The organism is Enterococcus sp. DIV0187 (assembly GCF_051713785.1).
Lineage (GTDB): Bacteria > Bacillota > Bacilli > Lactobacillales > Enterococcaceae > Enterococcus_A > Enterococcus_A avium.
Genome location: NZ_JBIOQO010000001.1, coordinates 3,297,501 through 3,528,186 on the forward strand (window position 1 = coordinate 3,297,501; position 230,686 = coordinate 3,528,186).

Annotated in this window: 208 protein-coding genes, 23 tRNA genes, 1 other RNA gene, 10 pseudogenes, 1 riboswitch and 1 other annotated feature (2 of these 244 only partly in view); of the genes and pseudogenes, 184 read left to right on the top strand and 58 right to left on the bottom strand. The window is 37.9% G+C overall.

Annotated elements, in window-relative coordinates:
* The 26 genes from IGI52_RS16095 to IGI52_RS16220 form a co-directional block, all read left to right on the top strand.
* Positions 1–16 (top strand) — tRNA-Leu (locus IGI52_RS16095) (it extends 66 nt beyond the left edge of the window).
* A gap of 18 nt (positions 17–34) precedes the next feature.
* A tRNA-Thr gene (locus tag IGI52_RS16100) sits at positions 35–107 on the top strand.
* Between the two features lie 4 nt (positions 108–111).
* A tRNA-Gly gene (locus tag IGI52_RS16105) sits at positions 112–183 on the top strand.
* Positions 184–205: 22 nt separating this feature from the next.
* A tRNA-Leu gene (locus IGI52_RS16110) sits at positions 206–291 on the top strand.
* A 13-nt stretch (positions 292–304) separates the two neighbouring features.
* Positions 305–378, top strand: a tRNA-Arg gene (locus IGI52_RS16115).
* A 3-nt stretch (positions 379–381) separates the two neighbouring features.
* Positions 382–455, top strand: a tRNA-Pro gene (locus IGI52_RS16120).
* A gap of 15 nt (positions 456–470) precedes the next feature.
* Positions 471–543 (top strand) — tRNA-Ala (locus IGI52_RS16125).
* 14 nt (positions 544–557) lie between these two features.
* Positions 558–631: transfer RNA gene (locus IGI52_RS16130), tRNA-Met, on the top strand.
* A 14-nt stretch (positions 632–645) separates the two neighbouring features.
* Positions 646–719: transfer RNA gene (locus tag IGI52_RS16135), tRNA-Ile, on the top strand.
* Positions 720–734: 15 nt separating this feature from the next.
* A tRNA-Ser gene (locus tag IGI52_RS16140) sits at positions 735–824 on the top strand.
* 14 nt (positions 825–838) lie between these two features.
* A tRNA-Met gene (locus tag IGI52_RS16145) sits at positions 839–912 on the top strand.
* Between the two features lie 18 nt (positions 913–930).
* Positions 931–1,006 (top strand) — tRNA-Asp (locus IGI52_RS16150).
* A 1-nt stretch (position 1,007) separates the two neighbouring features.
* Positions 1,008–1,078 (top strand) — tRNA-Gly (locus IGI52_RS16155).
* Between the two features lie 14 nt (positions 1,079–1,092).
* Positions 1,093–1,166 (top strand) — tRNA-Ile (locus IGI52_RS16160).
* 11 nt (positions 1,167–1,177) lie between these two features.
* A tRNA-Glu gene (locus tag IGI52_RS16165) sits at positions 1,178–1,249 on the top strand.
* A gap of 12 nt (positions 1,250–1,261) precedes the next feature.
* A tRNA-Ser gene (locus IGI52_RS16170) sits at positions 1,262–1,351 on the top strand.
* A 14-nt stretch (positions 1,352–1,365) separates the two neighbouring features.
* Positions 1,366–1,439: transfer RNA gene (locus IGI52_RS16175), tRNA-Met, on the top strand.
* A gap of 19 nt (positions 1,440–1,458) precedes the next feature.
* Positions 1,459–1,531, top strand: a tRNA-Asp gene (locus tag IGI52_RS16180).
* Positions 1,532–1,536: 5 nt separating this feature from the next.
* A tRNA-Phe gene (locus IGI52_RS16185) sits at positions 1,537–1,609 on the top strand.
* Positions 1,610–1,617: 8 nt separating this feature from the next.
* A tRNA-Gly gene (locus IGI52_RS16190) sits at positions 1,618–1,688 on the top strand.
* Between the two features lie 14 nt (positions 1,689–1,702).
* Positions 1,703–1,776, top strand: a tRNA-Ile gene (locus IGI52_RS16195).
* Between the two features lie 21 nt (positions 1,777–1,797).
* Positions 1,798–1,885, top strand: a tRNA-Ser gene (locus IGI52_RS16200).
* 13 nt (positions 1,886–1,898) lie between these two features.
* A tRNA-Glu gene (locus IGI52_RS16205) sits at positions 1,899–1,970 on the top strand.
* Between the two features lie 365 nt (positions 1,971–2,335).
* Positions 2,336–2,418, top strand: a riboswitch (SMK box riboswitch).
* Positions 2,416–3,606: a methionine adenosyltransferase gene (gene metK, locus IGI52_RS16210; protein WP_049219081.1), complete on the top strand. Its 1,191-nt coding sequence runs from the start codon at positions 2,416–2,418 to the stop codon at positions 3,604–3,606. It overlaps the preceding riboswitch by 3 nt.
* Positions 3,607–3,772: 166 nt before the next feature.
* Positions 3,773–5,251, top strand: coding sequence for an MDR family MFS transporter (locus IGI52_RS16215; RefSeq protein WP_049219079.1), 1,479 nt, complete (start codon positions 3,773–3,775; stop codon positions 5,249–5,251).
* A gap of 21 nt (positions 5,252–5,272) precedes the next feature.
* Positions 5,273–6,061 carry an alpha/beta hydrolase gene (locus IGI52_RS16220; RefSeq protein WP_049219077.1) on the top strand — a complete coding sequence of 263 codons (789 nt, stop codon included), beginning with the start codon at positions 5,273–5,275 and terminating at the stop codon, positions 6,059–6,061.
* 55 nt (positions 6,062–6,116) lie between these two features.
* Here IGI52_RS16220 and IGI52_RS16225 read toward each other — a convergent pair whose 3' ends face one another.
* From IGI52_RS16225 to IGI52_RS16235, 3 genes are read right to left on the bottom strand one after another with little or no spacing between them, the layout of a single operon-like run.
* On the bottom strand, positions 6,117–6,680 hold the full coding sequence (locus IGI52_RS16225; protein WP_049219076.1) for a tRNA (mnm(5)s(2)U34)-methyltransferase: 564 nt from the start codon (positions 6,678–6,680) through the stop codon (positions 6,117–6,119).
* The gene (locus tag IGI52_RS16230; RefSeq protein WP_049219074.1) at positions 6,655–7,635 is read right to left on the bottom strand and encodes a TIGR01212 family radical SAM protein; all 981 of its coding nucleotides are present in this window, start codon (positions 7,633–7,635) and stop codon (positions 6,655–6,657) included. The genes IGI52_RS16225 and IGI52_RS16230 overlap by 26 nt, the downstream gene beginning before the upstream one ends.
* Positions 7,636–8,292, bottom strand: a complete 657-nt coding sequence (locus IGI52_RS16235; protein WP_049219071.1) for a phosphatase PAP2 family protein — start codon at positions 8,290–8,292, stop codon at positions 7,636–7,638.
* A 137-nt stretch (positions 8,293–8,429) separates the two neighbouring features.
* Positions 8,430–8,621: a binding site (T-box leader), on the top strand.
* A 68-nt stretch (positions 8,622–8,689) separates the two neighbouring features.
* Here IGI52_RS16235 and leuS point away from each other — a divergent pair.
* Positions 8,690–11,203, top strand: coding sequence for a leucine--tRNA ligase (gene leuS, locus IGI52_RS16240; protein WP_049219069.1), 2,514 nt, complete (start codon positions 8,690–8,692; stop codon positions 11,201–11,203).
* A 106-nt stretch (positions 11,204–11,309) separates the two neighbouring features.
* Positions 11,310–12,212, top strand: a complete 903-nt coding sequence (locus IGI52_RS16245; protein ID WP_049219068.1) for an NAD(P)H-dependent flavin oxidoreductase — start codon at positions 11,310–11,312, stop codon at positions 12,210–12,212.
* 12 nt (positions 12,213–12,224) lie between these two features.
* Here the strand turns inward: IGI52_RS16245 and IGI52_RS16250 are convergent, their stop codons facing one another.
* A complete protein-coding gene (locus tag IGI52_RS16250) occupies positions 12,225–13,721 on the bottom strand; it encodes a UDP-N-acetylmuramoyl-L-alanyl-D-glutamate--L-lysine ligase (protein WP_049219066.1) in 1,497 nt (498 codons plus the stop codon).
* A gap of 127 nt (positions 13,722–13,848) precedes the next feature.
* Here IGI52_RS16250 and IGI52_RS16255 point away from each other — a divergent pair, with 127 nt between their 5' ends.
* Both IGI52_RS16255 and IGI52_RS16260 read left to right on the top strand, forming a co-directional pair.
* Positions 13,849–15,486 (top strand): putative polysaccharide biosynthesis protein, encoded by a 1,638-nt coding sequence (locus IGI52_RS16255; protein ID WP_049219064.1) that lies wholly within the window; start codon positions 13,849–13,851, stop codon positions 15,484–15,486.
* A gap of 409 nt (positions 15,487–15,895) precedes the next feature.
* Positions 15,896–16,519 carry a LysM peptidoglycan-binding domain-containing protein gene (locus IGI52_RS16260; protein WP_016181171.1) on the top strand — a complete coding sequence of 208 codons (624 nt, stop codon included), beginning with the start codon at positions 15,896–15,898 and terminating at the stop codon, positions 16,517–16,519.
* Between the two features lie 123 nt (positions 16,520–16,642).
* Here the strand turns inward: IGI52_RS16260 and IGI52_RS16265 are convergent, their stop codons facing one another.
* Positions 16,643–17,497 (bottom strand): RluA family pseudouridine synthase, encoded by an 855-nt coding sequence (locus IGI52_RS16265; protein WP_049219062.1) that lies wholly within the window; start codon positions 17,495–17,497, stop codon positions 16,643–16,645.
* Positions 17,498–17,774: 277 nt separating this feature from the next.
* Here IGI52_RS16265 and IGI52_RS16270 point away from each other — a divergent pair, with 277 nt between their 5' ends.
* On the top strand, positions 17,775–19,976 hold the full coding sequence (locus IGI52_RS16270) for a PBP1A family penicillin-binding protein (RefSeq protein WP_049219061.1): 2,202 nt from the start codon (positions 17,775–17,777) through the stop codon (positions 19,974–19,976).
* A gap of 67 nt (positions 19,977–20,043) precedes the next feature.
* The gene (locus tag IGI52_RS16275; RefSeq protein WP_016181168.1) at positions 20,044–20,385 is read left to right on the top strand and encodes a YlbF family regulator; all 342 of its coding nucleotides are present in this window, start codon (positions 20,044–20,046) and stop codon (positions 20,383–20,385) included.
* Between the two features lie 47 nt (positions 20,386–20,432).
* Here IGI52_RS16275 and IGI52_RS16280 read toward each other — a convergent pair whose 3' ends face one another.
* Positions 20,433–20,615, bottom strand: a complete 183-nt coding sequence (locus IGI52_RS16280; RefSeq protein ID WP_016181167.1) for a hypothetical protein — start codon at positions 20,613–20,615, stop codon at positions 20,433–20,435.
* Between the two features lie 342 nt (positions 20,616–20,957).
* On the opposite strand from IGI52_RS16280, the gene IGI52_RS16285 reads away from it, so the two are divergent.
* The 10 genes from IGI52_RS16285 to IGI52_RS16330 all read left to right on the top strand — a co-directional run bounded on the left by IGI52_RS16285 (position 20,958) and on the right by IGI52_RS16330 (position 33,847).
* On the top strand, positions 20,958–22,139 hold the full coding sequence (locus IGI52_RS16285) for a metallophosphoesterase family protein (RefSeq protein ID WP_048718645.1): 1,182 nt from the start codon (positions 20,958–20,960) through the stop codon (positions 22,137–22,139).
* Positions 22,129–24,759 (top strand): ATP-binding protein, encoded by a 2,631-nt coding sequence (locus IGI52_RS16290; protein WP_102866112.1) that lies wholly within the window; start codon positions 22,129–22,131, stop codon positions 24,757–24,759. The genes IGI52_RS16285 and IGI52_RS16290 overlap by 11 nt, the downstream gene beginning before the upstream one ends.
* Positions 24,756–25,700, top strand: coding sequence for a 3'-5' exoribonuclease YhaM family protein (locus IGI52_RS16295; RefSeq protein WP_016181164.1), 945 nt, complete (start codon positions 24,756–24,758; stop codon positions 25,698–25,700). The genes IGI52_RS16290 and IGI52_RS16295 overlap by 4 nt, the downstream gene beginning before the upstream one ends.
* Positions 25,701–25,831: 131 nt before the next feature.
* Positions 25,832–26,341 (top strand): GNAT family N-acetyltransferase, encoded by a 510-nt coding sequence (locus tag IGI52_RS16300; RefSeq protein ID WP_049220934.1) that lies wholly within the window; start codon positions 25,832–25,834, stop codon positions 26,339–26,341.
* A gap of 165 nt (positions 26,342–26,506) precedes the next feature.
* A complete protein-coding gene (locus IGI52_RS16305) occupies positions 26,507–28,927 on the top strand; it encodes an HAD-IC family P-type ATPase (protein WP_049220937.1) in 2,421 nt (806 codons plus the stop codon).
* A 235-nt stretch (positions 28,928–29,162) separates the two neighbouring features.
* On the top strand, positions 29,163–30,656 hold the full coding sequence (locus IGI52_RS16310; RefSeq protein ID WP_049220939.1) for a phosphoglucomutase: 1,494 nt from the start codon (positions 29,163–29,165) through the stop codon (positions 30,654–30,656).
* 92 nt (positions 30,657–30,748) lie between these two features.
* Positions 30,749–31,102, top strand: a complete 354-nt coding sequence (locus IGI52_RS16315) for an iron-sulfur cluster biosynthesis family protein (protein ID WP_048721746.1) — start codon at positions 30,749–30,751, stop codon at positions 31,100–31,102.
* Positions 31,103–31,199: 97 nt separating this feature from the next.
* A complete protein-coding gene (sapR, locus tag IGI52_RS16320) occupies positions 31,200–31,871 on the top strand; it encodes a two-component system response regulator SapR (RefSeq protein ID WP_049220941.1) in 672 nt (223 codons plus the stop codon).
* 13 nt (positions 31,872–31,884) lie between these two features.
* Positions 31,885–32,907 carry a two-component system sensor histidine kinase SapS gene (gene sapS / locus IGI52_RS16325; protein WP_049220943.1) on the top strand — a complete coding sequence of 341 codons (1,023 nt, stop codon included), beginning with the start codon at positions 31,885–31,887 and terminating at the stop codon, positions 32,905–32,907.
* 76 nt (positions 32,908–32,983) lie between these two features.
* Positions 32,984–33,847, top strand: a complete 864-nt coding sequence (locus IGI52_RS16330; protein WP_049220946.1) for a GRP family sugar transporter — start codon at positions 32,984–32,986, stop codon at positions 33,845–33,847.
* Positions 33,848–33,949: 102 nt separating this feature from the next.
* Here the strand turns inward: IGI52_RS16330 and IGI52_RS16335 are convergent, their stop codons facing one another.
* Positions 33,950–35,140 carry a toxic anion resistance protein gene (locus tag IGI52_RS16335; RefSeq protein WP_016181156.1) on the bottom strand — a complete coding sequence of 397 codons (1,191 nt, stop codon included), beginning with the start codon at positions 35,138–35,140 and terminating at the stop codon, positions 33,950–33,952.
* Positions 35,141–35,255: 115 nt separating this feature from the next.
* On the bottom strand, positions 35,256–35,927 hold the full coding sequence (locus IGI52_RS16340) for a 5-bromo-4-chloroindolyl phosphate hydrolysis family protein (protein ID WP_016181155.1): 672 nt from the start codon (positions 35,925–35,927) through the stop codon (positions 35,256–35,258).
* A gap of 206 nt (positions 35,928–36,133) precedes the next feature.
* Between IGI52_RS16340 and IGI52_RS16345 the strand changes: the two genes are divergently transcribed.
* From IGI52_RS16345 to IGI52_RS16360, 4 genes are all read left to right on the top strand, one after another.
* A complete protein-coding gene (locus IGI52_RS16345; protein ID WP_016181154.1) occupies positions 36,134–36,709 on the top strand; it encodes an NUDIX hydrolase in 576 nt (191 codons plus the stop codon).
* Complete coding sequence (macP, locus tag IGI52_RS16350) at positions 36,706–36,990, top strand: cell wall synthase accessory phosphoprotein MacP (RefSeq protein WP_049220948.1); 285 nt, start codon at positions 36,706–36,708, stop codon at positions 36,988–36,990. The genes IGI52_RS16345 and macP overlap by 4 nt, the downstream gene beginning before the upstream one ends.
* Positions 36,991–37,031: 41 nt before the next feature.
* The gene (locus IGI52_RS16355; protein WP_049220967.1) at positions 37,032–37,724 is read left to right on the top strand and encodes a 5'-methylthioadenosine/adenosylhomocysteine nucleosidase; all 693 of its coding nucleotides are present in this window, start codon (positions 37,032–37,034) and stop codon (positions 37,722–37,724) included.
* 63 nt (positions 37,725–37,787) lie between these two features.
* Complete coding sequence (locus IGI52_RS16360; protein WP_102866113.1) at positions 37,788–38,333, top strand: cysteine hydrolase family protein; 546 nt, start codon at positions 37,788–37,790, stop codon at positions 38,331–38,333.
* A gap of 65 nt (positions 38,334–38,398) precedes the next feature.
* Here the strand turns inward: IGI52_RS16360 and IGI52_RS16365 are convergent, their stop codons facing one another.
* Positions 38,399–39,073, bottom strand: coding sequence for an HAD family hydrolase (locus tag IGI52_RS16365; RefSeq protein ID WP_049220971.1), 675 nt, complete (start codon positions 39,071–39,073; stop codon positions 38,399–38,401).
* 130 nt (positions 39,074–39,203) lie between these two features.
* Here IGI52_RS16365 and crcB point away from each other — a divergent pair, with 130 nt between their 5' ends.
* From crcB to fucO, 10 genes are all read left to right on the top strand, one after another.
* Positions 39,204–39,581, top strand: a complete 378-nt coding sequence (gene crcB, locus IGI52_RS16370) for a fluoride efflux transporter CrcB (RefSeq protein WP_016181149.1) — start codon at positions 39,204–39,206, stop codon at positions 39,579–39,581.
* Positions 39,581–39,934, top strand: a complete 354-nt coding sequence (locus IGI52_RS16375; RefSeq protein WP_016181148.1) for a fluoride efflux transporter FluC — start codon at positions 39,581–39,583, stop codon at positions 39,932–39,934. The genes crcB and IGI52_RS16375 overlap by 1 nt, the downstream gene beginning before the upstream one ends.
* A gap of 201 nt (positions 39,935–40,135) precedes the next feature.
* Positions 40,136–40,618 carry a PTS sugar transporter subunit IIA gene (locus IGI52_RS16380; RefSeq protein WP_144325528.1) on the top strand — a complete coding sequence of 161 codons (483 nt, stop codon included), beginning with the start codon at positions 40,136–40,138 and terminating at the stop codon, positions 40,616–40,618.
* Between the two features lie 3 nt (positions 40,619–40,621).
* Positions 40,622–41,458, top strand: coding sequence for a rhamnulose-1-phosphate aldolase (rhaD, locus tag IGI52_RS16385; protein ID WP_049220978.1), 837 nt, complete (start codon positions 40,622–40,624; stop codon positions 41,456–41,458).
* A gap of 21 nt (positions 41,459–41,479) precedes the next feature.
* On the top strand, positions 41,480–41,782 hold the full coding sequence (locus IGI52_RS16390; RefSeq protein WP_016181145.1) for a PTS sugar transporter subunit IIB: 303 nt from the start codon (positions 41,480–41,482) through the stop codon (positions 41,780–41,782).
* 16 nt (positions 41,783–41,798) lie between these two features.
* Positions 41,799–43,226 (top strand): PTS galactitol transporter subunit IIC, encoded by a 1,428-nt coding sequence (locus tag IGI52_RS16395; RefSeq protein ID WP_070503506.1) that lies wholly within the window; start codon positions 41,799–41,801, stop codon positions 43,224–43,226.
* Positions 43,227–44,273, top strand: coding sequence for an NAD(P)-dependent oxidoreductase (locus tag IGI52_RS16400; RefSeq protein WP_161169230.1), 1,047 nt, complete (start codon positions 43,227–43,229; stop codon positions 44,271–44,273).
* A gap of 29 nt (positions 44,274–44,302) precedes the next feature.
* Complete coding sequence (locus tag IGI52_RS16405) at positions 44,303–46,366, top strand: BglG family transcription antiterminator (RefSeq protein WP_102872222.1); 2,064 nt, start codon at positions 44,303–44,305, stop codon at positions 46,364–46,366.
* A gap of 13 nt (positions 46,367–46,379) precedes the next feature.
* A complete protein-coding gene (locus IGI52_RS16410; protein WP_102872223.1) occupies positions 46,380–46,955 on the top strand; it encodes a hypothetical protein in 576 nt (191 codons plus the stop codon).
* A 107-nt stretch (positions 46,956–47,062) separates the two neighbouring features.
* Positions 47,063–48,220, top strand: a complete 1,158-nt coding sequence (fucO, locus tag IGI52_RS16415) for a lactaldehyde reductase (protein ID WP_311872070.1) — start codon at positions 47,063–47,065, stop codon at positions 48,218–48,220.
* A 67-nt stretch (positions 48,221–48,287) separates the two neighbouring features.
* Here fucO and IGI52_RS16420 read toward each other — a convergent pair whose 3' ends face one another.
* The 4 genes from IGI52_RS16420 to IGI52_RS16435 form a co-directional block, all read right to left on the bottom strand.
* Positions 48,288–48,758: a universal stress protein gene (locus IGI52_RS16420; protein ID WP_048720611.1), complete on the bottom strand. Its 471-nt coding sequence runs from the start codon at positions 48,756–48,758 to the stop codon at positions 48,288–48,290.
* A gap of 127 nt (positions 48,759–48,885) precedes the next feature.
* Complete coding sequence (locus IGI52_RS16425; protein WP_016181138.1) at positions 48,886–49,170, bottom strand: hypothetical protein; 285 nt, start codon at positions 49,168–49,170, stop codon at positions 48,886–48,888.
* A gap of 65 nt (positions 49,171–49,235) precedes the next feature.
* Positions 49,236–49,429: non-coding RNA, 6S RNA (gene ssrS, locus IGI52_RS16430), on the bottom strand.
* 227 nt (positions 49,430–49,656) lie between these two features.
* Positions 49,657–50,934, bottom strand: a complete 1,278-nt coding sequence (locus tag IGI52_RS16435; RefSeq protein ID WP_326932214.1) for a replication-associated recombination protein A — start codon at positions 50,932–50,934, stop codon at positions 49,657–49,659.
* A gap of 258 nt (positions 50,935–51,192) precedes the next feature.
* Between IGI52_RS16435 and IGI52_RS16440 the strand changes: the two genes are divergently transcribed.
* The 12 genes from IGI52_RS16440 (at position 51,193) to metG (ending at position 63,151) form a co-directional block, all read left to right on the top strand.
* Complete coding sequence (locus tag IGI52_RS16440; protein WP_016181136.1) at positions 51,193–51,819, top strand: DNA-3-methyladenine glycosylase; 627 nt, start codon at positions 51,193–51,195, stop codon at positions 51,817–51,819.
* Positions 51,820–51,821: 2 nt separating this feature from the next.
* Complete coding sequence (locus IGI52_RS16445) at positions 51,822–52,298, top strand: DUF3013 family protein (RefSeq protein ID WP_016181135.1); 477 nt, start codon at positions 51,822–51,824, stop codon at positions 52,296–52,298.
* A gap of 102 nt (positions 52,299–52,400) precedes the next feature.
* Positions 52,401–53,348 carry a 50S ribosomal protein L11 methyltransferase gene (prmA, locus tag IGI52_RS16450; RefSeq protein WP_016181134.1) on the top strand — a complete coding sequence of 316 codons (948 nt, stop codon included), beginning with the start codon at positions 52,401–52,403 and terminating at the stop codon, positions 53,346–53,348.
* A gap of 1 nt (position 53,349) precedes the next feature.
* A complete protein-coding gene (locus IGI52_RS16455) occupies positions 53,350–54,093 on the top strand; it encodes a 16S rRNA (uracil(1498)-N(3))-methyltransferase (protein WP_438781737.1) in 744 nt (247 codons plus the stop codon).
* Between the two features lie 72 nt (positions 54,094–54,165).
* Positions 54,166–56,373 (top strand): RelA/SpoT family protein, encoded by a 2,208-nt coding sequence (locus IGI52_RS16460; protein ID WP_016181132.1) that lies wholly within the window; start codon positions 54,166–54,168, stop codon positions 56,371–56,373.
* A gap of 10 nt (positions 56,374–56,383) precedes the next feature.
* The gene (gene dtd / locus IGI52_RS16465; protein ID WP_016181131.1) at positions 56,384–56,830 is read left to right on the top strand and encodes a D-aminoacyl-tRNA deacylase; all 447 of its coding nucleotides are present in this window, start codon (positions 56,384–56,386) and stop codon (positions 56,828–56,830) included.
* A 131-nt stretch (positions 56,831–56,961) separates the two neighbouring features.
* On the top strand, positions 56,962–58,344 hold the full coding sequence (fumC, locus tag IGI52_RS16470; protein ID WP_438781740.1) for a class II fumarate hydratase: 1,383 nt from the start codon (positions 56,962–56,964) through the stop codon (positions 58,342–58,344).
* Positions 58,331–59,500, top strand: a complete 1,170-nt coding sequence (locus IGI52_RS16475; protein WP_438781741.1) for an NAD(P)-dependent malic enzyme — start codon at positions 58,331–58,333, stop codon at positions 59,498–59,500. The genes fumC and IGI52_RS16475 overlap by 14 nt, the downstream gene beginning before the upstream one ends.
* Positions 59,501–59,593: 93 nt before the next feature.
* The gene (locus tag IGI52_RS16480; RefSeq protein ID WP_438781742.1) at positions 59,594–60,109 is read left to right on the top strand and encodes a helix-turn-helix domain-containing protein; all 516 of its coding nucleotides are present in this window, start codon (positions 59,594–59,596) and stop codon (positions 60,107–60,109) included.
* A 15-nt stretch (positions 60,110–60,124) separates the two neighbouring features.
* Positions 60,125–60,469: a DUF2200 domain-containing protein gene (locus IGI52_RS16485; protein ID WP_438781743.1), complete on the top strand. Its 345-nt coding sequence runs from the start codon at positions 60,125–60,127 to the stop codon at positions 60,467–60,469.
* A 104-nt stretch (positions 60,470–60,573) separates the two neighbouring features.
* The gene (locus tag IGI52_RS16490) at positions 60,574–60,981 is read left to right on the top strand and encodes a hypothetical protein (RefSeq protein ID WP_438781744.1); all 408 of its coding nucleotides are present in this window, start codon (positions 60,574–60,576) and stop codon (positions 60,979–60,981) included.
* Positions 60,982–61,141: 160 nt separating this feature from the next.
* Positions 61,142–63,151: a methionine--tRNA ligase gene (gene metG / locus IGI52_RS16495; RefSeq protein ID WP_311872083.1), complete on the top strand. Its 2,010-nt coding sequence runs from the start codon at positions 61,142–61,144 to the stop codon at positions 63,149–63,151.
* Positions 63,152–63,426: 275 nt separating this feature from the next.
* Here the strand turns inward: metG and tnpB (IGI52_RS16500) are convergent, their stop codons facing one another.
* The 3 genes from tnpB (IGI52_RS16500) to IGI52_RS16510 all read right to left on the bottom strand — a co-directional run bounded on the left by tnpB (IGI52_RS16500) (position 63,427) and on the right by IGI52_RS16510 (position 65,367).
* Positions 63,427–64,569 carry an IS200/IS605 family element RNA-guided endonuclease TnpB gene (gene tnpB / locus IGI52_RS16500; RefSeq protein WP_311872085.1) on the bottom strand — a complete coding sequence of 381 codons (1,143 nt, stop codon included), beginning with the start codon at positions 64,567–64,569 and terminating at the stop codon, positions 63,427–63,429.
* A gap of 16 nt (positions 64,570–64,585) precedes the next feature.
* Positions 64,586–64,990, bottom strand: a complete 405-nt coding sequence (gene tnpA, locus IGI52_RS16505) for an IS200/IS605 family transposase (RefSeq protein WP_216411134.1) — start codon at positions 64,988–64,990, stop codon at positions 64,586–64,588.
* Between the two features lie 218 nt (positions 64,991–65,208).
* Positions 65,209–65,367 (bottom strand): hypothetical protein, encoded by a 159-nt coding sequence (locus tag IGI52_RS16510; RefSeq protein WP_353802284.1) that lies wholly within the window; start codon positions 65,365–65,367, stop codon positions 65,209–65,211.
* A 633-nt stretch (positions 65,368–66,000) separates the two neighbouring features.
* Between IGI52_RS16510 and IGI52_RS16515 the strand changes: the two genes are divergently transcribed.
* From IGI52_RS16515 to IGI52_RS16525, 3 genes are read left to right on the top strand one after another with little or no spacing between them, the layout of a single operon-like run.
* Positions 66,001–69,834, top strand: a complete 3,834-nt coding sequence (locus IGI52_RS16515; protein ID WP_438781745.1) for a SpaA isopeptide-forming pilin-related protein — start codon at positions 66,001–66,003, stop codon at positions 69,832–69,834.
* Between the two features lie 2 nt (positions 69,835–69,836).
* Positions 69,837–70,559: a pilin N-terminal domain-containing protein gene (locus tag IGI52_RS16520; protein ID WP_311872091.1), complete on the top strand. Its 723-nt coding sequence runs from the start codon at positions 69,837–69,839 to the stop codon at positions 70,557–70,559.
* Positions 70,549–72,186 carry a SpaH/EbpB family LPXTG-anchored major pilin gene (locus IGI52_RS16525; RefSeq protein ID WP_216409775.1) on the top strand — a complete coding sequence of 546 codons (1,638 nt, stop codon included), beginning with the start codon at positions 70,549–70,551 and terminating at the stop codon, positions 72,184–72,186. Before IGI52_RS16520 ends, IGI52_RS16525 begins: the two co-directional genes overlap by 11 nt.
* Positions 72,187–72,229: 43 nt before the next feature.
* Here the strand turns inward: IGI52_RS16525 and IGI52_RS16530 are convergent, their stop codons facing one another.
* The gene (locus IGI52_RS16530; RefSeq protein WP_438781747.1) at positions 72,230–73,753 is read right to left on the bottom strand and encodes a helix-turn-helix domain-containing protein; all 1,524 of its coding nucleotides are present in this window, start codon (positions 73,751–73,753) and stop codon (positions 72,230–72,232) included.
* Between the two features lie 354 nt (positions 73,754–74,107).
* On the opposite strand from IGI52_RS16530, the gene IGI52_RS16535 reads away from it, so the two are divergent.
* Positions 74,108–74,809: a helix-turn-helix domain-containing protein gene (locus IGI52_RS16535; protein ID WP_311872096.1), complete on the top strand. Its 702-nt coding sequence runs from the start codon at positions 74,108–74,110 to the stop codon at positions 74,807–74,809.
* Positions 74,810–74,986: 177 nt separating this feature from the next.
* Positions 74,987–75,136 (top strand): hypothetical protein, encoded by a 150-nt coding sequence (locus tag IGI52_RS16540; protein WP_438781748.1) that lies wholly within the window; start codon positions 74,987–74,989, stop codon positions 75,134–75,136.
* A gap of 656 nt (positions 75,137–75,792) precedes the next feature.
* On the opposite strand, the gene IGI52_RS16545 is transcribed toward IGI52_RS16540, so the two are convergent.
* A complete protein-coding gene (locus tag IGI52_RS16545) occupies positions 75,793–76,305 on the bottom strand; it encodes a type 1 glutamine amidotransferase domain-containing protein (RefSeq protein ID WP_438781750.1) in 513 nt (170 codons plus the stop codon).
* A gap of 168 nt (positions 76,306–76,473) precedes the next feature.
* Between IGI52_RS16545 and IGI52_RS16550 the strand changes: the two genes are divergently transcribed.
* The 3 genes from IGI52_RS16550 to IGI52_RS16560 all read left to right on the top strand — a co-directional run bounded on the left by IGI52_RS16550 (position 76,474) and on the right by IGI52_RS16560 (position 79,920).
* Positions 76,474–76,671, top strand: a complete 198-nt coding sequence (locus IGI52_RS16550) for a hypothetical protein (protein WP_311872098.1) — start codon at positions 76,474–76,476, stop codon at positions 76,669–76,671.
* Between the two features lie 427 nt (positions 76,672–77,098).
* Positions 77,099–77,941, top strand: coding sequence for a BglG family transcription antiterminator LicT (licT, locus tag IGI52_RS16555; protein WP_172702638.1), 843 nt, complete (start codon positions 77,099–77,101; stop codon positions 77,939–77,941).
* A gap of 80 nt (positions 77,942–78,021) precedes the next feature.
* Positions 78,022–79,920 (top strand): beta-glucoside-specific PTS transporter subunit IIABC, encoded by a 1,899-nt coding sequence (locus IGI52_RS16560; protein ID WP_176675611.1) that lies wholly within the window; start codon positions 78,022–78,024, stop codon positions 79,918–79,920.
* Positions 79,921–79,962: 42 nt separating this feature from the next.
* On the opposite strand, the gene IGI52_RS16565 is transcribed toward IGI52_RS16560, so the two are convergent.
* Complete coding sequence (locus IGI52_RS16565; RefSeq protein ID WP_227150381.1) at positions 79,963–80,880, bottom strand: MurR/RpiR family transcriptional regulator; 918 nt, start codon at positions 80,878–80,880, stop codon at positions 79,963–79,965.
* Between the two features lie 217 nt (positions 80,881–81,097).
* Between IGI52_RS16565 and IGI52_RS16570 the strand changes: the two genes are divergently transcribed.
* The 7 genes from IGI52_RS16570 to IGI52_RS16600 all read left to right on the top strand — a co-directional run bounded on the left by IGI52_RS16570 (position 81,098) and on the right by IGI52_RS16600 (position 94,733).
* A complete protein-coding gene (locus IGI52_RS16570) occupies positions 81,098–82,489 on the top strand; it encodes a 6-phospho-beta-glucosidase (RefSeq protein WP_311872101.1) in 1,392 nt (463 codons plus the stop codon).
* Between the two features lie 17 nt (positions 82,490–82,506).
* Positions 82,507–83,937 (top strand): 6-phospho-beta-glucosidase, encoded by a 1,431-nt coding sequence (locus tag IGI52_RS16575; RefSeq protein WP_311872103.1) that lies wholly within the window; start codon positions 82,507–82,509, stop codon positions 83,935–83,937.
* Between the two features lie 1,441 nt (positions 83,938–85,378).
* On the top strand, positions 85,379–86,872 hold the full coding sequence (locus IGI52_RS16580; protein ID WP_311872105.1) for a helix-turn-helix domain-containing protein: 1,494 nt from the start codon (positions 85,379–85,381) through the stop codon (positions 86,870–86,872).
* 636 nt (positions 86,873–87,508) lie between these two features.
* Positions 87,509–87,976 (top strand): IS200/IS605 family transposase, encoded by a 468-nt coding sequence (tnpA, locus tag IGI52_RS16585; protein ID WP_028020983.1) that lies wholly within the window; start codon positions 87,509–87,511, stop codon positions 87,974–87,976.
* Positions 87,977–88,517: 541 nt separating this feature from the next.
* Positions 88,518–92,378 (top strand): SpaA isopeptide-forming pilin-related protein, encoded by a 3,861-nt coding sequence (locus IGI52_RS16590; RefSeq protein WP_438781752.1) that lies wholly within the window; start codon positions 88,518–88,520, stop codon positions 92,376–92,378.
* Positions 92,378–93,154: a pilin N-terminal domain-containing protein gene (locus tag IGI52_RS16595; protein WP_311872411.1), complete on the top strand. Its 777-nt coding sequence runs from the start codon at positions 92,378–92,380 to the stop codon at positions 93,152–93,154. Before IGI52_RS16590 ends, IGI52_RS16595 begins: the two co-directional genes overlap by 1 nt.
* Complete coding sequence (locus IGI52_RS16600; RefSeq protein WP_438781753.1) at positions 93,144–94,733, top strand: SpaH/EbpB family LPXTG-anchored major pilin; 1,590 nt, start codon at positions 93,144–93,146, stop codon at positions 94,731–94,733. The genes IGI52_RS16595 and IGI52_RS16600 overlap by 11 nt, the downstream gene beginning before the upstream one ends.
* A 165-nt stretch (positions 94,734–94,898) precedes the next feature.
* Here IGI52_RS16600 and IGI52_RS16605 read toward each other — a convergent pair whose 3' ends face one another.
* From IGI52_RS16605 to IGI52_RS16645, 9 genes are all read right to left on the bottom strand, one after another.
* On the bottom strand, positions 94,899–95,069 hold the full coding sequence (locus IGI52_RS16605) for a hypothetical protein (RefSeq protein ID WP_438781754.1): 171 nt from the start codon (positions 95,067–95,069) through the stop codon (positions 94,899–94,901).
* A gap of 1,267 nt (positions 95,070–96,336) precedes the next feature.
* Positions 96,337–96,486 carry a hypothetical protein gene (locus IGI52_RS16610; protein ID WP_016181098.1) on the bottom strand — a complete coding sequence of 50 codons (150 nt, stop codon included), beginning with the start codon at positions 96,484–96,486 and terminating at the stop codon, positions 96,337–96,339.
* 511 nt (positions 96,487–96,997) lie between these two features.
* The gene (locus IGI52_RS16615) at positions 96,998–97,480 is read right to left on the bottom strand and encodes a hypothetical protein (RefSeq protein WP_438781755.1); all 483 of its coding nucleotides are present in this window, start codon (positions 97,478–97,480) and stop codon (positions 96,998–97,000) included.
* A gap of 203 nt (positions 97,481–97,683) precedes the next feature.
* Positions 97,684–97,995 (bottom strand): hypothetical protein, encoded by a 312-nt coding sequence (locus IGI52_RS16620; RefSeq protein ID WP_438782255.1) that lies wholly within the window; start codon positions 97,993–97,995, stop codon positions 97,684–97,686.
* Positions 97,996–98,139: 144 nt separating this feature from the next.
* On the bottom strand, positions 98,140–98,562 hold the full coding sequence (locus IGI52_RS16625) for a VOC family protein (protein ID WP_049218118.1): 423 nt from the start codon (positions 98,560–98,562) through the stop codon (positions 98,140–98,142).
* Between the two features lie 66 nt (positions 98,563–98,628).
* On the bottom strand, positions 98,629–98,838 hold the full coding sequence (locus IGI52_RS16630) for a hypothetical protein (RefSeq protein WP_049218119.1): 210 nt from the start codon (positions 98,836–98,838) through the stop codon (positions 98,629–98,631).
* Between the two features lie 119 nt (positions 98,839–98,957).
* Positions 98,958–99,302 (bottom strand): hypothetical protein, encoded by a 345-nt coding sequence (locus tag IGI52_RS16635; RefSeq protein WP_438781756.1) that lies wholly within the window; start codon positions 99,300–99,302, stop codon positions 98,958–98,960.
* Between the two features lie 40 nt (positions 99,303–99,342).
* Entirely contained in the window at positions 99,343–99,921 is a 579-nt protein-coding gene (locus IGI52_RS16640) for a hypothetical protein (RefSeq protein ID WP_311894140.1), read from the bottom strand.
* 108 nt (positions 99,922–100,029) lie between these two features.
* Positions 100,030–100,590, bottom strand: coding sequence for a hypothetical protein (locus tag IGI52_RS16645; protein WP_438781757.1), 561 nt, complete (start codon positions 100,588–100,590; stop codon positions 100,030–100,032).
* A gap of 625 nt (positions 100,591–101,215) precedes the next feature.
* Here IGI52_RS16645 and IGI52_RS16650 point away from each other — a divergent pair.
* Together IGI52_RS16650 and IGI52_RS16655 are read left to right on the top strand one after the other, a co-directional pair.
* Entirely contained in the window at positions 101,216–102,676 is a 1,461-nt protein-coding gene (locus tag IGI52_RS16650; protein ID WP_438781758.1) for an NAD-dependent succinate-semialdehyde dehydrogenase, read from the top strand.
* Between the two features lie 578 nt (positions 102,677–103,254).
* A complete protein-coding gene (locus IGI52_RS16655) occupies positions 103,255–104,748 on the top strand; it encodes a helix-turn-helix domain-containing protein (RefSeq protein ID WP_438781760.1) in 1,494 nt (497 codons plus the stop codon).
* A 237-nt stretch (positions 104,749–104,985) separates the two neighbouring features.
* On the opposite strand, the gene IGI52_RS16660 is transcribed toward IGI52_RS16655, so the two are convergent.
* A complete protein-coding gene (locus tag IGI52_RS16660) occupies positions 104,986–105,192 on the bottom strand; it encodes a hypothetical protein (protein WP_225844237.1) in 207 nt (68 codons plus the stop codon).
* Positions 105,193–105,306: 114 nt separating this feature from the next.
* The gene (locus IGI52_RS16665) at positions 105,307–105,918 is read right to left on the bottom strand and encodes a hypothetical protein (RefSeq protein WP_438781761.1); all 612 of its coding nucleotides are present in this window, start codon (positions 105,916–105,918) and stop codon (positions 105,307–105,309) included.
* Between the two features lie 195 nt (positions 105,919–106,113).
* Here IGI52_RS16665 and IGI52_RS16670 point away from each other — a divergent pair, with 195 nt between their 5' ends.
* The 6 genes from IGI52_RS16670 (at position 106,114) to IGI52_RS16695 (ending at position 110,992) form a co-directional block, all read left to right on the top strand.
* Positions 106,114–106,920, top strand: a complete 807-nt coding sequence (locus IGI52_RS16670; protein ID WP_438781762.1) for a Cof-type HAD-IIB family hydrolase — start codon at positions 106,114–106,116, stop codon at positions 106,918–106,920.
* 144 nt (positions 106,921–107,064) lie between these two features.
* The gene (locus IGI52_RS16675; RefSeq protein WP_216453003.1) at positions 107,065–107,841 is read left to right on the top strand and encodes a TatD family hydrolase; all 777 of its coding nucleotides are present in this window, start codon (positions 107,065–107,067) and stop codon (positions 107,839–107,841) included.
* The gene (gene rnmV / locus IGI52_RS16680) at positions 107,834–108,406 is read left to right on the top strand and encodes a ribonuclease M5 (protein ID WP_016181086.1); all 573 of its coding nucleotides are present in this window, start codon (positions 107,834–107,836) and stop codon (positions 108,404–108,406) included. Before IGI52_RS16675 ends, rnmV begins: the two co-directional genes overlap by 8 nt.
* Complete coding sequence (gene rsmA / locus IGI52_RS16685) at positions 108,403–109,287, top strand: 16S rRNA (adenine(1518)-N(6)/adenine(1519)-N(6))-dimethyltransferase RsmA (RefSeq protein ID WP_127978428.1); 885 nt, start codon at positions 108,403–108,405, stop codon at positions 109,285–109,287. Before rnmV ends, rsmA begins: the two co-directional genes overlap by 4 nt.
* 267 nt (positions 109,288–109,554) lie before the next feature.
* Positions 109,555–110,685, top strand: a complete 1,131-nt coding sequence (locus IGI52_RS16690) for a DUF3089 domain-containing protein (RefSeq protein WP_438781763.1) — start codon at positions 109,555–109,557, stop codon at positions 110,683–110,685.
* 148 nt (positions 110,686–110,833) lie between these two features.
* Entirely contained in the window at positions 110,834–110,992 is a 159-nt protein-coding gene (locus tag IGI52_RS16695) for a hypothetical protein (RefSeq protein WP_438781764.1), read from the top strand.
* A gap of 231 nt (positions 110,993–111,223) precedes the next feature.
* On the opposite strand, the gene IGI52_RS16700 is transcribed toward IGI52_RS16695, so the two are convergent.
* Complete coding sequence (locus IGI52_RS16700; RefSeq protein ID WP_438781765.1) at positions 111,224–112,042, bottom strand: MurR/RpiR family transcriptional regulator; 819 nt, start codon at positions 112,040–112,042, stop codon at positions 111,224–111,226.
* Positions 112,043–112,189: 147 nt separating this feature from the next.
* On the opposite strand from IGI52_RS16700, the gene IGI52_RS16705 reads away from it, so the two are divergent.
* From IGI52_RS16705 to IGI52_RS16715, 3 genes are read left to right on the top strand one after another with little or no spacing between them, the layout of a single operon-like run.
* The gene (locus IGI52_RS16705; RefSeq protein ID WP_438781766.1) at positions 112,190–112,879 is read left to right on the top strand and encodes an N-acetylmannosamine-6-phosphate 2-epimerase; all 690 of its coding nucleotides are present in this window, start codon (positions 112,190–112,192) and stop codon (positions 112,877–112,879) included.
* 12 nt (positions 112,880–112,891) lie between these two features.
* The gene (locus IGI52_RS16710) at positions 112,892–114,394 is read left to right on the top strand and encodes a PTS transporter subunit EIIC (RefSeq protein WP_438781767.1); all 1,503 of its coding nucleotides are present in this window, start codon (positions 112,892–112,894) and stop codon (positions 114,392–114,394) included.
* Positions 114,395–114,417: 23 nt separating this feature from the next.
* The gene (locus IGI52_RS16715; RefSeq protein WP_016181079.1) at positions 114,418–114,882 is read left to right on the top strand and encodes a PTS sugar transporter subunit IIA; all 465 of its coding nucleotides are present in this window, start codon (positions 114,418–114,420) and stop codon (positions 114,880–114,882) included.
* A gap of 48 nt (positions 114,883–114,930) precedes the next feature.
* On the opposite strand, the gene IGI52_RS16720 is transcribed toward IGI52_RS16715, so the two are convergent.
* The 6 genes from IGI52_RS16720 to IGI52_RS16745 form a co-directional block, all read right to left on the bottom strand.
* Positions 114,931–115,551 carry a hypothetical protein gene (locus tag IGI52_RS16720; protein ID WP_438781768.1) on the bottom strand — a complete coding sequence of 207 codons (621 nt, stop codon included), beginning with the start codon at positions 115,549–115,551 and terminating at the stop codon, positions 114,931–114,933.
* A complete protein-coding gene (locus IGI52_RS16725) occupies positions 115,535–116,740 on the bottom strand; it encodes an ABC transporter permease (protein WP_438781769.1) in 1,206 nt (401 codons plus the stop codon). Before IGI52_RS16725 ends, IGI52_RS16720 begins: the two co-directional genes overlap by 17 nt.
* Before the next feature lies 1 nt (position 116,741).
* On the bottom strand, positions 116,742–117,623 hold the full coding sequence (locus IGI52_RS16730; RefSeq protein ID WP_438781770.1) for an ATP-binding cassette domain-containing protein: 882 nt from the start codon (positions 117,621–117,623) through the stop codon (positions 116,742–116,744).
* 87 nt (positions 117,624–117,710) lie between these two features.
* Positions 117,711–118,856, bottom strand: coding sequence for a HAMP domain-containing sensor histidine kinase (locus IGI52_RS16735; RefSeq protein ID WP_311935665.1), 1,146 nt, complete (start codon positions 118,854–118,856; stop codon positions 117,711–117,713).
* Positions 118,844–119,515 carry a response regulator transcription factor gene (locus IGI52_RS16740; RefSeq protein ID WP_438781771.1) on the bottom strand — a complete coding sequence of 224 codons (672 nt, stop codon included), beginning with the start codon at positions 119,513–119,515 and terminating at the stop codon, positions 118,844–118,846. The genes IGI52_RS16735 and IGI52_RS16740 overlap by 13 nt, the downstream gene beginning before the upstream one ends.
* A gap of 238 nt (positions 119,516–119,753) precedes the next feature.
* Positions 119,754–120,089 carry a hypothetical protein gene (locus IGI52_RS16745; RefSeq protein ID WP_227150682.1) on the bottom strand — a complete coding sequence of 112 codons (336 nt, stop codon included), beginning with the start codon at positions 120,087–120,089 and terminating at the stop codon, positions 119,754–119,756.
* A gap of 882 nt (positions 120,090–120,971) precedes the next feature.
* Here IGI52_RS16745 and IGI52_RS16750 point away from each other — a divergent pair.
* The 3 genes from IGI52_RS16750 (at position 120,972) to aspT (ending at position 125,593) form a co-directional block, all read left to right on the top strand.
* Entirely contained in the window at positions 120,972–122,072 is a 1,101-nt protein-coding gene (locus tag IGI52_RS16750; RefSeq protein WP_438781772.1) for a hypothetical protein, read from the top strand.
* A gap of 254 nt (positions 122,073–122,326) precedes the next feature.
* Complete coding sequence (locus IGI52_RS16755; RefSeq protein WP_438781773.1) at positions 122,327–123,913, top strand: bifunctional aspartate transaminase/aspartate 4-decarboxylase; 1,587 nt, start codon at positions 122,327–122,329, stop codon at positions 123,911–123,913.
* Between the two features lie 12 nt (positions 123,914–123,925).
* Positions 123,926–125,593, top strand: coding sequence for an aspartate-alanine antiporter (aspT, locus tag IGI52_RS16760; protein WP_438781774.1), 1,668 nt, complete (start codon positions 123,926–123,928; stop codon positions 125,591–125,593).
* A gap of 240 nt (positions 125,594–125,833) precedes the next feature.
* Here aspT and IGI52_RS16765 read toward each other — a convergent pair whose 3' ends face one another.
* From IGI52_RS16765 to amaP, 3 genes are read right to left on the bottom strand one after another with little or no spacing between them, the layout of a single operon-like run.
* Complete coding sequence (locus tag IGI52_RS16765; protein WP_270785974.1) at positions 125,834–126,382, bottom strand: Asp23/Gls24 family envelope stress response protein; 549 nt, start codon at positions 126,380–126,382, stop codon at positions 125,834–125,836.
* 12 nt (positions 126,383–126,394) lie between these two features.
* The gene (locus tag IGI52_RS16770) at positions 126,395–126,583 is read right to left on the bottom strand and encodes a DUF2273 domain-containing protein (protein WP_034876598.1); all 189 of its coding nucleotides are present in this window, start codon (positions 126,581–126,583) and stop codon (positions 126,395–126,397) included.
* Between the two features lie 11 nt (positions 126,584–126,594).
* A complete protein-coding gene (gene amaP, locus IGI52_RS16775) occupies positions 126,595–127,164 on the bottom strand; it encodes an alkaline shock response membrane anchor protein AmaP (RefSeq protein WP_016181067.1) in 570 nt (189 codons plus the stop codon).
* 620 nt (positions 127,165–127,784) lie between these two features.
* Here amaP and IGI52_RS16780 point away from each other — a divergent pair.
* The 34 genes and pseudogenes from IGI52_RS16780 to IGI52_RS16945 all read left to right on the top strand — a co-directional run bounded on the left by IGI52_RS16780 (position 127,785) and on the right by IGI52_RS16945 (position 164,122).
* Positions 127,785–128,657 carry a glycosyltransferase family 8 protein gene (locus tag IGI52_RS16780; protein WP_438781776.1) on the top strand — a complete coding sequence of 291 codons (873 nt, stop codon included), beginning with the start codon at positions 127,785–127,787 and terminating at the stop codon, positions 128,655–128,657.
* Complete coding sequence (locus IGI52_RS16785) at positions 128,650–129,501, top strand: glycosyltransferase family 8 protein (protein WP_102872273.1); 852 nt, start codon at positions 128,650–128,652, stop codon at positions 129,499–129,501. The genes IGI52_RS16780 and IGI52_RS16785 overlap by 8 nt, the downstream gene beginning before the upstream one ends.
* Before the next feature lie 23 nt (positions 129,502–129,524).
* Positions 129,525–129,875, top strand: coding sequence for an iron-sulfur cluster biosynthesis family protein (locus IGI52_RS16790; protein ID WP_227150675.1), 351 nt, complete (start codon positions 129,525–129,527; stop codon positions 129,873–129,875).
* A gap of 192 nt (positions 129,876–130,067) precedes the next feature.
* Positions 130,068–130,313: a GlsB/YeaQ/YmgE family stress response membrane protein gene (locus IGI52_RS16795; protein WP_016181062.1), complete on the top strand. Its 246-nt coding sequence runs from the start codon at positions 130,068–130,070 to the stop codon at positions 130,311–130,313.
* 292 nt (positions 130,314–130,605) lie between these two features.
* Positions 130,606–131,208 (top strand): TetR/AcrR family transcriptional regulator, encoded by a 603-nt coding sequence (locus tag IGI52_RS16800; protein WP_270785975.1) that lies wholly within the window; start codon positions 130,606–130,608, stop codon positions 131,206–131,208.
* Between the two features lie 76 nt (positions 131,209–131,284).
* Positions 131,285–131,536: a hypothetical protein gene (locus IGI52_RS16805; protein ID WP_016181060.1), complete on the top strand. Its 252-nt coding sequence runs from the start codon at positions 131,285–131,287 to the stop codon at positions 131,534–131,536.
* Positions 131,537–131,830: 294 nt separating this feature from the next.
* Positions 131,831–132,772, top strand: a complete 942-nt coding sequence (trhO, locus tag IGI52_RS16810; protein ID WP_438781777.1) for an oxygen-dependent tRNA uridine(34) hydroxylase TrhO — start codon at positions 131,831–131,833, stop codon at positions 132,770–132,772.
* 103 nt (positions 132,773–132,875) lie between these two features.
* Complete coding sequence (locus IGI52_RS16815) at positions 132,876–133,487, top strand: hypothetical protein (protein ID WP_049221156.1); 612 nt, start codon at positions 132,876–132,878, stop codon at positions 133,485–133,487.
* 167 nt (positions 133,488–133,654) lie between these two features.
* A complete protein-coding gene (locus IGI52_RS16820; RefSeq protein ID WP_016181057.1) occupies positions 133,655–134,362 on the top strand; it encodes a winged helix-turn-helix domain-containing protein in 708 nt (235 codons plus the stop codon).
* A 264-nt stretch (positions 134,363–134,626) separates the two neighbouring features.
* Positions 134,627–135,799 (top strand): glycoside hydrolase family 3 N-terminal domain-containing protein, encoded by a 1,173-nt coding sequence (locus IGI52_RS16825; protein ID WP_438781779.1) that lies wholly within the window; start codon positions 134,627–134,629, stop codon positions 135,797–135,799.
* A 116-nt stretch (positions 135,800–135,915) separates the two neighbouring features.
* Positions 135,916–137,130: an MFS transporter gene (locus tag IGI52_RS16830; RefSeq protein ID WP_438781780.1), complete on the top strand. Its 1,215-nt coding sequence runs from the start codon at positions 135,916–135,918 to the stop codon at positions 137,128–137,130.
* 623 nt (positions 137,131–137,753) lie between these two features.
* Positions 137,754–138,290, top strand: coding sequence for a signal peptidase I (lepB, locus tag IGI52_RS16835; protein ID WP_438781781.1), 537 nt, complete (start codon positions 137,754–137,756; stop codon positions 138,288–138,290).
* Between the two features lie 51 nt (positions 138,291–138,341).
* Complete coding sequence (locus IGI52_RS16840; RefSeq protein WP_438781783.1) at positions 138,342–139,520, top strand: DUF7601 domain-containing protein; 1,179 nt, start codon at positions 138,342–138,344, stop codon at positions 139,518–139,520.
* Position 139,521: 1 nt separating this feature from the next.
* Positions 139,522–140,478, top strand: coding sequence for a class B sortase (gene srtB / locus IGI52_RS16845; protein WP_438781785.1), 957 nt, complete (start codon positions 139,522–139,524; stop codon positions 140,476–140,478).
* Positions 140,468–141,124 (top strand): Spy0128 family protein, encoded by a 657-nt coding sequence (locus tag IGI52_RS16850; RefSeq protein WP_438781787.1) that lies wholly within the window; start codon positions 140,468–140,470, stop codon positions 141,122–141,124. The genes srtB and IGI52_RS16850 overlap by 11 nt, the downstream gene beginning before the upstream one ends.
* A gap of 134 nt (positions 141,125–141,258) precedes the next feature.
* Positions 141,259–145,647, top strand: coding sequence for an SdrD B-like domain-containing protein (locus tag IGI52_RS16855; protein WP_438781789.1), 4,389 nt, complete (start codon positions 141,259–141,261; stop codon positions 145,645–145,647).
* Positions 145,648–145,902: 255 nt separating this feature from the next.
* The gene (locus IGI52_RS16860) at positions 145,903–146,130 is read left to right on the top strand and encodes a hypothetical protein (RefSeq protein ID WP_438781791.1); all 228 of its coding nucleotides are present in this window, start codon (positions 145,903–145,905) and stop codon (positions 146,128–146,130) included.
* A gap of 3 nt (positions 146,131–146,133) precedes the next feature.
* Complete coding sequence (locus tag IGI52_RS16865) at positions 146,134–146,400, top strand: hypothetical protein (RefSeq protein ID WP_438781793.1); 267 nt, start codon at positions 146,134–146,136, stop codon at positions 146,398–146,400.
* Positions 146,401–146,606: 206 nt separating this feature from the next.
* Positions 146,607–147,854 (top strand): annotated as a pseudogene (locus IGI52_RS16870) (IS256 family transposase).
* Positions 147,855–148,037: 183 nt separating this feature from the next.
* Positions 148,038–148,526, top strand: coding sequence for a hypothetical protein (locus IGI52_RS16875; RefSeq protein WP_438781795.1), 489 nt, complete (start codon positions 148,038–148,040; stop codon positions 148,524–148,526).
* A gap of 478 nt (positions 148,527–149,004) precedes the next feature.
* Positions 149,005–149,367, top strand: a complete 363-nt coding sequence (locus IGI52_RS16880; protein ID WP_438781797.1) for a DUF2620 domain-containing protein — start codon at positions 149,005–149,007, stop codon at positions 149,365–149,367.
* Between the two features lie 21 nt (positions 149,368–149,388).
* Positions 149,389–150,705 (top strand): YhfT family protein, encoded by a 1,317-nt coding sequence (locus IGI52_RS16885; RefSeq protein ID WP_438781799.1) that lies wholly within the window; start codon positions 149,389–149,391, stop codon positions 150,703–150,705.
* 15 nt (positions 150,706–150,720) lie between these two features.
* Entirely contained in the window at positions 150,721–151,593 is an 873-nt protein-coding gene (locus tag IGI52_RS16890; RefSeq protein WP_438781801.1) for a phosphotriesterase family protein, read from the top strand.
* Positions 151,594–151,608: 15 nt separating this feature from the next.
* Positions 151,609–152,700 (top strand): aminotransferase class V-fold PLP-dependent enzyme, encoded by a 1,092-nt coding sequence (locus IGI52_RS16895; RefSeq protein WP_438781802.1) that lies wholly within the window; start codon positions 151,609–151,611, stop codon positions 152,698–152,700.
* A 16-nt stretch (positions 152,701–152,716) separates the two neighbouring features.
* The gene (gene yhfZ / locus IGI52_RS16900) at positions 152,717–153,640 is read left to right on the top strand and encodes a GntR family transcriptional regulator YhfZ (RefSeq protein ID WP_438781804.1); all 924 of its coding nucleotides are present in this window, start codon (positions 152,717–152,719) and stop codon (positions 153,638–153,640) included.
* Positions 153,641–153,742: 102 nt separating this feature from the next.
* Positions 153,743–154,096, top strand: a complete 354-nt coding sequence (locus tag IGI52_RS16905; RefSeq protein ID WP_438781806.1) for a hypothetical protein — start codon at positions 153,743–153,745, stop codon at positions 154,094–154,096.
* A 1-nt stretch (position 154,097) separates the two neighbouring features.
* Positions 154,098–155,252, top strand: a complete 1,155-nt coding sequence (locus IGI52_RS16910) for a YhfX family PLP-dependent enzyme (RefSeq protein WP_438781808.1) — start codon at positions 154,098–154,100, stop codon at positions 155,250–155,252.
* 4 nt (positions 155,253–155,256) lie between these two features.
* The gene (locus IGI52_RS16915) at positions 155,257–156,471 is read left to right on the top strand and encodes a phosphopentomutase (RefSeq protein ID WP_438781810.1); all 1,215 of its coding nucleotides are present in this window, start codon (positions 155,257–155,259) and stop codon (positions 156,469–156,471) included.
* Positions 156,472–156,533: 62 nt separating this feature from the next.
* Positions 156,534–157,574 (top strand): amidase family protein, encoded by a 1,041-nt coding sequence (locus IGI52_RS16920; RefSeq protein ID WP_438781812.1) that lies wholly within the window; start codon positions 156,534–156,536, stop codon positions 157,572–157,574.
* A gap of 358 nt (positions 157,575–157,932) precedes the next feature.
* Positions 157,933–158,164, top strand: a pseudogene (locus IGI52_RS16925) (IS3 family transposase); the annotation flags it as partial.
* Positions 158,165–158,984: 820 nt separating this feature from the next.
* Positions 158,985–160,298: an immunoglobulin-like domain-containing protein gene (locus tag IGI52_RS16930; RefSeq protein WP_438781813.1), complete on the top strand. Its 1,314-nt coding sequence runs from the start codon at positions 158,985–158,987 to the stop codon at positions 160,296–160,298.
* Positions 160,299–160,577: 279 nt separating this feature from the next.
* Positions 160,578–161,318 (top strand): winged helix-turn-helix domain-containing protein, encoded by a 741-nt coding sequence (locus IGI52_RS16935; protein ID WP_438781815.1) that lies wholly within the window; start codon positions 160,578–160,580, stop codon positions 161,316–161,318.
* Positions 161,319–161,706: 388 nt separating this feature from the next.
* Positions 161,707–163,185, top strand: a complete 1,479-nt coding sequence (locus IGI52_RS16940) for a helix-turn-helix domain-containing protein (protein WP_438781817.1) — start codon at positions 161,707–161,709, stop codon at positions 163,183–163,185.
* 220 nt (positions 163,186–163,405) lie between these two features.
* Positions 163,406–164,122, top strand: coding sequence for a DUF975 family protein (locus IGI52_RS16945; RefSeq protein ID WP_438781819.1), 717 nt, complete (start codon positions 163,406–163,408; stop codon positions 164,120–164,122).
* Between the two features lie 1,015 nt (positions 164,123–165,137).
* Here IGI52_RS16945 and tnpC (IGI52_RS16950) read toward each other — a convergent pair.
* The 3 genes and pseudogenes from tnpC (IGI52_RS16950) to IGI52_RS16960 form a co-directional block, all read right to left on the bottom strand.
* Positions 165,138–166,214: pseudogene (tnpC, locus tag IGI52_RS16950) on the bottom strand (IS66 family transposase); the annotation flags it as partial.
* Between the two features lie 4 nt (positions 166,215–166,218).
* Positions 166,219–166,908, bottom strand: a pseudogene (locus IGI52_RS16955) (IS30 family transposase); the annotation flags it as partial.
* Complete coding sequence (locus tag IGI52_RS16960) at positions 166,817–167,353, bottom strand: IS66 family transposase zinc-finger binding domain-containing protein (RefSeq protein WP_438782256.1); 537 nt, start codon at positions 167,351–167,353, stop codon at positions 166,817–166,819. The gene IGI52_RS16960 and the pseudogene IGI52_RS16955, both read right to left, overlap by 92 nt.
* Positions 167,354–167,797: 444 nt before the next feature.
* Between IGI52_RS16960 and IGI52_RS16965 the strand changes: the two are divergent.
* Positions 167,798–168,382, top strand: a pseudogene (locus tag IGI52_RS16965) (IS30 family transposase); the annotation flags it as partial.
* A 761-nt stretch (positions 168,383–169,143) separates the two neighbouring features.
* On the top strand, positions 169,144–169,407 hold the full coding sequence (locus tag IGI52_RS16970) for a hypothetical protein (RefSeq protein ID WP_438781821.1): 264 nt from the start codon (positions 169,144–169,146) through the stop codon (positions 169,405–169,407).
* A 564-nt stretch (positions 169,408–169,971) separates the two neighbouring features.
* Here the strand turns inward: IGI52_RS16970 and tnpC (IGI52_RS16975) are convergent.
* The 3 genes from tnpC (IGI52_RS16975) to IGI52_RS16985 all read right to left on the bottom strand — a co-directional run bounded on the left by tnpC (IGI52_RS16975) (position 169,972) and on the right by IGI52_RS16985 (position 172,223).
* Positions 169,972–171,534, bottom strand: coding sequence for an IS66 family transposase (gene tnpC / locus IGI52_RS16975; protein ID WP_438782257.1), 1,563 nt, complete (start codon positions 171,532–171,534; stop codon positions 169,972–169,974).
* A 148-nt stretch (positions 171,535–171,682) separates the two neighbouring features.
* On the bottom strand, positions 171,683–172,036 hold the full coding sequence (gene tnpB / locus IGI52_RS16980) for an IS66 family insertion sequence element accessory protein TnpB (RefSeq protein WP_438781823.1): 354 nt from the start codon (positions 172,034–172,036) through the stop codon (positions 171,683–171,685).
* A 1-nt stretch (position 172,037) separates the two neighbouring features.
* Positions 172,038–172,223: a hypothetical protein gene (locus IGI52_RS16985; RefSeq protein ID WP_438781825.1), complete on the bottom strand. Its 186-nt coding sequence runs from the start codon at positions 172,221–172,223 to the stop codon at positions 172,038–172,040.
* A 144-nt stretch (positions 172,224–172,367) separates the two neighbouring features.
* Here IGI52_RS16985 and IGI52_RS16990 point away from each other — a divergent pair, with 144 nt between their 5' ends.
* The 7 genes from IGI52_RS16990 to IGI52_RS17020 all read left to right on the top strand — a co-directional run bounded on the left by IGI52_RS16990 (position 172,368) and on the right by IGI52_RS17020 (position 182,289).
* Positions 172,368–173,108 (top strand): hypothetical protein, encoded by a 741-nt coding sequence (locus IGI52_RS16990; protein WP_438781827.1) that lies wholly within the window; start codon positions 172,368–172,370, stop codon positions 173,106–173,108.
* Between the two features lie 19 nt (positions 173,109–173,127).
* Positions 173,128–173,415 (top strand): hypothetical protein, encoded by a 288-nt coding sequence (locus tag IGI52_RS16995; protein WP_438781828.1) that lies wholly within the window; start codon positions 173,128–173,130, stop codon positions 173,413–173,415.
* Between the two features lie 1,242 nt (positions 173,416–174,657).
* Positions 174,658–175,464: a lipopolysaccharide biosynthesis protein gene (locus IGI52_RS17000; RefSeq protein WP_438781829.1), complete on the top strand. Its 807-nt coding sequence runs from the start codon at positions 174,658–174,660 to the stop codon at positions 175,462–175,464.
* Positions 175,465–175,553: 89 nt separating this feature from the next.
* The gene (locus tag IGI52_RS17005; protein ID WP_438781831.1) at positions 175,554–176,168 is read left to right on the top strand and encodes a hypothetical protein; all 615 of its coding nucleotides are present in this window, start codon (positions 175,554–175,556) and stop codon (positions 176,166–176,168) included.
* Complete coding sequence (gene wecB / locus IGI52_RS17010; protein WP_438781832.1) at positions 176,165–177,277, top strand: non-hydrolyzing UDP-N-acetylglucosamine 2-epimerase; 1,113 nt, start codon at positions 176,165–176,167, stop codon at positions 177,275–177,277. Before IGI52_RS17005 ends, wecB begins: the two co-directional genes overlap by 4 nt.
* A gap of 141 nt (positions 177,278–177,418) precedes the next feature.
* Positions 177,419–177,898, top strand: coding sequence for a DUF4352 domain-containing protein (locus IGI52_RS17015; RefSeq protein WP_438781834.1), 480 nt, complete (start codon positions 177,419–177,421; stop codon positions 177,896–177,898).
* A 98-nt stretch (positions 177,899–177,996) separates the two neighbouring features.
* Entirely contained in the window at positions 177,997–182,289 is a 4,293-nt protein-coding gene (locus IGI52_RS17020) for a BspA family leucine-rich repeat surface protein (protein ID WP_438781835.1), read from the top strand.
* Between the two features lie 385 nt (positions 182,290–182,674).
* On the opposite strand, the gene tnpC (IGI52_RS17025) is transcribed toward IGI52_RS17020, so the two are convergent.
* From tnpC (IGI52_RS17025) to IGI52_RS17045, 5 genes are all read right to left on the bottom strand, one after another.
* Positions 182,675–184,237, bottom strand: coding sequence for an IS66 family transposase (tnpC, locus tag IGI52_RS17025; RefSeq protein WP_438782258.1), 1,563 nt, complete (start codon positions 184,235–184,237; stop codon positions 182,675–182,677).
* Positions 184,238–184,385: 148 nt separating this feature from the next.
* A complete protein-coding gene (gene tnpB, locus IGI52_RS17030) occupies positions 184,386–184,739 on the bottom strand; it encodes an IS66 family insertion sequence element accessory protein TnpB (protein ID WP_438781823.1) in 354 nt (117 codons plus the stop codon).
* Position 184,740: 1 nt separating this feature from the next.
* A complete protein-coding gene (locus IGI52_RS17035) occupies positions 184,741–184,926 on the bottom strand; it encodes a hypothetical protein (protein WP_438781825.1) in 186 nt (61 codons plus the stop codon).
* A gap of 54 nt (positions 184,927–184,980) precedes the next feature.
* A complete protein-coding gene (gene tnpB / locus IGI52_RS17040; RefSeq protein ID WP_438781836.1) occupies positions 184,981–185,469 on the bottom strand; it encodes an IS66 family insertion sequence element accessory protein TnpB in 489 nt (162 codons plus the stop codon).
* 257 nt (positions 185,470–185,726) lie between these two features.
* Entirely contained in the window at positions 185,727–185,900 is a 174-nt protein-coding gene (locus IGI52_RS17045; protein ID WP_438782275.1) for a hypothetical protein, read from the bottom strand.
* Between the two features lie 497 nt (positions 185,901–186,397).
* Between IGI52_RS17045 and IGI52_RS17050 the strand changes: the two genes are divergently transcribed.
* The 15 genes and pseudogenes from IGI52_RS17050 to IGI52_RS17120 all read left to right on the top strand — a co-directional run bounded on the left by IGI52_RS17050 (position 186,398) and on the right by IGI52_RS17120 (position 199,111).
* Positions 186,398–187,030 (top strand): sugar transferase, encoded by a 633-nt coding sequence (locus tag IGI52_RS17050; RefSeq protein ID WP_438781838.1) that lies wholly within the window; start codon positions 186,398–186,400, stop codon positions 187,028–187,030.
* Positions 187,031–187,035: 5 nt separating this feature from the next.
* Positions 187,036–187,806 (top strand): WecB/TagA/CpsF family glycosyltransferase, encoded by a 771-nt coding sequence (locus tag IGI52_RS17055; protein WP_438782259.1) that lies wholly within the window; start codon positions 187,036–187,038, stop codon positions 187,804–187,806.
* The gene (locus tag IGI52_RS17060) at positions 187,787–188,323 is read left to right on the top strand and encodes a hypothetical protein (protein WP_438781839.1); all 537 of its coding nucleotides are present in this window, start codon (positions 187,787–187,789) and stop codon (positions 188,321–188,323) included. Before IGI52_RS17055 ends, IGI52_RS17060 begins: the two co-directional genes overlap by 20 nt.
* Entirely contained in the window at positions 188,323–188,979 is a 657-nt protein-coding gene (locus IGI52_RS17065) for a hypothetical protein (protein WP_438781840.1), read from the top strand. The genes IGI52_RS17060 and IGI52_RS17065 overlap by 1 nt, the downstream gene beginning before the upstream one ends.
* Positions 188,980–188,997: 18 nt before the next feature.
* Positions 188,998–190,287, top strand: a complete 1,290-nt coding sequence (locus IGI52_RS17070) for a hypothetical protein (protein WP_438781842.1) — start codon at positions 188,998–189,000, stop codon at positions 190,285–190,287.
* Positions 190,284–191,357: a glycosyltransferase family 4 protein gene (locus IGI52_RS17075; protein ID WP_438781843.1), complete on the top strand. Its 1,074-nt coding sequence runs from the start codon at positions 190,284–190,286 to the stop codon at positions 191,355–191,357. Before IGI52_RS17070 ends, IGI52_RS17075 begins: the two co-directional genes overlap by 4 nt.
* Complete coding sequence (locus IGI52_RS17080) at positions 191,354–191,875, top strand: acyltransferase (RefSeq protein WP_438781845.1); 522 nt, start codon at positions 191,354–191,356, stop codon at positions 191,873–191,875. Before IGI52_RS17075 ends, IGI52_RS17080 begins: the two co-directional genes overlap by 4 nt.
* Before the next feature lie 120 nt (positions 191,876–191,995).
* Positions 191,996–192,235, top strand: coding sequence for a hypothetical protein (locus IGI52_RS17085; RefSeq protein WP_438781847.1), 240 nt, complete (start codon positions 191,996–191,998; stop codon positions 192,233–192,235).
* A gap of 225 nt (positions 192,236–192,460) precedes the next feature.
* On the top strand, positions 192,461–193,444 hold the full coding sequence (locus tag IGI52_RS17090; protein WP_438781848.1) for an acyltransferase: 984 nt from the start codon (positions 192,461–192,463) through the stop codon (positions 193,442–193,444).
* 757 nt (positions 193,445–194,201) lie between these two features.
* Positions 194,202–194,387 (top strand): hypothetical protein, encoded by a 186-nt coding sequence (locus tag IGI52_RS17095; protein WP_438782276.1) that lies wholly within the window; start codon positions 194,202–194,204, stop codon positions 194,385–194,387.
* Between the two features lie 37 nt (positions 194,388–194,424).
* Positions 194,425–195,312, top strand: coding sequence for an LCP family protein (locus IGI52_RS17100; protein ID WP_438781849.1), 888 nt, complete (start codon positions 194,425–194,427; stop codon positions 195,310–195,312).
* Between the two features lie 268 nt (positions 195,313–195,580).
* Positions 195,581–196,177, top strand: a pseudogene (locus IGI52_RS17105) (IS30 family transposase); the annotation flags it as partial.
* 93 nt (positions 196,178–196,270) lie between these two features.
* The gene (locus IGI52_RS17110; RefSeq protein WP_438781851.1) at positions 196,271–197,122 is read left to right on the top strand and encodes a hypothetical protein; all 852 of its coding nucleotides are present in this window, start codon (positions 196,271–196,273) and stop codon (positions 197,120–197,122) included.
* Between the two features lie 508 nt (positions 197,123–197,630).
* Complete coding sequence (locus IGI52_RS17115) at positions 197,631–198,797, top strand: glycosyltransferase (protein WP_438782260.1); 1,167 nt, start codon at positions 197,631–197,633, stop codon at positions 198,795–198,797.
* A gap of 77 nt (positions 198,798–198,874) precedes the next feature.
* Complete coding sequence (locus tag IGI52_RS17120; protein WP_438782277.1) at positions 198,875–199,111, top strand: hypothetical protein; 237 nt, start codon at positions 198,875–198,877, stop codon at positions 199,109–199,111.
* A 109-nt stretch (positions 199,112–199,220) separates the two neighbouring features.
* Here IGI52_RS17120 and IGI52_RS17125 read toward each other — a convergent pair.
* Positions 199,221–199,933: pseudogene (locus IGI52_RS17125) on the bottom strand (IS3 family transposase); the annotation flags it as partial.
* Between the two features lie 429 nt (positions 199,934–200,362).
* A pseudogene (locus IGI52_RS17130) lies at positions 200,363–201,536 on the bottom strand (IS3 family transposase).
* A gap of 220 nt (positions 201,537–201,756) precedes the next feature.
* Between IGI52_RS17130 and IGI52_RS17135 the strand changes: the two are divergent.
* The 7 genes from IGI52_RS17135 (at position 201,757) to IGI52_RS17165 (ending at position 205,788) form a co-directional block, all read left to right on the top strand.
* Complete coding sequence (locus IGI52_RS17135; protein WP_438781853.1) at positions 201,757–201,852, top strand: type I toxin-antitoxin system Fst family toxin; 96 nt, start codon at positions 201,757–201,759, stop codon at positions 201,850–201,852.
* A 299-nt stretch (positions 201,853–202,151) separates the two neighbouring features.
* On the top strand, positions 202,152–202,358 hold the full coding sequence (locus IGI52_RS17140; RefSeq protein ID WP_270791438.1) for a hypothetical protein: 207 nt from the start codon (positions 202,152–202,154) through the stop codon (positions 202,356–202,358).
* A complete protein-coding gene (gene tnpB / locus IGI52_RS17145; RefSeq protein ID WP_270791437.1) occupies positions 202,330–202,686 on the top strand; it encodes an IS66 family insertion sequence element accessory protein TnpB in 357 nt (118 codons plus the stop codon). The genes IGI52_RS17140 and tnpB (IGI52_RS17145) overlap by 29 nt, the downstream gene beginning before the upstream one ends.
* 102 nt (positions 202,687–202,788) lie before the next feature.
* The gene (locus IGI52_RS17150; RefSeq protein WP_438781854.1) at positions 202,789–203,478 is read left to right on the top strand and encodes an IS66 family transposase zinc-finger binding domain-containing protein; all 690 of its coding nucleotides are present in this window, start codon (positions 202,789–202,791) and stop codon (positions 203,476–203,478) included.
* The gene (tnpC, locus tag IGI52_RS17155) at positions 203,421–204,347 is read left to right on the top strand and encodes an IS66 family transposase (RefSeq protein ID WP_438781856.1); all 927 of its coding nucleotides are present in this window, start codon (positions 203,421–203,423) and stop codon (positions 204,345–204,347) included. The genes IGI52_RS17150 and tnpC (IGI52_RS17155) overlap by 58 nt, the downstream gene beginning before the upstream one ends.
* Before the next feature lie 411 nt (positions 204,348–204,758).
* Positions 204,759–205,112: an IS66 family insertion sequence element accessory protein TnpB gene (tnpB, locus tag IGI52_RS17160; RefSeq protein WP_438781858.1), complete on the top strand. Its 354-nt coding sequence runs from the start codon at positions 204,759–204,761 to the stop codon at positions 205,110–205,112.
* 109 nt (positions 205,113–205,221) lie between these two features.
* Entirely contained in the window at positions 205,222–205,788 is a 567-nt protein-coding gene (locus tag IGI52_RS17165; RefSeq protein ID WP_438781859.1) for a hypothetical protein, read from the top strand.
* A 4-nt stretch (positions 205,789–205,792) separates the two neighbouring features.
* Here the strand turns inward: IGI52_RS17165 and IGI52_RS17170 are convergent, their stop codons facing one another.
* The 3 genes from IGI52_RS17170 to IGI52_RS17180 all read right to left on the bottom strand — a co-directional run bounded on the left by IGI52_RS17170 (position 205,793) and on the right by IGI52_RS17180 (position 208,497).
* Entirely contained in the window at positions 205,793–206,788 is a 996-nt protein-coding gene (locus tag IGI52_RS17170; RefSeq protein ID WP_438781861.1) for an IS30 family transposase, read from the bottom strand.
* Positions 206,789–206,869: 81 nt separating this feature from the next.
* Complete coding sequence (locus IGI52_RS17175; RefSeq protein WP_438781863.1) at positions 206,870–207,382, bottom strand: hypothetical protein; 513 nt, start codon at positions 207,380–207,382, stop codon at positions 206,870–206,872.
* 908 nt (positions 207,383–208,290) lie between these two features.
* Positions 208,291–208,497: a hypothetical protein gene (locus IGI52_RS17180; RefSeq protein ID WP_438781864.1), complete on the bottom strand. Its 207-nt coding sequence runs from the start codon at positions 208,495–208,497 to the stop codon at positions 208,291–208,293.
* 287 nt (positions 208,498–208,784) lie between these two features.
* On the opposite strand from IGI52_RS17180, the gene IGI52_RS17185 reads away from it, so the two are divergent.
* From IGI52_RS17185 to IGI52_RS17200, 4 genes are all read left to right on the top strand, one after another.
* Positions 208,785–209,099, top strand: coding sequence for a hypothetical protein (locus IGI52_RS17185; protein WP_438781866.1), 315 nt, complete (start codon positions 208,785–208,787; stop codon positions 209,097–209,099).
* Between the two features lie 234 nt (positions 209,100–209,333).
* On the top strand, positions 209,334–209,819 hold the full coding sequence (locus IGI52_RS17190; RefSeq protein ID WP_438781867.1) for a hypothetical protein: 486 nt from the start codon (positions 209,334–209,336) through the stop codon (positions 209,817–209,819).
* Positions 209,820–210,805: 986 nt separating this feature from the next.
* Entirely contained in the window at positions 210,806–213,001 is a 2,196-nt protein-coding gene (locus IGI52_RS17195; RefSeq protein ID WP_438781868.1) for a hypothetical protein, read from the top strand.
* 407 nt (positions 213,002–213,408) lie between these two features.
* Entirely contained in the window at positions 213,409–213,723 is a 315-nt protein-coding gene (locus IGI52_RS17200) for an IS66 family transposase (protein WP_438782261.1), read from the top strand.
* Positions 213,724–214,099: 376 nt separating this feature from the next.
* On the opposite strand, the gene IGI52_RS17205 is transcribed toward IGI52_RS17200, so the two are convergent.
* Entirely contained in the window at positions 214,100–214,462 is a 363-nt protein-coding gene (locus tag IGI52_RS17205; protein WP_438781870.1) for a helix-turn-helix domain-containing protein, read from the bottom strand.
* A gap of 308 nt (positions 214,463–214,770) precedes the next feature.
* Between IGI52_RS17205 and IGI52_RS17210 the strand changes: the two genes are divergently transcribed.
* From IGI52_RS17210 to IGI52_RS17260, 11 genes are all read left to right on the top strand, one after another.
* Positions 214,771–214,977, top strand: a complete 207-nt coding sequence (locus IGI52_RS17210) for an XRE family transcriptional regulator (RefSeq protein ID WP_216410589.1) — start codon at positions 214,771–214,773, stop codon at positions 214,975–214,977.
* Positions 214,977–215,537 carry a hypothetical protein gene (locus IGI52_RS17215; RefSeq protein ID WP_438781872.1) on the top strand — a complete coding sequence of 187 codons (561 nt, stop codon included), beginning with the start codon at positions 214,977–214,979 and terminating at the stop codon, positions 215,535–215,537. The genes IGI52_RS17210 and IGI52_RS17215 overlap by 1 nt, the downstream gene beginning before the upstream one ends.
* Before the next feature lie 28 nt (positions 215,538–215,565).
* Positions 215,566–216,405 (top strand): LysM peptidoglycan-binding domain-containing protein, encoded by an 840-nt coding sequence (locus IGI52_RS17220; protein ID WP_438781874.1) that lies wholly within the window; start codon positions 215,566–215,568, stop codon positions 216,403–216,405.
* A 153-nt stretch (positions 216,406–216,558) separates the two neighbouring features.
* Positions 216,559–217,476, top strand: coding sequence for a hypothetical protein (locus IGI52_RS17225; RefSeq protein WP_438781875.1), 918 nt, complete (start codon positions 216,559–216,561; stop codon positions 217,474–217,476).
* 223 nt (positions 217,477–217,699) lie between these two features.
* Positions 217,700–218,299, top strand: coding sequence for a GTP pyrophosphokinase (locus tag IGI52_RS17230; RefSeq protein WP_438781876.1), 600 nt, complete (start codon positions 217,700–217,702; stop codon positions 218,297–218,299).
* A 67-nt stretch (positions 218,300–218,366) separates the two neighbouring features.
* Positions 218,367–219,041 (top strand): hypothetical protein, encoded by a 675-nt coding sequence (locus IGI52_RS17235; protein ID WP_438781878.1) that lies wholly within the window; start codon positions 218,367–218,369, stop codon positions 219,039–219,041.
* A complete protein-coding gene (locus IGI52_RS17240) occupies positions 219,038–219,256 on the top strand; it encodes a hypothetical protein (RefSeq protein ID WP_438781880.1) in 219 nt (72 codons plus the stop codon). The genes IGI52_RS17235 and IGI52_RS17240 overlap by 4 nt, the downstream gene beginning before the upstream one ends.
* 365 nt (positions 219,257–219,621) lie before the next feature.
* Positions 219,622–220,455: a PRD domain-containing protein gene (locus IGI52_RS17245; protein ID WP_438781882.1), complete on the top strand. Its 834-nt coding sequence runs from the start codon at positions 219,622–219,624 to the stop codon at positions 220,453–220,455.
* A gap of 50 nt (positions 220,456–220,505) precedes the next feature.
* On the top strand, positions 220,506–221,906 hold the full coding sequence (lacG, locus tag IGI52_RS17250) for a 6-phospho-beta-galactosidase (protein ID WP_438782262.1): 1,401 nt from the start codon (positions 220,506–220,508) through the stop codon (positions 221,904–221,906).
* An 18-nt stretch (positions 221,907–221,924) separates the two neighbouring features.
* Complete coding sequence (locus tag IGI52_RS17255) at positions 221,925–222,242, top strand: PTS lactose/cellobiose transporter subunit IIA (protein WP_438781883.1); 318 nt, start codon at positions 221,925–221,927, stop codon at positions 222,240–222,242.
* A 24-nt stretch (positions 222,243–222,266) separates the two neighbouring features.
* Complete coding sequence (locus tag IGI52_RS17260) at positions 222,267–223,976, top strand: PTS lactose transporter subunit IIBC (RefSeq protein WP_438781885.1); 1,710 nt, start codon at positions 222,267–222,269, stop codon at positions 223,974–223,976.
* Positions 223,977–224,323: 347 nt separating this feature from the next.
* Here the strand turns inward: IGI52_RS17260 and IGI52_RS17265 are convergent.
* Positions 224,324–224,788, bottom strand: a pseudogene (locus tag IGI52_RS17265) (ATP-binding cassette domain-containing protein); the annotation flags it as partial.
* 217 nt (positions 224,789–225,005) lie between these two features.
* On the opposite strand from IGI52_RS17265, the gene IGI52_RS17270 reads away from it, so the two are divergent.
* From IGI52_RS17270 to add, 7 genes and pseudogenes are all read left to right on the top strand, one after another.
* Positions 225,006–225,788: a DeoR/GlpR family DNA-binding transcription regulator gene (locus IGI52_RS17270; protein WP_438781886.1), complete on the top strand. Its 783-nt coding sequence runs from the start codon at positions 225,006–225,008 to the stop codon at positions 225,786–225,788.
* Between the two features lie 158 nt (positions 225,789–225,946).
* A complete protein-coding gene (locus tag IGI52_RS17275) occupies positions 225,947–226,876 on the top strand; it encodes a nucleoside hydrolase (RefSeq protein WP_216410579.1) in 930 nt (309 codons plus the stop codon).
* An 18-nt stretch (positions 226,877–226,894) separates the two neighbouring features.
* Complete coding sequence (locus IGI52_RS17280) at positions 226,895–228,313, top strand: PTS transporter subunit EIIC (RefSeq protein ID WP_438781887.1); 1,419 nt, start codon at positions 226,895–226,897, stop codon at positions 228,311–228,313.
* Between the two features lie 73 nt (positions 228,314–228,386).
* On the top strand, positions 228,387–228,854 hold the full coding sequence (locus tag IGI52_RS17285) for a PTS sugar transporter subunit IIA (RefSeq protein ID WP_438781889.1): 468 nt from the start codon (positions 228,387–228,389) through the stop codon (positions 228,852–228,854).
* Positions 228,851–229,450: a YczE/YyaS/YitT family protein gene (locus IGI52_RS17290; protein WP_438781890.1), complete on the top strand. Its 600-nt coding sequence runs from the start codon at positions 228,851–228,853 to the stop codon at positions 229,448–229,450. Before IGI52_RS17285 ends, IGI52_RS17290 begins: the two co-directional genes overlap by 4 nt.
* Before the next feature lie 33 nt (positions 229,451–229,483).
* Positions 229,484–230,290: pseudogene (locus tag IGI52_RS17295) on the top strand (purine-nucleoside phosphorylase).
* A gap of 17 nt (positions 230,291–230,307) precedes the next feature.
* Positions 230,308–230,686 carry the 5' end (the start) of an adenosine deaminase gene (add, locus tag IGI52_RS17300; RefSeq protein WP_438781891.1) on the top strand. Its footprint extends 662 nt past the window's final position, so 379 of the gene's 1,041 nt are visible here — the first part of the coding sequence; the start codon lies at positions 230,308–230,310; its stop codon lies off the right edge, out of view.

Genomic DNA, 230,686 nt, shown 5'->3' on the forward strand with positions numbered 1-230,686 from the left:
AGTCCCTTCACCCGCATTTTATTTTTTTGTAGTTGCCGGCTTAGCTCAGTTGGTAGAGCATCTGATTTGTAATCAGAGGGTCGAGGGTTCAAGTCCTTTAGCCGGCATCACGCGGAAATAGCTCAGTGGTAGAGCACCACCTTGCCAAGGTGGGGGTCGCGGGTTCGAACCCCGTTTTCCGCTTTCCTGAAGACCAGGGAAGAACGCCGGGGTGGCGGAACTGGCAGACGCACAGGACTTAAAATCCTGCGGTGAGTGATCACCGTACCGGTTCGATTCCGGTCCTCGGCATTAACTAAATAACGCACCCGTAGCTCAATTGGATAGAGTACTTGACTACGAATCAAGGGGTTAGAGGTTCGAGTCCTCTCGGGTGCATTTCGGGAAGTAGCTCAGCTTGGTAGAGCACTTGGTTTGGGACCAAGGGGTCGCAGGTTCGAATCCTGTCTTCCCGATAGAAATAAAATTTTGGGGCCTTAGCTCAGCTGGGAGAGCGCCTGCTTTGCACGCAGGAGGTCAGCGGTTCGATCCCGCTAGGCTCCATTTTTTATTAATAACGCGGTGTAGCTCAGCTGGCTAGAGCGTCCGGTTCATACCCGGGAGGTCGGGGGTTCGATCCCCTCCGCCGCGATTTTATTCGAGCCAGGACCTTTAGCTCAGTTGGTTAGAGCAGACGGCTCATAACCGTCCGGTCGTAGGTTCGAGTCCTACAAGGTCCATAGTGACTCTTTTATGGAGGATTACCCAAGTCCGGCTGAAGGGAACGGTCTTGAAAACCGTCAGGCGGGTAAAACCGTGCAAGGGTTCGAATCCCTTATCCTCCTTTTAATACTATTATCGCGGGATGGAGCAGTCTGGTAGCTCGTCGGGCTCATAACCCGAAGGTCGTAGGTTCAAATCCTGCTCCCGCAATTAAAAACTAAAAATTACGGTTCCGTGGTGTAGGGGTTAACATGCCTGCCTGTCACGCAGGAGATCGCGGGTTCAAATCCCGTCGGGACCGCCATGCGGGTGTAGTTTAGTGGTAAAACCACAGCCTTCCAAGCTGTTGTCGCGAGTTCGATTCTCGTCACCCGCTTTAGTTTTTAAGAAGGGCCTATAGCTCAGCTGGTTAGAGCGCACGCCTGATAAGCGTGAGGTCGATGGTTCGAGTCCATTTAGGCCCATTAAAATTTATGGCCCGTTGGTCAAGCGGTTAAGACACCGCCCTTTCACGGCGGTAACACGGGTTCGAGTCCCGTACGGGTCATTATTTTTATTTGGAGGATTACCCAAGTCCGGCTGAAGGGAACGGTCTTGAAAACCGTCAGGCGGGTAAAACCGTGCAAGGGTTCGAATCCCTTATCCTCCTTTTAATACTATTATCGCGGGATGGAGCAGTCTGGTAGCTCGTCGGGCTCATAACCCGAAGGTCGTAGGTTCAAATCCTGCTCCCGCAATTAAAAACTAAAAAAATACGGTTCCGTGGTGTAGGGGTTAACATGCCTGCCTGTCACGCAGGAGATCGCGGGTTCAAATCCCGTCGGGACCGCTTCTGGCTCGGTAGCTCAGTTGGTAGAGCAATGGATTGAAGCTCCATGTGTCGGCAGTTCGATTCTGTCCCGCGCCATCAGAATTGCGGGTGTAGTTTAGTGGTAAAACCACAGCCTTCCAAGCTGTTGTCGCGAGTTCGATTCTCGTCACCCGCTTTAGTTTTTAAGAAGGGCCTATAGCTCAGCTGGTTAGAGCGCACGCCTGATAAGCGTGAGGTCGATGGTTCGAGTCCATTTAGGCCCATTAAAAATCTTTTTGGTTTTTGGGGAAGTACTCAAGTGGCTGAAGAGGCGCCCCTGCTAAGGGTGTAGGTCGGGAAACCGGCGCGAGGGTTCAAATCCCTCCTTCTCCGTTTTTTGATATATGGCCCGTTGGTCAAGCGGTTAAGACACCGCCCTTTCACGGCGGTAACACGGGTTCGAGTCCCGTACGGGTCATTTTGAGACGTTTTAAACGTCTCTTTTTTTTGTGGCTCTTCGTCAAATCGTGTTGGTGGAGACAAATTTGAATAAAACTTAGTCCGAAAAAAATAAATGTTTATCTGTTAATTCGAGTAATTTTCTAGTATGATTATCCATTGAGAGACTCCTTTGGTAGGGTGATGTTTTGGTCGACTAAATTTTACCAAAAGTGAGTCTCTTTTTGAGTTGAAACGAAGAAAAAGTGTTGGTAGAAAATCGAAGTCGATTTTTCACCAACACAAAATATTATAGAACCTTTTTTGTTTGAAAACGAATTTCCATAAATTTTCAGGTTTAATGCCGGTTTATTAGTGACAGATGCTATTTTTCTGTTATAATCGAGACGTTGCAAGTTCCCGATAGGCTCTGAAGTATTCAGAGATTCCTTGTAACCGAATAAAAATTAGGGGGAATATTTATAATGGAAGAACGTCGTTTATTTACATCTGAATCAGTTTCAGAAGGACATCCGGATAAGGTTGCTGATCAAATCAGTGATGCTATTTTGGATGCAATTTTAGAAAAGGATCCAAAAGCCAGAGTTGCATGTGAAACGTCTGTAACGACTGGGCTTGTTTTAGTTTTTGGAGAAATCTCTACTTCGGCGTATGTAGATATCCAAAAAGTGGTGCGCGAAACGATTAAACGCATTGGTTATACAGAGTCAAGATTTGGGTTTGATGGTGATAATGTTGCTGTTTTAGTGGCAATCGATGAACAATCACCGGATATTGCACAAGGTGTTGATGATGCTTTAGAAACTCGTGGTAAAGAAGAACTATTGGATGATATCGGTGCTGGAGATCAGGGACTAATGTTTGGTTTTGCGGTGAATGAGACGCCTGAACTAATGCCACTGCCTATTTCATTGAGTCATCATTTAGTGAAACGTTTAGCTGATTTGCGCAAATCTGGCGAGGTAGCTTATTTTGGTCCAGATGCAAAGTCTCAAGTGACTGTTGAATATGATGAAAACGGGAAACCATTGCGTGTTGATACAGTTGTTATCAGTACTCAACACAATGATGCTGTTGATAACGAGACGATTCAAAAAGATGTCATGGAAAAAGTAATCAAACATGAAATTTCTGCTGAATTATTGGATGATAAAACGAAATATTTTATTAATCCCACAGGTCGTTTTGTGATTGGCGGGCCTCAAGGGGATGCGGGATTGACTGGACGTAAAATAATCGTTGATACTTATGGTGGTTATTCACGTCACGGAGGCGGTGCTTTTTCTGGGAAAGATGCAACTAAAGTAGACCGTTCTGCATCTTATGCGGCTCGTTATATTGCGAAAAATATTGTGGCTGCTGGTTTAGCAGAAAAAGTAGAGGTGCAGCTTGCTTATGCGATTGGCGTGGCACAGCCTGTTTCTATTTCAGTCAATACCTTCGGAACAGCAAAGGTTACTGAAGAAGCATTGATTGGTGCTATTCGTGAAAACTTCGATTTGCGTCCGGCAGGAATTATCGAAATGCTTGATTTGTTACGTCCAATCTATAGCGACACAGCCGCTTATGGACATTTTGGTCGAACAGATGTGGATCTTCCTTGGGAGCATATTGATAAAGTCGATGCGTTGAAGAAAAGCTTGAATCTAGAATAAATCGTACAGACATAAAATGTTTATGGAGTTCACGAGGCGGTTTCTATTGATCATTGATTGATAGGACTGTCTCTTTTTTTAGGCATTTTTGTTCTGCCTTATGAGAAATAAGTTATACTTCTATGTTAAAGTAACTAGAGATTGAAAAATAGATTTGGAGGAAAAAATGAATAGAAAAACAAATGTGAAGGTTGTGACTGCTGGAATATTTATCGCGACATTTATGTCTGCAATTGAAGGTACAATCGTGACGACGGCCATGCCGACGATCGTGGGTAGTTTACATGGAATTGAAATTATGAACTGGGTATTTTCCATCTATTTATTAACAAATGCAATGATTACACCGATCTATGGAAAATTGGCAGATAAGATTGGTAGAAAACCAATTTTTATTGTTGGTATTTTATTATTTGTTTTAGGCTCGGCATTATGCGGGATGTCTAATGAAATGTTGACGTTGATTATTGCTCGTGGGATTCAAGGAATCGGTGCTGGAGCGATTATGCCCGTGTCTTTGACAATTATTGCCGATCTCTATGATATTGAAAAACGGGCCAAGGTTTTGGGGCTGACGAGTGCGGCTTGGGGCGTTGCTAGTGTTTTTGGTCCTTTAGCTGGTGGCTTGATCGTAGATACGATTGGGTGGCATTGGATTTTCTTTATTAACGTACCAATTGGATTGGCTTTGATCGGTTTGCTGCAATATTTCTTTATTGAAGAGAAAAAAGAGCATCAAGCAAAAAAGATGGATATGTTCGGAAGCTTGTTCTTGATGCTGACACTTTTAAGCTTATTATTAGGTTTTCAACTGCTAGGTGATGAAGGTCTTTCGTTATCAGTTATTGCTTTATTTGCAGTGAGTATTTTCTCATTGATACTCTTTATTCGAACAGAAAAACGAGCAGAAGATCCTGTAATAAATTTGAAGCTGTTCAATAACAAGACATTTGCTAGTGTGAATGTTGTCGCGGCTCTAATTAGCGGATTTTTAATGGGATTGGATGTGTATATTCCTATGTGGATGCAGGGAGTCTTAGGAAAGCCAGCCGGAATTGGTGGTTTGGTCTTAGCGCCGATGTCGATTGTATGGATGTACGGGTCCTTTTTATCAGGTCAATTATTACGTAAGTATTCAGCAAAATGGATTATCGTTAGCGGATTGATTATTATCTTGATCGGTGGAGGAACATTAGTGGTATTGCCGCAACAAAGTCCTTTTTGGCTATTTTTCATCATTATGGGTGTCTTAGGTGTTGGTTACGGATTATCCGTTACAACGACAACGGTGGAAGCGCAGGCCAGTGTACCGAAGGAAGAAATCGGGGTGGCAACCTCTTTCAATACGCTTTCTCGTACAATCGGTCAAACAGTCATGGTTTCACTTTTTGGAATTATTTTGAACGTTGCGAACGTGCAGCAGCTAACAAAAGCTGGGATCACGGATCTGGATATCATGAATCGTTTGATTAATCCTCATACGGCTTTACAGATTGAGTCGAACTTGCGAATGGAACTACGTAATATTCTTTTTACCAGCCTTCATTGGATATATTTTGTTGGGTTATTGCTGATTATTTTTGCATTGATTTTTAGCTTTATGGTTGGCAAACAAACGAGAAGTGTTAAACTGAATGAAGAATAAAGAACTGGGGGATCTAGCTGAATGGCTTTTTTACAGGTGAATGTCTACTCGAATGTTTTACAAATGGAAGTAGCAATGAACGTGATTTTGCCACAAACGACGCATAAGAAGATTGGAACGGAAACTATTGGTGTAAATGAAGATGTTCCGGTCTTATATTTATTACACGGTATGGGCGGCAATCATAGTGTCTGGGAACGCCGGACTTCGATCGAGCGATATGTGGCTGAATATCAGATGGCAGTGGTGATGCCTTCGACGGATCTTGGGTTTTATACTGATACAACGTATGATATGAACTATTGGACGTTTGTTTCGGAGGAATTGCCAACGATTGTCCATGAGCTCTTTCCACAATTGACTCATAAACGAGAAAAAACTTTTGCAGCTGGGTTATCCATGGGTGGCTATGGTGCATTGAAACTAGGCTTGGCAAAACCAGAGAATTTTGCCGCGGTGGCTTCTTTATCGGGGGCAGTGGTTTTATCCGATGTAGAAAGTTTATTGCTGGTACGAAATGAAGCTTATTGGAAAGGAATCTTCGGGCCCTTGGATCAAATCAAAGGTTCAAAAAATGATCCTTTGCGATTATTGGATGAACTGGTTGATAGCGGAAAGACAGCACCACGCTTTTTCTTGGCCTGTGGAACAGAAGATGATTTGTACCCGGCTAGTCAATACATGGCTCATAAAATGAAACAAAAGAACCTCAATGTAACCTTTGAAGAAGGAACTGGGAAACATGATTGGGTATTTTGGGATACTTGGATCAAGCGTGTTCTAGAATGGTTGAATGAAAAGAGTGACTGATCGTTTTTGATCAGTCACTCTTTTTAGGTATATATGTTGTAGCAGATGATAGTGTTCAATATGAAATAGCTTCTACGCACAATAAAATCGGTGGATTATTCTTTTGATTGATAAATTGATAATTTAATACGCTGAATTTTTCCTGCGGTAATGCTCGGCAATAATGCAGGACTTCGTTTTTTTCAGCTTCTCCACCTTCGTGTCCATAATAAATGACGATGATCATGCGACCACCAATGGTTAACCGTTTTAGAATGGCTGACATGGCTTGTTTGGTCGTTTCGGGCAAGGTGACGATCTGTTTATCGCTTTTTGGTAGGTAGCCGAGGTTAAAAATTGCGGCTTTAATTGGTTGGTCAGCTGAGATTTTTTCTTCAATCGTTTCATGTCCAGCAAGATATAGCGTTGTGCGCTCGCTATAGTCAGAAATTTTGTCACGAGTATTTTGTAACGCTTGCTCTTGGATATCGAAGGCGTAAACTTGACCGGTTGTACCGACGAGTTCTGCTAGAAATAACGTGTCATTGCCATTGCCCATCGTAGCGTCAATGACGTGATCACCTTCGTTTACTATTTCCTTCAGCAATTGATGACTATACCGCAGAGCTGTTAGCAGCATGAGTAAACGCCCCTCTCAAAGCAAATTTTCCTTGATAGGAATCACGACGAATCAATTCTTGATCGATCGCGTTTAAGACTTCCCATTTTTTTAAACTCCACATGGGACCAATTAATGAATCCCACGGAGCATCACCGGTCAAACGATGAATAATAATTTCTTGAGGAATCAGCTCTAATTGATCGCAAATGACAGAAACATAATCGTCTTTGCTCATCAGTTGTAAATGACCTTCTGCGTAATCCCGCAGCATTTTGGTATTACGCATCAAATGCAGAAGATGTAGTTTGATTCCTTGAATATCGGAATCTAAAATCGTTCGGCGAACATTTTCCCGCATCATCTCTAATGACTCATCGGGCAGACCATTGATTAAGTGAGTGCAAACATTGATATTATGTTTACGTAGACGCGCGACTGCATCCACATAAGTTGGATAGTCGTGAGCCCGATTAATCTTATCACTAGTACTTTCATAGGTTGTTTGCAGGCCCAATTCAACCCAAAGATATAAACGTTGATTCAATTCAGCTAAATAGTCCACCACGTCTGGCGGCAAACAGTCGGGACGAGTACCAACAGATAACCCAACGACACCAGGAAGATTGACAACCTGCTCAAAGCGTTCGCGGATTACTTCTACAGGGGCGTGGGTATTTGTAAAATTTTGAAAGTAAACGATGTATTGATCGACATGGGGCCATTTTTGATGCATCATGTCGATTTCTTTATAAAACTGTTGAGGCAGCGGATCGCTTGGTGCAACAATCATATCACCAGAACCAGAAACGCTGCAAAATGTACAGCCGCCATGTGCAACCGTACCATCACGGTTGGGACAATCAAAACCGCCATCAACGGGGACTTTAAAGATTTTTCCGCCAAATTGCTGGCGTAAGGCGTAATTCCAAGAATGGTAACGTTTGGTTGGATCGTCAGTATATTGAAAAGTCATTTAATTTCTCCTAATCGTTTTTAGATCATAGATTAATTTTTTCTGTTTGTAATAAGGATACGTGAATAGTAGCCAACTGCTACCAAAAAGCATTCCAGCGAGGACGTCGCTTGGATAATGAACACCAAGATAGATACGGCTGATTATAATACTTAGAATCAATAAACCAACGACGATCTGAGCAGTCAAACGTGGTGTTTTTTCTTTGAAGAATAGAGCCATAACAAAAATCAATGTACCATATAATAAGGTACTAGCTGTTGCGTGACCACTAGGAAAACTAAAGCTGTGCTCTGTCACCATGTGGGGCAAGATCGTTGGGCGCGCTCGATGAAAGAAAAGTTTCAGCAGATGATTGCCGATACCACTAATCAATGCCATAGTAATGGCTAACCAAAGGGCCGTAATCTTTTGTTTATTGAAATAGAATAAACCAACAAATACCAATGTTAAGATGACAACGGTAATTGGATTAGCAAATTTTGTCACCCATAAAAAATAGCCGTTCATCTGCGGATACAGCTGATGGACCGCATGGATGATACTCCGATCAAAACCATTTAATGTTTCTGGATAAAAACGGACGATGTAACACAGTGCCGCAAAAAACAGCAGGGTAAAACTGCCGATTAATTGATAGATTGATTTATTTTTCATTGTTTTCTCTGATTCATCCTTTCTAAACAGAAGTATTATATCATGTTTTGACTAAGGGACAATTTATTCAACGATTTCTTAAAGGGAATTCAATTGAATATTGTTTTGGAATCTGCTAAGATGAAACTACTTTGAATATTGTTGCTTGGAAGAGGAGTAGTAGAAACGAACGCATTTCAGAGAGCGCACGGTGCTGAGAGTGTGTATGCGAGACATTCGAACTTACCTTGGAGCATGATCGAATGATCCGGTTAAAGACCGTTATTTCTTTTGAGGTCTGTCGTTTGACAGATAAAAATAGGTGGTACCACGTTGATAACGTCCTATGAGAGTTTTGAGAACTTTCATGGGATTTTTTTGTAGTTAAAAATGATGAAATCAATTTAGGAGGAACAACATGAGTTACGATCACAAAGCGATTGAAAAAAAATGGCAAAAATATTGGGCAAAGCATAATGTCTTTAATACCACAGATGATCCTGAAAAACCAAAATTTTACGCGTTGGATATGTTTCCTTACCCATCTGGACAAGGACTACATGTAGGACACCCAGAGGGCTATACAGCGACGGATGTCATTTCACGGATGAAACGGGCGCAAGGTTATAATGTACTGCATCCGATGGGCTGGGATGCCTTTGGTCTGCCGGCTGAACAATACGCGTTAGATACTGGTAATGATCCTGCGGAATTTACCAAGAAAAATATTGAAACCTTTAAACGTCAAATCAATGCATTGGGGTTCAGTTATGACTGGAATCGAGAATTAAATACTACAGATCCTGATTACTATAAATGGACACAATGGATTTTTGAACAGATGTATGAAAAAGGTTTGGCTTATGAAGCGGAAGTTCCTGTCAACTGGGTACCTGAACTAGGTACAGTTATTTCCAATGAAGAAGTTATTGATGGGAAAAGTGAACGTGGCGGCTATGATGTCATCCGTAAACCAATGCGTCAATGGATGCTGAAAATCACCGCCTATGCGGATCGCTTGCTGGATGATTTGGAAGATCTTGATTGGCCAGAAAGTATCAAAGAGATGCAGCGTAACTGGATCGGTCGTTCAATTGGTGCAAATGTACGTTTTAAAATTGAAAATAGTGAGGAAACATTTACCGTCTTTACTACACGCCCTGACACGTTATTCGGAGCAACCTATGCAGTGTTGGCACCAGAATTAGAATTGGTTCAAAAAATTACGACATCTGAACAAAAAACAGCAGTGGATGCTTATATTGAAGAAGCTTCCAAAAAGTCAGATCTAAAACGAACAGACTTAGCAAAAGAAAAAACGGGCGTCTTCACTGGTGCCTACGCTATTAATCCAGTAAACGGTGAAAAAATGCCAATCTGGATTGGGGATTATGTATTAGCTTCTTACGGAACGGGTGCGATTATGGCAGTTCCGGCTCATGACGAACGAGATTATGAATTTGCGAAAACATTTGGTTTGCCGATCATTCCTGTACTTGAAGGCGGAGATGTAGATAAAGAAGCCTTCACTGGAGATGGTCCGCATATCAATTCAGAATTCTTGGATGGACTAAATAAACAAGACGCCATCGATAAAATGCTAGCTTGGCTTGAAGAACATGAATGCGGGAAAAAAGAAATTAGCTACCGCTTGCGTGACTGGTTGTTCTCACGTCAACGCTATTGGGGTGAACCTATTCCTGTTATCCATTGGGAAGACGGTACAACTGGTTTAGTTCCTGATTACGAATTGCCGTTGGAATTGCCGAAAACAACAGATATCAAACCAAGTGGAACAGGCGAATCACCGCTAGCAAATATTGAAGAGTGGGTCAATGTCGTTGATCCCATCACTGGTAAAAAAGGCCGTCGTGAAACCAATACGATGCCACAGTGGGCAGGAAGCTCTTGGTATTACTTGCGCTTTATTGATCCGCATAATAAAGAAGCTTTGGCAGACTATGACAAACTAAAACGTTGGATGCCTGTCGATCTTTATATTGGTGGCGCTGAGCATGCCGTATTGCATTTGTTGTATGTTCGTTTTTGGCATAAATTCTTATACGATATCGGCGTTGTGCCAACGAATGAACCATTCCAAAAATTATACAATCAAGGCATGATCTTAGGTCAAAGCTTCCGTGACAGCCGCGGTGCTCTAGTACCAACGAACATGGTTGAAAAACGTGATGGAAAATGGTTCAGTATTGAAACAGGCGAAGAATTAGAAGAAGCCCCTGCGAAAATGAGTAAATCATTGAAAAATGTTGTCAATCCAGATGATGTCGTAGATAAATATGGTGCTGATACATTACGTATGTATGAAATGTTCATGGGACCATTGGATGCTCAGATTCCTTGGAGTGAAAACGGTCTTGAAGGTTCACGTAAATTCTTGGATCGCGTGTGGCGTTTGATTGTGGATGAAGAAGGCAAGATGCGTGATCATATCACCACCTTCAACGATGGCTCATTGACAAAGGTTTACAATCAAACTGTTAAAAAAGTGACAGAAGACATGGAGAACTTGCATTTAAACACCGCAATTTCTCAATTGATGGTCTTCGTAAATGATGCCTATAAAGCAAAAGCATTAACATATGAATATGTCGAAGGCTTTGTACAATTACTAGCTCCGATTGCACCGCATATTGCTGAAGAGCTGTGGGCGATCTTAGGACATGAAGGCGGTATTTCTCACGTAGCTTGGCCAACCTATGATGAAGAAGCCTTGGTTGAAAATGAGATCGAAGTCATTCTACAGGTTAACGGCAAGGTTCGTTCTAAAGTAATGGTAGCTGTTGATATGGCTAAAGATGAATTAGAAAAAATGGCGATGGAAGATGAACATATCCAACGCAATATCGAAGGAAAAACGGTTCGTAAAGTGATTGTCGTACCGAACAAATTAGTCAATATTGTAGCAAATTAATTTTGATGCTCCGCATGTTAATGCGGAGCATTTTTAGGTGCGGACAAAATAACGAGCGAATACTTGAAGTATGCTAGGATAAGAAAAAAAGGAATGAGGTGCATTTATGAACTCAATCGCTAAACTATTAGATATTCAGTATCCGATTTTTCAGGGAGCAATGGCCCATATTGCTCGCTACCCATTAGCTAGTGCGGTCTCAGAAGCTGGAGGACTTGGGATTATCGCTGCTGGCGGGTTAAGCAGCGAAGAATTGCGAGAACAAATTCGTAGGACCCAAGAACGAACAAAGAAACCGTTCGCCGTAAATTTGATGTTGCAGATGAACAATATTCCAGAGCAAGTTGAGGTGTTGATTGAAGAAGGGGTTAAGATCGTGACCACTGGAGCAGGAACACCTAAGCATTATATGGAGCGTTTGAAGCAGGCCGATATCAAAGTGTTTCCTGTGATACCCTCAGTGAAACTGGCACAAAAAATGGAGCAGCTGGGTGTAGACGGTATCATCGCAGAAGGGATGGAGGCAGGCGGACATATTGGTGAAACGACTTCCATGGCATTGATTCCACAAGTCGTTCAAGCGGTAGCTATCCCTGTGATTGCCGCTGGCGGGATCGGAGATGGTCGTGGAATGGCAGCCGCCTTTGCATTAGGAGCACAGGGTGTCCAAATGGGGACGGCCTTTTTGACAGTTGCGGAGTGTCCAGTTCATGAAAATTATCAGCAAGCGATTCTACAAGCAGATGATACGGCAACCGTAGTGCTTCATGAAACCAAGGGTGGAGCGATCCGTGGGTTAAAAAATAATTTGACTGATAAGGAAAAACCAAATGAAGCTTTTTCTCTAGAAGTATTGAAACGCGCCACAGACATCGGCGATACAGAAAACGGCGCTGTGATGGCTGGACAAATTGCGGGGCTGTTTTCAGAAGTGAAGCCAGCTAAAGCTTTGATTGAAGAGGTATATGCGGAGGCAACAGCGATCTGTCAGAACATAAAAATAGACTAACGGGCAATGCCGTTAGTCCTTAATAAATTCCTCTGCTAAATGATAATCACCTTCATAGGGCAGGTCTTCGCCGTTAACCGTCATATATTTGTCGGTCCCTTTTCCTGCTAAAATGATGGCGTCCTTTGGCCCAGCCTGCTGAATCGCCTCTTTGATGGCTTTTTTACGATCACTTTCAAATTGTACGCGTACATGATCATTTTTAATGCTTTGTTTGATTTCGTCTGCAATCTTTTTAGGATCTTCAAAGTTGGGATCGTCACTGGTCAAAATCGCCACATCGGCATATTCACCAATTGCTTGGCCCAAGCCTTCGCGGCGCGATTCTGCTTTGTTTCCAGTTGAACCGGTAATGACAAGGAGTTCACCATCTGGATGCTGTTCTTTAGCAAAAGCGAGCAATGATTTCATACTTAAATAATTATGAGCGTAGTCCACATAAATGTGAGCACCGTTTGGTTTTATTAAAAGATTCATGCGGCCTGGAACCAGTGCTTCAGCCAATCCTTGATGTCCCGCAGCTTGATCTGCACCGACGAGAGCACTGGCTAATAGAGCTGCAGCAGCATTTTCCTTATTAAAATCGCCTGCTAACAAAATAGAGTAGTTACCATTTAATCCAAAGGTGTCCTCCCGCCCTGTTAATTCAAAGGACAGCGGATGTTCGGATGGTTGTACGTGATAATCTGCTTGCTTATTCCCGTATGTTATGACGGAAATATTTTGTTTTTCAGCCAATTCCAATAAAAGATCAAAGTGATCAATTTCATGCTGCAAGATGACTTGACGAGAGTTGGCAACTAATTGCCGCTTACAATAGAAGTAATCTTCAAATGTCGGATGCTCGATCGGACCAATATGATCGGGAGAAATATTTAGAAAAATCCCGACATCAAAGGTTAAACCATAAACACGTGCTACTTTATACGCTTGGGAAGATACCTCCATGACAAGATGCGTCATACCATTGGCCACAGCTTCAGCCATCATCCGATATAAATCTAACGATTCAGGTGTTGTAAGTTTTGATTTGAAAAAGGTTACACCATCTAGTGTAGTATTTAAAGTAGATAGAAGAGCAGTCTTTTTATTCGTCGTAATGTCTAGGATTTTTTTTGTGAAGTAGGCAACGGTTGTTTTACCCTTTGTTCCGGTGATTCCTACCAGATGTAATTTTTCTTGCGGGTAATCATAGAAGGCCATACTCAAAACGGCCAATGCTTTACGAATATCGGTTACAATGATTGCCAGCTCTGCGGAAACTTCATAGGGCTGCTCGGCGATGTAGCAAGTTAGACCATCTGCTAGAGCTTGTTCTAAAAAGTGTTGTTGGAAATTGTTCCCTTTACAGAAAAAAAGGGTTTCTGCATCGACATCACGTGAATCATATGAAATTTTTTTAAAGCTTTTGTCAAAAGGAGCAGTCAGCGTCCAACGTGTGGGCGTAATGAACTCTCTTAAAAGATTTTCTTGTTCAAGTATTTGTTGAATTTGGGTAAGTGTCAGCATGTTGAGACCTCCAATATATAGTCTAGGCTATTATAGCATAGCTTAGTAAGAGAAAAAGTAAAGAGTGATTGTCAGGAGCGCGATTTAGCTTTACTATAAGGGTAGCGATTTTTTGAAGGAGGAGACCATGAAAGAGACACGACCGAGTGATCTGACTTATCAGGAAAAAATGATCCAAGGATCAGCTTGGCTATCTGTGGGAAATATTTTTTCACGGCTGTTAGGAGCGATCTACATTATTCCATGGTATGCCTGGATGGGTGAAAATGCCCGTGCGGCCAATGGATTATTTAATATGGGTTATACGTTTTATGCATTGTTCATGATGATCTCTACAGCCGGATTGCCAGGCGCGATAGCCAAGCAGATTGCTCGGTACAATTCGATGGGAGAGTATCGAACGAGTCGGCGTTTATTTATCAAGGCCTTGCAGGCTACGGCAATTTTAGGAATTTTCTTTGGTGGCTTGATGTTTTTCACAGCACCATTGCTGGCTGGTTTGTCCGGTGGGGGTCGTGCTTTGATTCCAGTAATACAAGCATTGAGCATCGCTGTTATTGCCTTTCCCTGTATGAGTGTCTTACGGGGCTATTTTCAAGGTCAACAGGATATGCGTCCTTCTGCCGTCTCACAATTGGTTGAACAGGCGCTGCGTGTTTTGTATATGCTCTTGAGTGTCTTTATTATTATGAAGGTCAGGAAAGGGGATTATTTAAATGCGGTGATCCAATCGACCTTCGCTGCATCTGTCGGAATGATCGGCTCTTATGGCGTCTTGCTTTTTTATTGGTTTAAGGATCGAAAAAAGAGTGATTTGCAGCTAGGACGCAGTCTAGACAAAGTAACGATTGATACGAAAAAATTATTGTTTGAAACGGTTAGACAGGCGATTCCATTTATTTTACTTGGTGGCGGAATCACCTTTTATAAATTGATTGACCAGGTGACCTTCATTCACACGATGAATGCTAATACGAATTACAGTCATGATCAGTTGGTGGATCTATACGCTTTATTTAGTGCCAATCCAGATAAGTTGACGATGGTCGTCGTTGCTTTAGGAACATCGCTTGCATTAACTAGTCTGCCAATGCTGACAGAACTTTTTACTCAAAGACGCCGACCTGAACTGGCTAAATTAGTAAATACGAATATCCAGCTGTTTGCTTTCATCATGTTGCCAGCTGTTTTTGGAATGATTTTACTGGCTTATCCTTTGAATACGATCTTTTATTCGGCCGATGTTTTAGGTAGCCGTGTGCTTGTTGCCGCCTGTTGGGCGGGGCTAGTCTCAGCATTGTTTATGATGCTGTCGACGACGTTGCAAGGAATTTCCCATAGCCGAGTCGCGGTGAAATATTGGCTGGCAGGCTTATTACTTAAAGCGATTATTCAAGTACCGCTGATTGAACTATTAGAGGTTTATGGACCTCTCGCTGCTACGTTTATCGGTTTAAGCCTAACCTGTGGCTTATGTCTCTGGAAACTACGCAGAGTTGTCCATGCGAACTATCAGCTGGCCTTTCGTCGTTGTGTTCTGATTTTGATTTTAACGTTAGTGATGCTGATAGTCGCTGTTATTGTGCGGCAGATGAGTTATCTCGTGTTTGATCCAGCGTCACGATTATCTGCTTTAGCCATCTGTTTGCTAACAGCTGGAGTGGGTGGATTGGTTTATTTCTATCTTAGTTTGAAAATTCGCTTAGTCGATAAACTGGTGGGATCCCAAGCAAGAAAATGGCGTAGACGATTGAGAATCAAATGAAAAATACTTCTGTACTTGAAAAGTACAGAAGTATTTTTTTGTTATAAATTAAATTTTAAATTCAAAATCTGTAAAAAATATTTGCAAAATAATTCAAAAAGAATAGAATTTTTCCTTCCGATTACTTTACAAAAAGATGTCAATGTTTCTAAAGATAATTTTTGTAATACAAGAATAAAACAGTTACATTTCGCGAAACAGCCTTGTATCACGGGTTTTTACTCATAATAATAAAAGTGATATATTTCAAAATGACACACTGACAGTCGTTTTGTTACATAGTTTTATGTTATTGTAATGAACTGTTACATTAATATTACCCATGAAACACAAAAGGATGGTAAAGTATCTCTCGTAGTCAAGAAGACAGAAGAAAAAAGACATAAGAAAAATCGGAGGAAGTTACAGAATGAAATTAGGGAAAACGTTTCTTTTTAGTACAGTATTAGCAGCAGGTGCAGGTTTAGCGATGGGAGCTACAGATGCGCACGCTTCAGAAACCTATACTGTAGAATCAGGAGATACTTTATCAAAAATTTCTCACAAGTTTGCTGGTAACGATAGTTTAGTGGATTCAATTGCAAAAGCGAACAAAATTTCTAACGTAAACATGATTTTTGCAGGTCAAAAATTAACAATTGATGGCGAAGCAAAAGCTGAAAAAGCACAAGAAACAGCTCCAGTTCAAGCTGAAGCTTCAGCTCAACAAACACAAGCAGCTCCAGTACAACAAACACAGGCAGCACCTGTACAAGAAGCGGCTCCAGTTCAACAACAAGCAGCACCTGTACAAGAAACAGCTCCTGCAGCAACAACTTCTTCAGCGAAAGAATGGATAGCCCAACGTGAATCAGGCGGTTCATATTCAGCTACAAACGGTCAATATATCGGACGTTACCAATTATCAGCTTCATATTTAAACGGTGACTATTCTGCAGAAAATCAAGAACGTGTTGCGGATCAATATGTGACTTCTCGTTATGGTTCATGGGAAGGCGCACAATCATTCTGGCAAGCCAACGGCTGGTACTAAAAACTAAAGATAGTAACCGAGAGGATCGAAACAATGGTCCTCTCTTTTTTATGGAAATAATTTTCAAAGCTTAAAAGAAAACCAGTCAAAACAGTCTATATTCTGTCTTGGCTGGTTTCATTTTTACTCCCATAATCCAGGCAATGCCTGAACAGCTATTTCTTGATTGGTAAAGGGGTGCAGCAAATGAAGTTCATAAGCATGCAGCATCAAACGGCCACTAGAATGTTTACTATACAAAGGATCACCCACCAGCGGATGACCAATGCTGGCTAAGTGGACACGAATTTGATGTGTTCTACCTGTATCTAATTGACAAAAAACAGCTGTCTGATTCTTATGTTGCTTTGCGACGGTCACATGAGTTACTGCAGATTTTCCGCCTTTAGAATCAATTCGTCGTTTGCGACGATCGTGTCGATCACGCCCAATTTTTTGATTGATTGTCAGATCCTTTTTTATCGTTCCATGGACGATTGCTTGATATCGGCGATAGATTTTCTTCTGTTCTAATAAACGACCTAAAATTGGCAAAACGAAGGGGTTCTTTGCAAACAAAATCGCGCCGCTGGTTTCTTTGTCTAAGCGATGCACGACATGAGGCTGATAATTAGGCGCCAAGTAGGCAGCTAAATGATTCAGCAAAGTATCCTGTTCCTCTGGTTGATTCGGATGAGTCTTCATGCCATGAGGTTTATTTACAATGATCAAATGCTCATCTTCGAAAAGAACCGAAATTCTTTTAGGGTCACCAAGTAGAATCGTTCGTTCAGGATAATCGCTTGCTTCGATTGTAAGTGTAATAACATCTCCAGGCTGGACCATCGATTGAAAATGGCAGGGTTCACCATTGATCAAGAGTCCCTTTCGTGTTCGAATAAAATGGCGGACCTTTCGTGGTACCAGCCACTCCTGTTCCAATAAATCTTTGACCGTCATTACAGATGTTTGATCGGGCAAGGTCATAGTGAAAATCATTTTACTGCTCCTTTTATTTCAATGTATTTAATTTCAAGCGTTCAGTGAATAAAGCGCAAAATACAGAATCGAGCACTTTTTTGCGATATGTTAGCTTTAGAAAGGGATTATCCGCTTAATTGTATCACTTTTAACGGATATTTAAGAAAAAAATCAGCTTTTCCTTGAGATCCCATGCTAGAATACTCCCAAGTGTGTATCCGTCTAAAGACCCAAGCATTAGATAGGAGATTTGTGATACACTGTGTCTGAATTTGTATAGAATGGAGATCAAAAAATGGATTTTCAGGAAATTTGGCGCAAATTTAAAAGTGGTACAAAAGTTTTTTGGCAAAAGTTTCGTAGCGGTACAAAAACCTTTTGGCAATGGATCAAACCCTATTTGATTCGTTTTCACCACTGGCGCAAACGTATTTGGAAAAAATATCATATCAATAAAATTTTGCTCTTACTAACACTTGTAGGTGTTTTAGTAATGAGCGTCTATCTATTTTTCTTGGCAAAATCGGTCAATGTGGAGACGCTGCAATCCAGTTTGAAGCAGTCGACAGTGATTTATGACGAGAAAAATGAACAAGCAGGGTCCCTCTATGGACAAAAAGGGACTTATGTAGAAAGCGATCAAATTTCGCCTTACTTAAAAGATGCGGTCGTTTCAACGGAGGATCGTAATTTTTACAAACACCACGGCTTCGATATCAAAGGGATTGCCCGGGCGGTTGTGGGCCGAATAACTGCTGGCCACATTACTGGTGGAGGTAGTACCTTAACACAACAGTTAGCCAAAAATGCATATTTAACTCTCGATCAGACGCTAGAGCGAAAAGCCAAAGAAATCTTTATGGCCATCGAGATCGAAAAGAAATATGATAAAGATCAGATTTTGACGATGTACTTGAATAATGCTTACTTTGGTAATGGTGTATGGGGCGTACAAGATGCGGCGAGAAAATATTTTGGTGTGGATGCTAATCAAGTAACAATCGGTGAAGCAGCAACGATCGTCGGAATGCTGAAGGGACCAAGCATTTACAATCCGATCGATAACTTAGAAAATGCCGTAAATCGTCGAGACACCGTCCTTTCTGTGATGGTAGAAAACGGCAAATTATCTAAAGAACAAGAAGCTCAGGAAAAAGCTACTGATTTAGGCTCTCAGTTGAATGATACGTATTCTTCGGCAGATGCAGGTTATCGTTATCCTTCTTACTTTGATGCGGTAATCGATGAAGCAGTTGAACGTTATGGCATGTCTGAAAAAGATTTACTAAATAAAGGCTACAAAATCTACACCTCCTTGGATCAGGATTATCAAAAACAAATGGAAGCTGTCTATGAAAACAACGCGAACTTTCCAGCAAATGCTGCCGATGGGGCAATGCCTCAGTCAGCGTCTGTTGCGCTAGATCCAAAAACTGGCGGGGTTCAAGCGTTAGTAGGAAGACGGGGGGAACACATTTTCCGGAGCTACAATTTCGCGACACAAATGCAGCGTTCTCCAGGTTCAACGATGAAACCACTAAGTGTCTACTCATCAGCATTAGAATCTGGCTATAAACCAGACAGTATTTTAAAGGATGAACCACAATCTTATTACAAAGCGAAAAACTATGATGGCACTTACCAAGGTGACGTACCGATGTATCAAGCTGTGGCTCAGAGCTTAAATCTGCCGGCGGTTTGGTTATTGCATGAGATGGGATTAAGTAAAGGCTATAATAAAGCCGAAGAATTCGGGATTCCATTGAGCAAGTCGGATAAATATTATGGTTTGGCTTTAGGCGGTCTGGAAAAAGGCACCTCACCACTGAAGATGGCCGCAGCTTATGGCGCGTTTGCAAATGAAGGGAAAGTTTATGAGCCTCATTTGATTACAAAAATCATCGACTCCACAGGTGCTGTGATCGAGGATAACAGCTCACCGAAGTATGAACAAGTCATCTCAAAAGAAGTTGCTAATGAAATGACTAGTATGTTACTAGGAACATTTTCTAACGGAACAGCGGCTCAAGCAGCTCCAGCAGGCTTCACTGTTGCTGGGAAAACTGGAACGACTGAAACGAACTTTGACGCAAATAAAGTCAATGATCAATGGATCGTAGGTTATACACCGAATGTCGTGATTTCTACTTGGCTAGGTTTTGAAAAAGTCAGCGAGACACATTATCTAAGTGGAACAAGCGGCTCAGAGGTGGGACAAGTCTTCAAGGCGGAAGCCGAATCAATTTTGCCTTATGCTGGACAGTATTCCTTTGAAGTTGCCGATGCATATGCGACGGGCGGACAAGTCGTTGCGGCTGATCAAGTTAATCAAGGCGAAACAAATGGCGATACGAGTAAATGGCGGGAAGAGTTAAAAGATATTGGCGGAAAAGCCAGTGAAGGAGCAGCTAACTTCTTTGAAAAAGCCAAAGAAGGTGCCAATAAATTGAAGGATAAGGCCCAAGAATTGTGGCAGCAGTATCAACCGGGAAATTAGGGTGTGAACCCGTTTCCATTCATGTTACAATAGAAAAGTAACTTTTATAGAAAATGAGGGAATACGAATGGCAAATATTTATGATTCAGCAAACGAACTAGAACGCGAAATTCGCGAACTACCAGAATTTAAATCTTTAGAAGCAGCTTTTGCAGAATTGAAGAAAAACGAAACCGCATATGCAGCATTTAAGGATTTCCAAGCATTCCAACAAAGCTTGCAGGAAAAACAAATGCGCGGTGAAGACTTCAGCGATGAAGATGCATCACAAGCACAAGCATTAGCTGAGAAGGTTCAACAAGAAGAATTGATCAACGAATTAATGGTGAAAGAACAAGCTTTCAGCGTAATTATCAATGATTTGAACCGCATCATCATGACACCAATTCGTGAATTATACGAAGGTTAATCAGAAATAGAAAGCTGCGACGTAAATTTACGTCGCAGCTTTTTTTGTTAAAAGAATTTTTTGAAGCGATCTATTAAACCATCGATTTTTTCAGATTTCAATAAAACCTTGGCTTTGTCATAGTAATCGCCCAGTTCAACTTTGTGCTCTTCGATAAATACTTTCGCCTTTTCGATATTTCCTTCATTTAAAAGCTCTTTCGCTTTTTTTATTAGCTCATCCTTATTCATTTGTATGTAGCCTCCTTTTTACAGCTATAGTGTAAACGATTGAAGCTGTTTTGACGAGAAAAGCTACTTGAAGGAGAGGAACGCTCAAAGCTCCAAATTATCCAATGTGCTATGAATGATTTCAGTTAAGTAATTCTTAATCCTTATTTTAAAGTCCGGCATAGCGATATAGTTCTTTTTTGCGTATGTTGAGTAGCTTTAACGAAATGCGAACAAGTTTTCGTTTTTTTATGGTAAAATAAACAAGATTAAAAGTCAGTATTGTCTTCTTTAATTCAGTTTTTTTAGAAGGCAGGATTTGACTGGAAATTATTTCTAAGAGACTGACTAGGAGGAGAGTAAATGAAATTTTTGCATGCTGCCGATCTACATCTGGATCGTTCTTTTGAGGGCTTAACAAGTGTGCCAGAGCATTTCCAAGAGCGATTAATAACAGCAAATCAAAAAATGCTGAAAAATATCGTGGATACAGCGATCACACAAGCGGTAGATTTTGTTTTACTCGTTGGTGATACCTTCCACCAAAATCGTCCAACATTAAAAACTCAGCGTTACTTCTTCCAGGAGATGGATCGTTTAGCTGAGGCAGCCATTCCCGTTTTTATGAATTTTGGTAATCACGATTTTTATCAAGCCGACCGTTATTGGTTTGCTTTTCCAGAGAATATTCAGTTATTTGACGAAGAACGAGTTGAGACAAAAAAATTAGTGACAAATAGCGGTGAGAAGATTGCCATTACGAGTTTTAGTTATCTGCATCCTACAATTGAAGCATTAATGATTGAACAATTTCCACGTAAAGAAGATGTCGATTTTCATATAGGAATGTATCATGGCGGTCAAATGCCTTACGCGCCATTTCAATTATCTGAGCTAGTAGCAAAAGGATATGATTATTGGGCTTTAGGGCATATTCATGTGCCGCAAATTTTATCTGAGAAGCCTTATGTGATTTATCCAGGAACACCGCAGGGACACACTCAAAAGGAAATGAATCTAACAGGTGTGACCTTAGTAGAAAGCCAAGGAAATCAATTAATTCCAACGACTGTTTCTGTTGAAGCTGTTCGCTGGAGAAGACAGACACTTTCTTTAGCAAATGTAAGACAGCCGAAAGAACTATTTCCGCTGGTTCGGAAACTCACTGTAACAGCACCAACTTTGCTGCATTTAGAATTTAGTGAGACTGAAAAATTAGGGGAGGAACTGGCGTATCAAGTTGCTTCTGGGGAATTGCTAGAGGCTTTACAGTCAGAGGTGTCTCAGGATATCTGTCTGTGGCAATTGACTATAGCTGATTCACCAATAGAGCGACCGTATCTTGCGGTTGATGAAAAACTGGTTGATCAGCTAATCATGACCTATCAAACACCGGAAATCTATACAGAATTGTTAAGCGAGCTGGAGCAAAATCCTCAACTCCACACTTTGATGAATCAAGAGTTCAGGATGGATACGATCGCCAGATTAAAAGAGAAAATGATGGAGAACTATCGTTTTAGGGGGAACGCTGATGTGGATTAAAAAAGCAGAGATCACCAGCTTCGGCAAATGGCGTCAGCAAACATTTTTATTTGAAGCGAAAAATCAACTAGTTTATGGCTTGAATGAAGCCGGAAAATCAACCTTGTATCAGTTTATTCAGGCGGTTTTATTTGGTTTTCCAACAAAACGAAAAAAAGGACAGGACTATACACCCAATGACGGCAGCGGATTTGGCGGACGTTTGTTGATTATTCATCCAACTTATGGAGCAGTGACAATTGAGCGCTATAAGGCAAAGAATAAAGGGAAGGCGAACGTTTTATTAGAGGACGGACAGCAAGGGGGAGAAGAATTATTGGAAAAGCTTCTTTATCCCTTGAATCAACAATTATTTCGTCAGGTTTTTACTTTTCAGCAGGAACAGCTGCAGCAGTTGGATGCACTAAGCGAAGAAAACTTGCATGAGGCATTGATTTCTTTAGGTTTGTCCGGTAGCAATGAATTATTTGATCAGAGAATCCAGTTGAAAAATCATTACGAAGGTATTTATCGACCACGTGGGCGTAAGCAACCCTTGAATCAAGCGCTAGTAGCGTATCAAAAGCTGCAGCAAAAGATCAAAGAAAAAGAAGCTCAGGAATCGGGTTTTCAGCAACTTGTAAGGCAAGCCGATGATGAGAAGCGACACGTCACCCAACAGGCAGCGAAGAATCGTAAATTACAGGAGCAGCAGTTAATTTTAGAACAACAGCGCCTGAACTGGTCAGGCTATGCGGAGTTTTTAGAATTGCAAAAGCTAGATTTGCGTTCAGCAGCAACTGACATAGAACAAACAGAGTTGCAGAACTTTTACCAAGAGTATCAGCAATTAATAAAGGAACAGGAAAAACTGCATGCGGCTTTGCAGCAGCATAGTGGCAATCAAGAATCGGCTCGCTACTACTTCTATTTAGAAAATGAGGCACGCATTCAACAGCTACTAGACGAAAAAGTGACAATTACTCGAATGTTGGATGAAGAACAGCGGATTGCCGTCAAATTAGCGCAAGCAACTGTGATTCCAACAAATTGGCGAGAGCATCCGCCACGACCGTTCGCAAATGAAGCAGCAATTCAACAACTGTTTGTTCCTTTGCAAAACCAACAGAAAGAGTTGGAAGAGCAAAAAATTCGGTTAGGTTTAGTTAAAGAACAACGGAATCAAGCAGAGGCTAGTTTAAATGATTATGAACAAAAGCATCCAGAACTGTTTAATAAGAAGAAAAATCCACCGTGGCTGTTTATTGCTGCAGGCGTGAGTTTTATTTTGGCCTTTTTCTTACCGATACCGTTACGCTATATTTTGATAGCAGCGGCAATTATTTGTGGTGTAGGCGGTACATTGAAGCAAAATAAACCAGTAAATAAAGATACCTGGCAGGAAAAATTAGGCCAATTAGATGTCTATGAAGGTCAAGTTGTCGAGATGACTGAAAAAGTTACAAGGAGTCAGCAAAAAGTGCAACACTTATCTGATCAGATTCAGACGGAATTGCGTCATAGAAATATGTCTAATGCTGAAAATGAGTTTGCAGTCGTGCAGGAAAATCAACGAGCGCAAAACTACCTGGCACAGCTTCAAACAAGTAAAGAACTACAGCAACGTCAATCAAGCCTACGACAAAATTTGATGCAACAGGAACAGCGTTTTGAATTTTTAGCTGAATGGCTGCCGTTAAATCAAAAGAATTTGTCGGAAAAGCTTTTAGTGCTGGAGCAATTTGCGAAGGAAATGGAGCAGATTCGTTTTGCTCAAACCTATCAAGAAAATACTCTCTTACAGCAGCGCATTCACGAAACTCAAAAGCAGCAGCAACAGCTTTTAACGCAAGAGCAGCCAGTGTTGGATAAGTTTCATTTGACGTATCCTTCTGAGATTCCAGCGTTTTTACAACGTGAGACAGAATTGCGTCACAAACAAACGCGTTTAAAAGAATTAACAGAAAGTGTCTTGCCATTATTTGAACAGGAAACGACACTTGCAGAAATTAACGAATCTTTGCGTACCTTACAACAAGAGATTCAAATCGGGGAACAGCAGCTCCATCAATTGCAGGAGCAAGAGCAGCGATCACGACTGCAGATTCAACAGATGCAAGCTGATGGCACATTGGATAGTCTTTATCAGCAAGCGAGCCAGCAACGAGCGGTAATAGAAAAGTTAACGGCTGATTATGCAGTAGCGAAATTAGAAAATCAATTATTACAGGATATTGCGACAGAATTATCGGAGCAGCAATTACCTGAGCTATTAAAGCAAGCAACCAGTTATTTTCAAGAGCTGACAAACAATGCCCATAGTCGTTTGGATTTTTCGGAGGGATTAGTAACCGTCGATCAATTGAGCCTATACAATCTATCGACTGGAACCAAAGATCAGGTCATGATGGCCTTTCGTTTTGCGTATCTAACCTTGCAGCAAAAGCATCCGCTGTGTCCAGTAATCATTGATGACGGCTGGTTGCATTATGATCATCGACGAAAATATCAATTTGCCAAGTTATTACGACATTTTAGTGAAAAATATCAAGTCATTTGTTTGTCATCTGACCAAGAAATGGTAAGCTATTACCAAGAGCTTCACCAGCCAGTCTGGGAATTGAAGGGAGTCCAACGATGAAAAAAATCAAAGAATTAACGGTCGATGAGCAGTTTGAGATGTATGTATTGATCAAAAATGCGGATGTTCGTTTAGCGAAAAACGGGAAAAAATTTATCGCTTTTACTTTCCAAGATACTTCTGGGACAGTTGATGGTAAATTTTGGGATGCATCTGAAGAAGAGATTAAACGTTATAGAGCTGGCCAAGTTGTTTTTCTAAACGGTAAGCGAGAAATGTATCAAGGCAATCCGCAGGTCAAAATCATGCACCTGCGCACAACAAAACCGGAAGAGCCTAATGATCCTGCGTTATATATGGAGCGTGCGCCAATCAAGCGTGAAGAAATGGAAGAAGAGATCAATAAAACGTTGTTCGAGATCACAAACGCTCATTGGAATCGAATCGTTCGCTTTTTACTAAATAAATATCAGAAGGAATTTTTTGAGTTTCCAGCAGCCAAACGAAATCATCATGCTTTTGCTGGTGGGTTGGCTTTTCATACGTTGACGATGCTGCGTCTCGGCAAGGCGATCGTTAAAGAATATCCGCAATTAAATGCTTCTTTGCTTTATGCGGGAATCATTATTCATGATCTAGGAAAGGTGATCGAGCTGACGGGACCTTCGTCAACTGAATATACAGTAGTAGGTAATTTAGTAGGACATTTGGTTCTAGTAGATGAAGAAATCACCAAAGCCTGCACGGAATTGAAAATTAATGATGCAGATGAGGACATCGTTGTTTTACGTCATATGGTGTTGTCTCATCATGGTTTGTTGGAGTACGGTTCACCAGTCCGTCCAAGAATCATGGAAGCTGAAATTTTGCATCAAATCGATAATATCGATGCATCGATGCAGATGATGTCCAGCGCTGTGAAAAATGCTGAGCCAGGAACATATACGGAACGGCTTTTCGGAATGGATAATCGCAGCTTTTATGTACCGAAAGATATTTAGAGAAAAGCCGCGGCAGTTCGCGGCTTTTTATAGTCTTTCTAGGTGAATTAAGTTTAAAATGGATTGCATAGGTTTAGTCTGATGAACTACGTAAAAAACTGCAAATTAAATGAGCTGTGAGGTGAGCAAAGGTGATTATTGAAACCGAAAGATTGTATTTGCGTGAGTTAGAGCAAACAGATATTGAGTCGTTAAGTAAAATCTTACAAGATGAACAAACAATGTATGCGTACGAAGGGGCCTTCGATGACATTGAGGTACAAAACTGGCTAACAAAGCAGATGAAAAATTATAAACGTGACGGTTTTGGATTGTGGGCAGTCATTTTAAAACAAAGGAATGAAATGATTGGACAATGCGGATTGACGTGGCAAGATTTTTCTGACCAAACAGTGTTAGAGATTGGGTATTTATTTCAACGAGAATTCTGGCACAATGGTTTTGCCACTGAAGCGGCAAAAGCTTGCAAGCAATACGCCTTTGAACAGCTAAACGCACAAGAAGTTTACTCTATCATTCGCGATACAAATGCAGCTTCACAAAAAGTTGCTGAACGAAACGGGATGGTTCGTTGTGGAGAATTTATCAAGCATTATCGCGGAGTCGACATGCCACATTATTTGTATAGAGTCAGAAAGTAAGTCGCAGATTATTGCGGCTTTTTATTTGTTTAACGATAATTTATGACTTACTTAAGTGCAATGCTCAATCCCGAATTAAAATGAAAGTAGTGGTAAGATAAATATAGAGAAATAATTATTGTGACTAAAGACTGCGTGGTTGCAAATGAGATGAGGTGAAACCGGATGAAGAAAAAGGGAATAGTTCAAACGGTGGAAGAAACTTTTGATAATGTAGAGATTCCAGCAGATTTAAAAGGCTTAACAGCTTCTGAAGTTCAGGAAAAAATAGAACAAGGTCAGACGAATCAAGTGGAAGAGAATCTATTGAAATCGGATAAGGAGATTATCAAAGAAAATACAATCAATATTTTCAATATTCTTAATTTCGTTTTGGCATTGTTGGTGCTATTAGTAGGTTCACCTAAAAATACGTTGTTTTTTGGCGTGGTTGTCATTAATACGTTGATTGGGATCGTACAAGAATTACGTGCAAAACACACGATCGATAAATTATCGGTTTTAGCGAAGACCAAAGCGGTCGTTTTAAGAGAAGGTAAATTAAAGCAGATTGACCAAGAAGCGATTGTTTTGGGCGATGTGCTCTATTTACGTAATGGTGATCAAGTGCCAGTAGATGGGAATTTATTGGTTGGTGCTGGTGTTGAGGTGGATGAGTCTTTATTGACCGGTGAAGCGGATCGTGTACAGAAATCGCTGCGAGATAAACTATTTAGCGGAAGTTTTGTGACTGCTGGCGAATGTTTTTATCAAAGTACAGCTGTGGGAAAAGATAATTTTGCTGAACAGTTGACTAGTGAAGCGAAAACGAAAAAAACAGGTAGTTCCGAATTGACCAAAGTATTGAGTCGCATGATCGCAGTTTTGACGATTGTAATTATTCCAGTAGGTTTAGGACTATTTTATAGTCAGTATCAGGCATCTGATTCAATCAAACAGGCTGTATTAGGAACGGTCGCGGCATTGGTAAGCATGATTCCTGAAGGATTGATGCTGCTGACGAGTGTGGCATTTACTGTAGGAGCAGCAAATCTAGCACGGAAAAAGGTATTAGTACAGGCCTTGCCTTCTATCGAAACGTTAGCACGCGTGGATGTCATTTGTTTAGACAAGACGGGCACGATTACTGATGGAACATTGAAATTCGAAGAAGCGTTATTAGAAGAAATTTCTGATAATCGCTTGAACGCAATTATGGGTGCCTTAATGAATCAATTGAAGGATCAAAATGCTACTGCCAAAGCGTTACGAGAAGCTTTCCCAGCTGTTGCTGATTGGCAAGCGGAAAAAATTGTACCATTTTCTTCGGCAAGAAAGTGGAGTGGAGTAACGTTTAAGGAACAAGGTAGCTTTGCTTTTGGCGCTCCGGAGTTTATTTTCAATAATATGTCTGCTGACATGCAGAATAAGCTTCAGCCTTATTTAGAAGAAGGTCAACGTGTGCTGGTATTGGTGGAATATCCTGGAACATTAGAAGAAGAGATGGTATACGAACCGCGTCTGTTGGCAACGCTGATCATCTCTGATAATTTGAGGGAAAATGCACGGGAAACGTTTGGGTATTTTGAAAAACAAGATGTCCAGCTGAAGGTAATTTCAGGAGACCATCCGCTAACTGTTTCAAAAATTGCCCAAAAAGCAGGAATAAAAAATGCGGAAACTTTTGTTGATATGTCGAGCTTAGATGAACCGATTGATTACAAGGCTTTAGTTGACACAACGACGGTTTTTGGACGAGTGACACCGAAACAAAAACAATTCTTGATCCAAGCTTTAAAGGGAAATCATACGGTCTGTATGACAGGAGATGGCGTCAATGATGTATTGGCTTTACGTGAAGCAGATATTGGGGTAGCGATGGCAAATGGAAGCAGTGCAGCTCGGGCCGCTTCCGATGTCATTTTGTTAGACTCTGATTTTTCAAGAATGCAAAATGTGTTGAATGAAGGACGTCGCGTCATCAATAATATTGAACGGGTAGCTTCGATGTATTTGGTGAAGACAATCTATTCGTTAATTTTGGCAGTGATTTTCATGATTCTAACAAACCCTTATCCTTTTGAGCCGGTGCAATTAACACCAATTAACGCGTTAACTGTAGGAATCCCTTCCTTCTTCTTGGCATTGAAGCCAAGCTACGAACGCATCAAGGGAGATTTCTTAAATAATATTTTACGCGTGTCTTTACCTGGAGCATTGACTGTTGTTAGTGCGGTCATGATTATCCAATTAGCTAATGTACTATTTGAATTAGACTATCAGGCAACCTCCACAATGTCGGTTTTTTTGACGGGGTGTGTAGGGTTGCTGGTGCTATATAAAGTTTCCTTCCCGTTGGATAAGAAAAAAATCGCTTTAATCACTGTTTTGAGCTTGGCTTATCTAAGCAGCTACCTATTTTTCAGAGAATTTTTTGATTTCGACAAGCTTTGGAATCGCAATTTATTCTTTGTTCTTCCTTTAACCTTTGGTATTTATTGGTTGTTCAAAGGATTGACCTTTGTAATGGATGTCTTAGTCGGATGGCGCATTCGCTGGCAGGAGAAGCGGCAAGCAAAAAAGAATCCGAAATCACGAGTTATTTAATTTAGAAGAGTAGAAAATACTTAAATTAATAAAATTTCCCGGAAAAGGCTTTCTTTTTCGGGATTTTTGGTATAATGAACTAAAAGTATGGATGAAGAACGTCCGTTTAATTTTTTATAAGTTGTTTAGTCAGTAAGATTGAATTAGTATTGAAAGCAATTAAAAAGCTGGAATTACGCAGTGGGAGGGTAAGTCCGCATAAAAAATAATAGGAGTAAGAAGGAGGAATTTATCAATGGAGTTAACAAAATTGCAAAATGGCTCAGATATTCGTGGAATCGCTATCACGGCAGAGGATAAAGTCAAAAACTTAGGTATTGAAGAAACCCGTTTGATTGCAAATGGCATTCTTAATTGGTTGTCGAATAAAGGGGTCCCGCGTCCCTTTAAAATTGGGATCGGACATGACAGTCGCTTAACTGGACCAGAGTTAAAGAATGCCATGATCGCCGTTTTTGAGGCGGCAGGTTGCGAAGTGTTGGATTTTGGGTTGGCTACGACTCCGGCCTTGTTTATGGCGACACAGTTTGAAGAGTTTGCCTGTGATGCGGGGATCATGCTGACAGCGAGCCACTTGCCTTTTTATTTCAATGGGATCAAGATATTCAGTCAAACTGGCGGTGCCGAGAAAAGTGATATCGCTTATATTTTGACGCACACTCAAGTAAGTAAAGCAGCAGATGGAAGTGTGAAGCAAGCAGATTTGTTGTCACGTTACGCGGCTGATCTAGTTGAAAAAATCCAACGCGGCAGCGGAAATGAACAGCCATTAAAAGGACTGAAAATTGTTGTTGATGCTGGCAATGGTGCCGGCGGTTACTTTGCGGATAAAGTTTTAGCGGTTCTAGGTGCTGATACTAGCGGCTCACAATTTTTAGAGCCTGATGGTCATTTTCCAAATCATATTCCGAATCCTGACAATAAGGAGGCAATGGCGAGTATCAAAAAGGCTGTATTAGACAATCAAGCGGATTTAGGCGTGATTTTTGATACAGATGTGGATCGTTCGGCGATTGTTTCAAAGGACGGGCAGATGATTAACCGAAATAATTTGATCGCGGTTTTATCTGCGATTGTTTTGCAAGAGCACCCCGGCAGTACGATTGTGACAAATTCTCCAACCTCGGATCATTTAAAAAACTTTATCGAGGAAAAAGGCGGTAAGCAATATCGCTATATTTCTGGCTATCGCAACGTCATCAACAAGGCAATCGAACTGAATGAGGAAGGCATCGATTGTCAATTAGCGATCGAGACTAGCTCCCACGCGGCGTTCAAAGAGAATTATTTTTTAGATGATGGCGCCTACGTGATTGCAAAAGTATTGATGCTGTTGCCGAAATTACAAAAAGAAAATCGTGAGTTGACCGATTTGATGGCGGAGTTAGAGCAGCCTATAGAAACCCTTGAGATTCGCTATGCAATTGGCGGAGAGAATTATAAAGAGTGTGGTCAGAAAATGATCGACACCTTCCGGACTGAACTACCAAAACAAGCTGGCTTTTCTGTAAACCCAGAGAATCAGGAGGGTGTGCGTTTTTCAGTGAATGAGCCTCATGGAAAGGGCTGGATGCTGTTACGATTAAGCTTACATGAGCCTCTGCTAGTCATGCAGGTAGAAAATGATCAAGCGGATCGGATTCAAAAACAATTGCCAATTTTCCGAGAAATCTTGGCACAAGATCCGCAAATTAATTTAATGAAACTTGATCAAGAATTAAATAAGTAAGAATCCTTGCAAAATGTGCCCCTTCGTCTGATGATAAGAATCAGATAAAGGGGCTTTATTTGATAGTCAAAAAAATGATGGAAGGTGATATTATGAAAATCACACTTGATGAAGCGGCAAAAGAAAAACTTTCAGCACATTTAGACTCAAACAAACAATTGCTGTTAACCTTCGAGGATGGTGTAGGTCCTTATTCTCAGCATGCGATGATCCACATGCAAACACAGTTTTCGATCAATATTATTTCTCCTGAGATGGAGAAGGCGGATTATGACGAAAAAATTCCTTCTAATATCGGAGATTTTTGGATCAAAGGGTATTCAAGGGAAGATTTGCAGGAAGAAATGCGAATCAAATTTAATCCAAGACTCAGCGCATTTAGCTTGTCTGGCGAAGGCGGCATGATTGATGACAATTTAGGCTTTAAGGATTTTACCAAAAATTAATCTTAAAAGGATCGCCTTTCATTTTTTTTGGGTTCTTTGATATGATGATAAAAAAGCGTTCAGGAAATCAGATAAGTTCGAGAAATGAGGGAACAGAATGGCAAAAATCATGATCGTAGAAGACGAAGTAGTGATTCGTCAATTGATTGGTGAGGAATTAACAAAATGGAGATTCGACGTTTACCAGACAACAGATTTTAATCAAGTCTTTGATGAATTTGAACAGATCGCACCGCAGCTTGTTTTATTAGATATTAATTTGCCCGTTTATGACGGCTATTATTGGTGCCAAAAAATTCGTGAAGTCTCCAAGGTTCCAATCATTTTTATTTCTTCCCGCAACACGAACATGGATCAAATCATGGCGATGAATATGGGTGCGGATGATTATATTACGAAACCTTTCCAAGTGGATATTTTAGTGGCAAAAATCAATGCTCTGCTGCGTCGCTCTTATAATTACGCAGAAAGCGGCGAAGAGCTGGAGCACAATGGGATTACACTGAACATTGATAATAGCAGCATGACAATCAATGATGAGGTTGTTGATCTTAGTAAAAATGAATACCGTCTGCTATTTATTTTAATGAAACAACACGGAAAAATTCTGAGCCGAGATAAATTACTGCGTGCACTCTGGGATGACGAACGGTTTGTTGATGATAATACATTAACAGTTAATATTAATCGTTTACGTCGCAAAATTGAACAAGCAGGCATTGACGATTATATTCAAACGAAAGTCGGGCAAGGGTACATCGTCCCGTAAATGAGGATCAGCTATGACATTTACAAAGTATTTAAAAGATCGCTTATTGGTTTTGGCGGGATGGGGAGTATTAAGTTTATTGCTGGTTTTTATGGTTTGGTTAACACCGGACTTGCATGGTTTTTGGGACAATCTTGGTTACTTATTGACCTTACAATTATTTTTAGTATTCCTCTTCTTCACACTTGATTTTTATCGGAGAAAAAAATGGTATAAGACATTTGCCAAGGAAGAAAATGCACATCTTCAGCATTTTGTAGAATCGGCCTCCAGTAATGAAGAGCAGCTGATTCAGGAATACGTAAATCAGCAAGTGCGGGAGCACCACCTGATGCTGGAGCAGTTATTAGCCAGTCAAAAAGATCAGAAGGATTATATGGATTCTTGGATTCATGAAATTAAGGTTCCGTTAGCAGCGGTGGATCTGATCTTAAATTCGATTGAATTTGATATTCCCGATGATAAGTTTATCTTATTACAAAATGAGATTCAGCAGATTGATGAATATGTCGAACAAATTCTATATTATTCTCGTTCAGATGAATTTGTGAATGATTATTTAATTCAAGAATATTCATTGAAAAAGATTATTCAACCGATTATACGCAGTCAAGCCAATTACTTTATCCAAAAAAATCTGCAGTTAATATTGGCGGAGCAGGACGCAAAAGTATTGACAGATGCTAAATGGATCGAGTTTATTTTCCGACAGCTTTTAAGCAATGCCATCAAATATACACCTGATCATGGTCAAATAAATATTGAGATTGAAGCCAGAAATGGCGGTATCGCCTTGATACTGCAAGACAGCGGGATTGGGATCCCCTCAGAGGATTTACGAAGAATCTTTGATAAGGGATTTACAGGTGAAAATGGGCGAAAAGCACAGCAGCATTCTACAGGACTTGGATTGTATCTAGCTAAAACCTTGGCGAGCAAGCTGGGAGTCGAGCTGAGTGCAGAATCCACAGTTAATAAGGGAACTACTATGACTTTGTTTTTCCCACGATTAGATTATTATCATGAAGAACGTTAAATTTTTTAGTTTTTAATTGCCAAATTTCCTTTTTTTCGCTAAACTGTTTCAGTTGTGAATTGAAGGGAGTAAGTTTATGAGTATTTTAATTGCCCTAATACCAATGGTAGCATGGGGAAGCATTGCTTTGGTGAGCGGAAAACTAGGCGGGGATGCCAATCAGCAAACCTTAGGAATGACGATGGGTGCTTTTGTTTTTGCATTAGTGACTTTTTTCATCGTTCAACCGGCAATGAATAGTTGGATAATGTTAATTGGATTCTTGTCAGGTCTTTTTTGGTCAATTGGTCAGAATGGTCAGTTTCATGGAATGAAGTTCATGGGCGTTTCGGTTGGATTACCGATTTCAACTGGATTTCAGTTGATTTTGAATACTTTGGCCGGTGCCGTATTTTTTCATGAATGGACGAAGACGAAGGATTTTGTTTTAGGCTTTATTGCGTTGGCATTACTTGTCCTGGGTGCCTATTTAACGGCTCGAAAGGATGACGAAAGCGGTGTGCAGTCAGACGACAGCATGCTAAACTTCGGCAAAGGTTTTCGTGCATTGATCTTTTCAACCCTTGGTTATGGGGTTTACACGATCATTATTACTTGGGCAGGACTTGATCCGTTAGCGATTATTCTACCGCAGAGTGTCGGCATGCTAATTGGTGCTAGCTTTTTTGCTTTTCGTAAAATCAAGGTTGATCGCTATGTATGGCGCAATATGGCTTCAGGTCTCTTGTGGGGAATTGGAAATATTTGTATGCTGTTGACTGTTCAAAATATTGGTCTAGCTATTGGGTTTTCATTGTCACAAATGGGGATTATCATTTCGACTCTCGGAGGTATTTTCCTATTAGGGGAACGTAAAACCAAAAAGGAAATGTACTACGTTATTATCGGCTGTCTGCTGATTATCGTCGGGGGCGTCTTATTAGGCTATATGAAATCTTAATACAACATTTTATTAAAGCTTGCCATAATATTGTTGGCAAGCTTTTTCTATTAAAACAAATAAAAATCGGATACCTCGTATGAAGTATCCGATCACGCTTTTCTATTGTCCGGAGTTTAACTCCATTAATTTTTGTTTTAGGTTGCTTTCCATATGACCAATTTCGATCTCAGCTGCTTGTCGGCGTTCGCGACCTTCTTTTTGGATACGCAAGGTTTCCTCCAGTGTTTCCACCAAGTCGTTTTGTGTTTGTTGCAACGTCTCTAAATCGACGATACCACGTTCATTTTCTTTGGCGGTCTCGATGGTTGAAATTTTCAACATCTCAGAATTTTTCTTCAACAGATCATTGGTTGTTTCTGAAACTTGACGTTGTGCTGTAGCAGCATCTTTTTGACGTAATAGCGTTAAAGCGATGGCTACTTGGTTTTTCCATAATGGAATCGCCGTATTGATTGAAGCTTGAATTTTTTCAGCCAAGGCTTGATTGGTATTTTGGATCAAGCGGATTTGTGGGGCTTGTTGAATCGTGATTTGACGGGCAAGTTTTAAATCGTGCGTTCGTTTGTCTAAACGATCTAAAAATTGCGTATAATCGTTCACCACTTGAACGTCCATTTGATCACCAGAAGCTTGCGCTTTTTCTGTTGCGGCAGGTATTGTTGTAAGCTTCATTTCTTCAATCTTCAATTCAGCTGCGGCAATATAGATATTTAAAGCATCAAAGTAATCTTTATTTTTGTTGTAGAGAGTTTCAAGCATTTGGTTGTCTCTTAATAAACCATCTTTTTCTACATTCAATTTTGTTGCGATTTTATCGATCTGTGCACCGATTTTTTGATATTTCGTTGTGATCTCATAAATCGATTGTTTTACTTTACCAAACATTTTTTGAAAAATATTTCCTTCGCCGACACGTAGTTCATCAGGATTAGCCTCGTTTAAGCGATACATTAATTGATTCAATGAATCACCGATTGGGCCGATATCTTGTGAAGAAACGGTGTTGAGCATTGATTGCGAGAATTCACTCAATTTAGTTTGAGCAGTTGAGCCATAACTAATCACGGCTTGTGAATCATTTACGTCGATTTTTTTTGCAAGTTCCCGAGCCTGCGCTTGTCGTTCTTCAGGTAATTTATCCACTAAGCGGTCAGCTTGTTCTTGTGACTGCAAGTGAGAGATTTCTTGTTGTTGAACGGGGGTTAAAGCATCAGTGCCAAAAGGGTTGCTAAGTAGATCGTCTAAAGTGCTGTCGACCGATTTGGTCTCTGGGTTATTTTCCGGTTCCATTGTGTGTCCTCCTGTTCGAAAAAAATCTAGCTTAAGCTAGATTTTTTGTTGATGTTTAGCTTGATGAACTAGCTTTATTGATCAAAGACTAAGCGAATTCATGAAGCTTTTCTCTTTAGCTATTTTTTGTTTTTAATTTTGTGGTCAGATCAGAATCTTGGTCGAGATTTTTTTTGGCAATTGATATTTCAACATCCATGTCCTCTAAATCTTCGGCAACGAATTGTTGATAATCCTTCACGATTAAATCAGCCATTTGATCAATGATCTGTGCGCTTTCTTCTAGTTTACCATAAACTTCTTTTGACTTAACCTCGTGTCCATTAATTTCGACATAATTGTCGGTTAAATCCACGATGTTTGGCAAGTGTGTATAAAGAAACTGACTCGCCTCAGGCAAACGCTTTGGATCTTTTACCAATTCCTTAAACAATGCTTTCGCCGCTTTCAAGGTTTCGTGGCGCAAGTCAATGGCTTTAAGCTTGGCATTCTTTTGAATATTTTGCTGTAAACGTAAAACTTGTTGTTTAGAAAGATTCATTGTTTCGCGGAACAATTCGATTTCACGTTCGCTCATATCCATTTTTTTATAATAAGCTTCTTTTTCTTTGGTCAGAAATGGTAATTCCTCTTTTTGTGGTTGGACCTTTCGCCCTTTAATCCCTCGATAGATCAACCAAAAACCAACGGCCAGCATTAAAAAGACAATATAGTCGCCGAAGTCTCCTTCAAAAAAGGAGAGAATACCGATTGCTGCGATGATGATCGGGAATATTTTCCTTCGCATAATAATCCTCCTAGTCTAGTAATAACCCTTCACATTATTTATTCAAATTACTTGATTTCTTTACACGCTCATCATAGCATGAATTTCTATAGAAATAGTATCGGACTAAAGATGGATTTTTAAGATTTAGAAAAAACATAAGAATTTTCTGTGATACAATAAGGCAGAACCGTTGGATTGAAGCTACTTGGAGGAAAGGTGTCGCAATGTTAGAATATAAAGATTTTGAAGAGAAGACGATAGAACGTAAAGAATTGTTTAAGGGAAAGATTATTGAAGTTTATTTGGATGATGTTGCCTTGCCAATGGGCGGAACAGCAAAACGTGAATTGGTTTTTCATCACGGTGGTGTAGGGATCATCCCTATTACTAAGGAAAATAAAATCATTATGGTCAAACAATTTCGAAAACCGTTAGAAAAAGTGGTATTGGAGATTCCTGCTGGAAAAATTGATCCCGGTGAAGGGCAGTATCCAGAAAGAACAGCCATGAGAGAATTAGAAGAAGAAACGGGTTACCATACTGAAAATTTAACGTACATAAACGAAATGTATTTATCACCTGGATTTTCAAATGAGAAATTATATATTTACGCCGCGACCAATCTGGTTAAAGTCGAAAATCCACGACCACAAGATGACGATGAGGTTCTAGAACTCTATGAATTAACAATGGAGGAAGCGAAGCAGGCGATTCAAGACGGATTAATCTGTGACGCTAAAACAATTTTTGCTGTCAATTATTGGGAACTAATGAAATTTAGAAAGGAAGATTACGCATGAGCCAATCACCCTTGGTGACGCGCAGCGAAATAAGGAAGCGAAAAGAGGAACAGGAGCGCTTGGCAGAAGAGCAACGTAGAGCTGCTGAACGCGCCTATGAAAAGAGAGAAAAAGAAATTAGCAATGTTTATCGGAAAGAATTGAAAAAGAATAAGCCCGTCACTAAATCTCGAAGCAGTGAGCGAATAAAGCAAAAAGAACGCAGCAGCTTTCTAAATAAAGCGATAATTATAGTATTATTGCTTCTGATCATAGTCATGTTGTTAGTATTTTTTGTTTAATAGAAGATAAAAAATTATTAGTAAGAAATAGGGGAATGATTATGAAAATCGGTATTATCGGTGCAATGGAACCAGAAGTAAAGGCATTACGTGAAAGTCTAGAGCATCCATTATCTTGGGAGCAATCAGGTGCGTTATTCATTTCAGGAAGTCTGGGAAATCACGAAGTAATCGTTGTTCAATCAGGAATTGGGAAAGTCTTGGCATCCATCACAACGTCTGTCTTAATTCAGCAGTATAAAGTTAATATGGTGATTAATACGGGAACTGCTGGGGGAATCGGTGCAGGTTTAGCGATTGGTGATTTGGTTATCGCGGATAATGTTGCCTATTTCGATGTTGATGCAACCACCTTTGGCTATAAAATTGGCCAAGTACCTGGGATGCCTTTATACTTTGAAAGCTCTACTTATCTAAAAAGTGAAATGCTAGAGGCGAGCAAGAAAATGAACCAAACTGCCCATGTCGGCTTGATTGTATCAGGCGATACCTTTGTTAGCAGTCCATCAAAAATTTATGAAATAAAAGCAGCTTTTCCTGATGCGTTAGCTGTTGAGATGGAAGGGGCGGCAATTGGACATACGGCCGCTCAATTTGGAATACCATTCTTGATCGTGCGGGCGATCAGCGATATTGCTGATAGTGAAGCTACTGAAACTCATGAAGAGTTTGTTAATCGAACAGGTACATTGTCAGCACAATTAGTGATTGAGTTTGTTAATCACCTAGTTTAGAAAATGAGACTGCAAGAATACGATCAATAAATCTGTCTATCATAATTAGAGGGGGAAATTTTCATGCGTGCATTACTTTCGATTGATTATACCAATGATTTTGTTGCAACTAATGGGAAATTAACGACTGGCGAAGCAGGCCAGGCTATCGAACAAGAATTAGTGTCTGTGACAAAAGATTATTTTGACCAGGGAGACTTCATTGTTTTTGCGATTGATGGTCATGATCCAAGCGATCAATACCATCCTGAAAATCAGCTTTTTCCACCACATAATGTGATTGGTACGAATGGACGTGACTTATACGGATCACTAGCGGACTTTTATCAAGCAAACAAAACAAAGAAAAATGTCTATTGGATCGACAAACGTCATTATTCAGCTTTTAGCGGGACTGATTTGGACATACGTTTGCGGGAACGTGGGATTACAGAGCTTTGTCTGACCGGTGTATGTACGGATATTTGCGTGCTGCACACGGCGGTAGATGCTTATAATTTGGGCTATCAAATAGTGATTCCTGAAAAAGCTGTGGCAAGTTTTGATGCGACTGGACATACCTGGGCGTTGAATCATTTTAAAAATACTTTAGGAGCAAAAATTATCTAAATTAAACCACTCTTAAGAGCAGAATTATCATCTGGTTCTTGAGAGTGGTTTTTCTTTAGGTTCTTCTATTTTAGATAATCTGAAATAAATGTCGCAAAATCCTCAATAACCCCGTTTTGAGCTAAGTTCTCTGCTTCAAAAACAGCGCGGTTTTTCCCACTCGGATCAATGGCGATGATCGTACCGATCTTGGCATTGTGAGCTGCCTGTAGTCCGGAGTATGAATCCTCGATTACTAAACAATTTTCTGGCTTAACCCCAATTTTTTTCGCTGCTATCAAGAAAATATCTGGGGCTGGTTTACCAGGGAAACGCCCAGTGTGACAAACCATTTTTTCGTAGTCAAACCAGTTTCCTAAATTTAGATAGTCAAAATAGAAATCCATATTGACTAAAGGTGAGGCTGAAGCGATCGTCATAGGAATTTTTTCTGCTGCGGCATAATCTAATACATTTACTAATCCTTTAGTAAAATCATTGTGATCAGGACTTTCTAAAACAGATTTTCGATAGTAGGCTTCTTTTTCATCAGACAATTCCTGAACCCTTTTATCTGTTAGGTCTTCTGAAATAAACCTGCGTAGGATCACATCATTGGTTTTGCCATGGATATTTTTTAAAATGTCCTCTTCTGTCATTTCTTTATCTGAATATTTTTGAATCAAATACAGCCAGGCTGCTTCATGCAGATCAGAATCCATGAACATGGTTCCGTTGAAATCAAAAATAATACCCTTCATATATATCCCCCATTTTTTCAAAGATAGTCCTAGTTTAGCATGATTTGTAAATAGTAGATGAAAAAAATTATTTGCAACTTCATATCAATCGTTTTATAGTGAGAAAGAATGAAAAATGGAGATGAACAACATGTTAGACTATTTAGTCATTGCATTTTTTGCTTTTATTGGTGGTACTGCACGCTATTGGTTAGGCGTATGGATTCCTGCCGTGAGTGGATTTCCTTTGGGAACGCTGCTCGTTAATTTATTAGGATGTTTCATTTTTAGTTGGCTTGTGAAGCATATTTTGAGTGATATCGATGTTTCTGCCCGTTTAGTATTAGGAGTTGGCGTTGGTTTTTGCGGAGCCTTAACGACCTTTTCGTCCTTTGCTTTAGATACAATGAAATTAGTGCAATCAGATCAAATTGGCTTGGCGTTTATCTATTTATTGCTATCGTTTTTCGGTGGCCTAGCCATGACTGTACTAGGTGAAATGATCTATCATAGAAAGGTGACGGATTAATGATTGAGACATTGCTTGTCGGAAGCGGGGCAGCAATTGGTGCGATGCTGCGCTTTACTTTAAACAATTATTTTGAACCACAAACAAAGCGCCTGCCAAAATCGACATTTTTTATTAATTTGACAGGTAGTCTATTGTTAGGGATTTTCTTCGGAATGCACCTGTCTGATCCAATCTACCTCTTCTTAGGAACAGGGATCATGGGTGGTTATACAACATTTTCTACCTACAACTTTGAATTATTTGTTTTATGGAAAAATGATCGCTCAATGTTTTATCGTTATCTGTTTGGATCTTACGGACTAGGCATGCTATTAAGCTTTATTGGTATTGTCATTGGTTCGAAGCTATAAAATGAGTCGCGGAATTTCTGCGGTTCTTTTTTTTTCGGAAAGTATTCGCTATAAGCATAACTTCTATAAGTCTTCCTCAAAGTAATTATTAAGAACGTCACAGTTTTTTTAAGAGAATAAGTTTTTTTTGTGATGAAAGCGCATACTATTATTTTTTATGGATGCTAAACTTACGATGTAATTAGGAAAGGAGGATAGCGGATGATCATTGCGGATAAGATGTTCTTCCCAGAATTGGTTGATGTATACGAGGGGACAGGTACATTCGATGCATTAATCGATTATACTGCAAAGAAATTAACAGAACTGGGATTTATCGAAACGACTTATCAAGAGGCTTTAAAAGAAAGAGAGAAGGAATATCCAACTGGATTACAGACACCATCATTTGCCGTAGCAATTCCCCATACTGATCCAAGCCACATTAAAAAGCCTTTTATTTACATTCTCAAATTAGGTGAGGCAGTAACATTTGGTCAAATGGGAACGACGGATGAGTTTGTAAATGCAAGATATGCTTTTTTTCTTGGATTTAATAAGGGCGAAGATCAATTGCAACTGTTACAAAATTTGATGGCGATGTTTATGGATCAAGAGATTATGAGGCAATTGGAAGAAGAGTCCAGTGAATCAGAAATTTTAAAAATAGTTACACAATTTTTTAAAACAGAAAGCGAGAAGTGAGATATGAGAATTCATGATATTTATGAAGCACCTTTTATTCAAGAAATGTGCGAAGTAACCAAAAATTTATGGCGGAATGGATGGGATGAACGTAACGGCGGCAACATCAGCTATATGTTAGACGAAGCTGAAGTTTGCCTGTATCTTGATTTAGATCATGTGATTCAAGAAAAAGATCTAGATTTTGAGGTTAAAGAATTGGCAGGGAAAATTTTTCTAGTGTCCGCTTCAGGAAGCTATTTCAAAAATATTTGCAAAAATCCAGCGAAAAACTTAGCGATCGTAAAGATTTCTGATGACGGAAAAAGGTTTAAAGTGTTATGGGGACTAGAAGATGGAGGTGTTCCAACTAGCGAATTAGCCTCACATTTAAAATGTCATGCGGTACGATTAGCACACGACCCTGATCATCGGGTAATTTTACATTGTCATTCGATTGCAATTTCTGCGATGACATTTATTCATGATCTAGATGAAAAGAAATTTACACGTTCATTATGGGAAATGATAACGGAATGTCTAGTCGTCTTTCCCGATGGAGTTTCTGTTTTGCCCTGGATGGTGGCAGGAACGGTTGAATTGGGGCTGGCTTCCGCTGAGAAAATGCATGATTCACGAGTAGTGATTTGGCCGCATCACGGGATCATGGGAGCAGGACAATCAATGGATGACGCATTTGGGTTGGTTGAAACAGTTGAAAAAGCAGCAGATATTTATATGAGAGTAGTACAAGTACCAGGGGGCTTCAGGCAAAAAATTACAAGTGATCAATTATGGGATTTAGCTGATCAGTTTGGGGTTACTCCCAAAGCAGGGATTTTAGAAGAACGAAGTCGATAAAAAAGTAGGAGGATAGATTAAATGGTTAAACGATTGAATGTAATTTCAGTGTGTGGCTCAGGAACAGTAACAAGCTCGATGGTGGCTGGCAAGGTAAGAGATTTTTTGGATGATCATGGAATTAAAGCAAAAACAGTTGAAGTGAATCCTGGAGGTGTAGAAGATCAGCTTTCTAGCGGTTCTTGGGATTTGATCGTTCACACGAGTCCTTTAAAAGGAAAATATGACTTACCGACGATCAATGCAGTTGGTTTATTATCTGGTATGGGAGAAGAGGAATTCTTTGACGAACTACTTGAGACTTCTGAGAAATTAGTAAACTAAAGAGAGGAGAAATGACATGTTAGATGTTTTATCGAAGGTTATGGATGCTTTTGGCGCGGCGATCGTAGTACCAGTAATTATTTTCTTTATTGCTTTGCTGATGAAAGTAAAGCCCAAAAAAGCTTTTAATGCAGCCTTGAACGCAGGAATCGGATTGACTGGGTTTAATATGATCATTGGTGCTTACACACCAATCGTCACCCCAGCCATCAATCGAATGGTAGAAGAAACTGGCGTTAATCTAAGGATTCTTGATACTGGTTGGCAAGCTACAAGTGTCGTGGCCTATTCGACCCAAGTAGGGATGATTTTCTTAGCTTTAGGGTTAGCACTGCAGGCGATTTTATTTGTTATCAAGTTTACAGATATTTTTATGCCATCAGATTTATGGAATAATTACTCCTTCATGCTATGGGGATCAATGCTCTATATTTCTACTAAAAATCTTTGGTTGTCGATTGGTTTAATGGTACTTTCTAATCTTTATTGTTTAGTCTTTACTGAAATTGTTGCTAAACGCTGGTCGGTTTATTACGGTTACCCACGCTGTACAATGAGCGCGCCTCATCACATTTGTTCCGTACCACTAGCCATGGCAATGGACTGGATATTAACCAAGTTAGGGGCGAATAAGGTACGTTGGAATCCAGAAACTTTGCAAGACAAATTAGGTTTTTTAGGAGAACCAACGTCATTAGGTTTCATTTTAGGTTTGGCATTAGGTTTTGCTGGGAACTTCATGCGTTTAGGTTCATTGACTGGCTGGGGGGAAATCATGGTTATCGGTATCTCAACTTCAGCGATCATGGCAATCTTTCCAAAAATCGCCGGGATTTTTGCGTCAGCATTTACGGCGATCACAGATGCGTCAAAAAGTACTGCGAAAACTTCAGGTGGCAAGGACCGTGTTTGGTATTTGGCAATCAATGATGCCGCCGGTTACGGTGAGACAGCAACCTTATTAACAGGAATGCTATTGATCCCAATTGTTTTGCTATTGGCGATCTTTTTACCTGGAAATCAGACTTTGCCGATGGTGGATTTAATTGCAATCCCTTACATGATCGAGCTGGTAATCTGTATTTCTAACGGAAATATTTTCAAATCACTAATCAGCGGAGCAATTTGGTGTGCTGGAGGGCTATATATTATTACTGCAGTAGCACCTATCTTTACACAAGTAGCTGTTGATGTGGGTGTTAATTTGCCTGAAGGAGCAATGATGATCTGTAGTTTTGCGGTAATGACGAACCATATCATGGGAATCTTGTTCTTGATATTTATGACACAAAATCCGCTTTGGATTGGTCTTTCTGTTGTGGTCTACATTGTGCTTTATCTTTTTGTTCGAGCAAAAAAAGAATCGATTCACGCATATTTAGAAAATATGGCTAAGCTGGAGGAAGAAGCCGGCATTGTGTCTAAGGAAGGAGCGGCTGTTTAAATGACAAAAGTTGTTGTTGTTGGAGATGGTTTAGTTTCTGCTGAAACCCTAGCCGAAGCTGCGTTGGAGCTAAACATTGAAGAACCGGTAGAAGTAACGAAGTATCATTGGTACGCTGATTTAAATAAAGAGCAATTCCAAGAGAAAATCAAATTGATTGAGCAAAAAGGCCCTGAATCAGTTGAGATACCAGCTGGAATTCTGGATGATATGAAGGAGGCGGATTATTTACTTGTTCACATCGCTCCCGTTTCAAAAGCGATGATTGAAGCAGCACCTCGACTGAAATTAGTAGGTACTTGTCGTGGTGGCATTGAGCATGTTGCCGTAGAGGAATTAAAAAAAAGGCAGATTCCATTAATCCATGTTATTCGCAATGCAGAACCAGTCGCTGATTTTACTTTAGGATTGTTTTACGCGTTGACCAGAAATATTGCATTTTCTTATCAACAGGTCAAAGAGGCAAAATGGCCCAAGAAATTTCCTAACGATCCCTATAAAACGACATTGGCTAATCTAAAGGTTGGTTTGGTAGGATTGGGTTATATTGGAAAATTAGTAGTAAAACGATTGAATAGCTTAGGAGTCGAGGTCATCGCTTATGATCCTTTTGTGAACCAAGAAAAAATACGAGAAGAAGGATTGAAAATAACCTTTGTCGGATTAGAAGAATTGTTTAAAACCGCGGATATCGTATCACTTCATGTACGGGTGACACCAGATACCAAGAATATGATTAACGCTGATTTACTTTCAATGATGAAACCATCAGCCTATTTAGTTAATACTGCTAGACCAGATATCGTGAATAAAGCAGATTTTGTGGAAGCGCTACAGATGAATATGATTGCTGGTGCTGCAACAGATGTTGTTTGGGAAGAACCGATCCGAGCAGATGATCCATTACTAGATTTAGATAATCTAATTATTACCTCTCATATTGCGGGAGATACGATCGATGCTATTCCACGTTCACCTTACTTGTTACGAGATGTCTTAAATGATTATTTTGAAAGAGGTAGGAGTGATATGCTCATTCGTGTTTAAAAAATGATTCAAAATGAGGAGGATTAAAAATGGATGTTACGGCGATTCAATTGTTAGATTTATTTCTTTCAAAAGGCAGTCATACCTCACTTTCTTTAGAAAAAAAGTTTAATTTGACTAAGGGGCAGTTAGATTACCGAATCAAAAAGGTCAATCAAGAATTAGTTGATTTAAAATTAGGAAAAATTAAGAAGAATGGATCTTTTTTTCTCTTAGATGGTCAGAGTGCAGCGATAAAAAGCTATTTAACGAAAGTTTCGCCGTCAATCCACTTATCAGATAGAGAACGAGAATGTTATCTCTATCTGATTGTTTTACTTCATCAGGGCGAGACACTGAAAACATTGGCTGAAAAACTTTTTGTTAGTAAAAATACTATTTTAAGCGACAAACGGAAGCTAATTGAAAATCATTTGAAACCGTTGGACATTGACTTACAATTCTCCAGAAAAAGAGGTTTTTATTTTTCAGGAAATGAGATGGACATTCGTCGACTAGGAATCAAATTCATTCGCGAAGTAGAAAAGTCAAAAAAAAATCTTGATTATTATCTGGCAATGATTGGAATCAAAAGTCAAACTTTAGCAGAAATAAAAAAACGAATCCATTTGTTAGAGCATGAGTTGGGCTTAGAATTTACAGAATTCAAACTAATTGATCTCTATCTGACAAGTTACATGTGTTCCGTTCGATTCGGACAAGGGAATGAATTGTCAGCGGGAGTCTTAGGCAACTATGTTCAAATGGTGGAAAAGGATTTTTATTCAAAAGTTTGCCAAGCGTTGAAACCTTTTTTCAAGGGTTCGAATTATTTAATTGAAATTCATTTTATTTCGATCCAGCTGTTAAGCACCAATCTGATCAAAATCCGTTCGAATTATAAAGATCAGGAATTGATGCGGCGGATTCAATCTTTTATCAATAGTTTTGAGATTTTAGGAATTACCGATATCAAAAATAAAAGTCAGTTGGAGGAAGCAATCTATCAGCATATTATTCCGGCTTATTATCGAATAAAATTCGGTTTGCCGGATAATGATCTGCTTTTTTTAGATAATGTTGAAAATTATGACTTCATTCATCCGTTAGTTCATCAATCAATTGGGATTATTGAGGACTATTTAAAGATTATTTTTCCAGAAGGGGAATTAATCTATCTATCAGTTATTCTTTTGAGCTTTATCAATGAAGAGCTGGAAAAACAAAAAAGGCGAAAAATTCGGGCGGTGGTGGTTTGTCAACATGGAGTATCCGTTTCAAAACTATTATTAGGAGAATTAAAGCAATTATTTACGACGATAGAATTTGTACGCAATATGTCTTTGCGAGAATTTTATGAAGAGGGTCATAACGTTGGAGATGTCGTCTTTTCAACAGTTCCGGTGAATACTAAAAAGGAAGTTTTTTTAATCCCGCATTTTTTGACGGATGAAGACAAGATGAATTTGATCAGCGATGTACGTAAACGAATCGATTTCGATGAGACATTTGGGCTGTCAAAAAATCGTCAAGTTGTTCAACAGTTACTGTCAATTATCAAAAAGAATGCCCAAATTATTAATGAAGAGCAATTAACGCGAGAAATACAAGATTGTTTACTTGCAACAGAAATCAATGAAGGTGTGTATGCTCAAAATCAGAACCCTGATTTGAAGGATCTATTGCCTCTTTCTCATATTCAAATTTATCCTAGTGTTCGATCTGTCGAGGAAGCGATTCGGATTGCAGGCAAACCTTTGGTCAATGAAGGCTATGTTTCTCCAACATATATTGAAACTGTGATTGAACATTACGATCCAGAATATCCCTATTCTGTAATTTCACCAGACTTGGCGATTCCACATGCTGGCCCAGAGGATGGTGTATATCGAGTGGGAATGTCTCTTTTAAAACTGGATCAGCCAATTGCTTTTGCGGAAAATATTTCGATTAGTTTAATCGTCGTGATTGCACCAAAGGATAAGAAGAGTCATATCAAGGCTGTGACTCACCTTTATGAATTAGCTAAAATCCCTAGTTTTATTTCAGCGATGAAAAATGCGAATTACGAGAAGGACATACGGAATTATTTCCAGTTAGAAAACCATAAATGATAAGGAGTAGAGGATGGGAAATCAAGGAATTCTGTTGCGCAAAGTAACGTTAGACAAGACACTCAATCAACTGAATTTTTTTCTTAAAGGAGCTTTCATGATCTTATTGATGTATCTCATCAATGGGTGGCTGATCGAAAAAAATCTGCAAATCAAAGATGTTCAAATGGTGGTAGGACTGTATGTGCTAGTTTTCGTCGTTTTTTTCTTTCTTAAAAAGAGAAAAAATAGTTTGAGTGAGAATCAGATCATGCACGATTTAAAGAACTATTTTGATGTGCAGAAATTTTCTGATGTTGAATACTTAGATAAAAAATTGATTCAAGAGATTAAGCAACAACGGAAATTTGTTGCGAATAATGGTCAAATCGTAGGAACACAGCATTTCCTATTGTTTGATTTGACGGATGGCCAGTTTTTATTAATTCCTATAAAAAAAATAATGGGAGTGCAAATAGAAAGGGTCAATCAATATTTTTGTATCAACATACGAACAGAGGTAAAAAAGGAAAAAATATTTTTCAAGAAAAAAAACGAGGCGAATGGCTTTATCCATCAATATGAAAAATATTATTTAAGAAATAGTTAAGTACGTCACATTTTACAGCAAATATTTATAATGAGAAGTCATGGAAAACGTTTTCTTGCTGTGGGATAATCAGCTGTGAAATAAAACACAATAAAGGAGAGAATACAATGGCAGTGAATCGAATGATTTTGAATGAAACATCTTATTTTGGTAAGGGAGCAATTCAAGAGGTAGCGAATGAGGCTAAGATGCGCGGATTTAAAAAGGCATTAGTTGTTACGGATAAGGATTTATTGAAATTTGATGTAGCGACAAAGGTTACAGCGATTTTAGACGAAGCAGAGCTAAGTTACGAGATTTTTGACGGTATTGTACCTAATCCTTCAATTGAGGATGTGCAAGCGGGTGTCAAAGCCTGTCAAGCGGCGGAAGCAGATTATATTGTTGCAATCGGCGGTGGTTCTCCAATTGATACAGCCAAAGCGATTGGAATCATTATGACCAATCCTGATTTCTCTGATGTAATCAGTCTTGAAGGAGTCGCTGAGACGAAAAAGCCTTCTCTGCCAATTTTAGCAGTGCCGACAACTTCTGGAACAGCTGCAGAAGTCACAATTAACTATGTAATTACTGATAAGGCCAATCAGCGTAAATTTGTTTGTGTTGATCCTCACGATATCCCGATTGTTGCATTTGTTGATAGTGATATGATGATGGGAATGCCAACAGCATTATGTGCGGCAACAGGTATGGATGCTTTGACTCATGCGATCGAAGGATTTATTACTAAGGGAGCTTGGGAAATGAGCGACATGCTTCACATCAAAGCAATTGGGATTATCGGACATGCGTTGCGAGATTCAGTTGCGGGAGATCAAGAAGCACGAGAAAAAATGGCGTTGGGTCAATATATTGCCGGTATGGGATTTTCTAATGTAGGGTTAGGTTTAGTTCATGGAATGGCGCATCCATTATCTGCTTGGTATGATACTCCTCACGGTGTCGCCTGTGCGACACTCTTGCCATTGATTATGGATTTCAATAAAGAATACACTGGCGAAAAATATCGTGAAATTGCTGTTGCAATGGGCGTCGAAGGTGCGGTAGATATGTCATTAGCAGAAGTTCGTAATGCGGCAGTCCAAGCCGTGAAGCAATTAGGAATAGACGTAGGGATTCCGCAAAGCCTAACTGAGCTTGGCATGAAGGAAGAGGATGTGCAAAAAATCGCTGAAGATGCCTTCCGTGATGTTTGTTCACCAGGAAATCCCCGGGATGCTACATTAGAAGAGATCATTGATCTTTACAAATCTATGCTAAAATAATCTGAATTTAAAAAATAATATAATGCAAAAGCGGGTATGCTAATCAGCACACCCGCTTAGTTTAATATTAATCGTCTTCTTCAGGAACTTTGTTGTCTAAATCTGTTCGAACAATTAAAACGTCACAATCCGCATTGCGAATGACATATTCAGAGACTGAACCGATAAATAAACGTTCCACAGCATTCAAACCAGTTGCGCCAAGCATAATCAAATCAATTTGATTATTTTCAGGGATTTGATTAGCAATCATTACTTTTGGTGCGCCATATTCAATCACCTTGCTAATGTTTTTAACACCGGCTTTTTGTGCTTCAGCTTCATAATCGTCTAGAGTTTGCTTCGCCATATCTGTTGCTTGTTCTGCTAAAACATTGTCAAAAGAAGAAACTGTTTGAAACGCTCGTGTATCAATGACGTGAGCTAATAATAGTTCAGCCTGATTTCGTTTTGCGACATTTACCGCTTTTTTAAACGCCAATTCAGCTTCATTAGAGCCATCGACTGCCACCATGATTTTACTATATTCTTGATCCATCGTTCCCAACTCCCTTTTTTGTTTTAAAGTCTTTATTTTTCTTTCTAGAAAAAATAGAACTTAAATACAAGTCATATACTATCTTCTCACCTATTATTTTAAAACAAAAGTTTTGAAAATGGTACTGTTAACCTTTTTTTGTTTTTGAGCCCATCAATAAAGCAAAGATCGCTGCGACAACCAAAAGTAAGATCAAATACATCATCGAATAAGAACGGTTATTAATCAAACCGACCAAAATCGCCATAATCCCTAAGACAGCATAAATAATTCCAAATTGGCGTAAAAAGCTGCGTGACTCATTTTGTTTTTCCTCGCTAAATAGAACTAGCAATCCCTGAGGTTTTTTGATCAAATAATAGCTGCAAAATAATAGGATAAGTGCCAGTAAAAATAATAAAATGCGGATCATCTTTTTTCCTCCTATACAATAAAAAGCAATTTGCGTACGCAAATTGCTTTCACTCCATAAAAATGGAAAATTCCGTCGATGCCGTTATTCACCCGATAGTATTGATCCCGCAAGATACAGCAGGTGGGTTCCATGGTCTAAGCATTGAACTACCAAATGTAAAGGCATGTTACCAACTTTGACACAAGACAGATCCCAAGATATCAATAAAAATGTTCGGTCAACACTGAAATAGGCAACGCGCACATCACAGAATTTCCATCTCAATCATAGCACAGTCATTATTGAGACGCAACGAAGTGGCTTATATCTGTAAATGAGAAGTCATCCAAAACATTCACGTCTTCTATAGGTACATTGTATAAAAAAATAAGCGAATCTGTCAAAACAAAATGCTTATTTTGTTTTGATCTTTTGGTGAATAGAAGAAAAGATTTTTGACGGATTAATTAAAGTCTTTTCAATTTGGGTAATGTAGTAGTTGTCTTATTTTTTCTTTTTCCATTCTTCGATGCGCTGATATTGTTGACCAAGGGCTTGCTCGTACTTCCCCGTAGCTTTTGGTTCATAGTAGTGGGCATCTTTGATTTTGTCTGGTAAATATTGCTGATTCACCCAAGCATTCTCAAAGCTGTGTGGATATTGATAACCAACGCCGCGGTTCAGGGCTTTGGCACCTTTATAATGACTATCCCGTAAATGATCGGGTACTTCACCAGCATTTCCCATTCGAATATCTGTGATCGCCGCATCTAAGGCTGTGTAAGCCGAATTTGATTTTGGTGATAGACAGAGATCAACGACGGCATCGGCTAAAGGAATCCGTGCTTCAGGAAAGCCTAATTTTTCCGCCGCTTGAACGGCTTGAACCGTACGGGCAGCGGCAGCAGGATTAGCTAGGCCGATATCCTCGTAGCCAATCACCATTAAGCGCCGACAAATAATCGGAAGGTCCCCCGCTTCGACTAGCCGACCTAAATAATGCAATGCAGCATTGACATCACTGCCGCGGATTGATTTTTGAAAAGCGGAGATTACATCATAATGAGCGTCACCGTCTTTGTCATGAGTAAGTGCTTTTCGTTGAACACATTCCTCAATGATGGATAAGGTTAAATGAATTTTTCCCTCATCATTTTTGGGTGTGGATTTCGTAGCTAATTCTAACCCATTCAGTGCACTTCTCAAGTCGCCATTCGTTGCACGGGCTAAGTGGTTTAATGCCTCCTCATCCAATTCAACTGGGTATTCTCCTAATCCTCGCTCTTTATCGTCCAAGGCCGATTTGACTGCTGTAATAACATCCTCTTCATCTAGAGGCTTCACCTCAAAAATCTGAGTTCGGCTGCGAATAGCGGGATTGATTGTAATATAGGGATTTTCTGTTGTAGCGCCGATCATGACAATTCGTCCGCTTTCTAAATGAGGCAGCAAAAAATCCTGCTTCGTTTTATCGAGACGATGAACTTCATCCAGTAGCAAAATAACCGTGCCGCTCATCTTGGCTTCTTCAGCGACAATCTGTAAATCTTTTTTTGTATCAGTGGCGGCATTTAGCATCCGAAAGGCGTAATTCGTTGAGCCAGCGATAGCACTGGCAATGCTGGTTTTTCCAGTACCGGGTGGGCCATATAAAATCATAGAGGACAGCATTCTAGCATCCACCATCCGTCTAATGATTTTTCCGGTACCGACTAAATGCTGCTGACCGACAACTTCATCTAAATTGCGGGGACGCATGCGATAAGCTAAAGGCTGTTGCATAGGGAACCTCCTTTTAGTAATAGTTCCATTTTATTAATATGTATGATCAAAACTGGCAGTAGCTTTTGATAAGAATAACCTTTTCAAAAAAAGAAAAATAGTTGGATCCTCGTAGCCATGCCAATTTACTAATCTATTAAAGCAGAACTGGCAAATATACGTTCCCATTATAGCATTTTTCCTTTGTGTTTGCTGAGTTTTGATTGCTGGGCGTAGCATGCGGCAGGATTATTGTGTATCATGTAGAAGGTGAGGAAAATGGAGCAAGTAATTAACTATTTTAATACAGAATCAACGGAGAATATCGCTAAATACTTACTAGGTATGTATTTAGAGCATGAGACATCGGAGGGGAAACTAGGCGGTTATATTGTAGATTGTGAAGCCTATTTAGGTCCTGATGATGAGGCAGCGCATAGCTATGGTATGCGAGATACACAGCGTGTGCGAGCAATGTATGAAAAACCGGGGACAATCTATTTATATACGATGCATACCCATTTGATCTTGAACATGATCACACAACCGGAAGGAATGCCGCAAGGAGTGATGATTCGTGGCTTTGAGCCAGTAGAAGGTATTGAGCAAATGGTTCAGAATCGTCATGGCAGAACCGGCGCGATGATTTCAGATGGGCCAGGAAAACTAGTTGAAGCATTAGGGATTACTCGAGAATTATACGGCGAATCAATTTTTACTAGTTCACTGCATTTAGTACCAGAAAAAAGACGTGTTCCTAAACAAATTGATGCACTTCCGCGTATTGGAATACCTAACAAAGGGATTTGGACGGAAAGGCCTTTGCGATTTGTCGTTCATGGCAATCCTTACATAACCAAACAACGAAAGCTTTTAATAGAAGAAAATAATGGATGGAGGAACTGAAAATGGCAAAAGAGACCATGGTTACTTATTTAGATAACTACTTAAACAAGAAAATTCCCGATTATGAATTAGCACTGGACTGGGATACACGCAATCATAGCTTCGAGATTGCTTTTCGAATTTATGGTGAAAACAAGGGGCAGATCGAGCTTGATGATGTCGATGGAGTGGCTTCAGAAGAAGAGATTATTGAATTTGAAGATGCGATCTTATTAGTCGATCCTGAAAAATCTACCTACGATTCAGAGGATTTTTTAGCGGTAATCCCGTATGAAGGAAAAAAAGGCATGAAGAAAAATGATTTGACGGCAGTTGTCGATTATTTGAAAGAGGTCATTGAAGAGGGTCAAAGCGATTTGTTGGATTTCTTAGCTGATGATAGCGAGGATGCGATTTTTGAGATGAAATGGGACGATGCTGTGTTTAAGGCATTAATCAAACCAACTGACAGCAGTTATTTGCCGTATCCAAGTTATTAAGGATTTCAGTTTCTTAATCAATCAGTCAAAATATAATGAAGTATAGAGGAATGACATACGGCATGAAATTAGCCCATTTACTATGAATAAGGAGGTAAAAAGATGAAGTGGAATGAAGTCAAGGTAACAACAGAAAGCGAAGCGGTCGAGGCTGTTTCGAATATTTTAATGGAGGCAGGCGCATCGGGTGTCGCGATTGAAGATGCGTTGGACTTTGAGAATTACCAAGAAGATCAATACGGAGAACTTTTAGATAAGGAAACATTTTCTAGTCTAACAGAGGGTGCCGTTGTGATGGCCTATTTTCCAGAAACGATTTTCTTGCCCGAAATTTTGCCCTTCATTAAAACGAAGATCGAAAAATTACCCGAGTTTGGATTGAACATCGGTAAAAATATTGTGGAAGTTAGTGAAGTAGAAGAAAGCGATTGGGCGACGGCTTGGAAAAAGTACTATCATCCTGTTCGGGTGACCCGCTATTTAACAATCGTACCTAGCTGGGAAAAATACGAAGCCCAACATGAAGATGAAAAAATCATTACATTAGATCCTGGAATGGCTTTCGGAACAGGGACACATCCGACAACGAATCTGACTTTGCAAGCATTAGAAACTGTTTTGCGCGGTGGTGAGACAGTCTTGGATGTCGGCACAGGTTCTGGCGTATTAAGTATTGCTAGTTCGCTTTATGGGGCAAAAGATATCTATGCCTATGATTTAGACGAAGTCGCTGTTCGTTCGGCGCAAGAGAATGTTGATCTAAATGCGAATACTGAAAATATTCACGTTTCTGCCAATGATTTATTAGTTGGCGTGGAGCAAGAAGCAGATGTGATCGTGGCGAATATTTTAGCAGACATCATTGTTTTGATGATTGAAGATGCTTGGCGTTTATTAAAACCAGATGGGACATTTATCGTTTCCGGCATCATTGAAGATAAAAAAGATATGGTGTTGGAAGAAATGTATACGCAAGGTTTTGAAGTTGATCGAATCTTCCAACAAAAAGATTGGTTCGCGATTATTTTGAAGAAACCAGAGGAAGACTAGAATGCAACGCTATTTTTTAGATCAGGCATATGAACCAACTGTAGAAATCAGCGGGGAGCCGCATCATCATATGTCGCGTGTGATGCGCATGACGGTCGACGCGGAAGTATTTCTCGTATTCAATGATCAAACTGCGATTAAAGCGAAAATCATCGCCATCGATAATGATAAGGTGACGTTGAAAGTGGTTGAAAAAGAGCGACTACAACGAGAATTACCGATCGATATCACGATCGCCAGCGGTTTTCCGAAAGGGGAAAAACTGGAGCTGATCGTCCAAAAAGGGACAGAACTCGGAGCCCATGATTTTATTGCCTTTCCTGGTGAGAGTTCGGTAGCTAAGTGGGATGCGAAGAAGCAGCAAAAAAAACAGCAGCGGTTGAATAAAATCGCGCAAGAAGCAGCGGAACAATCCCATCGTCAAGCCTTACCAGTGGTGAAATTTGCTTCAGAAAAGGAATTGATCGCTGGTTTTGCTGATTATGACGCTGTTTTGATCGCTTACGAGGAATCGGCCAAGCAAGGAGAGCAAGCCCAGCTAGTTCAAACATTTCAACAATTAACTTCTGGACAAAAATTATTAGTCGTGTTTGGTCCAGAGGGTGGATTGACTCCAAAAGAGATCGAAAATTTTCAGGAAGCTGGCGGAAAGCTTTGCGGTTTAGGACCACGAATTTTACGAACAGAAACAGCGCCCTTCTATCTTTTGAGCGCGGCAAGTTTCTATTATGAACTACAACACTGATTTGATTGAAAAAGCTTACGAGAGTTTGTATAATAAGAACAATCATTTTCAGAAAACAAGGGGGAACGTCACATGGCAAAAGAAGTTGAATTGACCGGTCCTGACGTCATCAGGATGGTTAGTACGTACATGGGAAAAGAGCACGTGGCGTTTGTACAAAAGGCCTACGACTTTGCATATGAAGCCCATAAGCCTCAGATTCGCAAATCAGGAGAGCCTTACATTATTCATCCGATCCAAGTTGCAGGGATTTTAGCGGACTTACATATGGACCCTCACACGGTTGCGACAGGTTTTTTACATGATGTTGTAGAAGATACGCCTGTAACATTAGAGGATTTGAAGGTTGAATTTGGTGAAGATGTTGCTTCGTTAGTTGATGGCGTCACCAAATTAGGGAAAATCAAATACAAGTCTCACGAAGAACAATTAGCAGAAAATCACCGGAAAATGCTGTTGGCGATGGCGCAGGATTTGCGCGTCATCATGGTCAAGTTAGCCGATCGTTTGCATAATATGCGGACTCTGAAATATCTACGTGATGACAAGCAACGTCGAATTGCCCGCGAAACGCTGGAAATCTATGCCCCACTAGCTGATCGTTTAGGGATGAGCCGGATTAAATGGGAATTAGAAGACACCGCATTACGCTATTTGAATCCAAAGCAGTATTACCGGATTGTTCATTTGATGCGCAGTAAACGTGATGAACGAGAAGGTTTTGTTGCCGAAGCTGTCGAAGAAATCAAAGAAGCAACGAAAGAATTAGGGATCGAAGGCGATATCTATGGTCGTCCCAAACATATCTACTCAATTTATCGCAAAATGCGAGATCAGAAAAAACAATTCGATGAAATCTATGATTTGTTAGCAATTCGTGTAATCGTGGATTCGATCAAGGATTGCTATGCTGTACTTGGTGCGATTCATACGAAATGGAAACCAATGCCGGGGCGTTTCAAGGATTACATTGCGATGCCAAAGGCCAACATGTATCAGTCGCTTCATACAACAATCATCGGACCGAGCGGCAATCCAGTAGAAGTTCAAATTCGTACTCATGAAATGCATCAAATCGCTGAGTTCGGGGTTGCAGCTCACTGGGCCTACAAAGAAGGCAAGACTGATAAGCAGGAAACAACACAAGATAACAAGCAGTTGGATTGGTTCCGTGAGATCATCGAGCTACAAGATGAAAGCTACGATGCGTCTGAATTTATGGAAAGCGTTAAAGGCGATATTTTCAGCGATAAGGTTTATGTGTTTACCCCTAAAGGTGATGTGACAGAGTTGCCTAAAGGTTCAGGACCATTGGATTTTGCTTACAGTATTCACACCGATGTTGGTAATAAAACAACTGGAGCCAAGGTTAACGGCAAAATGGTGCAGTTGGATTATAAATTGAAAAATGGCGATATCATTGAAATTATGACCTCGGCTAACTCCTTTGGACCAAGTCGTGATTGGCTAAACTTAGTAAAAACCAGTAAAGCAAAAAATAAAATCAAACGCTTCTTTAAAACTCAAGATCGGGAAGAAAATGTTACCAAAGGTCATGATGCAGTTGTTAAATGCATCAATGATCTAGGTTTTGTACCCAAGGAGATGCTGACGAAGGACAAGCTTTCGGATGTGCTGGACAAGTTCAATTTCCACAGTGAAGAAGATTTATATGCAGCGATTGGCTTTGGTGAAATGAGCGCCTTGACCTTTGCTAATCGTCTAACCGAAAAAGAACGTCGGGAACAAATGAAGCAAAAACAGCGTGATGCTGTTGATGAGATGGTCAATAATCCCAAAGAGCCTGAAAAAATCAAGGTACGGCATGAAGGCGGTATTGTCATTCAAGGAATCGACAATTTATTGATTCGGATCAGTCATTGTTGTAATCCTGTTCCAGGGGATAATATCGTCGGTTATATCACTAAAGGTCGCGGGATCTCGATTCACCGATCCGACTGTCCGAATATTACGAAGCAAAAAGATATTCAGCAGCGGTTGATCGAAGTGGAATGGGAAGATACGACAAATTCAGTCCAAGAATATAATGCTGATTTGGAAATTTATGGCTTCAATCGTGATGGTTTGCTAAACGATGTTTTGAATATCGTTAGCGGTATGACTAAAAAATTGGTTAGCGTCGAAGCAAAACCAACCAAAGATCGATTGGCTGTCATCAACTTGACCTTTAAGATTCAAAACTTGAATCATTTATATTCAATCGTTGATAAGGTCAAGACCATTCCAGATGTCTACAGTGTGAAACGGACGAAAGGGTAGGAGGTTTCTTATGCGAGCAGTTATTCAACGTGTGAGTGAGGCAAGTGTAACAATTGATGAACAAGTTGTCGGCAAGATCGGTCGCGGCTTCATGATTCTTCTAGGCATTCATGAAGAGGATACTCAGGAAGATGCGGATTATTTGATTCGCAAAATCCCTTTATTACGTGTCTTTGAAGATGCAGGAGGAAAAATGAATCAGTCATTGCAGGATGTTGGCGGCAGCGTTCTAAGTGTTTCACAATTCACACTATATGCGGATACGAAAAAAGGGAATCGACCAAGTTACGTAAAGGCAGCTCGCCCTGAAACAGCGATTCCCTTATATGAATATTTCAACGAAGGCCTACGCAAAGCAGGGTTAGTCGTTGAAACCGGAGAATTCGGTGGCGATATGGATGTAGCATTAATCAATGATGGGCCTGTCACGATTCTTTTTGACACAAGAGATAAATAACGAACGAAGTACAAAAGTTTGATCGCTTTTGTACTTTTTTTGTATCCATTTCAGTATAAATAAGAGATAATTGTACAAAATAGGAGAATAAGTATTTCAGTTCCTCCTAATATAAACAAGGAGTCGAATGTATGAAAACACGAATGGAATATGATTCAATGGGCCCAATTGAAGTGCCAAAAGAGGCTTGGTGGGGGGCGCAAACCGAACGAAGTCGCCAAAATTTTAAGATTGGCGGTGAAAAAATGCCACCGGAATTATTGCGTGCTCTTGTATTGGTAAAAAAAATGGCAGCTGTGGCCAATCAGAGGACGGGAAAACTAGCTGCGGAAAAGGCATTGGCGATTCAGTATGCCGCTGATCTGCTGTTAAAAGGTGAAAACTGGGATGAATTTCCATTGGTGGTTTGGCAGACAGGCAGCGGCACACAGAGTAATATGAATGCAAATGAAGTCATTGCTCATTTGGCAAGTCAAAAGGATTTGACTGTTCATCCGAACGATGATGTGAATATGTCTCAAAGCTCAAATGACGTTTTTCCAACTGCGCTACACATTGCTGGAACATTTGCTATTGAGAGAACTTTACTACCGGCAATCCATGAGATGGTCAGTGTATTAAAAGAATTAGAAGAAAAGAATCAGCATGTGATTAAAATTGGACGGACGCATTTACAAGATGCGACTCCAGTGACCTTTGCACAGGAAGTCAGCGGTTGGCGTTCATCCCTAGAGCATAATGCAACGATGTTGGCCAATAGTTTAACAGAATTGCGACAGTTAGCAATTGGCGGTACAGCTGTTGGGACCGGTCTGAATGCATCGAAAGCTTATGAGCGAGCATTTATTGAAGCGTTGAACGAAGAGACTGGGATTCAATTTAGCGGAGAAACTAACAAGTTTCACGCATTAGCCAATCGCGATGCGGTTGTTTATGTTAGCGGCGCGTTAAAGGCATTGGCAGCGAATTGTATGAAAATGGCAAATGATATCCGATGGTTAGCAAGTGGGCCTCGTAGTGGGTTAGGGGAGATTACCCTGCCAGCTAACGAACCTGGGAGCTCGATCATGCCGGGTAAGGTTAATCCGACACAGTGCGAGGCGTTAGCGATGGTCGCAGTACAAGTAATGGGGAATGATACGGCAATTGGGATTGCGGCCTCACAGGGAAATTTTGAGTTGAATGTTTATTTACCATTGATTGCTTTTGACCTGCTGCAAAGTATTCGATTGCTGACAGATGCGCTGCATTCCTTTAGTGATAAATGCTTAAAGGGATTGGTTGTGAACGAGGATCGGATGGCAGACCTTTTGGAACAGTCTCTAATGCTGGTGACGGCTTTGAATACGCATATTGGCTACGATAAAGGTGCTGAAATTGCTAAGAAAGCTTTCAACGAGGGAACGACTTTGAAAGATTCTGCTTTATCGTTAGGTTATGTGACAGAGGAAGAATATGAGAACTGGGTTCGTCCGGAAAAAATGATTGGAGAGAATGTTGATGACTATTTATGATGAAGCCTTAACTGCACATGAAAAATGGCATGGAAAGATTGAAGTAACTAGCAAAGCCAAAGTCCACAACAAAGATGATTTATCTTTAGCCTATACGCCAGGGGTAGCTGAGCCTTGTCGGAAAATCGCCGAAGATAAAAATAAAGCTTATGACTATACTTGGAAAAGTAATAGTGTTGCGGTTGTTACGGACGGCACAGCTGTTTTAGGCTTGGGGGATATCGGACCAGAGGCTGCCTTGCCGGTAATGGAAGGAAAAGCACTGCTATTCAAAGAGTTTGCAGACATCGATGCTGTACCGATTTGTTTAAACACAAAGGATCCGCAGGAAATTATCCAAATTGTTAAAGCGATTGCGCCTACTTTTGGCGGAATCAACTTAGAAGATATTAGTGCCCCACGTTGTGTAGAGATTGAACGTGCCTTAATTGAGGCATTAGACATTCCAGTCTTTCATGATGATCAACATGGGACTGCCGTTGTTGTGACGGCTGCCTTAATTAATGCATTAAAGCTGGTTAAGAAGGAAGCGAAAGATTTGAAGGTCGTGATCTCGGGAACAGGCGCGGCCGGCAGTGCGATCATCCATATGTTGGTTGATCTTGGTGTGAAGAATATCATTGCCTTTAATAAAGATGGTGCGTTGAATGACGAGATGACAACGGCTACTTTTGTTGAAAAGGAAATCTTGGAATTAATCTCGCCAACTGATTTTACTGGTACGATGCCAGAAGCTTTTGTTGGTGCAGATGTTTTCATAGGTGTTTCTGCACCGAATTTAGTTACCAAAGAGATGGTCGCTTCTATGAATGACGGCAATATTGTTTTTCCGATGGCAAATCCAGAACCGGAGATCACTTATGACGAAGCGATTGCCGGCGGTGCTTCAGTCGTGGGGACCGGGCGTTCAGATTTTCCAAATCAAATCAATAATGTCTTGGCCTTCCCTGGTCTGTTCCGAGGAGCATTTACTGCTGAAGCCACAAAAATTACTTCACGGATGAAATTGGCCTGTGCGCATGCAATTGCTGATTCAATTCCTTATGGGGAACTGAACTCTGATTACATCATTCCTTCCGCTTTTGATGAAAATGTCGTGGATTTGATCACAATGAAGGTAGCCGAGGCCGCTAGAAAAGATGGCGTGACACGCTAACACGAATGCTGTCATATCAAGGGTGGAAAGAATTTTCTATCGAGCTGCTGCCGTAGTTTAAAAGTATCAAATCCAACTTTTGAAGGTGATCAAATGGAAATCAATCAAAAAATCAAAACAGAACGGCAAGCCGCAGAATGGACACAAGAACAATTAGCAGATAAAATTTTCGTATCGAAGCGTACGATTTCAAATTGGGAGACGGGCAAGACTCTTCCTGATATTGAGAGTGTCCTGCGCTTGGCGAAAGTTTTCCAAATTTCGTTAGATGATTTATTGGTAGAAGATTCTGCTGTAGTGAAAGAATTGAAACGAAAAGAAGAGCTGGCGAATATATCCGGTATTTATTATTTGGGGCCAGTGTTGACAGGGATTATTCTGATACTTTTAATGTATTTGCCTTTACGAAATGCTAATGAAGTATTTTTGTTATTGATCGTTGCCGCCTTAATAACAAACTTTAGTACTTTATCTGCACTTAAGTGGAAGATCGCTCACTTGAAAGGCCAAGAAGAAAAGTTTTATAAAGAATTGAAATACATGAAAATCGCCGGTGTGAGTATGGTTGTAATTACTTTTATTTTTATCATCGCATTACATTTCATTTAGAGAAGAGGTCCTTAAATGAGTAAAATATTCAAAATGAGCTTTGGTTCGATTTATCTCCTGTATCTTAAAAAGATCGAAAAAAAGGGTCGAAGTAAAGAAGAGTTAAATCAAGTTATTTATTGGTTGACTGGATATGACGAAGAGGGACTGCAAAAGCAAATTGATTCTGGTAATGATATGGAAACTTTTTTTGCTGAAGCTCCAGAATTGAATGAAAATGTTTCTTTGATCAAAGGCGTAATCTGCGGCTATCGAGTGGAGGATATTGAAGATCCTTTGATGCAGAAAATCCGTTATATGGACAAATTAGTAGATGAATTAGCTAAGGGTAAGAAGATGGAAAAAATCTTACGGAAATAATTGTCGCAGCGAGTCTTTTTTGATTCGCTGTTTTTTTATAACCTTTTTTATTGAATGATGTCATGTTAAACTATGTGCAATTAAATAGGAAATGAGGATTTGTGATGGATCGAAAGTGGCGAGTGATCAATAGACTGGGAAGTATCATTTTTGTGTTACTTGGAATCTCGATGTTCTATATTTCTTACGATAATTGGCAAATGGATCAAGAATTTCTTGCAAGTGCTAAGGGGCGTTCTTTGGGAACGGTCCATATTGAACAAGGCGTTCAGACTGTCAATTTTCCTGAGAATAGTTATGGAGTATCAATTGATGGGAAACGTAAAGAGGGGGAACAGGTTTACATTTACTATCAAAAAGACAAGCCTTATCGTATCTCTACCTCACCTAACGAATATCAGACAAAACAAGATATTATCAAACCGCTATTAGGTGGTATTTTCATTATAGGTTATGTCATGTTGGCTCAAGTTTTCTCGTTAAAGTATAAAAAATTCGTTGAAATACAATGAATCAATTCATCATTCTAGATTTTTATATAAAGGACCACTAAGCAAGCTTTCTTTTTATGGATGTAAATAGAAAAAAGCCTCATTTAATGGATGGATTTTTCAAACCATATAAGGTTTTGTGGTATACTACGTAGGAATCTATTTTTAAAGGAGGAGCCTCATGGCAGAGAAAGATACATTTTATATTACCACGCCAATTTATTATCCAAGTGGCAAGCTGCACATTGGGAATTCTTATACAACGATTGCCTGTGATGCGATTGCTCGCTACAAACGCATGATGGGCTTTGACGTGTTTTATTTGACTGGGGTCGATGAACACGGACAAAAAATTGAAAAGAAAGCCGAAGAACTTGGTGTAAACCCACAAGAGTATGTAGATAAGATGGCAACGGATATCAAAAAGTTATGGAAGACGTTGGATATCAGCTACGACAAATTTATTCGGACAACAGATGATTATCATCAAGCGGCGGTTAAAAAAATCTTTGACCAATTGTTAGAACAAGGAGATATTTATCTAGGCGAATACGAAGGTTGGTATTCTGTTTCTGATGAAGAATATTTTACTGAGACACAATTGGATGAAGTATATTGTGATGAAGAAGGCAACGTGATCGGCGGGAAAGCGCCAAGTGGTCATGAGGTCGAATTGGTGCGTGAAGAATCTTACTTCTTCCGTATGAGCAAGTATGCGGATCGTTTAGTGGAATATTATGAAGAGCACCCTGAATTTATCCAACCGGAATCACGTAAAAACGAAATGATCAATAATTTCATTAAACCAGGTTTGGAAGATCTAGCGGTTTCACGAACAACCTTTAAATGGGGGATTCCAGTGAATGCGAATCCTGAACACGTGGTTTATGTTTGGATTGATGCGTTATCAAACTATATTACTGCTTTAGGTTATGGTTCTGATGATGACAGTCTATTCCAAAAATACTGGCCAGCAGATGTTCAAATGGTTGGTAAAGAAATTGTACGTTTCCACACGATTTATTGGCCAATCATGCTGATGGCCTTGGACTTACCATTACCAAAGAAAATTTACGGTCACGGCTGGTTAATGATGAAAGACGGAAAAATGTCTAAATCAAAAGGAAACGTCGTTTATCCTGAAATGTTAGTCGAACGTTATGGTTTAGATGCTGTACGTTACTATTTATTAAGAGCAATCCCATTTGGTTCAGATGGCGTATTTACACCGGAAGATTTTGTTTCTCGGGTGAATTACGATTTAGCGAATGACTTAGGAAACTTATTGAATCGTACAGTGGCTATGATCAACAAATATTGTGACGGCGTTGTTCCAGCTTATAAATCGTTAGTGACGGATTTTGATAGTGAACTATCTACAACGGCTGCGAATGTCGTGAGTCGTTACCGTGAAGCAATGGATAAAATGGAATTCAACAACGCGTTGGCAGAAGTATGGACATTGGTTTCTCGTGCAAACAAATACATTGACGAAACAGAGCCTTGGGTTTTAGCGAAGGATGAAGAACGCAAAGCGGAATTAGAAAGCGTGATGGTTCATTTAGCTGAAAGCTTGAGGATCGTAGCGATTCTTTTACAGCCAATCATGACACAAACACCTAAACGTATTTTTGAACAATTAGGTCTAAATGCTGACATGATGAATTTAGCGACAATTCATTTTGGAGAATTCCCAGAAAATACGAAGGTGACGCCAAAAGGCAAACCAATCTTCCCACGTTTGGATATGGATGAAGAAGTTGCTTATATTAAAGAAAAAATGTCAGAAGGTAGTCAGCCAGAAGAAGAAAAGATCAAATGGAATCCAGAAGAAACCGAACTTGTTTCAGTCAAGGATAAGGAAATCAAATTTGATGTTTTCGATAAAGTCGAATTAAAAGTCGCAGAAGTCATGGAATGTAAAAAAGTCGAAGGGGCCGACAAATTATTGCAATTCCGTTTAGATGCTGGTGACAAGCAAGATCGTCAAATCTTGTCTGGCATTGCAGAATTTTATGCAGATCCAGAAAGCTTAGTTGGTAAAAAGCTGATTATTGTTGCAAACTTGAAACCACGCAAAATGCGCGGCGAAATCAGTCAAGGAATGATTCTTTCAGCGGAAGCACCAGACGGTACATTGAAGGTCGTCGAAGCACCAGCTGATATGCCTAATGGCGCAATCGTAGGATAAATGAAAAGTCGAAATCCAAACATATGGATTTCGACTTTTTGTTTACCTGATTTTTTTGATAAATTTTCTCGTGAAAAGAATAATCCAGATTAAGCTGTTTGCCGTTCCAAGCAATAGAGTGAACTACTCACCACTTAGCTAAACCTATCGGATCTTAACGCTTGAAGTGGGAGCTTCTTGGGAAGAGAGCATACTTGATAGCGTATTTCTTTACTAACAGAGGTGTCTCTTATTTACCAAGCTATCTCCGTAGTTCCTACGGTTCTTGAGTGTAACTAAGCTAATGATTGTATTCTAAGACTTTCGGTCAGAATGTTGATACTAGCGTTGATATCTCGATCGTGATGAGTATGACAAATAGGGCAAGTCCATTCTCGAATTTCGAGAGATTTCTTGCCATCTTTGTGTCCGCATTCTGAACAAATTTGACTAGACGGAAACCATTTGTCTACTTTGATTATTTCACGTCCATACCAGTCAGCCTTGTATTGTAATTTAGTCACAAAACTAGACCAAGATACATCAGAAATGCTTTTTGCCAATTTATGATTACGCAACATACCTTTTGTGTTTAAGTCCTCGATACAGATAATATCGTGATTTTTGATAATTTCTGTACTCAACTTATTTAGAAAATCAGTACGTTGATTCATTACTTTTTCGTGCAATCTAGCCACTTTACGTTTTTGTTTTTGATAATTTTCAGCTTCAAACAGATTGATACCTTTCTGTTTAGCTAATAATGCTCGTCTTGACAACTTGCGTTGTTCACGTTTGAGTTTCTTTTCCATTTTGGACGTGAATTTATTATTATCAAATTTTTGACCGTCAGAAAGAATCGCAAAGTTCGTAATACCTAGGTCAATCCCAACAGCAGAATTAGATTTAGGTAGTTCGCTAATTTCTTCTTTGCACAACAAAGAAATATAATATTTACCGCTAGAATGGCGTGATATTGTAGCAGATTTGATATTCCCGTTAGATTGTCTATGAAGTTTAATTCTGATTAAGGATTTCAACTTAGGAACTTTGATGAATTTATTATCAATCAAAGCAATTGTGCCGTTTTGATTATTCGTTGTATAACTCTGAACAGGATTTTTCTTACTCTTGAAACGTGGGAATCCAACGGACTTATCACGAAAGAAATTTTTGTAGGCTTTATCTAAGTTGAGTTGAGCATTCGCTAAAGCAAGACTATCCACTTCTTTCAAAAATGGAAATTCTTTCTTGTATTTAGCGGGGGTGGGAAAGGTCATTTCTTTAGAAGAATCATTTTTTATTTCTTCGTATGCCTTTTTTCGGTCATGGAGCATTAGATTATAGACCTTACGGACACAACCAAAAGATTTGGCAAAGAAGATTTCTTGTGCTTCTGTTGGATATAATCTGAATTTGTATGCTTTTAGCCGTTTCATAAAGTTCACCTGCTTCCTATTTATGATTGTTTCCTTGATTTTGAATATATTTCTTTATGACATCAATTGGTGCGCCGCCGGTAGTCAAAAGACAAAAACTTTTAGACCAAAACATTTCCTTCCAAAGAAATCGTTTTACTCTTGGAAAGTCACGTTTTATCAAACGAGAACTGGCACTTTTATAGGCATTGATGAATTTTGTCAGTTCCGTTTTTGGTTGTGCTTTGAACATGATGTGAATATGGTCTTTATCATGATTCCACTCAACTAAAGTAATATGATACGATTTTGAAATTCTTTCAAAAGTATCTTTAGCATAATCTGATATTTCATCATCAATCACTTGTCTACGATACTTTGTAACTAAAACAAGGTGGTAATAAAGAAGAAACACTGAATGGTTATTTGTGTCTAATTCCATTGTTATATCAACCCATTTCTTATATAGACTGATTATAACATGAGATAAAATAAAAAGGCAATATGCCTTAGGTGTCGGTTTTCGAGTTACCAAAGGCAACTCTCATACCGAACGGCATTCATCACCCACCTGTAGAGGATGGGCGACTTCTGCCTAAATTAGTTAAAAATAGCATGATAGCATCCCGCATGACAACAAGCATACCAATCGAGAAAACTTTAAGTATTTACCGCATATTTCGTTCTCCTGACGCAGACGAGCCATTTTTTTTCCATCTGTTTAATCTGAGCCGTGGTCATCGAACTACCAGCGACAGGGGTGTTGTTTTTCTTCCATTTGTAAATCGTTTGTTCTACAATGCCATATTCACGGGAAATTTCGGCGACAGGTTTTCAAGTTGCGACGAGTTGAAGGATCATGACCTTTCTTTCTTGATGAATTCTCCATATTATCTTAATGATCTTTTTGGTTGTACTATAGTTTCAAGTATTTTTAGAACTGGGTAAAAATACTATATTTTTAGTAATAGACTAAATACTTCTTTTTTTGAATTTAAAAATAACGAATTTCAATTTTCGTAGTAAATGTAAATTGAATCACTTAGATAAAAACTTACCTATAATTATTCTTTTGTGTAAAAGAATTTTTGTTCGCAATCATAACCTAACTATATTTTTAGGATATTAAAAATATAGCTAGGTTAGTGTTGTTATCATACTTTTAGGAGATATATTCAATTTTCCTTTAGAATTATTAATACGAATTAAATTAAAACCATTTAATTAATAATATATTAATTAAATAAATACTCATTTTTTTAATAGATACTAAAAGATAAGAGTCTAATAACGATGAGCAGAGCTTATAAGGTATGGAAATAAACGTAATTCCACATTATTATTCTTAATAAATAACTAGAATAAAATTAATTTCAAATTTGAAAATCTCCATTATATTTAATAGAATAATAACACCGATGTAGGTATTTTCGGGTGAAGGGAGGTTAAAAGATGCTTAGGGGAAAACTACAGTTTCTAATTGTGTTAGGGGTCATTTTTTCAAGCTTAGTAGGTTTGTTGGATGTGAAAACACAGACATTTGCAGAAACAAGTTCAAACGTGTTAATTGACGAGCCATTTCTGAATGTTTCTTATGATACAGAGCAAACGGAAGAAGGAAATGTTTTTCGAGTCAATTTAAAACGAGAAGCTGACGGTGAGCAGAAAGAAAGTCGTTTGAAGTTAAAGCTACTAACGGAAAGCAACGAAGTGATTGAGTATCCTATGGTCAACGGGATGGAAAAGAAGGATGACTGGTTCATCGAAAAAGAATTTACCTCTTCAGCAAAATATGTTTTAAAAGTTGTGCTTCCTAAGAAAGAGAAAAAGCTTCAATTGTTCATCGAACTAAATGAACAAAGTTTGAACAATCAAACAAAAGAAAAAAGTACAAAGGAATCGAATACGGATGTTCTTGGGCTAACAGAGCCTTTAGTGTTGGAGATGGGAAAAACAGAGAATTCAAAAAGCTCTAAAAAATCGGCTTCTAGTAGTTCAGCTAATCAAGAAGCTCCAGTTACGGCAAACAGTTTTTCGCTCTATTCTGATCAGAATAGTCAATCACAATTGGCTGGTGTATCAGCTGCAAGAAGTTCTAGAAATTTAGTTCATGAAAATTTTTACACCAACAAAGTACCAAGCTATAAAACGGATAATGGGAAATATCCGGAATATTCATGGCAGCCGACAGGACAGACCAACGTCATCAATCATCAAGGGGGAAATGAAAGTGCTGCTGGCTGGGATGGGTTAACCAGCTGGAACGTACAAGGTGATGATCGAACGAACTCTTATATCCATTATGGTGATGCGAGTAACCCCAACTTATCATTGCGGAAACTGGCAATGGAAACGAACAAAAAGGACGAATTCGATGTTCGGTTAAATGTTCGCGGAAATTACAATTATAAACCAGGTGTTGATATTGTTTTTCTACTGGATAATTCAGGTTCGATGACTACCAAGAAAAAGAGTGACGCTGTAGCTTCGATTGAAAAACTAATTACTGAAGTGAAAAAGATCCATGTTCCAGATGCCGATAATATCCGTATGGGGGCACATGTCTTTTCAGATTATCTACCTGGCAGTCCAGATGCCACAGTAGCGATCTCAGGTCAGGAAAGTGCTTGGGACAATATTGTTAATCAATACAGGAATCTTACGCCAAGTGGAGGGACATTTACCGAGCGTGCCTTGATGGTTGGTAAGGATGTACTTGATGCTGCTGATCCTGATGGGACAGATGGTCGAAAAAAATTGATGTTTATTCTGACAGACGGGGCACCGAATCTTAGCTTCTATCCAACGGGAGCAGTAACGGATTCGAGTATGTATTTTGACCAAGTTTACATCACTAAAAATTCTGCAAAATATCCTGAAGGAGATCCCAATGCGGGAAAATATCGTAGTGGAGACCAATTAGGGAATTGGGAATATTCTGTTGGGCTTAAGGAGCCATGGCCAGTTGGTAGTTTGAAGATCACAAGTCACATTACGACGACTAATTCAACTGCACGAAATCTTAAAGATGCTGGAGTAGAGATTCATTCTCTGGCACTGGACATTGGACCTACTGCTACAGAATATCGTCATGCAAAAGCAGATATGATCAAAGGCCTATATAAAATGTCTTCGAAAAAAGCCAATGCTACTGGCGAAACGCAAAATGATTACTTCTTTTATGAAACGGATAATAGTGAGGAATTAACGGAATATACCAAGAATTGGTATCATACGATTCTGCGAACAGTCGATGCAGGGAAAATCAATTTTTCTATCGGGAATATGGTGGAACTTATTAGTACCCCCGTTGCGAGCTCAGTAGGAGAAACATCCGTTGAGTTACCGACAGTGACCAGCAGCAATGGAAAAATTGAAGTGAGTAATATCAATTTGTTCGGCGGTCAGGAAATTCAGCTTGATTACAAAGTTCGCCTGAAAACTGAGGATGCAAGTTTTGTGTCGGGAAGATGGTATCCGGTCAGTACAGATTTTGTTGAATTGACACCCACGCCAACACGTACAACGGATTTATTGTACTTTGGGATTCCTTCGGTTCGAGCGGTGAATGAAGACTTTGTCATTCCGGTAAAAAAAGTCTGGTCAAACGATTCTGAAGACTACTGGCAAAAACGACAAGAAATAACTGCTGTTCTGCAAAGGAAAAACGGGAACGAATGGACAAATGTTCATCAAGTTAAGTTGAATGCAGGGAATAATTGGACTGCTGATTTTCCGGCAGTTGTTGGGAAGACAGATATTGATTATCGCGTGATTGAGAAGGTTGGCAATCTGGATAAAGTACCAGGCTATGCGAAGCCGGAATACAGCAAGACAAGTTTCAGTTCCAACAATTTGGGTACTAATGGGATTGTCATCACGAACCGCTTAATGACAACTGACTATACGTTTACCAAGTTGAAAGAAGATGGAACAGCCTTTACGAGAACGAACAAACCTGAGTTTACGATTGAAGATACTAAGGGAAATAAACTCACGGGTATTAAACCAAATGATGCCGGCTTAGTTAAGATTGAGGGGTTACCAATAGGGACTTACACAGTGAGTGAATCTGTCGTTCCTACCGGCTATAAGAAGATGGCTGATTTTACGATCGTCGTCACGGAAAAAGCGGATGGAACTGGTGTTGTCGCCAAGGTCAATGGCAGAGAAGAAAGTATCACTGTTATCAATGAGCTTAAAGAAATCGTTATTCCAGTTGAGAAAAAATGGGTAGACGAACGAGATGGAACAGCGAATTTCTGGAAGTTGCGGCAAACAATAACTGCCGTTCTGCAAAAAAAGGATGGAGAAAATTGGATCGACCTTTATCAAGTTTCATTGAATGCTACAAACAGTTGGAAAAATTCTTTTCCAGCGGTGGATCGAGATTCCAATATTACTTATCGAGTGATTGAACGAGTTGGAAATGTCGAAAAAGTGTCAGGGTATGAAAAACCAAGTTATAGTCAAACCTCTTTTCAATCAGCAACGCTGGATGCAAAAGGAATCCTTATTACTAATAAACTGATGACCACTGATTATTCCTTTAAGAAAGTGATGGAGAATAACCAACCTTTTTTCGGTGATAGTTTGCCAAAATTCAAACTTACAGAAACAACAAAAAACATTGAAGTTATAGACAATGTTGCGCCAGATGCAAGTGGAATCGTTGAATTCAAAGATCTGCCGATCGGCACGTACCGAGTAAGTGAAACCTTTGTTCCAGAAGGCTTTAAAAAGATGGATGATTTTACGTTTTCAGTGACTGAAAAGGCCGATGGTACAGCGGTTATTGCTGATTCAACGAATAAAACAGTCGTAAATAAGTTGAATGAGTTCAAGTTGAAAGTCATAAAGACGAACGAGCAAGGAGCAGAAATCGAAGGTGCTGTCTTCCGCTTGCGAAATTTATCAGGCACTTACAATAAAACAATCTCTTCAGGATCGACCTTTACTTTTACTGGTTTGAAGTCAGAGCTCTATTTCTTAAAAGAAGTCACTGCACCAGACAGCTATGTCGGTTTAGAAAAAGAGATTGCTGTTGATATTTTTGAGAGTGGTCATGTAGGGGTCGAAAGCCATCCTCTGGTAACGAGTTCAACCAAACTAGGTGAAACAGAAAATGTAATTACTTTAAAGGTGAAAAATCGCAGACAAACGGGTGTACTCCCTAGAACTGGAAGTTTCGGGAATCGGTACTTCGTTCTATTTTCTATTATTTGCTTAGTAGCAGGCAGCGGATTGGGTGCAGTCTACTTATACATTAATAGAAGGAGGGACTAGACATGAAAAAAAAGCGACTACTTTTCTTGTCCCTTCTAGCAGTCTTGATTGGAGTTAACATGTTGACGAGTTCCGTTTCAGCAGTTACAACAAATGAGAAAGTCGAAATCATCATCAATACAAGACCAAAAGAGGGAGAAAAAGTTCAAGGAACCGATAATTTGAACTTTACGATCTATGATTTAACGAATTGGCGTCACTCAAATGTGATGTCAGAAAAAGAAGCCAAGGAATTCTTGCTAGATAAAAATGCAACCAAAGAAGAGATGCAGAGCTTTATTCGAACAGAAGGATTGAAACCATTAAGTGAAGAGGTATTGACAGTCAATAGTGAAGGGGAAGCTAGGACCGCACTTCCACGATATCAAGAAAACAAGGATGCGGCTTATCTGATTTTAGCTAATGGAGAAACCGGAAAATTTCATTTTCTGCCAGTTGTTTTATTCTTTCCGCAACACGATGTTGACTCGGAGTTAGAGATATTCAAAGTGATGATTTATGGAAAGTATGCAGAAGAAAAAGAACCGTTAGTAGTCACACCGCCAACTGAAACGACTGAGCGACTGGTGGTTCCTAAAACACCAGTAGATACTTCCGGTAAATCATTTCCACAAACGAACGAGCTTGTAAATAGCTACTCAGTACTTGGCGTTCTCATTTTTATTCTGGCAGTTATGGGTCTAAAAAGACCCAAAAAAATAGGGGGGGAAAATAATGAAACATAAAGTAAAATGGACAGGATTATTAACAGCAATTGTGTGTCTCGTACCACTACTAACAGGGTTATTTGGTTTGAGTGAGAATGCGGCAGCTGCAGAAACAGTGGCAGTAACCTTGCATAAAAAGAAAATGGATGAATTTCCAAATGAGGCAATTAAAAATACTGGTAAAGAAATGAATGAATTCAGTCATTACGAGGGTTTACCAGGTGTGGAGTTTACCGCGTGGGATGTAACTGCAGATTTTTATGCTAAACTGGCTTTGACAGGAAATGAATCGGAAGCCGAAGTAAAAACTAAAACGGAAGCATTGATGAAATCTTTTACTTTAGATAAATCAAAAGCCACTGAAAAAGGAAAGCAAACAACTAACGGTAACGGCGATGCAACGTTTGATGCATTGGAGAAACGAGCAGCTGACGGAACCTATAACGTCTATTATTTTGAAGAGAAATTACCAACAGGCTATCAAGGCTATTCAAATCCAACCATTCTGATATTGCCAGCGATGGATGGAGCGACTGAGTTAAGCACGATCCACTTGTATCCAAAAAATAAAATCGTTGATAAAGAAGTACCTGAGAAAATCTTAGTAGATGAGAACGGAAATAAATTACCTGATGTTCCTGCAGGAGAAAGTTTTTATACTTTTGAAGTTGGGAAACAGATCAACTACAAAGCGTCATTTACTTTTCCAAGTCAAATCGGTGAAATCATCACAGATGGCGCAACGAGTGCGCAGCAAACGCGTTACAATAAATTCGCATTCGTCGATCAGTTGACTAAAACAGGTGTAAAATTTGAGGGAATCTCAAAAATTGTGATCGATGGACGTACAATTGAGGGCAGTGATTTAACTGAATTCTATAGCCATATGACATTGACACCGCAAAACACTGCTTCTCCTTATTCAGACTATGCCGGCTTTACTTTAGCCGCTAATTTCAATGCTGAAACAAGTGTTTCTAGTGCGGCTGAATTTGCTAAGTCGAAGGCCACAGCTGATTATTTAAAACAATTTGCCGGCAAGAAAATTGAAATCACTTATGGCGTCAGTATGACAGAATTTACGCCTGTCGATGAAAAAATTGACAATGATCTAGTTGTAGAAATCACACGTGATGGTGATGTGAATGATGACCGTAACATTCTTAATCCGCCTCCAGGTTTCGGAACCGGTGGTCATAGATTCTTGAAACATGAAAGCGGCAAGGAGACTCAAACGCTAGGCGGAGCAGAGTTCGTCGTAGGCCGTGATAACGGTGGTAATGATGAGTATCTAAAACAAGATGTGGAAGGTGGAACTCCGGTCTGGGTAAGTGATCTATCTGCTGCAACGAGATTCAAATCAGAGGCTGATGGGAAAATCAAGGTAACTGGTTTGGAAATGGGCAGCTACTTCTTGAAGGAAACGAAAGCACCAAACGGTTTCGTTAAACTAGTAGAGGATACTCCGTTTGAAATCAAAAATGGTTCTTACGCTGAATCAACAACACTGAAAATCCCGAATGCGCCAAAAGGCTTCTTACCATCAACCGGTGGAAAAGGGATCATCGCCTTCCTAGTTGTAGGTTTAGGCTTAATGTTGATTGCAATCACTAAGTATCGTAAAGTTAACGAACAAGCAGTTTAATCCATAAAAGGTGCCGTATCGGTGATGATACGGCACCTTTGCATTATTCTTGCGATTCTAAGTTTTCAATATACTTGGTTAAAATATCATTGATTTTTGTGATATCTGAAAGATCGATTTGAGGTTGGAACGTGTAAACTGGAATTCCTCGGTAGGGACTATCTTCAACATTTTGAATAATCGAAGAGAAGACCATGTCGAATTTTTGTTCTTCGTTTTTTTCCACTTCAATAAAAGATAGAAAACGAACGTTGAAGAAATTACGGAAGATCTGTTCCAGCTTTTGGGCCAAGATATATTCCAAAGCCATCGTTAGATTGGTGTCAATCTTTACAACGATCTCCGGTTCGAATTTAGTAAAAATATTAATGGCGGAGAATGCTTCGCAAAACCTTGGTACAAGAAATTCGTCATTCTCCAACACAGTCGATTCCGACTGGTCACGCATTTTTTTAAGGATGTCTTCCATATAAGAATATAGATGAGGATACTTTGTTTGATAAAAAATTAAAAGATCGTAACCAGAAGCAACAGAAATAAAATTTTTAAAAAAAGTCGCATGCAAAAATGTCGATAAAATGATCGCGTGGCAGAGTTTTAAGTTCAGTTCTTCTTTAACCGGCGTATACATGATGTTGGTTTCCTCAGTGAAGAGAGTATATAGCTGATAGATCGGCGTATCAAGTTCTCTGTGCAGCTGAATCACCTCTTGGAGATTATCCTTGCGAATATAAAACTGTGGTCGACACTGAAAAAGCAACCCGATATAATTGATCTCGTGTTCCGATAGGAAAAACTCTTTTTGAAAGTCCTGATAAAAGGCCGAACGTGGAAAAAGCTGCCGCTGATTGATCTCTTTGACATAAGCTGGAATATCTTCCGGTGTTATCGGATGTTTAGAATGAAAGCGCGAAACATTCAGTGCAAATAAGTAAGAAAATTCCAGCGACAAAGTATTCTTTTTAGCCAAATCATAATTTTTCAATGCATATTTCACATAGTGCTCAATTCTTTTTTGCTCAACATTTTTGAAGGGCCAAGTGACACCGGTATAAAAGCTCCAGAAAAATTGATAGCCCAAGTAGCGAATATTGATTTCTTTACCGGTGATTTTTAATTGTTTGCCACTATACTTCAAGGATAAATGATAGGCCTCAATAAATTCGTTGATTTGTAATACCTTGCGTCTCAGCGTACTCTCACTAACAAAATAATTGTTGAGGATATCTGACGTCGCTACTTGATTGCTGAGAAATAATTCTTGCAATAAATTGAAAATCAAGGATTGCTTTAAAATATATAAAGAGAGTCTTTTATAATTAAGTTCCTCTCCATTGAAAAGGAATCCCTTTCCTTTGATGAAATCAATCGTTCCACAGGCTTCTTCCAGAAGATTCATCTGAGCTAGGTCTTCCTGTAATTCCTCCATATACTTCATGACATTTTTCTCGCCTATTTCAGTTTTAAAACACAACGTTGGTAATTTAACCCAATCTCCTGCTTGGTAAACAATATCTAATAATAAAAGTTTATTTTTAATCGCGGATTCAAATAATTCATAATCCAAAAGATTTCCTCCTAGCATTGTCCTTCATAGTTTAATTATAACATCTAGTAAGGCAAATAGAGTTCATGATACATTCGGTATTTCAGTATTCACCAAACGAACCCGACAAAATTGAAATATCTGGGTCTCCTTTTTTGATATACTCTTTTCTTATTCGGGGACCGTAGGGAATTGCGGCATCTGATTTGATTGCTCTAGCGAAACTGAAAAATAAAAAAACATACATTATAGTAATGGTAGCAAACAGTATTATAAAAAAGATGCTTTGAGGGCCTTTTTATTATTTCAATAGCCAACAAGTAACTATAAAAATATAAATTATTTGTAAAGCAGGAAAAGAAAGTAGTGAATGAGATGAAACCATTTTTAATTTTGACGAAAAATGTATTGTTTGAGCAGCCTCTGCAGAATCGATTGCAATGTTTGGGATATGAAGTGTATTGCTCTAAGCTTCTTTTCGATAAGCTACTGCATAAATTTGATGAGGAACAGATTGATAGGAAATTTGCGGCGGTTATTATTAGTGAAACTATCAGTGATAATGAGGCAAAACAACTTTTTTTAAACTTGAGCAAAATGAGCTGTTTCATCAGAAAAACATCGATCGAACCAGATGAAGAAGAACAGAAAATGATTAAAAAAATAGGTTTTTACGATTGGATCAGTGAGAGTCAATCAATTGAACGCCTTAGAGAGTACGTAGTGCATAACTTAGCCAACATGAATCATGAAAAGGAGCAAGCAAGGCTGATTTTTAATAAAGAGGGCGAAGTTAAACAAGAGGAGTTACGTGCGATTCTTCATGTACTATCGAAAAAAGAAACAGCCTTTTTCGAGAAATTACTTAATTCAAATGATGAAATAGTTTCCAGAACAGAGATGTCACGAGCAATGTGGGGAGACGGTCCTAATAGTTCTCAATTAGCTCAGATGTCTATTATTGCTAAACGAATCCGATGGAAGCTGAAAGAAATGGAAAGTGCCTTAGTCGTAGAGGCGATTTGGGGCAAAGGCTACCATTTGAAACAAAGGAATTTTGACGACGAGGCCGTTTAAGCTTTTTGATGTAGTGAAGCTATTGTAAAGTTGAAGAGGATGTTCATCATCGTACACAAAATATTTTTTTAATTTAGATGATTTTTCTAGGAGTAGTGACCATAGAAAAAAATTCGTGTTATCATAATTACAATGAGAATTTAATTAAAAAAGTATGGATCGAAAGGGTGTAACTTGATGGATTTTAAGTGTATCGTTATTTTTACAGTGAAGGATTATAATAAAAATAAAGAAAAGGATGGGTATTTGCCGCAAAATGGAACAGTGATTAATGCTTTTTTTGGCTCCAATGGGATGAATTGTCTCGCGGTTGGGTATGTGAAGTAGCAGCGAACTAACTTGTGGGCTTCAATAAAGACTTTAGTGGTATTTTTTTAAGCGAGTTGGCGATGAATTCAAATAATGCTGGTTCGTTCGTGTTGTGATTGCTCTTTTGAATGTGAAGCGAAAGCTGGTGATTGTTTTGGATAGTCATGTGATTAGAGATATTGCGTTTGTTGGTATTTTCTGTACGGGTCTTTTACTAGTGATCGCTTTGATTACTCGCTTAACAAATGGGCTTTTTTTCTCAAGGTTTCCATGGCAGTTTGTAAACGATCGAGATGATCCAAGATTTGAGGCGGAACGTAGGACAGGAAAAGCTTACAGTTATTTTATATTTAAGTATGTACCACCGTTTTTGATTGGATTTCTATTGTTACTTTTGTGGACCTATTTGTCTTAATAGGGGCTTTGCAAGGCGGTTAACTAATTTTGCAAAGAATTATCTTTTAATAGAGAGAAAAAATAATAGGAGCTGATTCGAAAGTCTTACAGACTTGTGGATCAGCTCCTATTCACGAATACACGGCGATTCATAAGTACGTCTACAGAAATAAGCCGAAAATTCACAAAATTTTAGAAACACTGAGTAGGTATCATTCATCATCTGTTCCTAGATCCTTGTATTTCTTTAGGCTATCCTCTTCTGTCAAAATTTATCGTTAACCATGTAATATTTCGACGATTTTTTGATTGAAATCAGGAAGATCATCTGGAGTTCGGCTAGTTACTAATTTGTTGTCTACTACAACTGCTTCATCTTTGACGATTGCGCCAGCATAGCCGACATCTGGACGAACGGTTGTGTAAGCAGTCATTGTGCGCCCTTTGGTAAGTCCTGTTTGAATGAACAATTGTGGACCATGGCAAATGGCGAATAACGGTTGATCCTTGTCTAAGAAATAAGACACGAAGGATACAAAACGTGCATCGCTACGCAATTGATCAGGTGAAAAACCGCCAGGAATTAGTAATGCATCGAAGTCCTCAGGTTTCACTTCATCAATTCCTTTGTCGCTTTTGAATTTGGTTCTTTTTTTTCCTGTGATTTCTTGATTGGCTTCAAAGCTGATGATTGTGACTTCGTTGCCATCTTTTTCCAGTGCTTCTTTTGGAGAGGATAGTTCAACATCCTCGACTAAATCCGTAACAATCGCTGCAATTTTTTTGGTCATTGAATTTCCATCCTTTCTTTTAAGTACATTTTAACCCTAAAGGATAATCGCCAAGAGTTCAAATAATATGTTTGGGATGATAGACTCCGCTTGGTTCTTTGATTGCTTTTTACATTTTTGAGAGTACAATTATTTACAGAACATAAAGTGAAAAAGGAGCTATGTATAATGATAATCGGACTTGTCTTTTTAGCTTTGGGAATTTGGCAGCTTTGGATAACAAAGCGTTCTTTTTCTAATTTGAGGAATAAAGGGAACGAAGCTACATCTCCTTTCGTAATGTTTAGTTTGTGGAGTAGCCTAGTAATGGCGATTATATTTTTGGTTATTGCGTATAATGTTATTGTAGGAAATTTCGGTTTTTAATTGATGGCAGTTTAGGATAGTAGCGATAACATTTACCATTATGTCGCCTATAAGGAGAAGCGCTGATGTAATGCTAGATAAGCAGGAAAAGAATTGTCACTTTCTATTTACAAATTTTGTTATTAAAAAAATTCTTTTTGTAAAATCTGTTGACAGCGCTTTCTGTGTTTGGTAAGCTAATTTTGAATTAAATAGACCATTTGATGGATAGTGATTGTTTAAATACAAGCTAAACCTGATGAGATACGTACGATTATTTGTCGTACCCTCATTGGGTTTTTTTTGTTGCTCTAAAACAGGAGGTGAGTTTATAAAAAATAACATTTTTGGGTTTGACATCAATTGCAAAGCTATCTATCATTTTAAGTGAACGAAGTCGGGAAAAATGATTTTTAGTAGCGAATGTCACAGAACGGAGGAGTGTTGAATGCAAATTCAGAAGATTTTGAATAACAATGTAGTCATCACGACTGATCAAAAAAATAACGAGATTGTCGCGATGGGGCGTGGTCTAGCCTTTCAGAAAAAGATTGGGGATGAGATAGCCGAGGAGGCGATAGATAAAACCTATCACCTTGCGAACAGTGATTTGTTTCATAAGTTTCAAGAATTATTAGTCGATGTTCCGATAACTTACCTAGAAATCGCCAACGATATTATTGATGAGGCAAAGGTAACGTTGAAAAATCCGTTGAACGATTCGCTTTATATATCAATTACTGATCACTTATATGCAGCAGTCCAGCGAGTTAAAGAGGGTGTTCGGGTTCGAAACTTATTATTGTGGGATGTTAAACGTTTATTCCCCGATGAATTTTCGGTAGGCGTGAATGCGGTAAAAAGAATCGAGGAAAAGTTTAAAGTCAATCTAGGTGAGGATGAAGCAGGGAATATCGCTTTACACTTAGTGAATGCTCAATCAGATAGCGAAAATGAAGATGCGTATATGATGGCGGAGCTGATGCAGGAAATCATTCAAATAACCAGCTATTATTTTAAAGTTCAACTGGATGAAGAGTCTGTTTACTTTTATCGTTTTACAACGCATTTGCGCTTCTTCGCTTCACGAATCATGAATCATCGCCAATTAACTGATGAGACAGATGACGAGCTGCTTTTAATTATTCAAAAGAAATATCAAAACGCGTATCAATGCGTAGAAAGAATTGCAGATTTTATTAAGAAGAAATACGATTACGAAATGTCAAATGATGAGAAATTATATTTAACCATTCATATCGCACGATTAGTCCAAAAAGTAAATCAATAGAAATTGGCACCTGCCCGCTTTTCACATTATCCCGGGTTGTTGATTAGTGGAAGGGCATACATTAAATAGGAGGGAAAATAGTGGGAAAATACCATGATTTAGCAGAGAAAATTATCGCCAATGTCGGCGGAAAAGAAAATATCAATAGTGTAACACATTGTATTACGCGTTTACGTTTTAAATTGAAAGATGAAGGCAAGGCAAATGAAGATGTCTTAAAAAACATGGATGGTGTCGTTACCATCATGAAAAGCGGCGGTCAGTTCCAAGTTGTAATTGGAAATCATGTACCGTTAGTCTATGCAGATGTTTTAGAGGTTGCTGGTATCACTGGTGAAGCTACCGAAGAAGATGCTGAAAAAGGCAATATTTTTAATCGTTTGATCGACTTGATTTCTGGTTGTTTCCAACCGTTCCTAGGAGCGTTGACGGCTTGTGGGATGTTGAAAGGGTTTAATGCCTTATTCTTGTATCTTAAATTGTATGAAGCAGGCAGCGGAACTGATTTATTCTTAACAGCCGCTGGAGATTGCATCTTTTACTTCATGCCAGTAGCGATTGGTTTGACCGCTGCTCGAAAATTCAAAGTTGCAGACTTTACAGGGATCGCAATCGGAATGGCGATGGTTTATCCCACAATTCAAGCCTCGGCTTTGGGTACAGGAAAGCCGATCATGACGTTGTTTGCCAACACGATTTTAGAGAGTCCGGTGTTCATCAAAGTCTTTGGTTTGCCAATTATTGCAAATAACTATACAAGTAGCGTGGTCCCAGTCATTTTAGTTATTTGGTTTGCGAGCATCATTCAAAAGCTGGCGAAACGCATCATTCCTGAAATGGTCCAAACTTTCTTAGTACCGATGTTTACGATTTTGATTTCTGTATTCTTCGGTTTCTTGATTATTGGTCCGATCATTACCTTCTTAACCAATATCTTAGGTAGTGGTTTTACCGCATTGTACGAATTCTCACCAATCTTGATGAGTGTAACAGTTGGTTTCTTCTGGCAAGTGTTAGTAATTTTCGGTCTACATTGGAGCCTGATTCCATTAGCCATGATCAACTTGTCAACGTTAGGGTTTGATACGATTTTAGCAGCTTCATTCTCAGCAAGTTTTGCGCAAACAGCTGTTGTATTAGCAATGTTCTTCAAGCTAAAAGACAAGAAATTGAAAGAATTAGCAATTCCAGCAGTTATCTCAGGGATCTTTGGAGTTACTGAACCTGCAATTTACGGATTGACCTTACCTAAAAAGAAACCTTTTGTGATTTCAATGATTGGTGCGGCCATCGGTGGGTTGATTACTGGTCTGTTAGGAGCGAAAAGCTTCATTATGGGTGGTTTAGGAGCATTTGGTTTTGTAAACCATATTGATACTGCTTCAAATGACATCAGCAGCATGGTCACTCAGTTTATTGCAGTTGGTGTAGCGATGGTCTTCAGTTTCGTAGCAACGATGTTATTCTGGAAAGACGATGAGGTGACTGAAGAAACAGAAGTTCAAAATGAAATGGGTGTTCGTAAAGAAGTCGTGACTTCTCCTGTCCAAGGGAATATGATGCCGTTAGAAACTGCAAAAGATCAAGCTTTTGCACAAGGAGCATTGGGTAAAGGCGTCGTGATTCATCCAACTGTCGGCGAAGTAGTAGCACCGTTTGACGGCACAGTTATGACGATGTTCCCAACAAAACACGCGATTGGTTTGATTTCAGATAATGGTCTGGAATTGTTGATCCATATTGGTTTAGATACCGTTCAATTAGATGGAAAATATTTTGAAGCGCACGTAGAACAAGGCGCAAAGGTCAAACGTGGTGATAAACTGGTGAGCTTCGACATCAAGGCAATTGAAGAAGCGGGATTCAGTGTAGAAACGCCAGTCATTGTAACGAACTCAGCGGATTATCTGGATATCATCGAGACTGATCACAAAGAAGGTATCAGTAGCAGCGATGAGTTATTGACTGTATTGGTTTAACGAATTAAATCAGAAAAAAGTTCGGGGCGAGCGCCCCGAACTTTAATTTGGTCGAAAAGATTCCGTGAAGCGAATCATTGATTCTGGTGATTCTGCCATGATTTCAGAGCTGGTTTTTCGCTTATCAGCAAGCTCGCCAATCTCAATCAAATGATTCAGATTTTTTTGATAGTCTTCGGCAAAGACACAGCTATATAGCACATCCAGTAAATAGCAGATTGATGAATTAATCGTAAAGTTCGCAATTTTTGAATAAAGCCGCTCCCGTGTCGTTATTCGCAGAACCGCTTGGCTGTAGGAGGCGAGTGTATTCTCGCCGATGCTAGTTAAGGCGATGACAGGAATGTTTTGTTTTCGCAAAATTCTTGCGAGCTGCAAGATAAAATTATTTTCTCCTGTATAAGAAATCAGAATCGCACAGGTATCAGCCTGGCTATTATAGGCTTCGTAGGTATCCTCGCCTAAAGTCTGACTGGTCACAACATTTTTTTTGATGCGGCGCATTTTTAAGGCAAAATCCTGAGAAATCAGTAAATTGGCGTTACTCCCGAAGATTTTGATTTGTTTGGCGTTTAATAAGAGCTGTTTCGCTTTTTGCAGGTTATCATGATTCAACAGGCTTAAGGTATCATCAATCGTTGTTCTTTCTAATGAAGCAATTTTATTTGCGATCGTCATGATGCCGTCATTGGTTTGGAAAGGAAAATTGGCGTCGACATCTTCAAAGTAGGTTTGGAGATAGGTTTGTTCAGCTAAAAATTCTGTACGCAATTCTAGCCAGCCCTTGTAGCCTAATTTTTTAGCAACGCGAATCAAGGTAGAGGGGTGAACGAAATTAGCTTCTGCGATTTCTTTAATTGTCATGGATTCAATCGCTGTACCCTTTTCTAAAATATAAGTGACCAAGGCTGTCTCGGCATTAGAAAAATCTGTTTGCTTCATTTTCTCTGATAAGAGCATTATGAGCACACCTCCTATTTACATTTATTGTAGATCATTTGTAAATGAATGTGGGCGATTTTAAGGAAAATGTGAGAATATCCATCGAGATTTACAAAATCAACCGTTTTCAATAGAGAGTTTGTAAATTCGTATGGAATGACTTGTGAACAGATTGAATTGAAGTTTTACATAGCAGATAATTAGTTTGTAAATAAAAATAGAAGGAGTCGATTGGATGTCAGCAGGAGTAAAGATCGCTACAATTGGTGGAGGAAGCAGCTATACACCGGAATTAATGGAAGGTTTTATCAAACGTTATGATGAGTTACCAGTTCGTGAAATCTGGTTAGTCGATATTGAAGCAGGTCGTGAAAAGGTTGAGATCGTTGGTGCAATGGCACAACGGATGTGGGATGCATCACCTTATGATGTAAAAGTTCACATTACCTTAGACCGCGAAGAAGCCTTGAAGGACGCAGATTTTGTCACGACTCAATTCCGTGTGGGCTTATTAGAAGCACGGATCAAAGACGAACGTATTCCCGCTTACTATGGCATGTTAGGTCAAGAAACGAATGGTGCCGGCGGAATGTTCAAAGCGTTCCGAACAGTTCCGATCATTTTAGAAATCGTTGAAGATATGAAACGTCTATGTCCAGATGCATGGCTGATAAACTTTGCTAACCCAAGCGGCATGGTGACTGAAGCAGTTGTTCGTTATGGTAAATGGGACAAAGTAATTGGCTTGTGTAATGTTCCAGTGATGGCGCAAATGGTGGAGCCTGAGATGTTAGGCAAAGAGCCAGATGAATTGATATATAAATTTGCTGGCTTGAATCATTTCCATTGGCATAAAGTAACTGATAATCACGGCAAAGATGTGACACAAGAGATCATTAATAAAATGTACGAAGGCGACGAAACAGGGATGCCGAAAAATATCCATGATATTCCATTCCCAAGAGAGATTTTAGAACAAATGCAAATGATTCCTTGTGGGTACCATCATTATTACTACCAAGAGGAAGAAACGTTGGCTCATGCCTTAGAAGAATACAAAACCATCGGCACGCGTGCCCAACAAGTGAAGCAAACAGAAACAGAATTGTTTGAATTGTACAAAGATCCGAACTTGGATTACAAACCAGAACAATTAGGACAACGCGGCGGAGCTTACTATTCTGATGCAGCATGTGAATCAATCGCATCAATTTATGCTAACAAAAATACGCAATTAGTTGTTTCGACGAAAAATGACGGTGCTGTGCCAGATCTGCCAGCAGACTGTGTCGTTGAAGTTTCTGCTTATATTGGCGGACAAGGCGCTCGTAATGTTGCATTTGGTGAATTGCCAACAGCAGAACGCGGGTGGCTGCAAGTGATGAAAGCCATGGAATTGTTAACGATCGAAGCTGCTGTAACTGGTGATTACAACACCGCATTACAAGCGTTTACCATCAACCCAATGATTCGTTCTGGTAAAACAGCGCAACGGATTATGGATGAATTATTTATTGCACACAAAGAACATTTGCCAAACTTCAAAGAAACCATCGAACGCCTAGAAAAAGAAGGTATCGAGGTTCAAGACGAAGTGGCACGTGAATTAGATATGGAAAAAGTATAGAAAGTAGGAATTGATTAATGGGATTTAGAAAAGACTTTTTATGGGGCGGCGCGACTGCTGCCAATCAATGTGAAGGTGGTTATAACGAAGGCGGACGCGGACTAGCAAATGTTGACCTCGCACCGGTGGGTGAAGATCGTTTTGCCGTTATCGCAGGGAAAAAGAAAATGTTTGATTTTGACGATGCGCATTTTTACCCAGCAAAAGAAGCGATCGATATGTATCATCATTGGAAAGAAGATATTGCGCTGTTTGCGGAAATGGGTTTTAAGACTTATCGTTTATCACTAGCGTGGAGCCGAATCTTCCCTAAAGGCGACGAAAAGGAACCAAATGAAGAAGGCTTGAAATTTTATGAAGACATCTTCAAGGAATGTAAAAAATACGGAATCGAACCATTAGTAACCATCACTCACTTTGACTGCCCAATGCACTTAGTGGAAAAATATGGCGCATGGCGCAGCCGCGAATTAGTCGGCTTCTACGAAAATTTATGTAACGTGATCTTCAATCGTTACAAAGGATTAGTCAAATACTGGTTGACCTTCAATGAAATCAACATGATCTTACACGCACCATTTATGGGGGCAGGTCTATACTTTGAAGAAGGCGAAAACGAAGAACAAATCAAATACCAAGCAGCCCATCACGAATTAGTGGCATCTGCGATTGCAACGAAGATCGCTCATGAAGTCGATTCAGAAAACCAAGTCGGCTGTATGCTAGCGGCAGGTTCTTACTATCCATATACACCAAAACCAGACGATGTCTGGGCAGGTCGTCAAGAAGAACGTCAAAACTATTTCTTCATTGATGTGCAATCACGTGGGGAATATCCAGCGTATGCAGTGAAGGAAATGGAACGCAAAGGGATCGAAGTGAAGATGGAAGAAGGCGACAAAGAGCTATTGAAGGCTCACACCGTGGACTTCATCTCATTCTCTTACTATTCATCTCGTGTAGCTACGACTGACCCTGAATTGTTGGAACAAACCAGCGGCAATATCTTTGCTTCTGTGAAGAACCCTTACTTGGAATCAAGCGAATGGGGCTGGCAGATTGATCCACTTGGCTTACGGATCACGATGAATGACCTGTACGATCGCTACCAAAAACCATTATTCATTGTAGAAAACGGGCTTGGAGCGATTGATACCCCAGATGAAAATGGCTATGTTGAGGACGATTATCGAATCGACTACTTAGCGCAGCACGTTCAAGCGATGAAGGATGCAGTGGACTTAGATGGAGTGGATTTATTAGGCTACACCACTTGGGGCTGTATCGACCTCGTGTCTGCCGGAACAGGTGAAATGAAGAAACGTTATGGCTTCATTTACGTAGACCGCGACAACGAAGGTAACGGAACCTTGAAACGCAGCAAGAAAAAATCCTTTGATTGGTATAAGAAAGTCATTGCAACCAACGGAGAAGATTTAAGTAATTAAGGAAAACGAGTGTGTGGCAATTACTTTTGCCACACACTCGTTTCGTCTTGATCTACTAATGTAAGGTAATTCCAACCCATACAATCTGCGGAGAAACAATAAAAAGTAATGGGAAATCCATTTTGGATTTTGTCCTCCGAAAGTATAGCGGCAACTGTAGAGTAGCTTTTAAACAAACTTTCGAAGGATGAAAAAGTGAACGATTTGTCTGGAAAGATTCTTTCCAGACTCTTTTTATTACGTGTTAAACATTGCACTTGTTAGATAGTAAAAGCTAGACAACAAGATGATTCGTGAGGACAAGGAGAAAAAAGTGAGGGTTCTCCGATGAATCATAATCTACTAGTATGGAGCATTTCAAAAAAACAGAACAGAACGAATCCTAGTTGTGTATCCAAAAATTATCATTTGAAACAGCCAGCATCATTAAAAGTATAGTGAACTGCTATCTGCTGCTAACTCTAAATAAGAGAAAAATTCTGCAAGCAATAACAATCTTCTGAAATATGTACTTTACCTCTGTATTTCATTATCAGAATCCCCCAAGTAGTTTAAAAAATCAATAGTGAATTATTCGAAGAATTACACAATTCAATGTAAAGCTATTCTTATAAAATGAGCTTTTTGTGTTGTCTGTGATAAATGGCATTAAAAGTTTTAGAATAGGCTTCCTTTTACGGTTATTGCTAGAATGTTTTCTTAAGTAATCGGCTAAACTTCTTGAATCGTCAGATTTAATATTTTAATCAATTCAATTGAATAGAAATATTAGAATAAAAAGACGATTTTTAAGCTATTTAGAAAATTATATAAATAATTAATCGGAAATTAAATGCAACAAATGTTATATCTGAGTATTTTTTGATTTTGAATTTATGGTAGAAAAATTCAATTTTTTTAATTGGTATTTTTAAAATGAGTAATAATATTTTTTAATGATTATTAAAAAAAAGAACTAAATAAAAAAAAAATATTTAAGAATTAATTGTTTGTTGATTCCCTGAGCTTTTTAATAACCATAAATAAATAAATGGTGAAAAAGCAAGGGGAAATAAGATTGGTTATTATGTATATAAGGAAAAAATCGTAAAGAAAATGGGTTGAATATTATAGTAACAGAGGATTATCAGTTTTCTATTGGCTATCAAATAATCTTTATGTTGAAAAAAATAAACAAAAAAACGAAATTAATTTGAAAAAGTTAAGCGTAAGAGGTGAACTTGATTAAAATAGTATAAATTCGATGGCTATTTTGATATGGAACGATACATTTTTTCGGGTATCAGCGAAGATTGATGATTCACACATATGATGGTTGGTCACTGTTAGTTGGAATTTTATGTGAGTTGTAGATTCATTATGCTGAGTATCCGATTTTTTCATATTTAAAAAATAGTCTTTTGTTACGTTCTAAAAGGGGAAGAACAAAGGGGATGATGAAATGGATTTCAGAGAGGTTTTGGGGACAAGCAGTTTGAGACGACTGCGTTTTGTTGAGCTTCTCTATGCAAGTCAAGTTGGGTTGCCAAGTGATCAATTATTAGAAGAGCTGGAATGTTCATTACCAATTTTGTTGAAGGATGTCAAGTTGATTAACGATGAGCAAGAGGATTTTCATATTGAGAAATTCAAAGGGCTTTATCAAATTAATGTCAAGCCGCATGTGAGTATCAACCGATTGTATGCAGACGTTCTTCAACAAGCACCAGAATTTCAGATTATTGAAGAATTGCTTTATGAAAAGTGTTCAAGCATTAGTGATTTAGCAGAAAAACTTTATCTTAGTGCCTCAAATACACAACGTTACTTAAAGAAACTTGAAACCGCCCTAAAGAAAGCAGGAATAAAACTGGATTACCGCCCGTTGCGGATTGAAGGAAAGGAAAGTGTTATCCGACATTTCTACTATCGCTATTTTTTAGAAAAATCGGATCATGTCGATTCACTTTTTTCAAATTTAAAGGAATACCAGATTAAAGCGATAACCAATTTAGTGGATCAGTTTATTCAGGTTAACCATTTAGAAAATCGTCATATTTTTAGAAAACGATTAAGCTACAACATTTATATCAGTCTATGGCGAATCAAAAATGGTCGACGATATCCTGCAAATGAATTGATAAGTCCGTTAAGCTTGCCTGATGAGGAAACTTTAGAAGCGTTTGAGAGAATCGCTTTAGAGTCTTTTCGAGTTCGGTTAACGGAGGAAGATGTCAAGGATTGTTTATGGTTGTCATATGCGGATATGCTGATTTTCAGCGAGGATCAATGGAAATCTGCGATGAAGCAAAGTAGGATCTATCGCGATTTGTATCAAAAGCATTATGAGTTGGTTGAAGATTTTAATCGTTTACTAGGTCGCTCGTTGGGGGACCTAGAAATGAACGAACTGACGATTATACTGGTGAATGATCAACGGATGTATCCACCTAAAGGGCGCTACATTGATATTTTATACCGTCAACGAGGGATTTTCTTAGAAAAGATGATGGAAACTCATTATCAAGCGGTGAAGAAGGTCCTGAAAATCGCCGAATCCTTTGTGAAGAAATACCGTATTTACCAAGAAACTGATTTTATCTGGAATTACACCTATCTGTTGATAACAATGGTTCCTCAAAGTTTAAATTTATTAGCGAGCGCGGATCAGCCTCTAAAGATTCTACTGCTTTCTGAATTGTCGCCAACCGAGGAAATTTTTTTAGCAGAACAGATTGAAGAACGGATCTATGGAAATTTTAAGATTCATTTTGTAGAGGAGCGTTCTCGGGATTCACGGATCACGATTAGTGAATTGATGAAATATGACGCGTTGGTTACTTCAAGTAGTGTAGAAGAAGTACCCTATGATTATCCTACAGTGATCATTGATCCTTTTTTAACTAATCAAAACATCGTTCAGCTGCAACAGTTGATCAGTGATCTTTCGGGATAAATAAGAGGAACAGGAAGCACTCATTGTAGTTGTGCAATATTGTCGTGTAAGAGAAATTTTCATACGGTAATAGATTCAGCTTTTTGCACGCCAAGCGAGGACATCTGGGATTGCTTTTCCTTTTTCATCTGATGATCGGTATTCTCAAGGAAATTGGACGAAGAAAGCCATATCTGGTGTTTGCGGGAATTCGCTCGTACCTGTTCATAGGCTGCTTGTCTAACGTTTGCAGATGTGATAAATGATTCGTATTCATATGTTTTGCCATTTTGCGTTTGATTTGGCGGACCGTGCGGTCTTTCTTAGTAAGGGTAGTTTGAGGAACACAATTTGGTGATTTTGCGATCGTACGATTGGATAATGGTTGATCGATTTGTTTCCAAGCTTCAATTTTCTTTCGTTCTTGATACTCAAGTCGATTCGCTAAATAATTAATAACTGAATAGTCATAAGGATGAGGCGAGTGTTTGCCTCATCCTTTTTCTTATGACTTTAGTCAGTTTCGTTCGCGGAGCGTACGAAACAAGAAAACTGCGCGCTTCTACGCGTGGATGGAATAGCTTTAGCGATAAAAACTCCTTTCGATATACTAATAAGTGGCTACCAACCGCTTATTTTATCGAAAGGAGTTTTTCTATGTCTAAAGACGACAAAAGTTTATCACATACTAGATGGAATTGTAAGTATCACATAGTCTTCACCCCAAAATATAGAAGAAAAGTAATCTATGGGGAATTAAGAAAAGATATTGGAAGAATTTTGAGGAAGCTTTGTGAGATGAAAGAGGTAGAAATAATCGAAGCACACGCAATGCCAGATCATATTCACATGTTGGTAAAAGTACCACCAAAAATAAGTATCTCGCAGTTCATGGGCTACTTGAAAGGAAGAAGTGCGACGCTTATCCATGAGCAGCATGGAAACTTAGTCTATAAATATGGAAATAAAAGTTTCTGGTCAAAGGGGTATTACGTGAGCACAGTCGGTCTGAACCAGAAAACAATTGAAAAATATATACGAGAGCAAGAATCAGATGATCGAATCCGAGATAGTATAAGTAAACGAGAATACGTTGATCCATTCAAAATGAAGAAAAAGAAATAAAGTAGCGAGCGAAGAGCGGTTGGTGGTCTTTTAGAAAGCTCCATTTATGGAGTAGGCGAGTAGTGACCTCTTCTAGAGGTGTTAAAAAGCCACCCGTTCTCACGGGTGGATGTGTTACTTTCTAAACGAAAGTAGTAAATAGCAGATTTCGGAAGTCTCTTTACAGTTGATGTTTCCTTTACTAATTAAGTGGAAATCTATTGATCAAATAAGGAGATAAAAAGAAAATAGACACATTATATTCATACTTGCCTCGGAAATAGATATTTCCGAGGTCTTTTTTTGTTTTTTTTGACGAAAAATTCAAAAGGTAAATTTTTTTTACGACAATCAAACTTTATTATTCTTTAAATCAAATTAAGTAATTGGGTCCAATAACACTAAAGGTTATAAAAAAAGATAAAACAACGCTGAAATATCATATTTGAATAACTAAAAAATATAAAAAAACACATTCAGCGAGAGAAAATGATATCAGTTATCATATTGTTATGCGGAAGGGAGAGTGGGTGAAAAAAGGGTGAAAGGAGGAATTTATGAAATGAAAAAGAAGCACTTACTCATGTTGGTTGTTCTACTATTTTCTTTTATTACAGAAACACTACCATCACTGGTTACTGCGTATGCCGAAACAACGAAAACGGAACTGATCAATGAAAAGTTCTTAAAAGTCTCCTATGAATATGAATCATTAGAAGATACAAATCGTTGGCGAATCACGTTTAGCAGGCAAAGCGAAGAGAGTGATAAAGAACAGCGTCTCAAATTGAAAGTAACAAATGAGAAAAGAAAAGTGATCACGTATCCAACGATTAAGAACATGGATGAGAAGGATGAATGGCTAATTGAAAAGAACTATTCAGCTTCCATGGAAGGACAACTCGTTTTTGAGTTACCGAAATCAACAAAGAAACTCAATTTAGATGTTCAACTAGACGAGCAGACACTTTCTAACGGAAAAGACGCGAAGATACAGGAAAACATTCTTGATATCAAAGAATCCTTTGTTCTTAAAGCGCAGGATACAAAAGAAGAAACAAAAACTTCTGAGAGTAAAGCAGCGGTCAAAACAAGTTCAGAAGATTTTATCGGTCCGCCTGAACCAGAAGAAGTTGTGCCAGTACCAGCAACGGCAGTTCCAAACAATGGGTTGCTTCGGATGGACCCACCGAAATATACCAATAAAGCACCCGTGTATACGTCGAATAACGGCACCTATCCTACTTGCTATTGGACGCCAACCGGACAGTCAAACGTTCGCAATCATCAAGGTGGTTATGAGAAAGAATCTGGTTGGGATGGAGTAACGAGTTGGGATGTCTCTTCAGATGACTATACGAAATCGTATATCAAATATGGTGAGAATAAATCAAAACCTAATATTGAATTGCGAAAATATGCGAGTGAGACATCTAAAGAAGATGAATTTAATGTTCGTCTAAATGTCCGAGGCAGAACAATTCCAAAACCTGGGGTAGATGTTTGTTTTGTGTTGGATAATTCAGCTTCAATGATTCAATCGCAAGGAAATATTGGCGGGATGACGAGAAAAACATTAGCAGTCAACTCGTTACAAAAATTGATCGATAAGTTCAAAGCGGCAAACCCAGATACTGACAGCCTTCGTATTGGTGGAGTAATTTACTCTTCGCCTGATTATTCAGGAAACCAAATTGTTCCTATGTCTGCCAACTCGACAGGCTGGCAAAACGTAGTTGATAGGTATAAAAGTATTGCTTCAGATGGAAATACCTTCACACAAAAAGCATTAATGGATGCGCAAACGATGCTGAATAATGCAAATGGAACCAATCGGCGAAAGGTTATTTTTCTTTTGACTGACGGTGCACCAAATATGAGTGAAGTACCGCTATCAGGGCATTCAGATTCAAGTATCTATTACGATAAGTTGCGAATTGATTCAAACCATCCTAGTCCACCTCCAATTTATGATGGGTCTCTGACCTATAGTGGACGTTATTGGGGACTTCCAGAAAGAGAGCCTAATGGTGAAAGATATTTTACGGTATATAAACCTTCGGGAATCGCGGTAGGAACTACGGGACAAAGGATTTATAGTCATTTAACGCCTGCCAATTCGACTGCAGCGGATATTAAGGATCAAGGAATGGAGATTAATTCCATCGCTATCAATATCCAAAAAAACTTTACAGTAGAACGGCATTCAAGGGATGAATTGGTCACTGGTTTGTATCGTATGGCTTCCAAAAAGGCGAACGCTGCTGGAGATTCACAGGCTGATTACCAATTTTATCATGCTAGTACAACAGGTGATTTTGACATTTCTTTTGATGATTGGTTTAACTCAGTCATTCAAACAGTAGATAAAGGCGTTATTGAAGATCCAATCGGAGATATGTTTGAGCTAGTAGGAAAACCTACTGTTAAGGAAATCAAAAAAAGCGGTGTGCCAGCAATTGAAACAAGTAAACTGCCGAACGATCCGGTTGTGACAAACAATACGATCAAAGTGGATAATATCAATCTTTATGGTCAGCAAGAAGTTCAATTGGATTACAAGCTTCGGTTAAAAACAGACGCTGTGAATTATGAAGGCGACACATGGTATCAAACGAACGGAAGGACGACATTAACACCAACGCCTGAACGAACGACGGATAAGCTAGATTTTGGCGTACCGTCAGTTAAGGGTAAGGCGAATAAGTTCGAAATTCCAGTTGAGAAGAAATGGTCAGATTCGCATATGAACACAGAAAATTATTGGGGACTTCGCGCAAATAGTGTCAGAGTTGTTTTACAAAGAAAAAGTGGCAGTTCATGGGTAGACGTTGAAACGAAGACGTTGAATGCGGCAAATAATTGGAAAACATCATTTTCGGCGGATGGCGGCAGCACTATCTATAGGGTCGTTGAGCCTGAGAGGACAACGGGATATGCCAAGCCGGATTCCAATGTGAATGAATTTACCGCGAAAACATTACCGAGCAAAGGAGTTCAAATTACCAATAAGTTGCTGAAGGGGGCAACGGTCTTTTGTAAGTATATGGAAGACGGGAAGACACCATTTACGTCAGATTTGCCGCGATTTACCATAAGGCGTAAATCGGATGGCAAAGTATTGGTGAGCAACCTTGAGCCGAATGCTAGAGGTCAAGTACTCATCACAGACATTCCACTTGGTGATTTTGTTGTAGAAGAGACCTATGTGCCTCAAGGCTATGACAAGATGACTGATATCGATGTGAAGGCAGTCGAAAATTCTGCAGGAACAGACCTTAATATTACTGTAAACAGTAAGACCTCATTGCATGAGGTGACCAATAAACGAACGAAAGACCTGGAGATTCCAGTTGAGAAGGTTTGGTCGGATAGTCATCGGGGGACAGAAAACTATTGGGGACTTCGGACAAATTATGTGCGAGTCACATTGCAAAAGAGAACAGGAAGTACGTGGGAGGATGTCGAATCCTTGACGTTGACACCGATCGACAATTGGAAAGGGGTATTCCAAAATGTTGAGGGCGGAAACACCGTCTATCGAGTGGTTGAGGAAGCCCGAACAATTGGGTATGCCAAGCCAACCTACAATTACGGAACGAGCTTCACTGCTGCAACGAAACCAAAAGAGGGTATCAAACTCACGAACAAATTATTGACCGGCAAGGCGGTCATCTGTAAATACATGGATGATGGCAAGACACCGTTTGGTAAGGACAAACCCAAATTCACTGTCACTCGCAGATCTGACGGCAAAGTATTAGCGACAGACCTCGAGCCAGATAATAATGGGCAAGTCACGATCGAGAATATTCCGATGGGGGACTTCATCATTGAAGAATCCTATGTACCAGCAGGATATGAAAAAATGGCAAACATCGATCTTAAAGCAGTGGAAAACGCTGCGGGAACGGTTTTGAATATTACATTGAATGGCAAAACTTCTCCATACAAAGTGACGAATAAATTGGCTGATTTCAAGCTGAAGATCAAGAAAGTCGATCAAGACGGAAATGAACTTCGCGGAGCGAGCTTCCGACTGATCGGAACGAGTTATGATCAAACGGAAACAGGGGGACCATACTTCGAATTTAGTGGATTGCGACCTGGTGAATACAGTTTATCTGAAACGGTCGTTCCAAACGGCTATCAAGGAATGAGCGGCACTGTTCGAATCAGTATTTCGCGTGAAGGTGTTGTAAGTATTCAATCCAATCCGAATGTCAGTGGATCAGGCGGAGTCGGCAATCCGAATCTTATTCAATTGACTGTCACAAACAGGAAGCGCGGAGCGGGTCCGCTGCCTAGTACAGGCGGATCGGGGACAGCGATGTTCTTTAAAGTAGCACTTGGAGTTATCTCTACAGCAGGAGGACTGCTTGGCAGCCTTTACTGGCTTCACACGAAGAGGAGGGGATCGTAATGAAAAAAATGATTCTTCTCTTGGGACTTATTCTGGGAATTTGTAACATGGGGGTTACTGCTTTTGCAGAGGAAAGTCTAGTGGAAGTACTGATCAAGACCAGGCCGGAAACCGGTAATGTATATACAGGGATCGAGCAAATCGACATGGATGTTTATGATTTGACCGAATGGCGCCAAAAACGCGCCAGCAACGAAAAGGCCGATAAGGAATATATCATGGACACCTATCCGACCAAAGAACGATTAGCAACATTTGTCCAAACTGAGCAATTGAAGAAGATCAATCAGGCGCCGTACTCAGTGGATGCCAAGGGGGAAATCTCACTGAGCCTGCCGCGGCAGCAGAATAATCAAGATGCCGCCTATCTGATCCTTTCTTCAGGCGAAACAGGCAACTATCATATGGTTCCGATCATTATTTATTTGCCGCAGAGAATGACGAATACGTTGACGGAAGCGGATAAGCTGGAGATTACATGTAAATATCGTGAAATTCCAGTGACACCGCCAACATCTGAACCACCACCGTCAACAACGACGACTACTACAACTAAATCGACAGAACCGCCGATAACAGATAGCTCAGGACCAAGGAAAGACTTACCAAAAACGATTGGAACACCAAGTGGAGGGGAGGGACCAAGTTACTCAGGAAAGGAGCTTCCGTCTACAAACGAGTTGATACGTAATTATTGTTTTCTAGGGTTGTTGTTGATGATTGTTGGTTTAGTTGGATTGAACAAAAATAAGGGGGAAAAAAATTATGAAAAATAAGAAGAAATGGGTTGCACTGTTAACGACATTGCTATGCTTAATTCCTTTACTAGCAGGGGTGCTAGGCGGAGGAGATAGCGCATACGCAGCAGATTCAGTAGATGTGACTATTCACAAGAAAAAAATGGATGAGTTTCCAAATAGCAGTATCGAAAATACTGGGGAAGAAATGAATGAATTCAATCGTTATGAAGGTTTACCAGGAATTACCTTCACAGCGTGGGATATTTCAGAAGATTTCTATGCAGAATTACGTGCACGTCTGACCGGGAATGAAACAGACGCTGAATACAATACAATTGCTAAAGAAGTAATGAATAACTTTGAATTAAATAATGCACCAAATGCAACTAGAGTTGGTACTGATCAAACAACTGATCAAGATGGGAATGCAAATTTCACTAACTTACCAACAAAAAACGCTGACGGAACATACAAAGTATACTTCTTTGAAGAGCATGCTTCACAAGGCGTTGAAATCGGTTCGTACAAATTGATTATGATGCTACCAATGAAAGGCAGCAACGGACAAGATTTAACAAAAATCCATTTGTATCCTAAGAACAAAGTAGAAGGCGAAGACCCTGAGAAAGAATTAGTGGATGATAACGGCGATCCATTACCACCACGTCCAGCAGGTGCTTACGACTTTGAAGTTGGACAACAAATTCATTACCGTGCAAGCTTTGTGATTCCTAGCCAAATCGGTGATCTTGTTAACGGAGCACCTCGTTATACGAAATTAGAATTCAAAGATGCGGTTGACCAAACAGGTGTGAAATTCGAAGGAATTGATCAAATCGTGATTGGTGGTACGGCTGTTACCCCAGCGACTTTCTTAGCGAATGCAACAGATGACTATTATAATACAGCGGCACCGTTCACTGGCTATGCTGGATTTAATATTGCAATGAACTTGACAGGTGCTGCGGGACCTGCAACAGCGCAATACTTAAGTCAATATGCTGGACAAAGAATTGAATTTTACTACACTGTTTCATTCACAGATGAAACACCAGTCGACTTGGACATCAATAACGAATTTACTGTAACAATGAATCATGATGGTGGACAAGATGATGTGAAAACAAATGATCCAATCGATCCAATCATCACTGGCGGTAAAAAATTCTTCAAACATGAAGATGGCGAAACAAAAGGATTAGCTGGTGCGGAATTCGTTGTTATCAGAGAAGTAAATGGCGTAGAACAATACCTAACAGTTGGTACAGATTCTAAAACTTGGACGCCAGTTGGACCAAATGAAGACTACGCAAACGCAACAAAATTCATTTCTGATGCAGATGGACGCTTTGAAGTAACTGGTTTAGCATACGGTGACTACATGCTTCGAGAAATCAAAGCGCCAAATGGGTTCCAAAAATTAACCGACGATGTTGATTTCGAAATTGACAAAGATTCTTACAACAACGCAACAGCATTACCAATTGCCAATAGCTCTAAAGGCGGCACGTTACCATCAACTGGTGGAATGGGTATCATTGCCTTTATCGTAATCGGTCTTGGTTTGATGGCAGCAGCAATCGTTCGCTACCGTCGTGTACGTTTTGAGGTTTAATTGATAGAAAAGAATGAGCAGAAGGTGTCTAAGACCTTCTGCTCATTTTTTTGTTGGAAAGTGTGCCAACAATACCGAACAAGTAAGATTTAGAAAATCCAGAAGTCTAATTGACAACTGGATTTTCCTAGTAGGTTTATGCATTTAATGTTAACGAAGAAACGTTTAATTTCCATTGTAATTTCCATCTTTCCTGAACAAATAATAAATCAACATTCCCAAACCAATTAGGGCAATGATGCTTCCTATAATTGGGACCCATTTGGCATATTCACCTGCTAACATAAGTATCGCACCACCAACAAACATGAAGCCAGCTGCTAATAAATTTGTCATTTAATCAACCTCCATTCTGGTTGTTTATTTATATAGGAATAAATAATCATCGTTTAATATGTCTTTGAAAGGCTAATTGTAGGTAATTTTATTTTATTGTACATTGGTCAATTATCCAGAGCAAAAATTTTGCACCAAAGGGGAATATGAGGGTTCGAATTAGTGACCTACTGATTAAAAGTTCAGCTAACTCAGCCTATCGAAAAAAAGAAATATGAGAAGGCGGAACTTTCGAAATATTGGTACACGCTTGTATAGATTTTTAAAACTGCCGAGGGTAAAAAGCATGACTGGACGCTGGGTGAAATAAAAAAGATTCCAAAAGGTTTGGAAAGTGATACAGCGGATGCGCTGAAACTCCTGACTTCCATACGTTTACGCTGATCAGAGAGAAAGGCGGATAAATGGAAACAAGGTTTAAGGGAAATTCGGAAAAGCGGATAAACATGCTTCAGGCGCTTGAAAAAAATCCAGGGTATATTTGCGTTTTGCGTCAATTTAATGCAAATCTAGGATTTGAGAATTAAATTGAATTATCTGAAATAAATTAGCTTATGCTCGATTCCAAGTATTTACAAAAATTTCAGCGTCAAGCTCTGATTCGAGAATATCCTCATTTTATAAATGATAAAATACCTTTCTTTTTAAATTTTAGTAATATAGAAAATTACATTATGTAAGCAACTTCGAACGGTATTATATCAGTCGTGAACAGCAAGAAAGACTTACTGGGCAATTGCAAAAAAAAAGACAGCCTACTAAAGAGACTGTCTAGAACATTGATCCAACGATTTGTATTCGCCAGACAGTGAAATACTATCAAAGTTGAATAAAAACGCAACCGCAAACGGTATTGAAAAAGACGCGAATGGTAATAACGGGTGGTTTCGCTAAAAAAAAGACTGCCGGGCATGAATCGGCAGTCTCGGAGCTAAGGGGGAAGCTAATTTGTCAATTAGTTACCTAGCTCACGCACATACTTTGTCTATTACTAGACGAACACATTGTATCAAGTAGCTGGGTTCAAAAACAAACGCGAACGGTAGATAAAAAGAAATAAGTTAAAAATAATCACGTAGCGTCATTGTTCGGTTGATAAATTGAGAAGATGTAAGATTATCTGATTATAGAATTAGTTGAAAAAGTGTGGATGTAGTAAAAGAGATTAATTAGGAGGGCTATTTCTGCAAAAAAATAAGCATCTACCGTGAGCCACAGCAGATGCTTTCAGTACGAACAGTAATTGTCCATTAGAGGATTACACTCCTTATGCGATTTTTGCTAATTCTTGTACTGCATTTTCAATTGTCGTACCGGTCGCAAATTTGTTTTCGTCTTTTTTGTCGAAAACAATAAATAGATTTAAGTTGGTATCTAAAGTTACGCGGTATTCCAATTTGTTGTTAGTGAATGTCATAGAGCATTCTCCTTTCTCAAATAGTGACGAAAGGCAACTAAAACGTTCATAACGAAATTCCATGAATTATCATACCACGATTTGAAGATTTTTGCTAATTAGTAGATTTTGGTAGTTAACACATTAAAAAAAAGTTAAAACTTATCAGCTAAATTCTTCTGTTTTTATAGGCAGCTTGGATAACAATTCGAATAATACATAAAGAATAGCCAAATTCCACGAGTGCTGTACTTTTTGAGTTAGTACAGCAGATAAAAATGGTTCTGTCATTATTATAGATGGAAATTTCTATGTATGAAAATAATCAAATAGGAATCAGATTTCAGGTGAAAGTACACACAGACAGCCATGATGTATCTGACGAATTGGTTTAGTGATTGCGAAGAGTGTGCAGTTAATGTTTTTGAATACGAAAGGTTACTAGGTCATTGGGGCTATCAATTAGAAAAGTAATGCATAGCGAAATTTAAAAGATATTAGCTACTACTTCAAAAAGCAGTAGCTAGGAACATTATTTTTCTTTTTCGAATACGTGCTTTTTATAAATAATGAATCTGGCAATAGGTTGAGCAATGCAGAGTTCAATTAAGAAAGAAATACTGAAATTTCTCGGCCACTTATAAAAGAATTGTTCAACAGGGGTCCATGAGACTTCTCTCATACCTATCCAGCTTGCAACGATGGTTAAAACGATCGACATCATTACTACATTGACAAGACAATTTACAATCATATGTGCATTAAAACTATCTTCTTTTCCTATCAATAGATTGGTTACTTTAGATGCAGGCTGGTGAGTGATTAGAACTAACGCCACTACAACAACCCAAATAAACGGCATTACTTCAAAGGTACGGGACCAAGTTTCTAAGCTAAACCCCATTTCAAAACAAGTAATAAGCGGAGCAATAATGTTCACGGAGAGTATTGACAATATCAATAAAAATAGGGTAAATTCAAGTTTGTTTCGGGGGAGCTTCATATAAAAATCCAAAATGCTAACCTCTTTCTTTGCCTTTGCGCAAAAAAAAGCGCAAAGACACTTTTTGTAGTGTGCTTTACGCTGAACCATTATACGCAGTAAATACTAAATTAGTTTATGCGAAAAAAAAGTGAAAGTCAAGTAGTAAAAAAGCAGATAAAATTACTTAGCAAAGAAAACTAAGAAAACATGCAATAGGATTTTCTCTTGTATTCTCAGTCTTTCCTATTTTTAAAATAACTGTCAATAGAATTCTTTATTCCTTCAAAATCATTCGTCATGAATAATAGTGCAGGGACTTTGATTATAGGAAGTTCGTTTTCATTCTCAAAAGGAACAAAGGGATCCGGAACAACTAAATAATCAACGGAATCCTTATCTCTAATGTAATTAATCGAAACATCGTAATACGTTGAAAAATACTCTTTCAAATCCTCATTATTCAGGACAGCTGGTGTGGGGAAAATTGACGTATAGATTAAACCTGTACTGACGGTTAACACAAAGCATATTTTTTCATACGGCATCATTCCTTTTACAATAATGATAAATCTAAGAAAACGCTTTGTATATGTTAATTTCATATAACTGAAGCTATTTAAGCTGTATGAACAGGTAGGCTCACAAAAAAAAGACTAGAAGAACTAGTCCCAAAAGTATTAGAAATTCAATTAAACTAAACGATTAGCCATAGGATGATCCCGATTAAATTGAACAAGATCCCATAAATTCCCGTATAAATCTTTAAAAACAGCGACGGTACCATAATCCGCAACTTTAGGCTCTCTGACGAATTCCACTCCTTTAGAAACAAGGTTGTTATAATCACGATAAAAATCATCCGTTCCCAGAAATAGAAATACTCTGCCGCCAGACTGATTCCCTATAAAATCTTTCTGAATCGGTTTAGAAGCTTTTGCCAATAATATGGTGGCGCCGTTTGAATTTCGGGGAGAAACCACCACCCAGCGTTTATCTTGTTCAGGTTGGTAAGTATCTTCAATCAAATCAAAATCAAGAACATTTGTATAAAAATTTAGCGCTTCATCGTAATCGTTTACAATCAATGCAATGTGAACAAGACTTTGTTTCATAATAACCCTCCAACTATTTAGTGATAAGGATATCGTAGCAAATAATCAAAATAGAATTTTAATCGCTTAATAAAGGCTAGATATATCAACAAAAAAACAAGCGATTGCAACAATCAGGAACCCGATGGCGAGTGATAAGCTATGCCACTGTCCTAACATTATGAAGGGAGACGTATTTTCGTTACCATTTCGTCTAAGTCCAGTAAAGGAACGTTTAGTCATCCAAAACTGCCACATAGCAAGCAACAGGAAAAAAACACCAATTATATAGCGCATCGAATCTCCTCCTTTTCTTCTATTGTACGCTCAAAAGAATCAACCTACAAGAACTGAGCTAAGCAGTTTATGGTATCGAAAGCTAGAAATGGAGAAGTAAGATCAGCGTGCCAGCGAGCTCAAATTCCATAGTGAATCATGTACTTATTTTCATTTTTTGCTTGCATGATTATTTTACAAAGTTCATTTATCTCATCTTTCTGCTTCAATTGTTTAGCTGATAAAACAATCTCTAAAAAGGCAGACAATGATTCAGGAGGTATAATTGTCGTTCCATAATAAGCTAAGCCGTATTCCGGTCGATCTAAGGCGTGAAAATATGTTTTAAACAAAGATAGGGGCCGTAGTAAAATTTGAATATGTGCATCATCAATTGAAATGCAATGAAATTTTTCAGGTGTGTATTCCTCATAAGACGTTTCAGTGAGTTTATCTATGATCTCAAATTCATGTTTTAAGGGCATTCACATTCTCCTTTTTTCTTTAGTTACAAAAACGAACTAATTATACTAGCTCGCTAATGATCTGGGTGCAAACTTCTTTGGGAGCGAGCTTGGTATTGTTAATTTTTAAATGCTTCACCGCTGGAAAAAGCTTCTTTACTTCATTTTCACGGCTTTCCAAACGGTTTTTCAGTGTTGAAGTTAGGAGTTCCTTTCTTGAAAATTTGGTATCTCGTTTGGAAGGCTTGGCTTTTAGACGATCTTCATGAACATTACGCTTTAGGCGTTCCCTCAAGGCGGCAACGAGTTCAATGAAATAGACTTCTTGATTGGCTTCTAAAAAGATCGAAGCGATATCCTGTAAAAATTCAATGTCATAGGCTGAATCGAAGTCGATGACTACTGTGAAGATGATTGTTTTGGTCGTATTTGTCTCTGGACTATTGACGAAGGCTTTGAACAATTCTTTTCTGGTCCTATCAGAGAGCAGAAAGGCGTCTTTGCTGTAGCCGAGGAAATCTGCGAAGAGATCCAATGTTTGATGATTGAACAACAGCTTTCCATCTATTTGTTTTTCCAATTCTTTTCCAACAGTCATCTTTCCGACAGCCTGAGAGCCGATCAACACGATCAAAGCCATGAGGCTCACATCCATTCATTTTCTTCCATAGTACCAAAGCCGATTGGAAATGTCTTTGAAGTGAGTCATCAACGTAAAAAAGAGCTAACGCAAGGTCAGCTCAACAGGTTATTCTGCATAGGAGTCGTAGGGCGCATTATCAAATAGCGTGGTACTCTCTGGGTTCATTTTATAAAGCTCGTACCAAATAAGTGAGACATCGCCGTATCCCGTTTCTTCTAATCGTTGCTGGGCGCGATCTGCCGCCAGCTGATAATCTGCTTGAGATAAGTTATCAACAAAGGTGGGGTCAAACTTTCCGCCTTCGATTAGTTCCGCTCTTCGTTCAGGCGTCATCCAATCAGTTGTCGCTGCTGGTTGATTTTGGGCAGGCTGTTCAACTGCGGGTGCTTGGGGTGCCTGACTCGATTGATTAGGTGAGACGTAGTTTGCTTCTGGTGCTGCCTGGTTACTATGACTAGCTTGTGGTTCTTGTGGTGTCTGAGTGGTTTGTACTGAACTTGACTGAGTAGTTTCGGTGGTTTTCGTCGAAGACGCTTTTTTCTTTTTGGCAGCCTTACTAACCGTTGTTTCCTTTGGTTTGCTGTCAGCAGTTTCCTTCTTGTTATTGCAGGCGGACAAAGAAATAAATGATAATAACAACAATAGAACCATAATCTTCTTTTTCATGATAGCCTCCTAGTTTATGTCTTGTAACATAATTGTAACAAATGAAATACATTTGTAAAATGGTTCAGAGGAAAAACTTATCAATTTGCAATTTATCACAAAAAAGCTGAAAAATGATGAGCAGATAAATAAACTTCTTGCTGCTTAAAAGGGGAGCAAAACGATAAACCAGCAAATGTAAATGAACAAATCAAGAGCAAAGGCAACCAGATTTTTTTCTGTGATCGGGTTAAAAGCCAGGCATCAATTATAAAAAAAGCGATGAAAAGGCTACTTTGTCGAACAAGCGCCAAAATGAGGCACGTTAGCAAAAGGCAAATCGTGTAACCGATATAGATGAGCTTGTATTTTTAAGGAAGGTATTTCAAATTCGCAAACATAGCAGTCCTCCTTTTTTTGTTAAGCATAACAAAAGTAAAATGGTGAGATCATTCGTTTTGGACTATCTATTTTCCTTTTTTATCAGATTTGTATAAGCATTTTCTTCTTTAAGCTTATTTTTTGAGTTGTTTTTTTATCCGTGTTACGGTGAATAATGTAGTAAACAGCAGGAAAAAAATGATACGAATGCTGTTGATCGATTTTAACCACTACTGCACATGATAAAATAGGAGGAATTAGACACATGGCAAAAGAACAAGCTTTACCAGCAGTCGAAACACGTCTCTATATTAATGGCAAATGGGTGGAAGGCTCAGAAGGAACCAAACCAGTAACAAATCCGGCAACAGGAGAAACATTGGTTGAGGTTCATGTCGGAGGCGAAAAGGAAGTTCACGCGGCAATTGAAGCGGCGAACAACGCGTTTCCTGAATGGTCGCGGACATCTGCGGCTGAACGAGCGAAATTAATGAATAAAATGGCTGATCTTGTGGAAGAAGACGCGGATCGCTTAGCGACGATCATGACAATGGAGCAGGGAAAGCCTTTGACGCAGGCAAAAGGTGAGATTCAAACGAATGTGGAGAATCTTCGCTGGAACGCGGCAGAAGGACAACGATTATTAGGTGAAATCGTTCCATCTCCAGTGACCAATCAATGGCAGGTACGCAAACAGGCGGTGGGTATCGTGGGCGCCATCACTCCATGGAATTTTCCATCGAATATGATTATTCGGAAGATTTCTCCAGCGATCGCTGCTGGCTGTACGGTGATTTTGAAGCCATCGAAGGAAACGCCGCTATCTGCTTTAGCGTTGATGGAATTGTTTGATCAGGCGGGGTTTCCTGATGGCGTGGTAAACATCGTCTTAGGTGATTCTTCTACGATTGGACCAATTCTTTCAGAATCTGAAGACGTACAAAAGATCACCTTCACTGGTTCAACTGGAGTTGGTCAAAAGCTAAACGAACAAGCAGCGCCAACGTTGAAAAATGTTTCAATGGAATTAGGCGGACATGCGCCATATATCATTTTCCCTGACGCAGACATTGAACGGGCAGTGGAAACATTGATTCAAACTAAGTTCATCAACAATGGTCAGGTCTGCACTTCACCAAATCGAATCTTTATCCACAAGGATATCAAAGATGAAGTAACGAATCGTATCGTGGAAGCGATCAAAGAAGTAACAGTCGGAAACGGATTAGAAGATCCAACAGTAGGTCCTCTGATCAATCAAGCTGGCGTCGAAAAGGTTGTTGAACAATTGAAGGATGCGACGGATAAGGGCGCAAAAATTTTAGCTGGTGGTCATAAGCTGGATGAAGGCGAGTATGCTGATGGGAATTTCTTTGAACCAACTGTCTTAGATGGTGTCACAAAAGAAATGAATATCTTTTATGAAGAAACCTTTGGTCCGGTGATTCCGTTGATTACCTTTGAGGATGAGGAAAAAGTCATTGAAGACGCAAATGATACAGAATTTGGATTGGCATCTTATTTCTTCTCAACCAATATCCATACAGTGGAAAATGTCAGCAGTAAATTACAATATGGCATGGTCGGCGTCAATGATACCTCTATTTCCAATTCGGCGACACCATTTGGCGGAGTAAAACACTCAGGATTTGGTCGTGAAAATGGCACGTATGGAGTCGAGGAATATGTGAACGTCAAATTTGTCAACATTCGTACGGCTAAATAATCAAATAGTAATAAAAAGAGTGATCCTTTTCTTAGGATCACTCTTTTTTGTCATATATTAAGTTATATAAAAAGGAAGAAGCGAAAAATTCTTAGTAATTAATAAAAATAATAATTACAGAATTTATTTTATATTATCCGTAATTATCATTAATTCAAACGGAACAAAAAAAATTTAACTATTAGTTTCTAAAAAAATTTATTTTTATTTTAAAAAGTGAATTAAATAACTTTGCTTATTTGTCATGAAGCCATTACAAAGAGCTGTATGAGCTATTCGATAACGCTCTCTTTTTTTAAGAAGGCAAAAGCAGAGAAATCTTTTATCAGTTACCATTATTATACAGCAAGACAATGGATAAAACGAAGCAATATTTTATTTTTGTGATATTGCTTGGCTTTTTCTTTTGTCGGACAAAAAAGCTAAAGGAGGGGAAGTGAGCGAGTTTTAGTGCTTTAAAAAATGAGTTTATCAGCATGGCACAAAAGGGGGTTTGTTTCATGCGCCAAGGACTGCTTTTTTTTTAGAAGTCGGAGTTGGTGGGGATAAGCATAGGAGTTAGTGAAGAGGGTGATAGTATGAATTTTAGAGATATTTTAGGGGTAAGCAATCTGCGGCATCTGCGTTTGGTTGAATTACTTTACGCGTGCCGCATTGGTCTATCAAGTGATCAATTACTTGAAGAATTGGAATGCTCGTTATCTGTATTATTAAAGGACGTTAAGCTGATCAATAGCCAGCAAGACGCTTTTCGTATTGTAAAATATAAAGGACTTTATCAGCTGCAAATCAAATCGCATGTCAGTATCAATCGACTATATGCCGACACGATCCAGCAATCGCCGGAGTTTCAAATTATTGAGGAACTGCTGTATGAAGAGTGCGAGAATATTATCGATCTGTCGAAGAAGCTTTTTTTGAGTCCATCGAAGACCCAACGGAATCTGAAGAAGATTGAGAGTGTCTTGTTGAAAACAGGTATCACCTTGCAATACCGTCCGTTACGTTTGGAGGGGAATGAAAGTGTGATTCGGCACATGTACCACCGCTATTTCATTGAAAAATCAGACCGTTTGGACTCGTTGTATCGGGATTTAAAAGAGTTCCAGATCAAAGCAATCACGGAATTGGTGAATCAATTCATCCAAGTGAATAAACTAGAGGATAATTACATTTCTCGCAAACGTTTAGGCTATAACATGTATATCAGCTTGTGGCGGATTAAAAATGGACATTATTATCCAACCTTAGAACTGGATAGTGATCTGATGCTGCCGGAAAGACAAATCTTAGATGCCTTCAAACGGATGGCGTTGGAAGTTTTTCGTGTGAAGCTGTCTTCGGATAAAATCAAGGATTGTCTATGGTTGTCGTATGCGGATGTGGTGGTTGCTAGCAAGACGCAATTGAACAGTGCACTAAGAAGAGAAGATGAGTACGCGAGCTATTATTATCGTCACTTAGAACTAGTGGAGGAGTTCGATAGCTTATTGAATTTTTCATTGGGCAATGACAAAAAACAGGAATTGGCGATTGTTTTGATGAACGAGCATCGGATTTATGAGCCGGATGGACAGCTGATTGATATTTTATTCCGTCAGCGGAGAATCTTTTTAGATAAATTGTCTGAGACCCATGACCAAGCTGTCAAAAAGGTAAAGAAAATTGTGGATCATTTTGTCCGACGTTATCAGATCTACCAAGAAGAGGATTTTATATGGAATTACGTGTATCTTTTGATAACAATGGTTCCTCAAAGTCTGACATTGTTGGCGAGCTGTGATCGACCATTGAAGCTGCTGCTATTGTCTGAGTTATCACCGACAGAGGAATTTTTTTTAGGCAGTCAAATCGAGAATCAAATTTACGGGAACTTTGAAGTTCATTATGTAGAGAAAAAATTGACCAATGTGAACATCAATCGTTCAGAGTTAGAAAAATATGATGCACTGATTACTTCAAGCAGTGTGGAAGAAGTACCGGAGGAATATCCGACTGTTGTCATTGATCCATTTTTGACGAATCAAGATGTGTATCAATTGCAGCAGCTAGTTAGCAAATTAGCCGGATGAAAGGGTACGTTTCCACCCAATAGAGGGCGTGGCTTAGACGACCACAAAAGCCCTAAAGAAAAAGGCAGCGAGGAAAGCGACTAGCTTTCTTGGCTGCCTATTTGTGAATTAGTTTCTTTTGCAGTTTAATAATTTTGATAGGCAGAGATCACTTCTTAACCAGATGGGAGACAGGTGGTTTAGCCTAATCGTATGTGCAGCGAGAATTAGGTTTTTTCTCGTAACTGAATTATCCATTTAGATGAGCTTTTTATTTTTATCATAAATCTTCGTTTCTTGCGGATTTTTTTGCGGATTATCTGTGAGTTGATTCAGGATTTTATAGGCGTGGCTGAAATTTTTCGCATCGACTTTATCAAAGAATTGCCGGCCTAGTTTTTCAAATTCTTTGGCTAAACGCTCTTCATTCGTGGGAATTTCATATTTAGGGTTTATAATCGTCACCTCTTCAAAAAGACAAACACGTCAGGTTTATACATTTATCTTAACATGGTCAATTGGAGCGGGAAAATCTGGTTACAATAAAAAATCGTTAAAGAAGGGCCGTGATTGCCTTCCTTAACGATATTTTTTTACGTTTTTTAGTCTCGTTGATGGTGTGGTAGTCCGAAACGGTTTCTTGAAGCGTTTTGGCAAGATAAGTGAGATTAATTCAAACGGTGTAGCTAATACAGTCCAAGCGACTTGACGGGCGCTTGGATGGAAATAGTAAACCTGCATCAATACAAAATGGAGCAGTAATAATCCTGGCAATAACTGAAGTCCAATCTGCCATACCGCATCCCATTGGGTGAAGTAACGCAGGATACTCAAGCCTAACGGATACAAGTAAAATAGTGAGGTTACGATATTTACCCGCCAGCTTTTAGTCAATAAACGAATATTTAATAGGAAAAAAAGTGCGGAAAGAACGACACCTATTGGCGGAAATAAACTGACTAACAAGGAATAGAGGGCCCCGAAAACTAAGATTCCTGGTCCTTTGATCAAGGCGGAAACAAGGATCAATCCGCCGATTAATAGCAATTGCTGCTTGATTGTTGCGATACATAGCAGGGCAAAAAGTGCTAAAATTGCCCAATGCCAAAAGCTGCTTAGTGGCTCCTTATCAGGATAGCGTTGTTTCAGATAACGTGCGGCATTTGGAAACTCCTTTTGAAAATCAGGCATACACTCACCTCTTTCTAAATAGTAACTTACAATGCTTATTATAGAGAGAATATTTGAAGGAGACATCCGACTTTCGGCGGATTTTCTGCGAGATTTAGACGGAGTATTTTCTTATGAAATTTCGCTTGACCTGAAATGCGTCCCATAGTTTATGTTACTCTTATGAGGACGAATAAATAGAGGGAGATGACTAAAATGAGTATAAAAATGATTGCAGTTGATATGGACGGAACCTTTTTAGATGATCAAAAAGAATACAATCGGGAGCGATTTGATCGGATTTTCCAACAAATGAAGGAAAAGGAGATAAAATTTGTTGTTGCCAGTGGAAATCAGTACGATCAGCTAAGAAGCTTTTTCCCTAAGAATCACACAGAAATGTCCTTCGTTTCGGAAAATGGTGCCAATATCATTGTTGAAGGGACGCATTACTACAATGCACGACTAGCAATAGATAAAGTGTTGGAAACATTGAAGGGAATCAACGCACTGCAACCGATTGTTTTAGTCGTTTGCGGCAAAAAAAGTGCCTATGTTTCAAAAGATATTCCAGAAGATATGTTTCGCATCGTCAAATTTTATTATCCAAGTATAAAAAAACTTGAGCGGCTGGAAGATGTCGCAAATCAAGAGGATGAAATATTCAAGTTTGCTTTGACCTTCTCTAATGTTGGCATTGAGGAGAAGCTGGCCGCTTTGGAAGAAATGTTGGCAGATCAAATGATTCCAGTGTCTAGTGGGCATGGTGACATTGACTTGATTATTCCTGGCGTTCATAAGGCTAATGGGTTAGCAAAATTAAGCAACGAGTGGGGCATCGCACCTTCTGAGATCGCCGCTTTTGGTGATAGCGGCAATGATATCGAAATGCTAGAATATGCCGGCTTGAGTTATGCAATGGAAAATGCTCAGGAAAAAGTCAAACAAGCTTCAAAGGAAGTGATTGGTTCGAATAATCAAGAGGGAGTTTTTGAAGTGATTGAACAATTGTTAAATAACTAATCGAAGAAAGGGGACTCTAGAACATGATCGTTTTAGAGTTTTTTTGTTGTACTAGATTTTCGTTTGTTTGCAGTCAATGTGTTAAAATAGGTTGATTCTAAATGGATTTTGAAGATAAGAGTGAAGGATTTAGGAGGACAACACATGATTTTTGATTCACACACACATTTGAATGCGGAACAATTTGAAAATGAGATTCCAGAGACAGTTGAACGGGCGCGTGAACTTGGCGTGACAGAAATGGCTGTAGTTGGCTTTGATACACCGACGATTGAAAAAAGCTTGGAGCTGAACCAGCAATATGAGGGGATTTATTCCATCATCGGCTGGCATCCGACAGAGGCGGGCAGCTACACGAAAGCAATCGAAGAAGATTTGATCCAGAAATTGACATTGCCTAAGGTTGTAGCACTTGGCGAAATTGGTTTGGATTATTATTGGATGGAAGATCCAAAGGAAGTTCAGGACAAGGTTTTCCGTCGTCAGATCGCGATAGCTAAAGAAATGAATTTACCCATCAGCATCCATACTCGCGATGCGCTGGAAGATACGTATAAGATTTTAAAGGAAGAAGATATTCGCGACATCGGCGGCATCATGCACAGCTTCAGCGGCAGCGGTGAATGGGCGAAGCGTTTTTTGGATTTAGGAATGCATGTGTCTTTTTCTGGGGTTGTGACCTTTAAGAAGGCTTTAGATGTTCAAGAGGCGGCAGCGGTGGTACCGATGGATAAATTATTAGTAGAGACCGACGCTCCTTATTTAGCACCAATGCCTTATCGTGGGAAACGCAATGAACCCGGCTATACCCGTTATGTTGTAGAAAAAATCGCGGAACTTCGGAATTTACCAATGGAAGAAGTAGCACGGCAAACGACGGAAAATGCACACCGCTTATTCAGGATCAAAGCCAATGGATAACAAACAGAAGGAAAAAATTGAAGAAATCATCGTAGTCGAAGGCAAAGACGATACCAAACGTTTGAAGGAAGTTTTTGATGTGGATACGATCGAGACTCGCGGTTCGGCCATCAATGAAAATATCCTAGAACAAATCGAACATGCCCAAGAAACCCGTGGAGTGATTGTGTTTACTGATCCTGATTTTTCCGGCGAGAAGATTCGTAAGACAATCATGGAGGCGATCCCCGATGCCCAGCACGCCTTCCTATCCAGAAGAATGGCGGCACCGCAAAAGCGCGGGGCAAGTCTTGGGGTGGAGCACGCCAGCGATGAAGCGATCATCGACGCGCTGCACAAGGTTGTCACTCCCGCTGAGGGCGATCAACCAAAAATAGCTAGACAAACTCTCTTAGATTATGGTTTAATAGCGGGAGCTCAAGCCCGTGAACGGCGTGAACGTCTGGGAGATGAGCTGAAGATTGGCTATACCAACGCCAAACAATTGGAAAAACGTTTAACGATGTTTCGGATCACCGAAGCACAATTGCATGAGGCTATGAAGAAAGTTGAGGAAACCTCTTGAACAATTATAAAGACATTGCAACACCTTCTAGAACGAGAGAAATTTTGCAAAAGCATGGCTTCTCCTTCAAGAAGAGTCTCGGTCAGAACTTTTTGACCGAACCAAATATTTTACAAAAAATCGTCGCCACAGCGGAAATTGATAAACACACCAACGTAATTGAAGTCGGTCCAGGGATCGGTGCACTGACTGAACACTTAGCTCGTGCGGCTCACCAAGTCTTGGCCTTTGAGATTGATGATCGTTTGATCCCAGTGTTAGAAGATACCTTAAGTCCCTATGACAATATTAGCGTCGTGCACAACGACATTTTAAAGGTGGACCTGAAAAAAGAAACCGAGTATTTTGATCAAACGCTGCCAATCAAGGTCGTGGCGAATCTGCCGTATTATATTACGACACCGATTATGATGCACATCTTAGAATCAGATTTGGCTGTTGATGAGATGGTGGTCATGATGCAGCGAGAAGTCGCTGATCGAATCTCCGCAAAACCGGGAACAAAGGCTTATGGCTCCTTATCAATCGCTGTTCAATATTATATGGAAGCAAGTACGGCCTTTATTGTTCCAAAAACAGTGTTCGTTCCACAGCCGAACGTGGATTCTGCGATTTTACGTTTAGTACGACGCGAAACACCTGCAGTCGAGGTGACAAACGAAGCGGAATTCTTCAAATTGACTAAAGCCGCTTTTAATATGCGCCGTAAAACATTATGGAACAATTTGTTAAGCAGTTATGGCAAAGACGAATTAACGAAAACTTGGTTGGAAACGAGCTTAGAACAAGCCGAAATCGATCCAAAGCGTCGCGGTGAAACGCTATCTTTAGAAGAATTTGCGAGACTGTCCAATGCCTTGGAAGCGAATAAAAAAAATTAATCAACAAGCGCTCGGATTTTTCTTCTGAGCGCTTGTTTTGTCGTAACTTCTTGGCTAAAGTTAGTTAAGTAGCCATTTGCGAGTAAAAATGTCATCATGGCAACCAATGCTGTTGGCTTATTGGCATTTTGAAGTTGATTTCTAATGATTACTCACTAATCCATAACAAACAATTCATAAGCTTTTCTAATTAAATACACAGGGAATTTGTCAAATAAAACCCAACTACCCTATAATGAGTTACATAAAATCTTTTTGGAGGATACAATGAAAAAATTCATTATTGGACTATTAGTAGTAGCTGTATTGGGTGTTGGCGGCTACTATGCTTATACGACTTTCTTTACTAGCGAAGAAGCACCAAAGCAAGAAACTCGGAAAACAACGATCAAAAAAGCAAAAGAACCAGAAAAAGCCGGCGAAGCCATTAAAGCCAGCGACTATAGCAATGCTGATAATTGGCTGGCAAAGCCAACAGAAATCACGAGCCAAGCGGATGTCTTTATGTTGTATCCAACGGCTTACGCACAAAAAAATGAAAATTCATCTCCCGTAGCAAAAATCGATAACCCAACGATGCGTGCTGGAGCGCAAGTATTTCTAGCGACACAAGGTTCAGCCTTTGATACAAGCGGCAATGTTTATGCACCTTATTACCGTCAATTGGATGCAAAATGGCTGCTGACAAAATCTAAAGAAGAACAGGCACAATATACGGATGGTGTTCCTAAAGCAGATGTGATGGCAGCTTTTGATTATTACATCAAACACGAAAACAATAATCGTCCCTTCATTTTAGTGGGACACTCCCAAGGGGCTCGGATGCTCAAAGCCATCATGTATGATTATTTCAAGAATAATCCTGGAGTCAGTGATCGGATGATCGCCGCCTATGTATTAGGTCAATCGGTGACTCAACAAGAAATGAACGACAATCCGCAGGTGAAATTTGCGACAGGACCAGATGATACCGGTGTAGTCATTTCATATAATACGGTTGCGCCAGATTTTACTGGTACTTTGCCAACTTGGGATGAAGGCGCACTAGCGATTAATCCAATTAATTGGAGAACCGATGGCACACCAGCGACAGCTGAAGAAAATCTAGGTTCTTATGTGCGAAATGACAACGGTGATCACTCGAAGGTCATGAATCTTGCAGATGCGACGGTCGATGGAACAAGAGGTCTGGTGGTCTCCTCTACTGTAGATAAAGCTAAATATGAGATGCCGGAAAGTACGCGTAAGATCTTCCCAGCTGGTTCATTCCACAATAATGACATCAGCTTCTATTATTACAACTTGCAGCAAAATGCTGAAAATCGTGAAGCACAATATTTCGCAATGCATCCGCAGGGCACACAAACTACAGATCCGAATCAGCAAACCGTACAATAAAATAAATCAGAAGACGCTGCCTGTCGAAGAAGATAGGCAGCTTTTTTGATCGTGATTAAATGAAACTTTACTTAGCGGATAAAAAAATTGAAAGAAGATCTTTCTCCGCCAAATATTATAAAATGGCGGAGAAAAAGGAGTGGTTGTGATGAAAGAGTTTAATTATCAAACCTTGGAAAAGTTGTCGTTAAGTTATGACTTATTAAATATGTTTACAAAAATTCATGAGTACAAAGGAAAGCAAGAGCTTTACATCTCTAATAAACCTGAAATTTTAAGCAAACTAACTGATCTAGCATTAATTTAAAGCACAGAAGCATCCAAGAAAATCACTAAATTACGAACACCATTGGAAGTATTTTTGAGCTGCATAGATAAAGATAGATTGTTTAGCTTAATTTGACAAATCAGAAAATTATATCCTTTTTGTTGGTATGGGTTCATCATGAAAGAAAATGAACCTGGATTTCCTACTACATCTTACGAAGAAAAAGCCGCTTCCCTAAACAGTTTCTCAAGGGTTAGCGGCTTTTAACTATCAATCCAAGCTTTTATCCAAAATAGAGCGTAACACGGTTTCTCTTAGTTCGATTGTGTTTACGTTATTTTCGATCTCGTAGCTTTGAACAAGTAAATCACACAAATATAACTGGGAGATCTTACCTGCCAGTGAAGCGCCGTCCAAAAATTCATCGATCGCTGTTTGCAGGACAACGTCAGCTAATTGGGCGATAGGTGACAGTTGGTAATTGGTAATGGCGATGATCTTCGCATGATTTTTCTTAGCGATATTCAAAGAATCATGGGTATCTTTTGTTCGACCAGACAAGGAGAAGCCAATCACTAAATCCTTTTCGGTAAGCAAGGAAGCGATTTGTGCTTGGAAATGAGGATCGATCACTGAGCGTGATTGGACGCCGACGCGCAGCAGCATTGCTTCTAGATCATTTCCAGTATTGCCGCTAGAGCCTACGCCAAAGATATAGATTTGATTGGCTTCGGTAATCATCTGGACAGCTTGTTTAAGCTTATCATTATCCAAACGTTGATTCGTGGTTTTTAAAGCTTTGTCGATGGTCTTAGTACGTTTATCAAAAAAATCAGATTCCTGTGAATCTTCCTGCTGTTTGCTGAAATCTTCTTTAGCGATGGCGATCTTTAAATCTGAAAAGCCAGAAAAGCCAATTTTTTGGCAAAAACGCATAATCGTTCCGTCGCCAACAGTTGCGGCTTCCCTGATGTCGCTCATGGTACTGTGAACGATTTTTTCACCGCTGGACAAAATATAGTCAGCAATTTTTTTTTCGGATTTTGTCAGGGTCGCATATTTTTCTTGAATTGTATATGAAATGGTCATTCTTTCTCCTTTTTTCCTCTCAGTTGTCATCTTCGATTATACGTCAAAAAACTTTTTTTTTCATTTTCTATTTACATTTTTGAAAGCGCATGCTATATTTTTGGAGTAATAATCCAAAATAATTTAAAAACGGAGTGAAAACGGAGCGTGAGAAAAAAAGAGTTTTTAAGTACTATGAAAGGCGGCTTGATTGTTTCCTGTCAAGCTTTGCCAGGAGAACCGTTGTATACAGAAGAGGGGGGGATCATGCCATTAATGGCTTTAGCGGCAAAAGAAGCAGGAGCAGTCGGGATTCGAGCGAATACCGTCAGAGATATTCAGCAAATACAAGAAAAAATTGATTTGCCGATTATTGGAATTATCAAACAGACCTATCCAAATTCTGACGTTTTTATCACACCTACGATGAAAGAGGTCGATGCGTTAGCGGAAACGAATGTAGAGGTGATTGCCCTTGATTGTACTTTGCGTGAACGTCCCGACGGCCAGACAACGAATCAATTGATTAAACAAATCAAAGAGAAATATCCTAATCAACTTTTGATGGCCGATATTTCAACCTTTGAAGAGGGGGTTGATGCTTGGCAAGCTGGTGTCGACTTTGTTGGGACAACGTTAAGAGGGTATACCCAAGCTGATTCGATCTCAACCAGTGATTTAGTAAAAGCCTTGGTTGATGAGGGAATTCATGTGATTGCGGAAGGACAAATTCATACACCAGAGGAGGCAAAAAGGATTCAGGATTTAGGCGCTGTGGGCGTTGTTGTTGGCGGAGCGATTACTAGACCGAAGGAAATTGCGACGCGTTTTATTCAAGCATTGATGAATGAAGAATAAGGAGGATAAATCATGTTTAAAAAGTTTTCACAGTTAGGACGAGCTTTTATGCTGCCGATCGCGATTTTACCGGCGGCAGGTTTGTTGTTGGGATTAGGTGGCGCACTGACAAATGAGAGTGCGGTAGCGGCTTATCCATTTTTGAATCAGCCATGGCTGCAAACGATTCTAAGTGTCATGAGCTTTGCGGGAAATGCCGTGTTTGCCAATCTTGCCTTGATTTTTGCGATTGGTCTTGCAGTTGGGTTGGCTAAAGGAGATAAGGGGACAGCCGGTTTAGCAGGTGGTGTGGCATTTTTAGTTTATACAGCAACGATCAGCGGGTTATTGGAATTATTTTCTGCTAAAGATGCTAGCATTGATACTGGTGTGGTTGGTTCGATTGTGATCGGTGGAACGGTGGCGTTTCTGCATAATCGTTATCGTAAAATCGAGCTGCCGCAATTTTTAGGCTTCTTCGGAGGTTCTCGTTTTATCCCGATTGTTTCTTCTTTTAGCGCGATTGCGATTGGTTGTGTTTTCTATCTGATTTGGCCGCCGATTCAAAATGGGATGGTGGTCATTGGGCAGCAGGTCGCGCAAATGGGCAGTATCGGGACCTTTTTTTATGGATTCTTATTGCGTTTGACTGGCGCAGTGGGCTTGCACCACACGATTTACCCGATGTTTTGGTACACTTCTTTAGGCGGGGTTGAAACGGTTGCCGGACAATCGATCTCTGGAGCACAGAATATTTTCTTCGCGCAACTTGCAGATTCTAGTCATACTGGTTTATTCACTTACGGAACTCGCTTCTTTGCGGGCCGTTTCGCAACGATGATGTTTGGCTTGCCAGCTGCTTGTTATGCGATGTATCGCGCGATTCCAAAAGAAAATCGCAAGAAAAATGGCGGCTTGTATTTCAGCGGGGCATTGACGTCTTTCTTAACTGGGATTACAGAACCGATTGAATATATGTTCTTATTTGTTGCTCCTTGGCTCTACGTAATTCATGCATTTTTGGATGGGTTATCCTTTTATTTTGCCGATATTTTAAATATCCGAATCGGAAATTCGTTTTCTGGCGGCTTGATTGATTATTTGCTATTTGGCGTGCTGCAGGGAAATGATAAGACCAACTGGATTAAGGTGATTCCATTTGGGATCGCTTGGGCATTGATTTATTTCTTCGTCTTCAGCCTCTGCATCAAGAAATTTAAAGTGGCGATTCCTGGTATGGAAAATGATGAGGACATGCTTGAAGTAGCCGATGACTCTGGTTCAGCGAGTTTGAAGGAACAAGCGTGGCAGATCATTGAAGCACTTGGCGGAGATGAAAATATTGAAAACGTGACAGCCTGTGCAACGCGTTTACGCGTGGCTGTAAAACAAGGCGATAAGGTTCAAAAACCGGTATTCAAAAAACTTGGAGCAACTGCGGTTTTTGAAGTTCAAGGTGGCATTCAGGCAGTCTTTGGCGGAAAAGCCGACTTGTTTAGTCAAGAAATCAATCAATTATTAGGACGCGATGATTAGTACGCAGGATTGGAGAATAGAAAATGTTTGAACGCTTTAAAAAGAAAAAAGCAGAAGCTTTCTTTGCACCCGTGGATGGGACGTTTGTTCCGTTAAGCGAAGTAGCTGATCCCGTGTTTTCACAAAAAATGATGGGTGAGGGCTTTGGAGTTCAACCGACTGCATCTGAAATTTATGCGCCGATTGAAGGGACGGTCACCACGATTTTTCAAACCAAGCACGCAATTGGCTTGACGAGTCAGTCAGGTAGTGAAGTCTTGATTCATATTGGTTTAGACACGGTGGAATTAGACGGTGCTCCCTTTGAGGTGCATGTTCAAGAAGGACAAGTAGTAGATGAAAATACGCTACTAGTCATTGCAGACTTTGATAAAATTCGTCATGCAGGAAAAGCCGAGGTTGTTTTAACGCTGGTTACCAATGGCGGGGAAAGTTTTGACTTATTGGATAAAAATCAGGTTAAGCATGGGGAACAAATCAACAGCTAAAAATAAAGTCGTTTCATCCTAAGTATTTTCTAGGATGGAACGACTTTATTATTTCTTTCTCTTCATTAGGATAAAGCTGATAGCTATTAACAGTAGTCCACTGAAAAGCAGTACGAGTTTAGAATGGACATCTTTTTCTCCTAAAGCAAAGAGATAAAACATCTTTAAATATTTTTCACCAGCGAACAGACTAGCCACGTAATAGCCCAAAGGCAGAATCAAACCTGTGACCGGTTGGTTGGTGAAGGCGAAACCAATCGCATATAGCCCACCCATAAACAGTGCATTTGCTAGGCCGCTAAAGAAAAAGAGATCAAGCTCGATCGTTGCGTTGCTCAATTCAAAAAGCAGTAAGCAGCCACAAGTCAGTAATAGTAAAGTAATAAGAATCTGAAGAAAACGTAAAAATAAGATGCCTACATAGGAAAAAAGTTTGGTTTTGATCAGCAATGTCGTTTCTTCCAAACTATCAGGTAAGTAAAGAGGGATAAACAGGATCAATCCGATCAAGGGAAAGAAGCGTTCATAGATCTCCGCACTTTGCAAAAATGGCGCATTTTCGACCCCAAAGAAGGTAGGAAAGAGCAGCGTTAACAGGAACGCCGTAAAGACTGCCGGATAAAAATGAAATCGCCAGAAAGCGATGGATACTTTAGCGAGAATTCCCATAGTGCATCCGTCCTTTCCGTTTCCGATCAAAGATCACACAGCTTAGCAAGAAACAAATCAAACCAAGAGCAAACCAAAGGACGCGGTTTATAACTAACTCAGAAAAAATCTGTTCAAAGACTTCGCGAGACCCTACTGTATTAAATCGCGGGATCAGATTGACCCCAACGCTGCCAACGATATTACGGCCGTTGCTCATAAGTGATAAGAGCCAAAAGCCTAATTGGAAGATGACGCTCACCAACCCATTAAATACAGTAGTGATCAGGAAGCTAATTCCGATAACCGCTACGATTGTTGGTAAGGACCAGCCGATAATGTATTGATAAAACAGCAGCAAATCTCCAACATGTTGATATTTTTGAGCGACATAGACGGATTGAATGGCCGGCAATAGACTGAACAGAATAACTGGCAATAGCACCAAGAGAACGGTCGCTAAAAAACGAGTGCCGTATAATTTAAAGCTAGAAATTCGTTTAGAGTGAATCACCAATTGGCTTTGAGCACGTTTATCCCGCAGAACGACGGTCGCCGCGATAAAGACTGGAACCAAAGCCAGCACCAATCCTAAATAATCACAGGTCATACGAGCAAAGGCGCCAGAGACTCGGTCTTTAGTCAATGTTGTTTGAAAGTTCTTCGTGGCTTCTTCATAGGTTAATTGTCTTTTTGTTTGATTCAAATAGACATTCTTAGAGAAATCCGACCCTTTACCAATCAGCTCTTCTACTTTTCGCATATCCTTTTCGAAGGTAGGATAGGTGTAGTCTTTAGCTAGTACAAATTTTTCTGCCAAAGCAAATTGATCGATTTGCGGATTTTCGATGGCCAGATTCGATTGGGCTTGATTTAATTCCGCGACTGACTTTCCAGTCGCTCGCTCTAGAATTTCTTTGATCGTTGCTTTATCGGATTTTGACGGTGTAACGGTTTTTAAGAAACCAAAAGGATAGGTGTTAAAGCCTTTACTGTTGTATTGCTGCAACAATGAAAAGATTGTTTGCTGTTGAATGGCGTGCTTATCGGTCGTTCGACCGATACCATAATCATTATTACCTGGCTCAGGCTGTTTCAACGAAATAAAATCCGAACCAAGTTGTGTAAAGAGAAATCCGCCGATAAATAGGACGACTAACCAATATGTCAAACTTTTCAAGGTTAATCCCAGTTCTTTTTTGAGTAACATGCTAATCCCCACCTTTCATTGATAAAAGGTAGAGATAAGCATCCTCTAATGTCGGACGCTCTTCAATCACCAGCGGATGGCGCATGATTGATGCAGCTGGATTGCCGATGAAGCGCAGGTGAGAGGTACTGCCATCTTGCTGCAGGCTAATAATTTGAACTTGTTTTTTGGCAGCATTCAACTCTGTTCGCGGAACCTGAACGCTAAAGATTTTTCCTTGGGCGTTCAACAGTAATTGTTCAATTGAATCTGAAAAGATGATTCGTCCCTGTTCCAAAATCGCGACATTTTCTGCAGCAGCTTCAATATCTCCAGCGATATGGGTCGATAGTAAAACGATTTTGTTTTCACTGACCTCCGCTAAGAGGTTTCTAAAGCGTAGTCGTTCTTCTGGGTCTAACCCCGCTGTCGGCTCATCCACCACCAGAATTTTCGGGTCGTTCAGCAAAGCCTGCGCAATTCCTAAACGACGTTTCATCCCGCCGGACATGGCTTTGACTTTGACATTTTTATGGATCGTCAGATTAACTTGTTCCAGCAAGGCGTTGATCCGTGTTTGGCGTGTTCGTTTATCTAACTCGGAAAGCACAGCTAAATAATCCAATGCCTGATAAGCAGTCATATTGCCGTACATCGAAAATTCCTGCGGAAGAAAGCCGATGATCGAACGAATTTTTTTCTGATCATGGATATCGATCCCGTTCATGCGGATCTCGCCCTCATTTGTCGGAAGCAGGGTAACGAGGGTTTTTAACAGAGTCGTTTTTCCGGCGCCGTTTCGTCCCAGCAGGCCGAACATCCCCGTTGAAATAGACAGGTTTATATCGTAGAGAACTTGGTTTTTGCCATAGTATTGATTCAAATGATTGATTTCGATTTGCATCGGTGATCCCTCCTCATTCTTCTGTTGCCTTGCTTAAAGGATACTCATCAAATCTCTATAAATTCTCTACAATTGTCGATTTTTCTATTAATCAAGCAAAAAAACAGCCGAAACGATCGCGCCACTATCAAGACTATTCGCAATTTTTAATTGTCCGCCATGTTTTTGAGCCAGCGCTTCGGCAATGGTCAAGCCCAGTCCAAAATGACTGTTTTTATTTTGTGAGTAATAGGGTTCTGTCGCTGTTAACAGTTCCTTTTTAGAAAAACCAGGGCCATCATCCTTAACATAAATAATGACTAACTGTTCCTGTAGCGCAATGGTGATGTCGATTGTTTGCTTAGCGAAACGATAAGCGTTATTTAGCAAGTTCTCCACTACTTCGTTAATCAGATCAAGATCGTATTTCGCAGTGATTTTTGGATAATCCTTCGTAATCAGCAGCTCTTTTTCCGGATAATGTTGATCAATCTCTCGAATATGCTCTTCAATTAGACTCAATGGTTGCATTTTTTTGTGCAGCGGACGATCTTCTAGCTTCTGTAATTGCTGCATCGTTTCAGAAAAGGAGCTTAGCCGGATAATACTGTTTTTGATTTTTGTCGCGGATTTATCAAAGGCTTCCGGACTCAGACAATCTTGTTCATAGTAGGCTTCTAGTAGCTCCAGATTATTTTGGATTGTTGCTAATGGTGTACGCAGATCATGGGAAAAGGCGGCGTTGACTTTTTTTTGATCACGATACATTTCTTTGAGTTTTTTCTCGTTTGTCTGCAATGTCAGTCGCAGATGCTCCAGCCCAAGAGAGGTTTTTTCAAACTCATCGTAGGTATTGTAGTAGACCGGCTGTTGATAATTTCCTTGTTCAATCTGCTGGATGCTCTTTTCTAAAATCGTAATCGGCTGCAAGATTCGTTTGCGGTAAAACATTTTCGTTGCAAAAAAAATCCCCAAAAAGCTATATACAAAAACCGCAGACTGTCGGACCATTTCCAACAGCTTAATCGTTGGTAATGAAGTGCTAGGCGGCGCCCAAGTCAAATAATTCCAAAAAAAAGTAGGTTCCTCTTCTGGCATAAGTATTAGCCGTTCCCAGCTAACACAGATGGAGACGGTGATAAGTGTTGCACAAACGATTCCTAAGATGCCAATTAAAAGGTAAAGGAGCAGACTTTGGTCAAGGCTGCTCCTTTTAGCAAACAGCCGAGCAATTACATCATCTAGCCAATCCATTTATAGCCGACCCCCCAAACGGTCTGAATATAGTCAGTCGCTGAGTATTCTGAGAGCTTCTTTCGTATCCGCCGAATATGCTCCGTAATGATTGCGGCATTACCTAGTTTATCCCAGTCCCAAAGATATTGATAGATTTCTTCTTTTGAAAAAGCTCTTCCGGGATGCTTAGACAACAGCTCAACGATTGAAAATTCGACTTTAGTTAAATAAATCTCTTGTTTGCGATAGAAAAGTACCTTTTGATCATAGTCAATTATCAACTCGTCAAAATATGTTATCTTTCGTGCGGATTGTTTGCGATTTTCTCGTCTAAGATGCGCCTCAATTCGCAATCCCAGCTCCTTTAAGCTGACGGGCTTAACTAAATAATCATCGCCGCCAATCGTCAACCCTTGTATTCGGCTTTCTTCATCTTCTTTCGCAGATAGAAAAACAATTGGACAAGTAATTTGTTCTCGGATGGCTGCACAGAGCTCAAAGCCGTCCATCTCTGGCATATTAACATCTAAAATAATGATGTCTGGTTGATACTGAAGCTGCTTTAGTCCTTCGTAGCCATTTTCAGCGGTGTAGACGAGATAATTCATCAGTTGAAAATAATCCCTGAAGGTTTCCAGCAGATCTCGTTCACCATCAATAATTAGTATTTTTTTCATGTCGAGCCTCCTGAATAAAAAAATGAATTTGTTTCGAAATTACATTAGGAATTCTGTTCTAATACCTAATCCAAAGTTCTTGCCCGCAATCTAATAAAAATTGAATACCTGAAAAAAGTAAAAATAACAGAATTAGAAGGGCTAAAACGAGGGTAATTAAAGAAATCAAGGTTCTATATCCAGCGTGAACCAAAAGGATTCTCCCTTTGGAGTCCTTCAAATATTTCAGCGGCCATGGTTATTTCATGTTAGGAAATCGTCGTGGATAATAGTAAGACTGCTTATGATTAAGACAAGACACGATCCCTTTTGGATTGGCAGGTGATTTGAAACGTCTAGATTTGAACAGCAGTCGAACGATCATGATCCTTTTATGAGCTAAAAGAAAGCTTTCCTCATACATTTTCTCTGTCGCCTTTGAATAAGGCACTAAGGAGATTGTTTCACCCAAAAGAAGCGTTTTTAGTATTTTAAAAAAGGCTAATGAAAAAAGGAACATCAAACCAAGTGCAATTGCAATAACAATCAGTGACAGCAGTAAGCCGATAATGGCATTGAAATTTGTTGAGTTCATACTTCCTCCTCAGTTCAAATGGCTAAAGATATCATGGAACGTTCAATAAATCTGATTGGCTTCATTTTTCAAATCATTATTAGGAGATTATTATTTTAGTAGAAGTGTTTTGGAATAAGATAACTTTAATATAACGGAAACAGGAAGAATTGGAAAGGTGGTACGGTATTCTTTAGTGATTTGATTGGTTTTAAAAACAGTTATGAGTGTCGGTTATCGGTTCTTAAAAAGTATGAAGTAGCATATTTCTATTATAGTAGTTGGTGTGAAGTCTGAAATCGGTTCATTAAATTACAGGAAGTTAAGTTCGGATGATCGGTAGGAGTAGGTGTATTTTACTTTAGCATTTGTTTCCGTCTTTTTAGTAACTATATGCTGAAGTTGAATGCCCATAGTTAAAAATGTAAAACAATAACCTCTTCCTGTGTTTTATCTCATTAATGAGACTTACAATGTATTGCTAAAAAGGTTAATACTGACATTTCTTATATCGATAAAATAACAAAATTATATATCAAATAGTGAACCGGATTAACCAAGAGGGTGTGAGAATTACTCTTTTACCCCTCATTCCTTAATTCAATTTGTACTTAATCAGGTATAAACCTTAAAGTTAGCACCGCAAATAAACCTCTGATTTCTTATAAACAGAAGCTCTATGCTTCCTACCTAAAAAAATCAAGATTGACTCAATTTTTTTAAGAAAATCCCTTCAGACCGCCTTCCATTCATTTCAATGATTAAAAATAAAAATATTGAATCGGATGTTTTTCAATAATCCATCAATTTTTAATGGTTTTTGACGTATATTAATTTCGAAGAGTTGTTTAGTGTTGCTATCAACTAAAAATATATATTTTAAAATAGTGAGGAGAGAGTGTCATGTCAGTAAAGGAAATAACTAGTCGTCAAATTTTTGGTATGAAAAGAGAGTCTGTTGAAAAAAGAATTGAAGAGTATTTCGAAGAAACCAGAAATGCTGCAACTGTGCTTCAATTTGTGTTTGCTCTATTATTACGCAATGCGTTGACGGTAACTGACTTCTCAGGGATGCTAACAACGATTGTTCAACAGATTCTTCTGTACTCACAACCTGATGACACACTGCGTGCGCTCGCTCCATTCTTCAAAAGTTATTTTTCTGGTGGGAATTGGAAACAAGTAATGATCCGCTTATTTGGCAATGAGAAAAACTATCATTCTTATGATACGGCAATCAGTCATTATAAAGAGTTTTTATTTGAAAAGACAACACCGATCGAGGAGCTGGAGGATCAGCAATATAAACTTACCTCGATCTTTTTAAAAGAAAATAAAAAGACACAAGCTTGGAGCCTGCGGGATGCCGATCCCTATCTATCGGAGGAGAAGGTTAAGGCAATCTTGGAGCTTTTAAGTCTGTTAACTGTTTTTGAAAAGGACGGGGTTCGTCTTTTTGTAGAGGTAGTTAGTTCAGATGTGATGAACTGTACCCGCCACTCACTGATTAAAAAAAGCAAAGCCCCCAAAAAAGGAGAAGAGTTTGAGGAGCTAGAAGTAGTCGAAGAAAAGAAGCTGCCTTTTAGATCAACATTAGCTGATCTTATTCAGTCTGCGACAAATGAAGAAACGATTGAAGAGTTAGAAGAAAAGCAGATTGCGTTGCCGGCAGGGATTAAATTGGAGAATCTGAACAGCGAGGAATTGCTGGAAATTGTCAAAGAACAATTACCAGAGGAGGCTACTTTGACGGATTTGCGACTTGTGTCAGAGGGGGAATCGGAGCAAGAAGAAATTCTGCCGTCTGATGACTCGAAGAATCTCACATCAAAACAAGCTGATCATTCACTGATGACTGCACTCATGTCGCCGCCTAAGGATGATCAGAAGCCAGTAACAGGATTATTAGATAAAAAGAAACCAGGAATAGAAGCAACCAAGAAGATGTTGAATGACTATCACTGCAGGCAAAAGAAAAGTAGAATGAGGAAAAGAAGAAAATAATCAAATGATTAGATGAAGTTGCCAATATAATCATCTATTGTTTTTGTTGTGGTCTAATTAAATGAAAAGAATCAATCCAGTAGAGTAGCCTGACAAATGCTGTGTCAGGCTATTTTGCATGCCTTTTTCTAATACTCCATTATGCGAATTCGACTATTACATGATTTCTTGAGCAACTTATTTTTCAATTAAGCGCTTAAATGCTAGTCTGTCAGCATCAAAAAGATTTTTATAATAACAAAGGGGGATTAACGATGAGTATAAGAGATGAAGAACAACAATTAGAGAAATTAGGTGCGTTTGAAATTAGCAACGAAATGTTGAAATTAGCTCAGCACAACAAAAAAAGTAATATTTTTCTCAATGCAGGCAGAGGAAATCCCAATTGGATTAATACAAAAGCACGTTTAGCATTTGCGCGAATCATTGAATTTGGTGCTAAAGAATCCAGTCGTACAATTTCGGAAGGCGATTTGGCAGGATATACTACACTTGAAGGAATTCGCGAGCGTTTGGAAACTTTCTTATCACCTAAAACAAGTGAAATTGATCAATTTTTGATCGATGCAGTGAATTACGCACACGATACGCTAAAAATTGATAAAGATGAATTTGTTAAAGAATTGGTAGATGGTGTGATTGGCAATAATTACCCAGTTCCCAGCAGAATTCTGAAACATAGCGAACGCGTAATCAACGCTTATTTAGAATCTACTTTGTATCGTGGTGAAAAACTAGCTGAACAAACTGATTTATTCCCAACAGAGGGTGGAACTGCGGCAATCGTTTATATTTTTAATTCACTAAAGGAGAATAAATTAATCAAGCAAGGAGATAAAATAGCGATCAATACACCGATATTCACGCCTTATTTACAAATTCCTGAATTGAATGATTACGAAATGGTCGAAGTCGATCTACGTTCTGATGAAGAACATAACTGGGAAATTCAAGCTAGTGAACTCGACAAGCTAAAGGACCCAGAAATTAAGGCTTTCTTTGCGGTAAATCCATCAAATCCTGGAGCAATGGCCTTCGATGATACGGCGTTAGAAGAAATCAAAAAAGTTGTAGCCGAAAAACCGGAACTGATTATTATTACCGATGATGTTTATGGGACATTTGTCGATGAGTTCAAGACGATTTATAGTGTGGTTCCATACAATACACTATTAGTATACTCGTATTCGAAGCTTTTTGGAGCAACGGGCTGGCGTTTAGGGGTGGTCGCTGTGAACAAGGAAAATGTTTTTGATCACTTAATCAGCAATCTTTCACAAGAAAAGAAAGCTGAGCTGACGACACGCTATTCAATCAATGTGCTGGAACCAGAAAAGATGAAGTTTATTGACCGAATGGTAGCAGATAGTCGGTCAGTTGGACTTTACCACACATCTGGATTGTCGACTCCACAACAAATTATGGAGGTTCTTTTCTCGTTGACTCATTTACTTTCACAAGAAAAAGATGTATATATTGAGACCTCTAAGGCCATTGTTAATCGTCGTTATGAAGATTTGTTTAAAGGATTGAATATTGAGGGAAATGCCAGCAAAGAAAACAGCAAGTATTATTCTTTGATCAATATTTATCAGTTGGCAGAAAAAATCTATGGTTCAGAATTTAAAAAATATCTGATGGAACAGTTTGAACAAGTCGATTTTCTCTATAATTTATCGCAAAAAAATGGTGTGGTTTTGATGGACGGTGTGGGCTTCGGTTCTCAGCCGGGAGAACTACGCGTCTCTGAGGCCAATCTTCCTGATGAAGACTATGAAATTATCGCGAAACAAATTCTTGAATTAATTGATGAATACCAACAAAGTTTCTTACAGCAGTAAGGAGGAAGACCGATGTGGAAGGAATTTAGCAGTTTTTTAATAGCGAATCCGATCATCAGCATCTTTCTGGCACTTGCTGGGGGCTATTTTATCGGCAAATTTAAAATTAAATCTTTTAGCTTAGGTTCGACTGTTGGTGTCTTGTTGGTGGGGTTGTTGGTCGGGCAATTAGGTATATTTACGATCGCACCGATTCTTAAAAGTGTCTTTTTTGATCTCTTTATTTTTGTTGTTGGTTATGAAGTTGGACCAGCCTTCATCCAAAGCTTGAAAAGTTCTGGATTGAAGCTAGTCGTTCAGTCGGTCTTTTTTTCAGTAGTGGGATTTGGAGTTGCAATAATACTCTTCAAACTATTTAAACTTAACGCCGGAGAAGCAGCTGGCATTATCGCTGGGTCCTTGACTCAATCAGCAACGATCGGTACAGCAACTTCTGCCATCAACGGACTAAATATCTCTGCAGCTGCCAAAGCTACTATGACTTCTAATGTTGCGATTGCCTATGCGGTGACATATGTATTTGGAACGATGGGGGTAACGATCTTTTTAAAGAATATCGCCCCTGTACTTTTACAAGTTAATTTGAAGGATGAAACGAAAAAAATGGTTGAGTCCTTGGACATCGGCTCAGATGATCGCAATGTTTCGCCCTTATTAAGCAATATGTCCACAAGATCTTTTCAAATCTTGCAGACACCAAAAGAAAATTTGACGATTAGTAGGTTCGAAAAAGATTTTCATAACAAGGTCATTGTTCAGCAAGTATTCAGTAAACATAAACCCCAGACTTTTGACAGTCACACAGTTTTGAAGAAAGGTCAGGTATTGACAGTTCTTGGAGAAAGTGAAGATTTATGGAAAGTTATGCAAGCGGAGGTTTACTATAAAGAAGTCTTTGATGATGCTTATCGAAAAATACCGTTGCGAACCGTTGAGCTGATGCTGACAAACGTGTTCAGCCATCATGCATTATCGACATTGATTGATGAGAATATCGTCGTAATCGATGCCACCCGCGACGGGAAACAAATCGAGGATCTTTCTACTTTGACGCCTGGGGATCGCTTGACGATTGCGGGACCTGATCGTTCTGTCAAAAAAGTCCTGCCTACTTTAGGCTATGCTGTGGATAATAGTTCTGAAACAGATGTTACCTTTATGTCGATTGGGATTGTTTTAGGTATCTTGATCGGAACTTTAGTATTGACGATTGGCGGCATTCCTTTGACTCTAGGTGCTGGTGGCGGAGCGTTATTTAGCGGTATCTTCTTTGGCTGGTACCAAAATAAAAAGGCTTATCTTGGCAATATTCCTAGTGCTACACGTTGGTTCTTAAAAAGTGTCGGATTGAATCTTTTTATTGCGGCTGTCGGGTTGGAAGCTGGAAGCCAATTCGTTAAAGCATTAGGGTCAATGGGGATTCAAGTCCTATTGATTGGCGCGGTAATTTCCATTTTACCGCATGTGATTACATTGTTTTTCAGTAAATATGTACTCAAGTTGAATGCAATTGATAACATTGGGTCATTGACAGGAGCTGGAACAATCAATGCGGCCTTAAACGCGGTCAGCGAAGAAACACAGAGCAGCGTCTTCTCAATTAGTTTTACTCCCGCTTATGCGATTGGAAATGTACTGCTTACAATAATGGGACCATTAGTTGTTGCTTTATTAGGATGATAGATGGAAATCAGAATAATGGATAGTCATGACGAAAAGCGGCGTTTGGTTGTTTAACGGTGTTCAACTGCCTTTCACCGTATTGGTGCTACACAAGATTTTTACGAATGACCTTGACGTAATTAAATAGACGATCCCATGAGCGAAGGTCTGCATAAAAAAATAAAAACCGTGAAGTTACCACCTACCTAGGTTCAAGGGTTACTTACACGGTTTTTATGCTGCTCTCTTTTAAAAAAATTAGTGAACACGGGGTTCTGAGTTTAATTGATCACTTGTTTTGGCTTTTTGATTGCTTAATGCATTTTTTGCTCGATCGGTTTGTTTAGCAGCGAATTTTCCAGTTGTTTGAGCAGCGCTGCTGACCTTATCTTGAACGGTTTCGCTATCTTCTTCATATTCTTCTCGAGTTTTAATATCCACAACATTTACGTTGACTTCAATGACCACCAAATGAGTCATCCTTTCAACCTCTTTAGAAATTAATTCTGTCATTTGATCAAAGACCTTTTCTACATCTTTACCATATTCTACAACGATATCCATATCGACAGCTACTTGCTTCTTCCCAACTTCAGTTGAAATACCAGCGGTCATGTCATCTGTATTTACCAGCTTCTCTTTCATATTTGAGAAAAAGCCGCCGTCTACTGTTAATAGCCCATCAATATTTTCTAAGGCAATTCCGATAATTTTTTGAATCACTTTGTCTTCATAAGTGAGGTCACCCTTCACGTTTTGGTTGTTCACATTTGTGTCTGCACCACTTTTAGTTGTTGTGTTTTCCATTGTCTATTCCTCCTATTTCTTTAGATGGTCATCTAAGAGATGATTGTTCTTCACATAGATGCCGATCGCTCCTCCGATGATCGTAATAAGAATCAATAGAATTGTTTTGAAGAAGCCGACTGTAAAGAACAATACAGCCAAAATAAAACCTAAGATGCCGCCAATCAGAGGCAATCTATCTCTAGTTAAAAAATCTTTCATCATATTTCCTCCTAACCCACTCGTGATTCTACAACGCCTGTTTTAGACGAATCAGAATCAAAAGAATAAAATTTTACGTTGATCGAGAACTTCTCTTTAGATCCCAATAATTGGTGTATTTGTTTTTCCATTCCTTTGGCCCAATTATCAGTTCTATCAATTAATGCCGATGTTTTTTTCAATTGTCCTCGCACATTGACTTTAAGCTTATTTTTTGTCGCAATCACATTGACTTTTGGTGTATCCATGAAGTTTTCCTGTTTTAAACTTGTTCGAACATACCCTTCAATTGCGCGCTTATCTAAAGCCAAAGCTCCTCGTTGTTCTTTCAAAATGAATGTTGACACACGTTTTGGATAAAGCAAAATAATCAACATAATGACTACTGTTAAGATTGCTAGGACAACCGCAGCCCAGAATAAGTAGCTTTGAATATACTCATTTGTTAATACAAGACGTTGCAGAGAAGTAAGATCTAAAGATTTTGATGCGACAAAATAGTAAATCGCGATGATTGGTAAGAAGATGGAAAGCAGAATCAATAAGATAATGATTAAGATGGCTTTCAGGCCTTTATTCATAACAAAACTTCCTTTCTAATTTGTTTACTCTAAAAGCATAAGATGCTAGTTACTCTTTGTAAAAAAGCCTGCTCGTCTATTTATTAATAAGAATAATAAGGAGTGGAACAGAGGTATAGTCTTTGAGCAAGGGTTCGGTTGTTTTTGAGAGAGCTTCAAATTTTTCTTAGAAAAGGAAAAATTATAAAGAGCGCTATGTTTGACTGAATATAATAATTAATTGTATATAGATTTGATTTATTAATGCAAAATGTTTTCGAATAATGTTTTGCTCGCCATAAAAATCAAAAAAAGATATAAAAGTGAAAAAAACATTTTTCTTCCAATTTCGTGTAACGTTTTAGTCACTATTTTAAGAGTGAAAAGCATCTATTATGTTCATAATTTAATCTGTCTATTTTCTTGATTTAATGCTATTTACAGTTGTTTTTATCAATTTTAAAAACAGCTGTTTTTTATATAACCATGGTCCATTATTATGTCATTTTTTTGGTGTTTTTTGTTTATTTTTTTAACGATATTGAATAATTGCTGAGCGTATTTTTTGAAATTGTTGATTTTCCGTATTAGGATGGTCTCAACGAAAATTAATTAAAAATAATAAAAAGGAGAGAATTTTAATGACAAAGCTTTTAACAATGTGTAACGAAATGGATATTCCAATTGTTACAGCCTCTGATGAGAATTATGTTCCCTGTTTGAAAGTAATGATCCGTTCAGTAATGGATAATATTTCTAAGGATAGGAGGGGAATCTTCTTTGTAATTGATGATAATCTTTCCTCTCAAAGCAAAGATGAGCTGGAGGCTTTAATAGATGCATATTCAGGTAAGGCAGCAATCGAATTTTTAACCGTCAATAGAGGGCTTTATGAAGAGTTTATGATTAGTGATCATATTAATACAACTGCCTATTTACGCATTTCATTGCCAGAATTATTAGAAAATTCTCCTTATAATAAAGTGCTTTATTTAGACTCAGATACATTTGTTTTGACTGATGTGGCTGAATTATACGACCAAAATTTGGGCGATCATATCATTGGTGCCGTGATTGATCCCGGTCAAGCAAAAGCTCTTGCTAGACTAGAAGTTGATTCACATGACTACTATTTTAATTCAGGTGTGATGCTGGTCGATTTGGATCAATGGAGAAAGAATAATGTAACTGAAAAAACCATTCAATTCCTTGAGGAGAAAGAACAGCTCATTGTGTTCCACGATCAAGACGCGTTGAATGCTATTTTGCATGATAACTGGAAACAATTGCATCCTAAATGGAACATGCAAACCTCATTGATGTTTGATGTCCATCCGGCTCCAACGAAGTATTATGATCATTTGTATCAATCGGGGAGAAACAAACCGGCAATTGTACATTTTACAGGGCATGATAAACCATGGAATACGTTAGAGAATCATCCTTATCAAGAGCAATATATGCAAATCTTTACTGAAGATAAATCTTATGAAGTAGGTGTTAGCAATGAATAATCAGGAAGAGAAAAAGATGCATTTAGTTGCCAGCTGCAACACACAATTTGTTCCCCATCTAGCTGCTTTATGGGTATCTATTTTAGATAATTGTGAGGATCGGGAATATACGTTTGATTTTTATATCGTTGACGATTCAATCGAAGATGATTGTAAAGAAACGCTGCGTGAAACCTTAGAGAATTTCGAAAACTTTGGGTCTTTGACGTTCTTAACGATTGACAAAGCAATTTTCAAAAATGTCGTAACTAGCGATCGCATTCCGGCGACTGCCTACTTCAGAATTGAAATTCCAGAACTATTCCGAGACAAGAATGTTGAGAAAGTATTATATATGGATTGTGATATGATCGCTCTTACGGACATTACTAAACTATGGGAAACAGACCTGCAGGATCATATTCTAGCTGCCGTAGAAGACGCAGGATTTCACCAGCGATTAGAGAAGATGGGGATTAAAACAAAATCAAATCGCTACTTCAATTCTGGTTTGATGCTGATTAACGTAAAAAAATGGCTGGAGGAAAATGTTACCGAGAGAGTCTTTCAATTTATTGAAGAAAATCCTGAGAAATTACGTTTCCATGATCAGGATGCATTGAATGCGATCTTGCACGATTGCTGGGTTCCGCTGCATTCAAGATGGAATGCCCAAAGCTATATTTTGAAACGTGAAATCGTAAATCCTCGGAAAAAAGGCGAGGAAGAATACGAGGAGACACGACAACAGCCAGCGATTATTCATTTTACTGGACACATCAAGCCGTGGAACAAAAAGAAGAAGAATGTCACAGCTGGAAAGCTTTATATTAAATATTCACGAATGACAGAATTTGAAAAATAAGAAATTTATCGAGGAGGATACCTATGGAAATGCTAGTAAGTACTGAAGCAAAGGATGTTTTATGCCGTCAGCTGGGGGAGAATCATGCGTTTATATTGGCCTCCAGAACAGAAGAAAATCAAGAATTAAGAGATAAAGGCTGCTGCGCAAAGGGCAGCTATTTCCAAATCGTTCCTATTTATGGAAAAAGCCAGCAATACAATCAATCGATAGAAAACGAGGAATTTCAAGTCTTTATTTCTACTGAGGATCAAGCTAACTTAGGCACAGAGATTGAATTGGATTACTGCAATGAATTGAACAGCTTCATTTTAGAAAATTCAGATGGAGTATTGGATTACAATATGAAACTAAAGAATTATTTCTTTAGTTAAAAGACTTAAAATATTAGTTGTTTTAGGAGGTGCAAAAATGGCTAAATTAGCAAAAAAAGTAGTTATTCCAACGCTGCTGTTTTTGATTCCTATTATCTTAAAGAAGAAACAAACGAAAACAAATTAAAATACAACAGTAAGAAAAACTTTTGATAAAACAAGAGAGAATATAGAAGTGAGGAGAAATTTATTATGGGTTTATTATGGTCATTAATTATTGGCGCAGTGATTGGTGCAATCGCTGGAGCGATTACAGGTAGAGGAAATAGTATGGGCTGGATTGCTAATATCGTTGCAGGTTTAGTTGGTTCAGCACTAGGTCAAGCGTTACTTGGTTCTTGGGGACCATCGTTGGCGGGCATGGCCTTAGTACCATCAATTATTGGTGCTGTGATTTTAGTACTGATTGTTTCGTTTTTCTTAGGACGACGCAAATAGACGTTTTTTAGGCAGGATCAGATTATAGATAAATCAGGTTTCACTTTCAGAGGATGAGAGGGGAACCTGATTTTTTCTGTTTTCCAGAAATCTAAAGTAGTAAATTAAGACAGACTTATCCATTTAGTAAGGATAAATAAAGATGCATGATCCAGCTTTTGATTTCAGACCAGGTGTTTATCATTAAAAGATATGTAGGCAGAAGTGTAGATTGACAGGATCAAGGGATCATGCTATTCTTTTTGCGAATATAATTATATAAATATTCGTATAGTTAGAAAGGAATTCGATCATGCCTAATAAACCAGTATTAAGTCCAGAGGATAAATTAGTAATCAAACAGAAGCTGCTTCAACTGTGTGAGGATTTTTGGATTGCTCAGGGCTATAAAAAGACGAGCATTAAAGCCCTTTGTACTGAGGCAAAGATTTCTATTGGTACGTTTTATGTGTTGTTTGCTACAAAAGAACAGCTATTTTTAGAAACAGCGCAAACAATCCAGTCACGTTTGACGGAACGATTTAAGGAGACTGTCCTCCAGACACCTAATCGTATGGGATTATCAAAGGCATTAAAAAAACTAGCACGTGAGTTTGATCATAACCCATTTCTTTATGATGTAAACTCAGTTGATTTTCGTGCGTTTGTTACAAAGTTATCAACGGAGGAAATAGAAACAATCAAATTTGAAAGTATGTCTTTTTTCAAAGAGGTTTGCCAGATTGTTAATTTGCAACCTGTTATTGATGATGCGACTGCTTTTGGTGTACTGAGTACCTTGCTGTCTTCTATCGCTACGAAAAAAACTATCGAACCAGTTTGCGACTTTTTTACTGTTTTTGATTTTATGACGGATAAATTGATTGGAGAATTATTTGTAGAGGCTTCAGGTTAGAAAGGCTTTAGAAAGTTGTTTTGGATTGTTTATGTCAACAATGGCTGTCGTTGCAGTAAAAAGGAGGAGCAGAAAGATGATAAATAAATCAGCAGATTTTTTTGAAGCGTTTGGTGAAAGATTAGGTGTGAGTGTAAAGCTTCCTCGACCAGACAGAAAAACAAAAGAATCGATTGCTCGTACAAATAAAATTTTAGGAAGCTATTTCCTATTATCAGGGGTAGTGTTTAAGAAAAAAAGTTTTGTAGTATTAGGGATTGGGTGTCTTGCTAATGCAGCTATTTTAAGTACTGATAAATCAATAGAAACAACGAGTGATAAGGTTTGATTAGCAGCGTTAGGACACGTTGATTTATCGGAACTTAGAATAATCTCCATTGTATTTTAGGAAGGTTTAGAAAGAAAAAGATAAAATAGCTCCTGCAATCGCAAGCAATTTTTTCTCGAGAGATGGTTATAGCACAGATTGGTGGTACATTTGATCTTGTTTTCAACAAGTGTCGAATGCACCACTAATTTTTTATTACACCCAAACTTGAGAAAGAATCCACAAGCATCAAGCTCGAAAAAACAGGGTCTATCTCCTATAGTAGTAAAGGATAAAGAAACAGGAGGAATCATCATGGATTATCGCGTATTACTTTACTATAACTACACAACAATCGAAGACCCCGAAGCGTTTGCTAAAGAGCATTTGGCTTTTTGTCGTGATTTAGATATTAAGGGCCGGATTTTAGTGGCACCAGAGGGGATCAATGGCACTCTTTCAGGAACGAAGGAAGCTACGGATCGCTATATGGATGTTATGCTGGCAGATGAACGCTTCAAAGATACTTATTTCAAGATGGATGAAAGTGAGGGGCATGCGTTTAAGAAATTATTTGTCCGTCCTCGAAAGGAATTAGTAGCGTTGCATTTGGAAGAAGACATTGATCCGCGGCAATTGACTGGAAATTATTTAGAGCCTCAAGCATTTCGTGAGGCTCTATTAGACGAAGACACGGTGGTCATTGATGCTCGAAATGATTATGAATATGACCTGGGGCACTTTCGCGGGGCGATTCGTCCAGAGATTCATAACTTTCGTGAGCTCCCTGCGTGGATTCGCGAGAATAAGGAACAGTTCATGGACAAAAAAATCGTTACTTATTGTACTGGCGGCATTCGTTGTGAGAAATTCTCTGGCTGGTTAATCCGTGAAGGCTTTGAAGATGTGGCGCAGCTTCACGGTGGGATTGCGGCTTATGGTAAAAACGAAACTACCAGAGGCGAGTTATGGGATGGGAAAATGTACGTCTTTGATGAACGGATCAGTGTGGAAATTAACCAAGTCGACAAACAGGTGATCGGCAAAGAATGGTTTGACGGTACTCCTTGCGAACGATATATCAATTGCAGCAATCCAGAGTGTAATCGGCAAATACTTGTTTCTGAAGAAAATGAAGGAAAATATTTAGGGGCTTGTTCGATTGCCTGCGCCAAACATCCTAATAATCGATATTTGAAAAAACATCATATGACGCTAAAGCAACGGGATGAACGTTTAGCACGAATTGATCAATAATGAAATTTTTCATAAAATTCTCACTCCAACTGTCTTGACACCTGAGTGGTTTTGGACTAAACTGAAACTCAATTAAGTGTCTTGACATATCAAGGAGGAAAAAATGAAAAATCATTCTATTAGAAATTTGACGATTTCAGCGTTACTGATCGGACTTGGGATCTTGATTCCGATGGTTATGCCGAAAATTGTGATTGGACCAGCGTCATTTACGTTAGCCAGTCACGTTCCCGTGTTTATTGCGATGTTCTTCTCACCGCTAGTGGCGATCGCGGTTGTTTTAGGAACTACATTCGGCTTTTTCATTTCTACTACGCCGATTATTGCTTTACGAGCCTTTTCACATTTGATTTTTGCGCTGCTTGGTGCTTATTATCTACAAAAACATCCTGAGCTTGTGCTAAAAAATGGAAAATTCACATTAGCAAATGGGCGTTTTCAAGTATTTAACCTAGTAATCGGTCTGATCCACGCGATTGCTGAAATGATTGTCGTCTCAGCCTTTTACTTTATGGGAAATATGCCGGACACCTTCTATTCTCAAGGATATATCTATACCGTCTTTATTCTGATGGGCGTTGGTGGTTTAGTTCATAGCTTAGTTGATTTCAACATTGCTTACTTCGTGGCAGGTGCGTTGTATAAACAATTCAACTTACCAATTTTTGAGAAAGCTGTGAAACATACAAAAGAATTAAATAAGGTAACTGCTTAACCGTGATAATAAATCACGGTTTTTCTTTATTAAGGCTTCAAAAAAACGATATAATTTATAATGTTCAATATTTTGTTTATTATCCTCTAAAAAAAGAACTTTTATTTACTTAAATTTAAGTTATATTCTATTCATGAGTATTATGAGTAGAAAATGAGGGTATGAGAATGGTTCGAATCTTAGTTTTAACAAAAAATGTATTAGCAGAAGAAGCTTTAACAAATAAATTGCAGCATTTAAATTATGAAGTATTTTGTTCCACCAGTATTCTCAATGAGATTCAGATGGAAGGACGCGTTTCGAATTTAGTCAATCATTTTCCGATTATCATCATTGGTGAGACCATTTCAAGCTACGAGATGGAATTGATGTTACCGAAACTACGGGAAAATGGTCAAAACATACTGAGAGAAGTTGATCATTCCCTCAGTGAGAAGGAACGTTCATTGTTAGAAGTACAAGGAATAAATGGGATCGTACAAAATAGTGATTCGGTAGAGCTGTTGAGAGAACAATTAGCCGAAGTTGCTACACAATATCAGAATAAATCCTTTGAACCTGTGGTAACGGAAAAGCGTCAGGAAGTAGTCGAAGAAGATCTAGATCTTTCAGCGATGACGCTAGTTAATTTATCGTCATTAGAGCTGCAGCTTTTAGAAAAATTACGGAGTAACCCAGGGGAGATCATCTCGCGCGATGAGTTGTGTAAGAGCTTGTGGGGACATATTTCCCAATCGCGTTTAGCCCAGCTTTCTTCTTTAGTAAAGAATATCAAGCTGAAGCTGGAAATTATGGAGGTTGATCACGAGATTATTCAAACGATTTGGGGCAAAGGCTATCGTTTTCGTAAAAGTGCTGCAATTTCATACAAGTAAAGCAATGCTGAGAAAAGAAGATATCTTCTTTTCTCAGCATTTTTTATAGAAAAATTTGAAATGACGCTTTCTTTTCGCAAGCTGTGCTAGAATAATATCGTAAATATTAAAAAATATCCGTTCTGATATTTATAATCCGCCTTTTTATAAATGTGAAAAAATAATAGAATATTTACAATAAGCATACAGAGTTAAACGGAAGGCATATATTAGTGAAGACAATCTAATTTATTAGATCACCCTTCACATAAGGAGTGTATCCAAGTGAAAAAAAGCGTTGTACTGAGTTTGATGATCCTATCAGCGGTCCTGAGTTTGACTGCGTGTGGAAATTCTAAGAAAGACTCTTCAATAACTAGTGAATCAACAAAATCAAGTGAGTCCGTAAAGCAAACAAAGCAGACGTCTGAATCCCAGAAAAAGGAGTCGACAATGAAAGAAACAGTTGATAAAACAATGAATGCCATGACCTTGGAAGAAAAAGTCGGACAATTATTTATGGCTCGTGTACCAGAGCAAAATCAGGTAGCCGATATCCAAAATTATCATTTAGGCGGTTATTTGCTTTTTGACCGTGACATGGAAGGGAAAGGGCAAGCAGAAGTGAAGCAGGCGATCACAAGTTATCAAGAGGCCAGCAAAATGCCAATGTTTATTGGGTCCGATGAAGAAGGCGGTACGGTGAGTCGTTTGAGCAGAAATCAAATCGTTTCGCCGCCTTTTCAAAGTCCTCAAGCGCTGTATCAAAAAAATGGCTGGGATGGAATCAAACAAGATATTGATCGTAAAGCACAGGTCTTTGGTGAATTAGGAATTCAACTAGGGATGTTTCCAGATGCGGATGTCTCAACAGATCCGCAATCCTTTATCTATGATCGGACGATTGGGATGGATGCAACTGGTACCAGTCACTATGTCAAATTAAGCGTAGAAGAAATGAAAAAGCAAAAGCTGGGTTCAACTATCAAACATTTTCCCGGTTATGGGAATAATCGCGATTCCCATGTGGAAATTGTAACCGATAATCGTTCGCTGGTTGAACTGCGTAGAAATGATTTTCTCCCATTTGAAGCAGGAATCGAGGCAGGTGTTGATAGTATTATGGTCTCCCACAATATCGTTTCTGCAATTGACGGTCAGCGGCCAGCTTCAATTTCAAAACCAGTGCATGACTTGATTCGCAATGAATTAGGCTTCAAGGGTGTGATCATGACAGACGATATGGATATGGCTGGGCTTGCTGATTTTATCTCTCAAGAAGAAGCCGGATTGCAGGCTTTGCAGGCGGGAAATGATATGATTTTATCCTCAAGCTACAGCAGCCAGATTCCTTATATCCTGGAGGCGATCAAAAATGGTCAATATAGTGAAGAGCAGCTCAATCAATCGGTGGAACGGCTGTTGACATGGAAAGTTGAATTAGGTTTAATCAAGTAAAATAGAAAAAGGAGGAATTCTTATGTGTGCTTCGATGCGTTTGAAAATTAACCGATTCGCCAAATAATTAACGTATGACGAACTTTTTGTTTGTTCAAACGACAAACAAAGGAGCAATGATGGAAAAACAACAGTGGAGAAAGAAGTATTTAACAATTTTATCTGGACAGACAGTTTCCTTGATCGGAAGCTCGGCCGTTCAGTTTTCATTGATTTGGTGGCTGACCAACGAATCAAAATCAGCGATCATGTTGTCTTTAGCAGGACTTTTCGCCTATTTACCTCAAATGTTCTTAGGTCCTTTTGTCGGTGTCTGGCTGGATCGGCTGAAACGAAAATATGTGGTGATTTTTGCTGATTTATTTATGGGGCTTGTTGCATTCGTGCTGTCTATGTGGTTCTTATTAGGACAACCGGGCTTTGCTGTAGTGATCGTGGCGTTGTTCTTGCGGGCATTGGCAAATGTCTTTCACACACCCTCGATCCAAGCGATCGTACCATTGCTGGTTCCAGAAGAGAAACTGGTCAAAGCCAACAGCTGGAACCAATTTTTACAATCTGGGGCGTTTATGCTGGGGCCGGTTTTAGGAGCTGCAATGTTCGCGGTGATGCCCTTGTGGCTGGTTCTACTAACGGACTTGATCGGTGCATTGGCTGCCTCCTTCACCTTGTGGATTGTGGCAGTACCAAATATTGTTCGCAATGATGAACATCCGCAACATTATTTTCAGGAGCTGAAGGATGGATTCAATGTATTTAGAGAAGATCCGCCGATGTTGGTGGTTATGATCTTTTCCTTTTGCATTATGATTTTCTATTTACCGTTGGGCACACTATTTCCTTTAATGACAAATGTTCATTTTGAATTGTCCGCCTGGTTTGCTAGTATGGTGGAGTTTTCTTACGCAGCTGGAATGATGATCAGTGCATTTCTGATTGGAATGAAAAAGGAATGGCGGGAAAAATTATTAGCAGCACAGTTGTCATGTGTCGGATTAGCCCTCACGTTTATCGGTAGCGGCTTAGCGCCTGCAAACCAAAACGGTTACTGGCTGTTTGTCTTTTTCTGTATTCTGATGGGCGGCGTGGGAAATCTGTACAACATTCCCTTTACGACTTACCTGCAAGAAACAGTGGCACCAGAAAAACTGGGTCGGGTTTTTTCTTTGTTTGGTAGCGTGATGTCCGCCGCCATGCCTGTTGGTTTATTACTGGCAGGGCCCTTTTCAGAAAAGCTGGGAATCGCACGCTGGTTTTTGATTTCAGGAATTTTGACGCTATTCTTTAGCCTTTTATGTTTAGTGTTTTATCGCCGAGCGAAAGTGAAATGAAACTCATTTTAAGTTTCAGACTGTAGATAAAAAGCTGTACCAAACTCGTAATTCCGAGCTTGGAACAGCTTTTTATCTGGTCTTTTTCTGTGTGAGTTGTTAACACAATATGATGAGCTAATCAATACCCAAGATACAGCTGAAAAAAACTGTGCTGAATTAATAAAAGAAACGGCTACACTTTCAGAGGGTGGTCTCGTTTTTATGAGGAATAAAGCGAGCTATTTAACTTAAGCATGTTTAGTTAGAAATTTTATTAATAAAATTATTTCGCTTAATACAAATAACTGTTTGTATAATAATTTTAGTTTTTTAAATAATTTGTTAATAGATAGTGGTTTATTCATATATTTATTTAGAAATACGTTGGCATTGAATGACTGTATAAAAAAATAAAACGATTATTTGATTTTAAATGAATATTAAATTTAAAAAAATATGATATTTCCATTAGTTTGTATATTGAGTGTCAGATGTTTATATGTTAATGTTATGTTATAAAGTAATTGTGATGTGTTTGAAATGTATAAAATATTGATAACTGAACTTATTTATATAACAAAGTAGTTAGATGTTTTTTTGTTGAAAAAGCTAGCAGCACTTTAGCATCTTGAGGTGGAAAAATGATCGAGAAAAAGGAATTAGAAAACAAACGGAAACCAGATTCTCCGTTACTTAGAGAAGAGATTTTTTCTCTAATTGTGAAAGTGATGATCACGATTGCATTTGTCTATGTTGTATTGACATTTGTCTACGGGGTGACACGTTACACAGATGATTCAATGAGTCCAGCTGTGAAAGCTGGAGATGTACTTTTGTACTATCGGTTGAACAAGAATTACGTAGCTTCAGATGTTCTTGCCTTGGAATATGAAGGAGAGGTACAGACCCGACGTGTCGTGGCGATTGAAGGTGACACTGTGGATATTACAGAAGAAGGGGTGATCATCAATGGCAACCTTCAAGTAGAAACACAAATATATGATGAAACCTTGCCTTATGTAAAAGGAATTGATTATCCGGTAAAAATTGGAACGGGTCAAGTATTTGTTTTAGGAGATAAACGGACTGTTGCGGTTGATAGTCGAGTCTATGGTCCGATTGATGTGAATGATTCACTAGGAAAAGTGATTACTATTTTGCGAAGGAGAAACATATAAAATCTTAAAAACAACAAAAATAGTATATGAATGATTTGAGGGGGAAAGATTATGAGGAAATATTTGAAAAAAATGATGTTCGGATTAGCAGTAGTAAGTGCAGTAGTTGGTATGGCTCTAGCAGCAACGACAAAGGTAAGCGCAGAGGATATATTATACGAACAAGAAGCAGTAGTAACAAAGGAAATCAAAATACCTCAAGGGGTGATGGTTCCAGATATTACCTTTGAATTTAAGGTAGAAAAGTTGGGGACTGAAGACACGGATGGTGTGGTGACTCCAGATAGTACGCAGCCGGAGTGGTCTATTCCATCAATTACCTTTTCGAATGCAGACAAAGGAACAGCGGACAATAAAGTAGTGAAATCTACGGATGATTTAATGGCCACGATAAAAGGATTAGGTTTCACTCATGCTGGTGTTTATCTGTATAAGGTTACGGAAAAAAAAGAGAATCCAGCAAATGTCATTACTCATTACTCTGAAGCGGAGTACACAGTAAGGGTTTATGTAGAAAATACAGACACTGGTGTGGTGGTCGTCAAGGGAATTACTGTTTTGAAGGTAAAGAATGATGATGGCGGAGATAATGGAACAAAGGTCGATCCAACGCCAAATCCAAGCGATTACGGTGGAAGTGAATTTCGGTTTGTCAATGAATTTTGGGACGCTACGAATTTAGAGGTGGAAAAACAAGTTAAAGGGAATTCAGCAGATAAAAACAAAGCGTTTAAGTTCAAAATCAGCTTGAATGTGCCGACTCTCGTAGCGGCCCCAGGGGATCGTAAAATTACTTATACCTTATCATCAGATCCTAGTAATGAGATTGAATACAGCATGAATCCAATTGAGATTTCATTGAAACATGGAGAAAAAATCAACTTTAAGAACCTGCCAGTTGGTTCAACTTATCAGGTAGTAGAAACGATTGCAACGGGCTATGAGCCTTCCGCGGTAGTGACTGGTAGAGGAACGAATGGTACAGTAAAGGAAGCAGAAGAAGGCTTGACTGACTATACTGTGACGGTTGTTGAAGACTCAAAAGAGATCACGGATCTACTAGTTGACGCGGAAAAGGACGGGACAACAAACAAAACAACGGTAACCAATACCTTAAAGGATCCTAGCATTACTGGGGTCATTACGGACAACCTACCCTTTATTTTGATGATACTAGTGGCGGGAGCAGGGATTGCTTTCCTAACCATTTCAAAACGAAGAGCGCAATAGAATGTCAGAGTCGGAAAGGAACTCTAAAAAAACAACTGTTTCTTTCAGTGTTCGTTTAGTACGTCAGCTGAGTCAGATTATTGATCGTGTAGTAATAATCATTTTATTACTGCTATGCGCCTATGGAATATATGGTATATGGGATACCAATCAGTTGCTTTCCAGCGCACAGGCTTCGAATTTGCAGCAGTATAAGCCTAAAGAGGACGATCTTTCATTCCAAGAATTGAAAAGGCTCAATCCTGAAGTGATTGCTTGGTTAACGGTTTATGGGACGAAGATTGATTACCCCATTACACAGGCTGATAACAATCAAAAGTATGTGAATACCAATGTAATGGGCGATTATTCTCTAGCTGGCAGTCTGTTTTTGACAAGTGAGAACGCTGCGGATTTTTCTGACTTTAATAACATTATTTACGGCCACCATATGGATAAGGAAGCGATGTTCGGCGGATTGGATCGGTTTCAACAAAAGCAGTATTTTAATCAGCATCAATACGGCAATCTCTTTTACGAGGGAAATGACTATGGGATTGAATTTTTTGCTTTCATTAGAGGGGATGCTTACGACTGGCGCTTGTATGATCCGGGAATTCAAGAGCCAGCTGCTCGTGAAGCCTATTTAACGTATTTGCTGGAGCAGGCGAGTCAGACACGAGATCTTAAGGTGAGCGGAAATGACCGGATCGTTTTACTAAGTACTTGTGCCTCTGAACCAACGAACGGCCGACACATTTTTGTGGGAAAGCTTCACAATACGCCTTTTAAGGATCCATTTTATAAGAAGAAAGAGAAGCGTCCTTTTTTAGGGATTGATGTGCAGAACTGTTGGAAAAAAATTCAGAATCTGCCGCGTTGGCCAATTATCCTCCTTTCAGTGATTTGGCTTATTGTGCTTCTTAGAGTTTTTTTAAAGAAAAAATTTGGTAGGAGGGGCAAGCCAGATGATGAATAAGTGTTGGAATAACGGCTACTTGCTATTTTTCACTCTCCTCGCTAGTATTTTTCTATTGATGCCAGAAGCTTCTGCTCAGGCTGCGATTCGTATTCCAATTGAACAGGAATTTCGCAGCGACTCGAACTCTGTGAAACAGAGTGAGAAAATAGGTATCTATCAACTGGATCCTTTAGCAAAAAGTAATCCAATGCCTTACGGAAAAACACCTTTTCAGTTTAAATTAGTAGGAAATCAAAAAAGTGTGATTGAGGGATTTACCTTTTTGCAGGAAGGAACATACTCCTATAAGCTGTACCAGCAGCCAGTGGGAAAATCAGACTTTTCCTATGATGATCAGGTGTATCTGATCACAGTTTATGTAATGAACACGACAGATGGACGGAAAGAGGAAGTGACGGTCGAGAACAAAGAGAAGCTGAAAGTAATGACAGCTTCATTTATCAATCACCAATCTGAAGTAATTACTGGAAATACTAGCTCTGACCTGTCAAATACGAAGGATAAGGAGCAAAAAGCAGTCACTGATTCAAAACGTCGACTGCCGAATACCGGTCAATTAGCGGAGAATATCTGGGTCATAGGGTTATTCCTATTACTTATCATTTATATCTTACATCATCAAAAAAAATGTACCAGCGAATGACATGGGTATGGGGAGGTGTCGATTCAACCAAGTTTGAATCGACTCTTTATTCTTTTCTCTAAGTGTGTGATATCTGTGTCATTCTTATAAACAAAAGAGTAAGGAAATAATGAAAAACAAGGGGGTTTGACAAAGTGAGAGAGAAAAGAATCATACGGCGTAAGATTTCAGCTTATCTTTCTAGTTGGCTAGTATGCACACTTTTTTTAGCGAACCTTCCTTTTTCAATCATTCATGCGGACTCGATTGAACCGACAACTATAAATGAATCTCATGAAATACACCAAGATCCGTTAGCTTCTTTTTCAGAGACAACTGGATATCAGGAGGTGCAGGAGTCAACGAACGTGGATAAAATTGCAGAATCAACAAAAACCACGGAGAAAACAGAATCAATGGCAACTTTGGAAACGGAAGCAAGTTCTGAAACGGAGTCAGCAGCTGAGCAGATTGCTAATGGCAGGATTATGGGAACTGTTTGGTTAGATGAAAATGAGGATGGTCTACATAATAAAACAGAACAACCGCTTGCGGCGATTGAGTTGCAACTAATGGATGGACAGGATAAGAGTCGGCTGATCAAAAAAACGGTAACTGATTCTGCTGGAACGTATAAATTTACAGATTTAGAAGCAGGGCAGTATTACGTCGCTATTAGTGAACAAAAGCTGATGGAGGATAGTTATACGGCATCGAAATCAAGTACTGATAATAAATTCTCGAAGGATCCGAAGCAGCAGCTTTCTTATACAGAGAGGCTAACAATAGAAGAAAGCAATGTTCTTGCAGGTGTAGATGCTGGATTGATAGGAGTTTCGTCGCGGGAGATACCAAGCATTTACGAGGTCTATGATTCAGAGAATGCACTGCTGGTAATAGAATCTAGCTTAAAAGCGGCTGTGGACTATTGTAATTCAGCGGCAGGTTCCACCTTTACAATCACAGTTAAAGCGGATGATCCAGAACAAGGATTAGAGGCAGAAATCAAGCAGGAAAAAGATATTACGTTAACCTCTGCTGCTAACTCTGCTGCTATACGTACGATTACCCAAAATATCGAAGAATCAGTCGATAGTTCAGGAAATGAACAAAACAAGCGTCATATCGTTGTGGAAAATGGTGCCAAGTTAACCTTAAGGAACATCATTTTAGCAGGCGAAGGCAAGGTGTATAATGCAGATCAATGGAGTCCTGCGAATGGCGGTGTAAAGGTAAAAGGAGGCACCTTGCTGGTTGGCGAAGGCGCTATGATCACTAAAACCTTTGGTAATAAGGGCGGTGCGATCGAGGCGGAAACGAACAGCCAAATTTATTTACGATCGACAGGTGCGATTTTGCGCAATCAATCTAGTGATACCGCTGGCGGAATATACGCTCAGGGAAGTAGTGTCGAGCTTTCAGATACTAGCTGCGTTTCTGAAAATGTCGGGCAATGGCGTGTCGGTGGCATTTATCTAAACAATAGTTCATTGAGAATAGAGGACGATGCAAAGCTCTCTACCAATGTCGCTAAGCACGGTGAAGCTGGGGGGATTAAGGCGGAAAACAATAGCAGTATTACGATGATCAACGGAGCGATCGAGGATAATACAGTTGAGAAAAGTGAGACTGAGGGTTCATGGAACGCTGGATCATTTGGCGGCGGAATTTACATGAATGGTGGGAAACTTACACTACAGGATACTCGGGTCCATCAAAACACCGCAAGTGACGCAGGTGGTGGTATCTATGCGGATAATACCGAGCTCATGTTGACTCGTGTTGAAATCAACAGCAATGAGACGAAGCTAGGAGATGGGGGCGGTATTCATCAAAGTGGCAGTTCATTAACGTTGAATGAAACGAAGTTCAGCGGCAATCGAGCAACTGGTAATGGCGGTGGGCTTTATGCTAATAATAGCTCAGTAGAAATAACCGACAGTGATTTTGGGAGTCAGACTGAAGCAGTGAAGGCCAATCAAGCTCACAATGGCGGCGGTATTTTTGTCAAAGAGAACCAGTTGACGATAACTAATGGAAAAATTGATGGCAACAACGCGGTTGCAGATGGTGGCGGTATTCGGGTCAGCGGCGGTGCAATTTTGAAGATTCGCAAAACAGGAGATCATAATACGAGCTTTACAAAAAATACAGCGGCATACGGTGGCGGTATTTCCGCGAATGAGGATAGCAAGATTACCTTAGAGGATGTCACGATTCATAACAATACTGCCTCTCAACGTGGCGGGGGCGTTAATCTGGATGGTGTAGATACACGTTTGACGATGGTAAACGGTACGGTAAGTGAGAATGAGGGTCTTCAATGTGGTGGGATTCTTGTAGATAAAGCTATCGTAGAAATAGAAAATGTAAAGGTGATAGGAAATCACGCAACCGGTAATCAAGCAGGATCAGGTTATGGTGGTGGTATCCTGATTGAAACTCAAAGTAATGGACAGGGAGGTTGGCTGGCAGGCAAGTTGACAGTTACAAATAGTGAATTTTCGAACAATCTCGCTTTTGATGGTGGTGCCATTTATTCCAGTAAATATAGCCAAAAGCTAACTATTACCGATTCAGTCTTTCATGGCAATCAGGTTCGTCATCATGGCGGTGCGCTATTTATTGATGCCACTATCACAGAGCTATTCGGTACAAAGATTCTTTCAAATTATGCGAATAGATATGGCGGAGGGCTCAAAATCGGTGATCATTCGGAGCTGATGATGACGGGAACTGCCGTTATTAACAGTAGCACTAGTGTCATTGAAGGGAATATAGCGCGTTACGGTGGTGGCCTTTCTGCCAATGATGGAAGTAAGATTGCACTAAAGGATACCTTTGTTCTTAATAATAAAGCAAAATACATTGGTGAAGACGATGCTGAACTGGTGGAAAATAGTCATGCTATAGTGGATGAAACAGAGGCCAGCAACAAGGGTGGCGATGGTGGCGGTATAAATCTTGATTTACCAGAAACCAAATTTACGATGGAAAATGGTAAAATAAACGGAAATCATGCGGATGCTAGCGGCGGCGGCTTGTTCGCTACCGCGGAAGCGGAGTTTGTCCTTGGCAGTGTTTCTAGTGAGGTTTTGATTGCGGACAATACTGCAGATTTACAAGGTGGCGGGCTATTCCTCAAGCAAGATGTTAAAGGAACGATTACAAATAGTCTAGTAGAGAATAATTCTACTGAGGTAAATGGTGGCGGTGTTCGGCTTGAAAAAAACGCGAATTTCACTATTCAAAATAGTCAAATAAATAGAAATACAGCAGCGTACGGCGGTGGTGTTTCGGCGAACACAGCTAGTACTGTGGATATGAATGGAACTGAAAGTGAAATATCTGAAAATGTTGCGGCTAACTTAGGCGGCGGTGTGAATATTGATAATGCCAACACCGTCTTTACTTTGAATGAAGGATCACTTGCCCAAAACTCTGCTCGAAACGGTGGGGGTGTTTTTGCTAGTGACTATGCTCAATGTTTAATGACTGGCGGATTCATTACACAAAATTCGGCGATCAATAATGGCGCGGGAGCCTATTTGCAGAGTTCCGCTATGATACTGATAACGGATGGGAAAATTTCAAAGAATACCGCACAAAGAAGCGGTGGCGGGATTTTTACCGAGGATTATTATTACCAATCTCCAGTAGATGCTACTAATTTTTATAAGAACATCACTGTTACAAGTCCCGGAGAAGTAACGGAGGATAATCGTTCTCAATGGAAGCAAAAATTGCCTGAGGTAACTGGTGAATTAAAGTTCGATAAGACGTATCTTAATGACTATCAGGTAAACTATTTTCCAGATTCTGTGAAAATTGTTTACGATCCAAATGGCGGTGGCGGTCTTCCTTATGAGGAAAGGTATCTTGATGGAGAAACGGCGGAAATTGCGACGATCCGTTCAGAAAAGGATTTAAACTTTACACCGCCATCAGAGAACTATGTCTTTTTATATTGGAGTGAAAGTTCTGATGGCACTGGCACAAGATATAGCACAGAAGGAACCGATTCGATAACAATGGATAGCGACAAATATCTTTATGCTATCTGGGGTCCACCTACGACTCTTTCTGGTACTGTTTTTCTTGATAGTAATAGAAACAGCATTTATGATTCAAACGAGATATTAGAAAATCGCACGGTCACATTGTACAAGAAAGAGAATGATGGATATGAGAAGGTGGAATCCACCGTTACAAATCAAGACGGAAAATATTATTTCGCAGTGACGGATAAGGGAACCTATAAAATTTCGGTAAAGGTCACTGATGGAGAATATGGAAAGTACGGATTTGTCAAAAAAGGAACGACGGACTTCAGCAGTCATATCAATCAAGACGGTTACTCTGATCCACTACTGATCGATATCGGCAATGAATTAAAGCCCATTCTAAATGCGGGTTACGTAGAATCGGTTGTTGAAGCAGGTATCAAATTAAACGAAACCAATTGGTTTTTCTATCTCATTCTGTTGCTTCTAGTCAGTCTAGTATTGAAACGTTTTTCTTTAATGCGTAAGTGGGTGAATTAGAAGTAACTCTGTAATTACTGTGTATATCACTACAGGTAGATTTGGTACTGCCAGTATGGAAATGCTCGCTAGCGTACCATTTCTATTGATGATAGGTGTGACTGGACAAAAGATGAAAAAGTGAAGCCAAAATCCTAATTGCTAAGGACTTGGGCTTTGGAAGAGTGATTATACATTTAGGTAAGATAAAGACTAACCATTAGATGTATCGTTTAAGTTTTATATGATACAATTCAATCGAAGGGATGAGAATACATGAATAATACGGGCGAGAAAAAATATTGTGATCCTATTAAGAAGATAAAATTCTCTAAAAACCATTTAAATCAAATAAAAGGAATTGCAGAAGCAATTATTGATTATGATCCGGAGTTAACTAAAGAAATCTATAATGCTGCTGATGACGAAACTGAAAAAATGTTTCGAGATATCAGACTCAATACAGCCAACCAAAACATTCAAATTGGGGATTATGTGATTTGAGTAGTGGCTAATATATTACGAGATGAAAAAAAGAAAATAAATTATGTTACTGGCAAAGGAAAGTATCTAAAAGCAAGTGATAAGTTGATATCAAAGGTTTTATTAAATGATAAAAATAAAGGAAATATTTCTGAATTTTGCAGGAATAACAGAATCCACAGGAGCAAGTATTACAGAATACTAAGAAGAAATTTGAAGCACCAAAGTGATGTTGAGCGGGTTGAGAAAATTGCAAGAAAAGTGCTTCATAGTCCAAACACAGAAAACTAGAGTGCAATATAAAACGCGTAAGTAACCATTTAACGGCCCTTTGTCAATAGGACTGATAGAGTGATATAAGAACATCTAAGGTAGAATTGATTTTCTGCTTTAGATGGAGAGTGTAATATAAACCGTGTAAGTAGCCATTAATCCTAGGCAGGTGGTTGCTTCGCGGTTTTTCTTTTTCTAAAATAAGATCAATAGGTGAGTACACGATGGCTAGAAAGAAAAGAAATCCTGATGCCGAAAAGTTAGCTGAATCCATTCTGAATGTCTATCAACCTGAATCTGTCGATGACATGCAAGATGCTTTGAAAGAGGTGTTTGGTCCCCTTTTTGAAAAAATGCTTCAAGGAGAATTGAATAACCATTTAGGTTATGATGCCCATTCTAAAGAGCCTAAGGAACACGATAATCGTCGAAATGGCTATGAAAATAAAACGCTTAAAACTAGTTTTGGTGAAGTAGCTATTGATGTTCCTAGAGACCGGGGAGCTTCCTTTGAACCAGAGTTAATTCCTAAGAGAAAACGAGATGTCTCCGACATCGAAGGGAAGGTTCTTTCCATGTATGCACGAGGAATGAGTCAACGGGATATTGCCGCAACCGTCGAAGATATTTATGGCGTTGATATTTCCCATGAAATGATTTTAGATGTCACTGACGCTGTCCTTCCTGAATTGGAAGAATGGCAAGCCCGCCCTCTAGCCAAGTGCTATGCCTTTCTATTCGTTGATTGTATGTATGTTACTTTACGAGAAAATTATGAAGCCAAAGAATATGCTGTATATACCATTCTTGGCTATGATTTCAAATGAAATAAGGAGATTTTAGTATTATGATTAAATCAAACAGAATCTAAAAATCGCTGGATGCAAGTATTTGATGAACTGAAAGTACGTGGTGTCGAAGATGTCTTTTTCATTTCGATGGACGGTGTTTCTGGCCTCGAAGAAGGCGCAAAAGCGAGCTTTCCATCGGTAATTGTTCAGCGCTGTATTATTCATCTTGTTCGAAATGCATTGCGCTATATTCCAAGTAAGGACTATAAGGAAGTCTGCCGAGATATGAAAAAGTTCTACGGTGCTTCGCCTCTAAACGCTGCACATGCTGCTTTTGACAGTTTTCAAAATCGGTGGTCTCATTATTCTGGTGCTGTAGATGTCTGGAAACGGAACTTTGCACATGTTGAACAACTATTTGATTATGGTAGTGCCATTCGAAAAATTATGTACACTACCAATGTGGTTGAAAGTGTCCACTCCAGCTTCAGAAAAGTCACAAAAAAAGGAGTGTTCTCTAATGAGAATGCACTCCTAAAACTACTTTATTTACGTACGAAAGAATTACACGTGAAGTGGTCAGGTGGTCGAATTCAAAACTGGGCTATGGTGCTTAATCAGTTAATGATCAACGAGGCCTTCTCCTCTAGAATTGAAAAGTATGCGATCTACCTTCCGTAACAACGGTAGGTTTATTCAACTACGTGTCCAATCAAAATTTGTCTGATTTCAAAATAGCCAAGAGAATTATGGTTGTTAAAAACTCTTAACTATTTAACTTCCACAGTTTAGTTGACAAACCCAATTCAAGTCTCTACAGATACGATCCCCAATAAACCTGGCAGGTATAGCATTAAGTATTAGTTGAAGGACCATTCTGGCAATGAAGTCGTTCAAATAAGAAAAACAACGGTTTTGAATCCAACAGATATTCCATCTAAGGAAAGTTTAATCGAGAAGACAGTAATATCTCCAACCAAAGAAGATGAAATGTCGGCAGATACCAATTCAGTTGAAGGAGCGTACGATGAAGCCACATTGTCGTCTGAAACGGGCGGTCAACAACAGTCAACTATATCTACACTTTCTTTTTTAGGATCAACGATTCCATTTATTCATGCAAATGGTGCGGGTGGTGGTACTTGGACTAGGGCAGGGGCTGTTGATGATAATGCGCCGATTCATTTCATAGAGCATAATCCGGGAGATTTTTCACCGGCTATGAATATTACTATAGGAACACCTATTACCGTTGTCAACGAACAGGGAAACACGAAAACGTATACCGTTTATGAAGTATTGAACGTAAATGATGATGGAATGAATGCAGACAAACTTTCAGATAATACTTGAAATCGTGTGATAGAGGAAGGCGGTGAACGAATTTCTTTACAAACTTGTATTACAGATAGCGTGAATCGAATTGTACTTGCTAGATAGTTAGAAAGTACAATTCGGATGGAAATCTCTCAGTAGCATTTCAATCAATAAATTGCTAAGATTTTTAGCTGTCTGAAAAACGAGCAAGTGGGAACAAGTTTGAGCTCTCTTGCTCCTTTTTTTCTGGCTAGTCTAGCCGATTCATTGTAATGAAATAGGGGCGTCAAAGTAACTTTAAACAACAGCTGAGAACGGTTAAGTGCTCCTTTTTATTTGTACTAGCTAGCCGTAAAGATGATGAGAATTAGAAAACGTTCATTTTTGTTATGAAATAAGCATTTAAAAAAGAAAGGGGTTGCAATTAATTTTAACTGCGGTTACAATACATTTTGTAATTATTAATTACTTACCAATATACAAAAAAATGTACATTCGATCAGGAGGAATTATTATGAAAAAAATTGTAGTAGGTGGACAGATTGACAAACCTGAAGTGAAGGAGCTGGTTGAAAAATTTGGTGATAACCAATACGAAATTGAGATCAAAAGTGACTTGGAAGCAGCAATGGCTGTAAAAAATGGACAAGCTGAGTATTATGTTGGAGCCTGTAATACAGGTGGTGGCGGCGCTTTAGCCATGGCTTTAGCTTTACTCGGTCATGATAATTGTGTAACCGTTTCAATGCCGGGAAAACTAATGCCAGAGGAAGAGATTCGTGAAAATGTTCGTTCTGGAAAACAAGCTTTTGGATTTACAGCTCAACATAAAGAAATTGTGATTCCAATTATTATGGACGAACTTAAAAAACAATAGAAAGACAATGGAGGAAAGAAGATGGATTCGTCAAAAATTATTGAATTAATTGCAATCGCGCTACTTGGTGGTTTGTGTGCAGTGCTAGCAAATAAAGGAATTGCTGTCTTTAATGACGGCCTCCGACCAATCGTGCCAGAGTTTTTAGAAGGTAAGATTGGTAAAAAAGAAATCGCTGCCACTAGTTTTGCTTTAAGTTTTGGATTAGTTATTGGATTTGGAATACCTGTTTCTATTGGTGCTTCCATTCTACTAGTTCATAGTGTGTTATTAATGACTGATATCATTGGATCATGGGCGCCAGAAGGAAAAACCGGTATGATCATTGCTGCATGTGTTGGTGCAGTATATGGCGTTGGATTAGTTTTGGGACTTCAGGCAGTGGTTGATCTATTCGCAATGTTGCCGATAAACTTCATGGATTCACTTTCTCAAGTAGGATCTCCAGTTGTCATTGGTTTTAGTATTTTTCCTGCGGTGGCTGTTGCAAGTCAGCATGGTTACAAAAAAGGAGCTATTTCATTTGGCGCTACATTGTTGACATTGTTTATTGTAAAAAGGTTTGGTACATTTGACTTAGGAAATGGCGCTACGTTAACGCTAAGTGCTGAAGGAATGTCACTACTTGTTGGTATGATCTTTATGATTGTTTATGCTATTCAAGTAAAAAGTGATGGTAGTAACTCAAATGAAAATCTTGTCAGTGTTTTTTTGGAACGAGTGAATAGAATTAAGAAAAACTGGATTTGGCTTTCTATTACTGGTGGTTTAGTTGCTGCTTCATCAAGCTTGATGATTATTGCAGGAGACCCAATTTCTCTAAGTTTACTTTCAGAAGGGAAAATGAGCGAAGCAGCATTAGCAGCTTTTGCTAGAGGTATTGGATTCATTCCGTTAGTATTCTCTACAGCAATCGTTACAGGTGTATATAGTCCCGCCGGAACAACTTTTGTGTTTGTAGCAGGTATTTTATTACATGGGAATCCAATCGTAGCGTTTTTTGTAGGTGTAGTATTAATGTTTGTGGAAGTTCAATTATTAAGTTTAATGGCAAAAGCACTAGATAAATTTCCGGGAATCCGTGAAATGGGCGAGCACATTCGTACAGCGATGAATAAAGTTCTAGAGGTTGCGTTATTAATTGGTGGGGCAACGGCTTCAGAACAAATCGCACCAGGAATCGGCTATTTTTGGGTTATTGGCTTGATGTTGCTAAATAGAAAAGCAAAGAAACCAGTTGTAGAATTAGCTGTTGGACCAATTGCAGCAATCAGTTTAGGGGTAATCGTAAATGTTCTATACTTAGTTGGGCTATTTGTTCCAGTTGTTACAAAATAGGAGGTATCAAACTAGATGTTACTTGATGGAATAACTTACATGCATGAGCACACAACGATTGATTTATCACGTTTAAAAAATATTGATGACACAAATTTAAATTGTTTTGATGAAACTGTTTCAGAATACAAAAAATTGTATATTAAAGGTGTGCGTAATATTGTTGATGTGACGAATATGGATATGAGAAGAAATCCGGAGTATGTTCAAAAAGTTGCTGATTTATCAGGAATAAATGTCGTTCAATCTACTGGATTTTATCAGGATAAATTCCTTCCAGAATTCGTAACAAATGCAACTGTTAATCAATTGACGGAATTCATGGTTAAAGAAATTGAAAGTGGAATTGCTGATACATCAATTAAAGCTCAAATCATTGGTGAAATAGGGACAAGTAAAGATATTATGACTGAGCGTGAATGTAAGGTTTTTACTGCTTCAGTGATAGCTCAAGAACATACTGGAGTCCCAATTACTACACATACTACTTTAGGAACCTATGGACACGAGCAAGTTGATTTCTTTAAAAAGCATAATGCGAATTTAGAAAAAATTGTTATTGGACACGTTGATCTAACAGGAAATGTCGATTACATCTTGCATATGTTGGATCAAGGAGTGTATGTTGAATTTGACACAGTTGGTAAAGAAAACTATCAACCAGATTTATTACGAGCTACGATGTTAAAAGAAATAGAAAAAAGAGGATATGATGATAAAGTTTTTCTTTCTATGGATATTACACGGAAATCGAATTTGGAGTACAAGGGTGGAATCGGTTATTCTTACTTGCTAGATAAGTTTGTCCCATTAGCACTCGAAATAGGTGTTTCTGAACATTTTATCAAAAAAATGCTTCAATATAATCCTCAAACATTTATGAATTAGGAGTGGATCGACACTATGGAAGCATTTCCTTTGAAAAGTTTAACAATCGAAGAAGCTACAAAGTTGCAATTCAAATTGGTAGATTCAATTACGAACCATTTTTCTGGTGATGAAATTTTAACTAGAGGAGATCTCGGAGTAGTCAAAGGATTGAATCAACCAAGAACTACCAACAAAGTTGAAAAAGTATTGGCTGATTTTTTCAGTGCTGAAGCTGCTATGCTAGTACGTGGTTCAGGAACGAATGCAATTAGACTTGCGCTACATGCTGTTGTCGGAGTGGGAAAAACATTAATGGTTCATGATGCTCCAGTATATCCAACAACCCAAGTCTCTATTGATATGCTAGGTATAAACTTAGTTTATGCAGATTTCAATGATCTTAATAGTGTTATAGAAATACTTAAAGAGAAAAAAATTGATGGGATTTTGATTCAAGTAACCCGTCAAAAAATTGATGATTTATACGATCTGAAAAATTTGATCTCAAATATTCGCTCATTGAAAAAAGAAATACCTATTGTGACGGATGACAATTATTCTGCATTAAAAACAGAGGGAATCGGATCACAATTTGGAGCAACGTTAGCTTGTTTTTCGACATTTAAGCTGTTAGGTCCTGAAGGAATAGGCTGTATCGTTGGAGACAGTGATGCGATTGAACGACTGAAGAAAGAGAACTACTCGGGTGGCGGTCAGGTTCAAGGCCATGAATCAATAGATGTATTAAGAGGCATGATTTATGCTCCAGTATCTTTAGCTATTTCAGCGCGAGTTAGTGAAGAAGTCAGCGATCGGATCAATAACCATGAAATTGAAGGATTGGAAGAAGCCTTTATTGTTAACGCTCAATCAAAAGTGATTGTAGTGAAGATTACTAAACCAAATGCAAAAAAGATAATTAAGGCAGCGACGAAGTTTGGAGCTTTACCAAATCCAGTAGGAGCAGAATCTAAATATGAATTTGCACCGTTAGTTTATAGGGTGTCGGGAACTTTTAGAAAAGCAGATCCTACCGCAGAAGACACAATGATTCGTATCAATCCTAATAGAGCGGGAGCGGATACGATTATCAATATTTTAAAAAAGGCGATGGCGAGTATTTAAAGAATGAGGGGTTTATATGGGAGAAGAATTTTTAAAGAAAAAGGGACTTGTTGTAAACTATTTGGCTTCCGATCTATTACAGAAAAAAAAGGGTGATCGGGTACTAAGTGTGACTGAATATCAAAAAAAGTTTGAAGTTTCTCGGGGAACAGTACAAAACGCTTGGACATTTTTGAAAGAAGTAGAAGCAATCAAAGTAAAAAGTCACGGACATATGGGAACATTTATTGAAGACATTGATTATAGTATTTTACAAGAATATGCGTTATCAGACACTATTCTTGGAACGATGACTTTACCATATTCAAAGCTTTATGAAGGATTGGCTACTGGAATTTACGATGTGTTCAAGGAAAATAATATTAAGTTGAACTTGGCCTATATTCGAGGTTCGAAGGAAAGAGTACGTTCTATTGCAAATAAAACTTACCGTTTCGCTGTTGTTTCGAAATTTGCCGCAGAGCAAGCAATCTCTAATGGAGAACCAATAGAAATTAGTCTTAATTTTGGTCGACATTCTTATCTAAGTGAGCACGTCTTGCTTTTTCGAGATAAGAATCAGAAGAAGATTGAAAAGAATATGAAGATAGCCATTGACTATAGCTCAATTGATCAGCAGCTTTTGACTAAAGCGATAATTAAAGATGAACAAGTAGAGTACGTTGAAATGCAAGGACATCAAATTATTGCAGCTCTTCAAAAAGGACAAATTGATGCCGGTATCTGGAACTTTGATGAAATACGTGATAAGAACTATCAAGGATTTCACCATGTTCCTTTGACTGAAAGTGAAATGGAGAATGATATGAGCACATCAGTAATCATTACTCAAAAAGATGATTCATCAATGAAAGCATTCTTCCAAAAAAGTGTAGACAAGGAAAAAATTCTGTTTATTCAAAAAGAAGTGTGTGATGGAAAAATGATTCCTCAGTACTAGTTCCTTAAAATACTTCTTTCCCATAAAAAAATTTTTACTTATACGCCATGAAAACGATCCTTCAATAAATAAAACAATTTATTAGTAACTAGGGGGAATATCATGATTCGAGAAAAATTAGCAATATTACTTAGCTCTAACATTATTGATCAAGAAACACACGAATACGTTTTAAGTGTTTTAGATTATTTACTTAAAAATGACATTATCGAGGAAGAACAAAAAGCAGATGTCTTTTTGACTCATCTAGCTATGGCTGATATGCGTAGAAAGAAAAGCGAGACCATAAATGACTTAGAGTCGTTTATCCGCGCAGAAATTGAAGCAGATGCAAAATTTCTTCACTCAAAAGAATTATGGCAAGACCTTCAAGAAATGACCTCAAATAAGCACTTTGATGATGCAGAGTTAGATTACTTTTATCTTCATATCATCAATATGCTAAGGGAGGAATAGGATGTTTTTAGATGTCACTGCCCGAAGAAATTCAAAATTGATTGATGCAGCAGTTGAACTTCATCAAAAAGGGTTAATCCTTCCAGATACTTATATCTTGGACCTTGATACAATTGAAGAAAATACAATCAGTCTTGTTCAAGATGCAAAAAAACAAGGGATTCAATTATTTTACATGACAAAGCAATTTGGTCGGAATCCATATGTTGCGCAAAAAATTCATGATGCAGGAATCGAAAAAGCTGTTGTTGTGGACTTCAAGGAAGCATTAATCATGATGGAACAAGGGCTGCCACTTGGAAATGTTGGACATTTGGTTCAAATCCCCCAGCAACTTTTAAAAAGGATCATGCTTTACGGGACAGAGTACATTACAATCTATTCTTTGGAATCATTACAGCAAATTATCAATATTGCAATCGAGTTGAACATAAAACAAAAAGTTTTAGTCAAAGTAATTGAAAAGGATGACCAAATATATGAAGGTCAATTTGGCGGCTTTCACTTAGATGAATTACCAAGTATCGCTCATTTATCAAATGAAACAGATTTAGTTGAAATTGCAGGTGTAACTTCTTTTCCATGTTTTCTCTTTGATGGTGAATCGAAATTATTACCGACAAAGAATGTTGAAACGATAAAAAAAGCAAAAATGATATTTAAAGAATCAGGTATTGAAATTACTGAGGTGAATATTCCATCAGCCACCTGTCACGAAACCATGCCACTAATCAAGAGGATTGGAGGCACACAAGGGGAGCCTGGACATGCATTAACAGGAACTACACCTTTGCATGCCAAAATAGATTTACCTGAAAAACCAGCAATGGTATATGTAAGCGAAGTCTCACATAATTTAGATGGACAGGCTTATTTTTATGGAGGAGGCTACTATCGTAGAGGGCATTTTGAATCAGCTTTGATTGGAAATGAAGACACCTTAGTGAGGGATGCTGTTAACTCATTCAGTGATGAGAATATTGATTACTATCTTTCAACTCAAAATGAGCACCCGATAGGATCAACGGTTATTGCCGCGTTTCGAACACAAATTTTTGTCACTAGAAGTGATGTAGCAGTAGTATCTGGTATTCAAAAAGGAACAACAAGAATTGAAGGAATTTATGACAGTCTAGGAAATTTGATTAGAAGGTGAAACAATGGGAAGATTTGTCGTAATTGTTTTAGATAGTTTTGGCGTTGGAGCGATGGAAGATGTAAAGGAAGTTCGTCCAAGAGACATCGGAAGTAGCACAGCAGGACATATTATACAAAAGAATGAAGCCATTCATATTCCAACTCTTGAAAAATTAGGGTTAATGAATGCTCTTGGATATGAAATAGGCAACCATAAATTTTCAAAAGAGGCAAACTATGGAACCAGTAATTTAGCTCATCACGGAGCAGATTCCTTTTTAGGACACCAAGAGATTATGGGAACCACACCTAAAATACCTTTAATTCAGCCTTTCAATCAGAAAATTGATGAAATTGAAGAAAATCTTATTAAGCACGGCTACAATGTTAGACGTATAGGTGAAAAAGGAACACAAATCTTGGTGGTTAATGAAGTAGCAACCGTAGGTGATAATCTGGAAACGGATTATGGGCAAGTTTATAATGTATCCGCTTGTTTAGATTTAATCAGTTTTGAAGATCTAAAAAAACTTGGGCATGCTGTTCGAGAGGTTGTTCAAGTGTCTAGAGTTATAACATTCGGAGGACAGCAAATTACATTGGATAATTTGTTGAAGGCAAGAAAGGTTAAAAATAATGAGATTGCTGGGGTAGATGCTCCTGAATCAGGGGTTTATGATCACGGTTATCAAGTTGTCCATCTAGGTTATGGTATCGACAAAAACGTGCAAACGCCTACGATTTTAGATAAAGGAGAAATTCCTGTCTCTTTTCTTGGTAAAGTAGCGGATATTATCCAGACTGAGAGTAAACGATTATTTCCAGGAGTCGACTCAAATAGACTTTTCGATGACTTAATTCAAGAAATAAATGCGGTAGAACATGGTTTCATTGCGTTGAATATTCAAGAAACAGATTTAGCTGGTCACGCAGAAGACGTTGATAGATATTCAGATCGACTAGAACTCAGTGATCGACGAATCAAGGAATTGATTCCGTATTTGAATCAGGGGGATATCCTAATTGTTATGGCAGACCACGGGAATGATCCTACAATCGGTCATAGCAACCATACGAGAGAACGGGTACCATTACTAATTTATAGTCCAGGGATTCATGGAAGATATGTTGGTGAGCGAGAAACCCTGGCTGACGTAGGAGCAACAGTTGCTGATTATTTCAATGTTGATGCTCCGCAGAATGGGAAATCATTTTTAGCAGAATTATTATCAATCTAATTCGATGTACTCGATCTACGGTGATAAACTAGGTAGATCGAGCTTTTTATGGAGGGATGGATATGGAATTTCAAAGAATTCAAGAGTATTCACTGAAAACAAGCATGGCAATGGCAAATTTATTTCAATCAGTTATTACCGTTTATCCTAATTGCATTACAAATATCAATTCTGAAAATGACTACTATATAGGTGTCAAGCAAGCACCGTTGATTTCAGAATCATTTCTAAATCACTTAGAACAAAATGGGTTTCATCTTCACACGATTGATAAGGTAAGTCATAAAGGGAGAGGGATTGATATTGACTTAAAGAATCCAATTACAGGAAGATTCATGACTGGATCATCAAGCGGTACAGCATTGAATGTTTTTTATGGAATAAACGATCTTGGAGTTGGAACAGATGGTGGAGGTTCAGTACTATCTCCTGCAGCTGCGTTGAATTTAATTGGATATATTCATCCTAATCTTGGATCGGAATGGATAGATTACTCAAGATTTTCAAAGACATCAACAGATGGCATTCTTTTTACCCCGTCTCTTGGATTTATCAGTAGAGATTTGGAGTTAATAAAGAAGGCTTCAAAACTATTCATAAATGAGGATTTAGAAAAAAAGGCGATTAAGCTTGCTGTTGATTCTGAGATTTCTGAAAATGACTGGTTTTCAAAGAATCAATTTATGATAGTAGAACCCCATAATTTTGATTATAAATATGAAGCGAGTAGAGAAGATCTAATCAATGCTCTGGAAGTGCTTCTTTCTGATTTTGATATTGTTGTTTCAAAAGAGGGGCCTATTGATACTTATGGAATCGGAGAGACCCTTTTTGGACATTTTGATGAACAAACGAGAGCGATGCAGGTTCAGGGAAAAAAGGGGTTTATTCGTGTAGTGAATATGTGTAATCTAGTGGGTCTGATAGTTCCCAGCTCAGATTTTTCAACGGGGTATTTGATTGTAGGGAAAGTTCAAGATTCAATCGTAACTAGCATGTTTGAGTTAGCTGAAGTATTAATAGCTCAGGATGATGCGATGATTAATACTTATTTTTTAGATCAGCTATCTTATTTTTCTTATGGCTACAACCACAATAATTAGAGCGAAGTACTGTTTCTAGTTAATCATGTCTTTCAAAAGATGGAGGGCTTTTTTCGTAGTCGCAGGTTTACAGGTAGTGGTTAGCTTTATATTTTCCTTCAAGCCCTCGTATATCCATCCAACAGCACTGTGTTTAGCATAAAGATTCTTCCATGCATTTGTTTTACGAATTGGAGGACGTTTCTTTTTTATGTACGCTGAAAAAACGAATTTTAAATCATTCTGAAATTAGATCAAGTTAGCAAAAAGATGACTACAAGTTCCGAACAGGGGCTCGTGGTTATCTTTTTTTGCTTATGTAATAGCCCCTCTCTTTGTATAGATTCCGAAAAAATGTGAAAAAATTCTTTTTCAAAAATTTCAAGCAAAGGAGGACGAAAGCGAAACTGAGTTAGAAGAACTCATTCAAGAAGAAGTTTTCCGTAATCGAAAAGACTCTAACATACGAAAATTAAAGAAACTTAGCCAATCTTGGACTCCAAGTTAGTCGACGCAGAATCGGGTGAATCATGAAACAGCGAGGATTACAATCAATGTATACACTCGCTCATTTCAACGTGGAACCTTCTGCGTGTAAGAAAGTCAGATCGAACGTTTAATCAAGAAACGCCATTAGCAGCCTTGATTGGTCGATATTTTTCCAGTGATGAGATGGATGTCAAGACTGCGCATCCGTTTTTGCCCTCGTTTGATAAATAAATCAAAGCCTTGTTTTATAAGCTGGTGATGGGTTTTCCATGGAACATACCGTTTTTTGCTGTTGGTGTAGAGTGTCAGGATTGTCTGATCGATTTGTTCGTTCTCAAGCTCGCAATTACTGGCTGATGTTTGAGCTCTTTGTATTACGTGCTCGGAGCCTCCCCCATTACTCGTAAAAGCATTCGAGTCGGATACTTATCGCTTTCGTTTTTAATGAAAAGACTTTTACTGTGTAAAGTTACTTCGTGAATATAGCCATTGCTTTTTTTAGATTTCGTTCTCTTGACGCAGATGAGCCATTTCTTTTTCCATTTATTTGATCTGATCGGGAGTCAGCGAACTGCCAGTAACGGGAGGATTGCTTTTCTTCCATTTATAAATTGTTTGTTCTGCAATGCCATATTCAAGGGATCACGGGAAATTTCGGCGACTGGTTTGCCAGTTGCGACAAGTTGAAGGATCATGTCTTTTTTTCTTGACTATACTTTTTCATTTGGTGAACTTCCTTTCGTTTGAAGATATTATAGTCTTCTCAAAAATATGTCCACTAAATCATCCTAACACCATTGAATTTACTGGAGCGAAATTATTAAAAATAACTTATTTAGAAAGCAATCACTTACTTATTCGTTTACCCAAGGGTGTAAATATAAGGAAATTTTTTTTCTTTTATAGAGTAATCTTCTTTATAGCAAAGTTGGGAGGAAGATTATGAAGAAACAGATCTTAGTTGTGTTTAGTATAGTAATAGTTTTAAGTTTGGCAGTAATTGCCAACAGTAAGGAGTTTCATGCACAAACTTCCGATGTTCGAATATGCACGGTTTCTTTTGATTCAGAAAAGGAAAAGCTGGTTTCTGCATCAATGATCAAAACAAAACTTGAGAAAAAATATCAGATCGCAGATCGAGACTTAAGGTTCAGAAAAATTCCTAACCCATTAAAAAGTGAGGGAACTTACTATGTGGAATTTAACGATAAAGATGGTCTTTTTCATACTACAAAGATAAAAACAACTGTTTCTTTTACTGACAAAACTGGACCGAGTATCACGCAATTAATTAAAACAGTTTGTTATGGAAGTAATCTTAAATCAGAGACGCTTTTTAAAGCAGAGGATCGACATGACGGACTAGAATCCTCTGAGAAAATTCATATTCATAATTTGAATACGCATAGACTTGGTAAAAATATTGTTGAGGTAGAGGCTTTTGATAAAGCTGGCAATGAAACTAAGAGAGAATTTGAGCTGACAGTTGTGGATAAACAAAGCCCTGAAATTAAAAATATCGAGAATACTACACTTTCAATTGATCAAGCAGCATTATTTCAACCACTTCAAGGAGTTAAAGGACAGGATAATGTAGATGGCGATATATCTGATAAAATTCAGGCTTCACTAGCTACTGTTCCAAGTACACCGGGGATTTATTCTATTAACTATAAGCTAAAAGATCATGCAGGGAATGAAACAAAGGCGGTTCGAAAGGTCACTGTGGTGGAAAATGAAAATAAATCGGAACCTAAGACTCCGGCAGTATCAGTAAGTTCTGAGCAAAATAATGAAGCAAAAAATCAAATAGTCGATGATGCGGCTATTCCTCAAGAAGGGATTACATCTAAAAAGTTCGAAAAATCGGTAAATGCCACTGTGTCTTTTTTAGGAGTGACGATTCCTTATAGCCATACAAATGGGGCAGGAAGTGCTCCTGCTGCTGACTGTGGTACGTGGACTGGTACGGGAGCGGTGGATGATAATGCACCCACTCATTTTATTGGTCACAATCCTGGGGATTTTTCACCGGTCATGAATATCACAGTTGGTACTCCGATTACTGTGGTAGATAATCAAGGGCATTCAAAAATTTATACGGTATATGAGGTATTGAACGTAAACGATAATGGCATGAACGCGGACAACCCAACAGACGATACCTGGCCTAGAGTAATCGATGACGGTGGAGAGCGAATTTCGTTACAGACCTGTATTACAGATAGTGTTAATCGAATTGTATTAGCAAGATAAGAATGTTCTTTTCTTGTGTCAATCCGTGAAGAATTTTAAAGAAAATCAAATGTGGAAAATCTATCTAATTTTTTTAATGTGTTAGAGATATAACTTACTACAAATGTTTTAAACAAGAAAGGACAGCATATGCTTCTATTTATCATTACTCTAATTTCGTGTTTCGCTCCATTCGTAACTTTTTGTGTATTTTGTATCGTGGCGATTCAGGCGGAATTGGAAGACCATCAAAGGAAAGAATAGTTTTAGAAATCATTAATAAAGAAGGAGAACGTTTACTTGAAGAAAATTTTATTTTTAACCAAAAATGTTTTAGTGGATCAGGAATTTCAAAATGTACTTCAACAGTTAAGCTTTGAAGTGTTTTGTACAAATAGTTTTTTAGAGAAATTATTAAAAGAAGTTTCTACACCTATTATGCAAAAGATCAAGGATTGTTACGATACGATTCTTTTAAGTGAAACAATTTCCGATAGGGAGGTAGTTTATTTATTAAATGAACTTCAGCCTTATTCTTTCTCAATTGTTAGAAAAGACGACTCCAAACCAGAAGAGGAAGTAATGAAAGAAATGAAATCCTGCGGTTTGAAAGGATGGATTCATCCAGATGTGACAAAAAGCGAAATTAGAGAGCTGCTTACGGATTTTGAGTGTTTATCCATTGTTGATGAACAAAATCCTAAAAGCAATCTTGTGAAATTGTATAGGGTTCCGAATTTTTCAAAATTAGAACGATTGTTAGTCTGTATTTTATGTAAGTATCCTAATCAAACCGTTTCAAGAAATGAAATTTGCTATCAGCTTTGGAAAAAGAAGGCAACCAATTCAATGCTTTCTCATCTATCCTTTTTGATCAGCAAATTAAAGAATAAATTTGCTTTAATGGGTTTTGAAAATGATTGCATCTATACCACGTGGGGAGAGGGGTATAGATGCAACCAAGAAGTTCTTGATTGGTACACAGCAATGATTGATCCTAATGCGCATGATCAAAAGCAAAAGACTGGTTCGTGCAAGTAATTAAACAAAAATAAATGGGAGTATCTGTCCCAAGAAATTCTGTCCAGCCAATTTTATAAGTTGTTCAACAGCAATTACTAAGAAAAGTAGAGTTGTTAAAAATGCTGTATCTGTTCATTTTGTGAGTTTGTGCTGTAAATGTAAAAGTATAAATATCTTACTTATACAGTTTTACGAGTGCAGAAATCTAGATTGTTCTTCTGTCAATACTCTTAGTTGCTAGTGATTGTTAAGTATGATGAAAAAATCATAATGTGATAGTACATTTAAAAACAGAACGACTCGAATAGTAATACTTAAGTAATTGGTTTTGCATGAAATAATTTGAACTTAATAAATTATGTGGAATGGTTTATAATTATATTATTATAAACTGATAGGAGAAATTATGTTTGAGAGATATGTTGAAAAAGAATTGGCTAGAAAAGTAGATCTCATTACTTTACTGTGGGAAAATGAACAATTAACGTCTAATGAGATTGCACTTATGCTCAATGTAACAGCAACGACCATAAAATCAGATGTAAAATCAATTAATTTGTACTATTGTGCGGCACACGAGCCCTTGATTGTATCAGAAACAACAGGATATTCGATTTTGAACAAAAAAATAAAAAGCAAACGTAATTATTTAAAGCAAATTTATTCAGATTCCTTGTTTGTAAGAGCTTGCTGTTTCTTTTTGAAAAATAATTTTACTCAGACTGGTAAATTCGCTGACGAAGAATTTATTTCTGTTTCAAAAGCTTATGAACTAAAGAATAAAGTGATTCATTATGTAGAGGAATTAGATATAAAGGTTACTAATGAACCTATTGTGAATAATGAATGTCGCATGCGATTCCTGATTACTTTTTTTCAAATGAAAGTCGGGATTGATTTCATTCCTATTTCAAAATACAACAGTTACCGTTTTGAAAAGTTATTTGATGAGGTCGAGAAGGTTGAAAAATGTTTGTTGTCGAATTACTCAAAAGAATATGCGAGTATCTTGTTTCAATTAGATTTTGATCGAAAGAAAAAAACGCCGATTCTATTTGATGAAGAATCTGTTAGTTTGCTTAAAAATACCCCGATATATCAGCGATTGTCAAAACCAATCTATCATTTTTTGAAAGAGGAGTTACATGTCAATATTCCAGAGGAAGAGGTTTTTTATTACGCTTTAGTGTTCAATATTATGAATGCCAACTATTACGAAGATGAAGAGCATCGAGATACCTATTATTCATATGTAGAGTTAATTACCAGTTCTAGCCGTTTGTGCTATCAAGATTTACTTGCTTTTTTTGAAGAAGAATTTCAAGTTTCCTTAGGCGAGGAACCGCTATTCGAAGCCTCTTTAATTACGTTTATACGAAAATGTATTTTTAATTTGCAAATGCTTATTCCGGAAGAACATATTGAATTAGGAAACACAGTTGAGGTGCCTAAGGATATTGTTAATAGAATTAGACAGATTCTCTTGAAGTGGAATGAAAAAACAGGGATTCCATTGATTTTTTCGGACGATCACATCAAATATTTAGCTTCCAAATTATTTTTCTTATTACGTAAACGGACTCGACCAAAACGGATTTATTTGTTAACTAGTTTTTACGCGGATTATTTATTAGCCAAAGAAGTATTGAGTCATGAATATGGAGCATTAACTGAAATTCGACAGTTTGACCCATGGAAATCTTCTGAGGATTATACAGAGAATGATTTATTACTTTATGATACGGGATATGAGTTATTGGCAAAGCTTAAGTGTCCAAAATTAAAAATATCCTATGTCTTTGATTTGCCAGAATTACAACGAATTCGTGAAGAATTGTTTTCCTATGATTTAAAAGGGATTGCTAGGAATAAGTACGCTGATTAGTCATTCCTTAGTATAGATAAAAGCTATCTGTAGTAGGTTCAAAATATGTATACATACTATTTTACTGAGTGATCAAATTATTCGAAAAAATAAGTAGTCAGAGAAACTATAATAACTATTGCAAAAACAAATAATCATGTGAAAGAGGGAATCTACTCGCAAGACAAGAAACACAAGATAGGAAGATACACAGATTAAATCAAAGGAGAATGTTGAGCTTATGAAGACAACAGCGGAATTAAAAAAAGAAGCAAAAGTTAGTTTGAGAGGAAAATGGGGAAATGCCGTTCTATTGAATCTGATTCCTACGTTAATTATGGCAGCTGTTTTAGTGATAATCGGAATACCTATCTTGTTAATGGTGATGAAGACAACCATAGGAAATACGTGGATTCATTCTTTTCCAGTTATACAACAAAGAGATGGAAGTTTTCCAGGGACTAGTTTAATCGGTGTAATTATTAGTACCCTATTTATGAGCGGCATTTCTTGGACATACCTAGAATTGATTCGTGGAACAAAGACACGGATTCATCCGCTGAAAGACGCCTTGCGAGGATTTCAACGTCCATTTTTAGTAGGCGTAATTTTACTGGCATTAACAACGAATCTTTTTATCTCCCTTTGGACGCTAGTATTGATTATCCCTGGGATCGTAAAGATGTATGCTTATTCACAAAGTTATTTTATTTATTACGATCACATCAATAAAGAAAATAAAAAAAACAAAACCTTTGACACGATTACTGCTAGTCGGTATATGATGAAAGGGTACAAAAGAAAATTGTTCTGGTTAGATCTTACTTTTGTAGGCTGGCATATCTTAGCAACATTAACTTTTGGCATAGGTTATTTATGGTTAAATCCATATATTTCAGCTACCAAAGCTGCATTCTATGAAAATTTACTTGAAGAGCATTACGAATCAAGTAAATAAACTAATTTTGTCGAAGAATAAAATAACTGCAAGTTTATAGTCAACTTTGCTACCTGAGCTAATTTCACATTTCGCTTTTATAGAAAAGCAAACACTCGTCCAATTTTAAGAATATTTTTTTAAGCTACGCGACTATTTCTCCCCATTTTTTAGTTGTTCAATCGTTGGATCGCGTATCTTTTGGTATTATAAGCTAGCTGAATAAGCATAGACTGTTGTACAATAGTCATTTCCGCCTTCTTGAATACGTGTATGACAAAGATAACCTAATTGTACCTGAACGGAGGGGTTCCTTTTTATATAGTTTGAAAACAGTGATGTAGTAAGAGCTAAAATTATGAAATTAGCTCATCTATTAACTATAGAATAATGGTTTTAATATAGATATATTCCCCAAAAAAAAAGGGAAGTCTCGGTAAAAAGTTAACGACTTTTTTAGAAAAAGTAACTTAATTAATTGCTGTAAATCAACTACACTAGACAGAAAAAGAGGCTCTTTGTGAAACACCCATGAGTTCGTAAACTCATTCATCCTGAAGGATGAAAGAATTTGTAGTACACTAACTAATAGTGGAAAGGGAAAAAATGCAACTATTTTGTAAAAGTGAGATGTGCCGATTGTCAAACTGGCTTGCTTTATTTCTCGAGCACCCTGAAATATAGCCGATAAGCATACGTATAAAAATTTGATTCTACATGAAATAAAGCACTCCTTTTCAAAAAATCGGGGTCTTCGTCAATGAGTGTTGGTGAAGAAATTCAATAGAATAATCGAGATACTCACACGACTAGGCAGTTATCTTGGCTCTAAGTCAAATCGTGTTGTTTTCATTAAATCACTGAAAGGAAATGCTTCGGCGTTTCCTTTTTTCTTTTTGTTTTTTTGCTCAAATAATGTCGCAAAGGTTCTGTTGAATTAGAATTCGCATACGAAGGTGGCGAAAGGTTCTAAAGTAAGTGCCTAATCACTGAGTATCTGCACACCAAATAACCTGAGCCCTATAATGGACTTAAGTCATCTGGTTGTTTTTACGTACTGTTTGATGCACTCTGCTTGTGCTAGAGGCAGCCAAGGTAAAAGTTTATCCAACGTTTCATTAGAAACATACGCTAGATTAGGAATGCGATCAAATAGAAATTCCAAATACTTCATTGGATTCAATCCATTTACTTCAGCTGTTCGATACACGCTTAGGATGATTCCCGAAGTTCGAGCACCTTCCAAACTGCACGAATGCATAGAATTCTTGCGACCGATTACCAGCTCTTTTATCTGGCGCTCCGCTAAGTTATTACTAAGTTCCAAGCGTCCATCCTCAAAAATCCGCTCAAATCCTCCACGCAACTTTAGCGCATATTTGACCGCTGTATCTAGTTTGGATTTCGGAACTGCTGTAAAGGAGCCCAGCCATTCATAGAAATTGATGAATAGAGGGGTTAAATAATCCTGGCGTTTTTTCAGCCGATCTTCAGCGGATAAGTCGACCCACTCTCGTTCCAATCGGAACCAGATATCGATCATTTTTACAGCGATCCAAGCAGGCGTTTCCTCGTTTTTATTGTTCTTTGGAAGTGCTTCAAAAAACTTCCGACGTGCATGAGCCAAACAATAAACGAGTGTGACGTTTTCCACCGCGTGATAGCCTGCGTAGCCATCACAATGCAGATACCCGTTGAAATCTGCCAGAAATTGCTTCGGCACTTCACCAGCTCTCGTTTCTGCGTGATGGTAATACACGATTGGATGCGGGCTATACTTTCCCGTGCTGAATAGCCAGTAATGAGTATCTTTCTTGCCTTTCTCGATAACCCGATACGTTGTTTCATCGGCGTGAAGGATATCCTCTTGGTTTAAATGATCCTTTAATCGTTGGGCTAGACTGTCTAATGCATTATGACAAACTTTGATATGCCAGTTGGTGATGTTATCACGAGAAATATCCAGACCCAGTGTTCCTTGCCAATAGCTTACCTGCCGATTGGCAGGTACTTTTTGACCAAACTTCAATCGGATCGTTTCGGTGATCACGCTGTTGGAGCCTAAACTGTTGGAGACGCCAGGCCTTGGAACGAGTGCTTTTTTATAGCTTGAATTGTCAAATCAAATGCAACACTTTATTAAAGAAGACTTCATAAGGTGTTTTCCAACCTAAACACTTTCTAGGTCTGCTATTTAATTTTTCAACCATCCGATAAATCACTGAATCAACTACCGTATCCATCTCTTTTGATTTCGGCAAGTATTCTCGAATGAGTCCATTCGTATTTTCATTTGTTCCTCGTTGCCAAGAGGCATGCGGATCTGGAAAATAAAAGGGCACATTATTCAAAGCTTCTGTAACTGCGAAGTGATTGGAGAATTCTTTTCCTCTATCTGGAGTGATCGTTTTAACCACCTTATTGGGGATACTGCTTAAAAGTTCAATCATTTTTTCGCTCACGTAAGCAGCTTTCTTTCTTGGTGCCTTTCCTGCTAAAAGGAATCGCGATTTTCGATCTGTCAAAGTCACTAAACAAGCACCACTAGTTTTTCCAGCTACGGTATCGGCTTCCCAATGTCCAAACTCACTTCTATCGTTCGCGGATTTTGGACGATCATGAATCGAATGCGTAATGCGTATTTTTCCACGAGCTTCGACATGATTTTTTGTATGTCTTGTTTTTCCTCGATGGCGTAATGAACGGATCAGCCCTCTATTGCCAGGGGAGAGCGGTTCTGTATCGAAAATACCGTTGTAAATAGCACGGTAGATCGTGATAAAACTGATTGAGAAGTCCACCTGTTCGTTCACACGCTTTACAACAATAACTATGTTGGACATGTTGAAGAGTTTCGATTCGTACTTGATGAAAGTCAATTTCATCTCGAACCTTTTTTGTTCCCATATCAATCATTAGAGTTCCACAGTGTCCGCAAAGACGATCACCTTCTGGTAATTCATGATGAACTTCTTTCGTTGGAAAATCCGCCAGTTTCTTTGCTTTCAACCCTTTTTTTCGCTGATGAGTTTTGATGGTGATCTCTTCCGTAAGAGGTGGTAGAGTTTCAGGCACATCAAATAGATACAAGCTTATCTGACCAGAGAGTTGTTCTGGCGCTGTCTCCCTGGATTTTCCATAGATTTTATTGATCAAGTAAGTGATTTGTTCTCTAAGTAATTGTACTTCTTCAGTCAGTGTATCAATTACTTTTGATTGTTCCTGATTTGCGTGCATTTGCTCATGAAGCATAGTGATTAATTGTGTGTTTGAATTTGTTATTTTCACTTTTATTATTTTCTTGATGAAACGAGCAAACAAACCACTTTACATATATATTCTGTTATTATTATACCGTTGGATTGACACGAAAAGAAGGAGGAATCGCATGAAACCAAAACTTCTTGTCGTTACTCCTTTATTTTTTTGGGACTAAAAAATACCACGTTTTCCAACAGAACTTGCTTTTGGCTGATCAATGCTTAACCCTTCCAATAACCATCAAATCTGTTGGTGTATAAGACAACGAATTTCTTTTTTTGATCTCGGCCAACGAAGTTTCCCTTGATCCAATCGCTGGTATAGTAGTTGATTTACAGCAATTAATTAAGTTACTTTTTCTAAAAAAGTCGTTAACTTTTTACCGAGGCTCCCTTTTTTTGGGGAATACAATTATTTAAAAACCATTATTCTATAGTTAAAGGAAAATGCAAACCAAATAGACATCAAGAAAAACGTGGAAAACAAGCTTTTCGCCGCTTGATTCATCAACGAAACAAAGAGTATTCAAATTATTCCGATGAATTTGGTCACCTCGAAGGAGATAGAATCGTTGGTGCGAAGCATAAAAGCACAGTTATTACCTCTTGGTGGAGCACTTAACCAAAGTGATCATCACGCTAAAATCTACTGGCTTACAGGCAAAAGATATTGAACACAGAATGAATTAATGGTTCTAAAAATTTCCTCGTCACGTGTTTAAATCAATCAAATTTGATTGCGGAAAAGAATTTTTAAACTGGAAAGAAATTAGTAATGTCAACAACATAGACATTTACTTTGCCGATGCAGATACTCCTTCACAACGTAGATTAAATGAGCGCTCTAACGGATTATTGCGTAAAAACGGCTTGAAAAAACATGGATTTTACCAACGTACCAGAGTCATTTATTCAATTCGTTGCTTTTAGGAGAGATCATATTCTTAGAAAGTCATTGAATTACCGAACACCATTGGAGGTATTTTTGAGTTATATGAATGAAGAGAATTTGTCCAGCTGAATTTGACATTGAGGATTCTTATAATAAAAAAACAGAATTTCACTACCTATGTTACACGCTGTTTATGAAGAACTACTCAGCTTTTCGAATTGAATTATGCATTTATGAACCCAGTAGTCGAGATTGACTTCCTGTGCTGTAGTTCGCTCTCTCATACAATCGCTAAAATTAGTAAAGATGTTCTAATGGCTACCTTTGTTGATTCGACCACGAATCCACTTAACAAGACAAGTTTTCCTTGGGTGAGGTTTAGGAAAAGAAAAGCAGGCATCAAGTTTTAATTGACACTCTGTTATCTGAATAAAGATAGTCAGTATTTAGAGCATTTTACAATTACCAACGTCGACCCACACTATCGAAACTCCTTCGAATATTTTCTTGATAAAGCGTAAGCCGACTATTTCATGGACTGTGAGTATTTTGGTTAAACTGTTGGACCACTTGCATAATAACGGATATTTCTTTGTGACAAGGACAGAATTTTTATACAACCATCACAGTCTTGGAAGAAATTGAAATCATCAAAGATATGTTACATAGCCATAAATTAGCGAAAAGTATTCCTAATGTCTCACAGTCTAATTTTGTTACTAAATTACAATACAAGGTTGACTGGTAAAGACCTAATATTATCAAAATAAACAAAATTTAATTTGTTCAAAATGTGAATATGCAGATGGCAAGAAACCTCTCAATCTAAACATTAGGTTTAGATAAGTGGGGACAACAGATTTAATTAATATATAAGGAGTTGAAAGGAATTGATTATGAAAATGAATCCAGTAGATTGTTTGGAATATGTAAAGCAAAATACTGATAATACTGTTTCCGGCATATGTAAAGGTTTAAATTTATCTTCTCGAAAAGGAGGAAACTTACTACGAATCTCTTTGCATAGAGGTTGGTTAGAAGTGAGAGAGAATGACATTATCTTTCTAACTGAAGAAGGTGAAAAAGCATTGGATGAATATCGAAAGATAAATATTGGCGGATTTCATAATGAACTTAGCCACCTAGAAAAATAAAAAATCCCCTTGCAAATTTCATGTATTATTGAAGTTCCAACACAATCAATAAAAGATGAATTCGCAATGACACAAATAGAGAATATGGAATGAGGTTGTGACAGTAGTGGTCAGCTTCAAGAAATAAGAAGGAATTTCCGAAAATTGTTTCTCAAATTTTTGTAAAATTTTGGCTTATTTCCGAAGAAGCTACTTCTGGAACACCGTTTATTCGGAAAAAGAAGCTATGACAAGACTTTTGTCACAGCTCCATTTCAAAGCGATTAATCTATATTATTATATTATTGTGCGGTTAATCCCCCTTTGATTGTCTCAGAAACAACAGGATACTCAATTTTGAATAAATCCACATGTAGCAAACGAGAATATTTAAAACGAATATACAAAGATTCATTGTTTGTTAGAGCTTGTTGCTTCTTCTTGAAAAATAATTTTGGTAGTGTCGATCAATTCGCCGAAATTGAGTTTATCTCCATGTCAAAAGCTTATGAGTTGAAAAATAGTAAATGCCTAATCACCAAGTACCTACACACCAAATAACCTAAGCCCTATAATGGACTTAAGTTATTTGGTTGTTTTTGCGTACTGTTTGGCGCACGTTGCTTGTGCGAGAGGCTGCCAAGGCAAAAGCTCATCCAACGCTTCATTAGAAACATGCGCTAGATTAGGAATGCGATCAAATAGAAATTCCAAATACTTCACTGGATTCAATCCATTTACTTCAGCTGTTCGATACACGCTTAGGATAATTCCCGAAGTTCGAGCACCTTCCAAACTGCACGAATGCATAGAATTCTTGCGACCGATTACCAGCTCTTTTATCTGGCGCTCGGCTAAGTTATTACTAAGTTCCAAGCGTCCATCCTCAAAAATCCGCTCAAATCCTCCACGCAACTTTAGCGCATATTTGACCGCTGTATCTAGTTTGGATTTCGGAACTGCTGTAAAGGAGCCCAGCCATTCATAGAAATTGATGAATAGAGGGGTTAAATAATCCTGGCGTTTTTTCAGCCGATCTTCAGCGGATAAGTCGACCCACTCTCGTTCCAATCGGAACCAGATATCGATCATTTTTACAGCGATCCAAGCAGGCGTTTCCTCGTTTTTATTGTTCTTTGGAAGTGCTTCAAAAAACTTCCGACGTGCATGAGCCAAACAATAAACGAGTGTGACGTTTTCCACCGCGTGATAGCCTGCGTAGCCATCACAATGCAGATACCCGTTGAAATCTGCCAGAAATTGCTTTGGTACTTCGCCAGCTCGCGATTGGGCGTGATGGTAATACACGATTGGATGTGCGCTATGCTTTCCTGTGCTGAATAGCCAGTAATGCGTGTCTTTCTTGCCCTTCTCAATGACCCGGTACGTGGTTTCATCGGCGTGAAGGATTTCTTCTTGGGTTAAATGACTCTTTAATCGTTGGGCTACACTGTCTAAGGCGTTATGACAAACTTTGATATGCCAGTTGGTGATGTTATCTCGGGAAATATCCAGACCCAATGTTTCTTGCCAATAACTTTCCTGCCGATTGGCAGGTACTTTTTGACCAAACTTCAATCGGATGGTCTCGGCAATCACGCTGTTTGATCCTAAACTATTGGAAACGACAGGTCTTGGAACAGGGGCTTTTTTATAGGAAGAAACATCTGCCTTTTCGCATTCTTTGCAACAATACGTATGTTGGTAATGAACGAGCCGATCTAACATGGCTTGATGGAAAAGCACCTCTTCGCGAATCTTGGTTGTGCCAATGTCGGTCATTTGAGTGCCGCATTGGTTACAGATTCGTTGCTCATTTGACAATTCATGGTGTCTTTCTTTTAAGGGAAGATGGGCGATCTTCGCTGCTTTTTGACCGATTTTTCTTTTGTGTCCTTTTACTGTTATTTCTTGTCCTTCTTCTATTTTGGGAACGGTCTTACTATCTTCAACCTCATCAGAAAATAGGTTTAATTGACCAGTCACTTGTGAATCCAGTGTTTCTTTGGAACGACCAAAAAAACGATCCGTAAAATAGCTCAATTTCTCATTGAGAAGATGAACCTCTTGGTTCAATGCTTGATTCGCACGCTGAAGTTCTTTAATCGTTTCTGTCTGAGATTCAAGGAGTTGAAGTAGGATATTCACATCTACTTCGACGTTATTGTTAGAAGAAGAATTTGTTTGTAAGGACAAGAAATTCACCACCGTTTTATTATTACTACTGTTATTATTATACCATTTAAGCGCATCAAAAAACAGAGAAAACCGCATAAAATCAACGATTTCACTCTGTTTAAAAGAATCCTTTTGTCCCAGCCTTGATTGCTTTGGGTTGGTGAATGCTTAATCCCTCAAGTAGCCAGTGAATCTGTTGTACAGACAGTTGGCGAACCTCTTCCTTTTTTCTCGGCCATTGAAGTCGACCGTTTTCAATTCGTTTGTATCCCAGAAAAAAGCCATCGTTATGCCAGTAGAGTAATTTAAATCGATCACAGCGATTGCCGCAAAAAAGAAAGAGGGCATCTTCATAAACATCCAGCGCATAGTCTTGTTGGATAATCCTGGCAAGTCCGTCAATTCCTTTGCGAAGATCTGTCTTACCGGTTACGAGAAAGATTTTTTCTACTTTGGTAAAATCGAGAAACAACTTATCTCAACTCCTTAAGGATTGCCGAGAGGATATAGCTGTTTACGCCATTATAGATCAAGACTTCAGAACCATCCTTCTGACGGATACGCAGGGCAATTTTTGCGGGACTGTTTTTTTTCTGATCACGAGCCGTTCTCGATTGATCGTGAAGTTGAATAGGAACGATATCATTTGTGTTTTTCAAAGAACCACCTCCGTTTCACTTGATAGCTCAAGTATAGATGAAGGTGGAAATACTTTATAGGTACCGAGTTATTAGGCATTTACGAAAAATAGTGTAATTCATTACGTAGAGGAACTAGATATTCATGTCACGGATGAAGCACGGGTGAACAATGAATGCCGGATTCGTTTCTTATTGACTTTCTTTCAAATGAACGTAGGTATCAAGTTTATTCCGATTTCAGATTATCATACTTATGCTTTTGAAAAATTATTTGCCGAAGTTGAGCAAATCGAAAAAGGCCTTCTTCCAAATTATTCCAAAGAGCACGCCAGCATTTTATTCCAACTAGATTTTGACCGTCGTAAAAAAACGCCAGTAATCTTTGATCCGATGTCACAGAAACTATTACAAAATACGCCGATTTATCGACGCTTAGCTGAGCCAATCAAAGTGTTTTTACAACAAGAAGTCCACATAGATATTCAAGAAGCAGAAATTTTTTATTATGCGCTAGTCTTTAATATTATGAATGCCAATTATTACGATGATCAAGAATTGATGGAGACTTATCAGTCATATGTTGAACTGATTGCGAACTCCAAGCGCCTAGCTTATAGTGAATTAGTTGGGTTATTTGAAACCGAATTCGGTGTGACATTGCAAAATGAACCTTTGTTTGAAGCGGCACTGATTATCTTTATCCGCAAATACATTTTTAACTTACAAGCGATGATTCCTGAAGAGCACATCGAACTGGGGAATTCGGTAGAAGTGCCGGCGACTTTAATGCTGCGGATTAGAAATATTTTTCATAAGTGGAACCAATTAACTGGTATCCCATTGATTTTTTCAGAAGATCACCTCAAGTATTTAACCGCTAAACTGTTTTTTTTTGCTCAGTAAGAAGGCGCGGCCAAGGCGGTTGTTTATATTAACTAGTTTTTATACTGATTATTTACTTGTCAAGGAACTATTGATTCATGAATATGGGGCGTTGGTAACGATTCATCAATTCGATCCTCGTAAGAAAGATGACTATAGCGAGGAGGACTTACTGCTGTATGATACGTCATACGCTATTTTGGATAAGTTGGCTTGCCGAAAGTTGCAGATAGCCTATATTTTTGATTTGCCGGAGTTGCAAAAAATACGTGCTCAGTTATTTAAGTATGAGCTAAAAGGAATCGCAAAAAATAAATTTGTAGATTAAAACTGAAAAATAATGAACACCGATAAACTAACTCAAGAATGAAAAGTTTTTATAGTATAGTGTAAATTTAAGTTGACAGTGTCTAGTTTAGCTACATTTCGTTAGAAAGAAAGTAGTGAAATAGCTGGATCAACGGACAAGTATCTAGGTATGCTATAGGCTGGAGTTTTCTTTGGTTGTGAAAAAGTTCAGAATATCTTAAGTACATTGTTACGACCTAATTGTTATCAATCGCGACTGTCTTTTTAATTAGCATCTAAGAATTATTTAGTTGAAGTTTAGATAAGCCAGCAGATTAACTGGAATAAGTGGAAGTTAGCGAACAGATATTTCCCTAACGACAATTGATTATAAACTAGAACTAACCAATTTTGTCTTTGAAACATTGGGATTACTATTAGAAGTTAGTGTTAAAGCAGCAGAAAATTGTAAGAAATAAAAGTAGCGAAGAGGCGCACACATGTCTCTTCGCTACTTTTTTATTTTTTTGACCATACGAGTTGAATTTGCGGAAAAAATATGGAAAAACTTCTCTATACTTACTTCTTGTGAGTCAAATAAACAACGAAATTGATTTACTTAATCAAAGGAGGTTTAGCGATGGAGATGCAGATTATATACGAATAATAACAGGTTCATCATTTTTGTTACTAAGAAAAAGCGATACCGGAAAAGGAATAAAGCCAATCTCTTATTTCTCCTGAATTTGTGCCGGAAATGTCTAACGATAAATAAAAAGTCAATTTAACTATTCAATTGACGCTGGTCAAATGTTTAATAATGGGAAAGGCCAGTTAAAAAGTTACGTTTTATGTCGGAATATTTTGCAACAAAGAAAAGCCTTTAAATAGGGCTTTCTAGCTTTCATTCATCACCGATGCGGCGTATGTTCGTTTACTAATATCAATACCAAGATAGAACATAAGAACACCTTCTTAATAATAGTTGGATTGATTACCACTTAAATGAAAAGAGTCACTACTTTGTTTTGGATAGATGATCAGGCGGAGAGCCTACAACATCTAACTCATTAGCAAAGGGCTTAGTAGAAAGAGGGATCAATCTTTCGAGTAAGAGTTTTAGAAACTCGAGGAGGAGATGAACCACTCTCTCAATCCATTAAGTAAGGAATGAGGAAATGCCAATAGAAAGATACAAAGGTTTCTAGGGTTCTCTTTTGATAATCGGAAAATTAAAACCCTAAATATAATAATATACAAGGCGGTAAGCGATTAGGTTATTATGCAAAAAAAGAGCGGGATAGTTTTATCCTATTTAAATATCTTATTAAAAAATTTATCAGCTTTTCTATATACACCGTTTTTAATTCGTATGCTTGGTCAAATTGATTATGGATTGTATCAAATGACGACCTCTTTTATAACTACACTCTTTGTTCTTCATTTAGGTTTTTCTACAGCCTATATCAAGTTCTATGCAGAAGATTTTAGAGATCGAGACAAATTAAAGCAATTAAATGGTATGTATTTATTGATCTTTTTATTCCTTACCTTCCTTTCTTTCGGTATTGGAATATTCATATTCCGTCATGTAGATAACATATTGGGTAAATCGTTTACTTCAAACGAGTTAGTAACTGTCAAACAATTGATTAAATTATTGATTATTAATGTAGGACTAACGTTTCCATCAGTTTATTTTGATTGCTATATTTTAGCAAATGAACAATTCAAAACTCAAAAACTACAAGATGTTTTGATTACGTTGCTTGTTCCAATACTTACACTTCCTTTTCTATTATTAAAATTTAAAGTAGTTATGGTTGTGTGCATCCAAGTTTTTATTACGTTTGTTTTTTTGTTAGCCAAATGTAAAGTTGCTTGTATTGATTTAAAAATGCGGTTTAGTTTTAAAAACTTGAAAACAAAAAAATTTAAATTAGTATTCTTGTTTTCAGGATTTATATTTATTAATCAATTTGTTGACGTAATCAATTGGAATTTACCTAATTTTGTTTTAGGAATTACTTCAGGAGCAAAAGAAGTATCGATTTATGGTGTTGCTAACCAAATTAAGAATATATTTTAACGATTTCTACAGCAATTTCAAGTGTTTATATTCCACAAGTATATAAATTAAGAAATGAACATAATAAAATTGAAAAATTGAGTAAATTGATGGAGCAAATTGGAGAGATCCAATTTCTGATTGTAGGTTATTTGTTTGGTGGATTCATCATTTTAGGAACTTACTTCATTCAATTATGGGTGGGAAGTTCTTATGAACAATCTTATCTTGTGTCTATTTTATTGATTATTCCATTAATAATTCCTGCCATTCAAAGCATAGGCATGGAAATTATTCGCTTATTTAATAAGCATATGATTGTTTCATTAGTTGCATTAAGTTTTTCTTTTTTAAATATTCTGCTTACGTTTTTCTTAGCATTAAAATTTGGAATCGTGGGCTCTGTTTTAGGAACGTTAATCACAATGCTAATTGTAAATGGGATATTTATGAATGTTTATTATTATAAAATAATAAAATTAAACATGAGATCATTCTGGCAGAAAATGATCAAAATTACTTTAGTAGTCTTTACGACAACAATAATAGGTGAATTGTTTAAACTTTTATGTCCAATTGATAATGTCAAAATATTTATTCTATTTGGTATCGGCTATACAGTAATCTATTCGTTCTTTGTTTTCTTTTTCATATTAACTGATTATGATCGAAAAAGAATTTGGATGACTCTTTTAAGTAAATCAAAGAGGAGAGAAAAATCATGAAACCAATAAAACTTTTTATTGTTTTTGGAACAAGACCTGAAGCAATAAAGATGGCCCCCTTAGTTATTGAGGCGCAAAAAGACAGTAGGTTTGAAGTGAAGACAATTGTGACTGGTCAACACAGAGAAATGTTGGACAGTATTTTAAATTCTTTTCACATTATTCCTGATTATAATCTAAATATTATGTCTATTAATCAAACTTTAAGTACTATTACAAATAAAATTTTAAGTAAATTGGATAGTATTTTTTCTGAAGAAAAACCAGATATTCTTCTTGTTCACGGAGACACATCTACTACGTTTGCAGCTTCACTAGCGGCATTTTACCATCAAATAAAAATTGGACATGTAGAAGCTGGCTTACGTACTTGGGATAAATATTCTCCATTTCCAGAGGAGATGAATAGGCAATTGACCGATGTTCTTGCCGATATGTATTTTGCTCCTACAACTAAAAATAGAGAAAATTTACTTAAAGAAAATCACGATGAGAAAAAAATTTGTGTAACAGGAAATACAGCAATTGATGCTTTAAAATACACTATTTGTTCTAATTATGAACATCCTATTTTAACAAATAGTAATGGAAAAAAAATTATTTTGTTAACTGTTCACCGTCGAGAAAATTTAGGTGTTCCAATGATTAATATATTTAGAGCGGTCAACCAATTATTGAAAGAGAATGAAGATATAATTATCATATTTCCCATTCATAAGAACCCTAAAATACGAAAATTAGCAAGTGAACATTTAATTAGATCGGATCGTTTGAAGAAAATAGAACCTTTAGATGTAGTGGATTTTCATAATATTGCTAGTCGGAGTTTTTTAATTTTAACAGATTCTGGAGGAGTTCAAGAAGAAGCCGCTTTTATGAAAAAACCAGTGTTAGTTTTGAGAACTGAAACTGAGCGACCAGAAGGGGTTATGGCAGGAAATCTGCATTTAGTAGGAACCAAAACGAATAATATCGTTAATATGGTGACACATTTTTTAATGGATGAAAATTTTTATAATAAATCGATAAATAATAAAAATCCATATGGAGATGGAAATGCCAGTAAACGAATTTTAGAGGCAATTTTATATGATAAAGACAATTCATAGATCAGCTAACAGAATTTTTTGTTTTAAATGCATAATAAAAGTTGAATAAGTGTAGCCATTGAATATGTATATAAAAAAATAGAGAATAATTTTTGATTGATATTTTCACAAATAGTAAAAAAGTTAGGAGAAAAATAGAGGATGAATAAAAAATTAGTTAGTCACATTTTATTAGGAGTAAGTTTGTTTTCTTTAGCAGGATGTCACACAGCTAATACTGCAACAGAAGCGACAAAAGAAGACCATAAAGTTGCAGTAGAAAATAAAAAAGTAAAAGAAAATAAGGAGGCTCAATACGTTAAAGGATTAGAGATAACACTTAATAAGGTGTCAGTTGCTAAAAAGGGTGGTGACAACAAGCATAAAATTATTTCAGTAAAATTAACAGCTAAAAATACAACAAATACAGAAGTTGGTTTCGGTTCAAATGATTTTATCGTGAAAGTCAATGATAAAAAAATTTCACCCTATTCAAAAGGAACCAACTTTGGTCAGATGATTGAGAAAGAAAAAAGTTTGACTGGAACAGCAACATTTGAACTTCCTACAGAAACTAAAAAGATTACCTTATTTTATGATGCAGGTGAAGCAGGAACAGCAAGTTGGGAAATTTCTGTTTAGATTCAAATGTTTAGAACGGAAGAGGATTTATTTTAGAAAAAAGTAAGAAAACGTACCTTATTTTCTTATTATAGTAGTGAAAAACAAGGAGGAAAAAAATGAAATACAAAAAAATTATTTCTAGACTGATGTTTTCAGCAATGACCTTAAATATACTACAACAAGGTGTTACTGTTTATGCGGAAGAACAAGTACAGCAGGCACCTGCGACTACTGTAAGTGGTGAAGATGCAAAAAAAGAGCTCAAACAGCCCAGTGATTCTGTTCTTGATTCGATAGATGGGTCTACTGTTTCTAGTGAAAATGTAGAATCCGCAGTGGAACAGTCTGACGAAAATGATAATGACAATTCGTCATCTGAAGAATCAACTTCGTCGAGCACTAGAAATGAACAGGCCGCAGAAACTCAAAATAAACCAAAAGTAGCTCAACCTCAAGATGATGGTACCGATGTAACTGAAGGTGATTGGACCGGCCAGTGGGATGAACAGCTAGGAAGATATAAGCTTACGAACTATACTGGAGATAAAACAAATGTTCAAGTACCGACTACTTTCAAAAATAAACCCGTAGCCATTTCTTTAGTGGAAATGTCAGATACCTTGAACTTAAAAGGTTTAACGAGTTTTTCAGCAATTGGAACGAACAAAGAGATCAAAGTGTTAGATACGGATTGGACTTCTCTTTTCGACGGTAGTACAGCAACAACCATTGATATGCGGGGATTTGATACATCGAATGTTACCAATATGTTTGCTGTGTTCGCAAATTGTAAAGCTTTAACAAATGTAGATGTAAGCAATTTTGATACGTCGAATGTTAATACTATGCGGACTATGTTCTATGGATGTAATGCTTTAACAAATGTAGATGTAAGTAATTGGGATACGTCGAATGTCACCGATATGCAGTATATGTTCTATAGATGTTATGCTTTCACAAATGTAGATGTAAGTAATTGGGATACATCAAATGTTACCAATATGGATACTATGTTCTATTACTGTAATGCTTTAACAAATGTAGATGTAAGTAATTGGGATACGTCGAATGTCACCAATATGTCTTGGATGTTCGGTGAATGTAATGCTTTAACAAATGTAGATGTAAGTAATTGGGATACGTCGAATGTCACCGATATGCAGTATATGTTCTATAAATGTAATGCTTTAACAAATGTAGATGTAAGTAATTGGGATACGTCGAATGTCACCGATATGCAGTATATGTTCTATAAATGTAATGCTTTAACAAATGTAGATGTAAGTAATTGGGATACATCAAATGTTACCAATATGGATACTATGTTCTATTACTGTAATGCTTTAACAAATGTAGATGTAAGTAATTTTGATACGTCGAATGTCACCAGTATGAGGTGGATGTTCGGTTACTGTAAAGCTTTAACAAATGTAGATGTAAGTAATTGGGATACGTCGAATGTCACCTATATGCAGTATATGTTCTATAGCTGTAAAGCTTTAACAAATGTAGATGTAAGTAATTTTGATACGTCGAATGTCACCGATATGACGAGTATGTTCGAGGAGAGTGGAGGCATTACAAACTTAGACTTAAGTGGTTGGGATGTGTCAAATGTCACAACATTTAGACGCATGTTTGTTAATGATCGAAAACTGACTACCTTAAATATAAGTGGATGGAAGACGTCAAGTTTGACTGATACATACATTATGTTTGCTCGATGCGAAAGTCTAACAAGCTTAGATTTATCTGGGTGGGATACCTCTAATTTGACCACTTTAAGAGGTATGTTTGAAAATTGTAGTAATTTAAACGTTCTAAAATTAAATGGCTGGGATGTATCAAAAATAACTGATATGGACAAAGCATTTCAAGGCTGTGAGAACTTGACAGAACTAAATCTTGAGGGTTGGGATGTATCCAATGCGAGTGTCATTAATGTGTTCGATGGTTGTGATAAATTAACCAAGTTGAATTTAAAAAATTGGAAATTACCACTTTCTTTGGCTGGGATGTTTACGAATTTTAAAGGGTTAAAATTCGTTGACCTATCTGGGTGGGATCTATCAAAAACAGTAGATCTTTCGAAGATGTTTGATGGATGTGATATTGATACGCTTGATTTGAGTAGTTGGAATGTTTCAAATGTAACGAATATGAGCGGCATGTTCAATAATTGTAGTAGTTTGACTACATTAAAATTAAACGGCTGGGACGCATCCTATGTAACGAACATGGATGCTATGTTCGCAAATTGTGATAACTTGACAAATTTAGATATAAGCAACTGGAAATTACCTAGTTCGTTAGCCGGAATGTTCAGAAACTATACTGGGAAAACAACTCTAGATTTAAGTACCTGGGATGTCTCAAATGTAACGAATATGAGCTTTCTGTTTGATGGTTGTAAAAACTTGACCGAGGTAAATGTCAAAGATTGGGACGTATCCAATGTGACCAGTATGGAAGGTATGTTTCGGGACTGTTCAAGTCTAACCACTTTAGACGTAAGCCAGTGGGATACATCCAGAGTCGCGAATATGCGTGGACTATTTATAAGGTGTTCAAAAATATCTACTTTAGATGTAAGTAAGTGGGACACATCAAGAGTGACGGATATGTATGGACTGTTTAGTGGTGATCCACAAGTATCTACTTTAGATGTAAGCAATTGGAATACGTCTAAAGTGACGAATATGGAGTATCTGTTCCAGAATTGTTCAAGTCTAACGAATCTGGATTTAAGCAATTTTGATACGTCCAAAGTGACTACTATGAGAGACATATTTAACGGCTTAAAAAATTGTCTTATCTATGGAGAGAAAGTAAACTTTACCAAATTTGGAAATATTAATTTAGATGCAAGTAATTTATGGCCGGATGAGATTTCTAAACAAGTGAATGCTTTGTTTAGAAGTGCCGAACATACCAGTTTGAATGCTGGTGTGACACAAACGACCATTGACACTACAAAATCAAGTGTTGAAGCTTTACCAGATACGGAAACGAACAAGCAAACATTAGTAGATTTAGTGACACAAGCACAAACTTTATTGGATCAAAAAGCTGGGAACGATGAAATTACGAAAGTGGATTCCTATGTTGTAGGTACAGATGAAGTGGTAAAAGGAACTTATACGGCGGATAAAGCAGCTTACATTGGTGTAGAGATCAATGGAGCCAAACAAGCCATTGTTTCTTTGGAAGGATTAACATCTGGTGAATTCCGATATTACATTGGGAAAAAAATAAAAACGACAGATAAAGTTTATGTTGTTCTTTATGATGAGAACAAGAATGAAATTACTTGTCAGTCTGTAACAATTGAAAAGGCTGGAACCGATGAGATTACGAAAGTAAACGCTTATGCACCAGGGCCAAATGGCATGGTAACAGGAACAATAAAATACAATAGTGCAGCCTTAGTTGGATTGGAAGTGAATGGACAATCCAAAGGGATTGTCCCGTGTGATACGCTGAAAAATGGCACCTTCCAGTATTATCCAGGGAATAATGGATTAAGTGCAAACGATAAAGTAGAAGTCGTGTTATATACAGCCAATTATAGTGAAATTACACGAGCAACCGTACCGATTAAGCAAGCGGAAGATCTAATAACCAATGTGACGCCTTATATTGCAGGACCGAATGGTATGGTAACAGGAACTGTGTCTTATGATCAAGCAGCATTGATTGATTTGGAAGTAAATGGGCAATCTTTAGGTATGATGGCGAGTGATACATTGAAAAATGGGACGTTCCAATATTATCCAGGAAATAATGGATTGAGCACAACCGATAAGGTCGAAGTGGTCTTGTATACTGTTGGAGGTGTAGAAATTACGCGGAAAGTAGTGCCAGTTCAAACAGCTCGAGATAAAATCGTCAGAGTGAATCCATTTGTTTTGGGAATTGATGAAAAGGTGACAGGAACGTTCATTTATAATAGTGCAGCCCTAGTTGGATTAGAAGTAAATGGGCAATCCAAAGGAATTGTGCCATGTGATACATTGAAAAAAGGCACTTTCCAATACTATGCTGGAAAAGGGTTGAAACCAACGGATAAAGTGGAAGTGGTCTTGTATACTGCAGGGTATACAGAAATTACTCGCCAAGCCGTATCTTTTAAAAAGGCAGCGAAGGATGAAATCACTCACGTCAATCCGTATATCGAAGGAACAGATGAAAAGATAACAGGAACCTTGAACTACGACAAAGCCGCATTAATCGGTGTCGAAGTGGATGGTAAGATGGAAGTAATCGTTCCTAGTGAAGAATTAAAAAATGGCACCTTCCAGTATTATATTGGAACGGGGTTAAAAACGACGAGCAAAGTTTATGTTGTTCTTTATTCTCCAACTTATGTAGAGATTACTCGGGCAGCTGTTCCAATTAATACAAAATAAAAGTTTTGACTATGTCTCATCAATATGAATTGGCGGCATATTAAGTGTGCCACTAATTGTGAATGAAGAAATTAGTAGCAACTATAATTGACTCTTCGTCAATGAGTGTTGGTGAAGAAATTCAATAGAATAATCGAGAGACTCCCACGGCTAGATAGCTATCTTGTCTAGCCGTGTTGTTGTTCTGACTGTAAACGTAATATAGTAAAGTGTATTGTAAGCGTCATATACTAAAGGTAAAGTAAATGCCTAAACACTCGGTACCTACAAAGTGTTTTCACCTCTGCCTATACTTGAGCTATCAAGTGTAATGGAGGTGGTTCGTAAATGCCTAATCATCAAGTACCTACACACCAAATAACCTAAGCCCTATAATGGACTTAAGTTATTTGGTTGTTTTTGCGTACTGTTTGGCGCACGTTGCTTGTGCGAGAGGCTGCCAAGGCAAAAGCTCATCCAACGCTTCATTAGAAACATGCGCTAGATTAGGAATGCGATCAAATAGAAATTCCAAATACTTCACTGGATTCAATCCATTTACTTCAGCTGTTCGATACACGCTTAGGATGATTCCCGAAGTTCGAGCACCTTCCAAACTGCACGAATGCATAGAATTCTTGCGACCGATTACCAGCTCTTTTATCTGGCGCTCCGCTAAGTTATTACTAAGTTCCAAGCGTCCATCCTCAAAAATCCGCTCAAATCCTCCACGCAACTTTAGCGCATATTTGACCGCTGTATCTAGTTTGGATTTCGGAACTGCTGTAAAGGAGCCCAGCCATTCATAGAAATTGATGAATAGAGGGGTTAAATAATCCTGGCGTTTTTTCAGCCGATCTTCAGCGGATAAGTCGACCCACTCTCGTTCCAATCGGAACCAGATATCGATCATTTTTACAGCGATCCAAGCAGGCGTTTCCTCGTTTTTATTGTTCTTTGGAAGTGCTTCAAAAAACTTCCGACGTGCATGAGCCAAACAATAAACGAGTGTGACGTTTTCCACCGCGTGATAGCCTGCGTAGCCATCACAATGCAGATACCCGTTGAAATCTGCCAGAAATTGCTTTGGTACTTCGCCAGCTCGCGATTGGGCGTGATGGTAATACACGATTGGATGTACGCTATGCTTTCCTGTGCTGAATAGCCAGTAATGCGTGTCTTTCTTGCCCTTCTCAATGACCCGGTACGTGGTTTCATCGGCGTGAAGAATTTCTTCTTGGGTTAAATGACTCTTTAATCGTTGGGCTACACTGTCTAAGGCGTTATGACAAACTTTGATATGCCAGTTGGTGATGTTATCTCGGGAAATATCCAGACCCAATGTTTCTTGCCAATAACTTTCCTGCCGATTGGCAGGTACTTTTTGACCAAACTTCAATCGGATGGTCTCGGCAATCACGCTGTTTGATCCTAAACTATTGGAAACGACAGGTCTTGGAACAGGGGCTTTTTTATAGGAAGAAACATCTGCCTTTTCGCATTCTTTGCAACAATACGTATGTTGGTAATGAACGAGCCGATCTAACATGGCTTGATGGAAAAGCACCTCTTCGCGAATCTTGGTTGTGCCAATGTCGGTCATTTGAGTGCCGCATTGGTTACAGATTCGTTGCTCATTTGACAATTCATGGTGTCTTTCTTTTAAGGGAAGATGGGCGATCTTCGCTGCTTTTTGACCGATTTTTCTTTTGTGTCCTTTTACTGTTATTTCTTGTCCTTCTTCTATTTTGGGAACGGTCTTACTATCTTCAACCTCATCAGAAAATAGGTTTAATTGACCAGTCACTTGTGAATCCAGTGTTTCTTTGGAACGACCAAAAAAACGATCCGTAAAATAGCTCAATTTCTCATTGAGAAGATGAACCTCTTGGTTCAATGCTTGATTCGCACGCTGAAGTTCTTTAATCGTTTCTGTCTGAGATTCAAGGAGTTGAAGTAGGATATTCACATCTACTTCGACGTTATTGTTAGAAGAAGAATTTGTTTGTAAGGACAAGAAATTCACCACCGTTTTATTATTACTACTGTTATTATTATACCATTTAAGCGCATCAAAAAACAGAGAAAACCGCATAAAATCAACGATTTCACTCTGTTTAAAAGAATCCTTTTGTCCCAGCCTTGATTGCTTTGGGTTGGTGAATGCTTAATCCCTCAAGTAGCCAGTGAATCTGTTGTACAGACAGTTGGCGAACCTCTTCCTTTTTTCTCGGCCATTGAAGTCGACCGTTTTCAATTCGTTTGTATCCCAGAAAAAAGCCATCGTTATGCCAGTAGAGTAATTTAAATCGATCACAGCGATTGCCGCAAAAAAGAAAGAGGGCATCTTCATAAACATCCAGCGCATAGTCTTGTTGGATAATCCTGGCAAGTCCGTCAATTCCTTTGCGAAGATCTGTCTTACCGGTTACGAGAAAGATTTTTTCTACTTTGGTAAAATCGAGAAACAACTTATCTCAACTCCTTAAGGATTGCCGAGAGGATATAGCTGTTTACGCCATTATAGATCAAGACTTCAGAACCATCCTTCTGACGGATACGCAGGGCAATTTTTGCGGGACTGTTTTTTTTCTGATCACGAGCCGTTCTCGATTGATCGTGAAGTTGAATAGGAACGATATCATTTGTGTTTTTCAAAGAACCACCTCCGTTTCACTTGATAGCTCAAGTATAGATGAAGGTGGAAATACTTTATAGGTACCGAGTTATTAGGCATTTACCAATAAACGAGTGTGACGTTTTCCACCGTGTGATAGCCTGCGTAGCCATCACAATGCAGATACCCGTTGAAATCTGCCAGAAATTGCTTTGGTACTTCGCCAGCTCGCGATTGGGCGTGATGGTAATACACGATTGGATGTGCGCTATGCTTTCCTGTGCTGAATAGCCAGTAAAGTGAATCTGTTGTACAGACAGTTGGCGAACCTCTTCCTTTTTTCTCGGCCATTGGAGTCGACCGTTTTCAATTCGTTTGTATCTCAGGAAAAAGCCATCGTTATGCCAGTAGAGTAATTTAAATCGATCACAGCGATTGCCGCAAAAAAGAAAGATGGCATCTTCGTAAACATCCAGCTCATAGTCTTGTTGGATAATCCTGGCAAGTCCGTCAATTCCTTTGCGAAGATCTGTCTTACCGGTTACGAGAAAGATTTTTTCTACTTTAGTAAAATCGAGAAACAACTTATCTCAACTCCTTAAGGATTGCCGAGAGGATATAGCTGTTTACGCCATATAGATCAAGACTTCAGAACCATCCTTCTGACGGATACGCAGGGTCAATTTTACGGTACTATTCTTTTTTCTGATCACGAGCTGCTCTAGATTGATTGTGAATTTGGATAGGAACGATGTCATTTGTGGCTTTCAAAGAACCACCTCCGTTTCTCCTGATAGCTCAAGTATACGTGTAGGTGGTTTTAAGTTGTAGGTACAAATGATTAGGCACTTACGGTAAGCGTCATATTGGTTGACTCCGCAACGGCGTTATCATACAGACAGCCCTGCTTAATCAACGAACGAGTGAGCCCAAACCCATTCAAAATTTCATGGATGGGTTGTTTATCAAATTCAGAAAAATGTAAGATATAAAGGTAGTGAGGAGGAGCGTACATACACGCCTCCTCACTACCTTTTTTCACAAAATAACACTTTTTATTTTTTTGACCACGCGAGTTAATTCTACGAAAAAAATGTGGATTAACTTCTCTATACTTAACTCCTGTAAGGCAAGGAAACAATAAAATTGATTTACTTAATCAAAGGAGGGTGAGCAATAAGTATGTAGATTAAACATAATCAAGAACAGATTCATCATTTTTATTACTACGAAAGCGATATTGGTAAAGAAAGATAGCTTTTAATTCTTCAGAGTTGTACCAGAAATGCCCAGCGATAAATTACTATTTTTTGTACACTCTATTTCTTTAAAACAAGATCCACTCAACTATTTTTGAGAACGTCTCATTATTATGGTCTTTTGTCAAATGATAGTTATGTGTTATTTAATAAAGAACAACCGTGAGAAAAGTTAACCTTAATGATATTTATTCACGTTTTTGTTTAAATTAAATTTAGTTCAAATTACACGAAGAAAGTTGGTAGATTTAGATTGGAGCAAAATTTTTGGGAGTCTAAAAGTGGATACTGCAATATAGGAAAAAGGGGCATTGATTTAATTTTTAGTGTGATAGGTTTAATCATATTATTTCCTTTATTCTTTATAGTGTTTTTATTAATAAAAATTGATTCGCCAGGACCAATTATTTTCAAACAAACTAGAGTAGGGAAAAATGGTTCTACATTTAAAATGTATAAATTTAGGAGTATGTGTTTTGATGCAGAGGAAAAATTAGAATTGCTCAAAGAAAGAAATGAAATGAGTGGAAAACAATTTAAAATAAAAAACGATCCTCGGGTTACAAATGTTGGTAAATTTTTAAGAAAAACTAGTGTTGATGAATTGCCACAACTTGTAAATGTTTTAAAAGGAGAAATGAGTTTAGTTGGGCCTAGACCCGCTTTATTAGAAGAAGTTAACGAATATTCGGAATATGAAAAGCAAAGATTATTGGTCTTACCCGGATGTTCAGGGTTATGGCAAATTAGTGGAAGAAACAATCTAACATTTGACCAAATGATACACCTTGATTTGATATATATCAATAATATTAATTTTTGCAATGATTTAAAAATTATTTTGAAAACCATTAAAGTTATATTAACTAATGAAGGAGCGTATTAAAATTGATGCTTTTAATGAATCAAAAAAAAAAGATGTTTGGAATTGATATTGATGCTTTAACAATGGAACAAACTATTACATACATTTGTCAGCTAAAAAAACAAGAAAAACCTATCCATGTTTTAGGAGTAAATGCGGATAAAATAAATCAATTTTATAAAGAATCAGAAAGATTCCAAAAAATTATTACTGATGCACAAGTAATTAATGCGGATGGTGCATCAGTAGTATTAGCTTCAAATATTTTAAAAAAGAAATTACCTGAGCGAGTAGCTGGAATAGATTTGATGCAAAATCTATTAACATTATGTGAAAAGAAAGAATATACAGTTTTTTTCTTAGGAGCTAAAAAGCATGTTGTAAAATTGATGGTACAGAATATTGAGAATAGCTACCATAATTTAAAAATTATTGGTTATAGAGATGGTTATTTTGAAAAGAAAGATTGGGATATGGTTGCTCAAAGTTTAAAAAAAAAGTCACCTGATTTTGTATTTATAGGTATTACTTCCCCAACCAAAGAGTACTTAATTGATTATTTTATGAAGCAAGAAATTAACTCAGTTTTTATGGGCGTAGGAGGAAGTTTTGACGTCTTGTCAGGATGTATAAAGAGAGCGCCAGAATGGATGCAGGAATTTAATCTAGAATGGTTATTTCGAGTAAAACAAGAACCTCGTCGGTTATTAAGAAGATATTTTATTGGTAATTTTCAATTTCTATTTAAACTAATTAAGGAAATAAGGAGTAGCAATGATGACGCATTCATATCGTAAAAGGGATAAAAGACAGAAAATTATAACTCAAATTTCAAAAAATTTTTTTGATTCCAAACAAATCTCTGTGTTTTATTCGGATAAAATCTTGGAACAAAAAAGTGTGAATTTTGTAAAAGATCTAGTTGTTGAAGACAAATCAACAACTAAATCTTTAATAGTAAAAATAGTGAAAAGTAAGAACAAATTACCAATCCTTTTTGATGAAAAAAAGATTAATATTCAAGAAAGTTTCGATGAAACAGAAATAAGGTTATCTATTGATGATGTTTCTAAATTTTTTGAAAGTTATGAAAACCATGAATTGAATAAAAATTATAGAAAAATTTATTTAATGTTTAATTCGCAAGATTTTTTAAGTGCTACCGAGATGAAGGATTATTTCTGCGATAGTTTATTTATATTTGATAAAAAGAATGTCAAAAAAGAATATCTTCTTTATATAAGAGAATTAAAAGAAAATCATAAGATAGAGAATATTTCTGTTGTTTTGACAAAAAGCAAAGGGGAAAACTAATGAAAGTTAAAAAAGATACTGTTTTTTTTGCTTTAAAGAAATTTGGTTTACTTATTGTGGTGATAGCAGGAAGCATTGCACTATTTGTAGGAACATTCTATGAAAGTGTTATTCCTAAAATTTATGATGCTAAGAGTCAAATATTAATATCCGAAGATGAAAAGACACGTCAAACAACCATGCAACCTTTTGATTTAAAGTACATAGGTACATATAGTATCTATATGTATACTGACGAATTTTTAATGAATGTGCATGACCAGATAAATTTATCAAAACTAGATAAAAAATATTCCCTTGATGATTTAAAAAATAATTTAAAGATATTGATTAGCGATAATTCTCAAATTGTTTCAGTACAGTTTTTTTCAGATAGTAGCCGAGATAGTATCTATTTATCCAATTTAATTGCAAAAAATGCTGTAAAAAGAATACCTAAAAAATTAAACAATTATCAATTGAGTATGGTATCTAAAGCAAAACGAAGTGAAGTTCAAAAGAGTTTGAATAAGAAACAATTTGTTCTAATTATATTTTTAATGTTTGTTGCGTTAGAAAGCATAATCATTTTATATATTTTTTGTTTTAATGAATATGTTCATTTCAAAAAACAAATAGAAGTAACATTAGGTGAGAAAAAAATCTATGAATTATAAATCAATGGAGCTCTAATAATGAAAATAGAAAAATTTACGCTAGGTGTTTTGGGAATGATGCCGTTAGTAGAATCATTAAATGGGGCATTTCAAGGATGTCATGTTTCGGATCTATATCGAATTTTTTTATTGGTTTTGATATGTATAAGCTTGGTACGGGGTTACTTTTATGTGCAAATTTTAGAAATGCTTTTGCTATGTTTGTTTTTTGTTTTTTTAGTATTAGGAGATTATACCTTTTTACATGGACAATTACAATTTTTTTTAAGTGATTTGAAATCCATTTTTAGAATACTCTTAGCACCTGTGTATTACGTTTTTTTTAATGTTTCTATTTTAAAGGGACGCTTAACTCGAAAAGATTTAGTTCAATTGTTAAGTTTTCTTTCTATATTATATAGTGTTTTAGTAATTGTTCCATCTATGTTTGGGCTTGGATTTGCTACTTATGATACAAGTGGAGAAAGTTTTTTTACGCAACTCAGTGAAGGGGTCGGATCAAAAGGCTATTTTATTGAGGTTAATTCTCTTTGTGCCATATTAATGGGATTTGTAGTATTTACAGGTGAATCCTTTTTTCAAGATTTACGCATAAGTGGAGAACAGTGTATGAAATTCTTTGAATGTAAGATTCATTTCGTAGGATTTTGGTTAAACTGCATTTCACTGTTGTTATTGGGGACAAAAACAGGATTAGTCTTCGTGCTTACTTATTTTTGTATATTTATTCTACGAATTTTAGGTGGTAAAAAAATTTCTAAGCACTTTCGTATTAAATTTTTAGGTTTAATTTTAAGTATATTATTAATGGGTTATGTACTTTTTTATAACACTTTTGTTGACATGATTAATGGAATTTTTGGAAGAGGGGAATATTTCTATAATCAATTTGAAGGAAACCTACTTACCTTTATTACTAGCAGTCGTTCTATGTTTTTAAAAAATACCTTAGATGCAATAGTTTCTTCTAAGGGAGGAAATTATCTCATTCTTTTTGGAGGTGGTTACACTATTAATTTGGAACATTTTTGGGATCCTATTAGAAGAGTTGTAACGGAAATGGATTGGTGTGATTTCTTCTTTTCTTATGGATTAGTAGGCCTAATCAGTTATGTCTTTTTCTTTAGAAAAGGATTGATAAATTATTTTAGATATATAAACACCCCAGTTAAGTTATTATTATTACTTCTGTTTATATACAGTATTTTTGCGGGACATGTATTGTTTAATTCAATGACCGCAACAATTTTAGCGATTTGTTTAGCTTATATAAGTACAGATGGTCATAAGGAGAGTGAAGAAAGTTGATTTTAGTTATTTCGAATATGTATCCATCGCCAAAAGCTCCTAATTATGGGGTATTCGTAAAAAATTTTTGTGAAAAACTGCAAGAAACACACAAAATAAGAGTTATTTCATTAACAAAAAAAGAAAGCATAATGGCGAAAGTATTGGGCTATTTAATCTTTTATATTAATGTTTTTTTTAATTTTGTATTTGGGCGTTATGAATTAGTTTATGTTCATTATGCAGGATATAATAGTCTCCCACTAATTTTGGGATGTGTTTTTAACAAAAAAACTAAATTGATTGTGAACGTTCATGGAAGTGATGTAACACCTGAAAAAAAATTAGAAAGAAAAACTAATTTTTTAACTAAATATCTGGTGCGCTTAGCAGATTTAGTAGTGGTCCCTTCAGTATATTTTGAAAAAGTTGTAAAAGAAAAATATGGAGATGTTCCAACATTTGTTTCTCCATCCGCAGGTATAGATTCAAATATATTTAATACAGATGTATGTGTTTCTAAAGAAGCACATAGTTTCATTATTGGATATGTAAGTCGTATAGATAAAGAAAAAGGTTGGGATACTGCATTATATGCTTTTTCTAAGATACTAAATAAGATTCCAGAAGCTAAATTGATAATGATAGGTAGTGGAAAAGAAAATAAGGAAGCCTTAAATCTAATTGAAAAATTGAATTTAAAACGATATGTACAAAAAATAGAAATGTTAGATCAAAAAAAACTGGCTTATTATTATAATTTATTTGATGTGTTTCTTTTTCCAAGTACTCGAGCCGGAGAAAGTCTTGGACTAGTAGGATTAGAGGCAATGGCCTGTGGATCGCCTGTCATTGGTAGTGAATTTGGTGGAATAAAAACATATGTTAAACATGGGGAAAATGGCTTTTTGTTCGAGCCTAGAAATGTTGAATCATTGGCTCAATCTATTTTAGATTTTTATGACTTAAGTGAAAATCGTAAAAATGAGATTAAATTAAATGCTGTAAATACAGCGAAAGATTACGAAGCAAAGAAAGTAAATAAGCAATTGATTGATAAAGTAAATTTGGTATTGGAAGATATTAAATGAAATTTATAGCCTATCTTTTTTTTAACCTATTAAATAGATTTTTTGTTCCTTATCGATTAGCTAGTTTAGAAAAAAAAATTAGACAATTTAAAAACTTTTTTTTGAAAAAAAATATGGGATTTGTTGGTAAAAATGCGAATGTCAGACCCTATGTAAAATTATCCTATTTAGAAAATATTTCAATAGGAATGAATTCAAGTATAGGAGACAGAAGTTGGATTATAGCTGCCGACAAGGTGATAATTGGAAATGATGTTTTAATGGGACCAGAAGTTATGATTTTTACACAAAACCATGAAATTACAAATACTAACACAAAATTGATTAATGGAGGAACAATAAAGAAACCAGTTTTGATTGAAGACGATTGTTGGATAGGAGCTAGAGTTATTATTTTACCAGGAGCTCATATAAAGAGTGGTACGGTTATTGCTGCTGGTTCTGTTGTTCCTGGAAAAGAATTTCCAAGGAATGTTGTTATTGGAGGAAATCCAGCAAAAGTAATTAAAGAAAGATGAAAAAATATGAATCCTATCAATTCTTTGATTGAAGCTAAGATTGCATTATTTAGTAGTTCTAATAAAGAGTCCCATTATTAAAGGAGTTAAAATATCAATAAAATTGAAAGTGATAAATATATGAAGAGGGTGAGTCCCATAGTAGACGAAAATATAAAACAAAATTGTCTTGATATCGGTGATGTTATAGAGGCTGATACAATTGATGGTTCTATAGAGAGTGGAAGAATAGAGGCATTTGGTGAGCGAACCGTGATTATTTCTAGAGGAACAAAGCGATTTGTAATTAGAAAAACTGTTCTAATAGAAAAGGGATATTCTTTTCCAAAAGTAAAAAGAAATATGTTTATTAACATTTGATGTTACATCAATACTTAATTTATATTTAATGGAATATATCGAATATGCAAGTTCTGTTTTTTTGAACATAATTATTTTCTGGAGTAAAACTAATTCTAACAAATGAATTTGTGAATTGTTTTGATGTTCGCGGCATTACTTATTCTATTCCATTCTTTGGTGGGGTCTAATTATAGTAAAAAAAGTTTATGGTGTTTTATTTTGTATCCGAAAAGAGGTGTTTATATGACTTTAAAAAAAGATTCCAATCTTGAAGTAATTAGAGTCTTTGCTATGCTGCTTGTAATTTTAATGCACGTATTTTCAAATGGGTTTACTGAAGAAGAAAGATTAAATAATCTTCTCTATTATTTAGGTAATAGTGCAGTCCCATTATTCTTAATACTATCTGGATATTCAAATAGTATAAGCTATTCTAAAAAAAAATGGGACTTTTCAAAATACTTCAGAAAACTAATTTCATTATTGATTTACTATATTTTTAGTACTTTTTTTTATTCTCTAGTAAATAAAGTGGATTTTTGGATAAGTCTTATAAGAATTCAAGGTGCTTATCATTTATATTATTTAGTTATTCTCTTTTTATTAATAGCGGTATTCCCTCTATTTTATTGGTGGTTGAATACTAATTATTATTTTTGGATATTATTATTCATAATCTTTTCAATAGCCTCTAATTACTATATTACTTTCCATTTTTCTGAACTGGTTTTTGTTAGTCCTTTTCTTTGGGGAATTTTATTTATAATTGGGATATATTTAGAAAGAAAGAAAGTATTAAAGAATATTGCGATTAAGAAGATTAGTTTGGTTTCAATTATTATGCTAGGACTATACTATGGGATATCTATTCTCAAAATAGACAGTAATCTATATACGGCATTCCTAAATTCCATTGTTAGGTTCAGTTTTTCTATTAGTCTGTTCATCTTACTATATGGAATTGCACCTGTTTTAATAAATAATCCCTTTATTAAAAATTTAGTTATTCAATTGAGTAAATATTCCTTACTAATATATTTGATTCATCCATGTATCATTAATTTTTTAAACAAGTATATTTTTTTTCGTATTATTAATATCCATAGTTTTATATACTGTTTTCTTAGTTTTATATTTGTTTTTGTTATCTCTGTTATATGCAGTATTCTTGTAAAAAAAATTTATTTATTAATAAAAGATCAATTCTTAGATCTATTATCTTATTAAAAAATATACAGGTGAAGTTAGCTTAGATAGAAATGAAGTAAAGGACATTAGTAGTCAATCAGGAATTTATCTTTATTATCATTCATAGTTTATTTGATTTAAAAAAGAGAACTGCTTCTAGAAGCAGGATATTAGTTTTTAACTGCGGAGATAATTTTTTTAAAAAAATAACGGAAGAAATCGTTTTATACTGATAACAAGTTTGTTAGAGGGGAGGAAATAGACCTTGTAGAAATGAATTGTTCCAATTTGTTTTGTGATTATGGCAGGTATTATGCTGCATTCTTGGCAAACCGACACATTAAGTATAGCTGAAATTTCGAGTCTCAGTGTAGTCGCTCTATGCCTAATTTATTGTTTGTCTATAAAAAGATATGAAAAATAAAAAAATGGAAAAAGAGAGTAGGTATTGAAAAAACTTTTTTAAAATAATTTCGGTATTATCATTTCAGATTTTGATCGTATTACTGAGTCAAGTTGTAGCAAATGAAATAATCAACAAGTATAAATTCAAATTTATCAACAATGGAAAGTAGTACAGTGACAATTAGTGAGACGTCTACTAGTTCAACAAATTTAAGTTCTTCAAGCGCAAGTGGTTAATCTACTTCGAAACCAACGGAAACAACGACTTCAATAAAAGAGGAACAATAAAAGGAATTTTGGAGTCTAGGAAACCCATTGCTCAAACATCGAAAAATTCAGCTCTGATTACAGAAAATAATCAATATCTACAATGATAGATGGAGCAGACAGCTTGATTACTTTTGAAAAGGATGAATCGGTAGAAAGCTTCATTAGTAAAATAGGGGAACTAGCTCGTAAAATTGGGAAAGAAAAAAGTGACAATTTTGAAATTAGCTCAGGTAGTATCTTTTCCATTATTTTATATTTTTGTTTAAAAAAACAAAGAACAATTATGAGGTCTTTGGAGATAGAATAATTAAATAGTTAGTATAAATTTAGTTAGGAGAGATAGAATGGCTCTAAAAAAAAGAACCGGAATAAAGATATTTTTGATAAGTTTTGGTATGGTTTTGATAATATTAGGAAGTGTAGCTGGTATATTTTACCATGATGTTTCTGCAACTGCTAAAAAAGTTTACACACCAGTAAAGTCAAAAAATTATAGTTCCAATTTAAATACTTTAAAAAAGAATGGGTCGTTCAAAATATTATTATTAGGAATTGATTCGCAGGAAGGTGAGGGGGGAAGCGAACGAAGAGCAGAAAATATGCATGCAGATACAGTATTTGTTGCTAAAGTAAATCCAGAAAGTAGTAGAACGGACATCATTAGTTTACCCAAAGAGTCTATTGTTTCGATTCCTGGAGAAAGTATAAAGTCTGATAAGCTTTGTAATAGTTATTCTTACGGAGGAGTCACATCTACCATAGAAACCATTCAGCCACTTCTCAATACAAAAATAGATTATTATATGTCTTTAGATTGGATAGGCTTAGAAAAATTGGTGGATCAATGTAAAGGTATCGATATAAATAATCCAATAACTACTAATTATAATGATCATACGTTTGTTACAGGGGAACTTCACTTAGATGGAAAAGCAACATATGATTACTTACGTGGGATTTTTTTAACAGCCTCAAATGAAACAATCAGACAAGAAGCGCAAGCGCGAGTACTTAGTGCAATCTTTACGAAATTAGCTACAGCTAAAAATATTAGTAGTTATCCGGAGTATTTGAACCTTGTAGAGAATAATGTAGAAACAGACTTATCATTTAAAGATTGTATGACAATTGGGCTAAATGACACAAAAGCTTTGAAGAACGTCTCCTTTAAGAATATTCAGGAATTGACACCAACAGAAATAAATGAAGCACATAATATTTTGGAAAAATAATTTCAATGATAACATATGTCTAGTTATGTTATCATTGAAATTCGAAATTTTTGATTACAGAATTTCTGAGCGATAACTCTTTCGATTAAAATTGTGGCAGGATAGTGAACTAGGTATGAGGGGGCTTTATTGAGAATTCGCAAACCTAAAAGTTGTCCTTTTTAAAATTCGCCAATTGTAAAATTGAGCTAGACAACTAAAAAAGTCATTTGTGCTACACTCAAAATAGTTCCGTCCAAAGAATTATTTTGAGTGAGTACAGTTGTCCCTCCCTCTGAAAGGAAAACGCAAACCGAATGGACATCAAGAAAAACGTGGAAAACAAGCTTTTCGTCGCTCGATTCGTCAACGAAACAAAGAGTATTCAAATTATTCCAAAGAATTTGGTCACCTCGAAGGAGATACAATCATTGGTGCGAAACATAAAAGTACTGTTATTACCTTGGTGGAGCGCTTAACCAAAGTGATTATTACACTCAAACCAGATGGCCGACAGGCAAAAGATATTGAACACAGAATGAATCAATGGTTTTAAACGTTTCCTTGTCACGTGTTCAAATCAATCACGTTTGATTGTGGAAAAGAATTTTCAAACTGGAAATCAATTAGTAATGTCAATGACATAGATATTTACTTTACGGATCAGGGTACACCTTCACAACGTGGGTTAAATGAGCATTCTAACGGATTATTGCGAAAAGATGGCTTGAAAAAAGCAATGGATTTTACCAACGTACCAGAGTCATTTATTCAATCCATTGTTTCTAGGAGAAATCATATTCCTAGAAGGTCATTGAATTACCGAACACCATTGGAGGTATTTTTGGATTACATGAATGAAGAGAATTTGTCCAGCTTAATTTGACATTTAGGACAAAAAAGAGAGGGATTAAAAAGATGGGTTAAACTTATCAATGATAAGTTTACAACGGATACATTTCAGAGAGGGGGATTAAATGTGTTTTCAAAAAAAAGGATCAGCCTATGTATGTGCCTAATGTTGGTAGCTTTGTCAATTATTTCTGTGTACGGAAAAGGAGTTGTGTCAGAGGCAAGTGAAGGGGTGCGGGTTTCATTGGGAAATGGGACGACTTCAACCCAAGGGAAATTTAAAATGTCAGATAACATTTTGTTGAATGTTTCTTGGGATTCTAAACAACAATCTTTTTCATTTTGTGTACCAAAAGAGTTTGTTTTAAACAATGATTGTAATTTTCCTTTAAAAAGGAAGGGGAGACTTTTAGGAGAAGCGGATATAGATAGTAGCTCAAATATTGTGAACGTAAAATTAAATGAACCGATTAAACGGGGAAATTTTCACTTTAATGTTAAATTGAACCCTAAAGTATGGGGAGAAAATGATCAGAAATTTATAGATATTTGTGGAGGAACGTTGAACGTATCATCTTTACCTGAAGGGAAGCCTTCCCAAAAAGAAATGATTTTTTCATGGGGAAAATATATTTCAAAGAAAGATATATTAGTAAATGTTCGATTAAATAGTGCTTGTCAATATTTGGAGAAGGTTACTCTTATAATTGAGAGTGAAGATGCTAATAGGTTTAAAAATTTAGAATTACGTAAAAATCTTCAAGAAAGAACTCCTGTAGCTACATATCACGATGGTTTAAAGAGTATATATTTAGGGGATTTAGATACCATGTATAATTTAACACTTGATGCATTGGTGCAGAAACCACTATCTTCTCAAAATAAGTTGGTATTTTGTCTATTCTCTAATGGGGAATTAATAGAAAAATCAGAATTACTTCAAATTGATAAAACGGAAGGGAGTTTTATTAATGAGTGATGCTTTTTTAAAAGGTGTTTACTCAAAATACTGTTGCTTTATTTAGGTATTTTGAGTAGCTCTTTTTGTACTCTAATAAATTTTTCAACTTTGTCTTCTTTGTATTTTGTTTTATATTTTATATTTTATATTTTATTTATTGAAGCTTTTTTTGCAAAAAAAGTAAATGATTCTAAAAAGGGGTATTGTATTATCGCTTGTTCCTTGTTTTTTTTTGTTTGGGGATTGTGCAAACAGTATCCGTATTTAATGCTTGGGTAGTCTTTGGTCCTGTAAGTAGTCTTTTTTATAAGAATAAAATAGTTCTTTTTCTAAAGAAGCTATTTTTCTTTGTACTACTCCTTTTTGTTATACAGATAGTCCAATCGTCTTTAAAAGAGACTGTTGGTTTGTGTAAGTATGCTATTTTTTTTAGCATAGGTATTTATTTTCTAAAAAAATTTTTTTTAGTAATTAGTATAGTAAGGTGAATAGATTGGTTTTTTTAATGCTTTATTACCCTCTTTTTATGAGTTTTATTTATGTTTTTTTTTTGATAGTTGACTTTATTCAGAAAAAGAGTACCCATAAAGGGAATCTGGGATGTTCGTACCCCTTTGTATCGATTCTTATTCCGTGCCACAATGAACAAAAAGTTCTGTATAAACATGTTTCTAAAATAATTGAATGCAATAACTACTCTAATTATGAAATAATTATTATTGACGATGGTTCGTCAGACAATACTAGGCAAGTGATATCTGAATTGATTATAGAATTTTCTAATATTAGGGCCTGCTTAATAGAAACTAATTGTGGAAAAGCCCATGCCTTAATACAGGGAGCGCTTATGAGTAATGCGGATTATTTGTTATGTATAGATGCTGATGCTACATTAAATGAAGATACTGTTCGACAGTTAGTGTCTCCAATGTTAAATAATAGTCAATTAGGTGCAGTAACTGGGCACCCGTTTGTAAAAAATAGATCTTCTTTTTTAGGGAAAATCCAAACGGTAGAATTTCTTACTTTAATAAATATGACGAAAAGGGTTCAAAATTATTTAGGAGCAATTTTTTCTATATCAGGTGTGTGTGCGTTATTTAGGAAAGAGGCATTGATAGATGTAGGTTGGTGGGATCAAGAATGTAGTACAGAAGATGTTTCTATTACTTGGAAGCTTCAAAGAAGAGGTTGGTCCGTAGAATTTATTCCGAGTGCGTTTTGTTGGATGCAAGTTCCATCAACTATTAAGGAATTGTTGAAACAAAGAATTAGGTGGGCCCAAGGAGGTACAGAAGTATTAATTAAAAATTCACTTGTTTTTTTTGCTAAAGGAAATTTTCGTTTGAAATTATTAGGAGCTGAGCAACTGCTTAGTGCTTTTTGGGCGATAGGTTGGTTTGTATCAAGTCCAATTTTCATTTCTAAGCTAGTCCTTACTAAAGAAATTCCTTTTTATTTTTATTCGTCTAATTTTCTATTTCTTATAACATCGATATTCCTAGTAGGAATTGCTATTTTGTTAACTTTTCGAATAGAATATAATATATTGGGGGTGTCTCTTTTTTTTGTGTGGTATATAGTTTGTTTATGGCTTATAAATACTATTGCGTTGTTGATAGGAATCCCTTTAGGGATTAAAAAGATTTTTGAAGGGGGGCAGGCTACATGGAAAAGTCCGGCAAGAGATTAAGGATAATGAATTTGATGAAATATTTAGTTTTACTATTCATTACACTGGTGATTTATTATTTTATAGGTGGCTTCTTAATGGATTTTGAAGGCAGAAGCGCTGTTTTTTTAATTTTCAAACGGATTCTTTTTTTTGTAGTACTATTTATTTCATGTTCCTATTTATTTCTTAAAAAAGAAAAGAACATCATTCAGAAAGATACACGGGGGTGGGATATCCCTGAAGAATTGCAACATATGTATTTTCAAAAAATAGTATATATAGATTCTTCTAAGGTGCTGACCAAGAAACGAATTGAGAAGTTCTATCATTGAGTCTAAGCTTTTTATGGGATGGCAACATTGACAAACCTACAAAAATTCTAAGGTGTCTTGAAAACTTAGTGTTGTTGTTCCGAGTGCCCTTGACAACGCATCTTTTAGGATCTGATTTCCTGCTGGCATTAAATCCGAGCTCATTTTCAAGGGTACGTTGCGCCAAGCTCTGCTGTCGAAATCCAAACGGTGTTTCATAAACTAGCGTTGTTGTGCAGCTGTAAATAATTCCACCAATGGACATAATCAAACAGTTCTAGCCGTACGTGTTCCAATGTCTCAAATTGATACCGGTGAACAAATTCTCCTTTGATTGATTTAGACTCTGCAATCGCACATCCCTTTTTACTTAGAAAACGCGTGATATCAAAGGTGTGTAAAATTTCGTCATTCGTTTGGTTAGCGAATTCTTTTTCGTGATCTGGGCAAAGGCTTATTTGGCTAACGCCGTATTTTTCTTTTTACCACAGGAGTAAACAATAACCTCTCGATTAAATAAATCAAGAATCAGACGGACATAATGTCATTTTTCCCCGACTCGGACATAGGTGAAATCAGTTAAGATGGTTTTTAATGGTGTTTCTTGTGTGAACGTACGATCCAATACGTTTGCCGTTCCGACTTTATTACAAGTTGAAGTGAGGAGCGTGTGTATACGTGGACTGTAATCCTCGCTGTTTCATGATACGACTAATTATTATGTCGGCTCACTTGAAGTTCAAGAGTGGTTAAGCACCGCTTTAATTTACGAGTGTCGTAAGCTTTTCGGTTGCGAATAAATTTTTCTTGAATGAGTGCTTCTAGCTCAGATTCGTTTTCGACTTATTTTGCTTGTTCAGAAGTTCAATATGATTTATCAGAAAAAAAAGCTAAAAGGGTCATCGAAAATTTTGATTCTTATAGTAAAAAAAATTGGATTTTAGAACGGACGTAAAAGTATTACTTCACGCGGTTTATGAAGAATTTCCAAGGTATCGTGAGATTGTTCGTACCTTTTTAAATCTGCGTCTCTGCAAGAAAATTGGTATCGATTTTTGTCACAGTTCGTTATCTCGAAAAGCACCGTGCTGAGTCAAGAAGTCTTGATGGAAATCTTTGTGCAGTTAGCTACAAAGTAAATACTTAGTTCCAAAACAACACGTCTTCAACTGGTTGATTTGACAACAATTCTATTGAATAGAACCTTGTTTTCATGGGTACAGCCTTCTCGGATCGGATCGGATTCTTTCTGGCAGAAGCGTGCTCATTCAATTACGCTGCCTCTCCAGAGGTATCAGATCCGAGCTCACTATCAAGGGTTCGCTTCGCCAATCTCTGTTGTCGAAAGAGGATCGGTGTTTCATACCCTAATGTGCCATGCAATCAAAGGTAGTTCCACCAATGGATATAATCAAACAATTCTTAGACGTAGCTGTCTGTGCCAGTGTCTCAAATTGGTATTGATGCACGAATTCTACTTTGACAGATTTATAGGTTGATTCCGCAACGGCGTTATCATACGGACAGCCCTTCTTACTCAACGAACGAGTAATTTCAAAGCCATTTAAAATCTCATTAATGGTTTGATTATCGATTTCCTTTCCACGATCGATATGGAAAAGTTTGACGTCTGTTAAAGGATAAGGGATCCGTCCAAAGGCTTCTTTTACCAATGAGGCGTCCTTTTTCTCCCCATAGGAATAACCAATAATTTCTCGATTAAATAAATCCAGAATTAAGCAGATATAATGCTCCTTTTTCCCCACGCGAACATAAGTAATATCCGTGACGATTGCTTCCAATGGCTGTTCCTGTGTAAAGGCCCAATCTAATACATTCGCTTTTTCCGTTTCATTACAAGCTGTTTGGTGGCCTTTAAAATGAGCCATCGAATAGGTAGATGTCAATCCGCGACATTTCATGATTCGACCAATTCGGCGTCGACTGAGTTGAAGCTCACGCTTTGCTAAACATTTCTTCAATTTCCGGGTGTCATAGGCTTTTCGGTTACGAATAAATTCTTCCTGTACGACTTCTTCTAACTCAGACTCGTTTTTGACTTTTGACAGGTTGTGCTTGATAATAGTAGGTTTGACGAGAAATAGTTAGAATTTTGCACATCGCTGATATCGAGTATTTCTGCTTGTTGGCATCAATTACTTGTCTTAACATCTTCAATCAGCGCCGCTTGCTTTAAAATATCATTCTCCATTTCGAGCTGTTTGTTTTTCTTTCATAATGCGATCAGTTCTGCTTGTTCCGGGGGTAAGTTATCTTTTTCCTTGAATGAGCCTGTTGACCGTGCTTGCTTCACCCATTTATCGAAGGCTGAAGCGGTCAGCTCATAGTCTCGAATGATTTCTGCGCGCGGTTTGCCTGCAAGGTAGAGATTGACGACCTGTTGCTTGAATTCTTTTGAATAGGTTCTTCGTTGACGTCTTGACATGAAAAATCCTCCAGTGTGTTTTTTATTATTCTACACACCTTATTTTTTCTGTCTAGTCTAACCGATTCATTAGCTTACTTTGAAATGTGAATATTTTACAGATCATTTTCCTGTTGCATTCCACACTTTCTAGGTCATATTGTCAAAAGTAAATCGCCTCTAGATTATTCCATATGATATACTAGCAAAGGCAGCTGCCTCCAAGGGAGGTGTCTCTAACATGAATGAATTCTTCACATTAGTTGTTGCACCACTTTTTGTGGCTCTAGTGACAACACTAGTCGATCATTGGTTAAGTGATCGAGGCGACAACTGAATGCAGCTGTCCTTTTAACTCACGCGCCAGCCGTCGCATCTGGTGAAAAGAAAAGCCCTACTCTGGCAGGAGTAGGGCTTTCGTGTCTCTAACATTCGAAATCTTCACATTTCGCAAGTACAGTATAACATGTTCGGTTAACAAATACCAATTAACAAATTGTTAATTTTGGTACTTGTGAAGTAAATGCCTAATCACCAAGTACCTACAAACCAAATGTAAACGTCACATAGTAGGGTGCCTCGTTTTCTCCTTCGCCGACTGTTAAACTTACTGTATCAACTTACAGGAGGCATACTATGGAGAAAAAAGAAATCGTACCTATTCAGATCGTGGATCGAAATCCACCGATGTCGCCAACTGCTCCAGCGAAATCAAAACTCGCGGCTCGAGTGAAATTGGGACAAGCTGAAGCTTACATCTACAATGGAACGGACAAATATATTTTGGCAACGATCATGAAGGAGTTGAGCATCCATGCTTCTCGACTTCACTCACGTACCTAATATCTTTATCGTTTGCGGGAAAACCGATCTTCGAAAAGGGATCGATGGACTGGCAGCCTTTGTCACAGAAACGTATCAACTGAATGTCTTTGATCAGGCACTCTTTCTTTTTTGTGGGACAAAGTCCGATCGTTTTAAGGCACTCTACTGGGAAGGTGATGGTTTTCTATTATTGTACAAACGGTTTGAGAATGGCCGACTTCAATGGCCAAAACACACGTCAGAAATTAAACAATTAAATGTTCGGCAATTGAAGCGACTGCTTACAGGCTTTTCGATCGAAAAGAAGAAAACGATTCATTCCAGCACCAAGGGTGCCTTCTATTAAAGTAGTAGAAACCGTTGATTTCATGCGGTTTCCACTACTTTTTTGTATAGGAAAATGGTATAATAATAACAGATGATATCGGAAAACAGGGGGTGTAAATGGTTGGCAAAAAAGGGAAATCAGCTTCTTTTGGATAACAAGAAATTAGAGAAAAAGCTCTACGAGATGACGGAACAATTTGAACTCGTCCTTGAACAAAATCGGTACTTACAAGAACAGTTATTTGCGCTGCAACGTCAAATGTATGGGCGAAAAAAAGAGGATACCCCCTCTGTCGATGGACAGACAAATCTCTTTGATACAGACTCTTTTAAGAAACCAGAGCAGACTGGTCAAGAAAGCCAGGAATTGATTGAGGTAAAGAGCTTTAGGCGGAAAAAGACAAAAGGAAAAAAAGCCTTGTCGCTGGCACACTTACCCGCAAATCATCTTCACTATTATTTAGAAGGTGAAGATTGTCTTTGTGATGCCTGCGGCACTCGCATGACTGAAATTGGCTCCACCGTTGTTCGTGAAGAACCTTTATTCATTCCTGCTCATATTGAAAAAAATTTATTTCACCAACATGCCTATAAGTGTTGTGCGTGTGAAAAAGACAATGGATCAACGCCGATTAAAAAAGCACCAGTACCAAAGCCCCTAATCAATAATAGTTTTGGGAGCCCGACGATGGTGGCTCAGACAATGATTGAAAAATATGTCAAGAAAGTGCCTGCCTATCGGCAAGAGAACGAATGGAAACCTTTGGCTTTCCATTGGATCGGCAAAAAATCACGCATTGGCATCTTCTAGCGACAGACTATGTCTTGTCGCCATTGTACCAACTACTAAAAGAAACCTTACAAAACCAAGAAGTCATTCACGCGGATGAGACGCACTACAATGTATTAGATGTCTCAAAAGCCACGACTTATTATTGGCTTTATACTTCAGGAAAAGCCGAAGGGTATCCAGTTGTACTTTATCAACATGAATTATCCCGAAAACATGAAGTCCCTCAGAATTTTCTTGCACACTTTACTGGTTATCTGCATAGTGATGCTTACGCCGCTTATGGAAAAATGTCTGGTGTTAAGAATGTTTACTGTTGGGCACATGTTCGTCGGAAATTTCATGAAGCGATCGGCTCGCAGCCGAAAAAATATAGCATCGCCTTATTAGGTGAGCGCTACTGTGATCTTCTTTTCAAAGAAGAGAAGAAACTACGTCATCTAGATCCAACGGATCGAAAAAAACAACGTGATCAGTGGATCAAACCAATCGTGGATGAATTCTTTTCTTGGGCATCCAATCTATGCGTGCTCTCAAAATCAAAATTGGGAGAAGCGGTGGCGTATCTGTTAAAGCACAAGGAAGGATTATGTACGTTCTTAGAGGATGGACGATTAGAAACCACGAACAATCGTGCGGAACGAGCCATCAAAGAATTGGTCATCGGTCGAAAAAATTGGTTGTTCTCAAAAAGTGAAAAAGGTGCGCAAGCAACAGGGATCATTCTAAGTATTTTACGCACCGCTGTAGAAAATGGATTAGACCCAAGAAAATATCTGATCTACTTATTTGAAAGGATACCCAACCTGCCAAGTTTAACAAAACCTGCGCTGGCAGCTTATTTGCCTTGGAATCAGGAAATTCAAGAAAAATGCCGGGCCAATTATTAATGGAAAAAGCAAGCCCATCAATCATCCTCAAGTATACAGGATGATTGATGGGCTTTTGAATACGCCTTACAATATGACGCTTACAAATAACCTAAGCCCTATAATGGACTTAAGTTATTTGGTTGTTTTTGCGTACTGTTTGTAAATGCCTAAACACTCGGTACCTACAAAGTGTTTTCACCTCTGCCTATACTTGAGCTATCAAGTGTAATGGAGGTGGTTCTTTGAAAAATACAAATGACATCGTTCCTATTCAGCTTCACGATCAATCGAGAACGGCTCGTGATTAGAAGAAGAACAGCACCGCAAAAATTGTCCTGCGTATCCGTCAAAAGGATGGTTCTGAAGTCCTGATCTACAATGGTGTAAACAGCTATATCCTCTCGGCGATTCTGAAGGAGTTGGGATAAGATGTTTCTCGATTTTACCAAAGTAGAAAAAATCTTTCTCGTTACGGGTAAGACCGACCTTCGCAAAGGGATTGACGGACTCGCAAGAATTATCCAACAGGACTATGCGCTGGATGTTTACGAGGATGCTATTTTTCTTTTTTGTGGTAATCGATGCGATCGGTTTAAGCTGCTCTATTGGAATAAGAATGGCTTTTTCCTCGGATATAAGCGAATCGAAAACGGCCGACTTCAATGGCCGAGAAAAAAAGAAGAAGTTCGCCAACTGTCTGTGCAACAGATTCATTGGCTACTTGAGGGGTTAAACATTCACCAACCCAAAGCAATCAAGGCTGGGACAAAAGGAATTTTTTAAACAGAGAAAAGCCGCAAAATCATTGATTACATGCGGTTTCCTCTGTTTTTTTGAGCGATTAAACGGTATAATAATAACAGGTGTTACATTAATAATGGTGGTGTATTTAGTGTCCTTACCAACAAATTCTATTTCTAATAATAACGTTGAACCAGACGCAACTGCTCTGCTTCAGCTTCTTGAATCTCAGACAGGAACAATCAAGGAGCTCCACCAATTCAATGCCGATTTACAGAAATCAAATCAAGCGTTGACGAATGAATTCCATCTACTTAATGAAAAAATCAACTATTTTACGGAGCGCTTTTTTGGCCGTTCCAAAGAAACGCTCGATTCACAAGTGACGGGTCAATTAAACTTATTTTCTGATGTGGGTGAAGAAAGTGAGTCAGTTACACCAACAGAAGAAGGAAAAGAAACCACAGTAAAAGGACACAAAAGAACCCTGGGGAAAAAAGCAGCAAAGATCGCTCATCTTCCCTTAAAAGAGAGACACCATGAATTGTCAAAGGATCAACGAATTTGTGACCAATGCGGCACTCAAATGGCAGATATTGGTACAACCAAAATTCGCGAAGAGGTGCTTTTCCATCAAGCCATGTTAGATCGGCTCGTTCATTTACAACACACGTATTGTTGTAAAGAATGTGAAAAGGCAGATGTTTCTTCCTCTTGAAATGTCAAATCAAGTGCAACACTTTATTAAAGAAGACTTCATAAGGTGTTTTCCAACCTAGACACTTTCTAGGTCTGCTATTTAGTTTTTCAACCATCCGATAAATCGTTGTGTCATCTACCGTGTCCATCTCTTTCGATTTTGGTAAGTATTCTCGAATAAGACCATTCGTATTTTCATTTGTTCCTCGTTGCCATGGGGCATGCGGATCTGGAAAATAAAAGGGCACATTATTCAATGCTTCTGTAACCGCGAAATGATTGGAGAATTCTTTTCCTCTATCTGGAGTGATCGTTTTAACCACCTCATTGGGGATACTGCTTAAAAGTTCAATCATTTTTTCGCTCACGTAAGCAGCTTTCTTTCTCGGCGCTTTTCCTGCTAAAAGGAATCGCAATTTTCGATCTGTCAACGTCACTAAACAAGCACCACCAGTTTTTCCAGCTACAGTATCGGCTTTCCAATGGCCAAACTCACTTCTATCGTCTGCGGATTTTGGACGGTCATGAATCGAATGCGTAATCCGTATTTTTCCACGAGCCTCGACATGATTTTTTGTATGTCTTGTTTTTCCTCGATGGCGTAATGAACGGATCAGCCCTCTATTGCCAGGGGAGAGCGGTTCTGTATCGAAAATACCGTTGTAAATGGCACGGTAGATCGTGATAAAACTGATGGAGAAATCCACCTGTTCAAGCTTCAAACGATTGGAGATTTCCTCTGGCGACCATTGAAAATCGACAAATAAATGACGAACAATTGACCAAATTCGCGGATCTTTTAGAAGGCTATGACGCCCGCAATTCTTTCTACGAGAAGTATACTTTTTGTCTGCTTTGGAAGGGGAGTAGGTTTTCTCCTTGTTTCTTCTCAGTTCACGTGAAATGGTAGACGGGCTACGGTGAATGTCGTTCCCATTTTTTCTAATAGAAATACCTTCTTCATGAAGTAGAAAGATTCTTTCTCGTTCGAGTATGGTAAGATGATGGTACTGGCTCATAATTGTCTTCCTCCTAGTAGTGTTCTCGACAAACCTATTCTAGTTGGATATTGATTATGAGTCATTTTTTATGTGTTGCACTTAAAGTGTAAATTCAAGTTCCAACAACTCAATGATCGAACAAATGATGGGATACATCGAGAAAAACAATACGGATGGTGAAATAAAACACCCCAGAAAAAGAACGGCTAAAAAAACTGTAACGCCAAGTCGAAAGGTTTTTTTTTTCGCAAAATCGGATGAAATAAAAGCTTGAGATACTCTTGAGATAAAGCTTGTCTGTACCAAAGCAAAGGTACATAAAAAGGTGAAAAAGAGAAAAACAAAAGAGTTGGAGCCAAAAGAAGCAGCTAGTGCCCCATTAATACCGATGGAAGGTAAAAGCCCAATACTACCGATACACAACAAGCTAGGCCAATCAAAACCCACAGAGAGCCATAGCAACAAGGAAGCGATAAAAATTCCGATTACGGCATTTGCTTCCCGTGATAAATTATGAATGATAGGAAAAGAGAAGAATAGAAATAACAGGGCTAACGCTGCAAATATTGCTATTTTTTTTTGATTCATTTGTAGAAATTGTCTGATAGTCATGAAAATCCTCCTTTACCTTTATTTTAATTGTCTTAATTACATCTGTATAATAGTTAAAAAGTACAGTTCAATAGATAATAACTATATTCGAAAGACAAAAAATAGGATTCCTACTTTGAATAGGGGAATTATTGCATTAGCAATTGTTGAACTTCTATTTGTTATATTTATAGGTTGTGTAAAAGCTGAATTGACTAAAAAAATTGGATGTCAATACCGATATAGGTATTGGCTTGTTTAGGTTTGGGAAGACGCCACAGCCCCCCTAACTATCCAATGAATTGAGCTGCGCTAAGTTCATCAATGCCAGAAAAGCTAGCGATTACTTGAAATTCTTCCAGCCGTTTGGTCGTTTCAATCATTTGAGTAGCCAGAAGTTCTTTCTGTATCAGAAGGACTTGGAGCTGTTCATCCTAATAGCGTGTTTTCTGAACAGAAATTGCATGTTCCGAAATGATTGGATACGAATCTTAGGAGTTTGCGATTAATTTTTCTGCTTTGTTTCTTGCACGATTCTCTGAGATTTTTTTGTGGTTGATTGTAGTAGCTAATTCTTTATAATGGTTCTGGAATGATTCCAATGATGGGTGTGGGTATTGAGCAATTATTACTAAGCCATAAAAAGTGAGTCTATTGGACAAAACAAGTTCTACTTCAGGAAAAGTTAGTTGGATTGTATTGTGCAAGTTCATGTGCATGCGGCTGATCTCTTTATAAAATCGCGAAAGATCTCTAAGAACTTGATAGCAGTATTCAAACGACACAGTTTTTGTACAGATATTGTTCCAGCGCATCTGTGCCAATTTGTATGCATCTCGTTTGTGGGTACTCCACTTTCTAAGGGATTTTTTCCATCTGTTGTTTGGCTTGAAGAGGATTTAAAACTCAATAGATCAACTGTTTTTTCGTCAGAAGGTTTCTACTTGATGAGAATAGATCCCGATAGACTCAAAGACAATTTCAGGCATCTCAGGCAAATCCTGTATCATTGCCATTAATTTTTGAAACCCATATTTTGTATGTGTGATTTCTTCTTTGAAAAGACACGTCATTTCTTGATAGGCGACACAAAAACATTTTCCATTTGAAACATCTAATACGACAACAGTTGCCATATTCATCCTGTTTTCTGTTTTTGAAAGCTCTTCACTTCGTCATTCTAAATCCAATTTTCTATACACGGTTTCGAAGCCTCAACATACTTAAACCTGATTCAACAATGAAAACGAAGAAGCTTGTTTTTTTGATGCGAACTTTTTTGTCCTTGAGGCCACGTTCGAGCTTTCTCTCACTTCGTACTATAATCCCAAAAAATAGAGGGAAGAGTTTTATTTTTTTACTTTAGTTAAGAGACTTTTAGCTCAGACTCGTTACAAATCAAGACGGAAAATATTATTTCGCAGTGACGGATAAGGGAAACTATAAAATTTCGGTAAAGGTCACTGATGGAGAGTATGGAAAGTACGGATTTGTCAAAAAAGGAACGACGGATTTCAGCAGTCATATCAATCAAGACGGTTACTCTGATCCACTACTGATCGATATCGGCAATGAATTAAAGCCCATTCTAAATGCGGGTTACGTAGAATCGGTTGTTGAAACAGGTATCAAATTAAACGAAACCAATTGGTTTTTCTATCTCATTCAGTTGTTTCTAGTCAGTCTAGTGATGAAATGTTTTTCTTTATTACGTAGGATGTTAAAAGTAACTCCGTAGCTACTGTGTTTATCACTACGGGGGAATTTAGTACTGTCAGTATGGAAATACTAAATTATCCATTGATGATAATATACATGACTGGACAGAATGTAAAAAAGTGAGCAAAACCCCTAATTGTTAATTACTTGAACTTCGTAAGAGTGATTGTATATTTAGGGTAGCCAATTGATAATTAGAAAATGTATCTTTTAAGTTTTATATGATACAATGAAATTGAGGAGATGAGAATATATGAAAGATACAGGCGAGGAAAAATATTGTGATCCTATTAAGAGTATAAAATTCTCTAAAAGTTATCTAAGTAATATAAAAGAAATTGCAGAAGCAATTATTGATTTTGATCCGGAGTTAACTGAAGAAATCTATAATGCTGTTGATGACGAAACTAAAAAAATGTTTCGAGATATTAGACTCGATACTGACAACCAAAGAATTCAAAATGGGGATATTGGGGATTATGTGATTTTAGTAGTGGCTAATATATTACGAGATGAAAAAAAGAAAATAAATTATATTACCGGCAAAGGAAAGTATCTAAAAGCAAGTGATAAGTTGATATCAAAGGTTTTATTAAATGATAAAAATAAAGGAAATATTTCTGAATTTTGCAGGAATAACGGAATCCAAAGGAGCAAGTATTATAGAATACTTAAAAGGAATTTTAAGCATCAAAGTGATGTGGAACGAATTAATAAGATTGCAGAAAGTGTAATATAAACTGTATAAGTAACCATCAATTCTAGATAGGTGGTTGCTTCGCGGTTTTTCTTTTCTCTATACCTCGAATTTCTTTTCTTTAACTACTAGGGTTTAATTAGACTATAAAACCAATTAACTTCTGTCTTTTACCGATCTTTTAAGTAAAATCATGATTACTTATGAAAACCCAAAGTCAGTAATTTAATTATCTTAAATGTCAAATTAAGTTATGAGGCAGTGGAGATTAGGATATTAATTAACCATATTAATAGCTGAGACCAATTATCTAAGCGATGATTGGTCTATTTTTGTATGTTTTGAAACCATAGGCTCGGTCTGTGGTTCAGAACAGTTTCCATCAAGGGAGTAAAAACTCCTAAGAAACTATTAATGAAAGTGGCTCTCCAACCATTCATATTCAGTCACCGACGGATATGTCATGAATGATAAACAAAGCTTATCAAACAGTGTATTTTGAGCACGAGGAAACTTGAGAGGAGAAAAGGTATTTTCAAAGCAAGACTTTTCAAAAGATTGAATTAGGACTTCCATAGTTGATATGCAAGTATAGGCTATAAACCACTCATGATGCTGTAATCAAAAGCTATGATACTGAGCGCATTGCGAAAAGACATTAAGAAAAATTGTCAGGTGTGTGTCATAGAGCTGAACGAAAGAGAAACACTGATAAAGCAGTGTTAAACAATAAGTACAGTCAAAACTAGGATTTTGTGTGACTCTCAGGATAAGTCTAATGGGTACCTATTTATTGATTAGGTGCCTGTTGATGTAGAGGTTACAGGATAGAGCTGCTTCAACAAAGTGGACTGTTTTGTTTAGCAAAAGTTAACAGTAAGTCACTTTTTGAAGCGCGGGTAATTTATAGCTGAACAAAAATTGATGTTACAGTAAATTTAGTAGAGCGTGTTTAGGTAAGTTTAAGGTTCTTAAGAGAAAATATATTCGAGAAATAGCTAACTAGCGTTTATTTAGGAGATGAATGTATGAAGAAATTTGCTTCACTATTGCTGTGTAGTTGCCTATTGATGAGTTTAACTGCTTGTGATCTAGTTAAGAAAAACAGTGTTGATAATACGCAAACTAATACAACTACTGGGAAAACAACGGAAAGTTCAGAAAAAATCACATTGACCGATGAACAGAAGGAAATTCAGGGGCAGTTAAATTTAGCAAATAATGCAGATCAAGAATGGTCGTTTTCGGATAATGCTTGGGTATTATCCATTGTGACAGCCGTGACAAATCCAGAAATAGCGGATCAGCAAGGGGTATCGGTTTGTGTGCCAGCTGCATACGTCAAAGGAATTGATACGGATGAAGATGGTAAAGTCGATGTCACTAGTGATAAAACGACAGCCGCCGTCAAAGGGCAGCTTGTAATTGATTATAATGCTGAAATAACTAGTACCAATGGACAGATATATACGGCAGCCACAGCTCCAGTGATTTTAAATACAGGAGCCGCTGGTTATAGTTCAAGTACCAATACGTTAGCAGGGACAACTTATGCAGCAGAGGGCTATATCAATGTTACTTGTGGTAATCGTGGTAAACAGGATATCGTAACAGATGAGGAAGGAAATGAGACTTACACTGGGGATGCACCTTCATGTTTAGTCGATCAAAAAAATGCCGCACGTTATGTGAAATATAATATTTTAGCTGGTAATCTTCCAGGAAATGTTGATTATTTTGTTTCAACTGGTGGCTCTGGTGGTGGGGCTCATGCAACGATGTTTGCTGCAACATCAAACAATGAAGATTTCTATGACTATGAGATAGCCGCTGGGACAGTGGGCGTTTATCAAAATGAAGATGGTAGTTATACCACTGCAGTTTCGGTGAATGATAAAACTTATGTGCTTTCCGACGGTGCTTGGGGCTGTATTGCTTATAGTGCGATTACGCCACTTGCCGAAGCCGATATATCGATGGCCTTCGAGTATTATTTAGATACCACTTATGAATTTAGTTCAGATTTCCAAAAACAAACTGCCAAATACTTAGCAGACGAATACATGAATTACATTAATGAGCAAGATTTGAGTGCTGATGAGTCGGTATTGGGTTTTGATATCAATGAAGATGGGGATACAGATGATACGATAGACTTGAAAATCGAGTATGATTTGAAAAATCATCCTGATACAAATGGATATTACGGCACCTATTTGAACCTTTACTTGGATAAATTCCGATCGAATCTTCAATGGTATCTCGACAATCTTGACTATGCGGAAGGCTGGACATGGTTTGACATTGATGGCAATGCCTTGTCTAATGAAGAAGTCGCGGCGTTAACGGAGGAAGAAAAAACAACAGCTTTTCTTGAAGGGCACTATGCGAAAGGTAGTATCGGCGGCATGGAAGGTGCACCAGGAGGAGTTCCTAGTGGTGCAATGCCTTCAGGAACGCCGCCAACTGGTGAAGTCCCAACCGATGCACCTACAGGAAGTGGCGATTCAATGGTTGTTGGTACGCCGGATAGTGGTACGACACAAGCTGCTGGCAGTTTAACTGATTCTGCCAATTACGCTAGCTACGAAGAGATGCTAGAAGCTTATACAGCTGACGTCGAAGCAGTGACCGCCGGTGACGAATATGGAAACAATATCGTTGAGTTATACAATCCACTGAACTATATCGATGATGAGACGACTGAAAATCTTACTTGGGTTCGCATTGTGATGGGGGCAGCAGAGGGAGACATGTCCTTATTTAGCTCAATGAATCTTGAGTTAGCCATGGCTGAGGCAGGGATCGATTCAAAAGTTGAGTGGCAATGGGATGGTGGTCACGTTCCTTCTGAAACCTTGAGTGAAACCTTCTCCCTTTATGTGGATCAAATGTATGGGAAATATGTCAACGACAATGACATTGAGACACCTGCATCTACAGACCAAACGGAAAACGGTACAGCAACAGAGGCAACAGGAACCGATATTACCAGTTGGGTTAACACAGATGACACCGGGAAAATTTCTTTTGATTTGAAAGCTGCCGTTAGTTATCGGACAAAGGGTGCTAGCAAATCAATTCCAGGTTTTGATGTTATCGACTATGGACAAGAAGATTATGTATTTGGTGATGCCACCACGGATGCTCGTCATTGGGACAAGTACGTATTGAAAGTCTTTGAGGAAAATCAAGAGGAGTTGAGTAAACTATTTAATAAGTAAAACATTTCTTGATAAGAATATAAAACGAATAAAGGTGATTTTCAAGAAGTGACTAACTTGCACTTGAAATTTGGGATTTATCATCATAGTGAAACCACGCAGCAAAGAAATTTCCAAAGATTTCTTGATATCTCATGGGGGGAAACCTTCATTGCGACGGTTACACTGGTTATGATGACTTTCCCAATATTTTCACTGTTCGGTGTTGGGATTATGGCCGCAAAAAATCTATGCAACTATACCCAAAGCTTAAGGAGAGACAGAATATCCAGCTGAACATGTTCTGGCAGCCTTTAAAACTTGTTTCAAAAAAGAGCAAGACTTTGAAAAAAATTCCCGACGAGTAGCGCATTCAGAAAAGAAGAATTACGTCCATTACTCAACCAATTTATTCTTATATTCCAAGAATTCCAGCTGTTCCAAAATCGAATTTAGATGAAGCGATTCAGTACCTGAGGAAACATCGAATCTCGATGGAGCGGGTATTTGAAGATGGTCGTTTGGAGTTGACGAACAATCAAAGTGATCGGTTGATCAAGGAGTTGGTGATGTGTAGAAAAAGTCAATTGTTTTCTACTAGTTTGAGTGGGACACAGACATTAGGAGATATGGGCAGTGTGATTAAAACAGCTGAGATTAATGTTCTCAATAGTACAAGGTATCTTCAGTACCTGTTTGAGGAACTGTCAAACTTACCACTTACACCAGAACATCTTCCTTAAGCAACAAACGTTCAAGACAAGAAAAGTGTAAATAATCGAAAAAAGACTTTAGCCTGATTGTAGAATAACAATCGGGCTAAAAGTCGTCTAGATACTCTGTGCCTCAGTGTTTATGAGTGCATTAGTTTTACACTAGATTTATTTAATATACCTTTTTTTAACGGAATTGGTTTGTCTATCTCAGAGGTTCTTTCTAAGATTGAATAGCTGTCTTTATATTCTGAAAGAGTAACAAAAAAAGCTCTAAAACAAAGGCTTTTGAAGGGGATACGAAAGGTAAAAAAATTAAGTGTGAGTAATTTTCACGCTTATCAATTTCATAAATGAAAGATATAAATATTTACTACTTAGTGAAAGCTTCACATTTCTTCGAATTCTATATTTGTTCATTAGTATTCTTATTTCGCTGTTCAACCAGAGCGCGGGCAGTAGCAAGTATCACTTGTCTCTCTGACTCGGAAAGAGTATTACCTTCATATGCCATAGTAATATTATTGTCACTAATATCTATTTCTTCTGGGAGTTCTGAATTATTTACAGATGGATTATCCGTTCTTCCTAAAAGGTAATCCGTAGAAACATGGAAATAATCAGCGACCAGTTGTAATTTATCAGCTGTTGGGCTACTTTTTTTCCATTTATAAAAAAGGTTTTCTCCTAAGCTTAATTCTAAAGCTATTTGTTTTGGTGTTTTCCCACGTTTTTGAGCTAATTCTTTGATTTTATCAAAAGTCGTCATATTTCTCCTCCTGATAGATTACGGATTACGAAATATAATTGTAAAATATGATACTCTGACGTTTGACAAAAGTATCGAATTGGATTATATTTGTATCGTAAGCTAATTTAATAAGCTAACAAGCACAAGAAAAAGGCCTATAAAAATAAACAATTCGGCGTCGGCAAACTAAGAAATGTTGATTTAATAGAGTTGATTCTATGCTTATTTAACTACGAATAAATAGTATCCCATTGAATACAGACTGTCAATTGGAATTAGCTAATTATATTAGCTTACAAATCTATTGAGAAAGGGCAGGTTTTCTAATGTCACAACAATTGATCGAAGACATCAAGATACAGTTAACGTTAAAAAACAAAAGCCGTAGATGGCTAGCTAAAAAATTAGGGATTTCTGCGGTGTATGCAAAAGAGATATTGGATGGGACAAAGCCAGGAAGACCTCAAATTGAAAAGATGCAAGTTCTTTTAGCAGAACTACAAGCAGGAAAATATGATCAGGAGGATAGCTGATGTCAGAACATACAATCAATTACAACAATTTGCAATATTTGGCGCTCATGCGATATGGACATCAAATCGGCTGTGGTTGGTACTCGATTTTAGTAAAAGCTGAGAAAGAACTGCTTGCACAAGGATACTCCATTACTGGTGTGGAGAAAAAGGAAGGCGTTCTTTTGATTTCCTTAGATACAGACATGGAAAATCTGACATCTGAGGTACAGAATATTTTGTATGAGAGTGAGCTTACTAGTGAGACAACCTGTGAATGGTGTGGTATTTATACGGTTTCACAAACAGTAATTGATAAGGAAATCTGTACGATTTGTGAAGGTTGTCAAGAAAATTGTGAGAGTTTAGTCGGAATTGAAAAACGATTGCTGCAACAAAGAATTCATAAGCTTGAGCAGAAGATTCAAATTCAAAATAGGGCTTTGGAGAAACAACAAAATCAAGCAGCATTTTTAAAAATGGAACTTGATCATTACAAAAAAGCCAATGAAAAACTGAAAAGCGGAACACGAAGGCCAAAAATTCGGGTGGTTACTTCAAATCGCCATGAAAAAAATTAGACCTAGTATAGATTAAGAGGGAGAGAATGTGAAAATGGGAAAACATAGTAAAAAAAGCAAAGTAGTTGAATATGGAAGAAGCACTAAGAAAAAAATTGGATATGTAACTTTATTCGGTACGGTACTTTTAAGTAGTGGATTCTTAATGGGCGGACAGAATATTCAAGCATCTGAAACTGACGGTAAATGGGAGCCTCGATCAATTGAACAAATCAAAAAGGATGTCGCAGGAAAAAGTGAGTATACGATCGTTTGGGGTGACACATTGAGTGGGATTTCTCAAGCTACGAACTTAACGATGGAAAAGCTAGCTTCTTTGAATGGCATTGGTGATTACAATTTAATATATGCAGGTAATAAAATGATCTTTGAAGGAAATGCGGTCACCGTTCAAGACTCTAATGGAGTAGTAACAGATCGGCAAACGATTCAAGAATCAGATAAAGTAGTTCCTAACCAACCGGCAGGTCAATCAGTAGCACAAACTGAACAAGTAGCTCCAGAGCAGCAATCACCAACTGTAGACAATACAGTAAACACAGGCGGCGGACAAACAGAGCAGCCAGCACCGACGCCTGAACAGCCGACAACACCGTCTCAGCCTGAGCAACCAACAACGCCAGTTCAGCCAGAGACTCCAACACAGCCCGAAACACCAACGCAACCAGAACAACCTGCGGAACCGCAAATCAAATATACTGTTTGGTTTACAGTCTATGAAGGCGATGATGCTTCCAAAAATATCGTACGTGGAAGTCAATTATTCGATACTGAAGCAGAAGCAACAGCATTTATTGATAACTATGCTGACCAATTATTAATGCAAGGAATTGCAGGATCATACGGCGTAATGTCGTGGGAAGTGTAACAATCATCTAAACGAATAAACGAACGAAAACACTTATTAGAGTAATAAATCTTCTAGGTGTTTTTCTTATATAGAAAGAATAGATTTAATAACAAGCGATTAACATATCGATTCAAAAATCGAACCTATGTGTAAATTAATGAGGAGATTAGAATGAGGAAGAGAAATTTATTGTTTGTTATGATTCTAAGTACTTTTTTATTTAGTGCTTGTCAAAAATCAGACTCTAATTCAACTACAGAATCAACAGAACAGGCTAGCGACAAAATGAGTAGTTTAAGTAGTTCAAGTATGTCTTTATCCCGAACTAGCTCGACTTCTACCACTAGTGAAAATAAGAATAATTCAACTGATCAAGAAAATGATACACAAAATACCTTGTCTAGTGAAGAACTGGCCGTTGCCCTGTTTTTATCATCCAATCTTCAGAACCGATCAATGGATGCAGCGATTACTGAACAAATCAATGCTTATGAAGAAGATACAGGCTCTAGTTCTAAAATCCAATTATCGAAAAGAATGCTACCAGATATGATTGTAAGTTTTTCCTCAATGGGATCAACGCAAAGAGTTCATTTCGAAGAAGATTTTCTAACTGTAACAGCATATTCAAATTCTGGAGATGAATCAGTAGAAAAGTATAGTAAAAAGGAATTGAATCGAGAATTTGGAAAATATAAAAATCGATTGGCTATATTATCTGAAAAAGCAGAAGCATATTCCCCTTTAGAGGAATCATCCGGGGCAACTGAAAATTCTTCCGATGCAGCCGTGGATACTAAAAAACTAACTTCGCAACAATTCAAAGACTGGGTCAGTGCGGTGCTGGACAAGCAATTTAGTTTAGAAAGAACTTCTTTTCCTTATGATCTATTCTTAGAAAATCATGAAGGTTACGCCTATATTCGGGTAAAACATAGCGAGTTGCAAGTGGACACAATTACCATGTTCAGAATAAATAATGAAGGACAGTTAGAAGAAGAGGATAAATCAAATGGATATCCAGTATCTTATAGGGTGATGTCTTCAAAATTCATGGATACGTCTGATGTGAGTGTAATAAGGTATTAATAATATTAGAAGAGACTCTAATGGATAGGAGATTCAAAAAGCTATTGCAAAGACAGTTTTTAAATAGTAGAAATGGCATATTTAGAATTCCTAAATATAGCATAGGTAGTATGCTACCATAGCTGTTTGATTTTTATTAGGATAACCATCTTTTTTGATTCGCCTTTTTTTAACACTATCAACTGTCAAAATTAAAAATTGATTATAGTAGGAGGAACGAGTATTGAATCAATTTTCCGATCAATTATTACTTGCAGAAAAAATTGCTAAAAAAGTTCATGAGGGTCAAAAGGATAAAGCAGGAGTAGATTATTTTGAGCATGTAAAGACTGTTAGCAAAATGGGTAACACTCTAAATGAACAAATCGTTGGATACCTTCACGATACCATTGAAGACAGCGACATGATATTTTCTGATCTAGAAAGCTATGGCTTTTCAACTTTTATTCTGAATGCAGTTGAAGCAATCACTCGAAATGATAACGAAAGTTGGAATGCCTATATTAGGCGGGTGGGTGAAAACTCACTAGCAACAAAAGTTAAGCTTAATGATTTAGCACACAACAGCGATTTATCGCGAATTAGCCAACCCAAAAAGGTAGATTTTGATCGCGTAGAAAAATATAAACAAGCTATTTCTAAGTTAGAGAAAAAACTAGCTTCGCATAAAATCACTTCCATTAGAGAAATAGCGAGTTCTATGGGTTTGAATAGAGGGACAGTCAATAAGGTCTTGAAAAAGGATTACATTGATAAAAGAGATATTGAACGGATTAGAGTTGCTGAAAAGAAAGTAGCTGAAAATCATAAAACAAAAAAGTAGATTGAGTGTTTAATGGTATGTGTGGTATTAATTTAACGCTCTAAATTTTGAAACGGAGTGACAAAAAATGAAATCCAATGAATACGAAAACGAGTTACTGATGGCCAAGAAAATTGCAAAATCTGCACATAAAGGTCAATTTGATAAAGTAGGTGTCGCTTATTTCGATCATGTAAAAGCAGTCGGAGAAGCTGGAGAAACAATCGAAGAAAAAATTGTTGGCTATTTACATGACGTTGTAGAAAATAGTGATATCACATTAGTAGATCTAGCCGCCCATGGTTTTTCAAGGAATACTTTGACTGCTGTAGATGCAATTACTCGTAGACAGGATGAAAGTTCTCGAAAGTATAATCAAAGAGTTGAGAGTAATCCTATTGCTGCGAAGGTAAAGTTGAATGCTTTGAAGTGCGATAGTGAGTTAGATCGAATTGATTCACCAAGTAAGAAGGATTTATCTCAAAAAGAAAAATATAAAAATGCTGTAGATGACATGCTAAGAGATCAGCTATTCGCTCATCTAAAAAAACTCGACAAGTTCCCTCCTATGAGATTTAAATTGGGTCAGAAAGTGAGAATTAAAGATAAAGAAAATCTTATAGGAATTATTTATGCAGCTGATTTTGGCGGGGCCATGGGATTTGATGTTCATACGTATGATGTAAAAATCAAAGATGTACTGCATAAGCATATTCCTGAAGCACAACTAGAAGAGGTGGAACAAGAGGAGAGCGAAATATGAAGATACAAACCATAGTGGATGCAATCAACGATTATCAATATGAAAAAGGTCAAGAAAGTGGCATCCAACAAGATCAATTAATGTATACAGAAATCGTTGAAACAGGAGAAAACATTGTCAGTTTTGAGACCAGAGCTTATAGCAACGATACGAAGAAAGTTGAATTTTCAATAACAACTGAAAAAGGGAAAATAATATCAGTCAACGAAATTTAGTAAAGTTGTTTTTCTTAGAATCTAGTTACAATAATGTAAAGTGAATTGGAAAGAAAATAATGATATGGCGTTCGTGACAATTAAGTTATGCTAAAAAGATAGCCAAGTAGTAACATTTGAAAAGTTTAGATATCGTTAAGACAATTGAGCGGAAATGTTTGATATAGACGGATTAAGTTTGTGAATGTTTGCTTTTTTAGTTTTGATGTTTACTTATCTAAAAAGCCATGCTATACTCACTGTATAAATGAATATCTAGTGGATCGTTACTAACATGATTAGGCGAGACTGCGAATGGTAGATTTAATTTCTTTGTGAAACTGTCTACTGTTTGCAGTCTCTTTTTGTTTGAAAGGAGGATAGAAATGTATCGAATCGTTAAAATTCTAAACAATAATGTTGCTATTGTACGGGATGCATCTGACCAACAAGCGGTAATAATGGGAGCCGGAATCACCTATCAAAAAAAGAAGGGTGAGTTGATTAACGAAGAGTTTGTAGAAAGAACCTTTACTTTAAGAAATGAAGAATCCCAGAATAACTTTTCTACTTTGTTAAAGGATATTCCACTAGATTTTATTACTACCTCTTGTGAAATAATTAAACGAGCCATCAGCCACTACCATTATCCAGTCCAGGAGTATATCTATATCACTTTGACAGACCATATTTATCTAAGTTATCAAAACTTGAATAGAGGAACCTATGAAACGACAGTTTTGCCAAATATGAAAGCGGATTATCCAGTGGAGTTCAGTATTGGAAAGGATGCATTAGCCTTAATCCATGAAAAACTTGGAGTTAGTTTTCCAGCAGAAGAGATCGGTCGAATTGCTCTGCATTTTATTAATGCCAAGGGAACATCATCATTGATAAAAACAGAGGATGGAATAGAAAAGAAAATGATCGAATTGGTGCAAAACGAATTGTCAGCTGCTGGAATTCGCAGAACCAATAAAAACAAAAACTACTATGACCGCTTGATGATTCATTTGAACTATTTCTTGGAACGGATCACGAGTGACTCAAATGATGCGGAACCTTTTTCTTTGGATTTTGAGGAGACATTGAAAAAGGATTATCCACAAGCCTATCAAATAGGAAATCGAATTTATGAGTTAATCGAAAGTCACTTAGGAAAATCATTGAATGAGAATGAACGAATTTATTTTACGATCCACGTACAAAGGCTTTTATAAAATTTCAACAAAATACAACAAAACAACGAGGAGAAGAAAGAATGACAGAATTGAGAAAGCTTCCAGAAGATTTTTTAATGGGCGGAGCAACTGAGGCCTATCAAGTAGAAGGTGCCATTGATAAAGATGGGAAGGGACCTGTTGCTTGGGATACCTTTTTAGTAGAAAAAGGTCGTTACACGGCAGAGCCAGCCAGTGATTTTTATCATCAATATCCAGTTGATATCGAATTATGCAAAAAATTTAAAATCGATAGCTTACGTATGTCAATCGCTTGGAGCCGGATCTTTCCAAAAGGTTACGGAGAAGTCAATCAAAAAGGTGTCGAGTATTATCACAAGGTTTTTGCAGAGTGTAAAAAACACGGGATCACGCCTTTTGTAACCATCCATCACTTTGATACCCCTAAAGTATTGTTTGATGAGGGGGATTTTTTAAATCGCGAGAATGTTGAACACTTCGTAAATTACGCAAAATTCTGCTTTGACGAGTTTAAGGAAGTGTATTACTGGAGTACCTTCAATGAAATCTATCCGGCAGCAACGAATCAATATCTAACAGGCGCATTTCCGCCAGAGATTCGGTTTGATTTACAAAAAACGATTACTGCTTTGCATAACATGATGTACGCTCACGCGCGAGCTGTAAACATTTTTAAAGAAGGAAATTACGAAGGAGAGATCGGTGTCGTTCACTCATTGGAACCGAAATATCCTGCGTCTGATGCACCTGAAGATATACATGCGGCGGAACTAGACGATGCTTTATCCGTGAAATTTTTGATGGATGCTACCTACTTGGGGTATTACTCTGATCACACCATAGAATGTATCAACGAGATTTTAGAAGCAAATGAGACCAGTATTTCGATAGATGAAAGCGATTTTATAGAAATGAAAAAAGCGGCGAATCGCAATGATTATCTAGGAATCAACAATTACGTGAGTCATTGGGTAAAAGCTTATAACGATGAAAGTCAGATGTTTTATAACACGACAGGAGAAAAAGGGACACAGGTTTATCGTATTAAAGGAATCGGTGAACGTATCCAAAGAGATGATTTGCCGCGGACAGACTGGGATTGGCTGATTTATCCTGAAGGAATCTATGATTTATTGATTCGCATCAAAGAGGATTATCCGAATTACCAAAAGATCTATATCACAGAAAATGGTTTAGGCTATAAGGATCACTTTGATGACGGCATTATTTTGGATGATGATCGGATCGACTATCTTAGAGGCTATTTTAACTATATCTCTAAAGCGATTGAAGCAGGAGTGAATGTAAAGGGCTACTTTATCTGGTCCTTGATGGATGTCTTTTCTTGGGTCAATGGCTACAACAAACGTTACGGTCTATTCTATGTCGATTTTGAGACGCAGAAGCGGTATCCGAAAGAATCAGCTTACTGGTACAAATTGGTTAGCGAAACGAAAACGATTATTTAAGATAAAGGGGATTTAGAGATGAATAAAAATGACTTGCAAATGCTTGGTTTTGAAATCGTAGCTTATTCTGGTGATGCACGTAGTTCATTACTTAGCTTGCTAAAGGAAATTCGGGTTGGCGATTTTTCTAACGTAGAAAGTAAGTTACAAGAAGCAGACGAAAATCTCAAATTAGCACATAATTCACAGACACAGGTGCTTTCTAACGAAGCCAGTGGAGAAGATCTAGAATTAGGTTTCATCTTCATCCATGGACAAGATCATTTGATGACGACTTTATTACTGAGAGATCTTGTTCAAGACTTCATTGAGTTGTATCAAGAAAAATATCGTTAAGGCCAAACATAGGGGGAATAAAAAATGAATGTGATCATCAAACAAATTGAAAAAAGACAGGCCTTTTTTCAAAAGGTATCTAAGAATATTTATTTAATGGCGATCAAAGACGGCTTCTTAGCCGCTATGCCAGTCATCTTGTTTTCTAGTATCTTCATTTTATGTGCAGCAATCCCACCAATTTTCGGGCTGGCAATTCCCAGCGGAATAGAAGCTTGGCTATGGAAAATCTATGATTTTACGATGGGAATCGTGGGGATGCTAGTGGCCGGAACAACCGCACGCTGTTTAGCTGGAAGTATGAATCGTAAAATGCCAGACGGAAAAGTCATTAATGAAACATCTGTGATGTTGGCGGCTACTTGTGGTTTCTTATTACTAGCAATTACGAAAACAGATGGTGCATTTACAGCGGATTATATGGGAACGAAAGGAATATTATCTGCCTTTATCTCTGCGTTCATCACGGTCAATATGTATAAGTTTTGTGTGATTCGTGACATTACAATCAAGATGCCGAAGGAAGTACCTGGTAGCATCGCCCAGAATTTTCGAGATGTTTTTCCATTTTCCTTCTCTGTCTTATCCTGTGCAATTATTGATATTGCAGCAAGAACAGCGATTAATGCACCCTTTGGTGAAGTTTTTTCAAAACTATTATCACCTTTATTTGCGGGTGCCGAGAGTTATTTTGGTTTAGCTTTTATTTGGTTTTTAATTCCTCTATTTTGGTTTGTGGGTGTTCACGGACAATCTGTTGTGAAGCCAGGTCTGTCCGCAGCACTATATGGGAATACAGAAGCCAACCTTAGAATTTTTACTGAAGGCGGGCATCCAAACCATGCTTTAACGGAGAATTTTGGAAACTTCATTGGTGAGTTGGGCGGAACGGGAGCAACCTTCATTGTACCGATTATTTTTATTCTGTTCATGCGTTCGAAGCAATTAAAAACAGTCGGAAAAGCATCAATCATTCCAGTAATGTTTGCTGTAAACGAGCCATTGCTGTTTGCAGCACCGATTATTTTAAATCCATATTTCTTTATTCCATTTTGTTTAGCACCGATGGTAAATGTACTGATTGGAAAATTCTTTATTAGTGTTTTAGGAATGAATGGATTTATGTATGTTCTTCCATGGGCTACACCCGGTCCGATTGGAACCGTTATGAATACGGGATTCCAACCAATTTCGATCGTCCTGTCAATTGTACTCTTGCTTGTTGATTTCGCGATTTATTATCCATTCTGTAAAGCCTATGATAGAGTATTGGTAGCGCAAGAAGCAGAACGCGTAGAAGAAATCGAAGAGCTAGAGGAAATCGCTCCTGATTTATCGTCAGCGAGTGCAGCCGCGATCGTTGATAAGGATGAAGCTGATGTCTTAGAAGCAGATTCAGCTACAGCGACAGTTACCAATGAGAAAGATTTGAAGGTCCTAGTTTTATGTGCGGGAGCAGGCACAAGCGCGATGCTGGCAAATGCCTTGGAAGAAGGAGCGAAAGAGACTGGTGCACATGTAGTGGCTAAAGCAGGTGCCTACGGGTCACATTATGATATTATGCCGAACTTTGATATGGTCGTCTTAGCTCCGCAAGTCAATTCCTATTACGACGATATTAAAAAAGATACGGATAAACTAGGGATAAAACTCATTGCAACTAAAGGGGCTGAGTATATCAAATTGACTCGTAATCCAGCTGGAGCAATCAAATTTGTAATGGATCAAGTTTGATAAGGAGAGACAGCCTAAAATTATCCATCTTACTGATTTTTGAGGTTGATAGTAGTAAAGAGTTAGACAAAAAAATTAAATAATCTCGGAAAATAAAAAATCGCCGGCAAAATCTTGAAAAAATTTTGTCGACGATTTTTCGTTTAGTTTTTTTGAGAGTCGGAGCTGAGCTATTCTTTTTCTATTTTTGACACCAATAAGCGTCTTGTATAAAACACCTTCTCGTCAAGAAGAATTTTCCTTCTTTCATTAGTTATTTAATGAAGGTTAGAAATTAGCATGTATTGATTTACAAATAATCAACAATTATCATCTGATTTATAATAAATATCCGATAACGAAAAAAATCAACTTCGTGAAAACTGGGCTTCGTATAATTTTTTGTAGAACCCATTTTTTTGTAATAACTCTTGGTGACTGCCGACTTCAAGGATGTGTCCGTGATCTAGGACCAGGATCTGATCAGCATTTTGGATCGTTGATAGACGATGGGCGATCACGAAGCTGGTATGATTGGCCATCATGGCTAGAAAGGCGCTTTGTTTTTTTTGTTCAGTCAAGGTGTCGACAGAACGGATTGCTCTATCAAGGATCAGCATAGAGGATTGGCTAACGATTGTACGGAAGATCGTCAATAGTTGTCGCTGCCCATTGGAAAGCTTGATTCCTGCTTCGTCAACAATCGTATCTAATTTATCAGACAAGCGCATCATGAAATCATAGATATACGCATCCTTTAACGCAGCATAGAATTCTTCATCTGTTGCTGATTTACACTCGTGACGTAGATTGGCATGCAAATTACTGTCTATAGAAAACATTCTCAACTTTGAGACAAGAGCTTATAACAACGAGGTGAGCAAAATCATTAGGAGGCCGAAAGTTTTTGCAGCTTTTCAGATAATCGTCTATTTTGGCTTTTACCAAATTATTTTGCGTAAAAGTCAAATTCCTTATGATATAATAGAAAACGTACAAGTTATCAACTATTATTTTGGTTGATCATTCTTATATAATAGGGGTGTTTTGATGGGGAAAGTTACCTTACGAAGAAAGAAAATTATTGAAGTGTTAAGTAGTAATCCGATAATTTCTTTGACAGATTTAGCAACGCTATTGGATGTGACAACAGAAACTATCCGAAATGATTTGAAATCAGAATATTTAGTGGATAAGGTTGTTCAGGCACATGGTAGTGTGGCATTGGCCCATACAACAATTGCTAGAGATGTTCCCTATTCTTTTCGGAAGGAAGTCAATTCAGAAATAAAAAATAAAATTGCTGACCGAGCTTGTCAATTAATTTCTCCAGGGCAAGTTGTAGTCATTGAACATAATAGTATTTCTGTGCCGCTAGTTCATTTGCTTAGTCAAAATTCTGAACTGTTGAATAGTATTACGATAATTACTAATTCCTTTAGTATCATGCAGTATATTCAAGAAAAACAATTGAATATTCATGTGATTTTTCTAGGGGGGACATTTAGCCTTAAACAAGAAAACTCTTTTGGATCAACAACAGTAACACAAATGAAGAATTTAAGAGCCGATATTTCTTTTTTAAGTCCAAGCGCAATGAATGAGGGACTAGAGGTTACTGCATATAAGGAACAAGATGCAGAATTGCAGAAAGAGATTATGCGAAGCTGTAAAAAAAACGTGTTGCTAATTGAAAAAAATAAATACCCAGAGATTGCGATGTGGCGAGTGAACTTAGCAACAGATTATGATGAGATCATTACCGAAGTGTCTTTTGATACAAAACAAAAAGAATGCTTACTGCAGAACGATGTGCGACTTACTACAATCTAAATTTCTAAGAGGATAATTTGGAATATCCAATTTATTCTCTTTTTTTGCCAAAATATTTGGTATAAACAAAAAATAATTTGACATTAACCAAAAATGTGGTAGTATTTGAAATGAAGAAAACGTTTTATTCGAAAAAAAGAGAAAGAGGTATCTCTAGTATGGAAAATAGCGAGATTATAAAAAAGTTGGAACGACCGCAAGGAAAGATTGATGTGGTTCTAGACACAGATACATTTAATGAGATTGATGATCAATATGCACTAGCATATATGATTCAGTCGCAAGATAAGTTCAATATTTTAGGAATTTATGCTGCCCCATTCTTTAATCACCATTCGGCAAGTCCGAAAGAAGGAATGGAAAAAAGTTACGATGAGATTTTAAATGTTTACAAGTTATTAAACCGTCCGGAATTTGAAACGATTACATTCAAAGGATCGACGGAATTTCTGACAGATTCAGAACCAAAGATGACGGATGCTGTAAAACATTTGATCGATACAGCATTGGATCATTCACCAGAGAATCCGTTATATGTGATTGGAATTGCTGCCGCAACAAATATCGCATCAGCAATTTTGCTAGAACCAAAAATTATCGATAATATAGTCGTTTTGTGGTTAGGTGGATTAGGATATGAATGGCATAACAATTTATCCTTTAACTGCCGCCAAGATTTAATTGCAGCAAGAGTATTATTAGATACGCCAATGCCATTAGTTCAGTTTCCTGGAATGGGCGTGATTTCCGCTTTTGCGACAACAGGCCCTGAATTGGAGTATTGGTTAAAAGGGAAGAACAGTTTTTGTGATTATATGGTTAATAAAACAGAAGAGGAGGCAAGAATTACGAATCTTAAAAATGGTGGGAAAGTTTGGTCTCGTGCATTATGGGATATCGTACCCATCGGTTGGCTATTGAGCGATGAATTTATGAAAGACAAACTTGTTTATAGCCCAATCATGCAAGATAATCACTATTACAGCTGGGATTTTAGAAGGCATTTTATCAAGTATGTCTATTTCGTTGAGCGCGATAAATTAATGGAAGATGTTTTTGAAAAGTTGGCGAACATTGAAACTATTTAGAAATGGAGGAGTTTTTTGATGGGGAAATATGAGAACCTAAATAACTTTATCATTGAAAATGTGGGTGGGGACGATAATATCTCTGCTCTGACACATTGTGTGACTCGACTACGCTTTACATTGAAGGATGAAAGCTTAGTAAATCGAGAAGCATTGGTAGGTCACAATGAAATTATGACGGCGCAAGCAGCGAATGGTCAATATCAAGTGGTTGTGGGAATGCAGGTTGATGATATTTATCAAGAAATGCTGCCTAAATTATCTATTTCAGGTTCAGCGCCTGAAAAGGAGAACGCTCAGGAAAAAAGTGGTGACAAAAAGACGCTATTGAATCGTTTTATCGATACTATAACTAAGATCATTACACCAACGCTTGGAGTTATGGTGGGGTGCTCATTGATACTGGGGGTACAGTCCCTCTTAGTGGCCTTTCATATCATCACACCTGGTGACGGAACGTTTGTCATTTTGAATGCGATAGGCTATGCACTATTCACTTTCTTTCCAATTATCTTAGGATATACTAGTGCCAAAACTTTCGATTCGGACCCATTTATCGGCATGATTGTTGGAGCGGCATTAGTTTTCCCGAATTTAGTAGCAGATCTAACTGGGTCGGACGTTCTTTATAAACTATTTGACGGAACCATTCTTCAAACCAATATTCATAGTAACTTCTTAGGTCTTCCAATTGTTTTCCCAGAGAATGGTTATACATCAACAGTCATCCCAATCATTCTTTCAATGTTTTTCTTATCTAAGCTAGAACGATTTGTAAAAGGTATTATTCCAAAATCGCTTCATTTTACATTCGTACCATTCTTTACATTGATACTTGGTGTTCCAGCAACAATTTTAGTGTTTAGTCCAATTGCAAATGTAGCAAGCAGCTTGATTTCTAGCGCAATTTTAGGTCTATTCAGCTTTTCACCAATTATTGCGGCTTTGTTTATCGGAACATTGTATACGCCGTTAGTTATCCTAGGATTGCATTGGCCGTTGGTTGCGATTGGAATTAATAATTTAGCAACTACCGGAACGGATTATCTACTTCCGATGATATTTACAGCTCCTTTAGCACAGATGGCCGTAGTTTTTGCAGTTTATTTGAAAACGAAGAATCCAGAGGTGAAGAAAATCTGTGTTCCAGCAATGGTATCTGATTTCTTCTGTATTATTGAGCCTTCAATTTATGGAATAACTTTGCCTGTGAAAAAGCGTTTTGTCTATACTTGTGTGGGATCCGCAGTTGGTGCGTTGATTATTGCTATGGCTAATGTTCATAATTTTGCGAGTACAATCGGTGTATTAGGTATTGGTGGTTTTATTAACCCACAAACCGGAGATACAAGTTTTGTGTTGATTGTTACCTTAGCCACGTTAGCAACAATGGCTATTTCATTTCTACTAACAATTTTCACTTATTCAGAGGATTAGCGAATTAGCCAAGCAAGAACGCTCTTGCTTGGCTAATCTTGAAATTCGGGCAGATATACGGAGGAAAATAAAAATGTTTTTTGATCGATTTAAAAAAATAGAAGAGACCGTTGTAACTCGACCAGTTGAAGGTCAGCTTATCCCACTAACTGAAGTGGCGGATCCTGTCTTTTCACAAGGTGTAATGGGAATCGGATTTGCAGTGAGACCTATAAATGGAAAAATCTTTTCTCCTATTAATGGTGTGGTAGAAAGTGTATTTCCAACACAACATGCCATAACCTTGAAAAGTGTAGCAGGGATTGAGCTATTGTTGCATATTGGAATCGATACAGTTGAACTAGGTGGGAAAGGTATTCAGACTTTGGTAACTGCTGGACAAAAAATTACTGCTAATACTCAAGTCGCAGAAGTAGATTTGGATGCATTGGCAGAATCAGAAAAAATCAGTGATGTTATCGTTGTTTTTCCCAATTTGGAGCGAGAATTGATTGGAAAATTTGATTTATCTGGTGAAAGCTCGGTTTTGGCTACGTTGTGAGGAATATAAAGCTTATGAGGAATAAACTATTAGTAAACTTGTTAGGGAGCACTTTAATGGGAGTCGGAATCAGCTTGTTGATTTGGTTGGAGTTAGGAGTAGATACGATTAGTATCTTATATCTGGGTATCCAACAGTATTTTGCTCTACCTGTTTGGCAGCTATGTTTTCTATTTAATGTCTTTGTTGTTTTCCTTGTCTTTTTGATTGAGCGGAATGAAATTGGTTTAGGAACGGTGGTCAACTTTCTAATACTAACCATTTGTTTAAAATATTTTCCGTTATTGTTGTCTCATTTTTCAATAGACAATTTCACTCGAATTGTCCAAGGATTGTTTCTTTTGACAGGTGTCTCCATTCTGGCTGTGGGGTGTGGTTTATATGCTTCGGCGAACTTAGGAAGTGCGGCATTAGAAGCATTGAGTACTGCACTTTCTAAAAAGATTTCATTTAGTTTCAGAACTGTTCGAATTTTTTTGGATGGATTATTAGTGATTGCTGGACTGATATTAGGAGCAAAAATAGGCGTAGGAACTATTCTGTGCGTTCTATTGATTGGCCCGATTTCACAGCAAGTACAAAAAATGTATTGTTAACGAAAAGATAATAGTAATTGGCAGGAGGATTCGATGGAAAAATTATTAGAGACAGTTACCTATTTAAGAGAACGTGGGATTAAAGATGTTGATTTTGGTTTAATCTTAGGTTCAGGACTTGGTGAATTAGCAGAAGACATTCAGGAAAGTATTAACATTTCTTATCGAGAGATTCCAAATTTTCCAGTGTCAACTGTTGTCGGCCATATGGGTCAATTGGTTTATGGGAAGCTGGCGGGGAAAAAAGTTCTAGTTATGCAAGGACGCTTTCATTATTATGAAGGTCATTAAATGGAAGTAGTCGTTTATCCGATTCGAGTGATGAAGGAGTTAGGGTGCCATTCATTGGTAGTAACAAATGCTGCGGGTGGAATTAACGAAAGTTTTCAGCCAGGTGATTTGATGCTGATTACAGACCAAATCAATTGTATGGGTGATAATCCGTTAATTGGTCCGAATTGGGAGAATATGGGACCACGTTTTCCTGATATGAGTCAAGCATATGACTTAGGGTATCAACAAAAAATTGAGAATCTTGCTAAGAAACAAAAAATTGTTTTGAAAAAGGGTGTCTATTTAGCATTCTCGGGACCAACCTATGAGACTCCAGCTGAGATTCGGATGGCTAGACTGTTAGGGGCCGATGCAGTAGGAATGTCCACCGTTCCAGAAGTGATTGCGGCTAATCATGCGGGGATGAAGGTTTTGGGGATTTCTTGCATTACTAATTTAGCAGCAGGTATGCAGCAGAGCTTGGATCATGGAGAAGTTGTTGAAACGACTCAGCGAGTAAAAAATATTTTTAGTTGTTTAGTTAAGGAAGTTCTGTCGATTTTGTAAGGAGGTGAAGTACTGTCATGGAAAAATCACAGATAAAGAGGCTGCCTAAAGTAGAGCTACACTGTCATTTAGATGGATCAATTCGCAAAGAAACCTTGCGCAGCATTTATGCTGCGCAAGATAATCCATTACGACTCTCTGACGCAGAGTTACATCAAGTAATGACCGCAGCTGAACAGTGTAGCTTAACCGAATATTTATCCTGTTTTCGAATTGTCTCATCAGGGCTGCATACCAAGCATGCTTTACAGTTAGCGCTTTTAGATGTAGCCAAGCAAGCAGCAGAAGAGAATGTTCTATATTTGGAAGTTCGCCTTTCTCCTGTGCATCTAACTACAGAGAATTTTTCATTAGAAGATGTGGCTGAAGCATTGATTACCGCTGTTGATATAGCTG

Bases quoted from the DNA above. Each gene is read 5' to 3' on its own strand.
- metK (WP_049219081.1), top strand. From the start codon at position 2,416: ATGGAAGAACGTCGTTTATTTACATCTGAATCAGTTTCAGAAGGACAT.
- IGI52_RS16215 (WP_049219079.1), top strand. From the start codon at position 3,773: ATGAATAGAAAAACAAATGTGAAGGTTGTGACTGCTGGAATATTTATC.
- IGI52_RS16220 (WP_049219077.1), top strand. From the start codon at position 5,273: ATGGCTTTTTTACAGGTGAATGTCTACTCGAATGTTTTACAAATGGAA.
- IGI52_RS16225 (WP_049219076.1), bottom strand. From the start codon at position 6,680: ATGCTGCTAACAGCTCTGCGGTATAGTCATCAATTGCTGAAGGAAATA.
- IGI52_RS16230 (WP_049219074.1), bottom strand. From the start codon at position 7,635: ATGACTTTTCAATATACTGACGATCCAACCAAACGTTACCATTCTTGG.
- IGI52_RS16235 (WP_049219071.1), bottom strand. From the start codon at position 8,292: ATGAAAAATAAATCAATCTATCAATTAATCGGCAGTTTTACCCTGCTG.
- leuS (WP_049219069.1), top strand. From the start codon at position 8,690: ATGAGTTACGATCACAAAGCGATTGAAAAAAAATGGCAAAAATATTGG.
- IGI52_RS16245 (WP_049219068.1), top strand. From the start codon at position 11,310: ATGAACTCAATCGCTAAACTATTAGATATTCAGTATCCGATTTTTCAG.
- IGI52_RS16250 (WP_049219066.1), bottom strand. From the start codon at position 13,721: ATGCTGACACTTACCCAAATTCAACAAATACTTGAACAAGAAAATCTT.
- IGI52_RS16255 (WP_049219064.1), top strand. From the start codon at position 13,849: ATGAAAGAGACACGACCGAGTGATCTGACTTATCAGGAAAAAATGATC.
- IGI52_RS16260 (WP_016181171.1), top strand. From the start codon at position 15,896: ATGAAATTAGGGAAAACGTTTCTTTTTAGTACAGTATTAGCAGCAGGT.
- IGI52_RS16265 (WP_049219062.1), bottom strand. From the start codon at position 17,497: ATGATTTTCACTATGACCTTGCCCGATCAAACATCTGTAATGACGGTC.
- IGI52_RS16270 (WP_049219061.1), top strand. From the start codon at position 17,775: ATGGATTTTCAGGAAATTTGGCGCAAATTTAAAAGTGGTACAAAAGTT.
- IGI52_RS16275 (WP_016181168.1), top strand. From the start codon at position 20,044: ATGGCAAATATTTATGATTCAGCAAACGAACTAGAACGCGAAATTCGC.
- IGI52_RS16280 (WP_016181167.1), bottom strand. From the start codon at position 20,615: ATGAATAAGGATGAGCTAATAAAAAAAGCGAAAGAGCTTTTAAATGAA.
- IGI52_RS16285 (WP_048718645.1), top strand. From the start codon at position 20,958: ATGAAATTTTTGCATGCTGCCGATCTACATCTGGATCGTTCTTTTGAG.
- IGI52_RS16290 (WP_102866112.1), top strand. From the start codon at position 22,129: ATGTGGATTAAAAAAGCAGAGATCACCAGCTTCGGCAAATGGCGTCAG.
- IGI52_RS16295 (WP_016181164.1), top strand. From the start codon at position 24,756: ATGAAAAAAATCAAAGAATTAACGGTCGATGAGCAGTTTGAGATGTAT.
- IGI52_RS16305 (WP_049220937.1), top strand. From the start codon at position 26,507: ATGAAGAAAAAGGGAATAGTTCAAACGGTGGAAGAAACTTTTGATAAT.
- IGI52_RS16310 (WP_049220939.1), top strand. From the start codon at position 29,163: ATGGAGTTAACAAAATTGCAAAATGGCTCAGATATTCGTGGAATCGCT.
- IGI52_RS16315 (WP_048721746.1), top strand. From the start codon at position 30,749: ATGAAAATCACACTTGATGAAGCGGCAAAAGAAAAACTTTCAGCACAT.
- sapR (WP_049220941.1), top strand. From the start codon at position 31,200: ATGGCAAAAATCATGATCGTAGAAGACGAAGTAGTGATTCGTCAATTG.
- sapS (WP_049220943.1), top strand. From the start codon at position 31,885: ATGACATTTACAAAGTATTTAAAAGATCGCTTATTGGTTTTGGCGGGA.
- IGI52_RS16330 (WP_049220946.1), top strand. From the start codon at position 32,984: ATGAGTATTTTAATTGCCCTAATACCAATGGTAGCATGGGGAAGCATT.
- IGI52_RS16335 (WP_016181156.1), bottom strand. From the start codon at position 35,140: ATGGAACCGGAAAATAACCCAGAGACCAAATCGGTCGACAGCACTTTA.
- IGI52_RS16340 (WP_016181155.1), bottom strand. From the start codon at position 35,927: ATGCGAAGGAAAATATTCCCGATCATCATCGCAGCAATCGGTATTCTC.
- IGI52_RS16345 (WP_016181154.1), top strand. From the start codon at position 36,134: ATGTTAGAATATAAAGATTTTGAAGAGAAGACGATAGAACGTAAAGAA.
- macP (WP_049220948.1), top strand. From the start codon at position 36,706: ATGAGCCAATCACCCTTGGTGACGCGCAGCGAAATAAGGAAGCGAAAA.
- IGI52_RS16355 (WP_049220967.1), top strand. From the start codon at position 37,032: ATGAAAATCGGTATTATCGGTGCAATGGAACCAGAAGTAAAGGCATTA.
- IGI52_RS16360 (WP_102866113.1), top strand. From the start codon at position 37,788: ATGCGTGCATTACTTTCGATTGATTATACCAATGATTTTGTTGCAACT.
- IGI52_RS16365 (WP_049220971.1), bottom strand. From the start codon at position 39,073: ATGAAGGGTATTATTTTTGATTTCAACGGAACCATGTTCATGGATTCT.
- crcB (WP_016181149.1), top strand. From the start codon at position 39,204: ATGTTAGACTATTTAGTCATTGCATTTTTTGCTTTTATTGGTGGTACT.
- IGI52_RS16375 (WP_016181148.1), top strand. From the start codon at position 39,581: ATGATTGAGACATTGCTTGTCGGAAGCGGGGCAGCAATTGGTGCGATG.
- IGI52_RS16380 (WP_144325528.1), top strand. From the start codon at position 40,136: ATGATCATTGCGGATAAGATGTTCTTCCCAGAATTGGTTGATGTATAC.
- rhaD (WP_049220978.1), top strand. From the start codon at position 40,622: ATGAGAATTCATGATATTTATGAAGCACCTTTTATTCAAGAAATGTGC.
- IGI52_RS16390 (WP_016181145.1), top strand. From the start codon at position 41,480: ATGGTTAAACGATTGAATGTAATTTCAGTGTGTGGCTCAGGAACAGTA.
- IGI52_RS16395 (WP_070503506.1), top strand. From the start codon at position 41,799: ATGTTAGATGTTTTATCGAAGGTTATGGATGCTTTTGGCGCGGCGATC.
- IGI52_RS16400 (WP_161169230.1), top strand. From the start codon at position 43,227: ATGACAAAAGTTGTTGTTGTTGGAGATGGTTTAGTTTCTGCTGAAACC.
- IGI52_RS16405 (WP_102872222.1), top strand. From the start codon at position 44,303: ATGGATGTTACGGCGATTCAATTGTTAGATTTATTTCTTTCAAAAGGC.
- IGI52_RS16410 (WP_102872223.1), top strand. From the start codon at position 46,380: ATGGGAAATCAAGGAATTCTGTTGCGCAAAGTAACGTTAGACAAGACA.
- fucO (WP_311872070.1), top strand. From the start codon at position 47,063: ATGGCAGTGAATCGAATGATTTTGAATGAAACATCTTATTTTGGTAAG.
- IGI52_RS16420 (WP_048720611.1), bottom strand. From the start codon at position 48,758: ATGGATCAAGAATATAGTAAAATCATGGTGGCAGTCGATGGCTCTAAT.
- IGI52_RS16425 (WP_016181138.1), bottom strand. From the start codon at position 49,170: ATGATCCGCATTTTATTATTTTTACTGGCACTTATCCTATTATTTTGC.
- IGI52_RS16435 (WP_326932214.1), bottom strand. From the start codon at position 50,934: ATGCAACAGCCTTTAGCTTATCGCATGCGTCCCCGCAATTTAGATGAA.
- IGI52_RS16440 (WP_016181136.1), top strand. From the start codon at position 51,193: ATGGAGCAAGTAATTAACTATTTTAATACAGAATCAACGGAGAATATC.
- IGI52_RS16445 (WP_016181135.1), top strand. From the start codon at position 51,822: ATGGCAAAAGAGACCATGGTTACTTATTTAGATAACTACTTAAACAAG.
- prmA (WP_016181134.1), top strand. From the start codon at position 52,401: ATGAAGTGGAATGAAGTCAAGGTAACAACAGAAAGCGAAGCGGTCGAG.
- IGI52_RS16455 (WP_438781737.1), top strand. From the start codon at position 53,350: ATGCAACGCTATTTTTTAGATCAGGCATATGAACCAACTGTAGAAATC.
- IGI52_RS16460 (WP_016181132.1), top strand. From the start codon at position 54,166: ATGGCAAAAGAAGTTGAATTGACCGGTCCTGACGTCATCAGGATGGTT.
- dtd (WP_016181131.1), top strand. From the start codon at position 56,384: ATGCGAGCAGTTATTCAACGTGTGAGTGAGGCAAGTGTAACAATTGAT.
- fumC (WP_438781740.1), top strand. From the start codon at position 56,962: ATGAAAACACGAATGGAATATGATTCAATGGGCCCAATTGAAGTGCCA.
- IGI52_RS16475 (WP_438781741.1), top strand. From the start codon at position 58,331: ATGACTATTTATGATGAAGCCTTAACTGCACATGAAAAATGGCATGGA.
- IGI52_RS16480 (WP_438781742.1), top strand. From the start codon at position 59,594: ATGGAAATCAATCAAAAAATCAAAACAGAACGGCAAGCCGCAGAATGG.
- IGI52_RS16485 (WP_438781743.1), top strand. From the start codon at position 60,125: ATGAGTAAAATATTCAAAATGAGCTTTGGTTCGATTTATCTCCTGTAT.
- IGI52_RS16490 (WP_438781744.1), top strand. From the start codon at position 60,574: ATGGATCGAAAGTGGCGAGTGATCAATAGACTGGGAAGTATCATTTTT.
- metG (WP_311872083.1), top strand. From the start codon at position 61,142: ATGGCAGAGAAAGATACATTTTATATTACCACGCCAATTTATTATCCA.
- tnpB (WP_311872085.1), bottom strand. From the start codon at position 64,569: ATGAAACGGCTAAAAGCATACAAATTCAGATTATATCCAACAGAAGCA.
- tnpA (WP_216411134.1), bottom strand. From the start codon at position 64,990: ATGGAATTAGACACAAATAACCATTCAGTGTTTCTTCTTTATTACCAC.
- IGI52_RS16515 (WP_438781745.1), top strand. From the start codon at position 66,001: ATGCTTAGGGGAAAACTACAGTTTCTAATTGTGTTAGGGGTCATTTTT.
- IGI52_RS16520 (WP_311872091.1), top strand. From the start codon at position 69,837: ATGAAAAAAAAGCGACTACTTTTCTTGTCCCTTCTAGCAGTCTTGATT.
- IGI52_RS16525 (WP_216409775.1), top strand. From the start codon at position 70,549: ATGAAACATAAAGTAAAATGGACAGGATTATTAACAGCAATTGTGTGT.
- IGI52_RS16535 (WP_311872096.1), top strand. From the start codon at position 74,108: ATGAAACCATTTTTAATTTTGACGAAAAATGTATTGTTTGAGCAGCCT.
- IGI52_RS16540 (WP_438781748.1), top strand. From the start codon at position 74,987: ATGGATTTTAAGTGTATCGTTATTTTTACAGTGAAGGATTATAATAAA.
- IGI52_RS16545 (WP_438781750.1), bottom strand. From the start codon at position 76,305: ATGACCAAAAAAATTGCAGCGATTGTTACGGATTTAGTCGAGGATGTT.
- IGI52_RS16550 (WP_311872098.1), top strand. From the start codon at position 76,474: ATGATAATCGGACTTGTCTTTTTAGCTTTGGGAATTTGGCAGCTTTGG.
- licT (WP_172702638.1), top strand. From the start codon at position 77,099: ATGCAAATTCAGAAGATTTTGAATAACAATGTAGTCATCACGACTGAT.
- IGI52_RS16565 (WP_227150381.1), bottom strand. From the start codon at position 80,880: ATGCTCTTATCAGAGAAAATGAAGCAAACAGATTTTTCTAATGCCGAG.
- IGI52_RS16570 (WP_311872101.1), top strand. From the start codon at position 81,098: ATGTCAGCAGGAGTAAAGATCGCTACAATTGGTGGAGGAAGCAGCTAT.
- IGI52_RS16575 (WP_311872103.1), top strand. From the start codon at position 82,507: ATGGGATTTAGAAAAGACTTTTTATGGGGCGGCGCGACTGCTGCCAAT.
- IGI52_RS16580 (WP_311872105.1), top strand. From the start codon at position 85,379: ATGGATTTCAGAGAGGTTTTGGGGACAAGCAGTTTGAGACGACTGCGT.
- tnpA (WP_028020983.1), top strand. From the start codon at position 87,509: ATGTCTAAAGACGACAAAAGTTTATCACATACTAGATGGAATTGTAAG.
- IGI52_RS16590 (WP_438781752.1), top strand. From the start codon at position 88,518: ATGAAAAAGAAGCACTTACTCATGTTGGTTGTTCTACTATTTTCTTTT.
- IGI52_RS16595 (WP_311872411.1), top strand. From the start codon at position 92,378: ATGAAAAAAATGATTCTTCTCTTGGGACTTATTCTGGGAATTTGTAAC.
- IGI52_RS16600 (WP_438781753.1), top strand. From the start codon at position 93,144: ATGAAAAATAAGAAGAAATGGGTTGCACTGTTAACGACATTGCTATGC.
- IGI52_RS16605 (WP_438781754.1), bottom strand. From the start codon at position 95,069: ATGACAAATTTATTAGCAGCTGGCTTCATGTTTGTTGGTGGTGCGATA.
- IGI52_RS16610 (WP_016181098.1), bottom strand. From the start codon at position 96,486: ATGACATTCACTAACAACAAATTGGAATACCGCGTAACTTTAGATACC.
- IGI52_RS16620 (WP_438782255.1), bottom strand. From the start codon at position 97,995: ATGCCGTATGAAAAAATATGCTTTGTGTTAACCGTCAGTACAGGTTTA.
- IGI52_RS16625 (WP_049218118.1), bottom strand. From the start codon at position 98,562: ATGAAACAAAGTCTTGTTCACATTGCATTGATTGTAAACGATTACGAT.
- IGI52_RS16630 (WP_049218119.1), bottom strand. From the start codon at position 98,838: ATGCGCTATATAATTGGTGTTTTTTTCCTGTTGCTTGCTATGTGGCAG.
- IGI52_RS16635 (WP_438781756.1), bottom strand. From the start codon at position 99,302: ATGCCCTTAAAACATGAATTTGAGATCATAGATAAACTCACTGAAACG.
- IGI52_RS16640 (WP_311894140.1), bottom strand. From the start codon at position 99,921: ATGGCTTTGATCGTGTTGATCGGCTCTCAGGCTGTCGGAAAGATGACT.
- IGI52_RS16645 (WP_438781757.1), bottom strand. From the start codon at position 100,590: ATGAAAAAGAAGATTATGGTTCTATTGTTGTTATTATCATTTATTTCT.
- IGI52_RS16650 (WP_438781758.1), top strand. From the start codon at position 101,216: ATGGCAAAAGAACAAGCTTTACCAGCAGTCGAAACACGTCTCTATATT.
- IGI52_RS16655 (WP_438781760.1), top strand. From the start codon at position 103,255: ATGAATTTTAGAGATATTTTAGGGGTAAGCAATCTGCGGCATCTGCGT.
- IGI52_RS16665 (WP_438781761.1), bottom strand. From the start codon at position 105,918: ATGCCTGATTTTCAAAAGGAGTTTCCAAATGCCGCACGTTATCTGAAA.
- IGI52_RS16670 (WP_438781762.1), top strand. From the start codon at position 106,114: ATGAGTATAAAAATGATTGCAGTTGATATGGACGGAACCTTTTTAGAT.
- IGI52_RS16675 (WP_216453003.1), top strand. From the start codon at position 107,065: ATGATTTTTGATTCACACACACATTTGAATGCGGAACAATTTGAAAAT.
- rnmV (WP_016181086.1), top strand. From the start codon at position 107,834: ATGGATAACAAACAGAAGGAAAAAATTGAAGAAATCATCGTAGTCGAA.
- IGI52_RS16690 (WP_438781763.1), top strand. From the start codon at position 109,555: ATGAAAAAATTCATTATTGGACTATTAGTAGTAGCTGTATTGGGTGTT.
- IGI52_RS16695 (WP_438781764.1), top strand. From the start codon at position 110,834: ATGAAAGAGTTTAATTATCAAACCTTGGAAAAGTTGTCGTTAAGTTAT.
- IGI52_RS16700 (WP_438781765.1), bottom strand. From the start codon at position 112,042: ATGACCATTTCATATACAATTCAAGAAAAATATGCGACCCTGACAAAA.
- IGI52_RS16710 (WP_438781767.1), top strand. From the start codon at position 112,892: ATGTTTAAAAAGTTTTCACAGTTAGGACGAGCTTTTATGCTGCCGATC.
- IGI52_RS16715 (WP_016181079.1), top strand. From the start codon at position 114,418: ATGTTTGAACGCTTTAAAAAGAAAAAAGCAGAAGCTTTCTTTGCACCC.
- IGI52_RS16720 (WP_438781768.1), bottom strand. From the start codon at position 115,551: ATGGGAATTCTCGCTAAAGTATCCATCGCTTTCTGGCGATTTCATTTT.
- IGI52_RS16725 (WP_438781769.1), bottom strand. From the start codon at position 116,740: ATGTTACTCAAAAAAGAACTGGGATTAACCTTGAAAAGTTTGACATAT.
- IGI52_RS16730 (WP_438781770.1), bottom strand. From the start codon at position 117,623: ATGCAAATCGAAATCAATCATTTGAATCAATACTATGGCAAAAACCAA.
- IGI52_RS16735 (WP_311935665.1), bottom strand. From the start codon at position 118,856: ATGGATTGGCTAGATGATGTAATTGCTCGGCTGTTTGCTAAAAGGAGC.
- IGI52_RS16740 (WP_438781771.1), bottom strand. From the start codon at position 119,515: ATGAAAAAAATACTAATTATTGATGGTGAACGAGATCTGCTGGAAACC.
- IGI52_RS16745 (WP_227150682.1), bottom strand. From the start codon at position 120,089: ATGAACTCAACAAATTTCAATGCCATTATCGGCTTACTGCTGTCACTG.
- IGI52_RS16750 (WP_438781772.1), top strand. From the start codon at position 120,972: ATGTCAGTAAAGGAAATAACTAGTCGTCAAATTTTTGGTATGAAAAGA.
- IGI52_RS16755 (WP_438781773.1), top strand. From the start codon at position 122,327: ATGAGTATAAGAGATGAAGAACAACAATTAGAGAAATTAGGTGCGTTT.
- aspT (WP_438781774.1), top strand. From the start codon at position 123,926: ATGTGGAAGGAATTTAGCAGTTTTTTAATAGCGAATCCGATCATCAGC.
- IGI52_RS16765 (WP_270785974.1), bottom strand. From the start codon at position 126,382: ATGGAAAACACAACAACTAAAAGTGGTGCAGACACAAATGTGAACAAC.
- IGI52_RS16770 (WP_034876598.1), bottom strand. From the start codon at position 126,583: ATGAAAGATTTTTTAACTAGAGATAGATTGCCTCTGATTGGCGGCATC.
- amaP (WP_016181067.1), bottom strand. From the start codon at position 127,164: ATGAATAAAGGCCTGAAAGCCATCTTAATCATTATCTTATTGATTCTG.
- IGI52_RS16780 (WP_438781776.1), top strand. From the start codon at position 127,785: ATGACAAAGCTTTTAACAATGTGTAACGAAATGGATATTCCAATTGTT.
- IGI52_RS16785 (WP_102872273.1), top strand. From the start codon at position 128,650: ATGAATAATCAGGAAGAGAAAAAGATGCATTTAGTTGCCAGCTGCAAC.
- IGI52_RS16790 (WP_227150675.1), top strand. From the start codon at position 129,525: ATGGAAATGCTAGTAAGTACTGAAGCAAAGGATGTTTTATGCCGTCAG.
- IGI52_RS16795 (WP_016181062.1), top strand. From the start codon at position 130,068: ATGGGTTTATTATGGTCATTAATTATTGGCGCAGTGATTGGTGCAATC.
- IGI52_RS16800 (WP_270785975.1), top strand. From the start codon at position 130,606: ATGCCTAATAAACCAGTATTAAGTCCAGAGGATAAATTAGTAATCAAA.
- IGI52_RS16805 (WP_016181060.1), top strand. From the start codon at position 131,285: ATGATAAATAAATCAGCAGATTTTTTTGAAGCGTTTGGTGAAAGATTA.
- trhO (WP_438781777.1), top strand. From the start codon at position 131,831: ATGGATTATCGCGTATTACTTTACTATAACTACACAACAATCGAAGAC.
- IGI52_RS16815 (WP_049221156.1), top strand. From the start codon at position 132,876: ATGAAAAATCATTCTATTAGAAATTTGACGATTTCAGCGTTACTGATC.
- IGI52_RS16820 (WP_016181057.1), top strand. From the start codon at position 133,655: ATGGTTCGAATCTTAGTTTTAACAAAAAATGTATTAGCAGAAGAAGCT.
- IGI52_RS16830 (WP_438781780.1), top strand. From the start codon at position 135,916: ATGATGGAAAAACAACAGTGGAGAAAGAAGTATTTAACAATTTTATCT.
- lepB (WP_438781781.1), top strand. From the start codon at position 137,754: ATGATCGAGAAAAAGGAATTAGAAAACAAACGGAAACCAGATTCTCCG.
- IGI52_RS16840 (WP_438781783.1), top strand. From the start codon at position 138,342: ATGAGGAAATATTTGAAAAAAATGATGTTCGGATTAGCAGTAGTAAGT.
- srtB (WP_438781785.1), top strand. From the start codon at position 139,522: ATGTCAGAGTCGGAAAGGAACTCTAAAAAAACAACTGTTTCTTTCAGT.
- IGI52_RS16850 (WP_438781787.1), top strand. From the start codon at position 140,468: ATGATGAATAAGTGTTGGAATAACGGCTACTTGCTATTTTTCACTCTC.
- IGI52_RS16860 (WP_438781791.1), top strand. From the start codon at position 145,903: ATGAATAATACGGGCGAGAAAAAATATTGTGATCCTATTAAGAAGATA.
- IGI52_RS16880 (WP_438781797.1), top strand. From the start codon at position 149,005: ATGAAAAAAATTGTAGTAGGTGGACAGATTGACAAACCTGAAGTGAAG.
- IGI52_RS16885 (WP_438781799.1), top strand. From the start codon at position 149,389: ATGGATTCGTCAAAAATTATTGAATTAATTGCAATCGCGCTACTTGGT.
- IGI52_RS16890 (WP_438781801.1), top strand. From the start codon at position 150,721: ATGTTACTTGATGGAATAACTTACATGCATGAGCACACAACGATTGAT.
- IGI52_RS16895 (WP_438781802.1), top strand. From the start codon at position 151,609: ATGGAAGCATTTCCTTTGAAAAGTTTAACAATCGAAGAAGCTACAAAG.
- yhfZ (WP_438781804.1), top strand. From the start codon at position 152,717: ATGGGAGAAGAATTTTTAAAGAAAAAGGGACTTGTTGTAAACTATTTG.
- IGI52_RS16905 (WP_438781806.1), top strand. From the start codon at position 153,743: ATGATTCGAGAAAAATTAGCAATATTACTTAGCTCTAACATTATTGAT.
- IGI52_RS16910 (WP_438781808.1), top strand. From the start codon at position 154,098: ATGTTTTTAGATGTCACTGCCCGAAGAAATTCAAAATTGATTGATGCA.
- IGI52_RS16915 (WP_438781810.1), top strand. From the start codon at position 155,257: ATGGGAAGATTTGTCGTAATTGTTTTAGATAGTTTTGGCGTTGGAGCG.
- IGI52_RS16920 (WP_438781812.1), top strand. From the start codon at position 156,534: ATGGAATTTCAAAGAATTCAAGAGTATTCACTGAAAACAAGCATGGCA.
- IGI52_RS16930 (WP_438781813.1), top strand. From the start codon at position 158,985: ATGAAGAAACAGATCTTAGTTGTGTTTAGTATAGTAATAGTTTTAAGT.
- IGI52_RS16940 (WP_438781817.1), top strand. From the start codon at position 161,707: ATGTTTGAGAGATATGTTGAAAAAGAATTGGCTAGAAAAGTAGATCTC.
- IGI52_RS16945 (WP_438781819.1), top strand. From the start codon at position 163,406: ATGAAGACAACAGCGGAATTAAAAAAAGAAGCAAAAGTTAGTTTGAGA.
- IGI52_RS16960 (WP_438782256.1), bottom strand. From the start codon at position 167,353: ATGCTTCATGAGCAAATGCACGCAAATCAGGAACAATCAAAAGTAATT.
- IGI52_RS17000 (WP_438781829.1), top strand. From the start codon at position 174,658: ATGCAAAAAAAGAGCGGGATAGTTTTATCCTATTTAAATATCTTATTA.
- IGI52_RS17005 (WP_438781831.1), top strand. From the start codon at position 175,554: ATGGAGCAAATTGGAGAGATCCAATTTCTGATTGTAGGTTATTTGTTT.
- wecB (WP_438781832.1), top strand. From the start codon at position 176,165: ATGAAACCAATAAAACTTTTTATTGTTTTTGGAACAAGACCTGAAGCA.
- IGI52_RS17015 (WP_438781834.1), top strand. From the start codon at position 177,419: ATGAATAAAAAATTAGTTAGTCACATTTTATTAGGAGTAAGTTTGTTT.
- IGI52_RS17020 (WP_438781835.1), top strand. From the start codon at position 177,997: ATGAAATACAAAAAAATTATTTCTAGACTGATGTTTTCAGCAATGACC.
- IGI52_RS17045 (WP_438782275.1), bottom strand. From the start codon at position 185,900: ATGTACGCTCCTCCTCACTACCTTTATATCTTACATTTTTCTGAATTT.
- IGI52_RS17055 (WP_438782259.1), top strand. From the start codon at position 187,036: ATGCTTTTAATGAATCAAAAAAAAAAGATGTTTGGAATTGATATTGAT.
- IGI52_RS17060 (WP_438781839.1), top strand. From the start codon at position 187,787: ATGACGCATTCATATCGTAAAAGGGATAAAAGACAGAAAATTATAACT.
- IGI52_RS17065 (WP_438781840.1), top strand. From the start codon at position 188,323: ATGAAAGTTAAAAAAGATACTGTTTTTTTTGCTTTAAAGAAATTTGGT.
- IGI52_RS17070 (WP_438781842.1), top strand. From the start codon at position 188,998: ATGAAAATAGAAAAATTTACGCTAGGTGTTTTGGGAATGATGCCGTTA.
- IGI52_RS17080 (WP_438781845.1), top strand. From the start codon at position 191,354: ATGAAATTTATAGCCTATCTTTTTTTTAACCTATTAAATAGATTTTTT.
- IGI52_RS17085 (WP_438781847.1), top strand. From the start codon at position 191,996: ATGAAGAGGGTGAGTCCCATAGTAGACGAAAATATAAAACAAAATTGT.
- IGI52_RS17090 (WP_438781848.1), top strand. From the start codon at position 192,461: ATGACTTTAAAAAAAGATTCCAATCTTGAAGTAATTAGAGTCTTTGCT.
- IGI52_RS17100 (WP_438781849.1), top strand. From the start codon at position 194,425: ATGGCTCTAAAAAAAAGAACCGGAATAAAGATATTTTTGATAAGTTTT.
- IGI52_RS17115 (WP_438782260.1), top strand. From the start codon at position 197,631: ATGAGTTTTATTTATGTTTTTTTTTTGATAGTTGACTTTATTCAGAAA.
- IGI52_RS17120 (WP_438782277.1), top strand. From the start codon at position 198,875: ATGGATTTTGAAGGCAGAAGCGCTGTTTTTTTAATTTTCAAACGGATT.
- IGI52_RS17135 (WP_438781853.1), top strand. From the start codon at position 201,757: ATGAATGAATTCTTCACATTAGTTGTTGCACCACTTTTTGTGGCTCTA.
- IGI52_RS17140 (WP_270791438.1), top strand. From the start codon at position 202,152: ATGGAGAAAAAAGAAATCGTACCTATTCAGATCGTGGATCGAAATCCA.
- tnpB (WP_270791437.1), top strand. From the start codon at position 202,330: ATGCTTCTCGACTTCACTCACGTACCTAATATCTTTATCGTTTGCGGG.
- tnpC (WP_438781856.1), top strand. From the start codon at position 203,421: ATGGAAACCTTTGGCTTTCCATTGGATCGGCAAAAAATCACGCATTGG.
- tnpB (WP_438781858.1), top strand. From the start codon at position 204,759: ATGTTTCTCGATTTTACCAAAGTAGAAAAAATCTTTCTCGTTACGGGT.
- IGI52_RS17170 (WP_438781861.1), bottom strand. From the start codon at position 206,788: ATGAGCCAGTACCATCATCTTACCATACTCGAACGAGAAAGAATCTTT.
- IGI52_RS17175 (WP_438781863.1), bottom strand. From the start codon at position 207,382: ATGACTATCAGACAATTTCTACAAATGAATCAAAAAAAAATAGCAATA.
- IGI52_RS17180 (WP_438781864.1), bottom strand. From the start codon at position 208,497: ATGGCAACTGTTGTCGTATTAGATGTTTCAAATGGAAAATGTTTTTGT.
- IGI52_RS17190 (WP_438781867.1), top strand. From the start codon at position 209,334: ATGAAAGATACAGGCGAGGAAAAATATTGTGATCCTATTAAGAGTATA.
- IGI52_RS17195 (WP_438781868.1), top strand. From the start codon at position 210,806: ATGAAGAAATTTGCTTCACTATTGCTGTGTAGTTGCCTATTGATGAGT.
- IGI52_RS17205 (WP_438781870.1), bottom strand. From the start codon at position 214,462: ATGACGACTTTTGATAAAATCAAAGAATTAGCTCAAAAACGTGGGAAA.
- IGI52_RS17210 (WP_216410589.1), top strand. From the start codon at position 214,771: ATGTCACAACAATTGATCGAAGACATCAAGATACAGTTAACGTTAAAA.
- IGI52_RS17215 (WP_438781872.1), top strand. From the start codon at position 214,977: ATGTCAGAACATACAATCAATTACAACAATTTGCAATATTTGGCGCTC.
- IGI52_RS17225 (WP_438781875.1), top strand. From the start codon at position 216,559: ATGAGGAAGAGAAATTTATTGTTTGTTATGATTCTAAGTACTTTTTTA.
- IGI52_RS17235 (WP_438781878.1), top strand. From the start codon at position 218,367: ATGAAATCCAATGAATACGAAAACGAGTTACTGATGGCCAAGAAAATT.
- IGI52_RS17240 (WP_438781880.1), top strand. From the start codon at position 219,038: ATGAAGATACAAACCATAGTGGATGCAATCAACGATTATCAATATGAA.
- IGI52_RS17245 (WP_438781882.1), top strand. From the start codon at position 219,622: ATGTATCGAATCGTTAAAATTCTAAACAATAATGTTGCTATTGTACGG.
- IGI52_RS17255 (WP_438781883.1), top strand. From the start codon at position 221,925: ATGAATAAAAATGACTTGCAAATGCTTGGTTTTGAAATCGTAGCTTAT.
- IGI52_RS17260 (WP_438781885.1), top strand. From the start codon at position 222,267: ATGAATGTGATCATCAAACAAATTGAAAAAAGACAGGCCTTTTTTCAA.
- IGI52_RS17270 (WP_438781886.1), top strand. From the start codon at position 225,006: ATGGGGAAAGTTACCTTACGAAGAAAGAAAATTATTGAAGTGTTAAGT.
- IGI52_RS17275 (WP_216410579.1), top strand. From the start codon at position 225,947: ATGGAAAATAGCGAGATTATAAAAAAGTTGGAACGACCGCAAGGAAAG.
- IGI52_RS17280 (WP_438781887.1), top strand. From the start codon at position 226,895: ATGGGGAAATATGAGAACCTAAATAACTTTATCATTGAAAATGTGGGT.
- IGI52_RS17285 (WP_438781889.1), top strand. From the start codon at position 228,387: ATGTTTTTTGATCGATTTAAAAAAATAGAAGAGACCGTTGTAACTCGA.